Origin of the sequence: Streptomyces sp. NBC_00554 (assembly GCF_041431135.1) — a bacterium.
GTDB lineage: Bacteria > Actinomycetota > Actinomycetes > Streptomycetales > Streptomycetaceae > Streptomyces.
The window spans coordinates 7,111,124-7,341,809 of the sequence record NZ_CP107799.1 but is presented as its reverse complement, the minus strand read 5'-3'; the positions used below and the strand labels follow the sequence as shown (position 1 = coordinate 7,341,809).

Sequence of the window (230,686 nt, the reverse complement as noted above, 5' to 3'; positions counted from 1 at the left end):
GTTCGGCCGGCGACCAGCCGCTCGGGCGGCTCACCCCGCGCGAGCTGGAGGTGCTGGAGCTGATGGCGCAGGGGCGCACGAACGCGGCGATCGCGGGTCAACTCGTGGTCACGGAACGGGCGATCGCGAAACACACCTCCAATATCTTCGCCAAACTGGGACTAGAGGTCTCGGATGACGACAACCGGCGCGTACTCGCGGTACTCGCCTATCTCGACCACGGACCCCATTGACGCCGTTGACAGCGCCGGCACCGTTGACAGGTATTCAGCGGCGCTGAATATCATTCAGCGCCGTTACAAACCTGTTTTCGGAGATCAACTCCCGGAGAATCGGGGGCTTCTGCGCCCATTGTGACGGAATTGACCTCACGAACTTCTAAGATTTTCCAGGGTTTCTGAACACCCCACACGCCTCATGCGTATGGAATGGAGCCGCTTCACTCCTGTCGGGCGCCTCCGCTGCCCCGCAAGGAAGTCTGAGGAGTTCCATGGGACGCAATGCACGAAAACGACGTTCGCCACTGGCCGTTCGCGCTGTGGCCGCATCCGCGGCCCTCGCGATCGGGGGAGGCGGTCTGGTCTGGGCGAACTTCTACGCCTCGGCTCACGAGAAGAACAACACCACACAGAACAGCACCAAGGCCGCCGCCGCTCAGGTGGCCACGATCGACTGCCCCGATGTCGGTCAGCAGCTCACCGATGTACCCAACCAGGCGCGTGGGGAGGTCGACGGTGAACTGGCCACGCTGGACCAGCAGATAACCGAGGCCTACCAGCGTCTGGCCACCACCCGGGACGCGCAGACCCGGGACGCGAGCTTCGTCCAGAACGCGGTACTCCAACCGCTGAAGGACCGGCGCGCGAACATCATCGACCGCATCCAGCTGGAGATCACCCGGGTCGGCGGTTCCGCCCCGGACTCGCTGGACGGTCTCGCCACCTGTACCGGCCAGGCCGTGGAACAGCCGCAGACCAACGACGGTCAGGCCGGGGACGGCCAGAACGGCGACGACCAGAACCAGGGCGGTGACGACCAGAACGCCGAGAGTCCCGCTCCCGGCGAGGACACCGGCGGGGACGACGCCGGTGAGACCGCTCCCCCGGTCAACGGCGGTCAGGGCGGCAACGGCCCGTCGGCCGACGACTTCGTGGACATCACCACCGTCCAGGCCAACGCCCAGCTCGGCGTGGGCGCGAACGGGCTCCCCGCCAACGGGAGGTCCGGTTCGAAGGGCACCTTCACCACGAAGTGCGGCACCAACGGGAACGACAACCACAACACGGACAACGTGATCGTCGCCCCGGGTGTCACCAACGGCGCCCACCACCTGCACGACTACGTCGGCAACCAGAACAACGACGCTTTCGCGAGCGACGAGGACCTGGCCGCGGCCGACACCACCTGCCAGAACCAGGGCGACAAGTCCTCGTACTTCTGGCCGGTGCTCCGTCTGCAGGACGGTTCGCAGGACTTCGACCAGAACAACGCCGGTGGCGGCACCGAGGGCAACGTGGGCAAGATCCTGCAGCCCGCCCAGGCGCAGCTCAAGTTCGTCGGCAACAAGAAGGGCAGCGTCGTCGCGATGCCGTCGGCCCTTCGCATCATCACCGGTGACGCCAAGGCCTTCATCAACGGCAACGCCAACGCCAACGTGAACTGGAGCTGCACCGGCTTCGAGAACAAGGTGCAGCTGGAGGACAAGTACCCGATCTGCCCCGAGGGCAGTGACGTGGTGCGGACCACCAACTTCCAGAGCTGCTGGGACGGCCAGAACATCGACAGCGCCAACCACCGCACGCACGTGGCGTTCGTCCAGGCCGACGGCACCTGCGCCAACGGCTTCAAGGCGATCCCCCAGCTCCAGGTCCGTCTGGTCTACGACGTTCCCGCCCCGACCATCGAGAACGGCACGGTCGTGAACCCGTACGCGGTCGACTCCTTCCCGGAGAACCTGCACAAGCCGATCACCGACCACAACGACTTCATCAACTTCTTCTCCACGAACACGATGAACAAGATGGTCAAGTGCATCAACACCGGCAAGAAGTGCCAGTGATCCGCTAGGACCCACTGAAGAAGGCCGGCGGTGATTTCCACCGCCGGCCTTCGGCATTCCCCCCACCCTGCGCGGTCAGCCGGTGTGACCGGAGTGCGTCGCGCCGTGTGTCGCGCTGTGATCGGTGCCCACTTCCAGGGTCCCGCCGAGCTGGCCGCGCAGCGCCTTGACCACCTTCTGCTCGCCGACGGCGACCCACTTGCGGCCGACGAGGTAGAACCCGCCGTAGTCCTTGGCCCCGTTGATCCACTCGCGCTGGCCGCGGTCGGTGGCGAAGGTCGCGAGGATGAACTTGCCGTCGGTGTTCTTGCAGGTGGCCTGGCGGATCTCGTCCGCGTCCGTCGTGAGGTTCGGGTCGCAGCCCGCCTCGCTCGCGATGTGCTCCAGACTGCCGGTCGCGGCGGCCGGCACCGCGTCGGACGCGTCGTCGGTCGTGTCGTCGGCCGCGCAGCCCGTGAGCGCCAGCAGCGCCACGGCTCCGGCCACCGCGAGTTTCGGTCGCGTCAACCTCATACCTACGTACCTCCGTCTGTGTCGGCGCCCATGCCGCCGGGAGCCCCGTCGAACGAGGGCCCTTGCCCTGGATACGGCTACCGGGCGCCCAGCGCTCAAATCAGGAGCCCCGGTGGGCACACCCGTGCGACTGTGGGGCCCATGAACGACGACTGGGAAGAGCGTACGGCGGCGGCGTGGGCCACACTCCACGACTATGACGAAGGGCACGCGGCGGACTTCCGGGCGGTGATCGACGCGCTGGTGGCCGAGCTGCCCGCCGCCAGCCCCCTCGGACCGTTCGAGCAGGCAGGCGCCTGGGACTCGACGGGCCACTCGGACAAGGCCGTACCGCTGTACCGGGAGGCGCTGGCCCGAGGCCTCGGCGGCAACCGCCGGCGCCGCGCCACGATCCAGCTCGCCAGTTCCCTGCGGAACCTCGGCAAGCCGGAGGAGGGCTTCGAGCTCCTCGGCCCCGAACTCGACGCCCCTTCCGACGAGTTGGACGACGCCATACGCGGCTTCCTCGCCCTCTGCCTCGCCGACCTGGGCCGCGAACGCGAGGGCCTCGCCCTGGTGATCGGCGCCCTCGCACCCCATCTGCCCCGCTATCAGCGGTCGATGGCGAATTACGCGCGGCTCCTGGTCGAGCCCGAGTAGCGGACGGCGGGTGACCATCCCCCGGGTCACTCGTTTTGCGATGTGTGCAGTCACAGGATGTAGCCCCGCGCCCCGCACCCGCCTCAGGCCCGGTCGTCGACGTCGAGCAGGCCGAGGCCGCGCTCGTCGAGCACTATCCGCGGCTGGTCCGGCTCGCCTATCTGGTGCTGCCGCCGAGCCTCGGCCGCAACCGCCGGGTGCTGACCGCACACGCCCTCACCCAGCGCGCGCTGCCACGGGGCCGTACGTCCGGTGACGCGACGGTCATCCCGGCCCAGCAGACCGGCGGCGGCCGCGACGGCGACCCGGGCTACGCCTTCGTACGCCTCCAAGTGGTGCGTACGGCACTGGAGGCGGGCCTGCCGCTGACACGGCGGGCGTGGCCGAAGCGGTCCCAGCTGCCGCCGCTGCTGCCCCAGGTGTGGGGCCTCAGGCTCTTTCCCCGCTCGGGCGGCGCCGACGAACTCGCCCTGGACCAGCGGCTGTCCGCGCTCTCGGGCCCGGCCCGTGCCGCGTACGTCCTGCGCGGTCTGGAGAAGCTGTCCGAGGCGGACGTACGGAAGGTGCTGACGGCGGCGGGCGTCGAGGACCCGGGCGCGGCGCTCGCGGTGGCCTCCGGTCTGGAGGCGCAGGACGCCCTCCTCGACTCCCCCGAGTTCGACCCCTGTTCGCTGCACGCGCGGCCCACCGACCTGATGCGGCGCAGGCAGCACATGAAGGCCGCGCTCGCCGCGACCGCGGCCGTCGTGGTGTGCGGTGCGCTGCTCGGCCTGCCCGGCGACGGGTGGGGGCCCGACGGTGCCGCGGCGCCGCCGTACGCGCAGAACCCGGCGGCACAGGCCGCCCTGGATCCGGCGCAGTTGACGAAGGTGCCGGCCCTGGCCTGGCAGCAGTCGGCGCGCACCGACTTCTCCGTGTGGCCCGCGCGCGGGAACCTCACCGGGGACAGCGCGCTGCTGCGGCGCGCCCTCGCCGTGTGGGCGCGGCCCGGCGAGTCCGTGGCGGTCTCGGCGACCCCCGGCACCCCGTCCGGCGCCCCGCCCGGACCGCCGCAGCTCCTGTACGCGGGCGAGGTGGACCAGGCGCGCGTCGTGCTGCTCTACGACGGTCTGCGCATCGCCCGTTACGCCGAGCCCACGGACGGCACGAACGGCGCGGCCCTCGACTTCGCGCGGGTCGACAGCGCGAAGGGAGCGGAGGCGGAGGCGGTGGTCCTCGGCCGGACCGACGGCAACGTCCGCTATCTGACGGCCCCTTGGGTGACCGAGGCCACCGAGCGGGACCTGATGAAACCGTCCTCCGGCGCGATGGACCTCACCCTGTCGGCCGACGGCACCACCACGCCACTGGCCAGCCCGGCCCAGCGGTCCGGCGCGTGCACTTCGTGGAATGTGCTGCAGCTCAAGGACAACTCGGGCACCCGCCTGCTGACCGACCTCGGCGAGCTGATCCCGGCACACCTCACCTCGGGCCGTCCCGCGGCACCCTCCGAGGCGTCCGGCGCCGAGGCGCTGCGCAACTGGGCGCCGTTCGCCTGCTCGCTGGCCTCCGTGCGCTCACAGGGCGTGCGGTCCGTGAACGCCTGGCAGTACGCGCGACAGCAACTGCCCGACGCCGGCGGCAGCGCGACCTGGGTGTGCACGCGGGCCGACACCTGGCGGGGCGGCGGCACACGCGTCCTCGCGCAGTTCCAGACGCCGGGCGGGGCGTACGGGGCGGTCGCCGCGAAGGCCGAGAACTCGCCCGCGTGCGGCTCCCGCGACCCCCATGTGCTCGCGGGCGTGCTGTGGAAGTCGGGTGCGGGGACCTGGTATCTCCTCGCGGCCGGCAGCAAGGACACGGCCTCGGTCAGCGCGACCGGCGGGGTCACCGGGTCGGCGCAGGGCGCCCTGCTCGCCGTACGGACGAAGCAGGGGGCCCAGGCCGAGCTGAAGGGGAGCCTGGAGGACGGGCGGGACATCACCGGGCTGCGCTGAGGCTGACCGGGAAACCTAGCTGACACTTGCGTCAACAAGTCGCTGCACGGGGGTTCTCCCCGCAACTACCCGTCAGTACATTGACGGCATGTCTAACACCCGTGCCCGGCTGCCCCAGCCGGTCGACTCCGAGCGGATACCCCTCAAGGCGCGCAAGGTGTCGTTCTCCTGGGAGGACACGCCGTTGCACTGGGTGCCGGGCGATCCGTTCGCCACGCACACCATCAATGTGCTGCATCTGCTGCTGCCGGCCGGCGAGCGCTGGTTCGTGCATGTGTACAAGCAGGTGCTGCCGTACATCCGGGACGAGCGGCTGCGCGAGGACGTCATCGGGTTCATCGGCCAGGAGGCCATGCACGCGCAGGCGCACGACGAGGTACTCCCCCACCTCAGGGAACTCGGGCTCGACCCGACCCCGTACACCGCCCAGGTCGACTGGCTCTTCGAGAAGCTGCTCGGCGACCGGACGCTACCGCCGGGCAGGGCCCGCAAATGGTGGCTCATGGAGCGGGTCGCCATCATCGCGGCGATCGAGCACTACACCGCCTTTCTCGGCAACTGGGTGCTGAACGCGGAGGAGTTGGACCGGCGGGGCGCCGATCCGACCATGCTGGATCTGCTGCGCTGGCACGGCGCCGAGGAGGTCGAGCACCGGGCCGTGGCGTTCGACCTGTTCATGCACGTCGACGGGGACTACCGGCGGCGCGCGCGGACCTGGGCGACCGCGTTCACGGCTCTCGTCTTCCTGTGGCAGCGCGGGGCGCGGTTCTTCATGGCGAACGATCCGACGTTGACGGCGGGCAGGGCGAGCTTCAAGGACTTGTACGTCAGCGGGAAGGCGGGCGTGCTGCCGTCGACCGGGGACATGCTCAAGTCCATCCCGCGCTATCTCAGCCGGAGTTACCACCCCTCCCAGGAGGGATCGACCGAGCAGGCCGTCGCCTATCTCGCCAACTCCCCCGCGGCACGGGCCGCGGAGAAGCGGGGCGCGTGATGCCCCGGCTCGGAACCATCGCGGTGGTCGCAGGCGTCGCGCTGCTCGCCAAGCGGGCGATGCGCCGCCGTATCCAGGCCTCGCCGCTGTGGCCGTTGCCCGCGCTGGAGGAGCCGGTGTCCGGGCGGCCGCGGTCGCGTGCGCTGCGGCTGACGGTGAGCTCGTACGAGCCGGTCGCCGAGGGAGTCGTACAACTTCGCCTGGCCGGGCAGGACTTGCCGCGCTGGGAGCCGGGGGCGCATCTCGATCTGGTGCTGCCGTCGGGCCTGGTGCGGCAGTACTCGCTGTGCGGCGACCCGGCGGACAGCTCGTCGTACACCGTCGCGACCCGGCTGGTCGAGGACGGGCGAGGCGGTTCGCGCGAGGTGCACGAGCAGGTGCGGGAGGGCGTGGAGCTGGAGGTGCGCGGGCCGCGCAATCGGTTCCCGCTCGTCGGGGCCCCGTCGTACGTCTTCGTCGTGGGCGGCATCGGGATCACGCCGGTGCTGCCGATGCTGCGGGCTCTTCCCGACGGTGTGGAGTGGCGGTTGCTGTACTGCGGGCGGACGCGGGCCTCGATGCCGTTCCTGGAGGAGGTCGAGAAGCTGGACGGGGGCCGGGTGACCGTCGTTGCGGGGCGGCCCGATCTCGGCGTGCTCCTCGCGGACGTTCCCGAGGGGGCCGCGGTCTACTGCTGCGGTCCGGACGGGCTGATGGCCGCCGTGGAGGAGCGGTTCCCCGCAGTCCACCTCGAGCGGTTCGCGCCCCGTGCCACGACCGGCGGCGCCTTCGAGGTCGAACTCCGGCGCAGCGGGCGGACGTTGACGGTTCCGGCGGACTCCTCCGTACTGGCCGCCGTACGCGCGGAGCTGCCGAACACCGCGTACTCGTGCGAGCAGGGATTCTGCGGGACCTGCCAACAGCGGGTCCTGGAAGGGGAGATCGAGCACCGGGACGAACTGCTGACGGATGCGGAGCGTGCCGGCTCGATGCTGATCTGTGTATCGCGGGCGCGTGGCGAGAGGATCGTGCTGGACATGTGAACCGCCGTGGGCGGACCGACCCGTTCCGGGCCGGATCCGATCGGTAAGGTGTTCGTATGACAACCGGGGTACGCCGCAGGATGGGTGTCGAGGAGCGGCGGCAGCAGCTGATCGGCGTCGCCCTCGAACTCTTCAGCCGACGCTCGCCCGACGAGGTCTCCATCGACGAGATAGCGGCGGCCGCGGGCATCTCGCGGCCGCTGGTCTACCACTACTTTCCCGGCAAACTCAGCCTGTACGAGGCGGCGTTGCAGCGGGCCTCGGACGATCTCGCGGGGCGGTTCGTGGTCCCCGAGGAGGGGGCGCTGGGCTCGCGGCTGCTGCGGGTGATGCGCCGGTTCTTCGACTTCGTGGACGACCACGGGCCCGGTTTCGCGGCGCTGATGCGAGGCGGTCCCGCGGTGGGCTCGTCGACCACCAACGCGCTGGTCGACGGAGTGCGACAGGCCGCGTACCTCCAGATCCTCTCGCACATGAAAGTCGAAAACCCGCCCGCCCGCCTGGAGTTGGTGATCCGCTCCTGGATCTCGCTCGTCGAGTCGACGGCGCTGATCTGGCTGGACGGACGGCGCATCCCGCGCGCCGAGCTGGAACGGCAGCTGGTGCACGACTTCGGGGCACTTGCGGCAGTGAGTGCCGCCTACGACGAGGAGTTGAGCGAGCTGCTGCGCGAGTCGCTCAAGAGCGAGCCGGGCGACGGGCCGTTCAGCGACCTCGTCGTCCGGCTGATCGCACTGGCCTCGCCGCCCGCCTCGTAAGGGCTGCTACTCCTCGTACTTCCGGTACGACGGGTCGAGGTCGCGTACCTCGGCGGAGGCGTGCACCGTCGAGACCCCGTCGGTGGGTTCGATGTGCTTGTGCAGCAGCTCCAGTACGGCTTCCGTGAGTTCGGCCTTGGTCTCGTCGGAGCGGCCGGGGAGCAGGGCGAGCGTGACATGCACGATGGCCGGCCCGCCCGTGCCCGTTGCCGCCACGTCTCCCACGACTTCGTCCTCGGTCCTCAGGACCCGCGTCTTGCATGCCTCGATGCGCGCGGCCGCCACCTCGACGACCACCGGGTGCAGCGCGAGCGCGAAGGCGTTCCAGTCGACGTGATCGAGCCCCGGGGAGCGTTCGACGGTGATCTGCGGCATGGGCACTCCTGTTCTAGGGATATCCCGATCAGCCTAGCCGCAGCGCAAGCAGCGCGATGTCGTCCTCCCGGTCGCGGCCGAAGGAGGCGAGGAGCGTGTCGCACAGGGCGTCCAGGCCGGGCAGGGCGCCGGAGGCGGCCGCGCGGAGGTGCTCCATCGAGGCCGCGAGGTCGGTGCCGCGGGTCTCGATCAGACCGTCGGTGATCATGAGGAGTCGGTCGGTGGGTTCGAGGAACAGCTCGGTGGGCGGCGGGTGGGGCAGGCCTACGCCGAGCAGCGGCCCTGCGGCCTTGGCGTAGTCGGCGCTGCCGGAGTCGCGGATGATCAGCGGCGGGATGTGGCCCGCGTTGGCGATCCGGGTACGTCCGGTGGCCGGGTCTATCAGGAGCAGGCAGACGGTGGCGGTCACGTCGGGGTGGTAGCGCTGGAGCATCCGGTCGAGGCGTTCGGCGAGCACGGCCGGATCGCTCTCGTCGACGCAGTAGGCGCGCAGCGCGTGCCGGATCTCGACCATGACGGTGGCCGCCTCCAGCGAGTGTCCGACGACGTCGCCGACCGCGGCGAGCACGCCCTCGTCGGTGCGCAGAGCGGCGTAGAAGTCGCCGCCGATCTCGGTCTCCTGGGATGCGGGCACGTACCGGACCACGACGTCGAGGCCCGGCAGGTCGGGCAGCCGGTGCGGCTGGGGCAGGAAGCTGTGCTGGAGGGTGAGGGCGACGTGCCGTTCGACCTGGTACATGAGCAGCGGCTCGGCGGCGAGCGCGGTGGCCTCGGCGAGCCGGGCGACCAGTGCCTCGCCCTCGGGGTTCACCCGGCGCACACCGCGGGTGGGTGTGGCGAGGCACACCGCGGCCCTGCCGTCCTGGATGGGGATCAGCGCCATCCGGGCGTCGTGCTGCACTTCCGGCCGGAAGAACCCGGCGGGCCACAGCGGCGCGGGCACCGTGGTGATCCGCACCCCGGCCTGCCCGCGGGTGAGCCGCCGGAGCAGACCGGCCACCGCCCGGTGGGCGCCTTCGTCCGGCATCGCGAGCGAGGTGCGGTCCCGTGAGGTGCCGCGGTACAGCTCGTCGTCCGGGCCCAGGACGAAGACGGCGGCCGGACCGCCGGTGAGCCGCGCGGTGCCCTCGGCGGCGGCATCGGCGAGTTCCTGCGGGGAGCGCGCCGTCTGGATGGCGACGATCGTCTCCGCCAGCCGCGTCAGCCGGCGTGCCAGCGCCTGGTCGTCGGCCCGCAGCCGCGCGGCCCGCACCGCGGCCCGGACCACCGCGTCGATCTCCTCGGGCTCGGCGGGCACCGTCAGATACGCCTCGCCGCCCGCGTCAAGTCCCTGGCAACGGTCGGCCGGAGCGACGGAGGCGGCCGAGAAGTGCACGACGGGCAGACCGGCCATGTGCGGCCGGGCCTTGAGCCGACGGCACAGTTCGAAGCCGCTCATGTCCGGCAGGCCCACATCTATGAGCGCCACGTCGGGCAGGGCGCCCTTGCGCAGCCGTACGTCGAGTTCGACGAGCGCCTCGGATCCGCTGGCGGCGGGGACGACCTGGTAACCGGCGCGGCGCAGCACGGCGCTCATGGCGTACCGGCTGGCCGCCACATCGTCCACGACCAGCACGGTCGTGTCTGTCCGCTTGCCGTTGACGTCCATCTGCCAGCCTTTGGACACACCGATGGGGCAGACCCGGGTTCGGGGTCTGCCCCACCAAGGTAATGCCCTTTTCAGGAAGTCCGCGCAAATACCGCCACAGTGCGTCCCGGGACGGCGAACGTGCCTGATTTCGCCGTATATGAAGAGGACTTGACGGTGGAGTCCGCGCCCGCCGCCTGCACCGGATGCAGCGCGTACGCCGTCCCGGCCAGCGCGTCGACGGTCTGCTCCTGCTTGTCCGGAGTCGCGTTGAAGACGACGACGAGGTCGCCGAGCTCCATCGTGATCACACCGGGTGTCTCATCCGTCCCCGACAGCGGGAAGGAGAGCTTCGACTGCACCTGGTCGGCCGTGGCGAGGGAGAAGACGCTCTCCGTCGTACGGATCCTCTGCAGGTCCTGGTACGCGGCTGAGGTTCCGTCGATCTGGTCGCAGCCCACCTTGACGGACGTCAACAGCGGTGTGGCGTAGGGCCACTTGGAGGCGTTGTCGGCCGCCATCGGCAGCCCGCCTCCGAAGCCGTTGCCGTCCTGGCAGTTCCAGTGGATGCCGTTGAACCAGTCGCCGCTGTCGTAGGAGTTGCGGTCCAGGGACTTGGAGCGCAGCAGGTCGGAGCCGGCCTGGGAGAGGGACGGGCCCTGCGAGAGGGTGGCCGTCGCCATGGCCAGGACCTGCATTCGGGCCCGGTCGCTCGCGCTCGTCGCCGCGGGCAGCTTGTAGGTGAGGGCGTCGTACAGCGACTCGTTGTCGTGTGCGTCGGCGTACGCGAGGGCGTCTCCGGGCGCGTCCGCGTATCCGGCCGCCTGGCCGTTGTAGTCGACCTCGGAGCCCTTGACCTCCTTGCCGCTGGTGTCGGTGAAGCTGTACTTGGCGAGGTTGCCGCTGAGCCCGACCTTGATGAGGTCCTGGTAGTGCAGCAGGCGGGCCTTCTGTTCGGCCGAAGTGCCGTTGCTGCTCGAGGAGTTGGGGTCGGTGTAGAGGCCGGAGGCGAAGCCCTGGACGCCGGGGTCCTCGTCGAAGGGGCCGCCGCCGCGTACGGCGTCACGCGCGCGGTCGGAGAAGGTAGCGATGCCGGTCCCCGCCATGTTCTTCTGCGTGGCCTGCGTGAAGCGGGCGTCGTCGGCGACCTCGCCGAAGTTCCAGCCCTCGCCGTACAGGATGATCTTCTTGCCGTCGACGCCGTCCTTGGCCAGGGTGAGCGCGTCGAGGGCCTTCCGGACCGCCAGGATGTTGGCCTTGGGGTGGTGCCCCATGAGGTCGAAGCGGAAGCCGTCGACCTTGTACTCCTTGGCCCAGGTGACGATCGAGTCCACCACCAGCTTGCCCATCATGGCGTTCTCGGTCGCCGTGTTGGAGCAGCAGGTGGAGTTGGCGACGCTGCCGTCGGCGAGGAGCCGCTGGTAGTAGCCGGGTACGACCTTGTCGAGCACCGAGGTGTCGGCCTGGCCGCTCGCGGCGGTGTGGTTGTAGACCACGTCCATGACGACCCGAAGGCCGTCCTCGTTCAGCGACTTGACCATCTGGCGGAACTCGACCGTACGGTCCGTGCCGTCCGGGTCCGTCGCGTACGAGCCCTCCGGAACGGTGTAGTGGTACGGGTCGTAGCCCCAGTTGTAGGCGTCCTTCGCGGCGATCTTCGCCACGCACTCCTGCTGCTTGTCGGAGTCGGCCGCGTAGGAGCCGAGGTCGCAGTCGGTGGTCGCCTGGTCGGACTTCTTCTCGGGGATGGTGGCGATGTCGAAGGCGGGCAGCAAGTGCACATAGGAGGTACCGGACTTGGCCAGTTCCCGTAGGTGCTTGGAGCCGTCGCTGTCCTTGTCGGCGAACGCGAGGTAGGTACCCGGGTTCTCGGCCGTGGTGTCCGCCACCGAGAAGTCCCGGATGTGCAGCTCCTGGATCTGGGCGTCCTTCAGCGCCACCGCCGCGGGCTTCTTGAGGGTCGACCAGCCGCTCGGGGCAAGGGACTTGGCGTCCAGGTCGACGACGAGGCTCTGCTCCGAGTTCGCGGTCAGGGCCACCGAGTACGGGTCGGTGACCGTGTTGGTGACGACCTTCTGGACGGTCGGCGCCCACACCTTGACGACGTACCGGTAGGGCTTGTTCGCCCAGGACTTCTTGCCGGTGACGGACCAGACGCCGGTGGTGTCGTTCCGCTTCATCCTGACCGAGGTGCCGTCGAGATCCAGGGAGACGCTCTGTGCGGTGGGCGCCCACACGGCGAGCGTGGGAACGCCGTTGCGGAAGGTCGGGCCGAGGTCCGCCTTCGTCGCGTCGTACAGATCGTCGAGTACGCCGGCGATCTGGACGCCGGTAGCTGCCAACACCGCTCCGTTCACGGCGCGTTGCGAGGCGACGATCTGACCGTTCAGCGCTTCACGGACCCGGTTGCGGTCGCGCGGGTCGACGGTCCAGGCGGTGTAGTCCTTGAGGTGCGGGAAGGCGGCCTTCTGGGCGTCGGTGAGGGTGGACTTGGACAGGCGGAGCCACTTGGCGTCCCCGGTCAGCGCGCCGTCCTTCACCGCGATCGAGCCGTCGCGCGAGTAGAGCAGCTGGGTGGACACGGCCGCGTCGGAGCCGTTCCAGGCGACCGTGTTCCGGTCGATCCAGACGGCCTTGGACGTGGTCAGGTCGAGCGCGGCCGCACTGCCCGCCGGCTGCGGGAGCAGGTACTTCTCCTGGCCGTTCAACAGCCACACCTCGTGGCCGTTCGCCGTGAGGTCGAGCGACTGGTCGGTGGGGAGGTCCTTCTCGTCGCCCTTGTGGAGGATGTAGCTGAGGCTGGTGGCACCCTCGGCGAGCGGCACCTCGTACACAGCGCCATAGGCGTCAGTGTCCACCGGCTGCAGGGGCTTCGACCAGTCCGTGCCCGTCGCGGCGCCCGTCCAGACGTGCAGTCCCCAGCCGTCGTAGTTCCCGTCGGCACGGTGGTAGTGCAGGACCGCCTTCGTCTTGTCCTGCGCCGGGTAGTCGGGCTTCTCGGTGAGGACGGCTTCCTTGCCCTGCTCGACCCAGATCTCGCCCGTCTTCGTGACATCGATCGTGCGGTCGGCGGAGACGTCCTTGTTGCCGTCCTTGTCGATCACGAGATAGCCGACGCTGGAGGCACCGGGCTTCAACTTGACGTAGGCGAAGGCCCCGTAGGCGTCGCGGCCGATGAAGTCGTGGCCCTCGGGCCAGGTCGTCGACTCGCCGTCGGCGAGGTCGCCCCAGGCGTAGAGCCGCCAGTCGGTGTAGTCGCCGTCGGTGCGCTTGTAGTGGACGATCGCGTAGTCGCGCGAGGAGGCCGTCGGGATTTCAGCAACGGGCGGTGTGCCCGTGACCGAGGTTGCCGTGGCGCTCGATGTGCGCCCGGCCGAGTCGATGACGACTGCCTTGTAGCGCAAGGCGGTTCCGGCCGGTACGTCCTCGGCGATGGCCTGGGTGACCTTGTACGGGGCGTGGTCGGCGGAGCCGAGCGTCTGCCACTTGGCGTTGCCGACCTGGGCGGCGAAGACGACACGGTTGAGCTGACCGCCGGTGACGTCGGCACTCAGCTCCACGGTGCCGGTGGCGCCCGTGTCCGGGGCCTTCAGGGTGAGCGTCGGCTTCGAGGCCGGGGCGCCGAGCTTGCCCGCCGCCTTGAGGACGACCGAGGAACCGGCCGGGACGGTGACGGTGACCTTGCTGTCGGCGTTGCTGGTGACGGTGTCCTGGGTGCCGTAGATCCCGCGGAACCTCATGTCCGCCGAGCCCGTGGCGAAGGTCGCCGTCTTGGCCTCGCCGGCGTTGTTCACGGCGACGACGTACTCGGTGCCGGTCTTCGCGTCCGTACGGGAGAAGGCGTAGATCCCGGCGCCGTCGGCGGCGTACCGCTCCGTCTGGACGCCGTCCGCGAGGGCGGGGTTGTCCTTGCGGAGCTTCGCGAGAGCACTGATCTGCTTGTAGAGCGGTGCACTCGTGTCGTATGCGTCGCTCGCGTGGGTGCGGTCGGTGCCGAGTTCGTCGTCGTCGAGGTAGTCGGCGGTCTTGGAGGCGAACATCGTCTGGCGGGCGTCCTTGTCGCCGCCCGCGCCGGTGAAGCCCTGCTCGTCGCCGTAGTAGACGACGGGGTTGCCGCGGCTGAGGAACATCAGCTCATTCGCGAGCTTGTCCTTCTTCAGCAGCTCGGCATCGGTCGCGTCCGGGTTGTCCTGGTTCAGGAAGTACCCGATGCGGCCCATGTCGTGGTTGCCGAGGAAGGTGACCTGCTCGTACGCGTTGGCCTTGTCCGTCGTGTATTTGTAGTCGTCGCCGAAGACCGAGGCCAGCTTCTGCGCGCTGCCGCCCTGGGAGGCGTACTGGCGGGCCGCTTCCTGGAAGGGGAAGTCGAGCGTGGAGTCGAGGCGGCCCTCGGTGACGTACGGCGAAGTGATCGACGTGTCGGCGGAGTAGACCTCACCGAACATGAAGAAGTCGTCGCGGCCCTGCTTGGCCGCGTACGCGTCGAGGGCGGTGGCCCACTGCGTCCAGAACTCCATGTTGACGTGCTTCACGGTGTCGATCCGGAAGCCGTCGATGTCGAAGTCGCGGACCCACTTCTCGTAGATCTTCTCCATGCCGCTGACGACCTCGGGACGCTCCGTCCACAGGTCGTCGAGGCCGGAGAAGTCGCCGCCCTCGGAGCTCTCCCCGGCGAAGGTGGAGTCGCCGCGGTTGTGGTACATCGTCGTGTCGTTGAGCCACGACGGGACCTTGGCGTCCTGCTTCGCGGCCGTGACGGTCGGCGTGCGCGGGAAGGAGTCGGCGTCGACCTCGGGGAAGTCCTGCGTACCGTCCGCGTAGTCGGCGTCGTCGAAGGGCTCGCCGTCCTCCGTCAGATACGGGAAGGCGCCCTTGGAGAGGTAGCCGTAGGACTTCTCCTCGTAGTCGACGACGTCGGCGGTGTGGTTGGTGATGACGTCGAAGAAGACCTTCATGCCCTTGGAGTGGGCCTTGGAGATCAGCGTCTCGAGATCCCTGTTGGTGCCGAAGTGCGGGTCGACCTGGGTGAAGTCGGTGATCCAGTAGCCGTGGTAGCCGGCCGAGGCGTTTTCGCCGGTGCCCTGTACGGGCTGGTTCTTGAAGATCGGCGCCATCCAGATGGCGGTGGTGCCGAGATCCTTGATGTAGTCGAGCTTCTTCGTCAGGCCCTTGAGGTCGCCGCCCTGGTAGAAGCCCTTGTCGGTGGGGTCGTAGCCGGTCGACAGACGTGAACCGGTCAGACCGCCCTCGTCGTTGGAGGTGTCGCCGTTGGCGAAGCGGTCCGGGAGGACGAAGTAGAACTGCTCGCGGGTCGCGTCATTGCGGGCGGCCGTCTTGGCGAGGGCCGCGTCGGACGGGGGCGCGGGCGGGGTGGCGGCGCGGGCCGCGAGGGGCTGCACGAGCGCTGCGGTGAGGGCGACCACGGCGACGGCCGCGATCCGTCCGCGCCGCGCGGTGTGATGGGGGGTGCGGTGCGCCCAGGGCGCCGACCATCTCGGTATCACAGGCCTGAACTCCTTGCGATTACGGCTCATTCGGGTCCGACCCCACGCCGCGGCTCGGCTTCGTTGCCGGGCGCCGGCGTGACCGTATCGCTTACGAAAGGTTTACAGCAAGAGTCTTGAAACCGATGGCAAGAACTTTCACATCCTGCCCGGAGGGAGGGCCCGACAGACCGAGGCCCGACAGACCGAGGGCCCGTTCACCGGGTGATCGGTGAACGGGCCCTGTTCTGCCACCACTCAGCAGCTGGACTTGCCCGAGTAGATCGCCAGCGCCGTGTTCGTGCCGAGCGTCGCCGTGAACTGGCCCGAACTGTTCACCGTGACGGTCGTATTGCTCTGGACGTTGCAGTACGTGCCCGCCGCGAGGGAGGTCTGGTAGGTGCGGGTCAGCGAGGACGACTCGTGGTTGATGGCCACGTAGCCCTTGGAGCCGCGGCCGAACGCGATGGCGTCGGCGCCGTTGTCCCACCAGTTGGTGACCGACTCACCGCGGGTGGTGTTGCGGAAGGCGACCATCGACTGGATCTCCGGCCAGGCGTGCTGGCACTTCCAGCCGTCCTGCCAACAGGCGTTGACCGTACCGTCGTTGGGCGGTCCGGCGTCGGTGGAGGAGAACTCGTAGCCCGAGTTGATGTCGGGCGCGCCGTACGGCCAGGCCAGCATGAAGACGTTCGCGAGCGTGTAGTTCGCGCCGTCCTTGTACGTCAGGGTCGACCCGTTGCGCTCGGTGTCGTGGTTGTCGACGAAGACACCCGAGACACCGCTGCTCATATAGCCCCAGCCCTCGCCGTAGTTGCTCAGGTAGGCGAGGTTCTCGTTGTTGAAGACCCGCTTGAGGTCGTACGCGTACCGGAACTCCTGGACGTCGCCGTTGCCGGTGTACTCGGTCGGCTGGACGGCCTCGCCCGAGCCGTAGATGACCTCCTGCTTCCAGTACACGCTCGAATTGCTCAGCCGGGACTTGATGTTGGCGAGGTCGGCCGCCGGCATGTGCTTGGCCGCGTCGATGCGGAAGCCGTCGACGCCGTAGCCGAGCAGGGTGTTCATGTAGCCGGCGATGGCGGAGCGGACGTACGACTCGCCCGTGTCGAGGTCCGCGAGACCGACCAGCTCACAGTTCTGCACGTTGGTGCGGTTCGTGTAGTCGCTGATGGTGGCGGTGCAGTCGTCGAAGTCGTACGAGGAGTACAGGCCCGGGTAGTTGTACTTCGTGTACGAGGAGCCGCCGGTGCCGGTGCCGCTGCCCGCCGACATGTGGTTGATGACCGTGTCGACGACGACCTTCACGCCCGCGTTGTGGCAGGCCGTGACCATCTCCTGGAAGTCGGTGGCGTTGCCGAGCCGCCCGGCTATCTGGTAGCTGACCGGCTGGTACGAGGTCCACCACTGCGAGCCCTGGATGTGCTCGGCGGGTGGTGAGACCTGGACGAAGCCGTACCCGGCGGGGCCGAGCCGGCTGGCGCACTCCGTCGCGACGGAGTCGAAGTCCCACTCGAAGAGGACGGCCGTGACGTCCTTGGTGCCGGGCGGGGAGGCCGCCGCCGTGCCTGGGGGTACAGCCACCGTGACCGCCAGGCCCGCCGCGAGGGCGAGCGTGGCGGCAAGCGTTTTCCTTGCCATGTGAGTGCTCCTGCACTTCCTTGTGCGGGTGGGGGGATCGGAACGTATCTCTTGCACGCAAGTTTCAGCAAGATGTCGAAAGAACTTCCAACTCCTGTATTGACGCGGACCCTTCGGCAGTCCCACGCTCCACACGAGCCGACGCCCCGCGCGTCCCGGTCGAGCCGGCCGGATCCGAGGAGGAGCCGCACCATGATGGCCTTAAGACGCAGAAGGATCACCAGGCTGCTGCTGACCGCCGCGCTGGCGGTAGGCGGTCTTGCCGCGCTGCCCGCCCAGCAGGCCGCCGCGGCCGACACCGGTATACCCAACGGGGATGTGATCGCCAACCTGTGGGAGTGGAACTGGAAGTCGGTCGCCGCCGAGTGCACCGACGTGCTCGACCCGGCCGGATACGGAGCGGTGCAGGTGGCGCCGCCCGCCGAGTCGCTCAAGCAGTCCAACTTCTACTGGTGGGACGTGTACCAGCCGTACGCGTACAACCTGAACAGCCGTTTCGGGACGGCGACTCAGTTCAAGACCATGGTCGACACCTGCCACGCCGCGGGTATCAAGGTCTACACGGACGCGGTGATCAACCACACCGCCGCCCAGACCGGCACCGGCTACAACGGCACCGTCCTCACCACCAAGTACGACACCCCGGACTACGACCCGGCCGACAGCGACGACTGCACCACGACGATCACGGACTGGACCAACCGCTACCAGGTCCAGCACTGCGAACTCCTGGGCCTGCCCGACCTGGACACCGCCGAGAGCGGCGTCCGCACGAAGATCATCGGCTTCCTCAACCAGCAGATCGACCTGGGTGTCGACGGCTTCCGCGTCGACGCGGCCAAGCACATCGAGGCCGCGGACATGAGCGCCATCGTCGCCGGACTGCATACGACGACCGCGGGCTCGGCGCCGTACATCACACAGGAGATCTACCCGGGTACACCGCCCTCGCTCGACGAGTACTACGGCACCGGTGACGTCCTCGACTTCACCTTCGCCTCGCAGGTGAAGTCGCAGTTCCAGGGCGACATCGCCAACCTGTCGAGTTTCGGGAGCAGTTGGGGGCTGGCCACCGAGGCGAACTCCAACACCTTCGTCACCAACCACGACACCGAGCGCAACGGCTACTCGCTCAGCTACAAGGACGGCTCCACGGCCGTGCTCGCCAACGTCTTCCAGCTGGCACGCGGCTACGGCACGCCCTCCGTCTACGCCGGCTGGACCTTCAGCCAGAGCGACGAGGCCCCGCCGAACTCGGGCGGCTTCGTCACCGACACCAACTGCGCCAGCGGCTGGTCCTGCCTGGACCGCGACACCGCGGTCTCGGGCATGGTCGGCTGGCACAACGCGGCGACCGGCTACTCCGTCGCCAACTGGCAGTCCCCCGCGTCCAATGTGATCGGCTTCGGCCGGGGCGGCGCCGGGTTCGTCGCCATCAACAACAGCTCCGGCGCGAACACTTACGCGTACACCACCGGTCTCGCCGACGGCAGCTACCCGAACGTGATCGACGGCGGCGCCACGACGGTCACGGTCACCGGCGGCAAGGCCACACTCACGGTTCCCGCGAAGGGCGCGGTCGCCTTCTACGATCCGGACTACATCTGCACCGTCAACTGCGGCGGCGGCACCGATCCGGGCACCGGCACGGTCACGGCGACCTTCAACGAGTACGCGTCGACGACCTCCGGCACCGATGTGTACGTGGTCGGCTCGGTGTCGGCGCTGGGCAGCTGGAACACCTCCAGCGCGGTGAAGCTCTCGTCCTCCGGCTACCCCGTCTGGAAGACGGACGTCTCCGTGCCGCAGAACAGCAGCATCGAGTACAAGTTCATCAAGAAGGACGCCTCCGGCAACGTCACCTGGGAGTCGAACGCCAACAGGACGCTCACCACGGGCACTTCGGCCGTGGGGACCAACAGCTCCTGGAACGTGGCGAGCGCGAACGCCACGGATGTGACCTTCGGGGTGAACGCCACCACCACCAGCGGCACCAACGTGTACGTCGTCGGCTCGATCCCGTCACTCGGCTCCTGGAACACCGCCGACGCGATCCCGCTCTCCTCCGCCTCGTACCCGTACTGGGGCAGGCTCGCGATCGTGCCCAAGTCGACGTCGTTCGAGTACAAGTACATCAAGAAGGACGCGTCCGGGAACGTGACGTGGGAGTCGGGCGCCAACCGGACCTACAGCACGGGTTCGGGGGCGGGCTACAGCGTGACTGACACCTGGAAGTAGGCCCCCCTACAAGGAGTTGAGCGGTGCCCCGTGAACCGGGGCACCGCTCATACGCGTGTCAGACCGCCCACCACACGGTGACGTCCGCCGGCAGCTTCGCCTCGCCGCCGTCCTCCGAGAGCGTCACCTCACCGCTGGCGATCAACACACGGCCGTACGCCGGGACGGTCACCGCCTCGGTGCCGGTGTTCGCGGTGCAGACGAACTCGCCGCGGCGGAAGGCGAGTACACCCTCGGGGGCCTTCAGCCACTCGACGGAGTCGCCCGCACCGAGGTCGCGCCGCTCGCGCCGGACGGCGAGCGCCTCGCGGTACAGCTCCAGGGTGGAGCCCGCCGTGCCGGTCTGCGCCTCGATGCTCAGCTCGGCCCACTCGGCGGGCTGCGGCAGCCAGCTGCCACCGCTTCCGAAGCCGTACGACGAGCCCTCGCGGGTCCACGGGATCGGCACCCGGCAGCCGTCGCGGAAGCCGTCCTGGCCCGCGCCCCGGAAGTAGGCGGGGTCCTGGCGCACCTCGTCCGGCAGGTCCACGACGTCCGGCAGGCCGAGCTCCTCGCCCTGGTAGAGGTAGGCGGAGCCGGGCAGCGCCAGCATCAGCAGGGTCGCCGCCCGTGCCCGGCGCAGGCCAAGCGCGCGGTCGCCCGCGGTGCGGATCTGGGTGCCGAGCCCGGCCTCGTTGGCGAAGCGCGTGGCGTGCCGGGTCACGTCGTGGTTGGAAAGGACCCAGGTGGCGGGGGCGCCGACCGGGCGCATCGCGTCCAGCGTGCGGTTGATGCAGTCGCGCAGCTCGGGCGCGTCCCAATGGGTGCCCAGGTACTGGAAGTTGAAGGCCTGGTGCAGCTCGTCGGGGCGCACGTAGTTGGCGGTGCGCTCGATGGTCGGGGTCCACGCCTCGGCGACGAAGATGCGCTCGCCCGAGTACTCGTCGAGGATCGTGCGCCACTGGCGGTAGACGTCGTGCACGCCGTCCTGGTCGAAGAACGGCATGACATCGTTGCCCAGGAGCTTCAGCTGCTCGTGGGAACCCAGGTCCGGCAGGCCCTCCGCCTTCACAAGACCGTGCGCCACGTCGATGCGGAAGCCGTCGACGCCCATGTCGAGCCAGAACCTGAGGATGGAGCGGAACTCGTCGCCGACGGCCGGGTGTTCCCAGTTGAAGTCGGGCTGCTCGGGCGCGAAGAGGTGCAGGTACCACTCGCCGGGGGTGCCGTCCGGCTCGGTGACCCGGGTCCAGGCGGGGCCACCGAAGATGGACTCCCAGTCGTTGGGCGGCAGTTCGCCGTTCTCGCCCTTGCCGGGCCGGAAGTGGTAGCGCTCGCGGAGAGGGGAACCGGGTCCCTCGGCGAGAGCGCGCTTGAACCAGTCGTACTGGTCGGAGGAGTGGTTGGGGACGAGGTCGACGATGATCCGCAGGCTCAGCTCGTGGGCGTCGCGGATCAGGGCGTCGGCGTCAAGGAGGTTGCCGAACATGGGGTCGACGGCGCGGTAGTCCGCCACGTCGTAGCCGGCGTCGGCCTGCGGCGAGGCGTAGAAGGGGCTCAGCCACACGGCGTCCACGCCGAGGTCGCGCAGGTACGGAAGTCTGGAACGTACGCCCTCCAGGTCGCCCATGCCGTCGCCGTTGCTGTCGGCGAAGCTGCGCGGATAGACCTGGTAGATCACCGCGTCGCGCCACCAGTCGCGGTGTGCGGCGACAGTGGCGAGGGCGGAGGTCGGGGCCTGGTCGGTGGAGTGCTGGCTCATGGCGTCCTTGAGGCGATGGGGGTCCCCCGGTCGAGCAGAGCCGAGAGTGGGGGATGAGGTCGGGTCATGGGCGTGTGTGGAGGCAACGGACGAGGCGGCCGCGGTGACAGCGGGGTCGGATGGTCACCGCGGCCGCCACCCGCGCGACAGGGTCGCGCGGGAGCTTCTGAGTGGGCGTCAGCCCTTCGTGCCGCCCGCGGTGAGGCCGGCCACCAGGTTCTTCTGCACAAGGTAGAAGAACGCGGAGACGGGTATCGCGACCAGCACGGCGGTGGCGGCCATCAGGTTGCGCTGGGCGTCGTGCTCGCTGACGAAGCTCTGCAGGCCGACGGCGAAGGTGTACTTCGTGTCGGACAGCATGAACGTCGAGGCGAAGGCGACCTCGCCGAACGCGGTGATGAAGCTGTAGAAGGCGGCAACCGCCAGGCCCGGCTTGGCGAGCGGCAGGATCAGCCGCGCGAAGGTACCGAAGGGGCTCAGTCCGTCGACGCGTCCCGCCTCGTCGATCTCGAAGGGGATCGTGTCGAAGTAGCCCTTGAGCAGCCACGCGCAGTACGGCACGGCGGTCGAGCAGTAGACGAGGATCAGGCCGAAGTAGTTGTCGATGAGCTGGAGTTCCGAAAGGATCTCGTACATCGGCACCATCAGTACGGCGACCGGGAACATCTGGGTGACGAGCAGTACCCACATGAACTTCTTGTAGCCGGGGAAGCGCATGCGGGAGACCGCGTAGCCGGTGGTGGCGGCGACCAGCACACCGATGAAGGTGGTGCCGAGCGACACCACGAGCGTGCTCCACAGCCAGTTGAAGAACGGCGTGTGCTGGAGCACGAACGCGTAGTTGTCGAGCGTCATCTTGCCGAGGATGCCCCCGGGGTGCAGGTAGTCGTCCTTGTCCGGGCCGAGGGACAGGTAGACCAGCCAGGCGATCGGGAAGAGCGCGACGAGGCTGGCGACGGTCAGGATGCCGTGCGAGGTGATCGACCCGGCGAGGCTGTTCTCGCCGCGCCGGCGTGACTTGCGGGGCGGCAGGGCGTCGTCCGTGGGGACCTTGTCCGCCGGGGCGGAGCTCTTGATTGTGGTGCTCATGGGGGCTCCTGCCTCAGTTCGCGAGCTGCTGCTCATTGCGGGCCAGCCAGCGTCGGTAGACGGAGGTGAAGACGATCAGGATGGACAGCAGCAGGACACCGTAGGCGGCCGACTGGGCGTAGTCGCGCGGCTGTTGGCCGAAGCCCAGGTAGTAGGCCCAGGTCACGAGGATCTGCGCGTCGGGGGCGGTGTCGCCGAAGAGCAGGAAGATGACGGCGAACTGGTTGAAGGTCCAGATGACGCCGAGGAGTACGACGGTGGAGCTGACGGGCCTCAGTCCCGGCAGCGTCACATGCCTGAAGCGCTGCCAGGCGTTGGCGCCGTCCATCTCGGAGGCTTCGTACAGGGTCGAGTCGATGGACTGCAGACCGCCGAGCAGCGAGACCATCATGAAGGGCACACCGCACCAGGTGTTGACCATGATGGCGGAGGTGCGCTGCCAGAAGGTCTCCTCCAGCCACAGCGGCGACGGCAGATGCATCGCGTCGAGGGCGGAGTTGATGATGCCGTTGTCGGCGAGCATGAAGCGCCAGCCGAAGACGGTCACGAAGGTGGGTACGGCCCACGGCAGGACCAGGATGAGCCGGTAGAAGGTGCGGCCGCGCAGCTTCTGGTTGAGCAGCAGGGCGAGACCGAGCCCGATGGTGTAGTGGAGCAGGACGCACAGCGCCGTCCACACGATCGTCCAGATGAAGTGCGACCAGAAGCGGTCGTACGAGGTCGGTCCCCACAGGATGTCGGCGTAGTTGTCCAGGCCGATGAACTTGTAGGTGGCGTCGATGTGGTTGACGCCGATCTGGCGGGCCGAGTTGAGGCTGTTGGCGTCCGTGAACGTCAGGTAGATGCCCCGCACCAGCGGGTAGAGCACCAGCGCGCCGAGCACGAGGACCACCGGAGCGATCATCGCGTACGCGTACCAGAACTTCTGGTACCCGTGCTTGAGACGCTGGAGCGGCCCGGGGCGCGGCCCTCGGTCACCACGGCGCTTACCGGTCGCGCGGTCGATGACGACTGTCATGGTTCGACACCTTCTGGAAGATCAGGGGTTGGGCGCACGCAGGCCGATGGCCGCCGGATCTGTCCCCCCAATTCAGGCAGATCCGGCGGCCACACGGGGTCACTTACTGAAGTCGGGGACCAGCTTGGCGATCGCGGTCTCCGCGTTGCTCAGGCCCTTGTCCAGCGTTTCGTTGCCGGCGGCGACCTTGTTCAGCTCGATGTCGAGCGGGCTCCACAGCGAGCTGTACTCGGGCAGCGCCGGGCGCGGCTGGGCGGCGGCGAGCACCGTCTGGTAGCCGGCGATGCCCGGGTCGGCCTTGACGTCGGCGGTGTAGGCGTCGTCACGGGTCGGCAGGGTGGAGTTCTTGAGGGCGATCGTCTCCTGGGAGGTCGCCGAGGTCATGAACTTCAGGAACTTCAGCGACGCTTCCTGGTGGGCCTTGTCCGAGCCCGCGTACACCGAGAGGTTGTGGCCGCCGGTCGGGGCGCCCGCCTTGCCGGTGGAGCCGGCCGGGACGCTGACGATGCCGAGGTTGGCCTTGTCCTTGAAGGCCGAGCCCTTGTAGAAGTTCGTGATCTCCCACGGACCCTGGATGATCGAGGCGACCTTGCCGCTGACGAACGCCTCCTGGATGTGGGCGTACGCGTCGACGGTGGTGTCGGCCTTGTGCAGGCCGCTGCCGTCGAACAGCCCTTCCCAGGTCTCGTAGCCCTTGACCGCGGCGGCCGAGTTGACGGTGATCTTCTTGGCGTCGGCGTCGACGGTGTCGGTGCCCTCGCCGTAGAGGAAGGACTGCGCGTAGTACGCCTGGGTCGAGCCCCAGTAGCCGTCGACGCCCGTCTTCTTCTTGATCGTGGCGGCGGCGGTCTTGAGCTCGGCCCAGGTGGTGGGGGCCTCGATGCCGGCCTTCTCGAAGATCGCCTTGTTGTAGACCAGGGCGAGCGTGTCGGTGACCAGCGGCACACCGTACGTCTTGCCGTCGTACTTGGCCTGCTCGATCAGGCTGGGCTGGAACTTGCTCTCGTCCGCGAGGGCCTCGGTGCCGTCCAGCGGCAGGAAGTAGCCCTTCTTGGCGAACGCCGGGGTCCATCCGACCTCGGAGCGCAGGACGTCCGGGGCGCCGCTGGCACCGGCGGCCGTGTCGAACTTGTTCTGCGCCTGGTCGAAGGGGACGTTGACGTACTTGACCTTGACGTCAGGGTTGGCCTTCTCGAAAGACTTGACCAAGGCCTGGTACGTCGGGGCCTCATTGGTGGCGTTGGAAGTGTCCCACCAGGTGATGGTGGTGGGGCCGTCCGACTTGTCGCTGCCGCTGTCACTGCCGCCGCAGGCCGTCGCCGCGAGGGCGATGGACGCCACCAGCGCGGTGGCCGCTATGCCACGCCGCATGAGATCTCCTTGAGGGTGAAAGCCCGAGTGGTTGAGGCAGCGGTCCCGCCCGCTCCCCTTGCCGACTTGCCGACTGCGCCGTTGCGTCCGCCGGGCGACGTGAACGTAACAGCGTTGTAAGCGGCGCGAAAGACCTTGCAGCAAAAAAGTGCAAGGACTGCCGAGAGTTACGTGCCCGTGACCTCCACCTGAAGGCCCCGAAACCCCAGTACAAGGCCGCTCAGCAGACATGCGACCCCCTGTGCAAGACTCTGCAAGCTCTTGCCACGCCTGCCGGGTACGGGGATCATCGCTCCGTCAGCGCCTTGCAGGAGCCACCCCTTCCCGCGGCGCACGCCCGGGACGCCGAGCCGACCACTACACGAGGGAGCGCGATGACGCAGCAGCCCGGAGCGGGCCGTACAACCGCCCGCACACGGCGTCTGGTTGGTGGGCAAGGTGAGACCCGGCCGGTACAGTCCAATCCTGTGACCACACGGCTTGCCGACATCGCAGCCCAGGCGGGGGTCAGTGAGGCGACTGTCAGCCGCGTCCTGAACGGGAAGCCGGGCGTCGCCGCGACCACCCGCCAGACCGTCCTGGCCGCGCTCGACGTACTGGGCTACGAGCGCCCCGTACGTCTGCGGCAGCGCAGCGAGGGCCTGGTGGGCCTGATCACGCCGGAGCTGGAGAACCCCATATTCCCCGCCCTGGCGCAGGTCATCGGCCAGGCGCTGACACGGCAGGGCTACACACCGGTCCTCGCGACCCAGACCCCCGGCGGCTCCACCGAGGACGAGCTGACGGAGATGCTGGTGGACCGGGGCGTCGCCGGCATCATCTTCGTCTCGGGCCTGCACGCGGACACCTCCGCGGACATGCAGCGTTACGACCAGTTGCGCGCCCAGGGCGTCCCCTTCGTCCTGGTGGACGGTTTCTCGCCGAAGGTCCAGGCGCCGTTCATCTCGCCCGACGACCGCGCGGCGATGGCCCTGGCCGTCACCCACCTCGTCTCGCTCGGCCACACCAACATCGGACTCGCGCTCGGCCCCAAGCGGTTCGTGCCGGTGCAGCGCAAGATCGAGGGCTTCATACGCACGATGCAGGAGCAGTTGGGGCTGGCCCCCGCCGACATCGAGGAGCGACTGGTCCAGCACTCGCTGTACACGCTGGAGGGCGGCCAGGCCGCGGCCTCCGCGCTCATGGACCGCGGCTGTACGGCCGTGGTGTGCGCCAGCGACATGATGGCCCTCGGCGCGATAAGGGCGGCACGTCAGCGCGGTCTGGACGTCCCCAAGGACATCTCGGTCGTCGGCTTCGACGACTCCCCGCTCATAGCCTTCACCGACCCGCCGCTCACGACGGTCCGCAAGCCGGTGCCCGCCATGGGACAGGCGGCGGTACGGACGTTGCTGGAGGAGATCGGCGGGACGCCCGCGCCGCACAGCGAGTTCGTGTTCATGCCGGAGCTGGTGGTGCGCGGTTCGACTGCTTCGGCACCTGGGGACCGGAATCGCCCGTAATCCTCCCTGAGTAGGAGCGCTGTTGGCCTCCTCTCGGCGTAGAACATGCGACCGGGACCCGACCAAGGGATGATCGGTGCGGGAAGGCTTTTCTGGCAGACTCTGTGTCTATGGGTGAGACAACCGTGACGACACTGGAAGGCCGGGAGCAGGCCCCTCCACAGCCCGTCGCGGAGGAGAAAGCGGGGCAGCGTTTCCTGCGCAGGTTGCGGGCCCCGCGTCGCCCCCGCCTCTGGTTCGAGATCCTGCTCATCGCGGTGAGTTACTGGACGTATTCGCTGATCCGGAACGCGGTTCCGGAGCAGCGGGGCCAGGCCCTGCGCAACGCCGACTGGATCTGGCACACGGAGCACCAACTCGGGCTCGCCTTCGAGGAGTCCGTCAACCACGCCGTGAACTCGGTGACATGGTTGATCATCGGCATGAACTACTACTACGCGACGCTGCACTTCGTGGTGACGCTGGGTGTTCTGGTGTGGCTGTACCGCTGGCACCCCGGCCGTTACGCGGCAACGCGTCTCGCCCTCTTCGCCACCACGGCGGTGGCCCTCGTCGGCTACTACTTCTACCCGCTCGCGCCGCCCCGCCTGATGAACGGCGGCAGTTTCGTCGACACGGTCCTGGTCCACCAGACCTGGGGCTCGATGGCCTCCGGCGACCTGAAGCACATGTCCAACCAGTACGCCGCGATGCCGTCCATGCACATCGGCTGGTCCCTGTGGTGCGGCCTGACGATCTTCGCCCTGGCCTCCGCCCCCTGGGCCCGCATCCTGGGCCTCCTCTACCCGACGGCGACGCTGGTGGTCATCGTCGCCACGGCCAACCACTTCTGGCTCGACGCGGCAGGCGGCATGCTCTGCCTGACCTTCGGCTTCGCGGTGGCACGGGTCTGGTACGGCGCACTGCCGTACGCGCTCCCGCAATGGGTACCGGGAACGCGCGGAGCTCAGCTGCTGCCGACCAAGGCCTGACCCCTAGATGCGGGCCGCATCCCGCAAGCAGTCGATCAGCCCCCGCAAAGCAGGCTGCTCCGGAGCCGTCTCCCGCACCGCCACGTAAATAGCCCGCCGAGGCTCAGGATCACGCACCTTACGGATGACAACATCCGGATGCAGACCCCCCAGCCCGAGCCGGGGAATGAGCGAGACCCCCAGCCCGGCCGCCACAAACCCCTGAGCGGTCACATAGTCCTCACTCTCGACCACAAAACGGGGCCTGAACCCGGCCAAAGCACAAGCATCGAGCTGAGCGTCAAGACAAGACCCCGGCCACTCACTCCCGACCCACGGCTCATCGGCGAGCTCGGCCAGTTCAAGAGCGCGCTTGCCGGCCAACCGGTGCCCCTTGGGCAGCACGGCACGGTACGGATCATCGAGCAGACGCTCCAGTCGTACGCCCTCGGGCCCGCCGGAGTCATGGGGCGGCCGCACGACGAGCGCCAGGTCGGCCCGCCCCTCCTTCACATCGGGCAGCGGATCCTCGGGATCGACGAGCTTCAACTCAACTTCCACACCAGGATGTTCGCCCCGGAACCGGGCAATGGCAGGAGCCACCAGCGAGGCCCCCGCCGTGGCGAAATAGCGCACAGCGAGCCGCCCCGTACGCCCGTCACGCAGATCCCCAAGAGCGGTCTCCGCCTCGGCCACCTGCCGCCCGATGACATCGGCGTACCCGGACAACAAGAGCCCGGCCGCGGTGGGCCGCACCCCACGCCCCACCCGCTCCAACAACTCGACCCCGGCCTGCTTCTCCAGAGCGGCGATCGCCTGACTGATAGCAGACGGCGTGTACCCAAGATCAGCCGCAGCAGCGGTAACGGACCCGCACCCCACCACAGCCGAGAGAACCTGCATACGCCTCACATCAAGCATGCAGCACAGCTTAACAGTCCATATAAAACTCTTCACTTGTCCTCACAAGTCAATCAATGGACCGTGGACACATGCCACGCCAGCCAAGCCCCTTCGCGTCCTCCTTCCGTATGGCGGCCCTGGCCCTCCTCTGGGGCTCAGGCTTCCTCTGGATCAAACTGGCCCTGAACCACGGCCTGTCCCCCGTCCACATCACGATCACGCGCTGCGCCCTCGGCACAGCGGTACTCCTCTTCCTGGCCCACAGGGCGAAGCAACACCTCCCCCGCACCCGCAAGCTCTGGGCCCACCTGGCCGTCGCGGCCCTGCTCTGCAACGCCATCCCCTTCGCCCTCTTCGCCGTGGGCGAGCAGACCGTCGACTCCGGCATCGCAGGCGTACTGAACGCGACAACCCCCCTCTGGTCCCTAGTCATCGGCCTCTCGCTCGGCACAGACCGAGGCCTCCACCCCCTACGCCTGACCGGCCTCTTCCTGGGCTTCGCCGGCGTACTCCTGATCTTCGCCCCCTGGAACCAGGAGGGCCTGGCCAGCTGGGGAGCCCTGTCCCTACTGGCAGCCGCCGCAAGCTACGCGATCGCCTTCGCCTACATGGCCCGCCACCTCACCACCCACGGCGCCCCCTTGGCCGTATCGGCAGCCCAACTCCTCACCGCCACAGCCTGGAGCACCCTGGCCCTCCCCACAGCGGGCCCCCTGACCAACGCAGACGCCACAGCCCTCACAGCCGTCACGATCCTCGGCATCTTCGGCACAGGCATCACCTTCTACCTCAACTACCGCATGATCGCCGAAGAGGGCCCCACCAGCGCAGCCACAGTCGGCTACCTGCTCCCAGTGGTCTCCATAGCCCTAGGCGCCCTGATCCTGGACGAACAAATAGGCCTACGAGTCCTGGCAGGCATGGCAATAGTCCTGACAGGCGTAGCAATGTCCCGCAAAACCCCAAAGCCGACAGCCCAAGGCCCGATCCCCGACGCACCCGCAGCCGCGGACGCGGACGCACGGTAGGGGCCGACTCACGGAAGGGGCCGGGGGCCGGTACATCAAAAGCCCGTCGCGTACGTTCGCGTCACCGGACGCTTCCCTGCTCGGCCAAGGTCTGATCCGTCGGCGACGGGCGGATGTACCGGCCCCCGGCCCCGACCCACCCACCAAACCCCAGCCGACACCGCACCCCACCAGACGCTCACGCCCCGTAGAACAACTCATCCACCACGGCCCGAGCCCGCCGAGTAGTCCGCCGATAGTCGTCGAGCATGTCCCCCACATGCCCCGGCCCGTACCCCAAGTACCGCCCCACCGCAGCCAGTTCCCGCCCATCCGACGGAAACGTATCCCCGGCCCGCCCCCGCACCAGCATCACCGCGTTCCGCACCCGCGTAGCCAACACCCACGCCTCATCCAGAATCGCCGCGTCCTCCCCGGCAAGGAGCCCCGCCGCACAGCCGGCCGCCAAGGCCTCCCGCGTCCGGGTGGTCCGCAACCCCGGCTCCACCCACCCATGCCGAAGCTGCAGCAACTGCACGGTCCACTCGACGTCGGACAACCCACCCCGCCCGAGCTTGGTATGCAGCGTGGGATCGGCACCACGCGGCATCCGCTCCGACTCCATCCGCGCCTTGAGCCGCCGGATCTCCCGTACGGCATCGTCCCCAAGCCCCTCCGCCGGATACCGCAGAGGATCGATCAGCTCGATGAACCGCCGCCCCAAGTCCTCGTCACCGGCAACGGCTTCGGCCCGCAACAAGGCCTGCGACTCCCACACCAGCGACCAGCGCCGGTAGTACGCCTCATAGGAATTGAGCGTCCGCACCAGCGGCCCGGACTTCCCTTCAGGCCGCAGATCCGCATCGATCAACAAGGGCGGATCCGCACTCGAGATCTGAAGCAGCCGCCGCATCTCGGAGACAACAGAGTTGGCGGCCCGAGACGCCTCCTGCTCATCAACACCGTCCCGGGGTTCATGCACGAACAGCACATCGGCATCGGACCCGTAGCCCAGCTCATGCCCCCCGAACCGCCCCATGCCGATGACGGCGAACCGAGTAGGAAGAGTCTCCCCCCACCCGTCCCGCACGACGGCCCGCAACGTCCCCGCAAGAGTCGCCGCAGTCAGATCGGAGACCGCACCACCCACCAGATCCACCAGCGCACCTTGGTCCGCAACGGCCGGATTCTCCTCGGTCCCGTACGAGGCAACGATGTCGGCGGCGGAGATACGAAACAGCTCCCGCCGCCGCACCCCCCGCGCCGCCGTAACCGCCTGCTCACCCCCCGCGGCCCGCCCCACCGCAGCAAGGATCTCCTGCTCCAGATGGCCACGGGACCGAGGTTCGAGCCCACCCCTACCCCCGTCCCCGTCACCGAGCAGGGCGACCGCCTCCGGCGCACGCATCAGCAGATCGGGCGCGAGCCGCCCGGCGGACAGCACCCGCGCCAGATTCTCGGCGGCAGCACCCTCGTCCCTCAACAGCCGCAGATACCACGGCGTCTTCCCCAACGCGTCCGACACCTTACGGAAGTTGAGCAACCCCGCATCGGGATCGGCGGAATCCGCGAACCACCCCAACAGCACAGGCAGCAACGTCCGTTGGATCGCGGCCTTGCGCGAAACCCCGGAAGCCAGCGCCTCCAGATGCCGAAGCGCCGCCGCCGGATCGGCGTACCCGAGCGCGACCAGCCGCTCCCGGGCCGCATCGGCACTCAACCTGGTCTCGCCGGGGGCGAGTTGGGCGACGGCATCGAGCAGCGGCCGGTAGAAGAGCTTCTCGTGCAGCCGCCGTACGACGGCAGCGTGCCGCTTCCACTCGCGGTTCAGCTCCACGACAGGATCGGCGCGCAGGCCCAACGACCGCCCGATGCGCCGCAGATCGGCGTCCTCCTCGGGCACGAGGTGGGTCCGCCGCAGCCGGTAGAGCTGTATCCGGTGCTCCATGGACCGCAGAAAGCGATACGCCTCATCGAGCTGCACGGCGTCGGCGCGCCCCACATAGCCACCCGCAGCCAGCGCCTTCAGCGCGTCGAGTGTGGTCCCGCTCCGCAGCGAAGTATCGGCACGCCCGTGCACCAACTGCAGCAGCTGTACGGCGAATTCGACATCCCGCAACCCTCCGGGCCCGAGCTTCAGCTCACGCTCGACCTCGGCGACGGGGATGTTCTCCACCACCCTCCGCCGCATCTTCTGCACGTCGGGAACGAAGTTCGCACGCTCGGCGGCGTGCCAGACGAGGGGCGCGAGCGTGGCGACGTAACTCTCGCCGAGCACGAGGTCACCGGCCACCGGCCGCGCTTTGAGGAGGGCTTGGAACTCCCAGGTCTTGGCCCACCGCTGGTAGTACGCGAGGTGGCTGCTGAGCGTCCGTACGAGCGGCCCGTTCCTGCCCTCGGGCCGCAGATTCGCGTCGACGGGCCAGATACTGCCCTCGACGGTGGTCTCGGAGCAGATCCGCATCAGATGCGAGGCAAGCCGGGTGGCGGCTTGGATCGCCTTCCCCTCATCGGCCCCGTCCGCCGCCTCCCCCACAAAGATCACATCGACGTCGGACACGTAATTGAGCTCGTGGCCACCGCACTTGCCCATCGCGATGACGGCGAGCCGGCACAGCGCGGCATCGTCGGGCGCGGCGGCCCGGGCTATGGCGAGCGCGGCACGCAGGGTCGCCGTCGCGAGATCGGCGAGCTCGGCGGCCGTCTGCGCGAGATCGGTCGTGCCGCACACGTCACGCGCGGCGATGGACAACAGGCAGCGCCGGTAGGCGACGCGCAGCGTGACGGGATCGTCCGCCTCGGCGAGCCCCCGCTCGAACTCCTCCACCCCGGGGTGCAGGTCCTGCGGCTCGTACGTCACGAGCACCTGCCAGTCGCGCGGATGCCGGGCGAGATGGTCGCCGAGCGCCGCGGAGGCGCCGAGCACGCCAAGCAACCGGTCCCGCAGGGGCTTCGCCGCGATGAGCGTGTCGAGCAGTTCGCGCCGCTCCGGGCGCCCGTCCTGCGCCTCGACGAGCCGTACCAGCCCGAGCAGCGCCAGATCCGGGTCGGCGGTGGCCCCCAGCGCCTCGAGGAGCACCGGATCGGCCTTTATCGGCGCCAGCTCGACACTCTCCAGAAGCCGCTCGGCCCCCGACGGATCGGTAAAACCGTGCCGCAGCAGCCGCGTGAAGGTACTGCTCCTGCGCCCCGGCGCCGTCATCCTCGGCCCTCCCGTCGGATCAAGGTCGTACGACCTTGAGCGTAACCGCAGACCTGGTCGGAAGCTCCGGGGCGGGCGCCATCACCAGGCACCGATGACTTCCGCCGGTGTGCGGGGTCTCCCCTACGGCGGGACCATGTCGATGCAGGAGGAGAGCCATGCCCGAAACACAACCGCAGACCGAGCTCGACCCGCGCTACGGCAGCCCCGGAGCGGGGGCGACCCCCTGGCCGGAGGCCGTGGCGCGGCTGGCCGCGGCCGAGCTGTACTGGCTGTCGACGGTTCGGCCGGACGGGCGGCCGCATGTGACGCCGCTGATCGGTGTCTGGCAGGACGGGGCGCTGCACTTCGCCACCGGCGCGCAGGAGCGGAAGGCGCTCAACCTCGCCGGGAATCCGCAGGTCGTCCTCACCACGGGCACCAACACCTGGGCCGAGGGTTACGACCTCGTCGTCGAGGGCGAGGCGGTCCGCGTGACGGACCAGGCCCGGCTGCACGGCCTGGCCAAGGCGTGGGAGGAGAAGTACGGCGCCGAGTGGCATTTCGAGGTAGGGGAGGACGCGGAGTTCCAGGGCACGTTCCAGGGAGACGGCGGCCCCGCTCTTGTCTTCTCTGTGGCGCCCCGGACCGCTTTCGGGTTCGGTAAGGGGGAGCCGTTCAGCCAGACGCGCTGGCGATTCGAGTGATCTTTGGATCCAGCGGACCGAATGGATCCAGTGGATCAAGTTGATCCAGTACATGACGTCGTACGACAAAGGAGTCGTCCCATGGACATGACCCTCGAAGTGATTATGATGCCGGTCACCGACGTGGACCGCGCCAAGGAGTTCTACCGGGACAAGGTCGGTTTCCACGTGGACCTCGACCGAGAGGTGATGGAGGGCGTGCGGATCGTGCAGCTGACGCCGCCCGGGTCCGGGTGTTCCATCGCGCTCATCGACGGCCTCCCGATCCCGACGGGGACGCCGCAGCCGGGGACGTACCACGGTATGCAGCTGTGTGTGGAGGACGCCAAGGCGGCGTACGAGGAGCTGCGGGAGCGGGGTCTCGACGTCAGCGAGCCGCAGGCCTTCTCGCCGGAGGACGGCGCCACGTTCATGTACTTCAAGGACCCGGACGGGAACGGCTGGGCGATCCAGGAGTACCGGCAGCGGGCGGCGAAGCCCCTGCACAAGCTGCTCGGCGAACTGGCTGCGCAGCAGCAGTAGTTCACTACCTTCGACACAACACGGGAAAGCCGCGGCGCGCCTTGGCGCCGCGGCTTTGCGGCGGAGGGGGACGAGGAACCTTGAGCACGGCTGCCGACGGGACCGGACTCACCGAGTCACAGCTGACTCACCAGCTCACCGAGCTGGGAATCCACGAGGGGGGCGTCCTGCTGGTGCACTCTTCCCTGCGCTCCCTCGGAAAGGTCGAGGGAGGAGCGGCCACCGTGCTCCGCGCGCTGCGCCGCGCGCTCGGCCCTGATGGCACCGTGGTCGTTCCCGCGTTCACCTCGGACAACTCGTCCACGTCGACCGCCCACATGGAACGGGTCCGCGGCCTGAGCGACGAGGCCCGCGCCGCCTTCCGGGACAACATGCCGCCGTTCGACCCGGCGACCACCCCGTCGACCGACGTGGGAATCCTCGCCGAGACGACCCGACTCCACCCGCACTCCCTGCGCAGCGCCCACCCCCAGACCTCCTTCGCCGCCCTCGGCCCCCACGCCGCGAAGATCACCGCCGACCATCACCCCGACTGCCTCCTGGGCGAGAGTTCCCCTCTGGCCCGGCTGTACGAGCTGGGGGCACAGATCCTGCTGCTCGGCGTCGGCTTCAACAGATGCACCGCCTTCCATCTCGGCGAGTACCGAGTCGATTCCCCTCCCCATCGGTCCTACAGGTGCGTGGTCCGCCGCGACGGCCGACGCCAGTGGTGGGAGTACGACGATGTCGCCCTGGACGACAGCGATTTCGGGGAGTTGGGAGCGGAGTTCGAGGGCGCGGGCTTGGGGGCAGCGGTGCGTGTCAGCGGCGTGGTGGGGGCCGCGCGGTGCCGGGCGGTGAGGTTCGTGGATGCGGTTGATTTCGCGCAGCGGTGGATTCCCGAGCATCGCGTCGTCGGCCGCTAGTTCTGCTGCAGGGAACACCGTGGGGCAAACGGTTCACGACCGTCGGCCCTATGTGTCGTTCTGAGGGGGAAACCCCGCTGACCTGTCCCTATTGGTGTTCTGGGTCGCCCTTAACGGCCTGAGGGCGGCTCGGCGTCAGGCGTAAGGCGGCACCGAGCGTCTTGCTCTTACGACGCCTGACAGCCACACGGGCCCCGGCCCTCCTCCTCCAGCCGGCTTGAGGCGAACAAATCATCAGGCACTACGAAATCCGCTCCCCTCCCCTGACTCAGCGATGATCCAAGTCATACCGGGGCAGACCCGATCCGCTCCACGAACCGGTCTGCGGGGGCGTATGCGCAGTCGGCAAGCGGGCGCGGCCTACGCCTGAAACCGGATCGGGCGCGGCGGATTGGGGCATGCTGAGGGTGCGCTCACGCGCTCTACTTCGGTGGCAGGGGGCCGGTCGTTGTTACGCATTCACTTCACGGCGGAAGACCTTGCCCGGACACGGGTGGCCGCGACGATCGGCGTCGCGGCAGAGGTCTACTACAGCCTGGAGCTGCTGAGAGAGAACCGGGAGCTTCCTCACTTCCGCTCGTGGCGGTCAGCGGTCGCGGGCCGAATGGGAGCGGCTACGCGCCCCCTGACGTCCCTGGTTCCGGTGCGCGGTCCCGGGCTTGATCTGCTGGCCCTGATGGGTGATGTGCCCTCGCTGGACCACGCCGTGGACAACCTGCTGCACGCCCCGGTGTCCCGGCTGCGACGCGAGTTCGAGGGTCTCGACTTCCACCTCGGACACCTGCCATGGGCCAGACGGGTGTCCGAGGGCGACCGTGACGTGCGGCGGGAACTCGCCGAGGCCGTGCGCGCCTGTCATCGACTGACCGTGGAGCCCTACTGGCACCGAGGACGGGCCGAACTGATCGCGCTGTCCGCCCGTTGCGCGAACCTGATGCTGGAGGGAGGCATCGATCTGCTGCTGCGTTCGGTCTGCGCACCACTGGTCCGCTGGCGTCCGCCGGTGCTCGAAGCTCCCTACCCGCGCCGAGTCGAGGTACGTCTCCAGGGAAGGGGACTGATCATCACACCCACGGTCTTCTCGAAACACCCAGTGAGCCTTCTGTGGGACCCGCTCGATACCGCCCAGCCACCCCGCCTGACCGTGCCGGCTCTCCGTAGGCCGCTGACCGGTACCGAACCGGCAGAAGCGGACGGCGCCGCCGTGCGGAACCTGGAGTCTCTGCTCGGGCGCACGCGAGCCGCCGCCCTGCATGTGACCGCGGAAGGCTGCACGACCAGCGAAATGGCCCGCCGCCTCAACGTCACGGCCGCAGCGGCCAGTCAGCACGCGACAGTGCTGCGGAACACGGACCTCATCACCACCAGCCGCCGAGGCGGGTCCGTGCTGCACCTCATCACCCCCCTCGGGCTGGCCCTGCTGCGGACCGGAGCCCTGACGGAACCGTGAGACCCGAGGGCACCGCGCCTGCCGTCCCGGCCCCTTTAAGCCGTGACTTAAGAGGTGGGCCGCAGGGGGCCGACCTGCCCAGGATGTGGAGCCGCAACCGGCCCATCCCATCCTGGAGACTGCATGAAGACTCATCTCGCCGCCGCCCTCGGTTCCGTCGTGCTGACCGCGGGCACCTTGCTGGGCGCTCCCGCCGCCGGCGCGCAGACCGCGACCGCCCATCCCACCGCAGGTAGCACCCCGCACGGACAGATGGGACCGGCCACGGAGGAGGCGCAATGCCGGACTCCCTACACGTCGGGCGGTTGGAATGTGACGCCCTGCATCTATCTCGGCACGGGCACGACGTTCGACGGTTGGAGTTTCGTTGACGCCCATCCTTCGTCGTGCGCCAGCTACCGCGTCTATCTCGTGGACGCCGCAACGGGTGCGCTGGTGCGGTCCACCAGCGCCAGGTCGTGTAGCGAGACCTTGTCTCCCGACGTGTTCGCCGATGCCTCGAAGTTCACGAGTCTGTCGGCGTACACGAAGTTCAGGGCCTTCAACAGCTCGGGCGGCGTCATTCTGAGCCTCGACAGTCCCTCGATCACCTGGCCGTGACATCAGCAGGGGTTGGGCGTATCCAGGGGCGTGGTGTGGTTGTCGCAGCACTGCGGGCCGAAGGCTACGACGTCTGAGTAGGGGGTCGGGGACTGGCGCGGTGGCTGATGCTCCGTTTCCAGTCCCTCGCCGCTCCAAAGAAATCGTCGTGAGTCGGCTCGTCGGCCATCCAGAGTTCCTTGATTCCGCTCCAGTCACCGCCGCCCTGCGCGTACCGCATACCTCCGACCTACCGCAGGGATCACCACATGTCACCCGCGACAACACTCCGGCGACATCAGTAGGGACGGTTTGTGTCCCGTTCCGGCCGATTTGGTCCTTGTCTCAAACGGTCTGGTCCGATTCGCTCGGCATCTCAGATGGTCTCGTTGGACATGGATGGTCACGCGCGTAGGGGTCGGGCCAGAGCACGGTGGCCGCCGCTCGGGGTGCCGATGCGGCGGCCCGACTCAAGGGTCAGCTCGGGGCCTGTGCTGCTTGCTGGCCGGGGCTGGTGATCGTGAACTCCCCGCTGTAGGCCGTGTCGGGGGCATTGCCGAGCGCAAGGCTGTAGTCCGAGGCTGGGGGCAGGTTGGCGGGAATGGCCCAGTCGTAACTGCCGCTCGCGCCGTCGACCGTCGCGATCTGCCCGACCTTCCGCAGATGTGCCGGATCGCCCTCCATCAACCAGAGGGGCTGCTCTCCCACGACGGCGTTGGACCAGATGATTGACTGCGTCGTACCCGCCTGCCAGACAGTTCCAGCGGTCGGCTGCGCGAAAATTGCCGCAGCCCAGGCCGGCTCCGCGCCCGGGCCGACCACACTGGCGACAGCCACAACGGCGCTGGACACTACGGCTACCCGCGGCCCCGACGGTTCGGCCGGCCGGTTCGGCACAGCCTCGGCATTCTTGGCGGCGGCTGCCGCGACGGTTGCCAGGTCTTCGCCCGAGAAGCCGGCGCGGCTCAGCACCGCCAGGGATTTGTTCGTCGCCAGCGTGCACAACGCCAGCTCTGCCGCCTCCTGCTCACCGGCCCCCGCCGCCAGCAACGCCTGCTCCAGCCTCGCCCGCAAACCGTCGATCATGGCGCGGACCATCGCCCGGCCCTCCGCGTCGAGGGCCGGGAACTGCGTTGCCGACACCGTGACCAGGCAGCCGTCCGGGACCGTCGGGTCGGCGATGCGGTTCAGGGCGACCTGTAGGTAGGCGGCCACAACGGCGCTCGGGCTCGGGTGGGGGCCGGACAGTGCCTGCTCGTACAGCGGGTGGTAGGTCTGCGCGTACCGTTGGAGGCTTTTCCGGAAGAGGGCGCTCTTGTCGCCGAAGGTGCCGTAGAGCGAGCCCCGGCCCAGGCCCGTGCCCTCGGTCAGGCGATCGATCGAGGCCTCCGAATAACCCCAGCGCCAGAAGACGTGCATCGCACGTCGTAGCGCCTCGTCCACGTCGAACTGCTTGCGGCCTGCCATGGTCCGTCAGCCTACACATCTTGTACCGATCGTTCAAAGATGGGTAGGGTCGCCGGTATGACAAGCCTGAGTTCGCTGCGACTGCCCGACGGATTCCTCGACTTATTCACCAGCCGGCTCGTGGAGGTGAACGGACTGCGGCTGCACACGGTCACCGGTGGGGACGGCCCGGCGCTGCTGCTGATCGGCGGGTGGCCCCAGACCTGGTACGCCTGGCGGGAGGTGATGCCCGCGCTCGCCCGCCGGCACACCGTCGTCGCCGTCGACTCGCGCGGTGCCGGGCTCTCCGACAAGCCCGACGACGGGTACGACGCCGGCACGCTCGCCGCCGATCTGGTCGCGTTGATGACCGCGCTCGGGCACGACCGGTTCGACGTGGTCGGCCACGACATCGGTACGTGGACCGGATACGCCCTCGCCGCCGATCACCCCGAGCGGGTGGGCCGGCTCGCCATCGTCGAAGCGGTGATCCCCGGTCTCACGCCGTCCCCGCCGTTCTTCGGCCCGGCCGCGGCCAACCAGAGGCTCTGGCAGTTCGGCTTCAACCGGCTCACCGACCTCAACGAGGAACTGGTCCGGGGACGGGAACGGCTCTTCTTCGGCTGGCAGTTCGCCACCAAGGCCGCCACGCCGACCGCGATCCCCGCGTACGCCGTCGACGTCTACGTCGACGCGATCACCGCGGATCCTCGCGCGCTGCGGGCGAGCTTCGCGTACTACCGCGCGCTGGACGAGACGATCGCGCAGAACGAGCAGCGCGGCAAGACCCGGCTGACGCTGCCGGTGCTCGCCGTCGGCGGCGCGCTGTGGAGCGGCGAGAATGCCGCCCAGACGATGCGGCTGGCGGCCGACGACGTCACGGGGGTCGTCCTCGACGACTGCGGCCATTACCCGGCCGAGGAGCAGCCGACGCGGTTCGTCGAGATCCTGGAGGACTTCCTCGCGGCCAACCGGTAGCAGGCACGCCACACAGCTGAACTCCGCGAACGACAGGCGGAGCTTCACATACTCCGCTACGCCGTCGAGCAGGCCTTCGCCCTCCTCCACCAGTTCAAACGCCTCGCCATTCGATGGGAACGACGCCTCGAACTCCACGACGCCTTCGTCTCCCAGGCATGCAGCCTCATCTGCCGGCGACGCCTCAAGAAGGCCCACCCATGATCCCGTTACGAGCTCTAAGGTCGTGAAACGTCAAGGGGCCGACGGTCAACGACCGTCGGCCCTACGTCTCGTTCCAGCTCGATAGTCGCGTTGACCTGCGCCTACAGCACCGGCAAGTTCTTCCGCAGCTCGAACGCCGTGACCTCGGAGCGGTACTCCTCCCACTCCTGGCGCTTGTTGCGGAGGAAGAAGTCGAAGACGTGTTCGCCCAGGGTTTCGGCGACCAGTTCGCTGCGCTCCATGAGGCTCAGGGCCTCGCCGAGGTTCTGGGGCAGGGGCTCGATGCCCATGGCGCGGCGTTCGGCGTCGGAGAGGGCCCAGACGTCGTCGTCGGCGCCCGGGGGGAGCTCGTAGCCCTCTTCGATGCCCTTGAGGCCGGCGGCGAGGAGCATCGCGTACGCCAGGTAGGGGTTCGCGCCCGAGTCGATGGAGCGGACCTCGACCCGTGCCGAGCCCGTCTTGCCCGGCTTGTACATCGGGACGCGGACGAGGGCGGAGCGGTTGTTGTGGCCCCAGCAAATGTACGAGGGGGCCTCGCCGCCGGCGCCCGCGGTGCGCTCCGAGCCGCCCCAGATGCGCTTGTAGGAGTTGACCCACTGGTTGGTGACCGCGGAGATCTCCGCGGCGTGCTTCAGCAGGCCCGCGATGAAGGAGCGGCCGACCTTGGAGAGCTGGTACTCCGAGCCGGACTCGTAGAACGCGTTGCGGTCCCCCTCGAAGAGCGAGAGGTGCGTGTGCATGCCCGAGCCGGGGTGCTCGGAGAACGGCTTCGGCATGAAGGTGGCCTGGATGCCCTGCTCCAGCGCGACCTGCTTCATGACCAGGCGGAACGTCATGATGTTGTCCGCCGTGGACAGCGCGTCGGCGTAGCGCAGGTCGATCTCCTGCTGGCCGGGCGCGCCCTCGTGGTGCGAGAACTCGACGGAGATGCCCATCGACTCCAGCATGGTGATCGCCTGGCGGCGGAAGTCCATGCCGACGTTCTGCGGGGTGTGGTCGAAGTAGCCGGAGTTGTCCGCGGGGGTGGGCCGCGTGCCGTCCAGCGGGCGGTCCTTCAGCAGGAAGAACTCGATCTCCGGGTGGGTGTAGAACGTGAAGCCCAGGTCGGAGGTCTTCGTGAGCGTGCGCTTGAGGACGTAGCGCGGGTCCGCGAAGGACGGGGAGCCGTCCGGCATCAGGATGTCGCAGAACATCCGGGCGGTGCCCGGGGCCTCCGCGCGCCACGGCAGGACCTGGAAGGTCGAGGGGTCCGGCTTGGCGATCATGTCCGATTCGTATACGCGGGCGAAGCCCTCGATCGCCGAGCCGTCGAAGCCGATGCCCTCGTCGAAGGCCTGTTCCAGCTCTGCCGGGGCCACGGCCACCGACTTGAGGAAGCCGAGTACGTCCGTGAACCACAGGCGTACGAACCGGATGTCACGCTCCTCCAGTGTCCGGAGCACGAACTCCTGCTGCTTGTCCATCTTCCGCTTCCACCCATCCTTGCTGGTCAGGCCGCCTGCTCCCACGCCTCGGGGACGGTCGGGGCACCTGAGCATCCCACCACAACAGCATTTCATGCGCGTTGCCGACCTTGATCGGCCGGCCGACCTCGGCGTGAACGCCTCGCGTACGGCAGATGTCCGGCTTCGGATCCTGTTCGGTTCCGCCCCGGCATCCGGTTGTGGTCCTGCTCTGATGCCCATAGTGCCTGCTCGGGGGCTCATCTGTAATGGGCGGCCCCTATCCCACTACGATCAGCTGTCCCGACCGTCCCCCACGTATAAGGACTCGCCATGGGTTCCGCGAAGAACACGAGCAGCGCCTCGCGCAAGGCCCGCATAGAGGAGATGCGCCGCGCCGAGCAGTCCCGCGAGCGTCGCAATCGGATCCTCGTGATCGGCGCCAGTGTGGTCGTCGTCGCCGGGCTCGTCGTCGGTGGTGTCGTCCTCGTCCAGTCGCAGTCCGACAAGGACGACGCCGCGAGCGACTCCAAGGCGGGCTCGGGGCACTTCACCACGGGCTCCGACGGGGTGAAAACCTGGAGCGAGAAGCTTTCCCAGACGCACGTCACCAAGACCGTGGACTACCCGATGGAGCCCCCGGTCGGCGGTGACCACAACGCGGTCTGGATGAACTGCAACGGCGATGTCTACACCAAGGCGGTCAACAACATGAACGCCGTGCACTCCCTTGAACATGGCGCGGTCTGGGTGACGTACAACAGCAAGGCCTCTGACGCCGACGTCAAGGCGCTCGCGGCGAAGGTCAAGACAACCCCGTACACGCTGATGAGCCCCGTCGAGGACCAGAAGGACCCGATCATGCTCAGCGCGTGGGGCAAGCAGCGCACGGTGTCGAGTGCGACCGACGCCAACGTCGGCAAGTTCTTCGAGTCGTTCGTGCAGGGCGACCAGACGCCGGAGCCGGGTGCCGCGTGCACCGGCGGACTGTCCCAGTGAGCCGGATGAACCGGATGAAGCAGATCGGCTGGATCTCCGGGGCCGCGGCGGCCGTGCTCGTCGCTGCCGGGGCGATCACGTATGCGGTCGCCGACGGGGTTGGTGGCGGTGACGACTCGGCGGTCGTCACTCCCGCTGCCGATTCCGCCGACGCGGGGTTCGCCCGGGACATGGCGGTCCATCATCAGCAGGCCGTCGAGATGTCGTACATCGTGCGGGACCGGACCAAGAACGTGGAGGTACGGCGTCTCGCGTACGACATCGCGCAGACGCAGGCGAACCAGCGGGGCATGCTGCTGGGGTGGCTCGATCTGTGGGAGCTGCCGAAGGTGTCTTCGGACGGGCCGATGGCGTGGATGGGCATGGACGGGATGGTCTCCGGCGAGGACGGGGCGCTGATGCCCGGCATGGCGACCAATACCGAGCTGGAGAAGCTCAACACGCTTAGCGGCAAGCGGGCCGAGGTCTTCTATCTGCAGTTGATGACCTCGCATCACAAGGGTGGGATTCACATGGCCGAGGGGTGTGTGGAGAAGTGTGAGGTCGGGGTGGAGCGGAGGCTGGCCACGGGGATGGTGGAGGCGCAGCAGTCCGAGATCGATCTTATGGCGGGGATGTTGGAGGCTCGGGGGGCGTGAGCCCGTCTCGGGCGCCTGGGGTTCGGTGGGGGCGGGGCCGGGGGCCGGTGGTGGGTCGGGGCCGGGGGCCGGTACATCCGCCCGTCGCCGACGGATCAGACCTTGGCCGAGCAGGGAGGCGTCCGGTGACGCGAACGTACGCGACGGGCATTTGATGTACCGGCCCCCGGCCCCTCCCGTGCGTATGTGGGTGCCGGTGCGTCCGGCCCTCCCGGCCCCTTCCGTGCGTTCGCGGGTGCCGGTGCGTCTGGTCCCCGGCCCCTGCGTGCGTTCGCGGGTGCCGGTGGTGCCTCCTTTCGCCGTTTGCTGACAGGTTGTCAGTTTTGTGGGCTTGTGCTGGGTCGTCCCAAATGTCTTCCGGAAGTGGCTACTTGGGGTTTCCTTGGCCTGTTCATTTCCCTGGCATGGACGGTTCATCGTCAGAGTGGCCCCCATCGCGTGATCCATTCCCTGTGCACCCATGTGGCGCAGGGGTCTGTGCGGATCACCGACCGACCACTACATGCGACGAACCGCATCGCAGGGGGTTTTATGAGATCCAACCGCGCAGTGCTGCGCGCCGGGGTGAGCATGGCAGCGACACTGCCTCTGCTTGCCGGGGCGCTGGCGTTCGGCATACCCGTGGCCCAGGCGGCGGACGGCCCTGGCCGGGACACCCTCGCGGGTACGAAGCCCGCCTGGGCGACGGCCAAGGCGGACAAGGGCGCCACGGCCGACAGTTCCCAGGTGTCCGCCCGGGTCTACCTCGCCGGACGGGACGCCTCCGGTCTGGCCGCGTACGCCAAGGCCGTGTCCGATCCGGAGTCGGCCTCTTACGGGAAGTACCTCAGCGCCACGCAGGCGCAGAATCGCTTCGGCGCCACCGAGGCGCAGGTCGCCGCGGTGACCTCGTGGCTGAAGTCGGCCGGTCTGAAGGTCACCGGCTCCACGCAGCACTACGTCTCCGTGACGGGTGATGTCGCCGATGCCGAGAAGGCGTTCGACACCCAGCTGCACAACTACGCCAAGGGCACGAAGACTTACCGTGCGCCGTCGAAGACGGCCTCCGCGCCGGCCGCCCTGGACGGCGCCGTCCTGACCGTCACCGGCCTGGACACCGCCCCGCACAAGGCGACGCACAGCGACACCCTGCCGCCGCCGGACGGCGTGTTCAACAACGCCGGGCCGTTCTCCTCGTACTACGGCTCGAACATCGCGAGCACGCTGCCGGACGCGTACGGCACGAAGATCCCGTACGCCGTCCAGGGCTACACCGGCAAGCAGTTGCGCGCCGCCTACGGGGCCGGCACGAGCACCGGCAAGGGGGTGCGGGTCGCCATCACCGACGCGTACGCCTCCCCGACCATCGCCTACGACGCGGCCACCTACGCCAAGAAGCACGGTGACGCGAAGTACAGCAGCGGTCAGTTGCGCCAGGTGCTGCCGAGCGACTACACGAAGACCGAGGAGTGCGGGGCCGCGGGCTGGTACGGCGAGGAGACCCTCGACGTCGAAGCCGTGCACGCTGTCGCGCCCGGCGCGAGCATCACCTACGTCGGTGCCGCCTCCTGCTACGACGACGATCTGCTCGACTCGCTCAACAAGATCGTCGACGGGCACCTCGCCGACATCGTCTCCAACTCGTGGGGCGACATCGAGGCCAACGAGACGCCCGACATCGCGGCCGCCTACGACCAGGTCTTCCAGTTCGGCGCGGTCGAGGGCATCGGCTTCTACTTCTCCTCCGGCGACAACGGCGACGAGGTCGCCAACACCGGTACGAAGCAGGTCGACACCCCGGCCAACTCGGCGTGGGTGACGGCTGTCGGCGGTACCTCGCTGGCGGTCGGCAAGGGTGACAAGTACAAGTTCGAGACCGGCTGGGGTACCGAGCGGGCCGTGCTGTCGGCGGATGGCGCCGGCTGGACGGACTTCCCCGGCGCGTTCACCTCGGGCGCTGGTGGCGGCACCAGCAAGACCGTGTCGCAGCCCTTCTACCAGAAGGGTGTCGTGCCCTCCTCGCTCGCCAAGGCGAACGGTACGACCGCTATGCGCACCGTGCCGGACATCTCGGCGGTCGCCGATCCCAACACCGGGTTCAAGGTCGGCCAGACGCAGACCCAGCCGGACGGGACGCAGGCGTACAGCGAGTACCGGATCGGCGGTACCTCGCTCGCCGCGCCGGTGATCGCGGGCGTCCAGGCGCTGGCCCAGCAGACGCGGGGCGGCAAGCCGATCGGCTTCGCCAACCCGGCGATCTACGCCAAGTACGGCTCGAAGGCGTACCACGACGTCACGGACAACCCCACGGGGTCCGGGCTCGCCGTGGCGCGCGTCGACTTCGTCAACGGTTACGACGCGACGGACGGGCTCACGACGTCGGTGCGCAGTCTCGGTAAGGACAGCTCGCTCCATGCCGTGAAGGGGTACGACGACGTCACCGGGGTGGGCACGCCCGCGAGCGGCTACGTCCAGTCGTTCCGCCGCCGCTGAGGTCCACGCGCCCGCCCCCGACGGAGGTCTCGTCGGGGGCGGGCGCACCTTCGCCGACGGACTCTCGTCCGGGCCTGTGTCCGGGGGCGCGAGGTACCGCCCGGCGCCCGCCACACCATCGCGTCGCTCTGACGATTACACTGATCCTCGTGCCTCCACTGAACTTCCGGTCGCTCTATCAGCACGGCTTCGCACGCGTCGCCGCCTGTACGGGCCACACCGTCATCACGGACCCGCACGCCAACGCCGAGGCGGTGCTGCGCCACGCGCGCAGATGCGCCGACGAGGGCGTGGCCGTCGCCGTCTTCCCGGAGATGGTGCTGTGCGGCTACTCGATCGAGGACCTGATCCTCCAGGACGCGCTGCTCGACCAGGTCGAGGAGGCGCTCCGGGACGTGGTGGAGGGGTCGGCCGAGCTGCTGCCTGTCCTGCTCGTCGGTGCCCCGCTGCGCCACCGCGACCGGGTCTACAACTGCGCGGTGGTCGTGCATCGCGGGCGGGTGCTGGGCGTCGTACCGAAGTCGTACCCGCCGAACTACCGGGAGTTCTACGAGCGGCGGCAGATCGCCTCGGGCGACGGTGAGCGCGGCGGCACGATCCGGGTCGGCGGGGAGTCGGTGCCGTTCGGCGTGGACCTGCTGTTCGCGGCGGACGACGTGGCAGGGCTGGTACTGCACACGGAGATCTGCGAGGACATGTGGGTGCCGGTGCCGCCGAGCGCCGAGGCGGCCCTGGCCGGTGCGACCGTCCTCGCCAACCTCTCCGGCAGCCCGATCACCGTCGGCCGCGCCGAGGACCGCAAGCTGTTGTGCCGCTCGGCGTCCGCGCGCTGCCTCGCCGCGTACGTCTACGCGGCGGCCGGTCTTGGCGAGTCGACCACCGACCTGTCCTGGGACGGCCAGACCCTGATCTACGAGAACGGGGTGCTGCTGGCCGAGTCCGACCGCTTCCCGCTCGACGACCAGTTCGCCGTCGCCGACGTCGACCTCGACCTGCTGCGGCAGGAGCGGCAGCGGATGGGCACCTTCGACGACAACCGGCGCACGCATGGCGCCCGTACGGCCGACTTCCGGACGGTGTCGTTCGAACTCGACCCGCCCACCGGTGACTTGGGCCTGCGGCGGCGTATCGAGCGCTTCCCGTTCGTGCCCGCGGACCCCGACCGGCTGGCCCTGGACTGCTACGAGGCGTACAACATCCAGGTCGCGGGGTTGCAGCAGCGGCTCGCGTCGATCGGTGGCGCGAAGGTGGTCATCGGGGTGTCCGGCGGGCTCGACTCCACGCACGCGCTGATCGTCGCCGCCCGTGCGATGGACCGCGCGGGGCGTCCGCGCAGCGACATCCTGGCCTGGACGCTGCCCGGCTTCGCCACCAGCGACCACACCAAGGACAACGCGCACAGGCTGATGGCCGCCCTCGGCGTCACCGCGGCCGAGCTGGACATCACGCCGACCGCCCGGCTGATGCTGAAGGAGATGGGCCACCCCTTCGCCTCCGGCGAGCCGGTGTACGACGTCACCTTCGAGAACGTCCAGGCCGGACTGCGCACCGACTACCTGTTCCGGCTCGCCAACCAGCGCGGCGGCATCGTGCTCGGCACCGGTGACCTCTCGGAGCTGGCGCTCGGCTGGTCCACCTACGGCGTGGGCGACCAGATGAGCCACTACAACGTCAACTCGGGAGTGCCGAAGACGCTGATCCAGCATCTGATCCGCTGGGTCATCGGCAGCGACCAGTTCGGCGAGGAGGCGGGCAAGATCCTCGCCGCGATCCTCGACACCGAGATCAGCCCGGAACTCGTACCGGGTGAGGAGATGCAGTCCACCGAGTCGAAGATCGGCCCGTACGCGCTGCACGACTTCACCCTGTTCCATGTGCTGCGCTACGGCTTCCGGCCGTCGAAGATCGCCTTCCTGGCCTGGCACGCCTGGCACGACGCGGACGCCGGCGCCTGGCCGCCGGGCTTCCCCGAGGCCAAGCGAGTGGCGTACGACCTGCCGGAGATCCGGCAGTGGCTGGAGGTGTTCTGCCGTCGCTTCTTCGCGTTCGCGCAGTTCAAGCGCTCGGCCATGCCGAACGGGCCGAAGGTCTCGGCGGGCGGTTCGCTGTCACCGCGAGGCGACTGGCGAGCACCGTCGGACAGTTCGGCGACGGTCTGGCTGCGGGACCTGGCTCGCTTCGACTAGTCCGGTGCGGGTGCGTGGGGACGGCCAGGAGAGGTTCTCGCCCCCTCCGCCCCTACCCGTCCCGTGTTGCTGGGGGCTCCGCCCCCAGACCCCCGCATCGGCCTGAACGGCCTCGTCCTCAATCGCCGGACGGGCTAGGGGTTAGCCCCTCCGGCGTTTGAGGAGCGGGGGTCCAGGGGGCGGAGCCCCTTGGCGGGGGCGAAACTCTCAGTGGTGCACCGACTCCGCATGCTCCGGCACATGTGAGGCCACCACACGCTCCCGGCCGCCCGCCGGCACCGGGCCCCGCTTGTCCACCACGTACGCCACCCCGGCAACTCCAAGCCCCAGCACGGCCAGCCCCGCGCCCACGACCGCCGGGGACGTCACGCCGAGGCCCGCTGCGAGCGCGAGGCCTCCGATCCACGCGCCCCCGGCGTTGGCCAGGTTGAACGCGGCCTGGTTGGCCGAGGAGGCGAGGGACGGGGCCGACGACGCCTTCTCCATCACCATCAGCAGCAGCGGCGAACTGGTCACGAACGCCGCCGTGCCGAGCAGGACCACTGCGAGCGCGGCGCTCCACGCCGTCGCCATCAGTACCGGGAACAGCGCCAGGACCGCCGCGAGCGAGACCAGGCCGCCGAAGAGCGTGCCCCGCATCGACCGGTCCGCCAGACGCCCGCCCAGCAGGTTGCCCGCCGTGGCGCCGACACCGAACAGCGCAAGGAGCAGGGTCACGCTTGAGTCGGCGTACCCGGCGGCGTCCGTCAGCATCGGTGTGATGTAGCTGTACGCGGCGAAGAGCGCGCCGAAGCCGGCGACCGTCGTGCCGAGGGCCAGCCAGACCGGGAGCGAACGCAGGGCGGCAAGTTCGCCGCGCAGGCCCGCGGCGGGCCCGTGAGTGCCGTCGCGAGGGACGAGGAGCGCCAGTGACACCACGGCCAGGAGGCCGATCACACTGACGCCGAGGAAGGTGGAGCGCCAGCCCATGTGCTGGCCCATGAGCGTGGCCACCGGGACACCCACGACGTTCGCGACCGTCAGGCCCAGGAACATGAGGGAGACGGAGCGTGCCTTGCGTTCGGGGGCGACCAGACCGGTGGCGACGACGGCGCCCACTCCGAAGAAGGCGCCGTGCGGCAGGCCGCTGAGGAAGCGCGCGGCCAGCAGCCAGTGGTAGTCGGGGGCGAAGGCGGAGAGCACGTTGCCCGCGACGAAGAGGACCATGAGGCCGATCAGGACCTTGCGGCGGGACACGCGAGCGGTGGCCGCGGCCAGGAGCGGGGCGCCGATGACCACACCGAGCGCGTACGCGGAGACCAGGTGGCCGGCGCTGGGGATCGATATGTGCAGGTCGTCCGCGACGTCGGGCAGCAGGCCCATCATCACGAACTCGGTGGTGCCGATGCCGAAGGCGCCCACGGCGAGGGCGAGCAGGGCCAGAGGCATGAGGGGCCTTTCAAGGGAATTGCGGGCGCGCGGCGGTGCGTGGGGACGTACGTGCGCGCAGGGCTGCGCCCGTGCACACCGATGTGCACGGGACGCGTAAGTTCATCTGTGGAACAAAGCCTCTCAGGCCCAGTATTCCAGGAGGTTAAGACCCGGTTGCCGAGATCTTTACGCGGGCCGCGATCGGGAGGTGGTCGCTGCCTGTCTCGGGCAGGGTCCACGAGGTCACCGGCTCGATCCCCTTGACCATGATCTGGTCGATCCGGGCCATCGGGAACGACGCGGGCCAGCTGAAACCGAAGCCGCTGCCCGCCGCGCCCTGCGTGGAGCGCATCTGCGCGGTGACGGCGTTCAGCGCGCGGTCGTTCATCGTGCCGTTGAGGTCGCCGAGCAGGACGACCTGCTTGAGCGGATCGTCGGCGATCGCCTCGCCCAGCGCGTCGGCGCTCTTGTCGCGCTGGCGGGCCGTGAACCCGGCCTCCAGCTTCACCCGTACCGAGGGCAGGTGGGCGACGTACACGGCGATCGGGCCCTCCGGCGTCGTCACCGTCGCGCGCATCGCACGGGTCCAGCCCAGCTTGATGTCCACGGGCCCGACGCCGGTCAGCGGGTATTTGCTCCACAGCCCGACGGTGCCCTGCACCGAGTGGTACTTGTACGTCGACGCGAGCGCCTTCTCGTACGTCGGGACCGCTGTGGCCGTCAGCTCTTCGAGGGCCACGACGTCGGCGCCGGACGCGGCCACGTCGGCGGCGGTGCCCGACGGGTCCGGGTTGTCCGCGTTGACGTTGTGCGTGGCGACCGTCAGGTTCCCGCCGCTGCCGTTCTTGTCGGTGAGGAGCCCGCCGAAGAGGTTCAGCCAGACGATCGCGGGCAGCAGCACGGCGATCACGGCGGTCGCCGACTTCCGTACGAAGCCGAGGACCAGCAGCACCGGGATGGCGAGGGCGAACCAGGGCAGGAACGTCTCCGTGAGGCTGCCGAGGTTGCCGATCCGGTTCGGGATCCGCGCGTGCAGGACCATCACCAGCGCGAGGACCACCGCGAGCGCGGCGAGGATCACACCGCGGCGCCAGATGCCGCGGTCGCCGCGCCAGCCGTCGAGCAGGCGCCGAAGCCGGGACCCTCTGCGGTCGGGCCCCTGGCCGCCGCTGCCCGTCTCCGTCATATACGCCTGCGCCATACCGTCGCCTCACAACTTGCCGTGCACACCGACTGCCCCGCGGCTACGACCCTAGGGGATGATCCGTGTCCTTCCTGCCGTCCCATGACGGCCGTACGGGCACGAGGACGTACAACTTCGTGTCCGGAGTTCCGAATGTGGAGGTGGAACGCCTCGCCTGTGACGAAACGCGCATATTCGACCCGTCAGAAATCGCGCGGGTAGCAGCGGGTAGCAGTGGGGTGGGCGGTCGCGTGAGCGGTCGTGCCAACTACGGCTTGGTGGGGCGCAGTCCCTCAAGCGCCGTGTCGACGATCCGTTCCGCGAGGTCCTCGGGGAGTGCGGAGTCGGGGTGCATGACGGTGCGTACGAGCATGGGGCCGACGAACATGTCGTTGAGCAGTTCGATGTCGATGTCGTCGCGGAGCTCGCCGTTCTCCTGCCCGCGGCGCAGGACTTCCTCGCCCATCCTGCGCCGGGGGGCGATGACGGTCGCGTGGTACGCGCTCCAGAGCCTCGGACTGGCCTTCATCTGGACGTGGACGTTGTGCAGGATCGCCGAGCTGCGGTTGGCCAGGGCACGCCGGCGCAGCGACTCCAGGAGGACGACGAGGTCGTCGCGCATCGAGGTGCCGGGGAGTTCCGGGTCCGGGGGCTCGGCGGCACGCAGGACGTCGACGAAGAGTTCCTCCTTGCCGCTCCAGCGGCGGTAGATGGTCGCCTTGCCGACTCCCGCGGTGCGGGCGACGCGCTCGATGGAGACCTCCCCGAGGGGCACGCCCTCCTCCAGGAGTTTCATCACGCCTTCGAGGATGGAGCGTTCCACGGCCTCGCTGCGGGGGCGTCCCCTCGGGGGGCCCTCTTGCCTGTCCTGGCTGCCGGCGAGGCTCACTTCGAACTCCGTTCCTTGGTCGGACCTGGGGCTATTCTCCCCGGTGAACGCGGCTGGTCAGTGCTCCGCCTTCACCAACTCCGCCTCCTTCTCCCCCTCCTGCGGCGCGGGGGTGCGGCCCGGCAGGAACAGGAACACGACCAGCGCGCCGATGATCGCGACACCCGCGCCGCACAGGGCGGTGACGTGCATGGCGTGCAGGAAGGCGTCGTTGGCGGGGGTGATGAGGGCCTTGCCCTCGGGGCCGAGCTTGGCGGCGACGCCGAGGGTGGCCTCGATGGACTCGCCGGCGGTGTGGCGCAGGCCGGCCGGGACGAGGGTGAGCTTGTCCTCGATGCCGCCGCGGTAGGCCGCGGAGAGGACGGAGCCGAGGACGGCGATGCCGAGTGCGCCGCCGACCTGGCGGAAGGTGTTGCTGAGGGCGGACGCGGAGCCCGCCTTCTCGCGCGGCAGAGCCTGCATGATCACGACACTGGTCGGGGTCATGATGTGCGCCATTCCGGTGCCCATGAAGAAGAAGATGACCTCGAGGATCCAGATCGGCGTGTCCGCCTCCAGGGTGGCGAACGCGGCCAGCATCGCGGCGATGATCAGCAGCCCCGCCGTGCAGGTGGCCTTGTTGCCGAAGCGGTCGACGACTAGGCGGGCCCGCGGCGCGAAGATGAGCTGGGCGGCGGCGAGCGGCAGCATCAACAGGCCGGTCTGGAGCGGCGAGTAGCCCCGCACGCTCTGCGTGTAGAAGACGGAGAAGAAGGTCACGCCCATCAGCGCGAAGAAGACGAGCGCGATGGCGGACATCGCGGCCGAGAAGACCTTGTTCTTGAAGTAGGTGACGTCGATGGACGGGTGGTCGCTGCGCTTCTCGAACACGACGAAGCCGATGAGCACCGCGAGTCCGGCCCCGATGGTCAGCAGGACCGTCGGATCGGTGAAGTCGGCCAGCTGGCCGCCCTTGATGATGCCGTAGACGAGCAGGACGAGACCGACGACGGACAGGACCACACCGATCGGGTCGACACGGCCGGGGTTCGGGTCACGGGAGTCGGGGACCAGCCAGATCATCAGGACCAGCGCGAGCAGCACGATCGGCACGTTGACCAGGAAGACCGAGCCCCACCAGAAGTGGTCCAGGAGTACGCCGCCGGTGATCGGGCCGATCGCGATGGCGAGGCCGACGCCGCCGGCCCAGATGCCGATGGCCTTGGGCTGCTCGTCGCGCTCGAACACGTTCATCAGGACGGAGAGGGTGGCGGGCATCACGAACGCGGCGCCGAGGCCCATCACCGCCCGGAACACGATGAGCTGGACCGGCGAGCCGGACTCGGCGGCGAGCGCCGAACCTATGCCGAACACGGCGAGACCGGCGAGCAGCATCTTCTTGCGGCCGAGCCGGTCGCCGAGGAGGCCCGCGGTGAAGAGCAGTCCGGCGAAGACGAGCGTGTAAGCGTTGATGGCCCACTCCAGCTCGCCCTGGGTGGCGCCGAGGCCGATGGGCTCGGGGGTCGAGATCGTCTTGATCGCGACGTTCAGGATCGAGTTGTCGAGCACCACGATCAGCAGGCTCAACATGAGCACGCCGAGGATGGCCCAGCGGCGCCTGTGCACCGCCTCGGACACATGTCGTTCGGTAGCGGGAGCGGAAGTTGTCATGCGGCACAGCCTAGCGATATTCGATACGACACCGTCTCGTATCGAAAATGCTTTACGGAGACCTTACGAAGAGACCTAGGTCGCAGGGACGAGGCCCTCCGGGTGGGTCTGGGGGCCGGTCTAGCCGCGATTGGCACGAGGTGCCACCATGGAGGTGATCCGGGGACGCCGTCAGGGCGCCTCGAGATGACAGAAGGAGCCGTTGCGATGACGCAGCTTTCGGCTGCCGCTGAGCAGCCCACGGAGGGTGTGCGCCCGTCCACCGACAGCAGCAAGGCGCTGTACGGGGGCAAGAGCACCCGCCGAATCACGGTGCGCGACATCACCGCCGCCAAGGAACGCGGCGAGAAGTGGCCCATGCTCACGGCCTACGACGCGATGACCGCGTCCGTCTTCGACGAGGCCGGCATCCCGGTCATGCTCGTCGGCGACTCGGCGGGCAACTGCCACCTGGGGTACGAGACCACCGTGCCCGTCACGATGGACGAGATGACCATGCTGTCGGCCGCGGTCGTACGGGGCACCTCGCGCGCCCTGATCGTCGGCGACCTGCCCTTCGGGTCCTACCAGGAGGGCCCGGTCCAGGCGCTGCGCTCGGCCACCCGCCTCGTCAAGGAGGCCGGGGTCGGCGCGGTGAAGCTGGAGGGCGGCGAGCGCTCGCACCGCCAGATCGAGCTGCTCGTGGAGTCGGGCATCCCCGTCATGGCCCACATCGGGCTGACCCCGCAGTCCGTGAACTCCATGGGCTACCGGGTGCAGGGCCGCGGCGAGGAGGCGGCCCACCAGCTGCTGCGCGACGCCAAGGCGGTCCAGGACGCGGGCGCGTTCGCCGTCGTCCTGGAGCTGGTCCCGGCCGAGCTGGCCGGCGAGGTCACCCGCACCCTGCACATCCCGACGGTCGGCATCGGCGCAGGCCCTGAGACGGACGCGCAGGTCCTCGTCTGGACCGACATGCTCGGCCTGACCGGCGGCAGGATGCCGAAGTTCGTCAAGCAGTACGCCAACCTGCGTGAGGTCATGGGCAACGCGGCGAAGGCATTCGCCGACGACGTCATCGGCGGAACGTTCCCGCTGGACGAGCACTCCGTGCACTGAGATCGACTGACAACAACCGAGGACCTGAGGTCCACTGAGCCACTGCGGCAACGAGGCGACCCGTCGAACTTCCCCCGTCGACGGGTCGCTGCCGTTTCTACACGCGCTCGCGCACCCTCTTCAGCAGCAACGACCCGTCCTCCCCCGCGCGCGAGGAGGTAGCTGTGTTGACATGCTCCCCGCCCTGGAGGGTGGGGATTCTGGCCGTCTCTACCGGGTGCTGTGCCGCTTCGCGGCACGGTATTCGGTGGGGATTCCGTGGCTTCCTGTTTCTTCACGCTGTGCCAGAACGGGTTCTGGTCTTACCCGCGCTCCGCAGGCCGATACCGCCAGTCCGGCGGCCGTCTTGACGTTGGTGGCGGCATTCACGTCCCGGTCGTGAACGGTGCCGCAGGCAGTACAGGTCCATTCGCGGACGTGGAGGGGTTTGGGCCCGTCCTTGGTGCCGCAGGTGGAGCAGACCTGGCTGGTCGGCTCGAACCGGCCGATCGTGAGGAAAGTGCGCCCGTACCGTCTCGCCTTGTATTCGAGCATGGCGAGGAAGGCGCCCCAGCCCGCATCGTGCACCGATTTCGCCAGCCTGGTGCGTGCGAGTCCGTTCACGGCCAAGTCCTCCACGGCGATCGCTTGGTTCTCGCGGATCAGCTTCGTGGAGAGCTGGTGGTGGAACTCGCGGCGGGCATCGGCCACTTGAGCGTGCGCGCGGGCGACCTTCAGGCGGGCCTTGGCACGGTTCTTCGATCCCTTCCGTTTGCGGGAGAGGTCTTGCTGGGCCTTCTTGAGTTTCTTCTCCGCGCGGCGCAGGAAGCGCGGGGAGTCGATCTTCGTGCCGTCGGAGAGGACCGCGAAGTGCGTCAGCCCGAGGTCGATGCCCACCGTCCGGTCGGTGACGGGCATGCGGGTCGCGTCGGTGGCGGGGGCGGTGTCGATGACGAAGGACGCGAAGTATCTTCCAGCACTGTCCTTGACCACGGTGACGCTGGAGGGAGTGGCGGGAAGCCGCCTGGACCAGGCGACCTTCACCGCCCCGATCTTCGGAAGGTTCAGCTTCCCACCCGGCGTGATGGACCAGCGAGCGTTCGCCGTGAACCGGATCGCTTGCCTCGTGTCCTTGCGCGACTTCATCCGCGGCTTATCGGCCTTGGGCCCTTTGCGGTCGCCCTTCAGGGAGGCGAAGAAGTTCCTGTAGGCAGTTTCGGCGTCGCGCAGGGACTGCTGGAGTACCACCGAGGAGACCTTGGCGAGCCAGGACCGCTCCGGGCTCTGCTTGGCCCGGGTGATCATTTCTTTCGACAGCCAGGCCGCGCTCGGGTAGGGCAGTTGGTCGGCGTGGGCCTGCTCACGGGCGCGCACGGCGTCGTTGTACACGACACGGGCACACCCGAACGCCCGCGCTAGCGCACTCGCCTGGCCGGGCTCCGGGTAGAGCCTGAAGGCATACCGGAGCTGCATGACGATCACACTAGGCACACCGCATACACACCGTCACGACGGCACACCCGTTCGACACGTCGCCGTACACGCAGCACAGCCCCACTCCGCCGAAACGCCACCGCGACGCTCCGCGCCGCCACGACGGCTCCCTGGAGGAGTGGTCGGCCGACCCTGCGCGGCCCCTCGTACAACAGGGCTGACCTGCGAAGACACTGTGGTGTCGGTGGCTTGTAGGCGGCTGTAGGCAAGCTGTAGGCGGTTTGTCGGTGGCGGCTGGCACCTTGATGGTCATGACGCGAATCGACAACAAGCCCACAGGCGGCAAGGCAGCCGTCACCGTACGGGGGCTGGTCAAGCACTACGGCGAGACCAAGGCGCTGGACGGTGTGGACCTGGACGTGCACGAGGGCACCGTCCGCGGTGTGCTCGGTCCCAACGGCGCCGGCAAGACCACCCTCGTCCGTATCCTGTCCACCCTCGTCACCCCCGACTCCGGCCTGGCGACGGTCGCCGGTTACGACGTGCTGAAGCAGCCCCGGCAACTGCGCCGCGTGATAGGGCTCACCGGCCAGTACGCCGCGGTCGACGAGAAGCTCTCCGGCTGGGAGAACCTGTACATGATCGGGCGGCTGCTCGATCTGCCCCGCAAGGACGCCCGCAGGCGTTCCGACGAGCTGCTGGAGCGTTTCTCGCTCACCGATGCGGCCAAGCGCCCGGCCGGCACGTACTCCGGTGGTATGCGCCGCCGTCTGGACCTCGCCGCCTCCATGATCGGCAGCCCTGCCGTGCTGTACCTGGACGAGCCGACAACCGGTCTCGACCCGCGCACCCGCAACGAGGTGTGGCGCGAGGTCAAGCGGATGGTCGCCGACGGTGCCACCGTGCTGCTCACCACCCAGTACATGGAGGAGGCCGAGCAGCTGGCGTCCGAGCTGACGGTCATCGACCGCGGCAAGGTCATCGCCAGCGGCCGGGTCGACGAGCTGAAGGCGAAGGTCGGCGGCCGCACGCTGCGGGTCCGCCCGGTGGACCCGCTGGAGCTGCGCCCGCTGGCCACGATGCTCGACGAGCTGGGCATCACCGGCCTCGCCGCCTCCTCCGTGGACATCGAGAGCGGCACGATCCTGGTCCCGATCCTCAGCGACGAACAGCTCACCGCCGTGGTCGGCGCGGTCACCGCGCGCGGCATCACCATCGGCTCGATCAGCACCGAACTGCCCAGTCTGGACGAGGTGTTCCTGTCCCTCACCGGCCACAAGGCCACCGCCCCGCAGGACAGCACCCCGGCCCGCGCCTACGAGGAGGTCTCCGCATGAGTACCGCCGTCATCGATGCCCCCCTCGCCGTGAAGGACGAGGCCCGCATCAGTCCGCGCGCTCACGCGCGGCACATCGGCGCCCTGGTCCGCCGCAACCTGCTGTGGATCCGTCAGGACCCGGAGTCGATGTTCGACGCCATCCTGATGCCGGTCGTCTTCACCCTGCTGTTCGTGTACGTCTTCGGCGGCTCCATCGGTCAGTCGCTGGGCGGCGGCCAGGACCAGTACGTGCAGTACGTGGTGCCCGGTCTGATGGCGATGACCTGCATGAACATCGCGATGGCCGTCGGCACTGGCTTCAACGAGGACTTCCAGAAGGGGGTGATGGACCGCTTCCGCACCCTGCCGATCGGCCAGGGCTCCGTGCTCTTCGCCAAGATCGTGGTCGAGCTGATGCGGATGCTCGTCGCGACGGCGATCCTGATGGTCGTCGGCGTGCTCGTGGGCTTCGACATCACCAACTGGCCGGGCCTGTTCGCCTCCGTGGGGCTCTCCGCCCTCTTCGGCTCCTCCTTGATGTGGATCTTCCTGGTCCTCGGTGTGACGATGAAGAACGCCCAGTCCGTGCAGGCCATGGGCTTCCTGGTCCTGATGCCCCTGCAGTTCGGGTCGTCCATCTTCTCCCCGACCCAGACCATGCCCGGCTGGCTGCAGAACTTCACCGACTACAACCCGCTGTCCTCGCTCGCGGACACCACGCGCGGTCTGATGGTCGGTGGCCCGGTCACGCACGACCTGTGGGTGACCCTCGGCTGGACGGCGGCGCTCACGCTGGTGATGGCGCCGATCGCGATCCACAAGTTCCGCACCAAGAGCTGACGTTCGCAGTCGTTCGCAGTCGGGGCGACTGCCCCGGTCCGGTCCGCGTCAGATGAGGGCGGCGGCCTCCTCCATGGAGAGCCCGCCGCCCTCGGCGTACGCGGCCTCGTACGCGGCGTCGTCGAGTACGGCCCGCAGGCCGGCCTCCGCCCTGGTGCGCATCTCGTCCTCGGCCGGGGGCGCGAAGTGGCCCGGCGGCAGGAACTGGTCGGCGGCGCCCAGGAGTCGGGCCCCGTCGCGGGCGCGGTCGGCACCGTACAGGCCGGTGAGGGCGATGACGGCGGTGGTCAGATGCGTGGAGATCAGGTTCGGCGTGATCATCCGCGACAGCGGGTCCAGGGACCGCTCCACGGCCCGCCGCGCCTTGTCCCGGGCCTCCGCGTACCGTCCGTCGAGCGTGTCCAGCCAGGCGTCCATCCCGATCACGTACCCATCGAAGATCACGAATGTGCTGGCCCCGAACTCCTCACGCAGCAGCCGCAGTTGCTCGCGCGCCTCGGCGATCCGGCCGGTGCGGCCGAGCCGCATGCTGAGGAAGAGCCGGCCCGCGGGCATGGCTTCGTTGACGGCACCGAAGCCCTGCGCGAGCACCTCGCGCAGCATCGCCTCGCCCCGCTCGGGCTCGCCCAGCTCGATGTACATACTGCCGAGGCGGACACTCAGCACCGCCGCCTGGGCGCGGGCACCGAGCCGTTCGGCGTACGCCATCGCCTCCGCGTAGTCCGTGGCGGCCGGCCCGTACTCACCCCGTCGCTCATGGGCCTCACCGCGCGCCGAGAGCGCCTCGGCCCCGCCCCAGGCATCGCCGACGCGGCCGAAGATCTCCAGCGCCTCGTCGGCGTCACGGGTCGCGTCGCCCGCCCAGTCGGCGCGGTTGGCGAGGATGTTGGCGCGCATCTGGAGGGCGACGGCGAGTTCCCATTCGAGGCCGAGCTCGCGGCACGTGGAGACGGTCACGTCGATGACGGAGCGCATCCGCTCCATGTCGCCGGTGAGCAGGACGGCGTAGAACCAGAGGCTGCCGGGGCTGCGGCAGGTCTGCGGGAGGCCGGGCCGGTAGGTCTCGGCGATGACGCGCAGCCTTGCCTGGGCCTCCGGGGTCAGCCAGGCGTCCAAGTCCATGTCCATACCGGCGAGATGGACGAGGTGCACACCGCGCCGCGCCTCTTCGAGGACCTCCGGTCGCAGCGGCGGCGGGGTGGCCGTGACGCTCTCGTACAGCGGGGCGGCCGGGCGCGCGGGGGGTGTGAACGGGTCGGGGCCGAGGACCATGACCTGGGCGGACCAGGTGCGGGCCTCGATGCGCTGGTCGCGCATCTGCCAGTACCAGTTCAGCGACAGGACGAGGCAGATGGCCTCCTGCTCGTCGCGTTCGGTCACGGCGTGCCGCAGGGCGGTGCGCAGGTTCTCGTACTCGAGTTCAAGGAGTGCGATCGCCGCGGCCTGGCCGTGGCCGCGCAGTTCGGGGTCGGTGGTGCGGGCGAGTTCGCGGTAGTACGTGAGGTGGGCGCGCTCGGCGGGCGGGCGGTCGCCGGACTCGTCGAGCCGCTCGCCCGCGTACTCGGCGACGGTCTCCAGGAGCCGGTAGCGCATCCCGCCGTCCGCCGAAGGGGCGGCCACGACAAGGGACTTGTCGACAAGGGAACCCAGCGACTCCAGCGCGGCGGGTCCGCAGACGGCCTCGGCTGCGGCGAGATCGCAGCCGCCCGCGAAGACGGACAGCCGCCGCAGGACGTCGCGTTCGTCCTCGTCGAGCAGGTCCCAGGACCAGTCGACGACGGCGCGCAGCGTCTGCTGCCTGGGCAGAACCGTGCGGGCGCCCGAGGTCAGCAGGCGGAACCGGTCGTCCAGGCGGTCGGCGATCTGCCGCGCGGTGAGCAATCGCAGCCGGGCGGCGGCGAGTTCGATGGCGAGCGGCAGTCCGTCCAGGCGCAGGCAGATCTCGGCGGCCGCCTCCGGATCGTCCTCGATCCGGAATCCCGGCCTGGCCGCCGCCCCGCGGTCGGCCAGCAGCCGCAGCGCGACGGGTTCGGGCAGCGGCTCCACGGGGCGCAGCAACTCCCCCGGTACGCCGAGGGGTTCACGGCTGGTGGCGAGCACCGTCAGTTCGGGGCACCGCTCGAGGAGCTCCTCGACGAGGTGCGCGGCGGCGTCCACGACATGCTCGCAGTTGTCGAGGATGAGCAGCATGCGGCGCTTGGCGCAGTGCTCGGCGAGTCGGTTGAGGGGGTCGTCGTGGCGCTCGGAGACGGCCCGCATCTCCTCGGCGCCGGCGCCGCGCAGCACGGTCTCGCGGGCGCCGACGGCGGTGAGCACGGCCTCGGGCACGGCCTTCGGGTCGTCCACCGGAGCGAGTTCGGCGAGCCACACCCCGTCCCGCGACGCGTACGCCACGGCCTCCGCCGCCTCCTGCGACAGCCGTGTCTTCCCCGCTCCGCCGGGCCCGAGCAGCGTCACCAGCCGTGCCGCCGCGAGGTCGCCCCGGATGGCGTCGATGTCGGCCTCCCGGCCGACGAAGGAGGTGAGTCGGGCGCGGAGGTTGCCGGGGGACGCCGGGCGCGGCGATTCGGTGTGCGCCGGGGACAGCAACTCCATGTGCAGGGCGCGCAGTTCAGGGCCCGGGTCCGAGCCGAGGCGGTCGGCCAGGAGCTGTCGTACGGACTCGTACGCGGCCAGGGCCTCCGCCGGGCGGCCCACATCGCGCAGGGCGCGCAGGCGCAGGGCCTGGAGGGGCTCGTCGAGGGGGTGGCTGTCGCAGAGGGCGGTGAGTTCGGGCAGGGACCGTTCGGCGTCGCCGAGGGCGAGGGCCGCGGTGAAGCGGGCGCGGCGCGCGTCGAGGCGGCGGGTCTCCCAGCGGGCCGACTCGGCGGTGCGGTCCGGGAGGTCGGCGAGGGCCGGGCCGTGCCACAGGCCGAGGGCGTCGTCGAGGACGACCACCGCCTTCGCGGGGTCGCCGTCTGCCAGCGCGCGGGTGCCCTCGCCGGCCAGCCGCTCGAAACGGTGCAGGTCGATGTCGTCCGCGCCCGCGGTGAGCCGGTATCCGCCGTCCACCGAGTCCACCGCACCCGCGCCGAGCGCCCTGCGCAACCGCCCGACCAGCGCCTGGACCGCGCCGGACGCGTCCGCGGGCGGCTCCCCGTCCCACACCTCGTCCACCAGGACGGACACCGGCACGGTCCGCCCGGGCCGCAGCGCGAGCACGGTCAGCAGCGCACGCAGCCGCGCCCCGCCGACCGGGACGGGCGTGCCGTCGGGGCGAAGTGCCTGGGTGGTGCCGAGGATGCGGTAGCGCACGGGGTCCATTGTCTCCGGTGGCGTCAGGGGCGGGGACCGGGCATGTGGGGTTCGGCCAGGAGCCCGGCCTGGTCATGGCACCGGACGGCCCGGTCCTTCGTACCGCACACCTGCCAGCGCCCCATACCCCCACCCTCCCCGGAACCAATGGCCGATCGCGAGACGTTTTCCGAATGCGCCCGGTACGGTCGGGCAGGCCCAGCTCATGCGTATCAGTCCAGGGAGCCCCATGACCACCGCAGCGACCCGCCGCAGTGACCGGAGGATCAGCCCCGTCTTCATCGGGATCGTGGCTGTGACGGCCGTGACCGGCTGGGCGACCTGGACCGGGTTCGCCGAGCAGCCCGGACTGGCCGCGTTCCTGTTCGTGACGGCCGCCTGGATCGTCTCGCTCTGTCTGCACGAGTACGCGCACGCGCGCACGGCCCTGCACAGCGGGGACATCTCGATCGGGGCGAAGGGCTACCTGACGCTCAACCCGCTCGCCTATACGCACGCACTACTCAGCATCGTGCTGCCCGTGATCTTCGTGATCATGGGCGGGATCGGACTGCCGGGTGGTGCGGTCTTCATCGAGCGCAGCCGGATCAAGGGTCGCTGGAGGCACAGTCTGATCTCGGCGGCGGGCCCGTTGACCAACGTCCTGTTCGCGATCGTCTGCACGGCCCCGTTCTGGCTGGGCGCCCTGGACGGGGTGCCGGGACCGTTCCGCTACGCGCTGGCGTTCCTCGCACTGCTCCAGATCACGGCGGCGATCCTGAACTTCCTGCCGGTGCCGGGCCTCGACGGCTACGGCGTGATCGAGCCCTGGCTGTCGCACAACATCCGCCGCCAGGTGGAGCCGTTCGCGCCGTTCGGCCTGCTCGCCGTGTTCGGGGTGCTGTTCATCCCGCAGGTGAACGCCGCGTTCTTCGACGCGATCTACTGGATCCTGGGCGGCCTGGGCATCGACGACGTCGATCGCTACTGCGGTCAGAACCTGTACCGCTTCTGGGGCGACGTCAACGAGTACTGCACCGTCGACCGGTGAGCCGTCAGCCGGTGAGCCGTCAGCTCGTGAACCTTCAGCCCGTGACGGATCCGGAGCCGCCACGCGTCCTGCAGCGCCGGGCGTAGTACCACGTCATGTTGGACGACAGACCGGCCATCAGCACCCATACGATCCCCAGCAGGCTGCCCTGGACGAAGGAGACCACGGCCGCGGCGACGGAGAGCAGACAGACGGCGAGGGCGTAGACGGCAAGGCGGGGCATGGGACATCGGCTCCTGTCGGGGGACACTGCTTGCCACCAGTGTCCCCCACGCGGCTCAGACGTCCGTCACCCGCAGGCCGGCATGGGCCTTGTAGCGCCGGTTCACCGAGATCAGGTTGGCGACCAGGGACTCGACCTGGTGGGCGTTGCGCAGCCGCCCGGAGAAGACGCCGCGCATGCCCGGGATGCGTCCCGCGAGCGCCTGCACGATCTCCACGTCCGCCCGCTCCTCGCCGAGGACCATCACATCGGTGTCGATCTCGGCGATCTCCGGGTCCTGGAGGAGGACGGCGGAGAGGTGGTGGAAGGCCGCGGTGACCCGCGAGTCCGGCAGCAGGGCGGCGGCCTGCTCGGCGGCGCTGCCCTCCTCCGGCTTCAGCGCGTACGCGCCCTTCTTGTCGAAGCCGAGCGGGTTGACGCAGTCGACGACGAGCTTGCCGGCCAGTTCCTCGCGCAGGGACTCCAGCGTCTTGCCGTGTCCGTCCCACGGCACCGCGACGATCACGATGTCGCTGCGCCGCGCGCACTCGGCGTTGTCGGCACCCTCCACGCCGTACCCGAGCTCGTCGGCGGCGCTCTGCGCGCGGTCCGCGGCACGGGAGCCGATGATCACCTTCTGTCCGGCCTTGGCGAGCCGGTAGGCGAGGCCCTTGCCCTGGGGGCCGGTGCCGCCGAGTACACCGACGACGAGCCCGGACACGTCGGGGAGGTCCCAGGGGTCCTTGGCGGGGGCCTTCTGGGCGGCGTTCGGTACGGCGTTCGGTGCGCTGTCAGTAGAGGTCATGGGCCGACTTTACGTGCGCCGGTCCCACGGGTGGGGGTCAGGTGAGAGCCCGCACCGGGATACGGCGGAAGGTGATCGTCTCGTACGCGCCGAAGTCGCCCGTCTCGTAGAGGAGTCCGACGGTCGCGGTGTCGACGCGTACAAGGTCGGAGTACGCGGCGGGCAGTCCGTCGACCGTGTGCGCGGGGCGCCAGGTGACGCCGCCGTCGGTGGAGGCGCGCACGGTCATCAGGGCGCGGTAACCCGGGGCGGCGGGGCTCGAGTAGAGGAGCAGGTCGGGGTCGCGGAGCTGGAGCACGCTGCCCTGGACGACGGGGGCGGTGAGGCCGGCCTGCGGGCGGAAGGGCTTGGCCAGGGTCTCGCCGCCGTCGCGGGAGTGGGCGTCGGCGCGGGTGCCGGGGGCGGTGGCGTGGTTGCGGGTGTTGAAGTAGACGCGTCCGTCGGGGAGTTCGGCGGCGGTGGTCTCGTTCGCGTTGATGTAGCCGTTCGGGTTGTCGTCAACGTATCCGATGCGCCAGGTCAGGCCGCCGTCGTCGCTCAGCAGGCAGTGGCCGCCGTTGTACTTGCCCTCAGTGCCGTTGTCCGTGCCCTTCGGCGGCAGGGAGTGGTTGGCGGGGACGACGACCCGGCCGGAGGTCAGCTGGAGGGCGTGGCCCGGCGTGGTGGCGTACCACCGCCAGTCTTCCTTCTTCGTCTGCGCGGTGATGTCCGCGGGCCTCGACCAGGTGAGGCCTTCGTCGTCGCTGTGCTGGACCCAGACCCGGCGGCCGTCGGCGGCCGACAGCTTGCCGCGGCGGATGGCGTCCTCGGTGGCGAGGGCCGTGTTGCGGACGTGGACGAGCAGGACGCGGCCGGTGTCCAGGACGACGGGGGCGGGGTTGCCCGAGAGGTGCTCGGCATTCTTGGCCGCGACCTGGAGCGGGCCCCAGCTGCGGCCGCCGTCCGTGGACCGCTTCAGGACGATGTGGATGTTCCCGAAGTCGTCCCGGGAGCCGACCCTGCCCTCGCAGAAGGCGAGCAGGGTCCCGGTGGCGGTGGCGACCACGGCCGGGATACGGAAGCTTGCGTAGCCTTCTTGGCCCGCTGTGAACGGCACGGACGTCTCGGTGGCCTCGGTGCTTGTCATGTGTCTCTCCTTACCGCTTGATCCGGCCCCTTGCCCAGCTTGGGCGAATTTGGGATGAACTCCGGGTCACGAGTGGCCGGTTGCGGCAGGATGCGTCTGCATGGATGCCGTACGGGTCGCGCTGCTGCGTGAAGTGCTTGCCGGGACCGAGTGGTTGGGGGCCACGCGGCGGTTCGCCGGGGTGCTGCGGGGGTCCGTGGTGTCGTACGGGGGCGGGTTGCTGCTGGTGGGCACGGAGGAGTACGAGCCGTGGCATCTCGCCGCGCATCTGGTTGACGAGGCCGCGTGGTCGGGGACGCCGGAGCTTTCGCCGACGCTGGTGCGGCATGGGGCGGCGGGCTCGGATCCGGCTCACCTTGCGGTGGGGCTCGGGCGGATCGAGGCCGCGCGGCGTGGGGAGACGCTGCTTGTCGTGTCGCCCGGGGCGGTGGGGGCGCCGCTGCTTGAGCGGGTTCATGATGCTCGGCGGGCCGGGGCGACGGTGCTTGCGCTGTCCGCGGGGGATGCTGAACTGCCGGCGCTGGCTCATGAGGTGCTGGCCGTGCCGGGCGGGCCCGAGCTCGACCTCGATACCGTTCAGCATCTTGTGAGTGCGGGGGCCGGGGAGAACGCGTTGCCCTCGCCTCGGGGGCGGCGGCGTGTTCGGGACCGGTTGTCCCGGCTGGCGGATCAGCTGACGGCTCCGCCGTCGGCTCGGTGGTGACCGGGTCGTATGCCGCTTCGCGGATCTTTCCCGCCCGCCCACCCGACTCGGCCTGCCTACCCGCCTGCGGCGGACACCGTCGAAAGGCCTTTCCCGCCCACCCGCCCGACTCGCCACTCTGCGCCGCCTTCGGCGGGCAGCTTGCGGCGCCTTCGGCGACCCCGGTCCGTCGCCTCCGGCGGTGGACCCCGGTATGCCGGGAGCCCACCCCGCACGCGGACTCAGTCCTCGTCAGGCCCCGGCGCCGCCCCCGTCGCGTCGTGCCACTTCGGGTCCGTTTCCCACTCGAGGTTGCGTTCCCTCGCGATCTCCATCGCGCGCTGCGCCTCCGCCCGTGAGGTGTAGGGACCGAAACGGTCCTTGCCCGGGCAGTCGGGGCCTTCCTCGACCTTCTTGTGTTCCAGGCAGTAGTACCACTCGCCGGGCTTGCCGACGGTGCGCTTCTTGAAGAGGGCCATGACCGGCTCCTTTCGCCACGGACATGGTCCCCCACGCCCGCTGGTTAGACTCGCTGGCATGTCTGGCCAGTCGCTGCTCGTACCAGGGGAGCTCTCTCCCACCCGTCCCGTCCCGGGAAACATCAGGCGCCCGGAGTACGTGGGCAAGCCCACGCCCACGCCGTACACCGGTCCGGAGGTGCAGACGCCCGAGACGATCGAGGCGATGCGGCTCGCCGGGCGCATCGCCGCGCGGGCGATGGCCGAGGCCGCGAAGCTCATCGCACCCGGTGTGACGACGGACGAGCTGGACCGGGTCGCGCACGCCTACATGTGCGACCACGGTGCCTATCCCTCGACCCTCGGCTACCGCGCCTTCCCCAAGTCGTTGTGCACCTCCGTCAACGAGGTCATCTGCCACGGCATCCCCGACTCCACGGTCCTGCGTGACGGCGACATCATCAACCTCGACGTGACGGCGTACATCGGCGGGGTCCACGGTGACAACAACGCCACCTACCTCGTCGGTGACGTCGACGAGGAGAGCCGGCTGCTCGTCGAGCGGACCCGCGAGTCGCTCGACCGGGCGATCAAGGCGGTCAAGCCCGGCCGTCAGATCAACATCATCGGGCGCGTCATCGAGTCGTACGCGAAGCGGTTCGGGTACGGGGTGGTCCGGGACTTCACGGGGCACGGGATCAACTCCTCCTTCCACTCCGGTCTGATCATTCCGCACTACGACAGCCCCCATGCGACGACCGTCATCCAGCCCGGGATGACCTTCACGATCGAGCCGATGCTCACGCTCGGTACGCATGAGTACGACATGTGGGACGACGGCTGGACAGTCGTCACGAAGGACCGGAAGCGGACGGCTCAGTTCGAGCACACCCTGGTCGTCACCGACAGCGGCGCCGAGATCCTCACCCTGCCGTAGCCCCGCCTCGCCGCCGCCTCGCGTGCGGTGGTTTCCGCGCCCCCAGAGCCCGCCCTGTCCACAGGGCGGGCTCTTCCATGTGGGCCCGACCGGGATTCGGGGTACGTTTTTACCGACAGGACGTCGGGAACCAGTTGACTTAGGTAAGGCTAACCATAGAAAATCCGACTTGCTGTCGCCTTGTCCTCACCACCGGAGGTCCACATGAACTCGTCGGGTACGGCGTTCTCGACGCTCATCCGCACCGCCTCGCACGAGCAGCACACAGAGGCGGAGACCTCGACGTTCATGAGCGACCTGCTCGGCGGCAGGCTCGGTGTCGAGGCGTACGCGCGCTACACCGAGCAACTGTGGTTCGTGTACGAGGCGTTGGAGGCGGACGCCGACAAGCTGGCGTCCGACCCGCTGGCCGGGGCCTTCATCCAGCACGAACTGATGCGCCGCACCGCGCTGGAGGCCGACCTCGCCCACCTCCGGGGCCCCGACTGGCACACGACCCTCACCGCTCTGCCCGCGACCCAGGCGTACGCGGCCCGCGTCGCCGAATGCGCCCGCACCTGGCCCGGCGGCTACATCGCCCACCACTACACCCGTTACCTCGGCGACCTCTCCGGCGGCCAGATCATCCGCGGCAAGGCGGAACAGACCTGGGGCTTCACCCGCAAGGGCGACGGCGTGCGGTTCTACGTCTTCGAGGACATCACCAACCCCGCCGCCTTCAAGCGCGCCTACCGCGAACTCCTGGACGGCATCCACGCCGACGACCTGGAGAAGCAGCGGATCGTGACGGAGTGCAAGCGGGCGTTCGCCCTGAACACGGCGGTCTTTCAGGCACTGGGGGAAGAGTTCCCGCTGACCGCGTGAGGGCATGACCCTTTCTCCAGCCCGAGCCGGGGATCTTTCGCCCCCGCCGCCCCTACCCGTCCCATCCTCCTGGGGCTCCGCCCCAGACCCCGCTCCTCAAACGCCGGAGAGGCTGAAAATCCTGCCCGAGCCGGAGAGTCTTCAGCCCGTCCGGCGTTTGAGGACGAGCCCTTCGGGCGAGCGGGGGTCTGGGGGCGGAGCCCCCAGGAACGGATGGGACGGGTAGGGGCGGCGGGGGCGATAACACCCCTCCCTCACCCCCGCACCAACCGCACCCGACCCCCCACCTCAACCCAACCCCCCGGCTGCGGCGCGGTAAGTATCTGGGACCCGGCCCCCTGGACGATGTTGAGCGCCCGCCCCAGCCGAGCCGTCAGCTGAAGAGCCGCCGCCCCCGTGGCCTCGTCCTCCGCGATGCCGTCCCCGCGCCCGGGAAACCCGCGGGCGCGCACCCGCCCCGCGGCCTCGTCCTCCCAGGCCCAGGCGAAAATCCACTCACCCGCCGGCGGCACGGGCAGTGCGTCCACCTCGCCAGCCGTGGCGTACTGACGCAGCGTGCGCGGCTCCGGCCACTCCGGACGCGCCTCGATCCAGCTGAACTCACCGTCCAGCCGGACCCCCACCACCCCGGCGGGCGTGACGAGTTCGGGCACATCGAGCAGCCAGCCCACCCCGACGCACGGATGCCCGGCGAACGGCAGCCGCAGCGTGGGCGTGTAGATGTCGATGACCCCGCGCTCGGGGTCGTCCACGAACACCGTCTCGCTGAACCCGAGCTTCGCGGCGAACGCCTGCCGCTCCTCGACGTCCGGCATGAAGGATCCCTCACGAACGACCCCGAGCTCGTTGCCGTATCGCCCACCGGGCCCACAGAAGACCCGCAGCACGTCGTAATCAGTCACTCCAGCATTCAAACACCACTCGCACAACGAGCCCGCCCCAGCCCACGCAGCCGCCGGAAGGCGGCCAGGGCTGGGGCGGGCTGTCGCGTCAGTCGCGCCAGTTGGGGGATGCGGGACTACGACACCGTGCGGCGCCTGCGTACCGCGAGGACCACGCCCGCGCCTGCCGCGACGGTGATCGCGGCGGCGGCGCCGAGTGCGCCGGCCGGTACGTCGGAGCCGGTCGAGGCGAGGGAACCGGTGTCGCCGCCGGTGGTGGAGCCGGTCGTGCCGCCCGTGGTGCCGGAGGTGGCCGAGGCGCTGGAGCTGGGCGTGGTCGACTCGTCGTCGCCGCCCGGGAGTTGGGCGTTCTCGTCGACGGCCACGGCGAGGTCCACCGGGTCGAGGGCGGTGCCCGCCGTGTAGAAGCCGCCGAACGCCTCCGCGCCCGCGTCCGTGAGGGTGGCCGTGACGTCGTCGAGCTCGATCACGTCGTCCTCGACCGTCAACTGGCCCGATGTGGCCTTGAGCTTGGCGAGGACGACGTCCTCGGACTTCTCGCCGAGGCTGTCGACGTCGGCGGTCAGTTCGCCGGTTCCGCCGTCGAGTTCCGCCTTGAGGTCGCTGAGGGTGAGGTCGAGGCCGTACTCGCCGTTCTCCTCGTGGCCCTTGAAGTTGACCGCGCCCTCGAAGGAGGCGGAGAGGGTGTCGGCGTCGGTGTCGTAGGTGCCGGTGCCGTCCACGAAGGTGAAGACGCCGTTGCCGGTGGCCTGGGTCGCGCCGCCGGACGCGGTGATCTCCCCCTGGGCGACGCCGCTCACGACGTACGTACGGAAGGACTCCTTCACGCCCCAGCCGAGCGTGCCGTCGGTGATGTCGCCCGCGGTCGGGGCCGCCGAGGCAGACGTCGACGGGGACGCGCTCGCGGACGCGGACTCGGAGTTCGACGAGGACGGAGACGGGGAGGTCGAGTCGGAGTTCGACGGTGACGGGGAGGTGGAGTCGGACGTGTCCGGGTCCGGGGACTGCGAGGTCGTCTTCTGCACCAGCGTCAACGGGTCGCCGGCCGCGTCCGCGTAGGACGCGCTGCCGAGGATGTCCGCCGCCTCCGCCGTCAGCTTGGTGGCCATGTCCTTCATGTCGCGAGTGACGGTCACCGTGGCCAGCGGCGCGTCCTCCGACTTCGTGGTGACCGGCGTACCGCCCGTCGCCGGCGTGGTCGTCTTCGTCACGTCGGCGGTGATCTCGGTGGTGGCGCTGTCGAACTTCACGTCGGACAGGGTGATGTCGAAGCCGTGCGCCTGGGAGACGATGTTCAGGCTGCCCTTGAAGCCGAGGCCGAGCGTGTGCGCCGTGGTGTCGTAGGTGCCGGTGCCGTCCACGAAGGTGAACGCGCCGTTGTCCGCGGCCTGCGTGGCGCCGTCCGTCGCCGTGAAGGTGCCCCCTGCGTAGGTGGTCACGTACGTGCGGTACGACTGCTTGATGCCCCACGTCAACTCGTAGCCGCTGAGGGGGGTTTCGGCGGCCGCGGCAGTGGTCGCCCCTGCGGTGGCGAGCGCGGTGGCACCCAGTGCGGCGGCCGTGGCGACGGCTGCGGCGAGGGCGAGAGGGCGGCGGGCTCTGACGGACATGAAGGTGGTTCTCCTCGATGGGTGGTCCGCCAAGTGGCGGACGGTGTAATGGGGTTCAGCCCTCATCAGGGACTGCGGGGGCCTGGCGGGCACGGCGCCGGCGGACGGCGATCGCGTAGGCCGCGCCCGCCACCAGCAGGGCGCCGGCCACGAGGCCGATGGGAAGGACCGGTGTGCCGTCGGAGGTGTCCGCGGCGGCCTCGGTCGTGTCGGTCTCGGCTTCGGCGGCCGTCTCCGGTGCCGAGGGGGTCGCGCTCGCGGTGGCCGAGCTGCCCAGGTCGGGCAGCGCGGGCAGGGCCGCGTCGTCGGTGAGGGCGACGGCGAGCGAGAGGGGGTCCATCTCGGTGCCCGCCTGATACATCCCGCCGAAGGCCTTCGCGCCCTTGGCGGTGAGCTTCGTGGGCGCCTCGGTCAGCTCGACGAGGTCGTCCTTCGGGGTGAGGTTCTTCGCCGTGAAGGTGACGAGCGCGACCTTCTTGCCGGTGAAGTCCTCGCTGGTCACATCGGCGTACAGCGTGCCCTTGGCGTCCTCGACGGTCACCCGGACACCGCTCAGCCTCAGGTCGAGACCCTGTTCGCCGGTGAAGCGCACCGCGCCCTCGAACTCCGCCTCCAGCGAGCGGTCGTCCTTCTTGTACGTCCCCTCACCGCCGGCGAAACGGAAGAGCGCGCCGCCGTCCTGGGCTCCCGAGGACAGGGTCCACTTGCCCTGGGCGATGTCCCCGGTGACGTACTCGCGGAAGGTGCGGCGCACGCCCCAGTCGACGGCGCCGTTCGCGATGGCGCCCGAAGTCTCCTTCTTCACGGAGGACTTCGTGGGTGTGGGCGTGCTCGACGCCTTCGGCGTGGCCGCCGCCCGCACGTCCGCGGACAGGCTCACCGGGTCGAGCGCGGTCCCGGCCGTGTAGTACCCGGCGAAGGACTTGGCGCCCTGCGAAGTCAGCGTGGCGGGAAGGCTGTTGAGCTGTACGGAGTTGCCGCCGCCCTTCATGTCGATCCCGCCGAGGGAGAGGGAGGCGAAGGGCACCTGTGAGGACGTCGTGACCGTCCCGGTGCCCTTCGCCTTGCTGGTGATGTCGACGTAGAGGGTGCCGCTGCCGCCGGAGATGCGGACGGTGGGGCGGCTGATCGTGAGGTCGAGCTGGTAGGTGCCGTCGTCCTCCTTGTGCCCGACGAAGTGGACCCCGCCGGAGAAGGAGGAGGAGAAGGCGCCCGTGGCGCTGTCGTACGTGCCCGTCGCGGAGTGGAAGCGGAACTGGCTGCTGCCGACCGTGGCCGCGCCGCCGGTGAGGGAGTAACTCCCCTTGGCGATGGGCCCGGTGACATAGCTCTGGAAGGAGGACTTGATGCCCCAGTCGAGCCGCCCGCCCTGCACGCTGCGGCCGGCGGCGTGCGCGGCGGTTGCGGGGAGCAGTGCCCCCAGCAGAGCTCCGAGCGCGGCCACGCACACCGCGGTGATCGGGGCCCTCAGGCGCGCGGGCATGGATGTCCTCCGGGTTCGGCAGTCGGTAACCAGCCACTCATGGCTAGAAAGGTAAGGCTAACCTAAGCTATGCCCGGCAGGTGCCGGAAGAGGCCGGAGCGGCTGGAAGCAACTGGCGGCGACCGGACGCGGCCAGAGACAGCCGGGAGCAGCGGGAAGCAGACCGAGAGGATGGATGGACGAGGATGAAGGACGGGACCGTGCGCCGTCGGCGCACACGAATGGCGGGCGCCCTGCTGTCCGCGCTCGCCCTCCTGACGGCCGCGACCGGCTGCGGGGGCGCGGCCGAGAGCGCGGAGTCCACAAAGGAGACCTCGAAGGAGACCGCCACCTCCGCCAACCGTCTCGAACCCCTCACAGACCGCGCGAAGCCCCAACTCCCCGTCACCGTGAGCTCGTCCGACGGGAAGAAGGTGACGGTCCGGGCCGCCGACCGGATCGTCCCGCTCTCCGGCAGCCTCAGCGAGATCGTCTTCACGCTCGGGCTCGGCGACCGGGTCGTCGCCCGTGACATCACCGCCACCTTCGATCAGGCGGAGAAGCTGCCGGTCGTCACCCGCAACCACGACGTCTCGGCGGAGAGCGTGCTCTCGCTGAAGCCGGACCTCGTCCTCGCCGAGACGACGACCGGGCCCGACGCGGCCATGGAGCAGATCCGCGACGCGGGCATCCCGGTCCTCGTCGTCGACCCGGCGCAGGGCCTGGAGGATGTGGGCCCGCGCATTCAGGCGGTGGCCGACGCCCTCGGCGTACCGGCCGACGGGAAGCGGCTCACCCAGCGCTCGGAGGATCGGATCGCCGCGGTACGCAAGGAGATTCCGGCCCGCGAGGAGCATCCGCGCGTCGCCTTCCTCTATCTCCGCGGCTCGGCCTCGGTGTATCTCATCGGCGGTAAGGGTTCGGGAGCCACCTCGCTGCTCGAAGCGGCCGGAGCGGTCGACGCCGGCGCCGAGTCGGGTCTTGAGAAGGACTTCACGGCCATCACCACCGAGGCGCTGGCCCAGGCCGCCCCCGACGCGATCCTCGTGATGACCAAGGGCCTCGAATCGGTCGGCGGGATCGACGGTCTCGTCAAGATCCCCGGCGTCGCGCAGACTCCGGCCGGGATGGAGCGCCGGGTCGTGTCGGTCGAGGACGGGGTGCTCCTCAACTACGGGCCGCGCACGGACCAGGTGCTGAGGTCGATCGTGAAGCAGCTCTACGGGGACGGTAGTTGACAATCCGGTTGACACTCCGCGGCTTTTGACCCGCTCTTTGCCGTTCCATGGGGTGCGGATTGAGCCACCGTGATCAAGCCGAGCCCATACACCGTCCATGAGAGCTGAATCACTGGACGGACGGGTAGTACTCAGGTAAGCCTCAGATAAGTTAGGTCGGCCTCACCTGGATCTATGCACTCCCCGTGAACCCGCAGAGCCCTCGCCTTGGAGCCCGTATGCGCCCCGTCCGACTCTCCGTCGCCACCGCCGTCGCCGCCGCGGCGGCCCTGACCGCCGTCACGGGCTGCACAGAGAAGAGCAACGCCTCGTCCAGCGGTGACAACCTCATCGAAGTGACCGCCACCGACTCCAAGTGCGAGGTGTCCAAGAAGGAGTTCCCCGCCGGGCACGTCGAGATCGCCGTGGAGAACAAGGGCTCCAAGGTGACCGAGATGTACCTCCTCTTCCCGGACGACCGGATCGTCACCGAGCGCGAGAACATCGGCCCGGGCACCAAGCAGACGGTCACCGCCGAGGTGAAGGCCGGCGACTACACGATCGCCTGCAAGCCCGGCATGAAGGGCGACGGCATACGCCAGGACGTCAAGGCCACCGGCGGCACGGTCGCCAAGCGCGACCCGCGGCTCGACAAGGCCGTCGCCGCCTACCGCAAGTACGCGCAGGCGCAGGCCGACGAGACGCTGCCCAAGGTCAAGGTCTTCACCGACGCCGTCAAGGCCGGCGACCTGGAGGCCGCGAAGGCGGCGTACGCGCCCTCGCGCATCGGCTGGGAGCGCACCGAGCCCGTCGCCGAGGCCTTCGGTGACATCGACCCGAAGGTCGACGTCCGCGAGGACGGTCTGGAGGAGGGCCAGGACCCGGAGACGGACTGGACCGGCTGGCACCGTCTGGAGCGCTCGCTCTGGAAGGACAAGAAGCTCACCGACCGCGACTCCGAGCTCGCCGACCAGTTGGTCACCGACCTGACCGACTGGCAGAAGCGCGTCGGCACCGCCGAGATCACCCCGACCTCCATGGCCAACGGCGCCAAGGAGCTCCTCGACGAGGTCGCCACCGGCAAGGTCACCGGCGAGGAAGAGTTCTACTCGCACACCGACCTGGTCGACTTCAAGGCCAACGTCGAGGGCGCGGAGGAGTCGTACACCCTCCTGAAGCCGGTCGCCGCCGAGAACGACGCGGCACTGACGAAGGAACTCGACAAGCAGTTCGCGGCGCTGAACACGCTGCTCGACCAGTACCGCGAGGACAAGACCTCCTACGAGTTCACCTCGTACGACAAGGTCGGCGCCGCCGACCGCAAGGAGCTCTCGGACGCGGTCAACGCGCTCGCCGAGCCCCTGTCCAAGCTCGCCGCCGCTGTCGTGAAGTAGACGAGGGACCACCATGACGGACACCTCCAGCGCTTCCACCCCCTCCCGGCGTTCGCTGATCGGCTGGGGCGGTGCCGGGCTCGCGCTCGGTGCCGCCGCGGCCGGTGGCGCGGTGGCCATGACCCGTACGGGCAATGACGTGGATCCGGCGGCCGCCGAGTCCGGCGCCGCGATCGCCTTCCACGGAGCGAACCAGGCGGGCATCGCGACTCCGGTGCAGGACCGGCTGCACTTCGCCGCGTTCGACGTGAAGACGGACGACCGCGCCGCGTTCGTACAGCTGCTGAAGGACTGGACCGAGGCGGCGCGGCGGGTCACCGCCGGGCAGGCGGTCGGCGAGGGGGCGTACGGCGGTCTGGCCGAGGCGCCGCCGGACGACACCGGTGAGGCGCTGGGCCTCAAGCCCTCGCGGCTGACCCTCACCATCGGCTTCGGGCCGTCCCTGTTCGAGAAGTTCGATCTCGCCGGCCGGCGGCCGGCGGCTCTCGTCGACCTGCCGAAGTTCGCGGGCGACAACCTGGACAGGAACCGCAGCGGCGGCGATCTCTGCATCCAGGCCTGCGCGGACGACCCGCAGGTCGCGGTGCACGCGATCCGCAACCTGGCCCGGATCGGCTTCGGCAAGGTCGTGATGCGCTGGTCCCAGCTGGGCTTCGGCAAGACCTCCTCGACGACGCCGGACGCGCAGACCCCTCGCAACCTCATGGGCTTCAAGGACGGCACCCGCAACATCGCGGGGACGGAGACCGACCGGCTGAAGAAGTTCGTGTGGGTGGACGAGAAGGCAGTCGACGAGAACTCGGCCTGGATGACCGGGGGTTCGTACCTCGTCGCCCGGCGGATCCGGATGAACATCGAGACCTGGGACCGGACTCCGCTCCAGGAGCAGGAGGACATCTTCGGCCGCGACAAGGCGGAGGGCGCCCCCGTCGGCAAGGCGAAGGAGCGCGACGAGCCGTTCCTGAAGGCGATGAAGCCCGACGCGCACGTACGGCTCGCGCACCCCGACTCCAACGACGGGGCGACGCTGCTGCGCCGCGGCTACTCCTTCACCGACGGCACGGACGGCCTGGGCCGCCTCGACGCGGGCCTGTTCTTCCTCGCGTACCAGCGCGATGTGCGCACCGGCTTCATCCCGGTGCAGCGCAACCTGGCCATCGACACGCTCAACGAGTACATCCAGCACGTGGGTTCGGCGGTCTTCGCGATCCCACCGGGCGTCCGGGACAAGGACGACTGGTGGGGCCGGACGCTGTTCTCCAAGGAGGCGTAGCCGTGTTCGCGAACTATCTGATCGGCCTGCGCGAGGGGCTGGAAGCCAGCCTGGTCGTCTGCATCCTCGTCGCCTATCTGGTGAAGACCAAGCACCGTGAAGCGCTGCGGCCGATCTGGATCGGCATCGGCGTCGCGGTGCTGATCTCGCTCGGCTTCGGCTTCGCCCTGGAGTACGGCTCGCAGGAGATGACGTTCAAGGCGCAGGAGCTGCTCGGCGGTTCGCTGTCGATCGTCGCCGTGGGCCTGGTGACCTGGATGGTCTTCTGGATGCGGCGCACGGCCCGGCATCTGAAGGCGGAGCTGCACGGAAAGCTGGACTCGGCGCTGCTGATGGGCACGGGGGCGCTGGTGGCCACCGCGTTCCTGGCGGTCGGCCGGGAGGGCCTGGAGACCTCGCTGTTCGTGTGGACCTCGGTGCACGCGGCCGGTTCCGAGGACGGCACGTTCAAGCCGCTGCTCGGCGCGCTGCTCGGCCTCGCCACGGCGGTGCTGCTCGGCTGGCTGTTCTACCGGGGTGCGCTGCGCATCAACCTGGCCAAGTTCTTCACCTGGACCGGCGGCATGCTGGTCGTGGTCGCCGCGGGCGTGCTGGCGTACGGCTTCCACGACCTCCAGGAGGCCGACTTCCTGCCGGGCCTGACGAACAAGGCGTTCGACATCAGCGGCGCCATCCCGCCGGACAGTTGGTACGGCACCCTCCTCAAGGGCGTCTTCAACTTCCAGCCCGATCCGACCGTCCTCCAGGTCACGGTGTGGGCGCTGTACCTGATCCCGACTCTCGCGATTTTCCTCGCCCCGGTAGGGTTCGCCTCCGGGAAGGGGAGGGTGAAGACGCCTGATGAGCAGGGATCGCAGGGTTCGCGGGGATCGCACCATTCGAAGGCTTCGTAGTAGCGGCCAATTCGCCCTGGCGACGGGCGCGGTGACCGTTCTGTCCTTGACGGCGAGCGGCTGCGTGGTCGTGCACGGGGAGCGGGAGATCGTGCCGGCGGCGACCCAGGCGGAAGCCGCCCGCGCGCTCAAGGACTTCACCACCGCGTACAACGAGGCGGACAAGGCGTACGACCGCTCGCTGGACGCCGGCCAGGTCACCGGCCCGCTCGCGGACATCGACGGCGCGAAGCTGGAGGCCGGGCACAAGAACAGCCCGGCAGGCAACGCGGCGCACTCTCCGCTGGAGCTGACCGACGCGAAGTTCACCATCCCCGAGAAGGCGGGCTGGCCGCGCTGGTTCCTGGCCGACACCGACTCCAACAAGGGCTCGGACGACACCCGTTGGCTGGTGGTGTTCACCCGGGGCAGCGCGAGCGACGTGTGGGAGGCCTCGTATCTGACCGTTCTCGCCGCCGACGGCATACCGGAGTTCGAGAAGGACGCGGACGGCTGGGCGCAGCCGGTCACCGCGGACGACGCGGCCCTCGCGGTCGAGCCGGACAAGCTGGGCCAGGCGTACGCGACCTATCTGGCGAGCGGCGGCGACACCTTCGCGCCGGGCGCCTACACCTCCGAGTTGCGGGCCCTGCGCGAGAAGAACGAGAGCAAGCCGGGCCTGGCCCGGCAGTACGTCGACGAGCCGCTCAACTCCGGTGACTACGCCCCCGTCGGGCTGCGCACCAAGGACGGCGGCGCGCTGGTCTTCTTCACCACCCGCCACTTCGAGAAGCAGACCGCGGCGCAGGGCGTCGACATCAACGTCACCGACGCGAACATCAAGGCCCTGATGACGGGCGAGGTGAAGCAGGCCCTCACGCTGGAGTTCGTCGCCAACGAGGCGGTCCTCGACCCGGCGAAGGGGTCGGGGGACCAGCAGGTGAAGTTCCTGAGCCGGGTGCAGGGGCTGACGGGGGCGAAGGGCGAGTAGCGGAGGCGAGCGGTTCAGCCCCGGTGGGGCCAGGCCGCCAGCTGCTCCGTGCCGTCGCCGGCGTAGCGGGCGCAGGCGTCGGTCAGGATTTCGAGGATGGTGAGCGGGTCCGGCAGGGGGTGCTCGGGGCCCCGTACCCAGTCGACCGAGAGGTCACCGGGGAGCTGGGCCGGCGGCACCAGGACGTACGAGCCGCGACAGTGCCAGCGCAGGCCCGGGTGCTCGTCCATCGTCTCGGGGTGGCAGTCCAGCTCGCAGGGCCACCACTCGTCCTCGTCCTCGGGCGTACCGCGGGTGGCCGTGAAGAAGAGCATGCGGTCGGCGCCGGACTGGGCGACGGGTCCGACCTCGATACCGGAGGCGAGCAGCCGCTCCAGCGCCTCGCGCCCCGCGTCGAGCGGTACGTCGAGGACGTCGTGCACCATGCCGGTCGCGGTGATGAAGTTGGCCTGCGGCTGATGCCGGGCCCACCGCTCGATCTGGGCGCGGTCGGTCGTGGACTGGGTCTGCCAGGCGAAGGAGATGGGGTGGCGCGCGGGGGTGGGGCAGCCGACGCGGTCACAGGAGCACCGGTACCCGGAGGGGTACGCGGCCTGCGCGAGCGGCAGCCCGGCGGCGGCAGCGGCGAGCAGCAGGGCTTCACGCCCGCCGTCACCATCGGCGGTCTCCTTCGGACGGCGTCCACGCAGCCACTGGGAGATCCTGCCCTGCGCGCCTGAGCGGCGGCCGAACTCTGCGCTCATGTATCCCCTCGCCTAGCCCTAGATACCCCACGTCTTGCCCTATGGTCCCACCATCCTGCGCCCCGGGTGGCCAGAGCTGACATCCGGGGTGGGTGGGGGCGATGCGCTCTCGGCCGGAATCAGGCCTGTTTGCATGCTTTGGTGTGATTTATCTCGCCGTCTCGGTAGCGCTCAGCGTGGGGCGAGGCCGTGGAGGGCGTAGTCGACGAGGGCGTCCGTGTAGTCGTAGGTGATCGGGCCGGTGTGCTGGAGCCAGCGCTGGGCGAGCGGGGAGACCCAGAGCTCCAGGGCGATGCGCAGGTCGATGTCCTGGCGCACCTGGCCGGCGTCCTGGGCGGAGCGCAGCCGCTTCACGTACAGCTGGAGCTGGGGTTCGAGGAGCTTGGTCACGAACTCGACGCCCACCTCCTTGTTGACGACGCCCTCGGCGGCCAGCGCACGCGAGGGGATCTCGAACTTGGGGTCGAGGAGCTCGTCGACGGTGGCACGCAGGACCAGTTTGAGGTCGGCCTCCAGATCACCGGTGTCCGGGATCTCGTACGCCGCCTGCTCCCCCAGGATCTCGGGCCGGGCCGCGGCCTCCGCCGCCTGGGCGCTGAGGTCGATGAACGCCTCCAGGAGCACCTCGGCCTTCGAGGACCACCAGCGGTAGATCGTCTGCTTGCCGACGCCGGCGCGGGCGGCGATGCCCTCGATGGTGGTCTTCGGGTAGCCGACCTCGCCGACGAGGGCGAGGGCGGCGTCGTAGATCGCGCGGCGGGACTTCTCGCTGCGGCGGGTGGCGTCGGGGGTGGGCTTGCCCGAGGGCGGGGAGGGCTTCTGGACGGGCGGCTTCTGGACCATGGGGCGAATTTATCAGGTTGACAAGACGATGCGTCTCGCCGGACAGTGGTGAGCATCTGGCGAGACGAACCGTCTCGTTGCTGACCGGAGAGGGAGACCGAGATGAGCCGAGGCGGAAACGGAAACATGCTGGGCGTCGGCGGAACCCGCAGCAACCTGGGCCGCAAGGCGCTGCGCGGCGGGGGCCGGGGCAAGCAGGTCGGCGGGGGCCAGGATCCGCAGAGCCAGAAGCGGGAGCTGCTGCGCAGGCTGCAGGAGAGCCGCGCGGAGGGACCTGCGGACGGACGTGCGGAGGAACGCGTGGATGGCCACGCGGAGGACCGTGCGGAGGAGGAGCGGGGTTAGTCGCCCTGGGGCGGCGGCGGCCAGGCGTCGCCCCAGGCCGCGTCGCGGGCCGCCCGGTACAGCAGGCCGTGGCGCTTGGTCACCGTCTCCCGGCGCAGGGACTCGTCGGGTTCGCACAGTTCCAGGAGTACCTGGCCCTTGCGGATCTGGGGCTTGCGGACGACGCGGGAGGGGGCCGGGGCCGGCGGGAAGCGGGTCGCGGCGACATAGCTGAACTTCTCGTCCTCGTACGGCAGGGAGCCGCCCTTGACCTGGCGGTGCAGGGAGGAACGGCTGACCCGGGCCGAGAAGTGGCACCAGTCCTCGCCGGGGACGATGGGGCAGCGTGCGCTGTGCGGACAGGGTGCGGCGATCCGGAACCCGGCGCCGATCAGGCGGTCGCGGGCGTCGATGACGCGGGCGTAGCCGTCGGGGGTGCCGGGCTCGATGATCACGACGGCCTGGGCGGCGGACGCGGCGGCGTCGACCACGGAGGCGCGGTCGGCGTCGGTCAGTTCGCCGAGGACGTAGGAGACGGTGACGAGATCAGTGCTCTCGATGGTGAGCGCCGCTCCGATACGAGAGCGGTGCCACTCGGCGGCCTTCAACTCCGGGTTCGCCGCGGCGATTTCCCGGCCCAGCGCGAGCGCCGGTTCGGCCCAGTCGAGGACCGTCACCGGGCGCGTGCCCTCCCAGGTCGCGTTCACCGCCCAGGTCGCGGCGCCGGTGCCGCCGCCGATGTCCACGTGGCTGTCCGGTGCCCAGGCCGGGGCGGCGTCCGCGAACTCGCTGAGCGCCGTGCGTACCGCCTCGAAGGTCGCGGGCATCCGGTACGCGGCGTACGCAATCACGTCCTCGCGGTCGCGGAGGATCGGGGTGTGGGTGGGGGTGCGGCCCCGGTAGGTCGCGATCAGCCGCTCGACCGCCTGGGTGGCTGCCTTCGGGGGGAGGCCGTCGAGGAGGCCGGCGAGGGCGGTGCGGAGGGTTTCGGCGGCGGTCACGTCGTGATTCTACGGTCGGGGGTGGGGTGTTTTTTCGCCCCCTCCGCCCCTTCCCATTCCCGTCCCTTGGGGGCTCCGCCCCCAAACCCCCGCTCCTCAAACGCCGGAGGGGCTGAACTACTCAGCCCGTCCGGCGTTTGAGGACGAGGCCGTCCAGGCCGAAAGCGGGGGTCTGGGGGCGGCAGCCCCCAGGAACGGGACGGGAAGGGGCGGAGGGGGCGAAAAACCCCTCAAGTCCCCCGCACCGCCCGAGCCACCCGAGTCCCCACCGCCGCCCTTGGCGCGTTGTCGGCGGCCCGGCGCCGCGGATGCACCGTATTCGCCAGCAGCACCACGAACGTGTCCGTCGCCGGATCCAGCACCAGCGACGTCCCCGTGAACCCCGTGTGCCCCGCCGCACCGCGCCCCGCGAGCCCGCCCATGAACCAGGCCTGGTCGAGGGCGAAGCCGAGACCGGGCGGGGTGAGCATGAGTTCGACGAAGTCGGGGCCGAGGATGCGGGCGGGGCCGTAGGAGCCGCCCGCGAGGAGGGTGCGGCAGAAGACGGCGAGGTCGCGGCCCGTGGAGAAGAGGCCGGCATGACCGGCCACACCCCCGAGGGCCCAGGCGTTCTCGTCGTGGACGACACCACGGAGCATGCCCCGGTCGGCCTTGGCCCACGGCCACCGCTGATCCTCCGTCGCCGCGGCCCCCGGACACGGCCCGAAGCGGGTGGCCGTCATCCCGAGCGGCCGGGTGATCCCGTCACGCACGAGGACGTCAAGGGCTCGCCCGGTGGTGCGCTCAAGGACGTACTGGAGGAGGAGCAGATTCACGTCCGAGTAGACGTACTCCCCCGGCTCCGACACCGGCGCCTCCGCACGGAGCATGGTGAGCCGCGCCCGGTCGTCCGGGCAGTCGTACAGCGGGAGTTCGGGCCGCAGCCCGGAGGTGTGGGTGAGCAACTGCCGTACGGTGATGCCGTGTTCGGCGGCCGCCCGGAAGTCCGGCAGATACGCGCCGACCCGCGCGTCGATGCCGAGCGTGCCCCGCTCCAGCTGCTGCACCGCGGCGACCGCCGTGAACAGCTTGGTGAGGGAGGCGAGGTCGAAGGGGGTGTGGGCGGTCATGGGAACCCGTGCCCCGGGCGGCAGTTCGACCCCCGTGTCCGTCTCCTGGTCGTAGGAGGCGTAGCGGACCGCCCACCCCGCGGCCTCTTCGACGGCGATGACCGGGCCGCGCCCGGCGACCAGCACGGCGCCCGCGGCCCAGGGGTCCGCCCCGCCCGTGAGGGCGTGGACCTCCCGTACGAGATGCTTCAGTTCTCCGGGGTCGAGCCCGGCCCGTTCCGGTGAGTCGATGCGCAGTCTCGGTGCGCTCAGCTGTCCGCCGCCTTTCCGTCCGATGTGCGTCTTCCCTGCCAGGGACGGCACAGTCCCACGAAGCAGGCGGCCGCCACCAGTACTGCGGCCAGTTGGACGACGGCCATCGGGACGGCGGTGCGCTCCCCGGCGATGCCGACGAGGGGTGAGGCGATCGCGCCGACGAGGAAGGAGGAGGTGCCCAGGAGCGCGGAAGCGGAACCCGCGGCGTGCCGGACGCGCATCAGCGCGAGTGCCTGGGTGTTGGGCAGGGCCACGCCCATCGCGGACATCAGCACGAACAGCGCGGCGGCGACCGGAACGAGCCCGGCCTCGCCGAGGACGCCGGTGGACATCAGCAGCAGCGCGGTCGCGGCGAGCGCGATGACCGCGAGGCCGACGGCGAGAACCTTGTCGAGACCGACCCGGCCGACCAGGATCTTGCCGTTGATCTGGCCGACGATCACCAGGCCGACGGAGTTGACGCCGAAGAGCAGGCTGAAGGTCTGCGGGGAGGCGCCGTAGATCTCCTGGATCACGAAGGGCGAGGCGGAGATGTACGCGAACAACGCGGCGAAGGTGAACCCGCCGGTGAGCATGTAGCCCGCGAAGATCCGGTCGGCGAGCAGTCCGCGCATCGCGCGCAGCGCCTCGCCCACGCCGCCGCTGTGCCGCTCACCGGGCGGGAGGGTCTCGGGCAGCCGGAACCAGACGACCGCGGTGAGCGCGATGCCGACCACCGTGAGGACCACGAACACGCCCCGCCAGTCGGTGACGCGCAGGACCTGGCCGCCGATGAGCGGCGCGATGATCGGGGCGACGCCGGAGATCAGCATGAGCGTGGAGAAGAAGCGGGCCATCGCCATGCCGTCGTGCAGATCGCGTACGACCGCCCGCGCGATGACGATTCCGGCCGCGCCCGCGAGGCCCTGGGCCAGGCGGAAGGCGACGAGGGTTTCGATGTTCGGGGCGACGGCGCAGAGGGCGGTGGCGACGATGTAGCCGAGCAGGCCCACGAGCAGTGGCCTGCGCCGCCCCCACTTGTCGCTCATCGGGCCGACGACCAGCTGTCCGAACGCCATGCCCGCGAGGCAGGCGGTGAGGGTGAGCTGCACGGTCGCGGCGGGGGCGTGCAGGGAGTTCGTGACCTCCGGCAGCGCCGGGAGGTACATGTCCATCGCGAGCGGGGGCGTGGCGGCGAGCCCGCCGAGGATCAGGGTGACGAGGAGTCCGGTGCGGCGGAGGGCGGCGGTGTCCCGTACGCCCGGCGGTACGGCTACCGCCGTCTTCGCTATGTCGCCCTCCGGGCTCTCCTGGTCCCGCGTGGTACGGCCACGCTCGGGCATGTGCCCCTCCCTCTCCGAGTAATCCGCCACCTATGCTCTCAGTTCGAACAGAGTGTTCGGGGTCACAGAGGTCACAGAGCGAGGGACCGGGGATGGCAGTGGATCGCGTGCGGTGGGGGATTCTGGCGACGGGCGGGATCGCTGCGGCGTTCACGGCGGACCTGGTGGACATGGCGGACGCCGAGGTGGTGGCCGTGGCCTCGCGGACGGACGCCTCGGCGAAGGCGTTCGCGGAACGGTTCGGGATACCGAAGGCGTACGGGGACTGGGCGTCGCTCGCCGAGGACGCGGACGTCGACATCGTGTACGTCGCCACTCCGCACTCGGCGCACCGGGCCGCGGCCGGGATGTGTCTGGAGGCGGGGCGCCATGTGCTGTGCGAGAAGGCGTTCACGCTGAACTCGGGCGAGGCGGAGGAGCTGGTCGCGCTCGCGCGGCGGCACGACCGGTTCCTGATGGAGGCCATGTGGATGTACTGCAATCCCGTCATCCGGCGGCTCAAGGCGCTCGTCGACGACGGTGTGATCGGTGACGTGCGCACCGTGCAGGCCGACTTCGGGCTGGCAGGGCCCTTCCCGCCCTCGCACCGGTTGCGTGACCCGGCGCAGGGTGGCGGCGCGCTTCTCGATCTCGGTGTCTACCCGGTGTCGTTCGCGCAGCTGCTGCTCGGGGAGCCCTCGGACATCGCCGCGAGAGCGGTGCTCTCCGACGAGGGCGTTGATCTCCAGACGGGTGCACTGCTCTCTTGGGAGAGCGGTGCTCTCGCTTCGGTGCACTGCTCCATTCACGGCGGCACCCCCGTCGCCGCCTCGGTCACCGGCTCCGCGGGCCGCATCGACATCCCCGACGGCTTCTTCTTCGCGGACCGTTTCGTCCTGCACCGCGACGGCCGCGACCCGGAGGAGTTCACGGCCGAGCCGACGCACGGACCCCGCAACAGCCTCAGGCACGAGGCCGCCGAGGTCATGCGAGCCCTGCGCGCCGGCGAGACCGAGTCCCCGCTCGTCCCCCTCGACGGCACCCTCGCCGTGATGCGGACGCTCGACACGATCCGGGACCGCATCGGCGTCCGCTATCCCAGCGAGACCGACTAGGACAGGTCCTAGCAGGACCTCAGGCCGGCTTCAGCCCCTGGTCGCCCACCTCCGTCACGAACGAAGCCGCCGTCGTGATCGGAGCACCCGGCGTGGTCACGGCCGTCACCGTCTTGAAGTCGGCCCGCGCAAGCTCCCGCCCCAGCTCGACCGTCACATAGCCGCGCCGCCCGTTGTAGAGCTTCATGTGCGGGTTGGCTCCCGTGTACGTGTCCCAGGTCGAGGGCTTGTCGGCGCCGTCGCGGCCGCTCGAGATCGACGTGGCGACGATCTCCGTGCCGAGGGTGCTGGAAGCGGGGTCGTCGAAGTCGTCCTTGATGTCGTAGGCGTACGCGACGTGCACGTCGCCGGTGAGGACCATCAGGTTCTCGATCCCGGCGGACTTGGCCCCGTCGAGGATCCGGCGGCGCGAGGCCCGGTAGCCGTCCCAGGAGTCCATCGACAGCCGTGCCGGGTTCGTGAGGTCGAGCTTGCGCTGCGCGAAGTTCACCTGCTGCGGGACGACGTTCCACAGGGCCCGTGAGCCGCGCCAGCCGTCGAGCAGCCACCGCTCCTGCGTCTCGCCGGTCATCGTGCGCGCCGGGTCGTCGATCTCGGGGCCCGGCAGGTCGAGGCCGTCGCCGTACGCCTGGTCGGAGCGGTACTGCCGGGTGTCGAGGATGTCGAACTGGGCGAGCCGGCCCCAGCGCAGCCGCCGGTACAGCTGCATGTCGGGCCCTTCCGGCTGCTGCGGGCGGCGCAGCGGCTGGTTCTCCCAGTACGCGCGGTACGCGGCGGCGCGGCGCAGCAGGAACTCCTCCGGCGGTACGTCGTTCTCGGGGATGTCGTCGGCGTAGTTGTTCTCGGTCTCGTGGTCGTCCCAGGTGACGACGAAGGGGTGCGCGGCGTGCGCGGCGCGCAGATCGGGGTCGGACTTATAGAGGGCGTACCGCAGGCGGTAGTCCTCCAGGTTCACGGTCTCGTGGTTGAAGAGGTCGGGGAGCACCCGGTCGGTGTAATTGCGGTAGCCGCCGACGGAGTTGACCGCGTACTCGTACAGGTAGTCGCCGAGGTGGAAGACCACGTCGACGTCGTCCTCGGCGAGATGGCCGTACGCGGTGAAGTAGCCGTCGGTGTAGGCCTGGCAGGAGACGGCGGCGAACTTGAGGCCGGACACCTGGGCGTGGGTGGCGGGCACTGTGCGGGTGCGGCCGGTCTCGCTGATCCAACTGCCCGCCTTGAAGCGGTAGTAGAAGACCCGGTCGGCGGCGAGGTGGCCGACCTCGACGTGCACGGTGTGGTCGAACTCGGGGTGTGCGGTGGCCGTGCCGCGCCTGACGATCCGGCGGAACCGGTCGTCGTGGGCCAACTCCCAGTGCACGGTGACGCGTTCGGCGGGCAGCCCGCCGTCGGCCTGGTACGGCACGGGGGCGAGTCGCGTCCACAGGAGGACGGAGCCGGGCTGCGGGTCGCCCGAGGCGACGCCGAGCGTGAAGGGGTCTTCGGTGATCTTCGCCGCGTCGAGTTCGGCGGCGCTCGCCACGCCTGCGGTCGGCAGGTTGACGGCGAAGGCGAGCGCGGCGGCCGCGCCGGTGGCGGTGAGGAAGCGGCGGCGCCCGATGTGACGGGCGACGGCGCGGAGTTCGGGGGCGTGCGGAGACGGATGCTTGTGGGCTGCGGGTGTCATCTTGGCCCTCCCCTGACAGTTGTGGTGCCTGTCATTGGAGTGGCCGGGGTCAACGTGGGATTGGCGCGTACACAACAGCCAGATGGCGGACTGATGAGTTCCGCAAGGCGGACCCCACCGGAAGCCTCACGTACGCTGCGGGGCCATGAATGCCATGCAAACGAAGATCGCGGTGGTGACCGGGGCGGGCTCCGGCATCGGCCGCGCGGTGGCGGTGGAACTGCTGCGCACCGGCTGGTCGGTGGCGCTCGCCGGACGCCGGCCCCAGACCCTGGAGGAGACGGCCGCCCTCGCCCCCGAGGGGCCCACGATCGCCGTACGGACCGATGTCTCGCGCCCCGATGACGTCGACGCCCTCTTCGCGGCCGTACACGACCGCTTCGGGCGGCTCGACCTGCTCTTCAACAACGCCGGCACGTTCGGCCCCGGCGGCGTCCCGTTCGAAGAGCTGCCGTTCGAGGCCTGGCGGCACGTCGTGGACACCAACCTCAACGGCGCGTTCCTCTGTGCGCAGGCGGCGTACCGGCGGATGAAGGAGCAGGACCCGCAGGGCGGCCGGATCATCAACAACGGTTCGATCTCCGCGCACACGCCCCGCCCGCACTCCATCGCGTACACGGCGACCAAGCACGCGCTGACCGGCCTGACCAAGTCGCTGTCCCTGGACGGGCGTCCGTACCGGATCGCCTGCGGTCAGATCGACATCGGCAACGCGGCGACCGACATGACCGAGCGCATGCGAACCGGAACCCTCCAGGCGAACGGGGAGACGGCGGTCGAACCGGTGATGGACGTGGCCGATGTGGCGCGCACGGTGCGGCACATGGCGGAGCTGCCCCTGGAGGCGAACGTGCAGTTCGCGACGGTCCTCGCGACGGCGATGCCGTACGTGGGACGCGGCTGAAAAGTCCACCCCTCGTCCCGCACCCGCCTCGTCAACTCCTCAACTTGCACAAACGGAAGCTGAACCTCCGGACCATAAAGCCCGGTAGCGGGCTTATGCTCAACATCTCCTCCATCAGAGCTTCACACTTGGAGCACGAGACTTCGGTACGGCCACGGTGCACACCACGGACCATACCGAGGGGGGAGGAGCAGCCGTCCGCGGCCCGGGATGGGGGCGGACCTCGCGCGGGACCGCGGGGTATGCACCGGTCCGCGGACGGCTGCACCACAAAGGAACCCTCCGCGTCCGTCAGCGGCGATGACTGCCGCCCCCGGAACCGCGTCCACGGCTGCGACTGCGCACGGCGAGCGCGCCCGCGAGCAGCACGACGGCTCCCCCGGCCCCTCCGGCCATCCCCCACGAGGACTGCTCCGCCTTGCTGGAAGCGGAAGCACCGGCCGCCCCCTTCCGTGTGGGCGTCACGCTCGCGCCGCCCCCCTCGCTGAGCGGTTCGACCAGCGTGCCCACGGACTTGGCGCCGGCCCCTTTCCCGAACCCCCAGTCGAGCAGCGCGGCCGTCTCCTCGTAGACGCCGCTGCCGCCGCTCTCCGGGTGCAGCACCGTGACGAGGAGGGTCCGCCCGTCGCGGGTCGCCGCGCCGGTGAAGGTGTTGCCCGCGTTGCTCGTGTAACCGTTCTTGACACCGATCAGGCCGTCGTACGCCGCCACGCCGTCCGCGCCCGTCAGCAGGCGGTCGGTGTTCTGGATCTGGAAGGTCTTCTTGCCGCCGGCCGGGAAGTCGGCGGTCTTCGTCGAGCAGTAGGCGCGGAAGTCGGTGTCGGCGAGGCCGTGCCGGGCGAAGAGGGTCAGGTCGTACGCGGAGGACAGCTGGCCCTCGTGGTCGAAGCCGTCGGGGCTGACCACCTTGGTGTCCAGGGCCTGCAGATCCTCGGCCCTGGCCTGCATCTGCGCGACCGTCTCGTCGAGACCGCCGTTCATGTGACTGAGCACGTGCACCGCGTCGTTGCCGGAGCGCAGGAAGACGCCGAGCCACAACTCCTCGACGGTGTACGTGGTTCCGGCCTGGATGCCGACGAGGCTGGAGCCCGAGGGAATCCCCGCCAGGTCGGCGGCGGTCACCTTGTGCTTCTCGGTCCGCTCGAACTTCTCGAGGACCGTGTCCGCGAACAGCATCTTCAGGGTGGACGCGGGCGCGAGGCGCCGGTGCGCGTTGTACGAGGCGAGCACCTCGCCGCTGTCGTGGTCCGCGACGAGCCAGGAGCGGGCGGTGAGGCCCCTGGGCAGGCCCGAGGCGCCGCTCACCTGGACGCCGGTGCGGGCGAGCCGCTCACCGCCGATCGTGGTGGCCGCCGAGGCGGGGGCGGCGGCGGCCAGCGGGACGGCGGCCGCGGCAAGGCCGAGGGCGGCACGACGGGAGAGCCGGGTGGAATCACGCATCCCGGGACCGTACAAAGGCAGTCTGTGACACCCGACGGCGGGGTGACAAAGAAAATCCACTGCACTTCCAAAGAAACCGCAAAGGCAGCGGGTGGGAACCCGGCAGCGGCGGCACGCGGCGCCATGTGAAAAGAGCGCGGGCCCATGCGGAAAAGGCACGGACCCGCCCCGTACGCCCATCCACCGTCCCACCGGGAGATACGCACCGGGCGGGCCCGCTGTTCTTCACCAAGAACCCACTCAACAGTCACTACCTGGCATTAAGCCCTAGGGAGCTTAGGAATCAGCTGTCTGATGGAACATTTATGACGGGCCTCACTTTCTCAGCCCTTACACATCACTTACTCAGCCCGACTCAAAGGTTTCTCCATAGCTTGTGGCCGCGCCCACAGCGGGCGCCAAGAACCTTTGAGGAACGGGATGTTTGGCATCTATCTCAAGCGTGAGCTGAGCCGGCGCAAGAAGGCGGCCCTGGTCATCGCCCTGGGTCTGGCGCTCGGTATTGCGCTGGTCATCACCGTCAACTCGGTGTCGGCCGGCATGACACAGGCCCAGGACAAGGTCCTGAAGTCGCTGTACGGGCTCGGCACCGACATGACCGTCACCAAGGCCCAGGCAGCACCCACGGACAGCGAGTCGGGCAGGCCCCGGTTCGAGTTCGACGCGGGCTCCGACAGCGACGACACCCAGAGCTCGGACCGCGTGATGACGCAGGGCGGGCAGGCGCTGAAGGCCTCGCTCGTCACCGACGTCGCCAAGCAGACGGGCGTGGCGAGCGCGGTCGGCGCGCTGAGCCTGAACGTCACCAAGGTCGACGGTTCCTTCACCCAGGGCACGGCGGAGTCCTCGACCTCCGGTTCCGACTCGCAGCAGGGCGGCCCGGGCGGCGGCCAGTCCACCGGCCAGCCGCGCGTGCAGGGCGGCGGCGCCAACTTCGACGTCAACTCGTACACCGTCGCGGGCGTCGACGTCACCAACCAGGACCTCGGCCCGCTCGCCACATCGAAGATCACCACGGGCAAGACCTTCACGACCGCGCAGACCAACTCGAAGGTCGCGGTGGTCAGCGCCTCGTACGCCAAGGAGAACGAGCTCACGATCGCCAAGACGATCACGATCTCCGACACCAAGTACGACATCATCGGCATCGCGACTCCCGACAGCAGCGAGTCGACCACCGACGTCTACCTGCCGCTGAAGCAGGCGCAGACGCTGGCCGACTCGGCCGACCAGGTCACCACGATCTACGTCACGGCGACCGACTCGAAGCAGATCGACACGGTCAAGGCGACCATCCAGAAGAACATCTCGGGTACGACGGTCACCACCTCCGCCGACCTCGCGGACACCGTCTCGGGTTCGCTGTCCACCGCCTCCAACCTCGCGACCAGCGTGGGCAAGTGGCTGTCCATCGCGGTGCTCATCGCCGCGTTCCTGGTGGCGGCGCTGCTCACCTCCTCCGCCGTCTCCCGCCGGGTGCGTGAGTTCGGCACCCTCAAGGCGCTCGGCTGGCCGTCCCGCAAGGTCACCCGGCAGGTCGTCGGCGAGTCCATCGTGAACGGTCTGATCGGCGGCGCGCTCGGCATCGGCATCGGCCTCGCCGCGGCGTACACGGTGACGGCGATCAGCCCGACGCTGACCGCGGAGCTCGGTTCCACGGCGAGCGCGGGTGGCGGCGGCGGTCGCATGGCCGGCGGCGGTGGCCCCGGCCAGCAGGCGGCGTCCAGCACCATGGACATCGCGCTCTCCGCTCCGGTCTCGCTGACCACCATCGCGCTCGCGGCGGGCCTGGCCATCGCGGGCGGTCTGATCGCCGGTGCGATGGGCGGCTGGCGTGCCTCCCGGATGCGCCCGGCGGACGCGCTGCGCAGCGTCCAGTAACCCGCCCTCGGGCCACCTCCCCCGAGCTGGGGCGCCGCGTCCGTTCCCCCCGGGTCGCGGCGCCCCACCCCCCTTTCCTTCTTCACCTGCTTCATCTTCGGAGAACTCATGTACAAGCTCACTGGCGTCACCAAGCGCTACACGCGGGGCAAGGAGACCGTGGAGGCGCTGCGTGGCATCGACCTCACCATCGAGGACGGCGACCAGCTCGTCATCCAGGGCCCCACGGGCGGCGGCAAGTCGACGCTGCTCCAGATGATCGGCGGTCTCGACCGCCCCTCCTCCGGCAGCGTCGAGCTGGACGGCGTGAACCTCGCCGAGATCAGCGAGGCCAAGCTGACCCGGCTGCGCGCCGAGAAGATCGGCATCATCTTCCAGTCGTTCAACCTCATCCCGACGCTGACCGCGCAGGAGAACGTCGAGACGGCGCTCGTACCGCTCGGTGTGAAGCCCAAGGAGCGGCGCGAGCGGGCCGCCGAGGCACTGGCCTCCGTCGCCCTCGGCGACCGCCTCACGCACGCGCCGGCCGAGCTGTCCGGCGGTCAGCAGCAGCGTGTCGCCATCGCGCGCGCCCTGGTCAAGAAGCCGAAGGTGCTCCTCGCCGACGAGCCGACCGGCAACCTCGACGAGGGCACCCGCGACGACATCATGGGCCTGCTCGAAGGCCTGTGGCACGAGTACGGGCTGACCTTCATCATGGTCACCCACGACTCGTCCATCGCCCGCCGCGCGCCCCGCCTCGCGACCATCAAGAAGGGGCAGATCACGTTGAAGGAGCAGAACGGTGGCACGGTGCGCCGCGCCCCCGCTCCTCAGCAGTTCGCCCAGTAGTCCTACGGCGGACCTTCGGGCCGCTCACCGTCCCAGAACGCGGTCGACCTCGGTCAACTGCTCGGCGGTGAGCGGCCCTTCGGCGATCGCGCCCGCGTTCTCCTCGGCCTGGGCGACCGAGCGGAACCCCGGGATCGGGACGGTGCGCGGGCTGCGCGCCCACAGCCAGGCCAGCGCGCCCTGCGCGAGCGTACGGCCGTTGCTGGTGAGGATGTCCCTGAGTGCGTCGACCCTGCCGAGCCACTCCGGGTCGGCGCCACTGCTCTCGGTGAAGCCCGGCAGCCAGGCGGGCGGCGCGTTGCGGATGTCCCCCGCTTCGAGGGCGCGCCCCGCCGCGTGCTTCCCGGTCAGCAGACCCATCGCGAGGGGACTGCGGTTGATGCTCGCGAGGTCCGACTCCTCGCAGAACGCCAGGAGTTCGGGCGCGTCCTGGAGGATGTTCAGGCGGTGCTGTACGGCCGCACAGTGCTCGCCCGCCGCGAAGACGGCCGCACGCTCGGGGTCGTCGGTGCTCCAGGCGTAGGCGCGGATGAGCCCTTCCCGTACGAACTCCTCGCAGGTGTCGCGGAGTTGGGCCGCACGATCCGGGTCGGCGTCGGAGATGTGCAGCTGGTACAGATCGATGTAGTCGGTGTCCAGGCGGCGCAGTGAGGCGGTCAGCGCGCGGCGGGCGTAGGCCGGGGAGTCGTCGCTGCCGAGGGCGACGCGGCGCTCCTCGTCGATGACGTTGCCCCACTTGGTGGCGACGACCACGTCGGAGCGGCGCTTGGCCAGGGCGCGTGCGAGGACCCGCTCGCTGTGCCCGGTGCCGTACGCGTCGGCGGTGTCGAAGAACGTCACGCCGAGGTCGAGGGCGCGGCGTACGGCCCGTACGGACTCCTCGTCGTCGACCTTGCCCCAGCCCAGGGGCTGCCCGTCGGAGGTCGCCCACTCGCCGCCGATCGCCCAGCAGCCGAAGCCGAGGGCGCTCACTTCGATGCCGCTGCGGCCCAGTGTCCTGGTCCCGTTGGTGTGCTCGGTGTTCTCCATGCCTCTGGACGCTAGGAGTTGGAGTGCACGCGAAGGCAAGGCCTTTACGGTGGGCGGTGCTTCAGGCCTGGCCCGTTTCGAAGCGGGAGATCTTGCCACCGTCGTCGACCGTGAAGCTCCACTTCGTCTTCATCTCGCCCCAGGTGTCATTGCTGTAGTGGGCGATGAGGGAGCGGCCGCCGTTGGACTCGTTGTCGACGTCCATGTGGCCGTGGGAGGAGAAGATCTCCCGGTCGGTCCAGTCGGCGAGGTCACGGTCGGAGCCGTCGTCGGACATGGTGGCGCCGGGGGCGAGGAGGGCTTGGAAGGCGTCGAGGTCGTGGGCGTTCACAGCGGTGACGAACGCCCGGACGGCCGGGTCGCTGAGTTTGGCTACCTGAATCGTCATGCCAGACAGAGTCACACCGCTCCCCCGGGCCCGCCACCCGAACGGCCGCGCGGGCGCGTGGGGTGGGGTGATCGGTGCGACGGTGGAAGTCCCTTCAGTCCGTCCGTTCACTTCGTCCGCTTACTTGAGTCTCTCCACTCCGTCTGTTCACTCCGTCCGTTCCGGGAGTCACCGTGACCTGTTTCGACCGACGCGATCTGGGGCTGCTGCTGCTCCGTCTGGGCACGGGCGGGGTGCTGGCCGCGCACGGGGCGCAGAAGCTGTTCGGCTGGTTCGGCGGGGGCGGGCTCGAAGACACCGGGGCGGCCATGGAGTCCATGGGCTACGCGCCGGGAAAGGCGAGCGCGACGGCGGCGGGCCTCTCCGAGGCTGGCGGCGGCGTGCTGCTGGCACTGGGCCTCGCGACACCCGCCGCCGGGGCGGCGGCGGCCGGCGCGATGGCAGGCGCGGCGGCGGTGCATGCGCCGAACGGGTTCTTCGCGCACGGCGGCGGCTACGAGTACGCCGCGAGCCTCGGCCTGACGGCGGCGGGCCTCGCCGTGACCGGCCCCGGCCGGCTCTCCCTCGACCATGTGCTGGGGCACGCGGTGAACCGCGGCTGGATGGTGCCGACGGCGCTGGGCGTGACGGCGGCGGTCACGGCGGTGGTCGTGGGGGCGCGGAACCAGCGGGTGCGGAAGATCGCGGAGGGCGAGCAGGAGTCGCTGTTCGACGAGGAGGCGTTCAGCCAGCAACTGGACGAGTAGGTACCCCGCGGCACCCGACTCGTGGTCGACGAGCAGGTGTCCGGCCGCCGTCCCGGGGATGGGAGGCTGCTCCCATGGCTGACAACCGCGCTGACGAGTACGACGTCTGGGACACGATCGACCGGCTGCACGCCTGGCTGGACGCCAACCAGGCGCACACCGGACGCGAGTTGCTCCTCCTGCGCATGCTGAAACTCTCCGAGGAGGTCGGCGAGGTCGCGCAGGCGGTGATCGGCGCGACCGGCCAGAACCCCCGCAAGGGCACGAGCCACACATGGGACGACGTCCGGTCCGAACTCTGCGACGTCGCGATCACCGCCCTGGTCGCCCTGCGCACCCTGGCCCCGGACGCCCGCGAGGTGTTCACCACCCACCTGTCCGGCGTCGAGGAACGCTCACTCGGCCCGGCGCGAACTCCCGGAGCGGCGGCGGACGTCAGGGCCTGAACTCGCCGTCCGCGGAGACCGCGACCTCGAGGACGAGGGGTTCCGTGCGGTCGGCCAGGGTGGGGCAGAGCGCGTCGAGCGTCTCGCACAGGTCCGGGTAGCTGTCGATCCGACGGACCGGGCAGCCGAGGGACTCGGCGAGCCCTGCCACGTCGACCTCCTCGAAGGCGGGCCACGGCGGCTTGCCGCCCTGCTGCTCCGCGAGCCGGTCCATCACCGCGTAGCGGCCGTTGGCGAGGACGACGAAGACGGCGCCGACGCCGTAGTGGGCGGCGGTCCACAGGGACTGGACCTGGTACAGCGAGGACCCGTCACCGACGACGGCGACCACCGGGCGGCGCGGCTGCCCCATGCGCACCCCGATCGCGGCCGGCATCGCGAAGCCGAGTCCGCCCATGGCGGCGCTGAGGAAGCCGAGCGGCCGCCGGGCGGGCAGCAGCGCGTGCAGGTCGGGGCGGGAGAAGGGGGTCTCCTCCACGATCACGGTGTCCGCGGGCAGGCGCCGCGCGAGCGCCGCCAGTACGTGGGCGGGGCTCAACTGCTCCCCGGGGGCCGGGGGTTCGGGGTGCGGAGTACGCGAGGCCGGCTCCGACGTCGGCGGCCGGGGCGGGGTGCGGCGGGCGAGCCGGTCGCAGAAGTCCGGCAGCGCGGCGACCACCGCGAGTTCGGCGGGGGCGCGGTGCGCCTCGGCCGGGTCCTCGGTGACGACGACCACCCGGGCGCCGGTCAACTCCCCCGACGTATACGGGTATTGGCGCAGGAACGGCGCGCCCACGCAGAGCACCAGGTCGTACGGGGCGAGCGCGGCGCGCAGTCTCGGGCGGTCGGCGGGCAGGTGCCCGGCGAACAGCCGGTGGTCCTGCGGGAATCCGGCCCGTGCCCCGAAGGGCTCCTGCCACACCGGGCAGTCGAGCCGCTCGGCGAGGGAGCTGAGCGCGGTCCAGGTCCCGTCGTTGTCCGCGCCCGCTCCGACGACGAGGGCCGGCGCGGTGGCCCCGGCCAGCAGCGCGGCGACCTCGGCGACGACCGACGCGTCCGCCGACGCCGCCCGGCGCAGCACGGCGGGTGCGGGAACCGGCAGATCCTCGGCCGGCTCCGCCCAGTCGTTCATGGGTACGAGGACCAGCGCGGGCCCCCTCCCCTCGCGGGCGGCGTGCACGGCCCGGCCGATGGCGCCGGGCACGTCCTGGGCGCGTACCGGCGACTCCACCCGGACCGGGTAGTCCCCGGCCAGGCCGTGCAACTGCCCGGCGAGGAACGGCTCCTGGGCGAGGTGTCTGCGGTCCTGCTGGCCCACGAGGACCACCAGGGGTGCCCGGTTGACGCGGGCGGTGGCCAGCGCGCCCACCGCGTTGCCGAGGCCCGCCGTCGTGTGCAGCAGCACCAGCGCCGGCTCCTCGCGCGCCAGCGCCCAGCCGGTGGCCGCGCCCACCACCGAGCCCTCGTGCAGGGCGAGTACGAACTCCAGGTCCGCGGGCAGGTCGGCGAGCAGGGACACCTCCGTCGAGCCCGGATTGGCGAAGAGGGTGGTCAGCCCGTGCAGACGCAGCACGTCGAAGGCGGCGTCGCGGACGGTGCGGGTTGCGGGTGCGCTCACCCCAACAGCCGCTACTCCAACGGCACTTGTCCCGACAGCCCTGGTCTCGAGCACGGTCGCCTCCGCGCTCGTCTCCACTGCTCGCGTCACGACAAGGTGCTCCTTCGGTTCGCGACCTGGCCGCCCAGCCCGACGTTAGCTCGCAGCCACGCGATCAGGGCCTCGGTGACACCGGCCTCGGATGCGGCGGCCTCCCCTCCCTTGCGGACGGAGATGATCCGTTCGACCACGTGCCGGTGGTATTCGCGGACCGTGGCGGCGGCGACGGCGGGATCGCGGCCGGCGACGGCGTCCACGATCCTCAGCCGCTCCGACTGGAGGGCGCCCGCGACCTGTCCCCAGTCCCCGCCCTTGCCGCCGGACAGCTTGACGGCCAGCCCGACCTGGACCTCGGTGATGAACCGGGACAGTGCCGCCAGGAGCGGGTTGTGGGAGATGTCGGAGAGGGTGGCGAAGAAGTGCTGGAGCGCTGCGGCGGAGCGTTCGACGTCCTCGGCCACCACAGTGCCCTCGGCGGCCTCCCGGAGTCGGGCGATCTCTTCGTCGGAGGCGTGCTCGGCGGCGAGTTCGGCGGCGTACGCGTTGAGCACGCTGAGCAGGCCAAGGACCTCACGGGCGCCGACCTTCTCGAACTGGACGACGGAGGCGATGGACATGGCGAGCAGGGTGTCGCCCTGCGCGTTGACCGTCGCCCGGCTGCCGTTGCGGGTGGTGACCAGACCCATCGCGGTCAGTACGCGGATCGCCTCGCGGATGGTGGGGGCGCTGACGTCGTACGACGCGGCCAGCTCCCGTTCGGAGGGCAGCCGCGCGCCGTCCGGCAGGGCACCGGTGAGGATCTGCTCGCGGAGGTCCTCGACGATCTGGTCGGCCACCCGGCCGCGGTAGAGCTTCGCGGGGGTATGAGGCACGGACATGACACTCCCAAGGGGGTTCCTGGACCTCGCCCCCCGAACCTCCATGGCCCGGGGACCTCGATGGCCCATCCAACAAGAAAGCTAACCTACTAGGTAGGTTGAATCAAGGCTTTCAGGATTCCTCCAAGGCGTCTGCAAGGCTCCTTCAGGAGTCCTTCAGCGCTCCGACTCGCTGGGACGGATGAGCAGTTCGCTCACGGCGGCATGCGCGGGGCGCGTCACGACGTACTCGACGGCGTCGGCGACATCCATGGCGCTCAGGCGTTCATAGGCGCCTGTCCTGCCGGCGAATTCCTGTCGGACCCGCGGCGGGAACAGCTCGGTTTCCACCGCGGAGGGCTCAAGGACCGAGACACGGACCCGGCGGCCCGCCACCTCCTGGCGCAGCGCCTCGGTGTACGCGTTGAGCCCGTACTTGCTCGCGTTGTACACGCCCGTGGTCTTGCGCACGACGCGCCCCGCCACCGAGCTGACATTGACCAGGTCGGCGACCCGACGGGGCTCGCCCGCGGCCGCGTCGACCAGGTGCGGCAGGGCGGCATGCGCGCAGTACAGGCTGCCGAGCAGATTCACCCCCACCACGCGCTCGAACTCCGCGGGCGAAGAATCCATCAGCGGGCCCCGCTGGGGCACGCCCGCGTTGTTGACGAGGATGTCGAGCCGCCCCCACGCCTCCACAGCGCACTCCACCGCCGCGCGGGCCTGTTCCGCGTCGGTCACATCGGCCGGCACCGACAGCGCCTGCCCTCCCGCCGCCGTCAGCTCCGCAGCCAGCGCGGCGAGCCGGTCCTCGCGCCGGGCCACCAGCGCGACGGCCGAGCCCCGCGCCGCCAGGACGCGCGCCACGGCGGCGCCTATCCCGCTCGAAGCCCCGGTCACCACGGTGACGGTCCCCTTGAGATCAACCTCGGCCACGGCTCACTCCTTCGGGTTCGTTCCCTCGATTCGAGCGATTCGAGGAAAAGCTCACCACCTACCTTGACACAAACCTACCAAGAAGGTTTCTTGGTTGTAGTGACGACCGGATGTCACCTGGAAAGCGCGCCGCGGTGGGACCCGCGGATGCGCCGACGGACCCGGACGGTCACGGCCACGAACACAGTCATCAGCCCATCGGCGCGAAGCCGCCCCGGACACACCGGCCGCGCACGGCTCGCATCGGATTACGGAGGACCCGCGATGAAGATCGCTCCGTTCGACGAGAACGCGTTCAAGATGGACCACCCCAGGGGGACGGTCTCGTTCAACTACCTGCTCATGGGCGACCGGAGCAGGCCCATGGACAACTACCGCTACATCCTGGGCCGTCAGGAGGCCGATTTCCTGATGCCCCGGCACTGCCACACCTTCGAGCAGATCCGTCTGCCGCTGGTCGGCGACATGAACCTGGGCGAGCAGGGCATCCTGCGCGAGGGCGAGGTCGGCTACTTCCCCGAAGGACAGACCTACGGCCCGCAGGACGACCCGCTGACCGACCCCAAGCAGCTGCAGCTGGTGCTCCAGTTCGCCGGCGCCTCCGCGCTCGGCATGGGCGCGGGCCGGGGACGCGGCCCCGACAACAAGGAGGCCCAGGCCGAACAGCGCGCGGTCCGCGAGCAGCGGTTCCCCAAGCCGCGCTACAACGGCGTGGTCATCAGCAACCCGGACCACCTCAACTGGCTGCCGCTGGCAGGCTGGCCGGGCGTCAAGCGCAAGCCCGTCGGCACCTACACCGAGCGGGAGTTCTGGATCGAGTTCCTCAAGATCGACGCCGGAGCCGAATGGGTGTCGCAGAGTGAGGACGCCCGCCGCCTGACGGTCGTCCTGTCCGGCGCGGGCACCATCGAGGACACCCCGGTCGCCAAGCTGGGTGCGGTGGACGCCGACCCCGGGGACAAGGTCCGCTTCACGGCCACCGAGGAACTGATCCTCTTCACCGTCGGCCTGCCCCCGATCCAGCAGCCCGTCGAGCCCGACGACGACAAGTTCGTCACCTCCCTCACCGACGGCGGCATCCGGTTCGAGAACGCGAAGGACGCCGCCGACGGCTGAGGAGGGGCGTGGGGTCGACGCGGGGCGAGCGCGAAGGGCCTGCGCGGGCACCGGCCGGGGCAGTGACCGCGGGTCGACCAAGCGAACAAGGGGCTGCACGGTCCGAAACGGATCGGCACGCCGATCCGGCCGAGCGCCGGCCGTACGCCGACACCGGCCGCGCTCAGTCCCGGCCCCGCTCGGTCCCCGGCCGACACGGTCAGGAGACGGCCGTACGCGGTGACTCCGGTGGCCGTGGCCCTACACCGATACGGGCTGATCACAGCCGTACGCCTGAACCAGCTGGTCGGCGAGCCGCACGATCCCGCCCGCGGGGCACAGCCGCCCGGATGCCGACGCCGCCCCGGCCCCACTCCCCGCGCCGTGCGGCTCGTCAGCCGACAGTTCCCTGGGGCCAGGGGCTCGCCGACCGGCAGCTCCCCAGGCCGAGCGACTCGCGACCGGAAGGTCCCCGCGCCAAGCGGCTCGTCAGCCAGCAGTTCCCCGGGCCAAGCGGCTCGCCGAACGGCAGTTGCCTTGGCGGGCGGCTCGCCGACCGGCAGCTCCCCGGACGGGCGGCCACCGGAGCTGGCGGCTTCCTCACCGACAACTCCGCCGACCCCACTCGCGTACGGCCCCCCGGGCCCGAGCGTCTCCCAGAGCAGGCGGGGCTCGGGCCGACCCCCTTCCCGAGTCCCGCCGCCGGATCACCCCCGTCCCCGCGGTCTCCGGCCCGGCCCTCCGGTCACCCCGACCCCGACCCCGACCCCGGACGGATCACCCCCGCGAGCCCCATCCCCGTAGACCAAACCCACCCACCGCACCCGCACCCACGGAGAGCCCCCCGTGAAACTCGCCACCCGGCGGACCCCCTTCGGCGACCGCCTCTGCTTCGCCGAAGTCATCCCCCACCAACTCATCGACGTCCAGGCCGCGTTCGTACGACGGCTGGAGAGCCTGGGCGTCCACCGGGACGACGCCCTGGCCCGCTCCCGCCTCGACGTACCCGGTGACCTGCCCGCGCTCCTCCAGGCGGACCCCGAACTCACCGCCGTACGGGCGGTGTTCGACTGGGCCGTCGACCACGCCGACACCGGCGAGCTGCACGAGGACTGCCTCTGGTCCGACGAGGCCGGACGGCTCGGCCCAGCGACCGGACGGCCGCAGACCGTCTGGTGCGTGCAGGTCAACTACCCGCGTCGGCGGCCAGAGGACGAGCCGCCCGGGTCCCAGGACCGGCCGAAGCCGGCGCTCCGGGGATTCCTGAAGGCCATCGGCTCGCTGGCGGGCCCGCACGACGAGCTCCGGTGTCCGGTCATCGCCGAGAAGGTCGACCCGGAGCTGGAGTTGGCCGTCGTCATCGGCCGCCGCTCGCGTCGGCTCACCCCCGAGAACGCCATGCGGGCCGTGGCCGGCTACGTCGGTTTCTGCGACACGGGCTCGCGGGACGTCTCCGAGCTGGACAGCAACCGTCTGGACCGCGCCCAGGGTTTCGACAGCTACGGGATCACCGGGCCCTGGTTCGTCACGGCCGACGAGATCCCCGACCCGCACGACCTGCGCATCCGCTCCTGGATCAACGGCGAGCTGCGCCAGGACGGCAGCACCGCCGAGATGTTCCATTCCGTTCCCGAGCAACTGGCCTGGCTCACCGCCGCACTCACCCTGGTGCCCGGCGACGTGCTCTCGACCGGAACCCCGCTCCGCCACGGCCTCGTACGGCCGGGCGACGTGCTCCGAGGCGAGGTCGAAGGACTCGGAGTCATCGAGAACAAAGTCGTCCTCGACGACTGAGTCACTCAACCACTCAACCACTGAGCCGATGAGCCACTGAGCCGCCAAGCGGCTGAACCACCAAGCGGCTGAACCACCAAGCGGCTGAGCCACTCACCCACCGAGCCACCGGAGGTCGGTCATGCCCGCACCACACCTGCAGATCATCGTCGGCAGCACCCGCCCGGGCCGCCGCGGCCATGCCGTCGGCACCTGGTTCCACGACCTGGCGGTCCGGCACGAGGCCTTCGGCATCGAGTTCGTCGACCTCGCCGAGGTCGGCCTGCCGCTGCTCGACGAGCCGCGCCCCCCGCAGCGCGGCCAGTACGACCACGACCACACCCGGCGCTGGAGCGAGACCGTACGCGCCGCCGACGCCTATGTGTTCGTCGTCCCCGAGTACAACCACAGCTACAACGCGGCGACCAAGAACGCCCTCGACTTCCTGGCGAAGGAGTGGGCGGGCAAGCCGGTCGCGTTCGTCGCCTACGGCGGTGTCTCCGGCGGCGCCAGAGCCGTCACCGCGCTGATCCCGGTCGTGTCCGCGCTGAAGATGGTGCCGCTCTCGCACTCCGTGCACATCCCGTCCATCCGGACGGCGATGACCTCCGGCGGGACCTTCGAATCCTCCCCGGGACTGGACGCGGACGCGTCGGCCATGCTGGACGAGCTGCGCCGGCTGACCGTCGCGCTCTCCGCGCTCCGGCTCGGCGACCCGGTCGGGTGAGCGGGGACCCGGTCGCGGTGCCCGCCGGTGACGTGCCAGGCAGGCGGCGCGGCCCCCGGATCGTCGTCAGCCAGAAGGTGGCCGTCGGCGTCGTCTACGTGGCCGGGCTCTTTCTGAGCACGCTGGACATGACCATCGTCAACGTCGCGCTCCCGTCGATCGGCCGCGCCTTCTCCGTGCCGTCCACCGCCGTCGACACGGTGTCGATCTCCTATCTGGTGAGCCTGGCCGTCTTCGTCCCGGCCTCCGGCTGGCTCGGCGACCGCTTCGGCGGCAAGCGCACCCTGCTGACCGCCGTCGCCGTCTTCACGGCCGGTTCGGCGCTGTGCGGCATGGCGACGAGCATCGGTGAGCTGGTCGCGTTCCGTGTCCTGCAAGGCGCGGGCGGCGGCATGCTCGCCTCGGTGGGCATGGCGATGCTGCTGCGCGCCTTCGCCCCCGGGGAACGGGTGCGGGCCTCGGCGATCCTGAGCATCGCCAACGGCCTCGCGCCCACCCTCGGCCCGGTGGTCGGCGGCCTGCTGGTCACCGAGGTCTCCTGGCGGGCGATCTTCTACGTCAATGTGCCGGTCGGAGTCTTCGCGGTCGTGTTCGGCGTGCTGTACCTGCGCAACGAGCCCGCCCGGCCCACGGAGCGCTTCGACCTGGCCGGGTTCCTGCTCGCGGCGTCGGGGCTCGGTCTGCTGATGTACGGCGTCTCGGAGGGGCCCGAGCGGGGCTGGACCACGGTCCCGATCGCCGCCTGCGTGGCCCTCGGTGTCGTCCTGGTCGCCGCGATGATCGTCGTCGAACTCCGCAAGGAGTCCCCGATGATGGACGTACGGCTGCTGTCGGACCGTCTGTTCGCGTCCGGTACCGCGGTGATGACCGTGCAGTCGGTGGCCTTCCTCGGCACCTTGTTCACGGTCACGCTCTACCTCCAGGACGAGCGGGGAATGACCCCGCTGGCCGCCGGACTGACCATCTTCGCCGAGGCCGTGGGCGTGGTCACCGGCTCGCAGCTCGCCAGCCGGCTGCTCTACCGCAGGCTGCGCCCCCGCAGGCATCTGATGCTGGGCGCGGCCGGCACGAGTACGACCATCGCGCTGATGAGCCTGTGGCACACGGACACCGGTCTGTGGTGGGTCCGGCTGCTGCTGTTCGCCATGGGTCTCTCCGTCGGCCAGGTGTTCGTGGGCACCCAGTCCGCGTCCTTCGCCACGGTCACCTCCTCATCCTCCGGCCGGGCCTCGACCCTGTTCAACGTCGGCCGCAGGCTCGGCGGCGCCACCGGAGTCGCGGTGGCCACCACCGTCCTCGTGTCGGCCACGGGCGGCGTGTCCGGCACCGGAAGCGCCCCGGACATGTCCGGTTACCGCGCCGCCTTCCTCACCGCCGCCGCGCTCAACCTGCTGGGCCTGTACGCGGCCACCCGGGTCAGCGACGCCGACGCGGCGAGCACGATCCCCGCCCCCCGCACCGGTCGGCGGAAGCATCAACTCCGACGCAGAGGAGACCCCCTGACCTCACCCGACCCATTGACCGCACTCCAGAAATCCCATAACACCCAGAACAGCAAGAATGCAGAGGAGCCACGGACATGACCGGTCTGAGTCTGACCCAGGCGTCCGAGATCGTCGACGCCGCGCTGAGCCACGCGCGCGACCTGGGACTGCGACCCCTGACGATCACCGTGCTCGACCCTGGGGGCCACCCCCAGGTCGTCAAGCGGGAGGACGGCGCGGGCATCCTGCGCCCGCAGATCGCGCACGCCAAGGCATGGGGCTGCCTCGGCACCGGCTCGGGCGGCGCGGCGGGGGCACGTCACGCGACCCGTGACCCCGCCTTCTTCGCCGCCCTGGCCTCGATCTCCGAGGGCCGCATCGCTTCTTCCCGGGGCGGTGTGCTCGTCCGGGACAAGGAGGGTGAGCTGCTCGGCGCGGTGGGCGTCAGCGGAGAGCGCCCGGAGAACGACGAGCTCGTCGCCGTCTTCGGAGTGGAACAGGCCGGCCTGGTGGCCGACGCGGGCTGACCGCGCCGGACGGCCGGGATCCGCCCTCGGGACGGGGCGGATCCCGGTCAGCACCACCGGACACGGATGTACTCCAGTGAGGAGCCGCATTCCCCGTGGGGCGCCCGGCGCGCCCCGCACGGCATCGAAATGCCCGCACGGACAGCCGATGGGAAACTGAGGTGCACCATGGCAATGACGCCTGAAGACCTCGCGACAACCGCGATACCCACACCGCCCGACCCGACCCCCGGGCGACGCGCGCAGGCCCTGCTCATCTGCATTGCCGCCGCTTTCCTGACCCTCCTCGACGTGAGCATCGTGACCGTCGCGCTGCCCTCGATGGAGGAGCATCTGCACCTGACGCCCGCCGACGTCACCTGGTCGCTCGCCGGGTACACGCTGACCTTCGGCCTGATGCTGGTCCCGGCGGGCAGGCTCGGGGACGAGTTCGGCCGCCGGAAGATCTTCGTCATCGGGATGGTGCTGTTCATCGTCACCGGGGTGCTGTGCGGGGTCGCACCCGACGCCGTGTGGCTGGACGCGTCACGGCTGGCCAGGGGTGTCGCGGCCGGCCTGATCGCGCCCCAGGTCGTCGGCATGCTCCACCAGATGTACCCGGCGCGCGAACGGGGCCGGGCCTTCGGCTACTACGGCGCCACGGTGAGCCTGTCGACGGCGATCGGCCCGCTTCTCGGGGGCGTCATCCTGCATGTCTTCGGTACGGGCGAAGGCTGGCGCTGGGTCTTCCTCGCGTTCATCCCCCTGGACGTCGTCGTCCTCTTCCTCGCCCTGCGTCTGCTGCCGCGGGGCCACCGTGTCGAGGCGCGCCGCACCCTCGACCTGGTCGGTGTCCTGGTCCTCGGGCTCGCCGTCACGGCCGTGATGCTGCCCCTGCTGCAGAGCGGGGACTGGGCCGACCGCCGGTGGTGGCTGACGTGGACCGGCCTCGCGCTCCTGGCCGTCTTCGTCCAGCGGGAGCGCTCCGTCGCACGGCAGGGCCGGCAGCCGCTGGTCGACCTGAACCTCTTCCGTGAACGTCACTACTGGGTGGGCACACTGGTCGCGGCTTCGCTGTACGGCGGGTTCACGGGCATCTTCATCGTGCTGACCCAGTTCCTCCAGCAGGGTCTTGGCTACACGGCCCTGCACGCGGCGCTGTCCATCGTGGCCTTCACCGTCGGTTCGGCGGTCTGCGGCGTGATCAGCGGCCGTATCGTGCACCGCGTCGGCGCCCCGCTGGTGATCGGCGGCACCGCTGTGACCGCCGTCGGGCTGGCCGCAACGGCCTTGGTGGTCGGCGGTTCCTCGGGTTCCGGCGCACCCATGGGGCTGTTGCTCGCCGGACCGCTCCTGGTCGCCGGCTGCGGCGCGGGCTGTGTCATCGCGGCCAACCAGACCCTGGCCCTGCACCGCGTACCGCGCAAGGAGGGCAGCACCGCGGCCGGGGTCTACCAAACGGGCATGAAGATCGGCACCTCGCTCGGCACGGCCCTGGCGACCTCCCTGCTCTTCAGCCGGATCGCCGCCACGCACGGCGACTGGGCGGCCGCAGCGCAGACCGGCCTCATCGGCGCTGCCGCCCTGGCCGCCGTCGCCTTCCTCGTGGCACTGCCGGGCTTCACGCTCGGCGGGCGTGACAGCACGCCGGGCGTGGTGGAGGAGGAAGAGGCCGAGATGGCCAGGTGACGGTGACCCTCAAGAGGCGGTCACAGAGAGTCACTTCGGGCTCAGCACGCCCGCCGCCACGCGTCCAGCGAGAGCCGCTTCAGCATCGAGTCGAGTCCCAGCCGTTCGGCGGTGGGACAGAATTTCCCCGTGGACACCTCGTACTCCACGTGGAAGACCGCCTTGCGTGCCTTGACGAAGGGTGTGAGCGACGCGCACTCGTGGTACTCCGCGCACTGCTCGTTGACGGCGAAGTCGAAGTCCCCGACCAGCTGCGGGATCTGCTCCAGGTCGTTCTTCAGCCCGACGGCGAGGCCCCGGTCGTGTGCCAGGTCCGCGATCATGCGGTTGTACGCGAGCTGGTCCGCAGCGGTGAGGGGAAAGCCGGTCTTGTTGGTGTAGCCGTCCAGGAGGTCGGGCTCGACGGCGTCGAAGCCCTTCTCGCGGCACATGTCCATGCGCTCGGCCATGATGGGGCGCAGTACGTCGAGGCGGCGGATGTCGAGCCATCGTTCCCCGTCCCAGCCGTTGCCCTTGCCGAGGACGGCGGCGGGGAAGGCCTTCTGGTCTGGGCGGAAGTCCTCCCAGGCACCGGCGTTGATGTAGCAGATCACCTTGCGTCCGTCGGCGTGCAGGCGCTCGACCACGGCCGCGCTGTTCTCGTAGCCGTCGATGTCGTACACCGGGACCTGTACGGAGGTGTCGACCCGGCCGCTGAGCTGCCACTGCCAGGCGGTACCGGGGCGCGGCTGCCAACGGCCGGAAGTGGCAGGTGTGTTGGTGGTGCAGCCCGCGACGAGCAGGACAAGGACCATGAGGGCAAGGGCGGTTGTGGATACAGACCGTGGGGCGTGCCTCAAGACGCTTCCCTCTCCAAGGTCGGCGGCAGGCCGCTCCACGGGTTCGCGCCGCTGCCCGGGACGGCGCAGTGCACGGCGGCGCCGCGCATCCGGGCGGTGCGCGCCGCGACATCGCAGAGCCCGTCCGGGACGCCGTACACCAAGTGGCAGAAGCGGTCCGGCGGATGAGAGCCGGTCCAGGCGGGCACCGTGAAATCGGTGTGGCGGTACGTCTTCCAGGTGCCCTCGAAGGTGACAAGGAGGTCGGCGAACTCGGCGTAGCCCGGGGCGGGATGGACGCCGGGGTTGAGGACGACGGTGCGGGAACCACAGACCCGGGCGGCGCGCACCAGCCGGCGGTAGTGGCGCAGCGACTCGGTGCCGGAGGCCGCGCGGTCCAGGAAGGCGCCGTCGGTGTCGTACCAGCGGCGGTACCGGCGCAGGTCGCCGACGACCGCGCGGACGGACCGGTCGCCGTATTCCGTGTCGACGTATCCGAGCACCCGCACGTCCGCTTCCCGCAGTTGTGCGACCGCCTCGACGAAGGCCGGGTCGGGGGTCGCGCCGGGTCCGTCGGCGACGTTGAGGACGACGCCGTAGAGCTGTGGACCGGCCCGGATCAGGGCGCGCCAGGCGGCGGGGTCCACGGCCGGGTGGACGTAGAGCGGGACGAGCAGTCCGCCCCGGCCGGGGACCGTCGCCGGGTCCGTCACGCCGGGACCCGGGTGTGCTCGGCCCACAGGCCGGTGAGCGAGTCGGCCAGCGTCAGTTCGGGCTGCCAGTCGAGGGCGGCCGCGGCGGCGGTCACGTCAGCCCGCTGCCAGGACACGGCCGACGAGCGCTGCGACCCGGCGCCGCGTTCCTCGATCCGGCCCTGGAATCCGGCGGCCCGCGCCAATTCTTGAGCGAGGTCCCGGGCACAAGTGGCCGTGCCGCTGCCGATGTTGAGGACGGGTGGCAGGGGGCCGGGGGCGGTGGCCGCGAGTACGGCGGCCCGCGCCACGTCCCGTACGTCGACGAAGTCGCGGTAGGCCGACAGGTCGCCGACGCGGACCGTGCCGTCGGGGCCCGCGCTCCGCAGTTCCCCGGCGAGCCGTCCGGACAGGCTCGCGGCGGGCGCGCCGGGGCCGACGGGGTTGAACACCCGCAGGACGACGGTGTCCAGGCCGGTCGCTCCGGCTTCCGTGACCGCGTACGACCCGGCCAGCTTGGTCGCCCCGTACGTGCCCTGCGGGCTGACCGGCGAGCTCTCGGTGAGCGTCTGCCCGGCGGGCGTCGGCCCGTACTCGGCGGCCGATCCCAGGTGGACCAGCCGGGCGCCGGGGGCCGCCTCGCGCAGCGCCTCGCACAGTACGGCGGGTCCGCGGGCGTTGGTCTCGGCCATGCGTACGGGGTCGCCGCTGACGGCGCCCGCGCAGTTGACGACCGCGTCCGGGGCGAGGGCCCGCAGGGCCCGTACGAGTCCGGCGACGGAGATGGCGGCGAGATCCACGGGGAGGTTCACGGGCAGACCGGGGTTCACCGAGCGACCACCGCCGAGCACCCGCACACCTGCGAGGGTGCGCAGCTGCCCGGCGACGTGGCCGCCCAGGAATCCGGTGGAGCCCAGGACGAGGATGCGCATGATGCCGGGTCACACTCCCTTGAGCAGGGCGGGGCGGCGCGTGGTGAACTCCGCGTTGGCCCGGTCGTAGTCGTCCGGGCGGCCTATGTCGAGCCAGTAGCCGTCGAACTCGTAGGCGGCGGGCGGGGTTTCGGCCTTGAGCAGGTCCAGGACCAGTTCGTCGAAGCCGAGCGGCAGTCCGGGGGTGTAGCCGTTGAGGGTGTCGCGGGTGAGTCCGTAGACACCCATGGAGACCCGGTAGTCCATGCTCGGCTTCTCGGCGAAGCCGACGACCTTGCCGGCTTCGGTGGTGAGTACCCCGAAGTCGATGGCGACCGTACGCGCGTAGGTGGCGATGGTGAGCGGCGAGTCGGACTTCTCGTGACTGCGCAGTACGGCGCCGAAGTCGAGGTCGGTGAGGATGTCGCCGTTCATGACGAGGAAGTGCTCGGGCAGCCGGTCGAGCATGGTCAGCAGCGGGCCCATGGTGCCCAGCGGGCTGTCCTCGGTGGAGTAGCCGACCCGCAGGCCCCACTGGGAGCCGTTGCCGACATAGGCCCGGATGATGTGGCCGAGGTGCCCGATGGCGATGGTGCAGGTGGTGAAGCCGGCTCCGGCGAGCTGCCGCATCACGATCTCCAGGATCGCGTGCTGGTCGCCGATGGGGACGAGCGGCTTGGGCAGGGCGGTCGTGTAGGGCCGCAACCGCACGCCTTTGCCTCCGGCCAGGATGACTGCATGCATCGTGGGGGTTTCCTTCCGACTGTGGTCAGGTGTCGCAGGATTCCTGGGTTCAGGTATTCGGTGGATCGGGAGCCAGGTATTCGGTGGATCGAGGGGCCAGGTCGCCGTCAGATGTTGTAGACGTTCGTCTTGTAGCGGGCGAGGTTCGCCGGGTCGCGGAAGAAGGCGATGGTCGCCTCCAGCCCCTCTTCGAGGCTGTGGGCGGGCTCCCAGCCGGTGGCCGCGCGCAGCCGCGAGGCGTCGCAGACCAGCCGCATCACCTCCGATCCGGCCGGGCGGATGCGCTGCGCGTCCTCACGGACCTCCAGGTCGGCGGCCATCAGCTTGCCGATGAGGGTGACCAGGTCGCCGACCGAGATCTCGCCGCCGGTACCGGCGTTGAAGGTGCGCCCGACGACGGCTTCGGCGGGCGCGGTGCCCACCGCGAGGAAGGCCTGCGCGGTGTCCTTGGCGAAGGTGAAGTCGCGGGTGGGCCGCAGATCGCCGAGGGTGATGGTCCGCTCCCCCGCCGCGACCTGCCCGATGACGGTCGGGATCACCGCGCGCATGGACTGGCGCGGCCCGAAGGTGTTGAACGGCCGCAGGGTGACCACCTGGGTGCCGAAACTCGCGTGGTAACTGTCGGCCAGCCGGTCGCCGCCCGCCTTCGAAGCGGCGTACGGGGACTGCGTGTTGATGGGGTGGTCCTCGGTGATCGGCACCGTCTGGGCCGTGCCGTACGTCTCACTCGTGGAGGTGTGCACCAGGCGCGGGATGTCGAGCCGGCGGACCGTCTCCAGGACGTTGAGGGTGCCGGTGACGTTGGTGTCCACGTAACTGTGCGGGGCTTGGTAGGAGTACGGGATCGCGATCAGCGCCGCCAGGTGGTAGACGGCCTCCGTGCCGGCCAGCAGCCGGTCCACCGAGCCGGGGTCGCGTACGTCGCCGAGCACGACCTCGACGCTGTCCATCACGTCCTGCGGCAGGGTCTCCAACCAGCCGTAGGAGGAGAAGGAGTTGTACTGGGCCATCGCGCGCACCCGGTGCCCGGCGGCGACGAGCGCCTCCACCAGATGCGAGCCGATGAATCCCTCCGCGCCGGTGACGGCTACGGGTCCGGGTCCCGGTCGGGAATCGGTCACGGGTCTGTCTCCTCTGTTGTCAGGGGTGAAGCGGGTGACGGAAGTGGCTTCAACGGAAGTGGCTTCAGCGGTGGGCCGTGGCTCGGCCCAGCAGGGCGTACGAGATGAGCACCAGCGCGGCGGCGGCACAGCCGCAGACGAGCGGACGGACGGCGGCGGGGCCCAGTGCGGCGCCCGCGGCCGCGGCCAGACACACGGCGGCGGGCGGCCAGGCCGTTCCGAAGGCCTGGAGCAGCAGAGCGGTCCACAGGACGGCTCCCAGTGCCAGCAGCGGTCCCGGCGACACCCCGCGGATCAGGGTGGGCGCCGCCAGCACCGCCAGGTATCCGGCGAGGCAGAGCAACAGCGCCCGCCCGGCGCGGAGTTGGAAGCCCCTGGGTGTGGTGCTGTGCCGCAGGGCGGCGAGGCCGAGGCTCCGGTAGCGGTAGAGGAGCCATTCGGCCACGCCCATGCTCAGGGTGAGCACGACCACGGCGGGCCCGTCGGCGGACGCGGCCATCAGCGTCAGCGACCCCGCCGCCAGGCCGAACAGCGCGTACGGGAGGGAGGCGGCGACGGGCGGCCCGTTGCCGGGACCCGCCGTGCTCTCCGTACGCCCCGACCGTACGATCTCGCGGGCCGCCAGCAGCACCGCCGCCGCGACGGTGACGAGGAGCAGCGCGGTGACGGCCAACGGGCCGGGGTCCCACAGGAGCAGTGAGGCCGCTCCGGCGACCGTCGGGGCGAGCGCGAGCAGCAGGTCCCGTTCGCGGCCCAGCACCAACAGCACCGTGCCCGCCGCGAGATACAGTGCCTGCCCGGCGGCGAACGCGGCCATCGTGCCCGGCCCCGACAGCAGCAGCCCGGCCGCCATCGCGCCCAGCGCGCCGACCGGTGCTCCGACGCGCAGGCTGCGCGCGGCGGCACGACGGCCACCGCTGGCGAGCCGCACATACGCGCGGTGGGCCAGGCCCTGGTTCCACGCCCAGGCGACCAGCGCGGAGGCTGCCAGCCCGGCGATCGCGCCGGTACCGCTCGCGAGAAGCCCGGCGCCAAGTACGTATGCCAGCCCGGGTAGTCCGAAGACCGCCCCGCGCAGCACGCACCGCCATGGGCTGGTCCGCCAGGGGTCGGGCGGCGGTTCCGGGTCCGGGAAGCGGCGTGGTACCCGTTCGTACAACTCCTCGGCGACCTCGAAGAGGTCCCGCCGTCCGTACCGGCCGGTGATCTGCTCCTGCGTCAGCCCGTCCGACTCCAGTACGGCGGCGATCTCGTCGGGGTGAACGGCCGCGCCGCACACGTCCGCCAGGCGTTCGGCGAGCTCGTCGAAGGGGTCCTCGGCCCAGGAGGGCCTACGGCGGCGGGGGGTAAGGGTGGGGAGGGAGTCGGGGGTGTGGGGGCCGGCGTGACCGGCGTGACCGTCAGTTGTGTTGTCCGGCCATCCCGCTGGGAACCGGCGGCGGGCTGCGTGTTCCTGTGCGGTGTCGCCGGTGCCCGGCAGGAGGCGCAGGGGGCCGCTCACTTCGGGTCACCCGCCTGCCGTGTGGCGTGGGGGCGGGGGTGGTGGTTCGGCTCGCGGCTGGCGGGGGGTCCTGCGGGGGGCCGCCCGCGTCCGGCGGCCGATCCCTCGGCGTGCCGCTCACCCCCGTCGGCCGACCCCTCGGGGAACCGCACGCGCCCGGCAACCGGCCCCTCGGCGAACCGCTCGTCCCCGTCGGCCGCCGCTTCGGCGGACCGCACGCGCCCGGCGACCACCCCTTCGGCGGACCGCTCACGCCCGGCAACCGACCCCTCGGCGAACCGCTCGCCCCCGTCGGCCACCCCCTCGACGTACCGCACACGTCCGGCAACCGACCCCTCGGCAAACCGCTCACGCCCAGCGGCGGACTCGCCGGCGGCCCCGGCGGGCGATCCGGCGGCGGACCTGGTGGAGGATCCGGCGGCGGGCCCGGCCGCGGTCGTGGCCGCGAACTCGCCCTGGATCCCGCGGAAAGAGCAGATCGTCCGCGCGATCACCCCGCCTCACCCGCCTGCCGTACGCCGTGCACCGCAAGCTCCTGCTGCCGCTCGCGCCCGTCCGCAGCCCCCTCGACGTACCGCTCGCGCCCGGTGGCGGACCCCGCGGCGAGTTCGCCGTAGATCCCGCGGAAGGTGTCGATGGTCTGCCGGAGCGTGAACTGTTCGATCACCCTCAAGCGCGCGGCCTCCCCCATCAACGCGCGTCGCGACGGATCGCGCAGCAGCTCCAGCGCCGCCCGCGCCATCTCCCGCGGCTCGCGGGGCGGTACGACGAGGCCGGTGTCGCCGACCGCCTCGCGCACGCCGCCCACGTCGGTGGAGACGGTGGCCCGCCCGCACGACATCGCCTCGATGAGGGTGAAGGGAAAGCCCTCGCTGATGCTGGACAGCATCACCACGTTGCCCGCCGCGTACGCGTCGCGGATGTCCTCCACTCGGCCCTCGAAGACCACCGAGTCCCCGGCCCCCAACTCCTCGGCGAGTGCCTGGCAGCGCTCCCGGTAGGCCTCGCCTCCGCGCGGCGTGCCGCCGAACAGCCGCAGCCGCGCCTGCGGCAACTCCTCGCGTACGAGGGCGAAGGCGCGGATCAGCGTCTCCAGGTCCTTGATCGGGTCGACGCGTCCGGCCCAGGTGAGGGTGGGCAGTTCGGGTTCGGGACCGGCGGGCGGGAAGGCGCCGGGGTCGACCCCGTTGTAGACGGTGCGTATCCGGTCGGGCTCCGTGCCGCCGTGCTCCTCCCAGCGCCGGTTGTAGCGGTTGCCCGGGGTGACGAGGGCGGCGCGGGCGTAGGTCTCCCGGGCCAGCAGTCGGAAGAAGCCGAGCAGCAGTGACTTCACCGGCCAGCGGTAACCGCCCGTGCGGTAGCCGAGGTAGCGCTCGCGGAGGTAGACGCCGTGCTCGGTGAGCAGCAGTGGTGTGCCGTGCAGTTGATGGGCCATCAGCCCGGGCAGCGCCGCCAGCCCCCCGCTGACGGCATGCGCCACTCCGCCCTCCGGCGGTACGACGGACAGCGGCCGCAGGGCGTGCTCGAGGAGTTCGGTGGCGGTGAGAGCGTCATGCAGGGTCGGCCGGGCCGCGGCCACGGCTATGTGCGGCCGGTTCCACACCGCGGTCAGGGTGCGCAGCGCGTCCTCGGTGCGCATGGCCGCCGACAGTTCCCCCTTGCGGGCCCGCGCGGCGAGGGCGTACAGGCCGTCGGCGAAGTCCGCCCCGGTAGTCGGCGAGCCGGGCTCGAGGAGCGAGAGCAGGAACCGCTCATACGTGCCGAGGAAACGGCGCAGCCGCCGCCCCCGGGGCGCGCGTCCGTCCGGAACCGGTCCCCACAGGGGTACGGAGACCACCCCGCCCACATTCGGGGGCAGCTCCCACGCGAACGCTTCCTGGCCGGTCCCGGTGATCGCGACGACCCTGAAGCCGACGTCGGGCATCCCCCGTACCAACTGGTCGCACCAGACACTCACCCCGCCGTGCTGGTGCGGATACGTTCCCTCCGTCAGCAGTGTCACCACCGCCTGGTCGTCCGTGCCTGGCGGCGGCACGGCGTGCAGGAGCTCTCGCGTGGACATGCGTCTCATTCCCCCCAAGGAACGGTTCAGTTCATGCCGCGGGCCTGGTCAAGACCCGCGGTTCCCGGCCGCGTGGCGGCCGGTGTTGCCGGTGGCGGCCGGTGTTGCCGGGCGGGCGTCTACCCGGCCGCTGCCACTGCCCCTACCTCTGCCGGCTCCAGCGAGCCGCTGTCGACCCATCCGGATCTCAGGCCCGCGTAGGGGCTGCCAAAGCCGGTCGTCCCGGCGGGCATGGTCGCCGGAGCCTGCACCCCACTGGGCGCGTCGATGGTGACGGTGTTCCCGATCCGGTAGACGGTGACCTGACCGCTGTCGACGGCGGCGTCCCAGGCGGCCCGACGCTGCAGCTCGACGCTGGTGTCCTTCAGCCCCTGGTTGACCAGCGGGGTGCTGTCGGCGAAGAGGCTCGCGTAGTCGCTCAGGACCTTCTCGAGGGCCGGGTAGGCGATGCGCTCCTCGGCGAGATTCGACTGGTGGATGTAGTGCGGGCGCGGGTTGTTCGACAGCGCGTGGCCGAGCGCGATCCGGCTCTCGGTCGGAACGATGTACGAGGCGTATCCCGTCGCGGTGTCCAGCGGGGCGTCCAGGCAGGTGGTCGTCGTGGAACCGTCGCAGATCCCGCTGCCGCCATCGGCGGCGCTGGTGTAGATCCAGTTGTACTCGTCCACCATCTCCGAAGCCTTGCCCGCGTTGTAGAAGATGTTCATCGGGAAGCGCGGCACGGTGAGCGCCGAGCCGACCTGCCGCTGCTGCGGGTCACGCGAGTTGTCGCTGCCCAGCGAGGTCACTCCGGTCGCGGCGAGCGCGGGCGCCAGGTTCGGGTTGTCGTCGGGCTGCTGCGGAAGCACCCTCATGCCCGAGTGCTCACCCGTGACGAGCTCGGTGTTGTCGAGGGTCAGGCCCTTCCCTGCGGCCCAGTTCACGTTGTCCGCGATCTGAGCGGTGATCTCCGCCTGGCTGACCCACTGCACGTTCCCGGCCGAGTCGGTGGAGCACACCCACGGCACAACGGTCACGTTCTGCACGCAGCCCAGGAACGGGTGGTCGTAGGTGTGGTTCACCCACCGGAAAGCGTCCTTGTCCGCGACGAGTTGATCGGTGAGCGCGTCCACGCCACTGTTCTCGTCCTTGTAGGTCTCGCTGCCCGCGCCGTTGAACAAGAAGTCGAGCGTCAGACCGTGCTCCTGCGACCACTGCTTGGCGTACTGGGCGTCCGCGACCGTCATCCGGATCGGATCCTCGGTCCCCTCACCCCCGGTGCAGTCCACGTCTCCGGGTGTGCAGTTCAGCTCGGTGTCCCAGCGGTCATCGGCACCGAAGACATCATCGACGTGCACCGTGAAGTAGTTGCGGTCGGCGCCCAGATGGACGCCCTGCGTCATCCACTCCACGATTCCGCGCGCGAGCAGCCGGTACTGCTGCTGGGCCTCGTTGTAGACGAAGGTCACGACCAGTTCCCGGCGCCCGTCGTGCGCGTACTCCCCGATCAGCGATCCGCTCACCGCGGTACCGGGAATCGGCGCCTCCACGAAGGTCGTGAACTCCGCCCCCTCCGCCTGCTGAGCGAGCGGCACAGCCAGGAACCCGTAACTCTCCGACACCTCGGCCGAGTTGTCCTCGAAGGGAACCGCCCCGTCGAGATACCCGAAGGGCCCGGCCAGCCCGGCAGCGGTCACCTGCGCCGTCGTACCGTCCAGCGACCCCATGTACCCAGGATCCTGCGCCCAGTTGAGCCCCACGGCCGGCTGGGCGTACGTGTACGCGTCGACTTGCCGAATCCCATACGTCTGCTCGTACGCCGTGAGCGCCGCCATCTCCCCCGACCCCGCCCCGAAGGGGTTGTCGTTCGGCAGCACCACGGCCTGGAACTTCGCCCTCGGCCGCCCGTCGACGGTGTCACTCAGAAAGCCCGCGTCGATCTGCGGCCTCCCGGCATCATTCAAATCAACCTCGGTGTACGGCATCCCAGCTCCCTCGAGCTCAGCCGCAACAGCCTCGGTAGCCGCGCCACCGTCATCGACCACCAACACCCTGAGGTCGATTCTCGGTTCCAACTCATCGGCTCTGGCCCCGGTCACAGGCGCCAGAAACGTGACTAACAACGCCGCCGCGCAGACGGCAGCCTTCCGCGAAAACCCGTACACGAGAGCCCCCCTGGGCTTATTACGTAAATTGCCGCATGGCGAAAAACCCCCACCAGGACAGCAAAAAACCTTCTTGCGCACCCACACCAAAGCGAATAAGCAAACACCAAACATGGCCGCCAGCAGCGCGTGCCCGTCAGCCCGCGCCCTTGCCGTCACACATCCTCCGACGGCTTGAGGAGATTTCGTGGTCAATTCGAAAAAGTTTCTCAGCCATCCCACGCATGTTTACCTTACGTAGCACGCCATTCACACCCCGCACATGAGACTCCCTCGGAACTCCCAGGAATGGGTGGGGGGTTGGGGACGGGGGGCGGGGACGACCGCGCACAGAGAGCCCCGGCCGGGGCGTTCTTCCTGGCCAGGGCTTGAGCGGCATGAAGTGCGCGTTCACCCTCCGGATGTACGCCGCCCACCACCACGCCCACCCACGCCACCACCGCCGAGGCGGCATTCCCGTCGACCATCGCCACGGCAGGCCCAGCGCGGACTTCTCGAATGTCTCGCCGACGAGGACGATGACCCGAGCGTGTCCCTGCATGTGGGCGACCCGGAGCCGGGGTGGTTCTTCGAGCAAGTACCAGCGATGCCCGCTGCGAGGTCCCGGTCCGAGACCGTCGAGACCTGGGAACTGACGGAGAAGCTGTAAGACCGGCTCGTCGCGCTGAGGAACTACCTCGTGGCCGTCTTCGCGTTCAACGGCATGCCGATCGACGCGAACTTCGACGTCGGCGACTGGTGATCGGTCAGGCTCATCCACAAGAACCGACAAAGAGTCGGACGGTGATGTCGAGGACCGGTGGCCGGCTACATCCCCGCTGTGAACGCGACCACAATGGCTCGCACCGGTGCCGAGGAGAAGACTCATGCCCACGGACGCCACTGACGGACCGCGCTCGGATTTGCCCCAGAGCCCAACGGAAGCTCCCAGCCAGGAGCAGGAAGTCTCCCTCACACGGAAGAGGGCCCCAACCAGGCCATAAAACCAGAGCCCTGTCGGCAGACGAGTCGGGTAGACGCCGGGGACAGGTTCGCGGCTCGCGAAATCGGCCTCTGAGAGGTACAGACGTTCTGCGCGGCCAAGAAGGGCCGTGCACATTGCGTGCACAGCGGCACCGCAGGCTTCTGGGGCATCCAGAGGCCGACTTCGGGCTGGGACGCGCGGGGCCGCCTCCGCCGGCTCACCCTCCGCGGCGCGGGACGGCAGACGAGACCACATCCGCCGGACAGCAACACCGGGCTGTTGCGGCCCCGGCGACACTCATCCAGGGCTGTCGTCAGCCGCGCAGCAAGTAGCCGGACCCCACTTGCGCACACAGAGGTGGCTCAGTGTCCCCCTCGTAGGCCAGATGGAGTTCACGTCGTGCGCGGGTGGCCAGAACGTAGTACGCCATCCGCAGGGTGGCCGAAGTGGGATCGACAGCCGCGTCCGTATGCGTGTCGGGGATGACGACGGTGTCGAATCCAAGCCCTTTGGCGCTCGCCCGGTGGACGAGCACGATTCCGGGCCGGCCAAGGTCCAGCGTGCGGTAGCGGCCTTGCGCGGCCCGGGCTCGGGAGGTGTACAACTGCGGCTTGAGCCGTGGTGCTCTGCGCTCCAGACTGCCGAGCAGCGAGAATTGAGTGTCGGTCGACTTCACGATCACACCGATGCTCTGCTGGGGATGCTTCTCCGCCAGGAGAATCAGCAGGTCGGCGGCGCCGCGATGCGGCAGGCGGTGCAGTCGCGGAGGCGGCCCTTCGCGTTCGGGGAGGGCAGGCACTCCGGCCCCCGCATGGAAGTGGGCGGCGAACGCCGCGATCTGGCGTGTGTTGCGGTGATTCCCGTCGAGTTCGAGACGCGTGCACCGACCCAGGCGCTGGGTGATCTCCGCGAGAGTGGAGTTGGTGTCGGTCAGGCGCTGGCACTCGTCGGCGTACACCGTCGTACGGGCCTGGAGCAGTCGGCAGAAGCGGTAGAACTCGGGCGGCAGGTCTTGGCCTTCGTCCACGACGAGGGTGAGACCGGGTACGGGGCCGGTCTCCGCGGCGCGCTCGTAGCACGCCGCCCAGTCGTACCAGCCGTCGCCGGTACGTGGGACCTTCCCGCCGAACCACTCGGTGAGCCAGGCGTGCGCGGTCGCCACTCGTACGCTGCGGTCCGCCGGGCCCACTGCGTGGACCATCGCGGCCAGGGACTGTCGCAGAAGGTTGGAGCGGGTCAGCAAGGTCACCGGAGTGCCCGTGAGGGCGAGCATGACGGCCCGTTGGGCGGCCAGGATGCTCTTGCCGCTGCCGGGCGGGCCGCTGACGAGATGGTTGCCGTCAAAGGGGAGATCGTCGAGGCAGGCACGTTGTTCCGGCGAAAGCCCGAGGTAGGTGAGTGTCATGACTGCTCCAGAGCGGTGACCGCGGCGGCACGGGCAGCGGTGACTATCGCTTCCAAGTAGCCGGGCACGTGTTCGCCACCCACGACCAAGGCGCGGTCGAGCAAGGCGTTGCCGGCCTCGCAGCTGGTCTCCGGAAGGAGGGCGCATGCATGACAGGCGGCGCGGTTGAGGTTGCCAAAGCCCTGGCCGGTGTGTTCGGCGCAGAGGGGGTCGGCCGAGCACCAGGCGGCTGCCTCCGTCATCCGTAGCAAGGTCTCCGCCAGGCGCGGGGGTTCACCCTGCCGGACGAGGCCTCCGAGAGTGCCCTCGGCGTCCCCGGCGGCGGTGTAGATGAGGATGCCGTATTGGTCCTGCTCGGGCCGTGCGTAGATCCGTTCGCGCAGGCTCGCCGTGGTGTATCCGGACTCGAAGGAGAGCTGACGGATCAGCAGATGCGCCAGGGTGTGCAGGAGGACGAACCGGGGGGTGAGTTCGGGTCCGGTGAGGGCCTCCAGGCGATCCTTCTGGAAGGAGCGGTCGAGATCCGCACGCATGCCGGTGACACGCCGATGCACTCTCATATCGCTTTCCCAGGTGGCCAGTTCGCCTCTGTCCAGCGTGAGGAAGACCCCTTCTCCGAAGACCTCCACCGCCGGCAGCCACTTCAGGCGCCTTGAGGTGTCGGCGGGGACGGCTGCGGCGTCCGGTGAGACCCGGGTGAAGCCGGACAGGGCGCGTACCTCGCGCAGCCGGTCGGCGAGGACGATCCGGCCGAAACGGCGCCGCAGTCCCGCCCACGGGTCCTCGGTCTCGCCGGCGAGACCGAGGGTGGTCTCGCGCAGCGCGAAGTCACGCGTAGCCGGCGGAGTGGGCGCCATGAACGCGGCCCATTCCTCGCGGCTCAGATCGGGTCGAGCCGGGGCGGCGGGCGCGTCGGAGGACGCCTCGGGAGGTTGTCCCGTCTCCTCACCGAGAAGTGCGTCCAGGAGGTCCTCGTCGGCACCGGTGTCCTCCAGGATCACCTCCCGGAACATGGCCGCGCGCGGCTTCCCGGCGTCGCGGCACAACTGCACCCACAGATCATGCTGGCGTACACGTTCGGCCAGCGCATCGTCGTCATGAGCGCGTACGTCCGTCTCGGGAATGTCGAGAGCCGAGTGCGTCACCGGGTAGTACAGGTTTCCTGCCGTTCTCTGGACCACCTGTACCGGCTTGACGCATTCAGTGGCTTCGCTCCTCCTCTGCCAGGGATTGCGTCCCGAGCAGCGCATGCCGTGCGTGCCGAGGATGTCGAGCAGATCGCGGGCAGCGCCGCAGCCCTTCGCGGTGCAGGTGACAGAGAGCGCCTCGAGTCCTGAGGCGCGCTCGGAGACGAGGAAGCGGAGCTTCTCGCGTTCGCCGCACTGACGTCGCTCGCCGGCCTCACGCCTCGAATGGGCCCAGAACCACCAGTCGATGTCACTGAGATGCCCGGCCGCGCAGATCTGCACGAACCGCATGGGTGCGAGCATCCGGCCCGGCGAGCAGGAGGGGCAGCGCGGCGGCTGTCCGGGCTTCTCGTCGGCGATGCGCCAGCGCTTCATGCGCCGGCACGCACCGCAGAACAGCCAGGACGGGAAACGAATGTACGGCGCACCGGGCGCGTCCGGAGTGTCGTAGCGGTCGTTGGCCGTCGCGGGAGCGGCGTAGAAGCCCGTCACCCCGAGCCGGGAGGCCAGCCGGGGAGACTCCACCTTCTGTCGGCCCTTTCCCGGCCAGTCACCGATGCCGGTGGCGACGAACGACTCTCCCTGGATGTCGAAGACGGCTCCGACCCCGAAGGGCACCACCGTCTGCGACTGGCGTACCCGCAGCTTGCGGCTCACAGGTCGGCTCCCTTCACCATCACCTGGCACTCCCGGTCGACATTGCGCATGGAGTTCGGCGTCTCCCACAGTCCGTATCGCTGTTCGAAGCTCTTGATGAGGTTGGACTGCCCTTTGCCCTGGCTGCGGTAGTACAGCTCCCGGCCGTCCTTGCGGGCTGCGCGTGCGGCGTCCTCCCAGACGGCGATGAGGTCCGCCAGTTCCTTTCTCACTGCGTCGCCAGAGGACGGTTCGCATGCTTCGGCGCGGGCCGCCAACTCCTCTGCCACTGCCTCTACTTCGGCAATGCGGTCGGTCAAGTGTCCCGCCTGGTTCTCCGCGGCGAGGCCGAGCCGGTGCCGTACGAGGATGACGAGCGCGGCGTGCAGGGCGCGGGTCCGGGAGGGCATGGACCAGGGGGTGACGCTGGTTGGTTCGACATGCCGGTAGAGGGAACGGTGATAGACGTCGAAGGTCTCGTAGTGCGAACGGTCCCGTGGGCGGGTGGCGTTGAAGAACGTGACGACGAGGCCCGGTACGGAGTGCCGGCCGACGCGGCTGGTGGCCTGGATGTATTCGGCGGTCGTCTTGGGCTGTCCCTGCATGAGCATCAGGGCGAGTCGCTTCACGTCGACGCCGACGGAGAGCATGTTGGTGCAGGGCAAGAAGGAGACCGACTCCTTTTCGTCCCACCGCTTCTCCAGACGGTCGAGCAGGACGGGCTGCTCCGCGCGTGGCAGATTACTGGTCAGCTCCTGAACCTGACGGTCCGCCAGTTCTCTTGTTCCCACGCCTGATTCGAGCCCGGCAAGCTGCGCGGGGATGTCGTCGGCCGCGGCGGTGACGGTGCGGCCGAGCTCGCGCAGGCTGTGGTGGTAGGCGACCAGTGTCCAGTAGGCGTCCCGGTGTTCCTCCGGCAGCTCCCACGCTCCTTGGAGCATGGCGGCTGCGGTGGCCACGGCGGCGCGGCCCGCTGTGTGTCCCTGGGCCATGACGCCGAGGTAGCGGCGTCCGGGACGGGAGGTGTCGGGTTCCGCGAAGTACGAGTGGCGGGCGTCGAGCCCGGCGGGCGGGAAGAGCTGGACTCCGCCGCCGTACAGGGCCCGGACCTGCTCACCGGAGCGGCGAATGGTCGCCGTGGACGCCACGACCTTGGGGCCGGTGCCGTCAGGTGCGGTGCACAGGCCGAGGACGGCCGCCTCGTACAGGCCCACGGTGGTACCGAGCGGGCCTGTGAGCAGGTGCAGCTCGTCCTGGATGACGAGCGAGGGCGGCCGATTTCCGCGCCGCGCACCGAACAGCCGTCCCGCGCGGGGCTCCCAGGCCAGGCGGGCGAACTTGTCCACCGTACCGAGGACGAAGGTGGGCGGCCGGTCGTAGAGCTGCTCGTCCACGACGGCGACCGGCAGTTCGTCGTGGAAGGCGCACTCGTCACGTGGGCAGAAGAAGGCGAACGAGTCCGCGGCGGCGCGTACTCCGTAGTCCCCGATGTCCGGCGACTTGTGGGCGGGCAGGATTCGGGTACCGCACCACGGGCAGCGGTCGAGGATGAAGACGTCGTCCGGCCGGGCGGCGGCACGTACGTCATCGAAGGCCGCACGAGCCTTCTCGTAGGTGTTCGGCGTGGTCGTCTCGCCCACCCACAGGCCGATCGAGAAGGGCTCTTGTCCGTACGTGACCGGGTCGGCGCGGCGCAGGGTCTCCAGGGCGCAGACAGTGGTGGCCGCGCGCTGGAACTGCTGGGTCGTCAGCAGACTGAGGGTGTAGCGGCTCAGGACTGCGGTACCACCGCCGTCGGGTTCGCGCCTGCGCAGCACCATCTCGAAGGCGGCGAGCAGCAGATACGCCTCCGTCTTGCCGCCACCGGTCGGGAACCAGATCAGATCCGTGGTGGCACGGTCCGCGTGCCGGGGATCGGCCACTCCGTCCAGGGCGAGCAGGAAGAACGCCAACTGGAAGGGGCGCCAGGCGGCGGCCGGGTCCGGCTCCGGATCAAGGGGCACGGCGGCGTGGCGAGGTCGGCGGGTGCCCGCCAGGTCGGGGGCGGAGTGGCGCATCTGCAGAGCCATGGCACGGTTGGCGGCGCGGAAGGCGTGCAGCAGTTCGGGGCGGCTTGGGTCGCAGAGAGTGCGCACACCGGATTCGATCCGAGTGACGGTGTCACGGATACGCCGGAGGATGCGGTCGGCGGCGTCACGGCCCCAGTCGGGGACGTCCTGATTCAGCTGCCCCACGTACCAGGCACGGTAGTCGGCGATGAACTCTGCCAGTTCCTCGCGCAGTTGGTCGGCAGAGACCTCGGGGTCGGCGAGGTGCAGCACGTCGAGTACGGGAGTTCCGGTCAGGCCTGCGGCCCGGATGCCACTGGCCTCGGCCTCCGGCATGACGGCCGCGCTGAGAGCGGTCACCCGGCGCGCTTTCTCGTCGTAGTGCTCGGCCACCGCGCAGCCATGGCCGACCGCGTGGGTCCGCACGTGCTCGTACTGCAGGCGCAGCTCCTGTTCCTCCAGGTCGCGGCTGGCCAGTCGGACGCTCGGGTACTGGCGAATCCCGCCGCCCACAGGCCGCGCTTCGAGGCCCACCTGGAAGAGCATCCGGTCCCACTGAGCGGCCTTCCCGAGGGCCTGTTCATGGCGGGCGATGTTGACCAGGGCGACGGTGACCAGGTGTCCGGTGCCGAACGCGCGTCGTCTGACCCGGAGTTCGGCGCGACCGTCAAGGACAGCTACGTGGTCACGGTCCGGGCCGAGCGTGTGGGTCTCTGCGGGCAGCGGGACGCGTTCCCAGCGCCGGCCGCGTTCACCCGTAGCGGCGTGGGTCTGGTAGCGGGCACCGGTGCAGGTGATCTCGACGGTGGTGGCGTCGGTGTAGAAACTGAAGCCGAGCGACGAGGGCAGCCAGGCGTTGGACTCGGGCACGGGATCACTTGCGGGGGCGGTGTCCTCGGCCGCACCCTCCGTGCCGGCACCCTCCAGTTCTTCTACGGCAAGGTCCAACTGCCTTTGCAAATCGGCCTCTTGGGGGTACAGCGTGCCCATGAGGTACTGCCGGTCGGGCGGGGCATCGAGCGTCTCGCGCTCTCCTTGGGCCGGACCGACGAGCTGCCGGTGCAGGTAGGCGACGAGTTCCTGTCTGGCGTCCATGGTGTTCCTTCAGGAGTACGCGGGGAGCTGAGCGACGTGCGGATCAGGCCTGGCGTCGGTGATCCCGGAGCCAAGTGGGGCCGCTCGCGATTCCCCGCTCCGCGGCAAGCTGTTCCTGCAGTTCGGTGATGCGGGCCCAGGCGTCGCGCTCGGTCTGGGCGATGCGCTGCGTGGCACGCTGCTCGGCGGCCTGCACTTGCTGGCGGGCCGTCCGAACCTCCTGGCCCCGCTCGACAAGCGTCGCCTCGGACTTTGCCAGCCGGGCTTCGAGGTCGGCGATACGCGCTTCGGCGTTCTCGCGATACCGCCTGGCAGCCGCTTCCACCTCTTCGGCCCGTTGCGCGGCTGCCCGGTGCGCCTCGTGGTGCTCGACCTTCAGACGTGCGATCCGCTCCTCGGCCTGGGCGCGAACTGACTGTTCACGGTGGAACAGGGTCCGGTCCATTCGGAGCAGCAACGCCTCTTCCAGGGCGTCCAGCTCACTCTCGGTGTCCGCGCGGGCGGCGGCGAGCCGTGCAGTGGCGGCCCCGCGCTCTTCGTCGAGTTGTTGCCGGTGTTCCTGGCGCAACTGCTCGACGTACGCCTCATGCGCGAGCCGGACTTCGGCCGGGCGCGCTTCGGTGTCGACCTCTTCCCGGTCCGTTTCCTCCGCGTGCTCCGTCTCCACAGCGTGCTCGGTGTTCTCGGCCCGGCCAGACTTACGAGGTGGCTCGGCGATGAACTCCCGCAGCGCGTCACGCACGGCGAGGCGTGACTCGCCATGCACCAAGGGCTTGCTGGCCAGATAGGCGCGGGGTGTGGTGCCGACCAGCGCCTCGGCCGGCCGCTCGAAGAAGTCCTCGGGCCGATGTCCGGACTCCCCCAGCGCGTCGAACACGCGCCGCAATACCTCCAGCGACGCCACAACCGGACGGTCGAACGTTTCCGTACCCTGGACGGCACGCATCACGGCATCGGTCGCGGACTGCCCGAGCAGCACCGCGAGTTGCAGGTGTCCCACGGCCAGCAGCGCGTACTTCGCGAGCCAGATCACGTCATCGGCGGGGCCCTCCTCTGCCATCCGCCGGGCCTCGTCCCAGTCGCAGGTGTACTGCTCCGCGGCGCAGACCTCCGCCCCAGCACCCGGCGACGGGCTCTCCGCGTCCACCGCGGGCACGGAATCCGGCTCCGCTACGGCAGTCGCCGACGAGAGCGCCGCGGGCACAGAGTCCGGCGCGGGCGCGGCGGCCGGTGGAGAACTCTCCACGAACGCAGTTACGGATTCCAGGACGGGACGGTCGGCATCGGCAACAGTCCCCGCTTCCTCCGGCTCCTCGCCTGCACGCACCAACTCCCTTATCTTGACCCGGCGTCGAGCCCTGGCATCATCTCCGGCTCCGCCCCGGTGGCCCTCCACTCCCGCCCCCTCACCCCGTCGCGCTCCGTCGGTTCCACGGAGCCTCTCCTTCAGCACCGGACGGAGCTTGACCTCGATCTGTCTGATGCGCTCCCGGGTCACCCCGAACTCCCGGCCCAGCTCGTCCAACGTCGACGGCTCGTCCCCGTCCAGCCCCAGGCGTCGTACGAGAATGCGGTGGTCGCGTCCGGAGAACGTGTCCAGGACGGCCATGACCTCCTCCACGGCCAGCGCGCTCAGAACCACACGCTCCACCGACGGCAACGGGCGTCTCCACCCCACGAAGTCACCGAGGGTCACCCCGTCGCCCACGACACGGTCGAGGGAGTCGGTGCGCCGGCTCAGCCGCCGGGCCTCTTCGACCTTCGCCAAGGTGATGTCGCAGAGCACCGCCACGTCGGCGGCGCTCGCAGGCTTGCCCTGCCCGTTCAGGGTTCGTTCCGCCTTCGCCACCTTGCGGATCTGCTCATGCATATGGACCGGGATCCGGATGACGGCACCCTCGTCCGCAACAGCCCGCGTGATCGCCTGGCGCACCCACCATGTCGCGTACGTCGAGAACTTGTACCCCTTGGCCGGATCGAACTTCCGGGCTGCCGTCATCAGGCCCAGCACACCGTGCTGGAACAAGTCGTCGTACTCCAGCCCTTGCTCCAGGTAGCCACGCAGGATCGAGTGCGCGAGCCGCTGATTGTGCAGGACGAGACAGTCCCGCGCACGGACTCTGATGTCATCGGGAGGCAGGCCGCTCAACTCGGCCTTCTCCGGCTCGCGTGCGACGTGACTCGGGCCGCCCCGCACGAGTACGGCGAGACCCACCTCCGCCTCGGCACTCAGGAGACGATTCTCGGGCCGCGGACGGAAACGATCCTCGTCCAGCACGACCAGCGCGGCGGCCACGGCAGCAGCAAGGTCTCCCGTTTCCTGCAGGATCTCCGGCACCGCGGGATCCGGTGGCTCGGGGTCCTCCGACGGTTCCGGCCCTTCCGGCTGCTCCTCCGCCACGGCGGTCTCCCGCAGCCGAGCCCCGGAGTGCAGCGCCACCGTTTCCTTGGCGTTGAGTCCGGCCAGCCGAGCCACGCCGTCCACGGCCTGTGCGGTCACGTACCCATCGGCGTCGGCGTAGCGCGACAGCAGCGCTCTCACCGCATGAACACGAGGGAACACATTTTCTTCACGGATCCGTGCAACCTTTTCCACGCCCGCACTGTCCGCGTCTATGTGCACGTGGACCCTCTGTACGGGCAGCCCCAATCGGGCCAGTTCGTCCCGCAACCGCTCCCGCTCGGCGTCGCCGAGTTCCAGCGTGCGCACGCTCTCCGTGAAGACGTGTTCCGGCACAGCGCCGTTCACCGCGGCGCTCCGAAGCTGCATCAGCAGCTCGACCAAGGTGGCCTTCACGCCGGACACGCCCGCCCCACCCACGGATTGAGCTCCCATTCCGCCCCCCAGGCTCATCTCACACGTGACACTAGAGGTAGCGCGTTGACGACGTCAACAGACTGAAGAAACATGAAAAAAGTTCCCTTCGTGTACAGTAACGGATGCCGCACTCTCCGCTCTGACACGATGGACCGTGCGGCAGCAGGTCAGGGGGCGCGTTCCGCCATGGAACCGCGGGCAGAAGGCGAGGAACGGCAGTGAGCCACGAGCTGGTCGACGGCAGATTCCGTATCGGGCACGTCATCGGCAAGGGCAACATGGGGGAGGTCCACCGGGCCGAGGACCTGCAGGCCGCCGAGGGATCCCCCGAGCGCACAGTCGCCGTCAAGACCATCCTGCGCCGCCGCACCGGCGTCCAGATCGATACCGGCGGCGACCCCAAGGCCGTGCAGCGCTTCGATCGCGAGGTTCGGATCATGCGCCGGCTGCGCCACCGGAACCTCACACGGCTGATCGCGGGCGGCATCGCCGCGGACAGCGGCGATCTCCCTTATCTCGCCATGGAGCTCCTGGACGGGGAGACACTGCGCGACCTGATCGAGGAGGAGCCACAGCTCCCCCTCGCCTGGGCAGCCGCGATCGGCGCCCAGATCGCCGACGGCCTCTCCGCCGCCCACACCGCGGGCATCGTGCACCGCGACCTGAAGCCCGCCAACGTCATGCTCACCCAGGGTGGGACGGTCAAGGTCCTCGACTTCGGCATGGGCCGCATCGTCGACGACCCGGACGAGGCCCGGCTGACCAGCACGGGCGTCAGCGTCGGAACCGCCCGCTACATGGCTCCCGAGCAGTTCAAGGCCAAGCAGGTGACGCAGGCCGCCGATCTCTACGCGCTGGGCTGTGTGCTGTACGAAATGCTGGTCGGGGTACCGCCGTTCACCAGCGAGTCCCCGTACGACCTCGCGAGCAAGCACACCGGCGAGGACCCGACACCCGTCGCCGCGATCCGCAGTGAGATCCCCGTCGAGTTCGCCCGCCTCGTTCACCGCCTGCTGGCCAAGGACCCGGCGGACCGCCCCGCGGACGCAGTGGCGGTCCGTGACGCGCTGCTGCCGCTCGCCCTCGCCGGTGAAGAAGCCTCGCGACTGCCGCACTGGGCCGCCCTGGACCCGGTCCTCCCCCTGCGCACCTCGGCGGCCACGCAGGCGCCCGAGCGCCCGGCACCCGCTCCGAAGCCAGCGGCCGTCACCGCTTCCGGCGCCGGCATGGATGTCTTCGGCGTCCACCGCACGCTCATCAGGGACTACCGCTCCTTCACCGAGGGCGGCACCGTCATCCGTGACGACCGCATCGCGGCGTTCGTCGAGGACGACCTCAACAGCAAGTCGCAGTGGCCCGACCCGTGGCTGTCGCTGAACCCGTTCTTCCAGAGCGGCGGCACGGTGGTCGAGCTCGCCGGGCAGAAGGTCCTGCACGGCGAGTGCGCCCGTATCTTCCAGGCGAAGAAGACCGAGGGCGGCACGGTCCCCGACGGCCGCCCGCTGACACTCCACCAGCACCAGCGCGAGGCCATCGACGCCGCCGCGTCGGGTGCGTCGTACGTCCTCACGACGGGCACCGGGTCCGGCAAGTCGCTCGCGTACATCGTCCCGATCGTGAACAAGGTGCTCCATCAGCGGGACACCGAGGGACCGAACGCTCCCAAGCGGGTGCGAGCGATCATCGTCTATCCGATGAACGCGCTCGCCAACAGCCAGCTCAAGGAGCTGGAGAAGTATCTGCGCGACGGCTACGGCGCGGGCCGCGAACCGGTCACCTTCGCCCGGTACACGGGCCAGGAGGACGACGAGAAGCGCAAGGAGATCCGCGACAACCCGCCGGACATCCTGCTCACCAACTACGTGATGCTGGAACTGATGCTGACCCGCCCGGCCGACCGGGCGAGCCTCATCAAGATGGCGCGGGGCCTGGAGTTCCTGGTCTTCGACGAGTTGCACACCTACCGTGGCCGGCAGGGCGCCGACGTCGCCCTGCTGATCCGCCGCGTCCGCGAGGCCTGTCAGGCCCAGGAACTGCAGTGCATCGGCACATCGGCCACCATGTCGACCGAGGGCACGCTCGACGACCAGAAGAAGGTCGTCGCCGGAGTGGCCAGCACCCTGTTCGGTACGCCGGTACGCCCGGAGCGGGTCATCGGCGAGACCCTGGTCCGCGCGACCCACGAAACACCCGACACCGTTCCCGCCGAGCGACTCAACTCCCCCGCCGCGCCGCGCGCGTACGACGATCTCGTACGCGACCCGCTGGCCCGCTGGATCGAGACCCGCTTCGGCCTGGCCACCGACGAGGACACCGGGCAGCTGATCCGCCAGCAGCCCACGAAGATCGAGGTCGCGGCGAAGGAGCTGCACGAGGAGTCCGGGGTCGCCGAGGAGCAATGTGTCGCCGCGATCCGCGCCACTCTGGAGGCCGGCTCGCAGGCGCTGCACCCGGTGACCGAACGGCCGCTGTTCGCGTTCCGGCTGCACCAGTTCCTCTCCAAGGGCGACACCGTGTACGTCACCCTGGAGGACAAGCTCTCGCGCCACCTCACCCGCTCGTACCAGCTCGAACAGCCGGGCAGCGACGGCAAGTTGCTGATGCCGCTGGCGTTCTGCCGGGAGTGCGGTCAGGAGTATCTGACCGTGTGGCGCACCGAGAAGGACGGCGAGGTCCGGTACGAGGCGCGCCGGGACACCTCCGCGACGGGCGGTCGGCAGGGCGACGGCTATCTGTATGTCGACCACGAGCGGGCGTGGCCGTCCAATGTCCAGTACGCCGTGGACGACCGCCGACTGCCCGAGTCCTGGCTGGAGTTGGACGACAAGGGCCAGGAGGTCGTGAAGAAGACGTACCGCGACCGGGTGCCGCGTGCCGTCACCGTCGATCCGCGCGGCCGCGAAGGGAGCGGCGAACTCCAGGCCGCGTTCGTCCCCTCCCCCTTCCTTTTCTGTCTGCACTGCGGGGTCGCGTACGAGCAGACGCGCGGGCGGGATTTCGCGAAGCTGGCGACACTCGACCAGGAGGGCCGGTCCTCCGCGACCTCGCTGATCTCCGCGTCGGTGGTGCGCTCGCTGAAGTCGGTGCCGGAGGAAAGCCTGGACAAGGAGGCGCGCAAGCTCCTCACGTTCGTCGACAACCGGCAGGACGCGTCCCTCCAGGCGGGTCACTTCAACGACTTCGTACAGATCACGCAGTTGCGCGGCGCCCTGTACCGGGCGGCTCTGGACGCGGGCGAGGACGGCGTCCACCACGAGGAACTGGCCTCGTCGGTGACGAACGCGCTCGCCATCGAGCCGGCCGACTACACCGGCGAGAGCGATCTGCCGCCCTCCCTCGCCCGCAACGCCGCCAAGACCCTCCGTGACGTGATCGCGTTCCGGCTCTATCTGGATCTCGAGCGCGGCTGGCGTATCACCATGCCGAACCTGGAGCAGACCGGCCTGCTGGAGATCGGCTACGAGGACCTGGAGTGGGTGGCGGCCAAGCAGGACCGGTGGGCGGGCACGCACGAGGCGCTGCGCGACGCCGACCCGGCACTGCGGGCCGAGGTTATGAAGGCGCTGCTCAACGAGATGCGCCGCTCCCTCGCCATCGACGTCTCGTACTTCCGTGACGACTTCGACTCGCTCCAGCGGGCGAGCGAGGAGCGGCTGATCGACCCGTGGGTGCTGTCCGCCGCCGACAAGCCGAAGGTCGGCACGGCCTATCCGCACCCGTCCCGCCCGGGCATGGACCGCTCGGCTCTGTTCCTGTCGGCGCGCGGCAAGTTCGGCAAGTACCTGCGCCGTGCGGACACGTCGTTCAAGACGCTCGATCCGGCCGATCTCCAGATGGTCATCGAGGAGTTGCTGAAGGTTCTGGCCAAGGCCGGTCTGGTGAAGGAGGTGACGGAGGCCCCGCAGCGCGCGGGCCGCTACCGCAGGTCCTCCGCCCCGACCTCGACCGGCTACCGTGTGGCCGCCCAGTCCCTCGTGTGGCGTGCGGGCCGGGGCGAGCGGGGCACGCACGACCCCTTGACCCGCACCTACCAGAGCGGCGACGGCCCGCGCGTCAACACCTTCTTCCGCGACCTGTACAAGGACACGGCAGGCACCCTGTCCGGCTTGTTCGCGCGCGAGCACACCGCGCAGGTCTCGCCCCAGGAGCGGGAGCAGCGCGAAGAGGCCTTCCGCAAGGCGGAGTTGAAACTGCTGTACTGCTCCCCGACGATGGAGCTGGGCGTCGACATCTCCCAGCTCAACGCGGTGATGATGCGCAACGTACCGCCCACACCCGCGAACTATGCGCAGCGCTCGGGCCGCGCGGGCCGCAGCGGCCAGCCCGCCCTCGTCACCACGTACTGCGCGACGGGAAACAGCCACGACCAGTACTACTTCCGCCGCTCGGAGCGCATGGTCGCGGGCGCTGTCGCCCCGCCGCGTCTGGACCTCGCCAACGAGGACCTGGTGCTCTCCCACCTCCAGGGCATCTGGATCGCGGAGGCCGGCCTGAAGCTGGGCCGTGCCGTCCCCGAGGTGCTCGACGTGTCGTACCCGGACACGGGTGACCGCCCGAACCCCGCGCTGGAGCTGCTGCCGGACATCCTCGCGGCCTCCCTCGACGAGAGCGCCCGGCGCCGCACCGTCGACGCGGCCCTGCGCGTCCTGGGCCCGCTCCTGCCCGATTTCGCCGACACCACGTGGTGGCACGACGACTGGATCCAGGACCGTGTACGGACGGTGGCGACCCGCTTCGACCGGGCCTTCGACCGCTGGCGGCAGCTGTTCCGCTCCGCGCTCGACGACCAGTACATCCAGAACAGGCGCCGCCTCGACTACAGCCTCACCGAGGGCGACCGCATCCGTGCCAACGCCCGCCGCCGTGAGGCCGAGACACAGCTGAACCTGCTGATGAACGAGAGCGCCGACAGCAAATCGGTCCTCTCCGACTTCAACCCGTACCGCTATCTGGCGTCCGAGGGCTTCCTGCCCGGCTACAGCTTCCCGCGCCTCCCGCTCGCCGCGTACATCCCGACCATCGGCCGCCGCCGCGGGGACGGCGACTACCTCCAGCGGCCGCGCTTCCTCGCGATCCGCGAGTTCGGCCCCGGCGCGCTGATCTACCACGAGGGCGCCCGCTACCAGGTGACCCGCATCCAGCTACCGCCGGACTCCTCGGGCGAACTGGCGACCAGCGAAGCCCGCCGCTGCGCCCAGTGCGGCTACCACCACGACCCGGAGCAGCTCGAGGACCGCTGCGCCATGTGCCACGAACCGCTGGGCTCGGCGACATACGGCCTGCTCCACCTGCACACCGTGTACACCACCCGCCGTGAGCGGATCTCGTCCGACGAGGAGGAGCGGCGCCGCGCCGGCTACAAGCTGGAGACGTCGTACCGCTTCCAGGACCACGGCACCCGCTCGGGCCGTCTGAACGCGTCGGTCTCCGACGCCTCGGGCGCGCCGCTCGCCGACGTGGCGTACGGCGACTCGGCGACCGTCCGCATCACCAACATCGGCCGGGTTCGCGCCAAGAACGACGAGCCGGCCGGGTACTGGCTGGATCTCGCGGACGGCCGCTGGATGAACGACAAGGACGCGTCCGATGCGTCCGGCGACTCCAGCGAACTGCCCGTGGTCGACGCGGACGGCAACGAGCGGCGCCGCAAGAAGCGGGTCATCCCGTACGTGGAGGACCGCCGCAACATCCTCGTCGTCACCCTCGACGAGCCGCTGCCGGAGCCGGTCGCGCTCTCCCTGATGTACGCCCTGGAACGGGGCATCGAGGCCGCGTTCGAGCTGGAGGACGCCGAGCTGTCCAGCGAGCTGCTGCCGCCGGACGACGGCCCCCGCAACCGCATCCTGTTCACGGAGGCCGCCGAGGGCGGCGCGGGTGTGCTGCGCCGCCTCCAGGCGGAGGACGACGCCCTGGCGAAGGCTGCCGTACGCGCCCTGGACATCTGCCACTTCGACGCGGACGGCACCGACCAGGGCGGCCCGCACCCGGACCGGCCGTGCGCGCTCGGCTGCTACGAGTGCCTGCTGACGTACGGCAACCAGCTCAACCACGCCCTCATCAACCGCCACTCGGTGCGGGACCTGCTGGTGCGGTTCGCGACGGCGACGGCCCGGCGGGAGTCGCGCGGCGAGTCGCGTTCTGAGCAGTACCGGCGACTGCTCGACCAGTCCTCCCCCTCCTCTCCCGCCGAGCCGACACCGGTCGAGGCATCGGTAGCCGAGACATCGGCGGCCGAACTGGCCGCTCAGGGCGACTTCCTGGGCTGGGCAAAGGCGCGCGGCCTGCGGCTGCCGGATGAACCGGGCTCGTTCCTCACCGAGGCGATGGCGACCCCCGACTACGTGTACCGCCTGCCCGGCGTGAACGTGGCCGTCTTCGTGGACTCCCCGGACAAGGCGCAGGACAGCTCCCGGGACGAGGATGCCGAGGACCGCTTGTTCAATGCTCGCTGGGACGTCATCCGCTTCGCGCACGACGCCGACTGGGACGCCGTCGCCGCCGCCAATTCCCGCTACTTCGGCTCTCCGGCCGCCAACTGACCGCCCGCCCCATCCGGTCGGACCCAACACGAGGACTTGAAGACTCACATGGCACTCACGTACTCCGCCGGTTCCCTGGTGAAGGCCCGCGGCCGGGAATGGGTGGTGCTCCCCGAGAGCAAGCCCGATCTGCTCGTCCTGCGTCCGCTGGGCGGCTCGGACGACGACATCGCCGCCGTGTTCCCGGCATTCGAGACGGTGGACGAGGCGAAGTTCGCGCCGCCGGAGCCGAGCGACCTCGGCGACCAGCGGGCGGCGGGCCTGCTGCGTACGGCGCTGCGCGTCGGCTTCCGCTCCGGCGCGGGACCGTTCCGCTCGCTGGCCGGCATCGCGGTGGAGCCGCGCGCGTACCAGCTCGTGCCGCTCCTCATGGCGCTGCGCCAGAAGACGGTCCGGATGCTGATCTCCGACGATGTCGGCATCGGCAAGACGATCGAGGCGGGCCTGGTAGCGAGCGAACTCCTCGCGCAGGGCGAGGCGACGGGCCTCGCCGTGCTCTGCTCCCCCGCGCTGGCCGAGCAGTGGCAGCAGGAGCTGCGCACGAAGTTCGGCATGGACGCGGAGCTGGTCCTCTCCTCGACGGTCTCGCGCCTCGAACGGGGCCTGGACCTGGGCCAGTCCCTCTTCGACAAGTACCCGCACGTCATCGTCTCGACGGACTTCATCAAGTCCCCGCGCCACCGCGACGACTTCGTTCGCCACTGCCCCGACCTGGTGATCGTCGACGAGGCCCACACCTGCGTGGTCGCCGACGACACTTCCACGGCTTCGCAGAACCAGCTCCGCTACGAGCTGCTGCGCCGCGTCTCCGCGGACGAGAACCGGCACCTGCTGCTCGTGACGGCGACCCCGCACAGCGGCAAGGAGTCCGCGTTCCGCAATCTCCTGGGCCTGGTCAAGCCCGAACTGGCCCACGTGAGCCTTGACTCGGAGGCGGGCAGGAAACTCCTCGCGCAGCACTTCGTGGCACGCAAGCGGGCGGACGTACGCCAGTACCTCACCAAAGAGGACGGTCTCACCGACGACTCCCTCGCGGAGCGGACGGCATTCCCCTCCGACCGCTACTTCAAGGACGAGACGTACAAGCTGTCGCCGGAGTACCGGGCCCTGCTCGACGACGCGATCGCATACGCGAGTGAGCGCGTCGAGCAGGCGGGCAGCCAGGGCAAGCGGGAAGCGCGCATCGCCTGGTGGTCGGCGATCGCTCTGCTCCGCTCCCTGGTGTCGTCGCCGCGCGCCGCAGCGCAGACGCTGCGGACCCGCTCGGCGGCGGCGATCGCCGCGTCGGCCGAGGAGGCCGACAAGCTGGGCGCCCCCCTCAACAGCGACGCGGCCGACAGCGACGCGATGGAGGGCATGGACGTCGCACCGGGCGCGGAGACGACCGAGGATCCACGCTCCTACCTCGCCGAACTCGCGGACATCGCCAAGGAGTTGGAAGGCCCGGCCAAGGACCTGAAGCTCAAGGCGCTGATCAAGCACCTCAAGGCGCTGCTCGCGGACGGCCACAACCCGATCGTGTTCTGCCGCTACATCCCGACGGCCGAGTACCTCGCCGCCCAGCTGGAGAACGACAAGGAGTCCGGCAGGCGCGGCCCGCTCGGCGCCAAGACCGTCGTGAAGGCGGTCACCGGCACGCTCTCCCCGCAGCAGCGCATCGAGCGCATCGAGAAGCTCGCCGATGAGGCCGGCCCGGACGCCGCCGCCCGCCGCGTCCTCATCGCCACGGACTGCCTCTCCGAGGGCGTCAACCTCCAGCACCACTTCGACGCCGTCGTCCACTACGACCTGGCCTGGAACCCGACCCGCCACGACCAGCGCGAGGGCCGCGTCGACCGCTACGGCCAGCGCAAGGACCAGGTCCGTGTCATCACCCTGTACGGCGACGACAACGGCATCGACGGCAAGGTCCTCGAAGTCCTCATCAAGAAGCACCGCCAGATCAAGAAGGACCTCGGCATCTCCGTCTCCGTACCCGACGAGTTGTCGACGGGCGTCACGGACGCGATCGTTGAGTGGCTGCTGATGCGCGGCCGCGAGGACCAGGACGCGCTGTTCAGCGCGGACGCGTTCAAGGTGAGCACGGCGAAGCTGGACAGCGACTGGAACTCGGCGGCCGAGCGTGAGAAGGCGTCCCGTTCGCGGTTCGCGCAGCGCTCCGTGCGTCCGCAGGAGGTGGCTCGCGAGGTCGCGGCGGTCCGGGAGGCGCTGGGCGGCGCGGGCGAGATCGACACGTTCGTACGGGAGTCCCTGGGCGCCCTCGGTGCCGTACTCCGCGGCGACGGCGAGGACTTCACGGCCCAGTTCGGCGGCACGCCCATCGGCCTGCGGGACGCGCTGGCGCCGACGGTCGGCGCGGAGGTCATCGAGAAGGACCGCCCGATCCCGTTCCGTGCGGACCCGGCGGTGGCACGCGGCGAGGCGGCCCTGGTGCGGACGGACCCGGTCGTGGGCGCCCTCGCGTCCCACGTCCTCAACGCCGCCCTGGACACCCAGGCCGACGGCGCCCGCCCTGCCCGCCGCTGCGGCGTGGTCACCACGGACGCGGTCGGCACCCTCACCACCCTCCTCCTGGTCCGCTACCGCTTCCACCTCACGCTGCCCTCCCGCAGCGGCGAGAAGCAGCTGGTCGCGGAAGACGCCCGGCTGATCGCCTTCGAGGGCTCGGCGAGGAAGGCGGAGTGGCTGCGGCCGGAGCGGGCGCGGGCGTTGCTCGACGCGACAGCGTCGGAGAGTACGGACCGGCACTACGCAGAGCGCACGATGACGCGGCTGCTCACCCAACTCCCGGATGTGTACAGCCACTTGGAGACGTACGGCGAGGAGCTGGCCGCGGAGCTGGATGCCTCGCACCGCCGGGTGCGCCAGGCGTCCGGCGAGATCGTCCGCGGACTGTCCGTCACCGTGCAGAAGCCTGCCGACATCCTCGGCGCGTACGTGTACCTGCCCGTTGTTCCTGCGACTGCTCCTGAGGTGTCCGCCTGATGTCCGCTGTCACCCGCAACCAGGTGTTCACCGCCGTCCACACGGTCGGGGGGCTGCTGCCTGCCGACATGCTGGTACGGATCTCCGAGGGCAAGGACGTCCCCGGCTCGAAGCCGGCCGACTACGGCCTGCCGTCCTCCCGCTCGGTACGCGACGAGGCCGAGCGCAGCTGGGAGTACCTGAAACCGCTCTGGCGCGACCTGCGCAAGCACCTCCCCGAGGACCGGGAGACGGGCCTCCCGGCGGCCGACCCGACAGGCCGCGCCGGCAGTGACTGGCTGGCACCGCTTTGGCGGGAGTTGGGCTTCGGCCCGCTGACGCACATCGGCCCGGCGGGCATCACCGCCGACTCGGACGCGGAGAAGAAGTTCCCGGTCTCCCACCGCTGGCGGCACGCCCTCATCCACCAGACAGCCTGGAACGCCGACCTCGACAAGCGCCCCGGTGGCGCCGGTTCGGTCCCGCCGCAGTCGATGCTCCAGGAGTGCCTGAACCGCACGGAGGCCCACCTGTGGGGCGTCCTCACCAACGGCCGTCAGGTGCGACTGCTCCGCGATTCCAGCGCACTGGCCACGGCCTCGTACGTCGAGTTCGACCTCGAAGCGATCTTCGACGGCGAACTGTTCAGTGAGTTCGTGCTGCTGTACCGGGTGCTGCATGTGTCGCGGTTCGAGGTGGCGGAGGACGCGCCGCCGTCCGCGTGCCGACTGGAGAAGTGGCGCACGGAGGCCATCGCCTCCGGCACCCGTGCCCTGGACCAGCTCCGCAAGGGCGTCCAGGATGCGATCACCGCGCTGGGTACGGGCTTCCTGCGTCACCCGGAGAACACGGCCCTGCGCAAGGACGTCCGCCCGAAGGCCCTCCAGGCCGCACTGCTGCGGCTCGTCTACCGGCTGCTGTTCGTCTTCGTGGCCGAGGACCGCGACGCGCTGCTGTCGCCGAAGGCGGACCCGCAGGCACGCGAACGGTACGAGGCGTACTTCTCGTCGGCCCGACTGCGCGCACACGCAAGGAAGCGGCGGGGTACGGCCCACGGTGATCTGTACGAGGCCCTGCGCATCGTCCTCGACGCCCTCGGCGACGAGAAGGGCCGCCCCGAGCTGGGCCTGCCCGGCCTCGGCGGTCTGTTCAACGACACGGACGCGGACGCCCCACTGCGCGGGCTGAAGCTGTCCAACGAGGCTTTGTTGACGGCCGTACGGCACTTGTCGCAGGTGCGGGACGGCAGCTCGGGGCGTTGGCGCGCGGTGGACTACCGGCACCTGGACGCGGAGGAGCTGGGCTCCGTGTACGAGTCCCTGCTGGAGCTGGAGCCCAAGCACAGCACCGCCGACCGTACGTTCACGCTGGTCGAGGTGGCAGGTAACACCCGTAAGACGACGGGGAGTTACTACACCCCGTCCTCACTCATCGAGTGCTTGCTGGACTCGACTCTGGACCCGGTGATAAGGGACGCGGTGAAGCGGGGCGAGAAAGCGGCATCGAAGTCGGGGGCGACCGACCCGGCGGACGCGATCGTGAACGAGCTGCTGTCCCTGACGGTGTGCGACCCGGCATGCGGCTCGGGGCACTTCCTGGTGGCGTCGGCGAGGCGCATCGCCAAGCAGGTGGCGGCGGTACGGGAACGCAACCCGGAGCCCACACTAGATGCGGTCCGCCATGCCCTTCACGAGGTCGTCGCCTGGTGCATCTACGGCGTCGACCTCAACCCGATGGCCGTAGAACTGGCCAAGGTGTCACTGTGGTTGGAGGCGCTGGAACCGGGGAAGCCGCTGGGCTTCCTGGACGCGCACGTGAAGCATGGGAACGCGTTGATTGGTGCGACGCCGACACTGCTACGTGGCGGCATCCCTGACGCCGCGTTCAAGCCGGTCGAAGGCGACGAAAAGAGGTTCGCCAAAGCGCTGGAACGCCAGAACAAACTGGAGCGCGGGGGTCAGCGCGGCCTGTTCGACCTGGACACCGACGCCAAGATCACCAACGCTGCCTTCGCAACGGGTCTGCTTCGCATCACGGGCGCCTCGCCCGACACGCTGGCCGACGTGAACCGCCAGGAGGCCGACTACCGGAACTGGTCTCAGTCTTCGGAGTATGTCCATGCCCTCCATTCGGCCGACGCGTGGTGCGCCGCGTTCATGTGGCGCAAGACACCAGACGCCCCGCTCGCGGTGACTGAGGAGGTATTCCGTGCCCTCCAGGACCCGACAGCCGACGCCGCTCCGCAATCCACGCACGATGAGATCATCCGTCTGAGGGCCCAGTACCGATTCTTTCACTGGCACCTTGAGTTTCCAGAGGTGTTCTCCGTACCGGAGTCAGGTGCGGGCGTGGATGAGCACACTGGATGGGCGAGAGGCTTTGACTGCATTCTCGGCAATCCCCCGTGGGAGCGGATCAAGCTCAAGGAGCAGGAGTTCTTCGCGCAGCGGGACGTAGAGATCGCGACCGCCCCCAACGCAGCCGCCCGACGCACACTTATTGCAGCCTTGCCCGAGACACGTCCCGACCTGGCCGAGGAGTTCGCGGCGACTAAACGTCAAGGAGACGGTGAAGCTCACTTCATTCGCGATTCCGGGAAGTATCCCCTCACCGGCCTCGGGACTGTAAACACGTATGCCGCCTTCTCAGAGGGCAACCGCGGCCTACTCGGCCCGCCGGGTCGGCTGGGCATGATCGTCCCCACCGGAATTGCAACCGATGCGACCACTCAGCATTTTTTCAAAGATTTGGTGAAAAACGGCTCGATCGCAGCATTGTACGACTTTGAGAACCGCGCCGGTCTCTTCCCGGCCGTGGACTCCCGTATGAAGTTCAGCATCCTGACCCTCGCCGGTCGATCTCAGCGCGAACCGGCAGCGTTGTTCGCATTCTTCCTCCGCGACCCGGCCGAACTGAACGACGCAGGGAAGGTCTTCACGCTCGCACCCGAGGAGATCATTCTCCTCAATCCCAACACGGGAACTTGCCCTGTCTTCCGTTCCCGTCGAGACGCGGAAATCACGCTAGAAATCTACCGCCGTGTCCCGATTCTTATCAGGCATGGCGAGCCCGCTGGAAATCCCTGGGCCGCCGAGATCGGCCGCATGTTCCACATGTCTGAAGACTCGCATCTGTTCAGAACGCGCAAAGAGCTTGAAGAAGAGGGCTGGTCGCTCAAGGGCAATGTCTTCAGCAGGGAGGCAACTGAGATGCTGCCGCTCTACGAGGCGAAGATGTTGCATCACTACGATCACCGGTGGGCGACATACTGCGAGGACGGAACCACCCGCGACCTGACGCCACATGAGAAACAGAGCGCCAATCACTCTGTGCTACCCCGATACTGGGTACCCTCGGTTGAGGTGAGCCAGATTTCCTCAACCAAGGCATGGGACAGGGATTGGTTCATTGGCTTTCGCAAGATTTGCCGAGCCACAGATGAACGCACTCTTATCGCTTACGCATTCCCTGCTGGAGGGCTTGGCGATTCAGGAAATATCATTATGCCCGCAGTAGAGACCACGCCAGGCATTCTCTACGCAAACCTAATTTCCTTGGTTGTCGATTTTACGTTGAGGCAAAAACTTGGGGGAACGAATCTCAACTATTTCCAACTCGAACAGCTTCCACTTCTGACTCCCAGCATGATCGAGTCCCACACCTCCTTCATCAGCCGGCGCATCCTAGAACTGTCCTACAGTTCGCACGACATGACAGCGTTCGCGCAGAACCTCGGCGATACCGACGCCCCCTTCCGATGGGACGAGGGTCGCCGTCGGGTAATCCGAGCCGAACTCGACACCCTCTTCTTCCATCTCTACGGCATCTCCCGCGAAGACGTCGACTACATCCTCGACACCTTCCCCATCGTCCGCCGCAAGGACGAGGCCAAGTACGGCACGTACCGCACCAAGGAACTGATCCTCGCCGAGTACGACCGTATGGCCGAGGCCGGGCTCACCCTCGACAACCCCTTGGTGGACGGCGAGAACTACACCTCCACCCTCGCACCACCCCCAGGCCGCGGCCCCCGCCACCCAGCCTGACAGCTCTCGACGACCTGACCTGGCGAGTCACCCGCTCGTGCATCACCATCCACGCCCCAGGGGGGACCATGAGCAACCCTCACTACCCGCAGCAGCCCGATCAGCTGCCCTCGGACTACGAGCTCGACGCATGGCGTGCCGTCCAGCAGTTCAAGGGCCGCCCGCTGTCGCAAGGGATGAGAAACGCCGGCGAACACGTGGCCAACGGCGTCGCGGAGTTCGGCAAGCGTGCCGCGAAGCAACTGGAGAACCACCCGCGGGCCAAGTCGGCGGTTTCACGTGGACAGCAGTTCGTCGCCAAGGGCGCTCAGAAAGTCGGCGCCGGAACGCGCAAAACGGCCGACGCCCTGCCGGACTGGAGCGGCACTGCCGTTCAATCCATACAGAAGACGCTGGGGCGGGCCTCGCGAGCGGGCCTGTCCCCCAAACGCGTGGTGGCGCTCCACAAGAAGCGCGGGCACGACGTCGCGTCCCTCCGCGACCTGCGCCGCCTCGACCTCGAACAGGTCGACGCGGTCCGTGGACGGGCGGCGAGCTGGTACTTCCCGGCCGCCGCAGCGCTCTCGGGAGCGGGCGCGGGACTTGTGATCTCTGGGGGAGAGCTCGTCATCGCCGCCTCCGCCGGTGCCGCCGCAGCGCCTTCGGGAGGTGCGATCGCGGGCGCTTTCGTCGCCGATGCCGCGGTCGTCCTCGGACTCGCGTCCCGCGCCGTCGGCCAGGTCTCGCTGTTCTACGGCTACGACCCCGAAGAGCCCGCCGAGAAGCTCTTCGTGATGTCCGTCGTCAACGTCGGGACGGCAAGCTCGGCCACCGCCAAGAACGCCGCGATGGCCGACATCTCGCGGCTCACCCAAGCGCTCTTCCGCGGCAAGACGTGGGAGGTCCTGAACGACGCGGTTGTCAGCAAGGTTTCCCAGCAGTTCGCGAAGGCGTTCGGCTTCCGCCTCACCAAGAAGGGGCTCGGCAAGGCCGTACCCGCATTCGGGATCGTCGTCGGAAGCACCCTCAACTGGACCACTCTGGAAGGGATCGTCGACGCCGCCGAGATGGCGTACCGGCGGCGGTTCCTCCTGGAGAAGTACCCGCACCTCGCTGACGAGGAGGCAGCCGGATCGTTTCCCGACGCCAGCCCTGACGGCCCGGACGACGCCGACGAGAAGATCAGTCTGCTCGACGAGATAGCTGAGGCGGGCGGACCCGACCTCCACTGACCCGGTGTCCCGGCGGTGAACGTGACCACGCGACTGCCGGGACGACCCAGCTCAGGAACGCGCGGCGAACCCCACGAACCGCGACCACTCCTCACGCCCGACCGCGAAGTAAGGCCGCGCCACATCTTTGGAGTCCCTTACACAGATGGCCTGTTCGGTGACGGCGACCTCAATGCAGTCGTCGCCCTGGGTGCCGCTGTAGCTGGACTTGAACCAGGCGAGTTCCGTCGCGCTCATAGCTCTCCTCGCATTCGCTCCAACAAGCCCCGCGAGTCTTGGGGGTTCAGGGCCTGCGAGCGCAGTGTGTCATAGCCCTGATAGAGGAGGCTCACCTCTTTCGAGTCGCTGATCAGGCGCCCGTTCTGCTGTCCTTCCGAGTACGCCAGCCGCCGACGCTCCGGCGTCTCCAGAAGCCGCACAGGCCCGTCCAGGCACGCGTGGAACTCGGCGTCCAGCGGCATGATCTGAAGCGTCACGTTGCGTGGGGCAGTGAGTTCCAGCACGTGGTCGAGCAGGCCCCGTGTCACCTCGGTTCCGCCGAGCCGCCGCCGGAAGATGTGCTCCTCAACGATGAAGCTGAACGGGACGTTCGGCCTCTCACGCAACAGCTTCTGGCGTTCCAAACGAGCAGCGACCTGGGCCTCCAACTGGTCGTCCGACAACGGCGGAATGCTGTTGCCGAACACCGCCCTCGCGTACCCCTCCGACTGTAAAAGCCCTGGCACCAGCCTGCACTCATACGTACACAGACTGACCGCGATCCTCTCCAGCCGAGCCCACCGCCGGAACCACGCCGCCAGCCCCGCCTCCCCCCGCGTAAGAAACTTCGCCGACTTCCGCATCGCCCCCGTGTTGCCCGTCGCCTCCTCTCCCAGCTCCACGAAGGACTCGTCCGGCATCCGGCGCCCCAACTCCACTGACTCCACGGTGTGTTTGGAGAACCGGACCCGGTCCCCGAACTCGGCGCGGCTGAGCCCGGCGTGTTCACGCAGGGCCTGGACGACGGCCCCGAAGGTACGCAGACTGTCGGAGGGGTCTGGCTCCCGCTCGACGTCACCGGCCGTCAGGTCATCGTCGTCGCCCAAGCTCCCCGTACCGTCGTTCATACGCGGCCACCTCCAGGTGCGTACGTGCGCTGTTCCCCACGATCGACTCACCCAGGGTGACGGCAAGATCGCCGTACCGTCTACAGAATGTCCCCGTACGCTGACGCACCGTACGGGCCGCACCCCTGGAAGGCGCCCCCACACGCCCGCCACGGTTGCCCCATGAACGCCCCCACGCCCCAAATCCCGGTTACCGTACACACTTTCGCCCAGCGACTCTCCTCCACCCGCCGCGGCGCCCGCCTCGCCCGACTGCTCACCGTCGAGCGGCTCCAGGCCTGGCAGGTGTCACCCGCCGTCACCGAACGGACCGAGCAGATCGTCGCCGAACTCGCCGCCAACGCGGCACTGTACGGCCGCGTCCAGGGCCGCGACTTCCTGCTGGCACTGACGCTGGACGAGGCGGTCGGCACCCTTCGTATCGCGGTGAGCGACACTCGGGGCGAGTGTCACCCCGCGATTTCCCCGGAGCAGGGTCCGGACGACGAGTCGGGCCGCGGCCTGCTCCTGGTCGACGCACTGGCCGACCGCTGGGGCACGGAGCCCCGCCCGCCCTCCGGCAAGACGGTTTGGGCGGAGATCGACCAGCACGGCGAGCGGCCGGACGCGACTTCCGGTCAATCCGGCAGCCAATGCCGTTGAGGACAACCAAACCCTGCGAGGGGGGTCCCGGCCGAGCACGGGCTGGAACCCTGGTAACCCCTGCCCCGTACACGCGGTCACGTCACAGACCGGCCCGCTCCAGCAGGATCTTCAACGCCTCCGGCTTGACCTCCTACACCGACCGCACCTGGCCGAGTTCCAACTCGTCCCGGCCCACCGGTTGCCGTACAAGGTGTCCGTGGGTCCGGGCAGCAGGAGCACATTGACCCGGTAGGTGAATTGAAGATCCGCCGGGTCTGCCTCGGACGGTTCATCGACGACATCGCCGACCGCGGCGACTTCCGACTCCGGCGAGGTGAAGATGAACCATAGACGGTCACCCGGGTTCATACGGTTGCGTCAGAACCGAACTGATTCAAATCCCAGCGGCCTTGGAAAGCTCTCGGCTTACATTCAGGCTGGCACGACGTCGAAGGAGAACGTATCGGTTCCCGTTTGCTGCCAGTCGGTCGTTACCTCAGCTGTCAGGGTGTAGGAGCCGGGTTCGAGGCCGTCTTCGAAGTTGAAGAGCGTGATGCTCGGCGGTCGGCATCGGCTACTGGTGTGTTTCTGTACCTCCTTGCCGTCATGTTTGAGGGTCCACTGCACGTAGCATCCCGTGTCCAGTCTTCCCGTCGCGTCGTAGACCTCGGTGTTGGCGCCAGGCTCTGCCCCAGCTCTCCAAGAGTTCGGGCCCACCTTTCCTCCCCGGCCCATTTTGACCAGGACGGTCAAAGCGCCCGTATGTTGCGGCGATTCGGGCTCCTGACCATCGGGAGGGGTCTCCTCAGTAGGAGGCCTACTGGGCGTCGAACTTGGTGTGGTTGCCTCCTCGTCCGGAGACTGGGTGGCGCCTTCGTACGGAGTGGGCGATTCCTCGGTGTCGTCGCTGGGCCAAACCGTGCTGCTCGGGGTTGTCACGGCTGGTGCCGAGGCTGAAGGCGGAGCCTCTGAAGAGGCAGCCAGTTCTTTGATTCCGACAATCACGCCGATCGCAGCGGCGACCACGCCCAGGAACACCACAAATGGATGATCGGCCCAACTTCTCCCTGCACCGCTCAACGTCACTCCTCCCCCGTCGGCGCCTGCCCGTCACTGGCGGTGCCGTGTTTGCGACCCTAGCGAATCCCACGCTTCCCCGAAGCTGGTTCCGGCGCCGGCGTTGGACACATCGGGCACCATCGTTGCCGCTCAGCCCCCGGATGCGTCCGGGGTGGCAGCAACAAGGTTCGATCCCCCGTCTTAGCACCAGGGGCCTCCGGTCACCGCACCTCTCCTCCCGGAGACCCCGACCTTTTCCTGCATGTTCGGACAGGTTGGTCACTCCCCAACTCAACCTCCCGTAACCACCCAGCGGATCGTACACAGACATGTACGCGCACGACAGGGCAAGTCTGTTGACATCGCTAACACTCATGCCTCATGCTCCCGTCAACGCCATGCCATCCGATGGCGACGGCTGGCCGACGTTGACCCGTCTGCGGCTGTGTCGCCAAAAGTTGCAACTCGGCCAATTGCCTCCGTGCAGAAGGCCAAGCCGGGGGCGTCGATTCAGATAGGGCTAGCCAGCCTGTGAGATCGCCGTGGCGTCCGGTGCCAGCGCAGGAAGTTGCCCAGTCTCGCCGCGTATGGGGAACGCCACCTCGCCCTCCGGCATCATGGCCCCCATGACAAACGACGGGGTGGATGTACCCACGGCAGCGGCCGAGTTCGACCGGACCACCGTGGCGGACACCGAGTCGGCTGCCGAGGACGAACGCAAGCAAGTGCTGTCCCAGTTTCCGTTGGAGGAATGGGCAGAGCTACCGCTGGAGCGCTACGCCCTCGGGCAGGGCGCGCCGCCCGGGTCGGGGCCGACGTACTGCCGGCTCATGGAGTTCGGCACTCCCCACCTGGGCAGCATCAAGGGCGGCAGTGCCGCGAAGCACATCATGTACCACCACAACTCCGGCGAATGGCGGCTGGCCGCTCCGCTGAGGGGTATGGATCCGCAGGACGCATGGGCGGAACTGCGCGGACAGTTCGTCCGGGCCTTCGACGCCGTCGGGGCAGGAGACTTCGAGGCTCTGGACGACCTCGAAGTGCTGCGGTATGGGCCGACGTTGGTGACGAAGTCCCTGGCGACCTACTTCCCGCAGCACTTCCTGCCAATCTACGCGGCCGAGCATCTGCGGACGTTCATCACGCTGCTCGGCGGCGAAGCGCAGGCCGGCGTCCCCGCCTCGCGCACGAACCGACAACTGCGAGAACTCGTGCGGAGCCGTGAGGAGTTCGAGGGCTGGACGGGACGGGAAGTGATGCGCTTCCTGTACAAGCACTTCAATCCCCGGCAACGCTCCATCTGGAAGATCGCCCCCGGCGAGCGTGGCCGTCTGTGGGAGGAATGCCGGGACGGCGGGTTCATCTGCGTCGGGTGGGACGAGCTCGGCGATCTCAGCCAGTACCAGAGCGACACCGAACTACAGCAGGCCCTGGACGCGCACTGGCCGCGCAGCAGTGGCGGCAGCCTGACCCTCGCCCGCCGGCTGCTGGCCTTCCGGGACCTGGAGGCGGGAGACCGGGTCGTCGCCAACCGCGGGACGGACGAGGTGCTGGCCACCGGCCGGGTCGACGGGAGCTACCGCTACGACCCGGACCGGCCGGAGTTCCACCACGTCGTACCGGTGGCCTGGGACCTCTCCCACGCGCAGAAACTGTCGAAGCCCCAGCATGGGTGGCGGTCCACCTTCGCCAAGGTCGACCCGTCCCTCTTCGCCAGGTTCACCGCACACAGCGCCGCCTCCGGCTCCGACTCCGTCCCGGGCACGGGCCAGGCACAGGCTGGCGCGCCGGTCGCGCTGCCCGACGACGTGCAGGTCGTACTGGACGCGCTGGAGCGCAAGGGGCAGGTGATCCTGCATGGACCACCCGGTACGGGCAAGACCCGGCTCGCGCTCGGCGCCGCCCTCGCCCTGGACGGCCGCGCGGACGTGCTCGGTGCCGACGCCCGCCAACGTGCGGAGGCGCAGGCCGAGATGCTGCACGGCGACCGTGTCGGCATGGTCACCTTCCATCCCTCCTACGGCTACGAGGACTTCGTCGAGGGCTTCAAGCCGGACCTGAGCGCCACCGGCCCGGGGCTCACCCTCGCTCTTACGGACGGCCTGTTCCACAGCCTGTGCAGCCGGGCCGCCGCCCATCCCGACCAGAAGTTCTTGCTGGTCATCGACGAAATCAACCGCGGTGACCTGCCGCGGATCTTCGGCGAGTTGATCACGCTCCTCGAACTCGACAAGCGGAACCTGCCGGTCGCCCTGCCCGTCAGCAATCGACGCTTCTCCGTCCCGCCGAACGTCCGGGTCATCGGCACGATGAACACCGCCGACCGAAGCATCAGCCACCTGGACGCCGCAGTTCGCCGCCGCTTCGCGTTCCTGCCCGTGGGCCCGGATCCGGACGCGGTGTCCGGGACCGTCGGCCCTCTGGATCTGGCCGCGTTCTTCGAGTCCCTCAACACCCGCATCGCCCGCCATCTCGACGCCGACCACCAGATCGGGCACGCCTACCTGCTGCGCGACGGTGAGCCGATCGCCACCGAGGAGGATCTGGCCGCGGCCTTCCACCACGAGGTGATCCCGCTCCTGGAGGACTACTGCCTCGGCCGGGCGGAACTGCTGCACCGAATCCTCGGCGGCCTGGTCGACGCCGAGACCGGGCGTCCGCTCCTCATGCCCCCGCAGGACCTGGCGGACGCGCTGGCGACCGAGTTCACCAGCGGCGTTCCCGGCCCGGATGCCTGACCGCACCCCGGTCCAGCTCGGCGAGTACGAGTCCGCCCCGCTGGAACCCGATCAGCTCACTCCCCGGGACGTCGACCGCCTGCACGCCCTCCAGGCACGGGGCTGCCTCACCCTGACCAGGGAGCGCACAGGGTGGCGGCTCAAGGCCGACGCGACCGTCGGGGTCCTGGTCCTGGACCGTGTTCGCGTGGTCATCGCACCCAAGTTCGCCATTCCGGGAGAGCAGCTCATGAACTGGCTCGCCTACGCCCTCGGCACGCCCGTCCCAGCGACGGCCAGGCGGTGGGCCACCGGCCCCGACGGTTACGCCGATCTGGTCGCCACCGCCCTGCTCGAAGAGTGCGAGCGGCTGCTGCGGGAGGGACTGCGCCGGGATTACGTACACCACCGGAGTGTCGAACCGGTGCTCCGGGGACGCCTGGACGTCGCTGCCCAGGCCACCCGCCGCTACGGGCAACTGGACCAGCTGCACGTCCGCACCTTCGACCGGGAGGCAGACATCTGGGACAACCGCGTTCTGGGGAGCGCATTGAAGGCGGCGCTCACCCTGACCGCCAGTCCTGGCCTTGCGCGCGCTTTGCACGGCGCCGCCGGCGCCTTTCCGCAGGCCCTGACCCCGGCCGCGGCGCTCCGCGCTCTGGACCGTACTAACTACACGCGCCTGAACGCCCGCTACCGGCCCGCCCACACCTGGGCCCGCCTGCTGCTGCGCGGCGGAGGCGTGACCGATCTGCTCACCGACCACGGCACCCAGGCGGACGGTCTCCTGCTCGCCATGCCCGCCCTCTGGGAAGCCGTCGTCCGCCGTCTCGGCACCGAGGCCGTCGGCCCGAACGGCGGCCACGCCGTGCCCGGCGGAAGCGGCGTCGGCATCACAGTCCGCGGAGACCTGGGCAGTGCCTCGACCTTCCGCCCCGATCTCCTGCTCAGCCTTCCAGTACACGACACGGCACATCGCACGCTGTTGCCCGTGGACGCTAAGTACAAGCGTTACGACCGCCACGGCGTGAACGCGGCCGACGTCCACCAGCTCCTCACCTACAGCAGCGGCTACGCGTCCGCCGACGCCCCGCTCGCCGTCATCGTCCATCCTCAGCCGGGCAGTCACGCCCAGCGAACCCTCAAGGTGCGTGGCCCCAAAGGCCTGTTGGGCAATATCCACGTCCTCGGCGTCGACACCCGCACCATGCCTGAGCAGGCGACGGCCTGGATCGGCTCAGTACTGCGCTGACCACCATGACGAGGGCCAGCTCGTCCAGCAACGCTCGGGTCAGCCCGGGGCTGGCTTTCCCCCTCGTGGTGGGACGGTCGCTACCAGCACACCACTCCGCACTCGCCCCTCCTCCCCTCGGACGCCTACTCGGGTCTGAAGACCGAGGGCAGGAACCCCGACTATCAAGAAGAGCGCCGAACCGTGGGCCCGTACACCGGTGAAGGTCAGGCAGATCCTGCTCGCCACCGGCGCGCACACCGGGCCACGTGCACCCTCACGGTCTCAGCGCAACAGATCATCCGCTCTGTGCGGAACACCTCGCAGGTGACGTCCGGCCTGTTCCATTCCCAGGAGGAGGCGGTGGCCGTCATCGGCCATGACGAGGCCGTCCACGACGGCTTCGCGCATGATGTCGACGGTGTCCTTGACGGTGATGCCCCTGCGGCGCGCGTAGTGGCCCGCTTCGCCATCGTCGGTGATCCACACAGAGCTCGCGAATCCGCTGCGATGCTCGATGACCACGAGCGTCTCCGCCTCACCCAGGTGCTGCAGGGGTCGGGACGGGGAGCCCGCGAAGACGACACGGCGGACGCGGTCCACCAGGGCGGTCTCGGCGGGGTCGTCGATCTCAATGGGCTCGCCGAGCCAGCCGTCGGCGGTCACCTGACTCAGCTTCGGCCAGTGCCGCGTCGACTGCTCGGCCTCGGCCGCGACGGCCTCCGTCCAACGGCCGCGACCGTCAAGGACCTTCTCCAGCAGGGTCAGACGGTCGACGGCGGCGAAATTGCACAGCACAGTGTTGTCGGGGAACCAACAGTGGCGCGTCATGGCTGGTAGACCAGGTCCCCTTCATCCACATCGGTGCTGGATGACGCGCCCTCTTGCGGAGCCGGTTCGGGTTCGAGCGCCTCGCGAATCCTGTCGACGTCCATGCCCGTGTATGCGGCCAGCGGGCGCAGGGTGGTGTCCCCCGCGAGGTACGCCTCATACAGCAACTGCGCCGGGCGGAAAGGCAATCGCTTGGCCTGCGACCACGTGGCACGGGCCTCGAAGAGGTCGCTCTGTCCGGTCAGCCAGTGACAGTCCTGCGTCGTGAGCCCGCGCAGCCTGTCGGCCGTCCCGGGGGCGATCACGCCCAACTGCGCGAGCCGTGCCGCGAGAGCGCTGGGAGACACCTGGAAGCTCACGACCAATGAGGTGAGTTGCTCGTCCGTGAGATCGCCTTCCCTCACCTCTGCGTCGATCTCACTCCGGGGCATCAGGAGATTCGCGGCGAACACGTTGGCGCGCACCTCGGTCAGGTCCTTCTGGCGTCCCGGGGACAGTTGAGTCTCTGTCAGCAGGTCCTGGGCGTCCCTGGCCAGAATGTGCCCGAGTTCGTGAGCGAGGGTGAATCGCTGGCGGGTCGGCACCTTCGTTCGCGCGACCATGACGAGTCGGAATCCGTCCGCCTGCCAGGCAGCGCCGTCGATTCCATCGGGCAGACCGATCTTCGCCACGTCAACACCGAAGGTGTGCTCCAGAGCCTGGAGCAGATCGGCGGTGTCCAGGCCGCCGATCGCTGGAGTGCCTGCGGCGGCGAGTCGGGTGAGTGCGTCCTCTGCGAGAGTCACGCCCTGGTCGACGTAACGCTTGAGGTCCGGGCGGACAGAGGGCAGCTCCGGCAGTTCGGGCGACAGGTCCAGGAGCTCCAGCACCTCGTGCGCCGTGGTGAACCTTTCGACGAGGTCCTTGAGCCTGTCGAGGCTGTGCTCGCCGACCGCGGGCGCGCTGGTGCGGGCCGCGATGGCGGGGCGCAGCGGCTCACGGCCGGTCAGCAGCCAGTCGACCGTGGTGTTGCCGTACTCCGCGATCCGGGCGAGATCGAGAGACGTGAACCTGCGGACACCACTGAGCGACTTCGACAACTTGTCGGGACTCAGCCCGATGCCCTCGGCGAACGCCGACTGGTTGACCGAGGCTTCGTCCATGACCTTGCGTACACGGTCCGTCACAGTTTCGCCCATGAGTTCACCATACGAGCGAGATGCGAAAATCGCAACACGGGCGGTCGGGACCGCCGGGCGCTGACACCTCGGGGATCCCCATGCGGGCTCGGCAGGTAAAACCTTAGAACATACGTACACATCTCTAGTTGCTGCGAATTTCATAAGTACGTTGACAGTGCTAACAGACGCACGTCATGCTCGTACCCACAATGGCGCACCGTCCCCTGGCGACACCTCGGGCACACCCGCCGCAGCCATCCAGCGCACCCGAGGAAGCCGAGCCATGAGCGACACCGCCCTGCGTGATCTCCTCCTCGCCCGCCTGCACGAATCCGGGCTGTCCGCGGAGGAACAGGCCCAGCTGCGCGATCTGCTGCCCGCCCCGCAGGAGCGGAGCGGCGGCAGTTCCGGAACCGTGTACATACGGTCCATCACCGCCGCCGGCTGGCGCGGCATCGGGCCCGCCGCCACTGTCCAGCTGCATCCCGGACCCGGGCTGACACTGGTGACGGGCCGCAACGGCTCCGGCAAGTCGAGCTTCGCCGAGGCCGCGGAAATGGCCCTGACAGGCGACAACTTCCGCTGGCAGGGACGCACTCAGGTGTGGAAGAAGGGCTGGCGCAACCTCCACGAGCACTCCTCGCCCGAGGTCGCTGTCAAACTCTGCTTCGACGCCGGCAGTGACGGCTCCAAGGAGCCCGTGACCGTACGCCGGGTCTGGCACGGCGAAGGGCTTGAAGAGTCCCGTACCGTCGTCGAACAAGCCGGAAAGCCCATCGGTGAAGACCTGCACGACGTGATCGACGCCGAACAGTTGTCGCTGTACCGGCCCTTCCTCCCCTACGCCCAGCTCGGAGCGGTCATCAACGGGCCGCTCACCACCCTGCACGACGAGATCTCCCGGATCCTCGGCCTCGAACTCCTCAGCGACACCGACACGGCGGCCCGGGCTCGGGCCAAGACCCTCACCGAGATCGAGAACGCGGCCAAGGCCCTCACCGCCACGGTGATCAAGGAGCTGTCGGAGGTGGACGACCCGCGCGCCGCGGAGGCCGTCGCCGCCCTCTCCGGCCGGAGCCCCGACCTCGACGTCGTCCGGGCCCTGCTGAAAGGCCACAGTGTCGCGGACGAGACGCACCTCTCCCGACTGCGTCGACTGGCCACTATGGAGAGTCCGGACCACCAGACGGTCACGAAGGCCGTGGCCCGGCTGCGCTCGGCGGCTGCCGTGGCCGACGAGGCCCGTCATGGCTCCGCCGAGGACGCCCGGCAGCTGATCAAGCTGCTTGAGGCCGCGCTGGAACACCGCCGTCGCCATCCCGGCATCTCCGACTGCCCGGTCTGCGGCAGCACGGATCTTCTGGATCGCGCCTGGGCGGAGCGGACGCGCGCGCAGGTCGAAAGACTCCAGGCGGAGGCGGCCGACGCCGAAACCGCACACCGCGAATTGGCGGCCTCCGTGCGGGAGGTGCACGACCTGGCGCAATCGCCTCCTGCCTGGCTCCAGGGCGACGAAGCCTCACTCGCCGCGCTCTGGCGCGATCTGACGGCCTGCCGCGCCGTACCTGAACCGCGTGAGCTGGCGGACCGGGCGGAACGCGCTGCGGCCGTCCTCAGTGACGCTTGTCTCCAGGTGCGCGACGCCGCCGCAGGCCGCATCACGGCGCAGGACGGGCGTTGGCAGCCCGTAGCGGCACGGCTGTCCACGTGGCTTGGGCAGGCGGAGGCCGCGCAGGCGGCGAAACCCGTCGCCAACCAGGTCAAGGCGGTACGCGCCTGGCTGCGCGCACTCACCGACGAGTTGCGGGAGGCCCGGTTCAAGCCGTTCGCCGACCAGTCCGGACAGATCTGGCGGCTGTTGTGCGAGCGCAGCAGCGTCTCGCTGGGTGCGATCGGGCTCACTGGCGTCGGCCCGCAGCGACAGGTCAGTCTTCCCGTCTCCGTGGACGACGCCGACGCGCCCGCCTTCGGCGTCATGAGCCAGGGCGAGCTGCACTCACTCGCCCTCTCCCTGTTCATCCCTCGCGCCACCCACCAGGACAGTCCGTTCGGCTTCGTGATCATCGACGACCCGGTGCAGTCCATGGACCCGGAGAAGGTGGACGGCCTCGCCAAGGTCCTCGATCTGTACGCCCGGCACCGGCAGGTCGTCGTCTTCACCCACGACGCCCGGCTCGGGGAAGCCATCGACCGCCTCGGCCTGCGAGCCACGGTCATGGCCGTCTCCCGGCAGCCCGACTCCGTCGTTGAAGTCGTCCCCGTCAGCGACCCGGTGAGCCAGGCGCTGGACGAGGCGAGGGCCGTCGCCCTCGACCCGCACCTGCCGCCGGAGGTGGCCGACCGGGTGCTGCCCTCGATGTGCCGCCTCGCCGTGGAGGCCGCTTACCAGGGCATCGCCCGGCGCACCCTTCACGAGGCGGGCTTGGAGCAGAGCAAGATTCAGGAGAAGGTCACCCGGCCCGGTCCCCTCACAAGCCTCGCCGCGATCGCGATGGGCATGGAAGGAGCACAACCGGCCGACGTACTCAACGCGATCGCACGCGATCACGGCGCGTCTGCACGGGACTTGATCCGGCTGCTGAACCAGGCCTCCCACCAGGCTCCGACCACGCCTGTCGGCGACCACCGTGATCTGGTCAGGCGTACGGAGCGGCTCGCCAAGGCGGTGCAGACCCGGTGACCGGTCGCACCCAGTCCTCCGCGCCCCGTGGTGGTCTCTCCACGAACGCTCTTGTCGCCGCCGCCGACCACCTGCTCAACCCACCGGGCGACACCACCCTCACCCCCGGTGTCCGAGCACGCGCCGCGGCGATGCTGCTCCGTCTGGCTCTCGACGAGACCCTCGACGCCTACTGGCAGACGGTCAGCCCTCGCATGACCCGCAGCCGCGGTCGCACCCGGATGCTCTGCCTGCAGTGGTACGTCACCCCCTCCGTCGCCCGCCAGTGGTACGCCGTCTGGTCCGGCCTCAGCGCCGCCTGCCATCACCACACGTACGAACTGCCGCCCACACCCGCCGAAGTGCGGGCCTGGCACCAGGACGTGAGTGAACTGCTGCGTGTCCTGGCCGCCGGCAAAGCCTGAGTCCCCGCCCCACCTCGCCACGCACGTCAGGAGTGACGCGATGGACGCCCGCCGTTACCGCATGGTGGTCACCAGCCAGGCCGACTACGTGAAGACCGGGGCGCTGGTCGACAAGCAGTTGCGCGACTGGCTCACCCAGCCGCCGAAGCAATACAACATCGATGCCTTCGTCGAGGGCCGCAACGAGATAGCCCACGGGGTCACCCTCGACCACGACTCGGTCACCGCCGCGAGCGGCACCTACGGACGGTGGCGGCTCCGGGAGACCGCGCCGGGCGGCACGTGGCAAACCACCGTGGTGACGCGGCAGATCGCCGACGGGCCAACCTGGGTGCAACTGGACGTCGAACACCTTCCCGACGACCCCGACGCGATTCCCGTACCCGCCAAGACACCCCGGCTGGCCAAGAGCCTGCTCGACGTGCTCGACGCACGCGATGGCCGGGCGGACGTGACCGCGATGCCTCAGGTCATCGAGGCCGAGGACGTCGAATCCGTCATCGACGAACTGTGCGACGCCGACCGGCGCCTGCCCGTCGTCATGGCGAGCACACCGTACGGTGTGGATTTCGACGCCTGGCTGGAAGGAACGGTCGACCCTCTTGTCCGCCCCCTGGCAGGGCTGGCCGTTCTCTACGTCCTCACACCGAGCGCCGAGTCGGCCCTCAACCGGGCGCTGGAATACCACCGTGTCTACAGCGGCGGCATCCGCACGTACCTGCCCGGAGTCGACCCGGCCTGGCCCGCCGACGGTCAGCGGCACCGTGTGATGTCCAAACGCCTGATCACCGAGAGGCCGCAGCAGGCCCGACGCATCCTGGCGCAGCTCCCGCAGAGCCTCGCCACCCGTCTGCCGCTGCCCGACGCACTGGACTCCGTACCCGTCATGCGGACGCGGGCCAGGGACGGTGTGGGCGGTTCCGAACTGGAGCGGCTGCGTGACGAGAACGACGTCCTGCTGGAGATCCTTGAGGAGGCGGGGCGCGAGCAGCGTGTCAGGGCCGACGAGATCAGCGACCTCAAGCGTGAACTCCGCCAGGCGGAGACCAACGAGACCCAACTCGTCGTCGACCACGACGAGCAGTACAAGGAGCTCCACAAGGCCAAGGCGCAGGTCCGGGAACTGCAGAAGCGGCTGCTGGAACTGGGCGCCGGAGAGCAGGCGTACGCGCCGGTGGATCTCTCCGCGAACGCGCCCACGTCCTTCGCCGAGATTCTGGACCGGATCGATGCCATGCCGCGCGTGCACTTCACCGGACGCCGCAAATACACCCTGGAGCTCGACGACCAGGCATACGGCTCGTCATGGGTCCGCATGGCCTGGGACGCCCTGCTGGCCCTCCAGGACTTCGCCGACGCGGCCTCGGCCGGAAAGGCGAACTGCGACTTCAAGCAATGGTGCGCCGACGCACCCGAGGGGTCACACGCCATCTCACCCCGCAAGGTCGTCCGGGACGAGTCGAAGACAGTGAAGACGAACGGCGCCTGGCGCAAAACGCGCACATTCCCGGTTCCCGACGGCGTGCATCCGGACGGCAAGGTCTTCATGGGCGCCCATCTGCGCATAGGCGGTGGCAACACGGTCGCGCCTCGTTTGCACTACTACGACGGGTCCTGCATCGAACACGGGATCCTCATCGGCTACATCGGTCCGCACCTCACCAACACCTTGACCTGAGGTGGAAGGCGGCCGCTCGCCGCCATGTAGAACGAGTAGTACGTTGGGGATATGAGTGACAACGCGGAGGTCCCGCTGAGGCAACTCAACCAGCAGACATCGCGGGTCCTGGCCCGTGTGGCAGCCGGGGAGACCGTGACCATCACCAAGGACGGGGTACCCATCGCAGACATCGCGCCCCGCGGTGCGCTGACGGGCCGGCCCGTCTACCCGTTCCGTACCGACCCCATGGGCGAGCTGGACCTTCCGGACCTGGGCGGCCCCGTGCTGGACGACGACGAGATCGAGGCGGTGCTGCGAGGCATGGGCATAGCCACCGACGGCTCGGGGACCGATGACTGACATTCCGGTCGCGATCGCTGGCACCAACGCCCTGTACCGGCTATTCACACCCAAGGATCCTCGCCACGCAGCCCACCGGGCTGCTGTCGCCCGGACAGGCCACCTGGTGGTGTCCTCCATGGTGCTCACGGAGCTCGACTATCTGCTGACCTCACGGATCGGCCCCGCAGCGGCCATGAACGCACTCGACTTCATCGCCGGCCAGGCGGAGGCCCGCCGGTTCGAAATCCCCGACACCGCGCCACATCTTCGGAGCGCCATGGCCGTGATGCGGGGGTACGCGGACGCGGACGGCGGGGCGGGAGTGGAGCTCGTCAACGCGATGAATGTCGCCCTGGCGTCGGCCTTCCAGACGGCGGACATGTTCACCACGGACAGCCACTTCCGCATGATCCGACCGCTCACCGGTCAGCCTGCCTTCCGCTTGCTCCCCGACGATCTGTAACGCCTCCTGGGGCGTAGCCGGCAACTGCCCGTACGGATCGGTGCTGTTGTCAGTGCGGCCCCCCTACTGTTGCAAGGGATCTTCAGTCGCTTTCTGTCGAGGGGGAGCAGGGACAATGGTGGACGAGCACACGAAGTATCCGGAGTTCCAGCTGCGGTTGCCCAATCGCGGGCCGACGGCCCTCGGACGGCAGACCGACGAGATGGGGACCAACGGCAGCCGGAAGTTCGTAGTCGGTGCGGGGCAGCCCGTGCGGCCCGAGGTGGTGCCGTCGTTCGCCACGCGCGTGGCTTCCGCCCACCGATTGCGCGAGGAGCTGATCCGACAGGGACAGATCGTGGCCTCGCAGAAGTGGCCGACCTGGCTGGAGACCGCCGGCACCATCACGTTCAACTCCTCCTCCGAGGCTGCGGCGGTGCTGACCGGCCGCAGCGCCAACGGCTGGGTCGACTGGAAGGCCGAGGACAACCGCCCCCTGGGTGACTTCATGCCCGGTGTATGGATGGGCCCCAACCGCCCCTGGCTGATCCGTGGTTCGAACGTCACCGGTCTTGACCTGGTCCAGCGCCTCTGGCTTCCCGAAGGCCGTGTCTCGCTCGCCGCCTCTCGACTCCGGCAGGGCGTGCGCCAAGGCACCAGCAAGGACGACCTGCGCACCTTCGTCCAGGAGGACTACGAGTCGACGGCCACATACGGCCAGAAGCAGCAGCTCGTCGAGGAGATGCACTCCTTCCTCTCCCGTATGAAGCCCGGCGACACGGTGTGCACGATCTCCGGTGGGCAGCTGTACGTCGGTGAAATCACCGGCGAGGCGGAGCAGACGGAGTCCGATGACCGGCGGTCCAACCTGCGCCGACCGGTGGACTGGCAGCCGACCGGATACCCGTACGACGATCTGCCGGAGGAGCTTCAGCAGAAGCTGTCGATCCAGCACGACGTCGTCGACCTCTCCGCGGTCCAGGCGCTCGTCGAAGGGCTCGGCCTGAGCGACGAGGAGCTGGTGGAGGAGGCCGAGGCCATAGAGCGCGATCCGAGTGGGGAGATCCCAGCCCTGGTCGCCCGTCGGGAGCTGGAATTGCCGGACCCCACGGACGAGCTGACGGCCGAGCTGCTGGTGCACGACACCGAGTGGCTGCGCGAGGTGCGCGATCTGCTCGCGGACGAGCGGCAGTTGGTGCTGTACGGCCCTCCGGGTACCGGCAAGACGTATCTGGCACTCAAACTCGCCGAGTTCCTGGGCGGCGGGCCCGAGCAGGTGAAACTCATCCAGTTCCATCCCGCGTACGCGTACGAGGACTTCGTCGAGGGGTTCCGGCCGAAGGAGGACCCGAAGACGAAAGAGGTCGCCTTCCGGATCACCGCGGGTCCCCTACGCGAGCTGGCCGCACTCGCGGGCCGCGAGGGCAACCGGCACATCCCGCACTTCCTGATCATCGACGAGATCAACCGCGCCAATCTGGCCAAGGTCTTCGGCGAGCTGTACTTCCTCCTCGAATACCGGAACAAGTCCGTTCAACTTCCTTACTCCGGCGACGACTTCGCGCTTCCGAAGAACCTGTTCGTGATCGGCACCATGAACACCGCCGACCGGTCGATCGCGCTGGTGGACACCGCGATGCGTCGCCGCTTCGCCTTCGTCGAGCTGTCTCCCCGCACGGAGCCGACGAGCGGGCTGCTGCGCCGCTGGCTGACCAAGGAGGGCAAGGACAGCGAGCCTGCCGATCTCCTCGACGCGCTCAACTCCCGGATCGACGATGCCGACTTCCGTATCGGGCCCTCATACCTGATGAAGAAGGGCGTCTACCGGGAGGGCGGTCTGGAGCGGACCTGGCGAACGAAGATCCTGCCCCTGCTGGAGGAACACCACTACGGGGAGGGCGTGGACATCGAGAAGAGGTACGGGCTGGCGGCGCTGCGGCAGTCACTGGTCCGGGAGTCACTGGGGTGACCGCCGGCACCGAGCCCGTACCGGCCGTCGAGCACGCATCGGCCGACGAGTCCGTGCATCTCGTCGAGCACGCACCGGCCGTCTCCGTGCCTCTGGCGGACACCGTCGGCCGCGCCCTCGCCGCCGCGCGCATCGTGGACGCCGCCCCCGATCCGTACACACCGGGCCGCTGGTCGCTGCGGGCCGGCAGCAAGGTCGGCGCTGTCGCCGTCGCCGTGCCGGGCGGCGGCAAGCCAGTCACCATCCGCATCACGCCGAAGGTGCCCGTCGCCCGGCTCTTCTTCCTGCTCGGCCACAGCCTTGACCCCAAAGGTGCCTGGCGCGACGGGCAGGTGTCCGTGGCCGAACACCGCGAAGTACTGCCCGCACTCGCCCACGCCGTGGAGCGGCAGGTGGACCGGGCCCTGCGGCAAGGTCTGTTGCAGGGATACCGGGCGACGGAGGAGACCGCCCTCGTCGTCCGCGGACGTATCCGGGAGGCCGAGCAGATACGGCGCCGCTTCGGCATGACGCTGCCGGTGGAAGTGGCGTACGACGAGTTCACCACCGACATCGCGGAGAACCGCATCCTGCGCGCCGCCGTCGAACGTCTGCTGCGCCTGCCGGGTGTCCCCCGCGAGGTGCGCCGCAGGCTGCTGCACCAGCGCGCCCGCCTGGCCGACATCACCACGATCGTGCGCGGCGAACCTCTCCCCGGCTGGCAGCCCACCCGTCTCAACTCCCGCTACCACCACGCCCTGCACCTCGCCCGCGCCGTCCTGGACGGAGCCTCCGCCGAACACGCGCCCGGCGGGCTCCGCGTCGACGGGTTCCTGTTCGACATGAACAAGCTCTTCGAGGACTTCGTGACGGTGGCGCTGCGGGAGGCGTTCCGGGGGACCGGGCACACAGCCCGTCTCCAGGATCCGCACCATCTCGACTCCGCCGCCGCGATCCGTATGAAGCCCGACTTCGTCCTGTACGACGCGAACGGGGCTCCGTGCGCGGTGGCGGACGCCAAGTACAAGGCGGAGAAGCGGGACGGCTATCCGGACGCCGACCTGTACCAGATGCTGGCGTACTGCACGGCTCTCGGCCTGCGCGAGGGACACCTGGTGTACGCGAAGGGCAACGCCTCTCATGCCGCCCACCAGGTGCGTCAGGCGGGCATCCTCCTCCACCAGCACGCCCTCGACCTCGACCAGGAACCCTCCGCGCTGCTCGCGGACATCGCGGCGGTCGCCCGGCGGATGACGGACACGGGCATACGGGCGGCGAACACCCCGCGCGTATGATCGACTGCGGAGTGTCCGTCCAGGGTGGGGAGTTCACCTCGTGCCGCAGCTCGCGTTCGCCAACAGTTTCTGGGAGAGCTACGACGTCCTGGAGAAGCCGGTCAAGGCCGGCGTACGCAAGGCGATGCAGAAGTTCCAGCTGCTCACCGTGCCCGAACTGCAGGCGGACAAGGGCCTCCATCTGGAGTCCGTGCAGAACGCGCAGGACACACGCATGCGGACCATCCGCATCAACGACTTCTGGCGCGGTGTCGTTCTCGCACCGGACGACGGCAGTGATGTGTTCCTGCTCGTCAACGTCGTGCGGCACGACGACGCGTACACCTGGGCGGCCAAGCGGCTGTACACGACGAACTCCGCCACGCGGGCGCTCGAAGTCCGCAACGTGGTCGCCATCGAGCAGTTGACCCCGGCTCTGGAGAAGGCTGCCGCGGCCGCCGGCTCCCTGCTCTTCGCGAAGTACTCGGACACCGTGCTGCGTGAACTCGGCATCGACAAGCAGGTGTTGCGGGCGGTACGGACCATCGTCGACAAGGCGCAGCTCCAGGCGTTCGAGACGCTCCTGCCAGAGGACCAGTGCGAGGTGCTGCAGTACCTCGCCGAGGAGTTCAGCCCCGACGACGTGTACCGGGACGTGGTCTCCGTACGCCGTCCGGTCGATGCGGGTCCCGACCCGGACGAGAGCCTGGCCGTCGTCATCGCCAACACCACGAGCCGCATCACTCTGGTCACCGGTCCCGAAGAGCTGGCGGACATCCTGGAGAAGCCGTTCACGGCCTGGCGCGTGTTCCTGCACCCCTCACAGCGGCGGGTCGCCTATCGCGTGTCGTACGGCGGTCCGGTCCAGATCACGGGCGGTCCGGGCACCGGCAAGACGGTCGCGGCCCTGCACCGCGTCAAGCACCTCTTGACGCGCTCTCCCGACACTCGGGTCCTGCTCACCACGTACACAAACGCTCTGGCCGCCTCGCTGCGCGAGAACCTGTCTCTGCTCCTGGACGGCGATGACGCGCTGCTCGGCCGCGTCGACGTGACGACGGTCAACGCCTACGCGCACGGCGTCGTGACCCGCCTGGACGGCAGGTCCCCCTCCCCCATGAATGATCGGGAGGAACGGCAGCTGTGGCAGCGTGTCGTCAAGCAGCTGGGGCTGCCGTGGTCGGAGCAGTTCCTGGCTCAGGAGTACCGACATGTCATCCTCGCTCAGGATCTGCGCACCTCCGACGCCTACCGCACCGCCTTGCGACGCGGTCGCGGGAGTGCGCTGCCGTCGGCTCGACGCGACCAACTGTGGTCAGCCATCGAGCTGTTCGAGTCGATGCTGCGTGCGCAGCAAGCCACCACGTACCTGAAGGTGTGCACACGTGCGGCCGACCTCCTGGCCGGTTCGGCGCCCACGCACGACCACGTCGTGGTCGACGAGGCCCAGGACCTGCACCCCGCCCAGTGGCGCGTGCTGCGCGGTGCGGTGGCACCCGGCAGCGACGACCTGTTCATCACGGGCGACCCGCACCAGCGCATCTACGACTCGAAGGTCTCGCTCGGATCCCTGGGCATCTCGGTGGCCGGACGCACCCATCGTCTGCGCATCAACTACCGCTCCACGGAGGAGATCCTCGTCTGGTCGACCGGCATCCTCAGCCCGGTGTCGGTCGACGATCTGGGCGGTGAGGGCAGCGACAGCCTGGCCGGTTACCGTTCCCTGCTGCACGGCCGAACCCCGCACACCGACGGGTACGGCTCCGAGCAGGTGGAGGTCGCGGCCCTCGTCGAGCGTGTCGAGGGCTGGATAGCGCAGGGCATCCGCCCTTCGGAGATCGGCGTGTGCGCCCGTTTCAACGTGCTGCTGGACAAGGCGTACGACAAGCTGGCCGCGGCCAAGGTGCCGGTGGCCCGGGTCAGGGACAACCCGGGACCGGCCGTGGAGGGGGTGCGGCTCGCCACCATGCACGCCATGAAGGGGCTGGAGTTCCGCTGCGTCGCCGTCCTGGGGGTGACGGCGGGCGCGGTGCCGTTCGCCCGTGAGGTGACGCCTGCCTCCGTGGACGCGCTGCAGCACGACTCGGATCTGCTGCGGGAGCGGTGCCTGCTCTTCGTGGCATGCACGCGGGCTCGGGAGGCGTTGGCGGTTTCGTGGAGTGGAACCGCCAGTTCGTTCGTGCCGCGCGTGAAATGACGTACCAGGCAAATTACGTGCCAGACAAGTGATGTGGTGATCTGTCAGTTCTCGGGTTCGAGCGCTCCGTTGCCCAGACCGTCCCTTGCCAAGCTCGCCACATCCCGGCTCAGCTCCACCACCCTCCGCGCCCGCTCCTCGAACTCCTGGAGCGCGCGAAAGGCCGACCCGTACCGGCGTTGATCGGTGATGGCCATCTGTGGGATGCGGGCGCCCTTGCCGTCGAGGCGGAAGGTACCGCTGGCGCTCGTGGAGCGCCGGGTGTTGGCCGCGCTGCGCAGGAAGCCCTGGAGGTAGTCGGTGTCGAGCTGGTCGCTGACCGAGACCGGTTCCGGATCTCCGTACTCGACGAGCCCGGCGCGGGCGAGGTCGGCAACGCTGACAGTAGGCCCGTCCAGGGAACTGGGGCCGTCCCCCGCGGCCAGCGCCGGCAGCAGCTCCGCCAGTAGCCGCACCTGCTCGGTCAACTCCCTTCGCAGGGAGTCGTATTCAACCGCGTAGTCGCGATGCGACTCCTCGACATGGCGGCCGGGTGTGAGATCCACCGTTTCGTCGAGCAGATCGATCAGGGAAACCTCCGCCAGCTGTCCTGGGGCCGGTTCCAGGGAGCCATCTGGATCACCCGCCGTCAGATCGACCATGCGAACGACGGTGACGGCATCACCCAGGGCCCGCGGGCGGCGCAGGTGCCACAGGTGAACCGGAAGTGCGTGCGAGGCCGCGGTGCCGGACGGAAGGGCGGTGACCTGGGTGAGGATGCCCCGTCGTACCAGCTCTGCGCGGATGCGACGGCCCGCCTTGCGGTAGGCCACCGAGGCGGGCATGACCATGAGAACGCGACCGCCGGGCGCGGTGTGCGCGTAGGCGTGCTGCAGCCAGGCGAGTTCGCCTTCGGCGCGCGACGGGATGCCGAACTCCCAGCGCGAGTCGAGCAGCAGGTCCTCGCGCCCCCAGTCGGGCTCACTGACCGGCGGATCGCAGACGACCAGGTCGGCCTTCAGATCCGCCCATCGGTCGTCGCGCAGCGAGTCTCCCGTGGCGACGACCACACCGGTACGTCCGATGAGGTCGGCCCGCAGTTGCGCGAACCGGGCACTGCGGGCGTCGGACTCCTGCCCCCGGCGCATGGGCCCGTGCTCGGGGCCGACGGCCGACAGCAGGGTGCCGATGCCGCAGGCCGGGTCGAACAGGGTCGCGTCGGAGGCCACCTCGCCGGCGAAGTGGCGTACGGCACGGACGATGCGCGGCGAGGTGACCTGGTCCGAGCCTGCCCGGCGTACAGAGTCGGTGAAGCGCTCCGCGAGGGCACTCACCACCTCGGCCGCACCACTGCTCTCGGCCAGCTCACGCGCGAGCCCGACGACATCAGCCGGAAGCCCCTCGGGCGCCTTCCCCTCGGCAAGGAGGCCGGCGGTATCCGCGAGCCCGCCGACCATGTCCTCACCGTAGACTCCGCGCAGCGCCTGCCACAGCTGCACGTCCACCGAGACGTCCTGCCCCTTGCGCTGCCTGTCCAGCCAGGTCTGCACCTCGGTCAGGTCGAACAGCGGACTGTTGACACCGCCACCGGCGGGCGCCGGGAAGTCGTCGTAGCGCCGCCGCCAGTTCGAGACGGCGGCGCGGGTGACGCCCGCCAGCCGGGCGATCTCGGAGCCGGTGACCAGCGGACCGGCCGGTGGGGCGGGGGTGTCCGTCATACGGGCAACCGTACACAAGATCGATCACGCCATCAATGCATGAATTCGTTGACGACGTCAACAACGCATTTAAACAGGTGGTCGTGTACCGAGCCTCCGGCCGCCCATTCATTCCTGGAGCGACTGGTCCGTAAGCACCTGTTCGGGCACCAGCGCACGGACGTTCTCGGGGACCAGCGGGGTACGGAGTTGATCTGGCCCCATGGCCGCCGAACCGGGGCTCGCGGAGCGGCCGCGGGCCTTCCTCGCGGCCGATTGTGGCCGTCGCTCCCCGCTGGTCAACGGCAGGGGCGGCAGCTATCGAGGAAGGGCCCACTCTGTCCGGCCTGGCGTACTGCTGGCAGGTGGTGCCAACTCCCATGCGTACAGGGGCTCGAAGCGCCTCGCTGCACGCCCCTTGGGGCCGGTCGTTGGTACCAAAAGAACTCCGTGAACTCCAACGGAAGTGCTTACAAACGTGCGGGTCTGCCTCACACAGACACAACAGTGCCGTGTCACACCCATCCGAACCAGCACGGAGCCGTCACGGGCCCCTCCGCTCCAGGGACTTTTCAGGGACTTTCAGCGCTGTCTGAGGGACTTCCGAGGGACTTTTCGCCGCCTGACGCGGCAAGCCCGTGAAAGACCGGAAAGGGCCTCCGACGCAGATCGGAGGCCCTTTCCAAGGCAAAGCCGCAGGTGGCGGCAGACGAGTCGGGCTATACGCCGGGTTCTGTCGCCCGACCGCCTCGCGGCGGCCGGGGAGACGGCCATCCATCTAGGGCCGGCGTTGCCGCCGGCCTCGTGCGGTCTACCCGCGGACTCGGGCGGGCAGCCCTCGAACGTCCGCGCAGAGTCGCTTTTTACGGCGGCTCCTTTTGACCTTGCTCCGGGTGGGGTTTACCTAGCCGCCTGAGTCGCCTCAGGCGCTGGTGGTCTCTTACACCACCGTTTCACCCTTACCGAGGACCGAAGTCCCTGGCGGTCTGTTTTCTGTGGCACTGTCCCGCGGGTCACCCCGGGTGGCCGTTAGCCATCACCCTGCCCTGTGGAGCCCGGACGTTCCTCGGGGAGGTTCACAAGAACCTCCACGCGGCCGTCCGCCCGGCTCGTCTGCCGTGTCGACCATGGTAGCGGGCGTGGGGCTCGTCTTGAGCCCGAGGCCGCCGTGGCCAGGAAGGAGCCCGCGAGGATCAGGGTGAAGGACACCGCGACCGCTGTGGTCAGGGACTCGTCCAGGAAGGTCACGCCTGCTATCACCGCGACCGCCGGGTTGACGTACGTGAAGACCATCGCCCGGGTCGCGCCCGCCTCGCGGATCAGTTCCAGGAAGACGACGAAGGCGAGGGCCGTGCAGATGACTCCCAGGCCCGCGAGGGAGGCCAGGACCGATGGCGAGGGGGCCTCGGACGGCCAGGTCAGCGCTGCCGCGGGGGCGTACACCAGGGCCGCGAGCAGCAGGCACGGGGCTATCAGCTGGAGTGTGGGGACCGGCTTCAGGTAGTGCGCGACGATCAGGGGGGCGGTCGCGTAGCCGAGGACCGTGATCAGCATCTCCGCGAGGGAGCGGGCGTCGCCGCCGGTGAGGTGCGGGACGGTCAGGACCGCTACGCCGGCCAGGCCCAGGCCGAGGCCGGTGATTCGGCGGGTGCCGAGGCGTTCGGTGTCGCCGAAGAAGCGGGCCAGGACGACTCCGACGATCGGTACGCCCGCGATCAGCAGGCCGGCCGTGGAGCTGGAGAGGTGGCGTTCCGCGTCCGTCAGCGTCCACCAGGGGCCGATGATCTCGATGACGGCGAAGGCCAGCATCGGGCGCCAGTGTGTCCGTACGACGCGGATCAGGCCCCCTTGCCGTACGGCGAAGGGGAGAAGGAGCGCGGCGCCCAGCGCACAGCGTGTGAAGACGACCATCGACGGGGAGACGCCGTCCACCGCCACTTTGATCATCAGGTAGGGGATGCCCCAGAGGACTCCCATCAGGGAGAAGAGAAGCCAGCCGCGTGCAGTCATGGGGGCAGTCTCGGGGCGGGGCGACGGGTGTGTCTTGAACGCTGTTGCGCCAGCCCATCCGGTGCTGGGGTCGCGAAGAGCTACGCCGCCGGGAACACGCTCATGCGGTACGCCGCCGGAGTCACCCCCACCACCCGCCGGAACCACCGCGTCAGATGCGCCTGATCCGCGAAGCCCACCAGGCCCGCCACCTCTGCGGGGCGCCGCCCAGCCTCCAGGAGACCGCGGGCCTGCGTCACCCGGTGCTGGGCGAGCCAGGCGTACGGCGGCATCCCCATCGTCGTACGGAAGGCGCGCAGGAGTTGGTAGCGGGAGAGGCCGAGGTCGGCGGCGAGGGCGGCGAGTGAGGGCGGGCTCTGCAACTCGTCGGCAAGGCGGTCGCGTACCGCGTGGGCTATGTGGCCGGCGCCCGGGATCGTGTCGCACACCGGGCGGGCCGTGGAGTGGCGGCGGGCGAGGGCGGTGAGCAGCCATGGGAGGCGGGACTCGGCCTCCAACGGGTCGGGGCAGGCGCTGAGTTCGGTGTGTGCGGTACGCAGGGCCGCGGCCAGTTCGGGGTCGTCGAGGAGCGGTTCGCGGAAGTGCGGGAAGGTCAGGGTGCCCTCGGTGAGGAGGGAGGCGGCCGGGTACATGGCGCGGTACGCGTAGCCCTCGCACTCGGCCGGCCCGCCGGTGTGCGCCTCGCCGGGGGCGAGTACGACGATCGATCCCGGGCCGGTGCGGATCCGGCCGCCGCGGTAGTCGATGAGCTCGGCGCCGCGGACGCAGACGCCGACGGTGAACTCCGCGTGGGCGTGCGGGGCGTAACGGTGCCGGTCGAAGCGGGCGGTCAGTAGATCGAGCGGGCCCCCGTCCCGCCCAAGGGTGGCCCGGGTCCAGAGGGCCTGCTCACGTCCGCTCACCCGTACCCCTCGCCACCTCGGCTCGCTGTCAGAGGTGCAACGCCTGACCGCCCCTCTTCCATACCGCGGCGGGGGGCGAGGGGCTCAGAGGAAGTCCGTCGTGTCCAGCTCGAAGGCGAACGGTTCCGGGAGGGCGAGCGGCTTGCCGAAGGGAAGCGTGCAGTGTTGCCGGTAGTCGTCCCGTTCCGGGTCGCTGAACAGCGTCACCGAGGAGGCCTCGCGGTCGACGAGCAGGTAGAGCGGGATGCCGCCGCGGGCATAGCAGCGGCGCTTGGCCTCCCGGTCGGCTACCGGCTTGGTGGACGTGACCTCAAGGACCATGGCAACGCCGTCACATGGCATCCAGGAGTCGGCGCCCCGGTAGAGGCGCAGTTCCTCGGGGGCGAAGGTGCCGTCCGGGATCGCGTGGTTCTTCGGGCAGGCGCCGCCGCTCCTCAGTTTCAGGCCCTTGTTCCCGGAGAACTGCATGTCGGTCGTGGATCGCCTGATCACCTGGCTCACGATCAGGCCGATGTAGTCCTCGTGGTCCCCGTCCGGCGGCGGCGTCACGACAATTTCCCCCTCGATCAGTTCCGCCCGGAACCCCTCCGGGGTGTCCAGGGCCAGAAAGCCCTCCAGCAGGACCTCCGCCTGCGTGAGCGACTCATGCGCCATGGCAGTCATGTCACGCCCCTCCTTCGGTCGCTCGCCAGACTGGGACATCGGGGGATCACCCGTCCAAGAGATCGGGAACTGTTCCCTCGATCGTGGCACACGACCACCGACCCCGTCAGGCTTCGCCCGTCCGCCACGAACGTCGCTTGACCCTGCCGCAACGTCAACGTTTCTACTGGAGTCATGCGGATCGGAGAACTCGCCACGGCCGTCGGTGTCACGACGCGGACCGTGCGGCACTATCACCACCTCGGGCTGTTGCCCGAGCCCGAGCGGCGGCCCAATGGGTACCGCGAATACGGGCTGCGGCACGCCGTCGTCCTCGCGCGGATCCGGCGGCTGACCGAGCTGGGGCTCGGGCTCGCCGAGGTACGGGACGTACTGGCGGACGACGCGGGGCGCGAGCTCGCCGAGGTGCTCGCGGAGCTGGACGAGGATCTGGCGCGGCAGGAGGAGGCGATCCGGGAGCGGCGGGAGCGGTTGCGGGCGCTCATGCACGAGGGGGTGCCGCCGGAAGGGCCCGTCTCGCCCGAACTGACCGCGCTGTTCGGCGAGATGGCGCACGGCACGGGGCACGGACCCGAGTCCGCCATGGCGGCGAAGGACCGCGAGATGCTGGCGCTCATCGATACGACGGCCGACCCGGAGGACCGGGACCGGCTGCTGGCAGCGCTGCGCGCGGCGTTCGCGGCGCCAGGTGCGGTGGAGCGTGCGCACAAGGCGTACGCGCTGCTCGACGAGCTGGCGGACGCGGATCCCGGCGACCCGCGCGTGGACGAGGCCGCACGGGCGCTCGCCGACAGCATGCCGGAGGACCTGCTGCCCAGCGGCGACGTGGACCAGGACAACAGTTTCCTGCGCGCCTTCTTCGCCGACTTCCCGCCGGCCCAGGCGGAGGCGATCCGCCGCACGATGCGGATGGTCGCGGAGCGACAGCGTACGGAAGGGAGTTCACCATGAGGGCCGTGTACGGACTGCTACGGCTGCTTCGGCGGCTGGTCGCCCACGAGCTGCGGCTGATCGCGAGCCTCTGGCGGTGGGTGGCCCGGCGGCCGCCGCACGGAGTGGGCGAGGGGCGCGGTTTCGGTCATGCGCGTGGGCAGGCCGCGATGATGTTCGGGTTCGCGTTCGTCTGCGTCGTCGAGAGTGTCGGGATGTCCGTGCTGCTGCGCGACTATCCCGTCACGCACCAGGTCGTCCTCGTCCTCGACGTCTACACGGTGGTCTTCGTGCTCGGCCTGTACGCGGCCGGCGTGACCCGGCCCCACGTGCTGGACTCCACCGCCCTGCGGGTGCGCAACGGCGCCCATGTCGACCTGCGGATACCGCTGGAGGACATCACCGCCGTACGCCGCGAGATGCGCTTCACCCACGAGCGGGCCGACGGCGAACTGAACCTCCCCGTGAGCGCGCAGACCGAGGTCACTCTCGAACTCGCCAACCCCGTACGGCACTTCACCTTCATGGGCCGGGAGCAGACCGTACATCTCGTACGTCTCCACGCGGACGATCCCGACGAACTGGTCCGGAGCCTCACGCAGGCGCGAACCGCACTTTCGCCGCTCCCGGATCAGCCTGCGTGAGCCGCACCCGCAGCCGCTCCCCCAGTGGCAGCGGTGCGGGCCCGCCCACCAGCCGGGCGAACACCGCCGGAGACTCCAACTGGACGGTCCCGACGGTGGGTTCACGCTCCTGTACGTCCACCACGCAGCCGTCGAAGACCTCGCCGACCCGGTCCTTGAGCAGCGCGGCCTCCACGATGTCGACGCACTCGCGCTCGACGGTGCCCTGACGCCGGGTGCCGTCGGCCATCTCCTTGGGGAGTTCGGCGAGGGCGGCCAACACCCAGTCGGGGGGCGACTGTTCGGCGACGGCGGCGAGGCAGATCTCGGAGGCGTAGCGGTCGGCGAGGCGGCGCAGTGGTGCCGTGCAGTGGGCGTAGGGCGCGGCGACGGCGGCGTGCGAGGTGACCTCAGGGAGGACGCCGTCCCGGAACACGGTGTAGCCCGCGCCGCGCAGCAGCGTCGTGCACTCCTGGAGGAAGGCCGCGTGGTGCGGCCGGTGCGGGTCGAGGGAGCGGATGAGTCGCGCGTACGAGACGTGGTGCGGCCATTCGATGTGCAGGGCCTTGGCGGTGCGGCGGAGCCGGCCGACCGCGCCGTCGGGTGCGGCGGGGAGGGTGCGCAGGACGCCGGTGCCGTGGGCGAGCATGAGATCGGCCGCGGCCATCCCGGTGAGCAGGGAGATCTGCGCGTTCCAGCCGTCGGCGGGGAGCGGGGCGCGGTAGGCGAGTTCGTACGTCCCGTCCTTCTCGACGATCTCCTGCTCGGGCACGTTGAGCGAGATGCCGCCCCGCTCCACCTCGAGCCCCTCGCGGAGCAGCCCGACGACCTTCAGCAGCGCGAGCGGCTCCTCCGCCGTCCCGTCGTCGATCCGCCGCTGTACATGCGCGTAGTCGAGCTTGGCGCGGCTGCGTACGAGGGCACGGTGGACGTCGACCGTCTCCGTACGGCCGTCCGCGTCGAGGTCGATGGTCCACAGCACGGCCGGGCAGGTCTGGTCCGGGAGCAGGCTGGCGGCGCCCTCGGAGAGCCGGGCCGGGTGCAGCGGGACCTTTTCGTCGGGGAAGTACAGGGTCGTCACGCGGTGGTGGGCCTCGGCGTCCAGGGCGCCGCCGGGTGCGACGAACGCGGCGACGTCGGCGATGGCGTACCGGACGCGGAAGCCTCGCTCGCGGCGTGAGAGGTGCATCGCCTGGTCGAGGTCGTTGGAGGTCGGCGGGTCGATCGTGAAGAGGCGGATGTCCGTCGCGTCGCGGGCGGGCAGGCGGGGTGGCCGCGCGGCTTCCTCGAGCACTTCGGGCGGGAAGCTCTCGGGCACGTCGAGCTCGGTACGCAGTGCGCGCAGGGCGGCCCGCAGGGGGGCCTCGGCTGCGCCGGTGACACGGATGCGACGGCGAGGCATGGGTCGAGCGTAGGCCGCGCCGCATCGGGCGGCACGCCGACGCCGCACAAGGCGGCACTCCGAACGCTTTCAGACACCCCTTAGGCTGGCCCGGGCCAATTCCACCGTAGGGAGATACCACCGTGCTCGTGCTGCTGCCGCCCTCCGAAGGCAAGGCGCCCTCCGGCCGGGGAACCGCGCTGAAGCTGGAGTCGCTGTCGCTGCCGGGACTCACCGAGGCGCGTCAGGCGGTCCTCGACGAGCTGGTCGAGCTGTGCGTCGGCGACGAGGAGAAGGCCCGCGAGGTGCTCGGGCTGAGCGAGGGCCTGCGCGGCGAGATCGCCAAGAACACGGAGCTGCGGACGGCGGGCGCGCGCCCGGCCGGGGAGATCTACACGGGGGTCCTGTACGACGCCCTGGACCTCGCCTCCCTCGACCCGGCGGCCAAGCGGCGCGCGGGCCGCTCCCTCCTCGTCTTCTCCGGCTTGTGGGGCGCGGTTCGGGTGACCGACCGGATCCCGTCATACCGCTGCTCGATGGGCGTGAAGCTGCCCGCGCTGGGGGCGCTGGGCGCGTACTGGCGTACGCCGATGGCCGCCGCGCTCCCCGAGGCGGCCGGCGACGGCCTCGTCCTCGATCTGCGGTCCTCCGCGTACACGGCCGCCTGGAAGCCGAAGGGCGAGGTCGCCGAGCGGACCGCGACCGTGCGGGTGCTCCACTCGCAGCTCGTGAACGGGGTCGAGAAGCGGTCGGTCGTCAGCCACTTCAACAAGGCGACCAAGGGGAAGATCGTGCGCAGCCTGCTCATGGCGGGGGCTGCGCCGAAGACTCCGGCGAAGCTGGTGGAGGCGTTGCGGGATCTCGGGTACGCGGTGGAGGTGGCGGCGCCCGGGAAGGCGGGCAGGCCTTGGGCGCTGGACGTGGTGGTGACGGAGATCCACTGAGGCCTCATTGACTCCATTGCAGCATGCGCAATGACCTTTGCGCATGCTGCACACCCCAGGCAGGATGAGCGGCATGACTTCGCCGCTGCCCTCATCTCCGCATGCCTCCGTGCTGGACCTCGCTCCGGTCGTCCCCGTCGTCGTGGTCACGGACGCCGCCGACGCCGTGCCGCTCGCGCGGGCGCTGGTCGCGGGCGGGCTGCGTGCGATCGAGGTGACGCTGCGGACACCGGCGGCGCTCGACGCGATCCGGGCGGTCGCGGCGGAGGTGCCGGACGCGGTGGTGGGTGCCGGGACGGTTCTCTCGCCGGCTCAGGTGGATCAGTGCGTGTCCGCGGGGGCGCGCTTTCTGGTCAGCCCGGGCTGGACGGACGTACTGCTTGCCGCAATGGAGGGGTCCGGGGTGCCGTTCCTGCCGGGGGTGTCCACGACGTCCGAGGTCGTGGCGCTGCTGGAGCGGGGGGTGCGCGAGATGAAGTTCTTCCCGGCGGAGGCGGCGGGCGGTACGGCGTATCTGAAGTCGCTGGCGGGGCCGCTGCCGCAGGCTCGGTTCTGCCCTACGGGCGGTATCGGGCCGGTCTCCGCGCGGGAGTATCTGGCGCTGCCCAACGTCGGGTGTGTGGGCGGGAGTTGGATGCTTCCCGAGGACGCGGTCGCTGCGCGGGACTGGGGGCGGATCGAGTCGCTGGCGCGGGAGGCGGCTGCGCTACGGCCTTGATACCGGTCCCCCTCAGCGGAGGGCTACGGCCTTGATGCCGGCCCCCTCAACGGAGGGCTACGGCTTTGACACCGGCCTCCCTCAGCGGAGGTGGGACGTGTCGTTGAACAGGCGCAGGCTCGCGTTGCCGTCCGCGTAGTACGCCACCGCGGAGAGGGAGGCCGCGGACAGCTCCATGCGGAACAGGGACTCCGGCGGGGCGCCGATCGCGAGGCGTACGAGGGTCTTGATCGGGGTGACGTGGGTGACGAGCAGGACCGTGCGGCCCGCGTACGCGGCGATGAGCTTGTCGCGGGTGATGGCCATACGGCCGGCGGTGGCCTCGAAGCTCTCGCCGCCGCCGGTGGGTTCGGCCTGCGGCGACGCGAGCCAGGCGTTCAGGTCGTCGGGGTAGCGGTCCCGTACCTCGGCGAAGGTCAGGCCCTCCCAGGCGCCGAAGTCCGTCTCGCGGAGGCCGTCCTCGACGGTCACGTCGAGGCCCAGGCGGGCGGCTACGGCTGCGGCGGTCTGCCTTGTGCGGGTGAGGGGGGATGCCACGATCGCCTGGATCGTGCCGCGGGCGGCCAGTGCGGTGGCGGCTCGTTCGGCCTGGTCTCGGCCCACGTCCGACAGGGACGGGTCCGATCCGCCGCTGCCTGAGAATCGCTTCTGGGGGGTGAGGGGGGTCTCGCCGTGGCGTAGGAGTACGAAGGTGGCGGGGGCGCCCATGTCCGGGGCGGTGCCCCAGCCGGTTGTCGGCGCCGTCGTTGCCACGTTTCGCGCGGCGCGTACGTCGGCTTCGGTCTTTGCGGCGGTGCCGCCGGACGGGGGGCTGCCGGGGGTCTTCGGAGTGCGGGTCGTTGGGGGCTGGTCGCGCAGTTCCCCGCGCCCCTGAGGAGCCGGCGCCTCTGCGGCTGCGCCGCCCGATGACGGGGGGCTGCCGGGAGTCTTCGGAGTGCCGGCCGTCGGGGGCTGGTCGCGCAGTTCCCCGCGCCCCTGGAGGGGCGCTCCTGAACCCGGTGTGTCAGAGGGCATCGACCCTGCCATTGCCGCCCTTACCTTTGCCGCGCCCGCCGTTGCGTCCCCGGGTGGGCCCGAGGGGTCAGGCGCAGCCGACCTCGCTGCCCTCGCGTCCAGTTCTGCCGTCGACGCCGACGGGGACCACTGTTCGCCGCGCTTTCCCGCGTCCATCGCCTCGTTGGCGAGTCGGTCCGCGTGTTTGTTCTGCTCTCGCGGGATCCACTCGTACGTGACCTGGGACGGGGGGAGGATGCTGGCCGCCTCTGCCGCCAGGGGTTTCATGTCGGGGTGTTTGATCTTCCAGCGGCCCGACATCTGCTCGACTACGAGCTTGGAGTCCATGCGGACGCGGATGGAGGCGGAGGGGTCGAGTGCGCGGGCCGCCTTGAGGCCGGCGATCAGGCCCCGGTACTCGGCCACGTTGTTGGTGGCGACGCCGATGTACTCGGCGGCCTCCGCCAGGGTCTCCCCGGTGGCCGCGTCGATGACCACGGAGCCGTAGCCCGCGGGTCCCGGGTTGCCCCGGGAACCGCCGTCGGCCTCGACGATGAACTCCCGCACCGCACAAGCTCCTTACAGGTCTTACAGGCCGGACTCGGACGTGCGCACCAGGATGCGGCGGCAGTTCTCGCAGCGGAGGACGGTGTCCGGGGACGCGGCCTTCACTTCGTTGACCTCGGTGATGTTGAGCTCGAGGCGGCAGCCCTCGCAGCGGCGCTGGTAGAGGCGGGCCGCACCGACGCCGCCCTGCTGCTGGCGCAGCTTGTCGTAGAGCTTGAGGAGGTCGGCGGGGACGGAGCCCGCGATGACCTCGCGCTCCTTCGTCGCGGTGGCCACCTCGCCGTCGATCGACTCGAAGGCGGCGTCGCGGCGCGCGGTCGCGTCGTCGATCTTCGACTGGACGGAGGAGACCCGCCCGGTCAGCTCGGTGGACCGCTCCTGCGCGGACTCACGGCGTTCCATGATCTCCAGGACGACGTCTTCCAGGTCGCCCTGCCGCTTGGCGAGGGAGGTGATCTCGCGCTGGAGGTTCTCCAGGTCCTTGGGGGACGACACGGCACCCGAGTCGAGGCGCTTCTGGTCGCGGACGGCGCGCTGGCGCACCTGGTCGACGTCCTGCTCCGCCTTGGTCTGCTCGCGGGCGCAGTCACCCTCCTCGGTCTGCGCGGCGACGAGCAGGTCGCGCAGTTGAGTGAGGTCCTTGTTCAGCGACTCGATCTCGGTGTGCTCGGGCAGCGACCTGCGCTTGTGCGCCAGCTGCTGAAGGCGCGCGTCGAGGGACTGGACGTCGAGGAGTCGGATCTGGTCGGCGGGCGCGGCGTTCAGTTGGGGGCTCCTGATGTATCGGTAGTCGAGGCCGCGTGGGCGGTCCAGGGGTCGGTGACCGTCTTGGAGACGTGGACGCGGAGTCCCCATCCCTTCCGGTCGGAGATCTCGTCGAGCTGGGCGGCGGCCAGCTCGCACCAGGGCCACTCGGTGGCCCAGTGCGCCGCGTCGAGCAGCGCGAGAGGACTGTGGGCGCGGGCTTCGGACGCCGGGTGGTGGCGCAGGTCCGCGGTGAGGAAGGCGTCCACGCCCGCGGCGCGTACGTCGTCGAAGAGGCTGTCGCCGGAGCCGCCGCTGACCGCGACGGTCCGTACGAGGGCCTCGGGGTCGCCCGCGACACGGATGCCCTGCGCGGTGGCGGGCAGCCGCTCGGCGGCGCGGGCGGCGAGTTCGCGGACGGTGAGCGGGTGGTCCAGCTCACAGACGCGGCCGAGGCCCCGGCGGCCTTCCGGGTCGGTCGGGTCCGGCACGAGGGGGCGTACGACCCGGAGGTCGAGCGCGCCCGCGAGGGCGTCGGAGACTCCCGGATCGGCGCGGTCGGCGTTCGTGTGGGCGACGTGCAGCGCGATGTCGTTCTTGATCAGGGTGTGCACGGCGCGGCCCTTGAAGGTGTCGGCCGCGACCGTCGTCGTACCGCGAAGGTAGAGCGGGTGGTGGGTGACGAGCAGGCCGGCGCCCAGTTTCACCGCCTCGTCGACGATGTCCTGGACGGGGTCGACGGCGAACAGTACGCGCGTGACCTCCTGGTCGGGGTCGCCGCAGACCGTGCCGACCGCGTCCCATCCCTCGGCCCGCTCCGGGGGCCAGAGGGCGTCGAGCGCGGCGATGACTTCAGACAGACGGGGCACGGGGAAAGGCTACCTGGCTCACGCCGGTCCCCCACCGGCCGCGGGCCACTCCGCCAGGACACCGGCGACGGATAGGCCGGCCCCCGGCGACGGACGGGCCGCGGTCACCCCGCTCCCCTCTCCTGTTCCCTCCCCCGCCGCCCGTCCCGTTCAGCACATCCGCCCCCGTTCCCTCAGGCGAATCGGGACATGGCCACCCTTATGTGTGAAACGTGCGCCCGCCGGTCCCACGTCTGTGCGTGCGAAAACTAGTTTCGTGGCCGGAGGTGACCGAACGATGACGGCCTGTGCCACCGAACCCGGGAACGGGGCGGCTGAGAACGAGAACGAGCCGGCCGCCCGCCCCGCCTGCGTGATCACCGCTGACGGAACGTACGCGGCACGCCTCGCCCTCGACGGCGAGTCCCAGTCCTGGTACCCGGAGCGCTGGACCCTGGACGGCGCCGAGCCGTACGCAGTACCGCTGCCCGCCCACCAGCCGGAGGAGCCCGGCACCGAGGTGCTGCCGCTGACCGACGGCCGGGTGCTGATCCACCGCGAGGCGGACGGGCGGCACGCGTTCTCGCTGCTGTACCCGACCGGGCCGGGCACCGGCGAGCTGCCGCTCGGCGCGGTGGAGTGCCCGGACGCGGGCACCCGGCTGCGGCTGCTGCCGCCCGCGCCGGACGGGGACCGCGCGTACGCCCTCGCCGTGGGACGGGGGTCCACGGCGGTGTGGCTGGTGGCGGGCGGCGCCTTCGGGCCCGAGCATCTGGCCGAGGTGCCGGGCCGCTGCTCGGGCGGGGTGTGGCTGGACGGCACGGGACGCCTGCTGGCTCTGGACCGCTGCCAGGACGGCCGTACCAAGACGGTCGTCGTCGATCTGGAGCGGGGTGGCGAGGTGTCCCCACTGCTCCAGATCGCCGAGAACAGCAACGACCGGCTGCTCCTCGCGGACCCCGACAGCGGACTGCTCCTCATCCGCTCCGACGCTCCGTCCCCGGGCCACGACCGCCTCGGCTGGGGCGTCCTCGGCAGCACCCTGCCGGTCCGCTTCCCGGAGAGCCTCCACCCGGCCGACTGCGCGGTGACCCCGTTCGCGATCCAGCCCGGCCAGGTACTGATGCCGGAGAACTGCGCGGTCGCCCTGCGCATCGACGGCCCGTCCGGCACCTGGGTGGGCCTGTGGCGCCCCTCCGAACGGCAGGTCCACCATCTCCCGGCGCCCGAGGGGTGGTTGACGGGGGCGGGCCTGTGGAACAGGGAGGGCGTACTCCAACTGCCGTACGCGACGGGGACGGTGGCGTACGGGGTGGCGAAGGTGCAGGCACCCGCGGCGCAACCGGAAAGGTCCACGCCCGCTCCCCCGGAGCCGGAACGGGCGGCCACACCCCGCCCGGTCCCTCTCCAACAGGCACCTTTGACGAGCCGAGCGGCACTTCCACCCGGTCCGGCGCCACTCCCGGCCCATGCGGCAACACCCCCACCGCGTGCGGCAACACCCCCGGCCCATACGGCAACACCCCCGACCAGCGCGGCAACACCCCCAGCGCGTCCGGCGCCGCCCCCAGCCCGTCCAGCGCCACCCCCGGCCAGTCCAGCGCCGCCCCCAGCCCGCGCGGCAACACCCCCAGACCATCCGGCGCCACCCCTAGCCCGTCCAGCAACACCCCCAGCCCGTCCGGCGTTTGAGGACGAGGCCGTTCAGGCCGACAGCGGGGGTCTGGGGGCGGCAGCCCCCAGGAACGGGACGGGTAGGGGCGGAGGGGGCGAAAAAAGCACACCCGCCGAAACCCCGGCCTTGGCCCCTGGTTAGAATCCCCCGGCACAAGAAGGATCTTGTTTACGGGGTGAACACCAGATGAGCGACACCAGCACGATGGAATGGCCGACGACTGACGCCCAGGCCGAGGGCCACGGCAAGCACCGCGGCCCGGTGGTCTCCGGCGGGGACGCGGACGCGACCCCGCAGGGCCGCCACCGCAAGCCGTCCGACCAGGGCAACAAGGCCTGACGACAGGCCGCGGTCACAATCGGCAAGGCAACTCCACGGCCCCGCTCGCTGCACAGCGAGCGGGGCCGTTCCGTGCGCCAAGCCAGTAACCGGCAGCCAGTAGCCGCCCGTATGCCCCAGTCCAGTTGCCGCCCGCAAAGGGCTACCCGCGCTTGAGCCCCAACACCTCCGCCGCCGCGAACGTCTCCCCCGCCGGCCGCCCGGCGTAGTGCGGCGTGAGCAGCGCGTCCAGCTCGTCGTAGGTGAAGGTGTCCTGTTTGCTGTCGAACTTGGCCGCCACCCGCGGCCGTTCGACGACCGCGACCATGCCACCGTGCACGACGAGCAGCTGACCGTTGACCTGCCCGGCGGCGGGCGAGGCCAAGTAGCCGACGAGCGGGGCGACATGCTCGGGTGCGAGCGGGTCCAGGCCGTCACCGGGCTCGGCGAGACCGGCGAACACGTCCTGCGTCATACGCGTCCGGGCACGCGGGCAGATCGCGTTCGCGGTCACGCCGTACTTGGCGAGAGCCAGCGCCGTGGACGTGGTCAGCCCCACGATCCCCCCTTTGGCGGCCGCGTAGTTGGGCTGTCCGGCCGAGCCCGCGAGAAACGCCTCCGAGGAGGTGTTCACGATCCGCCCGTACACCGGCCCGCCCGCCGCCTTGGACCGCGCCCGCCAGTGGACGGACGCGAAGTGGGTCGTGTTGAAGTGGCCTTTCAGGTGCACCCGGATGACCGAGTCCCACTCGTCCTCCGACATCGAGAAGACCATCCGGTCACGCAGGATGCCCGCGTTGTTGACCAGGATGTCGAGCTTCCCGAACTCGGTGACAGCCAACTCGACCAGTTCTCGGGCCTGTTCGTGGTCGGCGACGTCCCCGGTGTGGGCGACCGCCCGCCCGCCCGCGTCACGGATCTCGGCGGCGACCTCCTCCGCGGGGCCGGCCGACGCCGCGCCGGAACCGTCGCGCCCGGACTGGCCGTAGTCGTTGACGACGACGGCCGCACCGAGCCGGCCGAGTTCGAGCGCCTCGACGCGTCCGAGCCCGCGCCCCGCGCCGGTGACGATCGCGGCCAGCCCTTCAAGTGGCAGTGACATCAAGGTCCTCAGAGGTCGTGTCGGCTATGGAGTCGGACGGTCAGATCTCGATGCACGTACGCAGCGCCGTGCCCGTCCGCATCTGGTCGAGCGCCTCGTTGATCTCGGCCAGCGGCACCCGGTGGGTGATCAGGCCCTCCAGGTCGATGCGCCCTGCACGCCACAGGGCGACGGTCCGCTCGTACGAACGCAGGACGTCTCCGCCGCCGTACATCGAGGGCAGGATCCGCTTCTCGTCGAAGAACAGCTCGAACATGTTGAGCTGGAGGTAGTCGTCCATGGCGCCCGCGCCGACGATGACGAGGGTGCCGCCGCGCCGGGTGTTCTCGTACGCGGTGCGGGCGGTGGACGAGCGGCCGACGACCTCGAAGACGTAGTCGAAGCCCTCGCCCGCGGTGATCCGCTGCTTGGCGTCGGCGAGTTCGTCCGGCGAGACAGCCTGGGTGGCGCCGAACCTCAGCGCGGCCTCGCGGCGGGAGGCGACCGGGTCGACGGCGACGATCTCGGCCGCGCCCTTGAGCCGCGCGCCCTGGATCGCGGAGATGCCGACGCCGCCGCAGCCGATGACGGCGACCGACGAACCGGCCTCCACGTCGGCGGTGTTGAGGGCGGCGCCGAGTCCGGTGGTGACCCCGCAGCCGATGAGGGCGGCGATGTCGAACGGCACGTCGTCCGGGATCGGCACCGCGCACCCGGCGTCGACGACGACCTCCTCGGCGAAGGTGCCGGTGCCCGCGAAGCCGAAGACATCTCCGCCGGGGCGCTTGAAGTTGGGCGTGCCGGCGTTCATGAACCCGGCCAGACACAGTTCGGTCTGGCCGCGCTTGCAGGCGGGACAGACTCCGCAGGCCGGCAGCCAGCAGACGACGACGCGGTCGCCGGGCTTGACGTTGGTGACGCCCTCGCCGACCTCGACGACCTCACCGGCGCCCTCGTGTCCGGGCACGAACGGCGCGGGCTGCGGCAGCACGCCGTTCATCGCCGACAGGTCCGAGTGGCACAGCCCCGTGGCCCGTACCCGGATCCTCACCCTGCCTGGACCGAAGCCCACCGCCTCGACGTCGTCGTGGACTTCCAGTTTGTCCTGGCCTATCTCGTGCTGTACGGCTGCGCGCATTGGTGCGGCTCCCCTCAGGAAGGACATGCCGGATCAGGAAGGACGTCCTGGAAGAACGTCATGGAGGTACGTACGACTGTCAGGCGTGCTCGACAAGGGTGTCGGCGAGGACCGGCGCCTCGTCCCGTTCGACCGCGGTCACCGTCACCTGGACCCCGGCGTCCCGCCGCCACATCCGGATGCGCAGGGTCTCGCCGGGGAAGACGACACCGGCGAAGCGCGTGGAGTACGAGCGGACGCGGGTCACGTCCCCGCCGAGCAGCGTGTCGACGACCGCCTTGAGCGTCATCCCGTACGTGCACAGCCCGTGCAGGATCGGCCGGTCGAACCCGGCGAGCTTGGCGAACTCGGGGTCGGCGTGCAGCGGGTTCCAGTCGCCGGAGAGCCGGTAGAGCAGGGCCTGGTCCTCGCGGACCGGGCGGTCAACGGTCTTGTCCGCGGGCCCGGTTGGTGGTTCGAGGCGGGCGGAGGGGCCGCGGTCGCCGCCCCAGCCGCCTTCCCCCCGTACGAAAATCTGGGCGTCGTTCGTCCACAACGGGCCCTCGGTGTCGGTGACTTCGGTGCGCATGACGAGGATCGCGGCCTTGCCCTTGTCGTACACGGCGGCGATCCGCGAGGTGGTCGTCGCCCTGCCCTCGACCGGGATCGGGCGGTGCAGCCGGATGCTCTGGCCGCCGTGCAGGACCCGGGCGAGGTCGACTTCGACGCCCGGCATGGAGAGGCCGCCGATCACGCCCGGGGAGCCCGCGCCCGCGACGGTCGCGAAGCTCGGCAGGACGTGCAGCCTGGACTCCAGGGTGTAGCGCAGCTCGTCCGGGTCGGTCGCGGGGCTCGGCCTGTCGGGATTGGCGCCCGCGCCGACGCCGAGGTGGTAGAGCTGGACGTCCTTGTGACCCCAGGCGATCTCTCCGGCCCGGGGCTCGGCGGCGACGGCCTTGGCGGCGTCAATGGGCATGGGACTCCTGATCGCTAGCGCGTACGTCATCCGGTTGTGGCATGGAGACGGTTGTGGCATGGAGACCCCGGTGCGGCCGTCCGCACCGTCGGCCGCACCGAGGTCGACACTGGGCCGTGGAAAGCGCCTCTTCTAGAACGCGTTCCAGTCCGGCGACCCCTTGTATAGCCCAGCGCCCAGTAGTTGTGAAGCCTCCTGACACCATGTCAGATCTGTGTCGGATCGACGAGCCATGACATTTGTCCCGCCCAACTCCTTACAAACGCATCTGGCCGGGCGGCGCCCCCGATCCGTAGCGTCTTACTCATCGCACGGACAGGATGGTCAAGGGGGAGAAACGATGGCGTGGAAGAGGAACTGCAACACCGGCGCCCTTCGGAAGCCCGGGGAGGCGCGGCCCGACGACATGGGCCGGGCGCCCAGCGGCTTCACGATGCTGCCGTGGCTGCTGATGGGCATGGGCGCGTTCTCCAACCTCGTCCAAGGCAAGACGCCGAACCCCTGGATCGGCGGCCTGGGCCTGCTCGCCTTCAACACCCTCTACATCCATGTGGTGTTCCGCGCCTTCGCGAAGGAGTGGCGCCAGGCCCGTTCCACCCGGGTGGCGCTCGTCCTGATGGGCCTGCTGACCTGCGGTCTCGCCATCGGCTACGGCGACTCCTGGCTGTGGTTCTTCCCACTGCTCGGCCTCGCCGTGGGCTCGGTGGTCCGGGGCAAGCTCCTGGGCCGCCTCGCCGTCGGCCTGAGCGTGCTCGCCGGGACCATCGGCTGGTTCCACGAGGGCTGGGCCGCGATCAACATCGCGTACGGCACCTTCCTGTCCACCGCGGTGACCGCCGCGATCCTGTCCCTCTCCGACGCGGTACGGGAACTGCGCGCCGCCCGCGAGGAGTTGGCGCGCCGCGCGGTGGAGAAGGAACGGCTGCGTTTCTCCCGCGACCTGCACGACCTGCTGGGCCACACGCTCTCGGTGATCGTCGTGAAGTCGGAGGCGGCCCGCCGGCTGGCCCACCGTGACCTGACCGCGGCCCTCGTCCAGGTCACGGACATCGAGTCGGTCGGCCGCCAGGCCCTCACGGAGATCCGCGAGGCGGTCACCGGCTACCGCACGGGCAGCCTCGCCACGGAGCTGGACGGCGCCCACTCGGTACTGTCCGCCGCGGGAGTCGAGCCCGACGTCCGCCGGTCGGGCACGCCCCTGACGCCCCAGACCGAGGCCCTCCTCGGCTGGGTGGTCCGCGAGGCCGTCACCAACGTCGTACGGCACAGCGGCGCCGCCCGCTGCGACATCACCGTCGACGGCACCCCCGAACGCGTCCGCCTGACCATCACGGACGACGGCACCGGCGCCTCCACCACCGTCCAGGAGCCCGTCGCGGGCACCGGCCTCAAGGGCCTCAAGGAACGGCTCGCGGCGGCGGGCGGCTCGCTGGAGGCGGGACCGGGTTCGCGGGGCGGGTTCACGGTGTCGGCGGAACTGCCGGTGGATCCGGAGGGGTTGAGGGATCCGCTGGAACCGCAGCTGGTCAGTCAGCAGGGGTGAGCACGATGCGCTGACCAGGCGCCGTGGGGGTGCTCCACGCCCGCTCGACCCCCGAGAGGGGAAGGGCGAGCGGGTCGACGGCCAGGGTGCCGGAGGCGATCTCCGTGGCGAGCGAGGGCAGTTCGGCGACGATTCCGGCGGTGGTCACCGAGCCCTGGCCACTGCCCATGATCTGGAGGTTCGCCGCACGCAGCAGGTAGGAGGGCAGGGTGATCTCCGCGCCTGCCATGGAGCCGATCTGGATCCAGGCCAGCGGCTTGGCGGGCTCGGGGCGGGCGGTGAGCAAGGCGGGCATGGCGTGTTCGGCGACCGGGCCCCACAGGTAGTCGATGACGACGTCCGCGTCTCCCGCGCTCCGGCCGAGCCGGTCGGCGACCTTCTCGGGGTCGCCCAGCAGGGAGACGGTCTCGTCCGCGCCGAGGCCGGGCAGGAGGTCCAGGCGCTCGGGGTCGCGGCCGGCGGCCACGACATGGGCGGCGCCGAGGTGCTTGGCGATCTGGACGGCGAGCTGTCCGGAGTTGCCCGTCGCGCCCAGGATCAGGACGCGGGCGCCGGGCTCGAGAGTGACGCGGCGGCGCAGGGCGACCCAGGAGGACATGCCGGGGTTCATCGCGGCGGCCACCGCGACCGGGTCGGTGCCGGCCGGCAGGGTGATGGCGCGGCGGCGGTCGACGACGGCCTGCTCGGCCATGGTGCCCAGGGCGGTGTCGGGGGCCACGAAGTAGAGGAGCTCCCCTTGCGGGGTGCGGCCGACCGCGTCGATGCCCGGGACCAGGGGCAGGACGCCGCCGGAGGTGTAGTGGGTGCCGTCGGCGTCGGAGCGCACCCGCGGGTGGAGACCGGCGGCCAGGACGTCCACCAGGATCTCGTGCTCCCCGTCGGGCCGGGGTGTGTCGATGGTGTCGAAGCGGGGCGGGGCGTCGAAGGAGCGGACGACGGCGGCGTACATGGCTGACCTCCTGGATCGAGTGGACACACGTATGGTTTGCGGCGCGTACTACTTTTGCGCAACAGTGGAAGTAGTTTGTGTCGCGTACTACTTCGAAGTTAGTTTGTGTCACGTACTAAGTCAAGCGGAGGCAGCCACGATGACCCCAAGCTCCCCCAGCCCCACCCCGGATCCGGCCCCGGCAGGCGCCGCAGGTGGCCTGCGGCCCGATGAACCGCAAGGCACCGCCGAACCGCAGACCACCGCGGACGCCCTGATCCAGCTGTCGTTCCTGGTCCAAGGCGTCGTGACGGGTATCGCCGCCAACCACGACCTGTCCCTGATCCAGGTCCGCCTCCTCGGCATCCTGCGCGACCGCCGCCCCGGCATGCTCGAACTCGCCCGTCACCTGGGCCTGGACAAGTCCTCCATGACCGGCCTGGTCACCCGCGCCGAGAAACGCGGCCTGGTCCAGCGCCTGCCCTCGCCCGACGACGGCCGCGCCGTCCTGGTCGCTCTCACCCCGCTCGGCCGACAGCTCACCGACCGCTGCACCACCGAGGTGGACCAGCGGATCGCCGCCCTGACCGCGCCCCTGACCACGGCCGAACACGCCCAGATCCGCACCCTGTCCGCAAAACTCCTCCAGCGGCCCCCGAGCCATACTCTGACCTCGTGAACGAGATGCCCCGGGATCACCGGCCCGCCAAGTCCATTCGCGTCCTGCTCGCGGAGGATCAGGGAATGATGCGGGGCGCGCTCGCTCTGCTGCTGGGGATGGAAGCGGACATCCAGGTGGTGGCGCAGGTGTCGGCGGGGGACGCGATCGTGGACGCGGCGTTGACGCACCGGCCCGATGTGGCGCTGCTGGACATCGAGTTGCCGGGGATGAGCGGGCTGGACGCGGCGGCCGAGCTGCGGGACCAGGCACCCGACTGCCGGGTCCTGATCCTCACGACCTTCGGCCGCCCCGGGTATCTGCGGCGGGCCATGGAGGCGGGGGCCGCGGGCTTCCTCGTCAAGGACGGCCCCGTGGAGGAGCTCGCCCAGGCGATCCGGCGGGTGCTGACCGGTGAGACCGTGATCGATCCCGCGCTCGCCGCGGTCGCGCTGAGCGCCGGGCCCAACCCGCTCACCGCCCGCGAGTGCGACGTCCTGAACGCCTCGGCGGACGGCGCCACCGTCGCCGACATCGCGACCAAGCTCAACCTCTCCGAGTCGACCGTCCGCAACTACCTCTCCGCCGCCATCGGCAAGACGTCCACCCGCAACCGCATGGAGGCGATGCGGGAGGCCCGGCAGCAAGGGTGGCTCTGACACGCCGGGTTCGGGAGCGCCCCTTCAGGGGCGCGGGGCTGTGTCCATATGCGGCTCTGCCGCGTGGGCGCGACCAGCCACAACGCACCCGCAGGCGACACACACGACAGCTCCTAGTCCCGCGGCAGCCCAAGAATCCGCTCAGCAACAACATTCAACTGAACCTGCGTGGTCCCACCCGCGATGGTCAGACACCGGGACAACAGAAACCCATGCACGGCCCGCTCCCCCACCCCCTCACGCACCGCGCCCGCAGGGCCGAGGACTTCGAGCCCCAGCTCGGCAACCTTCTGTCGATGCACAGTCTGGATCAACTTCCGCACCGAGGCCCCGGCCCCCGGCTCCACCCCCGAAACCTGCCGCAGAGTCGTCCGCAGCCCGATGCAGGCCAACGCGTGCGCCTCGGCGATCAGCGCGCCGAGACGAGCCGCATCAACCCCGTCCCCGCAGGCGATCAACGCCTCAAGCCCCGCACCGAAGTCCAACTGGTCAGCCATGTGCACACGTTCGTTGCCCAGTGTGTTGCGGGCGACCCGCCAGCCGTCGTCGACCTCGCCGACGACCGCGTCCGCGGGGAGCAGCACGTCGTTGAAATAGACCTCGTTGAAGAGGGAGTCGCCGGTGATCTCCTTCAGGGGGCGGATGTCGATGCCGTCGGTGTTCTTCATGTCGACGACGAAGTAGGTGAGCCCTTGGTGCTTGGGCGCCGCCGGATTCGTCCGCGCGAGGAGGATCCCGTGGTCCGCCCAGCGCGCCGAACTCGTCCACACCTTCTGCCCGTTGACGCGCCAGCGCCCGTCGGCGGTCCGCTCGGCGCGGGTGCGCAGCGACGCGAGGTCGGACCCGGCGTCCGGCTCTGAGAAGAGCTGGCACCAGAGCAGGTCCCCGCGCAGGGTCGGCAGGAGATAGCGCTCCTTCTGCCGGTCGCTCCCGTACGCGACGAGGGAGGGTACGACCCAGGTGGCGATGCCCAGGCCGCTGATCCGTACGTCCGCCGCAGCCAACTCCTGCTGTACGGCGAGCTGTTGCACGGGCCCGGCGCCGAGCCCGTACGGCGGGGGCAGGTGCGGGGCGGCGTATCCGATGGGTGCAAGGAGACGTCGTACGGCCGCGGGATCGAGTCCGTGCGCGCCCCCGATGGCCTCCCGCGCCTCCGCCCGGTACGCGGACGCCTCCTCGGGCAGCTCCAGGCGCAGTTCCCGCCGTACGCCGTCCCGCGCGAGCCCGGCCGCCCGCCGCAGGTGTCCGTCCCCGGGGCCGAGCAACTGCCGTGCCACCAGGGCCCGTCGGAGATACAGGTGGGCGTCGTGCTCCCAGGTGAACCCGATCCCGCCGAGGATCTGCACGCAGTCCTTGGCGCAGGAGTACGCGGCGTCGAGGGCGACCCCGGCCGCGAGGGCGGAGACCGACTCCCGTACGCCGTCGGCCTCCTGGGAGGCCCGCGCCGCGTCCCAGGTGAGCGCTCGTGCCTGCTCGACCCGTACGAGCATGTCGGCGCACAGGTGCTTCACGCCCTGGAAGCGGCCGATGGGGTGGCCGAACTGTTCGCGGACCTTGGCGTACTCGGCGGCGGTGTCCAGCGCCCAGGCGGCGGTGCCGCAGGCGTCGGCCGCGAGGACGACGGCGGCGAGGTCGCGGACCAGAGTCGAGCCGACGGCGAGGACGCGGTCGGCCGGGACCCGCACCCCCTGGGCCCGTACCTCGGCGGTCGCCCGCGTCGGATCGGCGCTCTCGTGGGGCCGTACGAGGAGATCGGCGGCGTCCACCGCCACCCACACCGTTCCGTCCCCGGGCCCCGAGGCCGCCAGGACCAGCAGATCCGCGTCGGCGCCCGACAGCACGGGCGGCGCCGTCCCGTCGAGCACGAACCCCTCACCCGCGGCCACGGCGGTCAGCGTCCCCACGTCCAGGGCCACGGCCCCGATCCGCGACCCCTCCCCCAAGGCCCGGACCAGCCCGTACGCCCCCGCCCGCGCCAGCACCACCGACGCCAGCACGCTCGCGGCGTACGGCCCGGGTAACGCGGCCCGCGCGGCCTCCTCGACGACCACGGCGAGATCTACGAGGCTCCCGCCCCCACCGCCGTACGCCTCCGGAAGGTGCACGGCGAGCAGTCCCTGCGCGGCGAGGCCGTCCCAGTAGGAGGGTCTGCCGCTTCCCGGCGCGTCGAGCAGTTTGCGGATTTCCTCGGGCGGCGCGGCCCGCGCGATCCAGCCGCGTACCGCCTCGGCCAGTTCCCGCTGCTCCGGTGTGATCCCGATGCCGACGCCGCCCATGCGTGCCTCCCCAAGGACCTGGACCCGGGGATTTCCCCCGAGGTGCGCGCAAGACTAGAACACGTTCCATTCTGACGGTAGGTCAGATCCTCATGACTCGGTCAAGAATTCGTTAGCAGGATGAAGCATCGGAATAGTTGCCCGGGCACACCGGGTTCACCTTGCACGCATCCCGCACGGATCGCCGTTCCCCCCTTTCTCTTCCGGCCTGGAGGCCTCACGTAATGACGCACACGACGACAGAACAGCCCACGCGGAGGCCGAGCGGCGCGATCGTGCCGGTGCTCGCCTTCGCGGGCATCGTTGTCGCGGTGATGCAGACCCTGCTGGTGCCGGTCATCAAGGACCTGCCGGAGCTGCTCGGCACCGCGCCCAGCAACGCCACCTGGGTGATGACCTCGACCCTGCTCGCGGGAGCCGTGGCCACGCCGATCATGGGCCGCCTCGGTGATCTGTACGGCAAGCGGCGCATGCTGCTCCTGAGCCTGTCCGTGATGGTCGTCGGCTCACTGATCGCCGGCTTCACCAGCCAGCTCCTCGTGATGATCGTCGGCCGGTCCCTCCAGGGCTTCGCCATGGGCGCGATCCCGCTGGGCATCGGTCTGATGCGCGACATGCTGCCCCGCGAGAAGCTCGGCTCGGCGATGGCCCTGATGAGCTCCTCGATCGGCGTCGGCGGCGGACTCGCACTGCCGCTCGCGGCCCTGGTCGCGCAGCACGCCGACTGGCACGCCCTCTTCTTCCTCGCCGCAGGGCTGGGCATCGTCTCGATCGTCCTCACCCTCGTCGCCGTACCGGAGTCCCCGATGCGCGCCAAGGGCACCTTCGACGTCCTCGGCGCGATAGGACTCTCCGCGGGCCTCATCCTCTTCCTGCTGCCGATCACCAAGGGCAGCGACTGGGGCTGGACCTCGGTCACCACGCTCGGCCTGTTCGGCGCCGCGGCCGTCGTCCTCCTCCTGTGGGGCGTGATGGAGCTGCGCGTGAAGGCCCCGCTGGTGGACCTGCGCACCACCGCCCGCCGCGCGGTGCTCTTCACCAACCTCGCCTCGATCATGGTCGGCGTCGCCTTCTACGCCGTCTCGCTCGTCCTCCCTCAGCTGCTCCAGCTGCCGAAGTCCACCGGCTACGGCCTCGGCCAGTCGATGGTCGTCGCGGGCCTGTGCGTGGCGCCGCTCGGCCTGACGATGATGTTCACGGCACCGGTGTACGCCAGGATCTCCGCGAAGTACGGCCCCAAGGTCACCCTGATCCTCGGCATGCTGATCATCGCGATCGGCTACGGAGCGGGCCTCGGCCTGATGAGCGCCGCCTGGCAGACCATCGTCATCGCGGTCGTCCTGGGCGCCGGCATCGGCCTCGCGTACTCCTCGCTCCCCGCGCTGATCGTCGGCGCCGTCCCCGCCTCGGAGACCGGCGCCGCCAACGGCCTCAACACCCTGATGCGCTCGATCGGTACGTCCGTGTCCAGCGCCGTCATCGGCATGGTCCTCGCCAACACGGCCAACAACGTCGGGGGCGTCGCCGTCCCCACCATGCACGGCTTCCGGGTCTCCTTCCTGATCGCCACCGGCGCCGTCGCCGTCGGCCTGCTGATGGCCCTCTTCCTGCCCCGCGGACGCCCGGCGACCGCGCCGCAGCTGCGCGCCAGCAGCGAGGAGGACGCCGCCCTCGAGCGGGCCCAGGAGATTCTCGGCGGCTTCCGCGGCCGGGTCCTCGACGCCGGCGGCGACCCCGTCGCCCGCGCCAAGGTCACCCTCATCGACCGGCGCGGCCGCCAGGCGGGCGCGACCCTCTCCGCGGAGGACGGCAGCTACGCACTCGCCGTACCCGCCGAGGGCCCGTACGTCCTGGCCGCCAAGGCCACAGGCCACGGCCCGCTCGCCTCCTCGGCGACGCACGCCGGGGACGACCGTGCGGTCGACGTGGACCTGGCGCTGCCGGGCGAGGCCGTTCGGGCCTGAGCTGTCGTGTGTTCTGTGCACCCCCGTCGCCCACGTGACGGGGGTGTTGGTGCACCATGGGGCGCCCACACACACGTACGCCCTGTTCTGTACTGCTCCCATGGAGGAACCCCATGCCCGCGGCACCCAAGCCGGAGATTCTCGCCGCCTTCGAGGCCGCCAAGGGGTTCATGCCCACGGGCGAGGGGCTCGCGCTGTACGAGGCCGCCGTCGAGGCGAGCCGGCTGGGGCTGCCGCTCCTGGAGGTCGGCACGTACTGCGGGCGCTCCACGATCCTGCTCGCCGACGCGGCGCGCGGGGCCGGGGTCACGGCGATCACGGTCGACCACCACCGGGGCAGCGAGGAGCAGCAGCCCGGGTGGGAGTACCACGACCCGACGACGGTCGACCCGGAACTCGGCCTCATGGACACGCTCCCGGCCTTCCGCCGCACCCTCCACAAGGCGGGCCTCGAGGACCACGTGGTCGCGGTCGTCGGCCGCTCGCCGCAGATCGCCGCGTTCTGGAAGTCCCCCCTCGGCCTCGTCTTCATCGACGGCGGTCACACCGACGAGCACGCGTCCGGCGACTACGAGGGCTGGGCGCCGCACGTCGCCGAGGGCGGGCTGCTGCTGATCCACGACGTGTTCCCGGACCCGGCGGACGAGTTCACCGGGCAGGCTCCGTACCGCGTCTATCTGCGGGCCCTGGAGTCCGGCGCGTTCACGGAGGTGTCGGTGACGGACTCGCTGCGGGTGCTGCGGCGTACGGGGGCGGGGATCTGAAGCCCGGCCCGCCCAGTGGAAATTGGCTGGAGACGGACGCGGCCTCCGTGCTCACATGGGCCGCATGATGCCTGCCGACCGACTGCTGGCCTTCGCGGCCATGTCGTTCCTGCTGATCGTGATACCCGGCCCCAGCGTGCTGTTCGTGATCGGGCGGGCGCTGGCGCAGGGCCGCCGGGCCGCGCTGACGACGGTCGCGGGGAACACACTCGGGGCCTGCGTCCTCGTCGTGGCGGTGGCGCTCGGGGTCGGGGCCGTCGTGGAGCGCTCGGTGCTCGTCTTCACGATGCTGAAGCTGGCGGGCGCCGCATACCTGGTGTATCTCGGCGTCAAGGCGGTGCGGCAACGCCGGTCGCTGCAGGCCGCGTTCACCGGTGACGGCCCCGCGCACGGCGGTCTGCGCACCCTGTGGGAAGGGTTCGCGGTCGGCGTGGCCAACCCCAAGACCATGGTGTTCTTCGCCGCCGTACTGCCTCAGTTCGTCAACCGGAGCCAGGGACACGTCAGCGCTCAGATGCTGCTGCTCGGGCTGGTCTTCAATGTCATCGCGGTGGTCTTCGACAGCGCCTGGGGACTGGTCGCGGCCGGCGCGCGGAGCTGGTTCGCGAACTCGCCACGGCGGCTCGCGCTGGTCGGCGGAGTGGGCGGGCTCACGATGATCGGCCTCGGTGTGACGGTCGCGGCGACGGGCCGCAAGGAATAGATCAGGGCGGGTCCGCCTTCCCGGGGACCCTGCGGGCCACCCGGCACACCGCCCCGTAGGGTGGCAGGCGTGTCGTACGTAGGCCCTGACTTCGAACCTCCCCAGCCGCGCCGTTCCCGGCGCGGGCCCCTGACCGTGGCGGTCGCCGCGCTGGTGCCGGGTGCGCTGGCCGGGTGGCTGGTGTGGCAGGCGGTGGCTGACGACTCCGGGGACGGAGCCGCGCCGCAGCAGACGCGGGGGGCCGCCTCTTCCGCGCCCGCCACCTCCTCCGCCTCCGGGTCGCCGACGCCCTCGAGCACCGGCGACGGCAAGGAACCGAGCCCCACGTCGTCCGCGCCCGCCGCCTCCGGCCCCCTCAAGGGCAAGGTCGTCGTGATCGACCCCGGGCACAACCCCGGCAACTTCCAGCACACGGCCGAGATCAACCGCAAGGTGAACATCGGTACGAACTCGAAGGAGTGCGACACGACGGGCACCGCGACCAACGCGGGTTATACGGAGGCCCAGTTCACCCTCGACGTGTCGCGGCGGCTGCGTACGATCCTCCAACAGCAGGGCGCCACGGTGAAGTTCACCCAGAACGGCGACCGTTCCTGGGGCCCGTGCATCGACGAGCGGGCCGAGATCGGCAACAAGGCGCACGCCGACGCGGTCGTCTCGATCCACGCCGACGGCGCGGGCGCCGGCCAGCGCGGCTTCCACGTGATCCTTCCGGGGACCGTCCACGACGGCGCCGCCGACACCCGTTCGATCATCGCGACGTCCCGTGATCTCGGCGTGCGCATCGCGGGCAACTTCGCCCGCGAGACCGGCACCGCGCCCTCCAACTACATCGGCGAAGGCACGGGTCTCGACGTCCGGACGGATCTCGGCGGTCTCAATCTGTCAACGGTTCCCAAGGTGTTCATCGAGTGCGGCAACATGCGTGACAGCCAGGACGCCGCCCGGCTGACCAGCGGCGCGTGGCGGCAGAAGGCGGCAAGTGGGATCTCTGATGGAATCGTGAGTTTCCTGCGCGGGTGACGATCAGTGCGTCGAACCCGGCGGACACCCTGGTGAAGCGGGCGATAGTGTCGTCTCTACGATGAGGGGCCACCCCCGCGCTTCACACCACGGCCTTACGGCGGCATGGTGGCAGCGACGCCTCCACCGACGACGAGACGACCACGAAGGACCGACTGAAGTGAATATCCGCTCCCTCACTCGAGGCGACGGCGTGGTGATCGGAGCAGCGGTATTGCTCCTCATCGCCTCGTTCCTCGCGATCTACTCCATCGACGGGGCCCCCGACAACTACGAGATCCCGAATGCGTGGCAGAGCGGGCCGTTGTTGATGGGCGTCGTCTTCGCGGGCATCATCGGCGCCGCGCTGATCATTGTGTCCCATGCCCTTCCGCAGCCTCCCAAGGTCGCCGGGCTCGACCTCGGCCCGTTCGGCGTGGCGTTCACGGTCTTCGCCGCCTGGAGCGCGCTGGGGAACATCTTCGACCCGCTCGGCGGCACGGACAACGTCGGTAACGCCTCGGACAGCGGCGTCGATGCCGGCATCGGCCTGATCCTCATCGTCATCGCCACCCTGGTACTCGCCGGGGCGGCCGTCGCGACCCCCCTCGTCCCGGCTCTGAAGGGCGCGCTCCTGCCCGCCCCCAAGCCCGCCGCCCCGCAGCCCTACGGCGGTCAGCCGCAGGGTGGTTACGGCTACCCGGGCGCCCAGCAGCCCGGCCAGCCCTACGGCGCGCAGCCGCAGCAGGGCCAGCCGTACGGCGCTCAGCCCAGCCAGCCGCAGCAGGCGCCCGCCCCGCAGGTGCAGCAGCCGGCCGGGGACTTCTCCCCGTTCTGGTTCGCCGTGCCGGTGCCGCGTCCGCTGTACGCGGAGGACGGTTCGCCGACGCCGATCGCCGAACTCGCCCCGGGCACCTGGTACCTGGCCGTCGAGCAGCGCGGCCCGAGCCTGGTGGCGCAGACGCAGGACGGCCGTCGCGGTGTTCTGCAGGACACGTCGGGGATCCAGCGCGGCTGATCCGCACTCCGGTCCCGCACGGCCCCTCGCCCTTCCGGGCGGGGGGCCGTTGTCGTACGCTCGACCGGGCCTGCATCTGACACACCGTCAGAACAGGGCGTCTGGAGGAGACATGCGGCTCGGTCTCGCACTCGGCTACTGGGGACGCGGCCCGTCCGCCGACCACGTACCGCTCGCGCAGGAGGCGGAGCGCCTCGGCTACCACTCCGTGTGGACCGCCGAGTCCTGGGGCAGTGACGCCTTCACTCCGCTGACCTGGATCGCCGCGCAGACGTCAAGGATCAAGCTGGGTACGGCGGTTGCGCAGATGGCGGCCCGCTCCCCCACCACCACCGCGATGCACGCGCTCACCCTCGACCATCTCTCGGGCGGGCGCATGATGCTCGGCCTCGGCCTGTCGGGGCCGCAGGTCGTCGAGGGCTGGTACGGGCGCCCGTTCCCGAAGTCGCCGCTGACCGCGACCCGGGAGTACGTCGATGTCGTACGCCAAGTCCTCAGGCGCGAGGCCCCGGTCGAACTCGACGGACGCTTCCACTCCCACCCCTACCGGGGCCCGGACGGCACCGGCCTCGGCAAGCCGCTCAAGTCCATCACGCATCCCCTGCGGGCCGAACTGCCCGTCCTGCTCGGCGCCGAGGGCCCGAAGAACATCGCGCAGACGACGCGGATCGCGGACGGGTGGCTGCCGCTGTATTGGTCACCGACACGTCCTCAGGCGTACGAAGCCTCGCTTGCGGACCTGCGCGACGGCTTCCTCATCGCCCCCATGGCCCGCGCGCACGTCTGCGACGACCTCGCCGAAGGGCTGCTGCCGGTCAAAGCCATGCTCGGCTTCTACATCGGCGGGATGGGGCACGCGGCCCGCAACTTCCACGCCGATCTGATGGCACGGATGGGCTTCGAGGAGGAGGCCCGGCGCGTCCAGGAGCTGTTCCTCGCCGGACGCCGCGAGGAGGCCGTACTCGCCGTCCCCGACGCCTTCGCGGACGACATCTCACTCGTCGGCCCGCGTGAACGCATCGCCGAGCGCCTGGAGTTGTGGCGGAAGGGCCCGGTGACCGACCTGCTGGTGCTCTCCTCCGACCCGCACACACTCCGCGTACTCGCCGAGCTCAACTCCTAGATCCTGTACGGCGGACGGACACTAGGGCCTGTCCGGCGGATCATGCCGGAGACGCGGGGTGTGGCACGCACATCTGCGGCGTTGTCGTCGGTTGCCGACGCTCCGCGTCGTCGCCCTCCTCCGCCTTGCAGCTGCACGCACCACACCCCGCTCACCTCGACTTACAGGGCGCCGTTGGTTTCCTCCAGCCTGATCCGCCGGACAGGCCCTAGCCGCCGGTCAGCTGGGACGCCGACGGTACCTGGTCCGTCACCTCGGCGCCCGCGCTCTTCCCGGCGTCCTTCACGTCGTTGATGATGTCGTCGAAGGAGCCGACGACCGCGTCCGTCGAGTCGCCCTTTCGGAGCTTGGACGGCAGGTCCTTGAGCGCGGCGATGCCCGCCGCGAGCGGGGCGACGGCCTTCGCGAGCGTCGGGTCGCCCTGGGCGTTCTTGGTCGCGGCCTTGAGGCGGTTGTACGTGAACGCGCCCGCGACGCCGGCCTTGACGAGGGCGAGCCTGCGGCCCTTGGCGCCCTTCTTGAACTTGCCCGCCTTCCAGGGCTTCACGATCCACTGGTAGGTGGCTCCGGCCGCGAGCCCCGCGTTCACCACGAAACGGGTCTTGGCGAACTTCTGCTTCTCGGCCGAGGTGGTCGGCGTCGGAGTGGCGGCCGCGACCACCGCGGCGGTGTCCTGGGTGGCTGAGCCACTGCCACAGGCGGTGGCTCCGGCGAGCAGGGCGCAGCAGAGACTGAGCGCCACGACGAGGCGCCGTATCGGTACGGGCACGGGGTCCTCCGGGAAGGGAACGGTCCTCCCCGGTCCCGGGAGAACACGGCTCTTCCAGCAGCGTCGCCCGGGGCCCGCGATTGCGCCACTTGAGCGAACCCGTTCGGGTTTCATCCACGCTTCGCGGGCAATCCGGAGGGCATGGCCCCTGAGAATCGTTCCAACCCGGCGGGGACGGTCATCGCGCTCGTCGCGAATGCGATGGCCGTGATCATCGGTCTCTGGATCATCATGTATCTAATGGACGCGAACCGCGCCAACGATCTGGTGCAGTTCGTTCACGACGTGGCGGCGTGGCTTGCGGGCTGGTCCCGCGACCTGTTCACGTTCGACGAGGAATGGGCTCGCGTCGTCGCGGGCTACGGCCTCGCAGCCATCGTCTACCTCTTCGTCGGCCACGCCGTGGCCAACCGGATGCACCGGCGCTGAGAACCTGCGGAACTGGACCTCTACTGGCAGCAGTCGGGGTCCAGGCCCGTCGGGAGGCGTTCGCCGCTGAAGACGGCGCAGGTGGGTTCGTCGCCGCCCAGTGCGGCGACGGCCAGCAGGAGCGAGCCGGCTGTCCAGCTGGTGAGTTCCTCGGGCCAGATGGCCCGGTCCTCGAAGACGTAGCCGGTCCAGTACAGGCCGGTCTTCGGGTCGCGCAGGTGCTGGATGGACTGGAGGATCTCCAGTGCGCGGTCGGATTCACCCACGGCCCAGAGCGCCAGGGCGAGTTCGGCCGATTCGCCGCCGGTCACCCACGGGTTGGGGCTCACGCAGCGGACGCCGACTCCGGGGACCACGAAGCGGTCCCAGCCCTCCTCGATACGGGACTTGGCCTCGGCGCCGGTCAACGCGCCGCCGAGCACCGGGTAGTACCAGTCCATCGAGTAGCGGTCCTTGTCGAGGAACCGCTCGGGGTGCCTGCGGATCGCGTGCCGCAGCGCGCCCACCGCCAACTCCCAGTCGGGTTGCGGCTCTTCACGCTGCTCGGCGATGGCGAGCGCGCAGCGCAGCGCGTGGTGGATCGACGAACTCCCGGTCAGCAGCGCGTCGTCGACGGCCCGGCCGTCGGCCTCGCGCTTCCAGCCGATCTGCCCGCCGGGCTGCTGGAGCCGGAGGACGAACTCCATCGCCGCGTAGACGTTCGGCCACATCCGGTCCAGGAACGCGTCGTCGCCCGTCGCGAGATAGTGGTGCCAGACGCCGACCGCGATGTACGCGCAGAAGTTGGTCTCCAGGCCGCGGTCGGTGACGTCCTCGAAGTCCCCGTCGGCGTACGCCGCGTACCAGGAGCCGTCCTGGTTCTGATGGCGTGCGAGCCACTCGTACGCGCGCTCCGCCGCCTCGGGCTCCCCCGCCGCGTCCAGCGCCATGGCCGCCTCGGTGTGGTCCCAGGGGTCCAGGTGATGTCCGCGGTACCACGGGATGGCACCGTCCGGGCGCTGCACCGCGAGGATCCCGCTTACCGTGGCGGCAGCCTGCTCGGCGGTGAGGACCCCGGGCAGGACGAGGTGTTCTGTCCGGGGAGTCGTCACGAAGCGTCCACCGCGGCGGAGGCGGCGGGCAGGTGCGGCTTGGTCGCGTACGCCACGAAGCTCTTGCCGATCAGCGGGTTCAGCGCGTTCTCCGCGACCCGGGTGGCGAGCGGTTTCTTCATGATGTCCCAGACCAGGAGCTTGTGGTACGCCCGCACGGGCAGCACCTTGTCGTTGTCGACGCCGAACGCGCACTTCAGCCACCAGTACGGGGAGTGCAGGGCGTGCGCGTGGTGGGTGCCGTACGGCCTGAGCCCGGCCTCCCTGATCTTGGCGAGGAGTTCGTCCGCCTTGTAGATGCGGATGTGGCCGCCCTCGACCTCGTGGTACGCGTCGGACAGCGTCCAGCAGACCTTCTCGGGCCCGTAGCGCGGCACGGTGATCGCGATGCGGCCGCCCGGCTTGAGGACCCGGACCATCTCCGCGAGTACGCCCTTGTCGTCCGGGATGTGCTCCATGACCTCGGAGATGATCACGACGTCGAAGGACTCGTCGGGGAACGGCAGCGCGAGGGCGTCGCCCTCCATGGCCGTCGCGGTGGCCCCGGCCGGCGCCTCGCCCGCCTCCTTCATCGCCTCGAACCACTTGGCGACCTCGCGGATCTCCTCGGCGTTCTGATCCAGCGCCACTACCTGGGCACCGCGCCGGTAGCACTCGAACGCGTGCCGGCCGGCACCGCATCCGAGGTCCAGTACGCGGTCGCCCGGGGCGAGCGGGAACCGGGAGAAATCGACGGTCAGCACGTGGCCCTGCTTTCGCGATCGGGGGCGGGGTCTGTTGAGGCCGCGGAGCGGCTGGGAGTCTGGGGCGCGGAGCGGCGGGGGCCTGCCGCGGAGCGGCTGGGGGGTTCGGGCGCGGAGCGGTCGGCCGGCCCGCCCGCGGAGCGGGTCATTGCCTCGCGGTAGCGGGAGACCGTGCCCTCGGCGGCTCGGGCCCAGGTGAAGCGGTCCAGTACGCGCGTGCGGCCGGCGGAGCCCAGGCGGGCCCGGAGTTCCGGGTTGCCCAGGACGCGGCTCAGGGCGGCGGCCAGTGCGCCCGAGTCGCCGGGGGGCACGGCGAGGCAGGTTTCGCCGTCGGGGCCCGCGACCTCCGGGATGGCCCCGCCGGTGGTGGCCACGAGCGGCGTGCCCGTCGCCATCGCCTCGGCGGCGGGCAGGGAGAACCCCTCGTACAGGGAGGGCACGCAGGCGACCTCGGCCGACCGTACGAGGTCGACGAGTTCGGCGTCGGAGATCCCCTTGACGAACTCGACGGCGCCTTCGAGGCCGTACCGCTCGATGGCCTGCGCGACGGGCCCGTCCTCGGCACGCCTGCCGACGACTACGAGGTGCGCGCCCGGGTGCTCGGTGCGCACCTTCGCGAGCGCCTCGACGAGGAAGACGAGCCCCTTGAGCGGCACGTCCGCGCTGGAGGTGGTGACGATCCGGCCCGGCACCTGCGGCACTGAGGGGTCTGGCGAGAAAAGGTCGGTGTCGGCGCCGATGTGGACGACGTGCACGCGCTCGTCGCGTACGCCGAGGTGTTCGACGATCTCCTGGCGTGAGGTGCCGGAGACGGTGAGCACGGACGGCAGACGGCGCGCGACCCGCTTCTGCATGCGCGTGAAGGCGTACCAGCGGCGAACGGACATGCGCCGCTTCCAGCCCTCGGCGGCGTCCAGCTCCAACTGCCGGTCGACGGTGATGGGGTGGTGGATGGTGGTGACCAGCGGAGCGCCCACGTCCCCCAACAGCCCGTAGCCGAGGGTCTGGTTGTCGTGGATGACGTCGAACTCGCCGCGGCGGGCACGGAGATGGCGTCCGGCGCGCAGCGAGAAGGTCAGCGGCTCGGGAAAGCCGCCGGTCCACATGGTGGAGACCTCCAGCGCGTCGACCCAGTCCCGGTACTCACCGCGCTTGGGGGTGCGAAAGGGGTCGGGCTGGCGGTACAGGTCGAGGCTGGGCAGCTCGGTGAGGCTCAGGGCGGGAAGGCCTTCGTCGAGCACCGGATAGGGCTGGGAGCCGATGACCTCGACATGGTGTCCGAGTCGGGCGAGCTCGCGCGAGAGGTGTCGTACGTACACACCCTGGCCGCCGCAGAACGGGTTCCCCTTGTACGTGAGAAGCGCGATGCGCAACGGTCGTTCGCCGTCGGCGGCCGCGCCCTCTCCGGGGCCCGCCTCCATGGCCTCAGCGGTCACTCTCGGCCCCCTTCTCCCTGCACTTTCCCGCGAGATTACGCCGGGACGCTAATCTAGAACAAGTTTCAGACTTGATCGTTCAAGGAGCATTGAATCTACCGGCAGGTAGCGCCGCTGTGAGCGGTGGATCAGGTGATTCACGCCACGACGAGGTGGCATGGTCGCCCGATCCGCGCGGCGGTCGAATACCCTGCTGCGCCGACTCCTCGCTTCTCTCGCTGATGTCACGGAATGTCACGGAACGGGAACCATGCCTGCGGAAGCCAAGGCGGACACGAACAGCGCGCGACCGGACTCGCACCCCGCCGCGCCGCACCCCCCGCGCGCCACCACACACTCCACCGCGCTCCCCGCCTCTCCCCCGCTCACCGAGCGGCAGGAGGCGCGCCGCCGCAGGATCCTGCACGCGAGCGCGCAACTGGCCAGCCGGGGCGGCTTCGACGCGGTACAGATGCGCGAGGTCGCGGAGTCCTCGCAGGTGGCCCTCGGCACCCTCTACCGCTACTTCCCGTCGAAGGTCCATCTGCTGGTCGCCACCATGCAGGACCAGCTGGAACACATGCACGGCACCCTGCGCAAGAAGCCGCCGGCCGGGGACACGGCCGCCGAGCGTGTGGCGGAGACCCTGATGCGGGCCTTCCGCGCCCTGCAGCGCGAGCCCCATCTCGCCGACGCCATGGTCCGCGCGCTCACCTTCGCGGACCGCAGCGTCAGCCCCGAGGTCGACCAGGTCTCCCGGATGACCACGGTGATCATCCTGGACGCGATGGGCCTCGACGACCCCACCCCCGCCCAGCTCTCCGCCGTCCGCGTCATCGAGCACACCTGGCACTCGGCCCTCATCACCTGGCTCTCCGGCCGGGCCTCCATCGCCCAGGTAAAGATCGACATCGAGACGGTCTGCCGCCTGATCGACCTGACGGACCCGGGCGAGCGGCGCTGAGACCAGCGCCGCTTCCCCTACTCCTCGGGCGGGAACACCGGCTCCCCGCTCCCGAGCAGCGTGATCATGATCGCCTCCACCGGGCACCCCTCGGCCGCCTCCAGGATCTTCTCGTTGGCGTCGGTCTCCGGTTCTGCCGGGTGGGACTGCATACCGGTGTCGAGCCGGAACGAGCCCGGGGCGAGGTGGACGCACTGGGCCGAGCCGATGCAGAGGGAGCGGTCGACCTCGATCTGCCAGCGGTCGCCCATTCCTACGCCTCCCAGCCGGCCGGCAGGTGGATCATCTTGTGCTCCAGGAACTCGCTGAGGCCCTCGGGCCCGAACTCCCGCCCAAGGCCTGAGTTCTTGTAGCCGCCGAAGGGGCCGAGCATGTCGAGGCTGAAGGTGTTCACGTTGTACGTGCCGGTGCGGACCCCGCGGGCGAACTCGATGCCGTGCCCGACGTCCGCCGTCCAGACGCTGCCGCTCAGCCCGTAGTCGGAGTCGTTGGCGATCTTCAGCGCCTCGCCCTCGTCACCGTAGGGAAGGAGGCAGATCACCGGGCCGAAGATCTCCTCGCGGGCGATCCGCATGGAGTTGTCGACGTCACCGAAGAGGGTCGGCTCGACGTACCAGCCACGGTCGAGGCCGGGCGGACGGCCGCCGCCGGTGAGGACCTTGGCGCCTTCCTCCTGGCCGATGCGGATGTAGTCGAAGTTCCGCTGCTGCTGCCGTTTCGCGACCAGCGGGCCGACCTGCGTCGCCGGGTCCAGCGGGTCGCCGACGACCAGCGCGCTCGCCGCCGCGGCGAAGGCGTCCGCGAACTCGTCGTAGCGCGAGCGGGGCAGCAGGATGCGGGTCTGGGCGACGCACGCCTGCCCGTTGTTCATCCAGGCCGCCCCGACGATCCCGGGGACGGACGTCGCGATGTCCGCGTCCGGCAGGACCACCGCCGCCGACTTGCCGCCCAACTCCAGTGTCACGCGGGTGAGATTGCGCGAGGCGACCTCCATCACGCGCCTGCCCGCGTCGACCGACCCGGTGAAGGACACCTTGTCGATCCCGGGGTGCCCGACCAGGTACTCGCTCACCTCGCGGTCCGCCGGGAGGATCGACAGGACGCCCTCCGGCAGCCCGGCGTCCTTCGCGATCTCCCCCAACAGATAGGCGTCCAGGGGTGATTCGGGCGACGGCTTGAGTACGACGGTGCAGCCGGCGAGGAGCGCGGGGGCCAGCTTGGCGGCGGCCACGAACTGCGGCACGTTCCACGGGACGACGGCCGCGACCACGCCCACCGGCTCCCGCCGCACGAGGATCTTCCCGAGGACTCCGTCGCGCGTCTCCTCGTACGTGAAACCGCGCGCGACCGTGATCGCCGCGTCCCACACCATCATCGCGCCGAGGGCCTGCGCGAGGACGCTCCAGGAGTACGGGGAGCCGTTCTCGGAGGAGATGACGCGGGCGATCTCCTCGTGGCGTACGGCGATCCCGTCCTTGATCCGGCTCACCACCTCGACCCGCTCGTCGAGGCTCATCCGCGGCCAGGGCCCCTCGTCGAAGGCCTGCCGTGCGACGGCGACGGCCCGGTCGACGTCCGCCGTCGACGCGTGCGGGACGCGTCCGATGACCTCCTCCGTGTGCGGCGAGATCACCTCGATGACGTCCTTGCCCAGCGGGTCCGTCAACTCCCCGCCTATGAACAGCTGTCCGTGTTCCACGAGCTCGGTCATGGCCGACTGCCTCTCCGGGGACGTTCCCTGACGGTTCATCAGATATGGAAACTGATACCAGTTCCACTCGGAGGAGTCCACGGCCCTCACACCACTTCGCCACACCTTCCGGATCTCCCCGGCTCTACGATGATCAAGTCAAGGGGAGGTAAACGGGGATGGCGAGCAACAGAGGGCCGGGCCGCCGGTGGGCGATCGCCGTGGCGGTCGTGGCACTCACCGTCTGCGGTGCCGGATGGGCCGTTTCGGCGAACGGAGAGGCGCAGCACCCCGGGGTGTCCAGCCAGACGGCGACGCCCGCCACCCGGGACGAGATGATCCGCGACTGGGGCAAGACGCTCACAGAGCACGGGGAGCAGCTGCCCGACACCTCGAAGATGAGCACCGCGGAGATCCGGACCGGCTGGCAGCGGGCCATCGTCCAGTACGCGGAACCCGCCGACATGCCGACCGTGTACCCGTGCGAAGGCCTGAAGGTTCTGTTCGACCCGGACTGCTGGTAATCGGCAACTCCAGTCATCCCACGGTGGGTTGAGCACCCATCGCGCATCACCCATCGCGCATCACCCCACATCCACCAGCGCCATCCATCACGCGCCATTCATGCCGCGTCGATGTGTCATGCGCGCGTCATGAATAGAGGACAAGGCAGATGAAACTCAAGCTCCTGACCACCACCGCGGCCTGTACCGCCGTACTGCTGGCAGGCCTGGTCGCCCCGGCCTCGGCGGCAGTCCCGGCGGCGACCCCGTCCGGCGTCGGCGTCGACATCGAGACCAAGTCGCCCGAGGAGGTCCTGGCCTACTGGACCCCCGAGAGGATGAAGAGAGCACTCGCCGCCCCTGAGCGGCTGCCCTCAGTCCCCGCCGGGAACGGTAAGAGCGAGCGGGCCCTCGCAGACAGGTCCGTGGCCGACGCCGGGCATGTCACCGCCTCCGCCGACGCGGTCCAGCCCACCGCCGGAGCCGCATCGTCCACCCTCTCCACCGTCTCCTCCAGCGTCTCCACCCAGGCGGCAGCGGCCGCCGACACCGCTGTCGCCCAGGACGTCCCGGCCTCCACCTCCATCCCCAACGTCGTCGTGGGCAAGCTCTTCTACACCGAACCCGACGGCAGCCCGGGCGCCTGCTCCGCGTCGGTGATCGTTTCGGATACCGCGAACACCGTCTGGACCGCGGCCCACTGCGTCCACCTGGGCGACGGCAGCGGGGACGCGGGCTGGTTCAGCAACTTCCAGTTCATCCCGGGCTACAAGGACGGCCAGGAGCCGTGGGGCGTCTGGGTCGCGGACCGGGAATACGCGCCCACCGAATGGCTGGAGGAGGGCGACAGCGAGGAGTCCGACATGGCCGCCGTGGTGCTGTCCCCGAGCGACACGTACGGCAACATCCAGGACAACATCGGCGCGCTGGGCTACCAGTTCGGCTCCGTCACCGACTACGACGAAGCGTTCACCGTCGGCTACCCGGGCGAGGGCTACAACCGCACCGACATGGACGGCGAGCAGATGATGTACTGCTTCGGCAACACCGAGGACGCCTCGTCGCTGAACCCCCTGGACGACCGACTGAAGATGGACTGCGACATGGGCAAGGGCGCCAGCGGTGGCCCGATGTTCATCGGCGCACTGAGTTCCAATCCGCAGATCGTCGGCGCCAACAGCCACTACGAGTCCGACGCCACCACGGATGAGCGCCTCGACGACGACCTCTTCTCCTCCACCCACGACGCCAACGCGGTGGCGGTCATCAACGCGGTCAACGACAGCGCCTGACCCATTGCCCGCACCTGTCAGGTGACTTGGGCTCCCATTGGAACTGGTTCTAGTTATAGTGGCCGGAACCGGCGACAGGGGAGCCCATGACGAAGGTGACCGACCACGGTGGGGGCGTACGGTCCATCGAGGTCCCCATCCCCGACAACCCCCTCGGCCACACGCTGGTGTACGTCGTCGACACCGACCGCGGCGCGGTCCTGATCGACACCGGCTGGGACGACCCCACCTCCTGGGACACCCTCGCGGAGGGGCTCACCGCCTGCGGCACCTCGGTCGCCGAGGTCCACGGCGTGGTCATCACCCACCACCACCCCGACCACCACGGCCTGTCGGGCAAGGTGCGGGAGGCTTCCGGGGCGTGGCTCGCGATGCACGCCGCGGACGCCTCGATCGTACGGCGGACGCGGGAGAACCGGCCCGAGCGGTGGTTCGCGTACATGACGGCGAAGCTGACGGCGGCGGGTGCGCCCGAGGAACACGTGGCACCCCTGCGCGGCGCCCGCTCCAGTACCTTCCCCGGCTTCTCCCCCGCGCTCCCCGACCGCGAGATCGTCCCCGGCGAACTCCTCGAACTGCCCGGCCGCCGCCTCCGCGCGATCTGGACCCCCGGCCACACCCCCGGCCATGTCTGCCTCCACCTGGAGGAGACCCACCCCGCCCAACTCCCGGGCAACGGGCGCCTGTTCTCCGGCGATCACCTGCTCCCGGAGATCACCCCGCACATCGGCCTGTACGAGGATCCGGACGACGCCACCGTCACCGACCCGCTCGGCGACTACCTCGACTCGTTGGAGCGCGTCGGCCGTCTCGCCCCCGCGGAGGTACTCCCGGCCCACCAGCACGCGTTCGCCGACGCCCCTTCCCGCGTAGGGGAGTTGCTCACCCACCACGAGGACCGCCTCACCGGCCTCCTCACCCTCCTCTCGGCCCCCCTCACCCCCTGGCAGCTCGCCGAGCGGATGGAATGGAACCGGCCCTGGGAGCAGATCCCCTACGGATCGCGGAACATCGCGGTGTCGGAGGCCGAGGCCCATGTGCGGCGGCTGGTGAAACTGGGGCGGGCGGAGGCGGTGACGGGGAGCGATCCGGTGACGTACGTCGCCGTGTAGCCACCGGTGTCGTACGTCGCCGTAGCCACCGGCCTTCGTGGGCCGGCACCGGCCTTCGCGGGCCGCGGCACCGGCCCCGTCCCGGCCCGTCAGCGACCGTGGGCCGCGTAGTCGAGGCCCTCCTCGTACGGCATGGTGTGCCCCTCCTCGTACGCCTTCTCATAAGCCAGGTCGCCGATCTCGTCGCGGACGCGGAGTTCGTGGGAGCGGCGGGTGGCGATGAGGTCGGGTGAGTCCATCTGGGCGCGGCCGGTGAGTTCCCAGACGCGTTCGCCGATGCCGAGGAGGCGGGCGGCCCGGTGGCCGTCGCCGGCCGCGACGACCGCGGCGGCGAGGACGTCGAGGGCCATGGCCGCGCCGACCGTGTTGTGCATCAGGGTGTGTCCGGCCAGGGCGGTGCGGGCGTTGGCGACCGCCGCGCGGACGTCACCTTGGGCCAGGTCCGCCTGGGCGACGATGCCGTCGGCGAAGGCGCCCGCCCACGACTCACCGCACTTCACGCTTGCCTCGTGCACCTCCTCGGCCACCACACGCGCCCTGCCGTGGTCGCCGCGCAGCATGTGTGCGAAGGAGAGCGCCACGCGGACCTGGAGCTGTGCGGCGCCGTACGCGTCCTCCCGGACGGGCAGCCGGGCAGTGCGGCACAGCAGGTCGATCGCCTCGGGCAGCCGTCCGCTCAGGGCCAGTTGGCCGCCCTCGACGTACGCCGCGGCCACCACCGCCACCGGATCGCCCTGCGCCTCGGCGGCCTCCGTACACCGCTGCGCCCAGGCGGCCGCGACCTCCAGGTCGCCCTGGAGCAACGCGACCGCGCCGCGTGCCCACAGGGCGCGGGTGCGATCGGGTCCGGGGGCCGGGTCGGTGGCGAGCACCAGGTCCAGGCAGTGCTGGGCGTCGCGCAGATAGCCGCAGTGCCGCCAGAGGAAACCGGCGTCGGCCGCCATGGCGAGGGCGACTCGGCTGTCGGGTTCGGTGAGCGCGCAGTCCATGGCGGCGCGGAAGTTGGCGTGTTCGGTGAGGACGCGCTCGCACCAGGCCGCCTGGCGTCCGGTGTTCCACTCGGCGCAGCCCTCGCGGGCCAGGTGCCGGTAGTGGTCACGGTGGCGCAGGCGTACGTCCTTCTCCTCGCCGAGGGCGCGCAGCCAGTCCGCGCCGAACTCCCTTACGGTGTCGAGGAACTGGAAGCGGGCGGGGTCGGTGCGGTGGCGTCGCACGATGGACTGCTCGACGAGCCGGGCGAGCAGTTCCGCGATCCGCCCGGCGGGCAGCGGGCCGCCCGCGCAGACCTCCTCGGCGGCGTTCAGGCAGAAGCCGTCCGCGAACACCGAGAGGCGGGCCCAGAGCAGCCGTTCCAGCGGTGCGCACAGCTCGTGGCTCCAGCCGATGGCCGTACGGAGGGTGTGGTGGCGCGGGGGTCCCGCGGCCTGCGGGGAGGTGAGCAGGTCGAGCCGGGAGGGGAGGTGTTCGCCGAGGCGGCCGTGCAGTTCGGCCAGGGTGAGTTCCGAGAGGCGGACGGCCGCGAGTTCGATGGCGAGCGGGATGCCGTCGAGGTGGCGGCAGACGGCTTCCACCGCGGGGCGGTTGGTGTCGTCGAGGGCGAATCCGGTGGCGGCGGCCGCGCGTTCGGCGAACAGGGCCACCGCGTCGTCGGCGACGGGCAGCGGATCCACGTGCAGGACGCGCTCGCCCGGCAGGCCGAGCTGCTCCCGGCTGGTGACGAGGATGCGCAGCCCCGGCAGGACCGGCAGCAGAGTCTCGGCGAGCGCCACGCAGTCCGCGAGCACGTGTTCGCAGGAGTCGAGGATCAGCAGCAGCCGCTTGCCCTTGGCCCATTCGGCCACCACCTCGGTGACCGGTCCCGTCGACTGGTCCGCGAGCCGCAGCGCCTCCACGACGGCCAGGCCCACCAGCCCCGCGGTGTGCAGTGCGGAGAGCTCCACCAGCCATACGCCGTCGGGGTAGGCGTCCCGGACCCGGGCGGCGGCCCGTGCCGCGAGCCGTGTCTTGCCGACCCCGCCGACCCCGACGAGGCTCACAAGCCGACCGATACCGACTCCGGGTTCCAACTCCCCGTCCAGCCAGGCGAGTTCCTCACCTCGCCCGACGAAACTCCGCGTCTCCGGAAGCAGATTGCCAGGACGGCCGGGGCCTCCCGGACGACCACCGCTCCCGCTCGCCCCGGACTGAACCCGCTTTCGCCCCGCGCTCGTCTCGTCGGACACACCGACCAGTCTGACCCGGCGATGCTCACGCGTTGCCACTGTCCGACAACTCGGACAGAAAGGCGACAGAGCCCCATCACTTCCGGGCACCTTTCGACGAGATGCGATCAACTCCCTGTTGGTGAGGTGGGGGAGGGCGATATTCGGTGATTGTCGGGCGAGTGAGCGACGGGCGAGAGGGAGCTGAGGAACGGATGGCCGCCACGGGCGGAGGCGGTGAAGGCGGTGGGGGCGACGAGAGTTGGCCCGGGGACGCCACGAGGCCGGCGCGACGGCTGCCGGCCCAGCCGGGTATTGAGAGAACGGCGCGGCGTCGGCTGCCGGCCCAGCTGGGCATCGAGAGACGGGCGCGGCGTCGGCTGCCGACCTGGCTTGGCGTCGAGAACCGGGCGTCGGACTTCAAGAACCAGGCGCCGGGCTTCAAGAACCGGGCGCGGCGACGGCTGTCGGTGCCGCTCGCGGCGGAGTGGCGGGCCCGGTGGCTGCTGCCCGCCCCGCTGATCGCCTGTCTGCTGATCGCCGTGCCTGATCTGCTCGTCTCCCGGGTGCCGCCGCTCATCACGCTGCTGCTGATCGGCCCGCTGCTCGCGTGCGTCAGTTTCGGGGTGCGGCACACCGTGGTGGTCTGCTGCTGGTCGGCGGCGCTGGGCCTGGCGATGGGGATCGGTGACGGTTCGGTGCCGGGTTTCGATTTCGGCGTGCAGTGGAGCGGACTGCTGCTCGGCTGCGCCCTCACCGTGTACGCGGCCCGGCAGCGCGAGCGTCTCACCATGACGCTGGCCCAGACCCGGGAGGTGGCCCGGATCACCCAGGAGGCGATCCTGCGGCCCATCTCCCGCACCCTCGACGGCACTCAGGTGCACACCCGGTACCACTGCGCCGCCCGCGAGTCGACCGTCGGCGGCGATCTGTACGACGTCGCGGTGACACCGTACGGACTGCGCGTCCTCGTCGGTGACGTACGCGGTCACGGCCTCGACGCCGTCCGGCTGACCGCCGAGACGATCGCGGGCTTCCGTGAACTCGCCTACACCGCGCCCACCCTGACCGCCCTGGTCGGCGCCCTGGACGCGCGCCTCACCCCGGAACTGGGCCCCGAGGACTTCGTCACCGCCGTGTTCGCCGAGTTCGCGCCCGGCGAGGTTCGCCTCGTCAACTGCGGCCACCCGCCGCCCCTGCGCTCCGGCCACCGCGTCGAGTTCCTCGAACCCCTGGTCCCCACACCGCCGTTGGGCCTGCGCCCGGAGCCCCGCCAGTACCGCGTACGCCTCCAGCCCGGCGACCGCCTTCTCCTGTACACCGACGGCCTGACCGAGGCCCGCGACCCGGAAGGCACCCCCTTCCCCGTCCTGGGCGAAGCCGCCCTGGCCCTGCGTGAACCCCTCCCCCAAGAGGCCCTCCACACCCTCTACACCCGCCTGACCGCCCACACCGGCACCACCCTCACCGACGACCTGGCCCTCGTCCTGTGCCAGCCGGCGGCATCGACGATCCCGGTACGCGTGCCGTGAGGTGGCGTACGAGCCGGTCCTGACCGAAGTCAGTGGTCGAGACCCCCGCTCGGGCCGTCGAGTTGGCTCTGGGCGCACGTGCGGAAGTCCGCCACGAGGCGGCTGCGGTCGTCGGCGCGGGTCGCCAGTACGACGTGGCTCGGCTCGACGCCGTGCAGGGGGACCATGGTGAGGTCGGGGCGGTGGCCGCCCGCGGCGGCGGCCGGGATGATGGTCATGGCCTGGCCGTCGGCGACGAGTTCGAGCTTGTTCTCGAAGTCCTCGACGAGGGGTCCGTCGGGTGCCCGGCTTCCGTCGGGCCGGGGGTCGATGCGCCAGAAGGCGTTCCAGTCCGCGTCGGGCACCCGGAGGAGGGGTTCGTCGGCGATGTCGTCGAGGGTGACGGACTCCTTGCCTGCCAGGCGGTGTCCGACGGGCATGAGCAACCCTCGGGGCTCGTCGTAGAGGACCGTCACGTTCAACTGGTCGGTCGGAAACGGCAGTCGGGTCACCAGCGCGTCCACTCGGCGATCGAGCAGGCACCCGCGCCGTTCGTTCCACGCCACGTGCAGGGCCTGTACGTCGGCGTCCCGGTGCCGGCGCCGCAGTGCGCGCACCGCCGGGGTGACGATGATGCCCATCGTGTACCCGATGGTGATCCGGCTGGGCTCGGCGGCCGCACGGGTGTGGGCCGCGGCCTGGGCGGCGGACCGCAGCAGCGCCTTGGCCCGGGGCAGGAAGACTTCCCCGGCCTCGGTGAGCCCGCTGCCCTGCGAGGTGCGGTCGAGAAGCCGGGCGCCCAACTGCTGCTCCAAGCGGCGGATCTGCCGGCTCAGGGACGGCTGATTGATGTGGAGGACCTCGGCGGCACGGCCGAAGTGCAGGTGCTCGGCGACGACGGTGAAGTACCGCACCAGCCGCAGATCGAGGTCCGGCGGAGACTGCGACGAGTCGGTCATACCCGGATGGTATCCGCCTCCATTCACCGGTCAGACCCTTGCATGCGCTCTGAACTGGGGTGATGCCTGGTTCGTATCGCCTCATGCGGAACAGGCCTTGGACGCGGAACCCTCGGCACGCGCAGAGTCCAGGACATAAACCGCAAGCCATAACCCGCAAGCCACAAGCCGCAAGCCATGACTCGCAAGCCATAAGTGGCATGCCGTAAGGAGCGCACCATGCGCGTGTTCGTCACCGGCGCGACCGGATTCATCGGCAGCGCCGTCGTCCGCGAGCTCATCGACGCCGGGCATCAGGTACTCGGCCTCGCCCGCTCGGACGAGTCCGCCGCGTCACTGACTGCCGCCGGGGCCGAGGTGCACCGCGGCGCCCTCGGTGACCTCGACAGCCTGCGGGCCGGAGCGGTGGCGGCGGACGGGGTGATCCACACCGCGTTCGTCCACGACTTCACCGACTTCGCGAACGCCGCCCGGACGGATCAGCGGGCCATCGAGACGCTCGGTGAGGCGCTCACTGGAACAGGCCGGCCCTTCGTCGTCGCCTCCGGGACCGCGTTCGCACCCGGCCGTCTCGTGACGGAGGAGGACGGTGTGCCCGAGGCGACCGTGGTGCCCCGGGTCTCGGAGCAGACGGCGCTGCCGTTCGCCGAGCGCGGTGTGCGCGTCTCGGCGGTGCGGCTCCCGCCAACGGTGCACGGCGAAGGTGATCACGGTTTCGTCCCGATGATCATCGACATCGCCCGGGCCAAGGGTGTTTCGGCCTACCCGGGCGACGGTTCCAACCGCTGGCCCGCCGTGCACCGGCTCGACGCCGCGCACCTGTTCCGGCTGGCTCTGGAAGCGGCGCCCGCGGGCGCACGACTGCACGGGGTCGGCGAGGAAGGCGTACCCGTCCGCCACATCGCCGACATCGTCGGACAGCAGCTGAAACTGCCGGTGACCGCCGTCTCCCGCGAGGAGACGGCGGACCACTTCGGCTGGCTCGGAGCCATCCTGGCGCTGGACGTCCCCGCGTCGAGCGCCCTGACACGGAAGCAGCTGGGATGGCAGCCCGTACAGCCCGGGCTCATCGCGGACCTTGAGGAAGCCCACTACTTCAAGGACTGATTCAAGGGCCGGTTCAAGGACCGGCTCAAGGCCTGAGCACCTGGGGCGGCAGCAGCCCGCGGATCAACTCCTCGGCATCCCCCAGGACTTGGACCTCCGCCTCGCTCATCGTCGGATTGGCCGCCCGTCGCCGCCTCGCCTCCGCGAGGCCGGCGTCGGTCACGCCGGGTGTGCCGTCCCCGAGCATCGCGGCCAGCGCTTCACGAGCCACCTCTGCGTGGAGTTCGCCGCCGACGGCGACCTGGGCGAGGATCACGGCGGACATGCCCCAGTCGAGTCCGGGCGGGCCCTCCTCGGTGTTGGCCCAGTCGATGACCTTCGGGCCCTCGGGGGTGAGCATCACGTTGTCGGGGTGAAGGTCCAGGTGCAGGACGCGCACGGCGGGGTCGGCGGAGAGCCGGGCGGGCACGGCGTGCAGCGCGCGCAGCAGCCCGGCGAGGATGACACCGGCCTCCCGGGGGCCGAGCAGCCCCACTCCGAACGCCTCCAGCATGGTCGGCCCGGACAGCCGCTCCATCACCAGGTCGGTACGGGTCGCAAGCCGCACACCCGGCACCGGAAAACCGTGACCTCGTACGTGTTCCATCACCGCGGCCTCGGCGGTGGCGTCGCCCCACCCCTCGCGGTCCCGCCGCAGTACCCACGCGGCGTCTATCTCGTAGACGTCCGCCGTGCGTCCCGAGCCGAGCAGTCTCCCCGTCGTCCTCATGGCCCGAACCTACCCGGGGCTCACAGGCGGCCCTCAGCGGCTCTCCCATGGGCCGGTAGAGTGAACGCGTCGTCATCACACCCGTACGGGGGGAAGCCGGTGCAAATCCGGCGCTGACCCGCAACCGTGAGCCACTTGAGCAGCCTGAACGGCTTGGACAGGTGGTGAGCCGGATCGCCACGTCCGGGACGTGACCGGCTCGCGCCATCGGCAGTCCGCCGGTGGCAGGCACCGTCGAGGCATACGGGGCCGGAGCCGCCCGGATACTCCAGCGTGCCCGGTGCTGCCCGGATCCCCCACAGGGGAGAGTCATGTTTGTTCGCCGCAGCGCCGCGGTACACGCCACGGCACACGGCAGGGCACACGTCGCGGTACGTGCCGCGGTGTTGGCCGCGGTATCGGCCGCCACCGCCGTGATCGGTACGGCCGTCGCGCCGGCCGCCCTGGCCGACGACGCGTCCCCTTCCGCCTCCCCTTCCCAGGCCTTCCCGTCCGGTCTGTACGGCTCCACCGACCCCACCTACGACGGCGTCTGGCGCCAGTCGCTGGCGCTGCTCGCCCAGCACACCGTGGGGGTGAAGCCCGCGGCCAAGGCCGTCGACTGGCTGACCGGACAGCAGTGCGCGGACGGAGGGTTCGCTCCGTACCGCGCCGACGCCACCGCCAAGTGCGACGCCAAGACGATGGTCGACACCAACAACACGGCGGCCGCCGTTCAGGCCCTCGCCGCCCTCGGCGGGCACGACTCCGAGACGGGCAAGGCCGTCGCCTGGCTGAAGTCCGTGCAGAACACGGACGGCGGGTGGGGATACGTCGCGGGCGGGGCGAGCGACGCGAACTCCACGTCCGTGGTGATCGGGGCGCTGGCCGCGACGGGCGAGAAGCCCTTGGCCGTGACGTCGAAGGGTGGCGAGTCTCCGTACGACGCCCTGGCGGAGCTGTCGATCGCCTGCGACGCGGACGGCGGCGGCGCCTTCGCCTACCAGCCGGACAAGAAGGGGAAGCTCGCGGCGAACACCGACGCGACCGCGGCGGCCGTGACCGGCTCGCTCGGCAAGGGCTTCGCCGGCGAAGCCGTGAAGCCGGCCGGGGACGGCGCCTCGTGCAAGACCACCACCGGTGTCGACCCCGAGCAGACCGCGCAGAACGGCGCCGCGTACCTCGTCGCAGCCCTCGCCAAGGACAAGTACCTCACGTCGGCGCTGGCCGGCTCCGAGGACCAGCCCGACTTCGGCAACACCGCGGACGCGGTCGTGGCGCTCACCACCGCCGGCCACGGCGACAAGGCGGCCGACTCGGTGCGCTGGCTGGAGAGCAACTCCGCGCAGTGGGCCGCGCAGAGCGGACCGGCCGCGTACGCGCAGCTGATCCTCGCCGCGCAGGCGAGCGGCTTCGATCCGCGCGACTTCGGCGGCCGGGACCTCGTCGAGCAGCTGGGCGCGACGGGTCCGGCGCCGCAGGCGGCCGCCAAGTCGACCGAGGAATCGACTGCCCCCAGCGCCGACGAGGAGAGCGACAGCGACGGGCCCGGCGTCTGGTGGATCGTCGGCGTCGGTCTCGTCGCCGGTATCGGCGTCGGCTTCCTGATCAGCGGCCGCAACAAGAGGCAGCAGCTGTGAGCCGACGCGGTACGCCTGCCCTGGTCCTCGCCGTTCTCCTCCTCCTGCTCGGGACGGCGGAGCAGGCCCAGGCCGTCGGCTACCGCTACTGGTCCTTCTGGGACCTCACCGGCGGCCGGTGGACGTACGCGACGCAGGGGCCGTCGACCGCGCGGCCGTCCGACGGCGACGTCCAGGGTTTCCGCTTCGCGGTGAGCGAGGACTCGCAGCAGGCGTCGAAGCCCCGCGGCGGCACGGACTTCGCCTCCATCTGCGCCAAGTCGCCCGCCCAGCAGGGCAAGAAGCGCGTGGCCCTCGTCATCGACTTCGGTACGCCCACCGACGCGCCGTCCGGCGAGACCCCACCGTCCCCGCGTACGGCCTGCGCCCGCGTCCCCTCCGACGCCACCTCCGCCGAAGCCCTCGCCTCCGTCGCGAAACCCCTCCGCTACGACACCAACGCCCTCCTGTGCGCCATCGCGGGCTACCCGTCAACGGGCTGCGCCGACCAGATCTCCACCACCGCCAAGCCCAAACCGACTGACCAGGGCGGCCCGTCACTCGGCCTCCTGGCCGGAGCAGCAGCCGTCGCAGCACTGGGCGGAGCGGCAATCTGGCAGTCCCGACGCCGCCGAAACTGAGCCGACGATGACAACGGGCAAGGACGAAAACACCGGCAAACGGCTCGCCTGGCGGGGGAGCACGTCTGCTGCTACCGCTGTGGGCAATCGTCCCGCAGGGCGGGACGGGTGGGCACAGCCACCAACGCCGGGTGCCGCCAAAACCGGGGCCCGCCTCCGGCGCCGTAACCTCACGCCGAAGGCGACCCGCACCAACGCCGTCCACCCCGTCGCCTGGTGGATCTGGGCACTAGGCCTCGGAACAGCCGCCACCCGCACCACGAACCCACTCCTCCTCACCCTCCTCATCGGCGTAGCCGGATACGTAGTGGCGGCAAGGAGAAGCGAGGCCCCCTGGGCCCGCTCCTACGGCGCCTTCGTCAAGCTCGGCATAGCCGTCCTCGGCATCCGCCTCGCCTTCGCCATCGTCCTCGGCTCCCCCATCCCCGGCACGCACGTCATCGTCACCCTCCCCGAAGTCCCCCTCCCCCACTGGGCCCAAGGCATCCGGATCGGCGGCCGGGTCACCGCCGAAGGCCTGGTCTTCGCGCTGTACGACGGCCTGAAACTGGCCACGCTCCTCATCTGCGTAGGCGCGGCGAACGCCCTCGCCAACCCGGCGCGGCTGCTGAAGTCGCTGCCGGGCGCGCTGTACGAGGCGGGCGTAGCCGTAGTCGTCGCGCTGACCTTCGCGCCGAACCTGATCGCGGACGCCCAGCGGCTGCGCGCCGCCCGCCGTCTGCGGGGCCGCGCCGACCGGGGCCTGCGGGGCCTCCTGCACGTCGGACTCCCGGTCCTGGAGGGCGCGTTGGAACGCTCGGTCGCACTGGCGGCGGCGATGGACGCGCGCGGGTACGGCAGGACGGCCGAGGTACCGCCCGCCGTCCGCCGCACCACGGCCGCCCTGACGCTGGGCGGCCTGCTCGGCGTCTGCGCGGGAACGTACGGACTGCTGACCGCCGAAGGCGGGACGTACGGCCTGCCCGTGCTGCTCGCCGGGCTGGCCGCGGCGCTCGGCGGCCTGTGGCTGGGCGGCCGTCGTTCGCTGCGGACGCGGTACCGGCCGGACGCGTGGGGCGTACGGGCCTGGCTGGTCGCGGGTTCGGGGATCGCCGTCGCCGCTCTGCTGATCGTGTCCGCCTCGTACGACCCGTCGGCGCTGCGCCCGGGCGTCGTACCCCTGGTGGCCCCCACCCTCCCGCTCCGGCCGGCGGCGGCGATCCTGCTGGGCCTGCTGCCCGCCTTCGTCACCCCGGCTCCCGCCCGAACTCCCACTCCGACTCCGACTCCCAGGAAGCAACCCTCATGATCCGCTTCGAGGATGTCTCCGTGACGTACGACGGGGTGGCCGAACCCACCGTCCAGGGCGTGGACTTCGAGGTCCCCGAGGGTGAACTCGTGCTGCTGGTCGGCCCGTCGGGGGTCGGCAAGTCGACGATCCTCGGCGCGGTCAGCGGTCTCGTCCCCCACTTCACCGGAGGCACTCTGCGCGGCCGGGTGACGGTCGCGGGCCGGGACACTCGCACGCACAAGCCCCGTGAACTCGCCGATGTCGTAGGGACGGTGGGCCAGGACCCGCTGTCCCACTTCGTCACGGACACGGTCGAGGACGAACTCGCGTACGGCATGGAGTCGTTGGGCCTGGCGCCGGACGTGATGCGCCGCCGCGTGGAGGAGACCCTGGACCTCCTCGGCCTCGCCGACCTCCGCGACCGCCCGATCGCGACGCTCTCCGGCGGCCAGCAGCAGCGCGTCGCCATCGGCTCGGTACTGACCCCGCACCCGAAGGTCCTGGTCCTCGACGAACCCACGTCGGCCCTCGACCCCGCCGCCGCCGAGGAGGTCCTCGCCGTCCTCCAACGCCTCGTCCACGACCTCGGCACCACGGTCCTCCTCGCCGAACACCGCCTGGAACGCGTCATCCAGTACGCCGACCAGGTCGTCCTCCTCCCCTCCCCCGGCGCCGCCCCACTCCTCGGCCCCCCGTCCGAGGTGATGGCGGTCTCCCCGGTATACCCACCGGTAGTAGCCCTGGGCCGCCTGGCCGACTGGTCCCCCCTACCCCTGACGGTCCGCGACGCCCGACGCAGGGCGGGCGCGCTACGGGAGCGGCTCGCGACGCCGGCTCCCCCACCCGTACGCGTATCCACACCCACACCCACACCCGCCCCCGTCGCCGGGCCACCCCGCCGTGCCCGTTTCCTGCGCAAGCACACCTCGGAAGCCCCAGCACCCCAGCACCCAGCCGCGGTCGAGGCCCTAACCGTCCGCCGCGGCCGCCTCGAGGTGCTCCGCCGCGTCGATCTCACCGCCGCCCCCGGCGAGACCATCGCGCTGATGGGACGGAACGGCGCCGGGAAATCCACGCTGCTCGGTGCGCTGGTCGGGCTGGTCGAGCCGGCGGGCGGATCCGTGCGGGTCGGCGGGGTGGTCCCGCATCGTGCCGCCCCGCGGGACCTCGTACGCCGCGTGGGCCTCGTACCGCAGGAACCGCGGGATCTGCTGTACGCGGACACGGTGGCCGCCGAGTGCGCGGCGGCCGACGCCGACGCGGGCGCCGGGCCCGGTACCTGCCGGGCGCTGGTGTCCGAGCTGCTGCCGGGCATCGGGGACGGCACGCACCCCCGTGACCTGTCGGAGGGCCAGCGGCTGGCGCTGGCGCTGGCCGTCGTGCTGACGGCCCGCCCCCCGCTGCTGCTCCTGGACGAGCCGACCCGCGGCCTCGACTACGCGGCCAAGGCCCGCCTGGTCGCTCTTCTGCGCACGCTGGCCGCCGAGGGGCACGCGATCATCCTGGCCACCCACGACGTGGAGCTCGCCGCCGAGCTCGCCCACCGTGTGGTGATCCTCGCGGACGGCGAGGTCGTCGCCGACGGCCCCACCGCCGAGGTGGTCGTCGCGTCCCCGTCCTTCGCCCCGCAGGTCACGAAGATCCTGGCCCCGCAGCCGTGGCTGACCGTCGCCCAGATCAGGGAGGCGCTCTCATGACCACCCGCCGACCCCAGCGCCAGGCCCGCGCCATCCGCCTCGGCCCCCGCTCCCTCCTCGCCCTGGCCCTCGCCGGCGCCACCGGCCTCGCCGGTTTCACCTGGCCCCTCTTCGCCGACCCGTCCTCCCAGGTCAGCGCGCACGCACAGGACGCGCCGTGGCTCTTCGCGGGCCTCCTCGTCCTCCTCGTAGGAGTCGTCACCGCGACGATCTCGGAGTCCGGTCTCGGTCCGAAGGCCGTGGCGATGCTCGGCGTGCTGGCCGCCACCGGCGCCGCGCTGCGGCCGATCGGGGCCGGGACCGCCGGGATCGAGCCGATGTTCTTCCTGATGGTGCTGAGCGGGCGGGTGCTGGGGCCGGGGTTCGGGTTCGTGCTCGGCTCCGTGACGATGTTCGCGTCGGCGCTGCTCACGGGTGGCGTGGGGCCCTGGATGCCGTTCCAGATGCTGGCCATGGGCTGGTTCACGATGGGCGCCGGGCTGCTGCCGGGCCCTGACCGGCTGCGCGGGCGCGGGGAGCTGGCCATGCTCGCCGCGTATGGGTTCCTCGCGGCCTTCGCATACGGCACCGTCATGAACCTCGCGGGCTGGCCCTTCATGGACGCCCAGGCCTCGAACGTCGCCTTCGACCCGGGGAGCACCCTCCCCGCCAACCTGGCCCGCTTCGTCGCGTACTGCCTGGCCACCTCGCTCGGCTGGGACCTGGGCCGGGCCGTCGTCACCGTCGTGCTGACCCTCACGCTCGGCGCGACCCTCCTCAAGGCGCTGCGCCGGGCCACCCGGCGGGCCGCTTTCGAGACCCCGGTCACGTTCGAACCCAGTTGATCTGCGGCGCCCGTCACACCGCCCGGCCGCACCCCGTACACATGCGTACGCCGTCCGTCACACGCGGGGTGAGCCGTCCCACAGGACCTTGGTCACATACGAAGCGCGGTAGTAGCCGAAATTGATGACATGTACGCGCCCGCAACCCCTCTGACCTGGGGTTTGAGAGCCAGATCACACAAGGCACTTTCTACTCGCATGCGACCACCACTAGTAAAAGGGGTCATTGCGGACGGACCCTGAGCCTGTTTCTCTGGAGCAGTCGCCAGGCGCCACGAGCCCACCCGGGTTCGCGGCGCCCACGCATTCCCCACCACGTACCTCGTGGCTCCGGCATGCGTACGACGACTCCTTGTCCCCGAAGAAAAAGGTTCTCCGTGTCCGTCTCCGTCATCCGTCGCATCGCTTCCCCGAAGAAGGCCCTCACCGCCGTCGCCCTGGCCGCCGCCACGACCGGCATGGTGCTGACCGCCGCTCCGGCGCAGGCTGCGACGACCGCCTCGGCCTCCTCCGCGAAGACGATCGCGCACAAGGTGATCCCGGACGCCGCGCAGTTCAACGCGTTCAGCAAGATCGTCGAGCACGAGAGCGGCTGGGACGTCAACGCCACCAACTCCTCGTCCGGCGCCTACGGCCTGGTCCAGGCCCTGCCCGGCTCGAAGATGGCTTCCGCCGGCTCCGACTGGAAGACCAACCCCGCGACCCAGATCAAGTGGGGTCTCAACTACATGAACGACCGCTACGGCAGCCCGGTCGGCGCCTGGAACTTCTGGCAGGCCAACGGCTGGTACTGAGCCACCCCAGCAAGCATGTGAAAGCGGCGGCCCCGATTCCCGGGGCCGCCGCTTCCGTGTACCCGCGCCCGGCCGGACGAGGGCGCACATGGTCCACTGGACCGGTGAGCACCGAGCCACCCGAGCGGGGGACCCACGACCCCGAAGCACGCGACCCCGAGGCCCGCGGCCTCCCCTTGGTCGTCGTGCTCCTTGTACTGACCGTGGTCAGCGGGCTGATCGACGCGGTGAGCTATCTGGGGCTCCACCACGTCTTCACCGCCAACATGACCGGCAACGTGGTCGTGCTCGGCTTCGCCGCCGCCGGGGCGCCGGGTTTCTCGGTGTCCCACACGGCGGCGTCACTGGGCTGCTTCCTGGCGGGTGCGGTGATCGGAGGACGCGTCGCGAGGTGGCTCGGCGGCGGATCGCGCCGCACCTGGGCCCGGGTGACGCTCGCCGCCGAGGCGGTGCTGGTGGGCGCGGCGTCGGTGGTGGCCTTCGCGGCCCCGGACGCGACCGGCACGACGTACGCGATCATCGCCCTCACCGCCCTCGCCATGGGGCTGCGCAACGCGACCGTACGCAAGCTGGGCGTGCCCGATCTGACGACCACCGTCCTGACGATGACGCTGACCGGCATCGCCTCCGACTCCCGCTTGGCCGGCGGCAAGGGCACCCACTCCCCACGCCGCGTCGCCGCGGTCGTCGCGATGCTCGCGGGCGCGCTGCTCGGCGCGTGGCTGGTGCTCGACCACGGTCTGGGTGTTCCGCTGCTCATCTCCGCCGTGGCGGTGGGGGTGCTGGCGGTGACCACGTCGGGGCGGGAGCACTGGCGGTGACGGATCGGCCCGAAGTCCCGACGGGAAGGTCATTGCGTCACCCCGACGTGCTGATGAGCTCGTCGGCGACCCACCGTGCGACATCGGCGGGGTAGGGCGCCGACAGTCCGAGGACGATGTGCCCGAAGCCGGCGTCGATCGCTTCGCCGATCGCCTGTCGGGTGACGCCGGGCCGGTCGTAGGAGACGGCCAGGTGGATCGAGCGGGTGATCGAGGCGGGGTCGCGGCCGATCTCGGCGCAGTAGCGGTCGAGCAGTGCGCTGCGGTTTCTTACGTCGTCGATGTCGCCGCCGGGGATGTTCCACAGGTCGGCGTGCTCGGCGACTATGCGGAGCGTCGCCGACGAGCGTCCGCCTATGAGGATCGGCGGGTGGGGGCGCTGGACGGGCTTGGGGTTGCCGAACGCACCGGTGAGCTGGTGGTGGGTGCCGTGGAAGACGAAGGGTTTCTCCTCGGTCCACAGCCGACGGATCACCGTGCAGGCTTCGGCGAGGCTCTCCACAGCCTGCGGGGTGTCCAGGAAGGGCAGACCGTGTGCCGGGTACTCGCGGCGGGCCTGCGGAGGGCTGGGGCGTGAGCCGACGCCGATGCCGAAGTCGAGCCGCCCTTCGGAGACGATGTCGACGGTCGTGGCGATCTTGGCCAGCAGCGCGGGCGGCCGGATCCGGTTGCTGGTCACCAGCAGGCCGAGCCGAAGTCGTCGGGTGTGGGCGGCGAGGGCCGAGAGCAGCGTCCAGCCTTCGTGGGCCGGTCCGTCCGGGTCGCCGCCGATCGGCATGAGGTGATCGAACAGCCACGCGTGCTCGATCTCCGGGATGGTGTCCGCCTCGTGCCAGACGCGCAGGATGTCCTGGTAGTCGACCTGCATGGGGGCGGTCATGATCCCGAAACGGGGTCGGGGTGTGGGCGGCATGGAGTCGGTGCTCCTTTCGAGGATGTGGGGACCGTTCCTCGGACGCTCAGCGGCGCCGCAGCGACGGGTCGAGCAGGGCGGGCGGAGTGTCGTACTTCTCGTGCGCGGCCAGGTCGACACCGGGGGCGACGATCGCGTCGATGGCGTCGAGTACGTCGGCGGAGAGCACGGTGTCCGCCGCGGCGAACTGCGAGTGCAGGTGATCCACGGTGCGGGGGCCGATGATCGCGCTGGTCACGGCGGGGTGCGCGGTCACGAATCCGAGCGCGAGCTGGATCAGCGTGAGGCCTGCCTCGTCGGCGACCTTGGCCAGCTGCTCGACCGCGTCGAGCCTGGCCCGGTTGGCGGGGATGGTGGTGTCGAAGCGCTGCGGCATGAACTTCGAGCGGCTGGTGGTGATCTCCCGGCCCTCGCGGATGGCGCCCGACAGCCAGCCCGAGGCCAGCGGGCTCCACGCCAGCACACCGAGCCCGTACTCCTCGGTGACGGGCAGGACGTGGGTCTCGATCCCGCGCTGCAGGATCGAGTAGCTGGGCTGTTCGGTGACGTAGCGGCTCAAGTGATGCTCGCGGGCGGCCCACTGGGCCTGCACGATGCGGTGCGCCGGGAAGGTCGAGGAACCGAAGTAGCGGATCTTTCCCGCGCGTTGCAGGTCGGTCAGGGCCGACAGCGTCTCCTCGTCGCTGGTGGTCGGGTCCCACCGGTGGATCTGGTAGAGATCGACGTGGTCGACGCCGAGGCGGCGCAGGCTGTTGTCCAGCTCCGTGACCAGCCAGCGGCGCGAACCGCCCTGGTGGTTGCGCTCGTCGCCCATCGGCATGCTCGCCTTCGTGGCCAGCACGATGTCGTCGCGGCGGCCGGCGATGGCTTTGCCGACCATCTCCTCCGACTCGCCGTCGCTGTACATGTCCGCGGTGTCGATGAGGTTGATCCCGCCCTCGAGGGCGGCGTCGACGAGGGCGGTGGCCTCGTCCTGGGTGGTGCGCCCGATCTTGCCGAAGTTCATCGCGCCGAGTGCGAGGGAGCTGACCTGCACACCGGTGCGGCCCAAGGTGCGGTACTGCATGACTGTGTTCCTCCATGGCGGGGTGACGCGCGGATGAGGCCTGGATGAGGCCTGGATGGAGCGTGACGGCAGTGCATGGCTTGGCCGCCGGGCCCGCGCTCTGGCATCATGAGCAAACGGAACCTCGTTCCGGAACGACGATACGGAACACTGTTCCGGTTAGCAAGCCTCGGTGGCGGGTTCGGCAGGTCTCAGTGGCGGGTTCGGCACGCATCAGCGGCGGAGGGAGTGGCGCGGTGAGCGACAGCGATGAGAGTGCGGGCGCGGGGCGCGCGGCCCAGCCCAAGCGGGCGGACGCCCGGCGCAACAAGGAGACCCTGCTCGACGCGGCCGCCGCGGTCTTCGTCACCTCGGGCGTGGAAGCGCCGGTACGCGACATCGCGGCCAAGGCCGGCGTCGGCCTCGGCACGATCTACCGCCACTTCCCGACGCGGGCGGATCTCATCATCGCCGTCTACCGGCACCAGGTCGAAGCCTGCGCCGAGGCCGGTCCCGCCCTACTGGCGACCAGCGCGACACCGCACGCCGCACTGGGCCAGTGGATCAACCTCTTCGTCGACTTCCTGGTCACCAAGCACGGACTCGCCGGCGTACTGCAGTCCGACAACACCGGCTTCGACACGCTGCACGCGTACTTCCTCGACCGCCTCGTGCCCGTGTGCACCCAACTACTGGACGCAGCGGCCGATTCCGGCGAGATCCGCTCCGACCTGAAGGCCTACGAGCTCATGCGCGGCGTCGGAAACCTCTGCATCGGCGCGGACAGCGACCCCCAGTACGACGCCCGCCGACTGGTCGAACTCCTCATCGCGGGACTGCGGTTGCCGAGCTGACCGACGGCAGCCGGCGTGAACCACACGAATCGCGCTGTCACTTGAGGGTCAGCACCTGGTTCTCGTCCTCCGTCGTGGCCCAGAGGACGGTCTTCCCTTCGGATTCGCCGGTCCACATGGTGGCCGTGCAGCCGTCCTCGAAACGGATCAGCACGGAGGTGGAGTCACCGTCGTCGATGGAACTCCACGTGCCGTCACCGGACTTATTCCGAAGTCCGTCCGCGGGGCAGGAGAAGTATTTGAGGGTGAGGCCGGCCGCAGAGAAGACCTTGTTCTCCTTCAACGCCAGCTCGGCTCCCTCGCCCGCCCAGGTGCGCACCAGGGCGGCGTTCTGGACCAGCTTTCCTTCCGGATACCGCCCGTAGTCCGTCGATGCGTAGCAGCCGGACACCAGAAGGACTGCGACGGCGGGTACCGCCACCCGCCACAAGGTCACCCGACGCAAGGCCGCCCGACGCAAGGCCGCCCACAGCCAGGCGCTACCGCGCTTCGCGCCTGGCCGTTCTCGGTGCTCGCTCACCCGTTCCCCGTTCATCGGTTGAGGATCACCGCACGGAACGTGATGGTCATGAAGTGAAGGACTCCGCGAAGTCCCCCACCCTGATCCGCCCCACCGTCTCCGGAGCGCACCGGCCGCGTCTCCCGAGGCGGGACGATCGATCACCTCGATCGCGAAACCGTTGTTCCTCGGGACCAGTTGGGGCTGACCGCCGGCCGTCACATGCCCAGCTTGTCGAGGAGCCGGAAGAACAGTTCCTCCGCGAAGTCCGAGTCCTCCTCGGCGAAGACCTCGGCGAGTCCCGGCATGTCCGGCGTGCGGTCCGCCGCGCTCGCCCAGGCGGCCGCGGCGCGTGCGGCCGCCTCCGGGGACGGGAACTCGGCGTCGAAGTCCTCGTCGTCGTCCTCGCAGTAGGCCTCGGTCGCCTCGCGCGCGAGGCAGGCCTTCCAGTGCCCGCCGGCCACCGAGAAGCCCTCCACGTGGACCGCGTCGCTGTCCAGCACGAAGCCGGTCAGGGCCGGTGCCCCCGTCTCCTCGACCAGTTCGGCGAGCAGCGCGGGAGCATCGTCCGCGAGCTCGGGGCCCGGGTACTGGCCGACTTGCCAGCCGTCGGCCCGCCGCCAGTGCTCCTCGATACCGTCGTGACGTTCGACGACGGCCGACAACTCGTCGAGCGGAGTCTCACTCCGGCACACGACGAACGAACCCCAGAACCCCATGCGTCCTCTTCCTCCGCCTGAACGCCTGAACGCCTACGCGCCGGCCGCACGCCGGGCAAGCCGCTCGCGCGCCCAGGCGACGAAAGGCGGAAACTCCCCGTCGGCCTCGGCCTTGTCCACCAGGGCCGCCACATCCGCGACCGGGTCGTCGTCCACGCGCAGCACGATCTCACTGACGGTCGCGTTCTTGAGCCGCAGGAGGCCGTCGTTCGGGTTGGTGCGTGTCTCCGCCAGCAGGGTCCTGCGGTCCAGCAGGGGCACCGTCCGCGGGAGGGCCACCTCCGTGAGGGCGCGGGCCAGTTCCCGCCCGCAGCCCTCACGCGTCTCCGGCTCCGAGAACGCCCACCGGGACCTGAACGGCATCTCCGAGTCGGGCTGGTGAGCGACCCCCGCCGGCGGAATCACCTCGTACTTCGCCAGGGCACCGCTGGCGTCGGGCGTCGGCGGATTCGCGTACTCCCGGTTCAGGAAGGCCCATTGCGGCAGCGGTACGACCGAGAAGAACACGTCGAAGACGTACTTCTCCGGGTCGACGGCCTCCGGCCAGACCTGCATGAACAGGTGATCGCCGTTGGGTGCGGCCAGCCGGAAGGTCCGCCCCTTCTTGGCGAAACCGGCTGCCTTCATCACGGGAACCACGTGCTCCCGGATGAGGGTGTCCAGTGGGTTCATGTCCGCTGCCTGCCTTCCTGCTCACGCCGCCAGTTCGAAGAGCGTAGCGGCGACGCCCACGGTGATCGCCCCGCCCGCTGCCGCGCCCGCCTCCGGAGCGATGAAGGGCAGACCGACAAGCACGATCGGCACCAGCAGCGGCCACTGGTTCACCCCGTCCGTCGCCTGCGGCACGATGCCCAGACCCGGCTGGTCGATGGTCCCGGGGTAAGGACCGGGACCCGGACCCGGGGTGGGCGATGGGGTGGGCTGCGCGGACTGCTGCTGGACCACAGCCGTGGGGCTGGAACTCAGGACGCGCTTGAACTTCTTGTCGTTGGGCTTGCCGTAGATGATGGCGCCCGGCTCCGGGCCGATCACCTGGTCCCCGTTGGGAACGGGGTAGGGGCCTCCGATGGTCCAGCCCAGCACTGCCTTGTCACCGTTCGCGCGCATCTTGCCCACGTACCAGTTCGCTTCCGGAACGGCCTTCCCTGCCACACCCGCCGACTTCACCTCCCAGACGTAGTACACGTCGTGGTTGGGGTCGTATCCGACGATGTCCGGCAGCCCCTTGTTGCACGGCCCCGCGGGATTCTTCATGCACTTCTTGCTCGCGCCCGGGACCTGCATCTTCGTGTCGATCGTGAAGTTCTTGATGCCCAGCTTCTTGACCTGCATCTTGATGATCACGATGGCGGCGTCCCGCGCCTGGTTGTGCCGCGTGGTCCTGTCGCCGCCGACCGCCGCCGGCACGGGGGTGCTGTCGTCGTCGCCGTCGTGGCTGGACCCGTCGTAGCTGTCGGACTCCGGGTCGTTCTCCGGCTTGTACGTGCCGTACGTGCCGTTGCTGCCCGAGCAGAAGTGGGGGTAGCAGGACTCGAGGCCGGTCGGGTCGGACTGAGTGACGGGGTTGCCGTTGGCGTAGGTGTAGCCGTTGAGGGACTGGGCCTGATCCGTGCTGAGGACCGGGTCGACGCTGACGAAGCGGCCGATGGCCGGGTCGTACTCGCGGGCGCCGACGTGGGTCAGTCCCGTGCTCGCGTCGGCGGTCTTGCCGAGGAAGCCCTTGTCGTCGGTCCAGGTCCCGGTGCCACCGGAACGCGTGGAGCCGAACGGGGTGGTGTAGCGCTTGGTGACGGCCTGAGTGGTCGACTCGACCGCCAGCGCGGAGGTGCCGTGCCGGTCGGCGGCGAGCCAGGTCAGGGTGTTGGTCCCGGACTTGTTGCTGCGCAGCGCGATCGTGGAGTCGCCTGCGGTGTAGTACCGCTGGGCCCAGTACTTGGTGGTGCTGGTGCTGGCGTCGAGATGGACCTCGGTGGTGCCGAGATAGAGGACGGTCTCCCCCGCGGCGTTGCGCTTGATGAGGAGATTGCCGTCGGTGTCGTAGACGTAGCCGGTGGTGCTGCTGCCCTCGACGAGTTTGCCGAGGTCGCCCTCCTCGTTCCAGGCCAGCGACTGGGAAGCGGTCCCGTCGGGACGGGTGGTGGTGTTGCCGGTGGCGTCGTAGACGTACGTGGGGGTGACGCCCGTGCAGGAGGCCGCTGTCGTCACGGCCGTCAGGGTGTGGAGCTGTGAACTGCCGTAGCAGTACGTCTTCTTGGTGTCGGCGCTGGTGGTGTGGGTGGTCTCGGAAGCACGGACACCGGAGTCCTGGTACGCGTACGAAGTCCAGTACGGGCTCGCGCCGCCGAGGTTCGCGGTGGTGCGGCCCGCGGCCGAGCAGTCGGCGGTCTTCGGGGTCCACGCGTCGGTCAGCCGTCGGTAACCGTCGTAGGCGAAGCACTGGTTGTCCGCCGCCGAGGTACCGCCGAGGGTGGTCGGGTCGGTGATGGCGGTGACGTTGCCGGCGTCGTCGTAGGCGTAATTGAGCTCCTGGAGCTCGTAGCCGTGCGTCTGGTCGGTGACCACGGACTGCTTGAGGAGCCCGGTGCCCTCCTCGTAGGCGTTGGTGAGGTACGCCTTCTTGGTGCCGGTGGCGGCGGAGGTGCCCAGCGTCAGCTGCTCGGTCTGGCCGAGCGCCGAGTAGCTGCTGCCCAGCAGGTAACCGCTCTCGCCGGACACGGTGGTGGGCAGCCCCACGTCGTTGTACTTGGTCGTGATCTGCTCGGCGGCGAGACCGCCGACGGCGGGTTCCTTGGTGTACTCCCGGGTGCCGTCGATGTTGTAGGACGACGAGAAGTCCAGCGTGGCGGACGGGAGTGCGCCGGAGCTCACCAGCGCGTCGCCCGCGGGCAGCGTCAGCTGGGATCCGGTGGCGCGGTACAGGGCGTCGTAGGCGGTGACCTTCTTGGTGTACGACGTGCCGGTGGTGCCGCTGCCGCCCACGTAGCGCACTGCGGTGTCGAGCTGTCCCTTGGCCAGGGTGTCGTAGGTGTAGCCGGTGAGCTGGTTGGCGGCGACCTGCTCCTCGGTGGTGGAGGTCAGGTCGGCCGTGGCCGGCGCGCTCCAGGTGCCGGAGACCCGGCCGAGTGTGTCGTAGGCGGAGATGATGACGCGTCCGGCCGCGTCCTTGATCCAGGAGACCTCATCGGTGGCGGTGTAGCCGGTGGTGGTCTTTCCCTTGTCCGGGTCGGTCGAGGTGACCTTGCGGCCGTAGAGGTCGTAGGTGTACGACCAGGCGGACCGGTCGGGTCCGGTGACCGTGGACTCCTTGCCGTCCGGTGAGTAGGTGAACGACGTCGAGGTGTACGCGGCGCCGGTGCCTGAGCCGTAGCCAGCGTCGGCCGGGGAGGCGCCGGAGTACTCGCGCCGCTCGGTGGTGCGGCCCAGCGCGTCGGTGATCACGCGGGTCGCCGAGCCGCCGGCCAGGGCGGCGGTGGCGGTGGAGTCGCCGGTGTAACCGGTCGTCGTGGCCCAGCGCTTGACGCCGTAGATGTAGAGGGTGCTGCTGGTGGCCCGTTCGGCGCCGTCGTAGGCGGTGGCGGTCTGCTGGGCGGCCTCGCCGTACTCGGCGCGGGTGTAGGCGCCGTTCGGAGTCTTGTCCTGGTCGAAGATCTGGGCGTACGACTCGTAGGCCAGGCCCCGGCTGTCGTAGCGGGTGTCGGTCAGCATCCGGCCGCCGAGCGGGGTCGGGGACTGCGTCTGCAGGGGACGCAGCAGCGCGTCGTAGATGCTGTAGGTGGTGTTGTAGGTGTCGCCGTCCGCCTTGAGGGTCGACGTGGACGTCCAGGAGGGGGCGCCGCTGGTGACCGAGTAGGCGTACGTGTAGTTCGCGGCCTGCGACGACGAGTGGGAGCGGTTGGGCAGCCAGACCGCGGTGACCCGGCCCAGCGCGTCGTAAGACGTCTCCGTCAGCTTGGTGTTGACGTCGTAGACCTGGGTCGTGGAACCACGCGCCGGGTCCAGGTAGGTGTAGCTCTTCTGGCTCTTGGGGTTGGTGGTGACGATCCGGGTCAGCGGACCCGCGTTGGTCGGGGTGTAGGCCGCGGTGGTGGTGGCCCCCGCGGCGTCGGTGACGGACAGGGGACGGCCGAGCTTCGTCGTCGCCGTGTCGAACGTGGTCTTGCTGAGCGTCTGCCAGGAGGTGGGGTGGCGTTCGCCGCCGGTCGCCGTGGCCGGGTAGGCGGAGGCGCGGCCCTTCCAGGTGGCGAGACCCAGGGTCGGGGTCTGGGCGGAACTCCACGCCGTGGTCGAGGCGTTGTCGTAGACGGTCGCCGTGTCGGAGAGCACGTCTCCCCGGGTGGCGGAGCTCGTCGGCAGGGAGAGCGAGGTCTCGGCGACCGAGCAGGGCCGGGCGACGACCCTGTTGCGGGAGACCAGGGCGGTGAGCCCGAGCTCGGCGTTGCGGGCGTACCAGGTGCGGGTGCAGGTCTCGTCGCCGGACTTGGCGGTGTCGCCGGTGTCGTCGACAGCGGCGGCCATGCCGTAGTCGTCGTAGGTGGTGGCGCTGGTGCGGGTCCGCCAGCTCGACGAGGCGGTCAGGTAGGTGTGGGTGTACGACTTGCCGACGCGGACGTAGTACGCCTCGGTGTCCGCGTACGACTTGTGCTGCGTGGCCGTCTTCTTCGACCAGGGATCACTGACCGTGACGCTCACCGGCGTCGACCCGTCGTAGGTGATCTTCTCGCGCAGCACGCCCGCGTAGGTGTCGCTGTCGGTCTGGTCGGCGACATCGAGACCGCTGACGTCCACCCCGGCGACTGTGGCCGAGCGGCGGGCGTCCGGGTCCAGGGTGCCGTCTGCCTTGAGCAGCCGGTCGCCGTTCATTCCCTGGAGGTAGACCGAGACGGTCTTGGTCTGGTTGCTGCCCACGCCCTTGGTCGCGGTCACCTTGCCGTAGCCGCGCCAGATGGACCAGGTGCGTTCGTCGGCGGGGGTGAAGGGGTTGTCGTTGTAGTGCCAGGCGGGCGCGGAGTACGAGTACTGGTTCTCCACGGCGTCGTTCTTGCCGGTCGGGTCGGACGTGTTCACCGCGAGGACCCGGTACTTGTGGAACCAGTCGATCGAGGCGTTCTCCGCCCCGTTGATGTTCCAGAACTGCGGATAGCAGGACTTGGTGTTCGTGTCGGCGGCGCTCGGCATGTTCGAACCGCGCACACACTCCGGCTCGGAGAGGGTGACCCGGGTGATCGCACCGGTCTCCGAAGTGACGCTCTCGATGCGCGGGCGCCGCAGCGGCAGGATGTTGTCGGTGGCGTCGACCCGGTTCTTGCGCATCTGGTACGTGAAGGCCACCGGCGGCAGCGCGATGTCGGTGCCGTTCCTGCCCGTGTGCCGGATGCTCTTCAGCGTCAGCGTCTGGTCACTGGTGTCCCCGATGTCACCACCGTCCAGGAACTCCTGCGTGAACGCCCAGGTGTCCACGGCGGTGAAGGCACTCGTGGTCGCCGACCAGGCGTAGGTGTCGACCTGTGTGAGCCGCTTGCGAGTGAAGAAGAACGGACCCCGCACATCGCAGTCGGCGTCCTTCTTGCAGATCGAGTCGGAGGGGACGTCGGGCCAGTTGTCGGACGTGGCGTCCGTCAGGTCGGAGCAGTCGGCGGCGGTGCAGCGCTCGTTGTAAGTGAAGGTGACCTTGTCGGAGGTGACTCCGGTGAACAGGGTGTCCGCGCGCTGCCCGTAGAGGATCTTGTTGAGGTAGCCGCCACGGTCGTACTCGGTGGTGGCGGTGGTTCCGCCGTTCTTCCCGTAGTAGTTGGTCTCGGGCGTGTACCAGTACGACATGGCGTTGCCGTTGAGGTCCTCGGCATAGTCGAGGTTCCAGCGCCAGGCCTGGACAGTTGAGCGGTTGGCGAAGGCGGTGCCCTGGTCGTAGCCGGGTTCGCCGGAGTCGTCGCCGTAGACCGGCACGGTCCACACCGACTCGGTGCGCTCGGTGCCCGCGCCGGGCAGCTTGTTCAGACCGAAGACGTACTTGGTGCCTTCGCCGGTGACGACGGTCCAGGTCTCGCCGTCGCCGTCGCCGTTGTCGGCACCGGTGGAGTGGGTGACGGTGGAGGCGTCGTCGGCCTTCAGCCGCCACTCGCCGCTGGTGTCGTCCTTGACCAGTTCGGTGGACTTGCCGTTGAGGACGAGGGAGGCGTTGTCGTACTTCCAGCACAGGTCGGACTTGCCGTCCTGGCCGTCCTCGTCGCACGAGCCGTAGGAGCGCTCGACGTAGGACGCGGACGAGAGGTCGAAGCCCTCGCCGACCTGGGTGGACTGGTTGTTGGTCGAGGCGGTGCGGCCGTCGATGCCGCCGGAGTCGTACGACAGCGCCAGGTCGGGCTGGGGGCCGACCGCCGCGGACGGGGTGTCCAGCGGGTACGACCAGGAGAACGAGCCGGACGAACCGCCCGCCTCCCATGTGGAGGACGAGGTCAGCGGGGTCGCCGAGTAGTCGCCGGCACCGGTCGCGGACGCCTCGGAGGTGGCGGCCAGGGCGAGAACGGTGGCCGAGGAGGTGGTGGAGAGCGCGACGTCGGCCGACACGGACTGTCCGGCGGCGTCGTTGTCGGAGGCCAGCGGTGTACGGGTGCGGCAGGCGGCCTTCTCCGGTGTGGTCAGGGCGCAGGCCGGCAACGCTATGAGGCCGAGCCGGCCCGACCAGCCGCCGCCGTAGGCCGAGGCGAACTCCGAGTAGTCCAGCGTCAGATGAGCACGGCCCGGCTTCGTAGCCGTCGCGGTGAACACAACACCCTTGATTCCGGCGGCCGTTGTCGCCTTCCGGTCCAGCACCCGGATCGTCGAATCACCGGAGGCCACGTTCCCCACACTGCCGCGGGCGACCGTGACCGGCAGGCCACCCGCCTCGACGGCAGCGCGACCCGACCGGGTACCGGGGATGGCGACCGTGACCCGCCCGGACGCCGGCCAGACCGCGTCCTGCTCGGCGGCGGCCCGGTCGGCCTGCGCCTCGTTCTGCTTCCGGGACTCAGCGACATCCGCACGAGCCTGCTTCGCACCCAGCCCGGTGACCGCGCTGACGTCACTGTCCCGCTGCTCCGGAACCTCCGGCCGCCCCAGCCCGCTTGCCGAGGCCGGCGCCGCCTGCGCGGCGGGCAACGCACCCGTGGCGGTCAGCGCGAGCGCCAGCACCACCACGACACCCACGCGTCTGCCACGCAGCCAACGAACCACTCTCGTACTGGTGTTCACGACAAACCCCCGTCAGGCACGGCCGCGACCACACCGGCGACCACGGAATGGAACGGAAAGGAGAAGGAGTGGGCCGGGCGCCCGCTGAGGTCGGCGGGCGCCCGGCGCGTAGGGCCGTCAGCCGGTCATCGTGTCCACCTGAGTACCGTCCGCCGCCGCCCCCACCCAGATCCGGATGTCCGAGATCCGGCCGGGCAGGTAGTGGCCCCAGGCGCTGCCCACATACGCCTTGCCGGCCGCGAATTCACCGGAGCCGACGACAGCGGTGTACGGGGTGTCCGTGTCGTTCTGCGTCGAGTCCAGGTAGAGGGCGACGGTGCCGGCCTGCGCGTCGTACACCCCGGTCAGCCGCACCCGGCTGCCGACCACCGCTGCCTCGTCGGAGTCCGCGGCGGTGAAGGTGCCGTCGGCGGCGAGGCGGCCGAACCGCCAGAAGCCGACGGGGACTTCGTAGGGGTTGTCGTCGTCGTCGAACCGGGTCTCGGTGCCGGTCTGCTCGTACCAGAGGCCCCAGGCCGAGCCGTCCGCGGTGCGCTGGCCCAGCACTTGGCCGATGTAGCCGGTGCCCTTGGTGTTAAGCGTGGCCTGGTCGAGTTCGACCTCGGTGGTGACCGTGAAGGAACCTGTGTCGTCGACGACCGGGCCTGTGACCGTGGCCGCGTCGTTCGTGCCGTCCAGGACGATCGCCTCACCGTCCATCGAGGCGCCCCCGGACAGGGTGAGCGTGCGCTCCGTGTAGCCGGTCAGGGTGTCGGCGAGCGTGGTCGCGGTGACGCTCGCGCCGTCCGGGTTCCAGGCGCCCACGAGTTCGGTGGCCGTGGCCGTGTCGGTGGAGTCGAGCAGCCTGGCCTCCTTGGCCACGTCGCCCGGCTGCAGCGCCTCCTGGAAGACGGCGGCCTCGTCGATACGGCCCCGCCAGTACTGCACGTACGTGCCGGACACATAGCTCGCGCGGCCGAACTGCAGGGCCCCGTCCGGAGTCTGCTTCTCGCCGCCCGCGGGCACGGTCACCGGGGTGCCCTGGGGCCGCCCGTTGACGTACAGCTGGATGGTCTTCGCGTCGGCGTCGTACACGCCCGCCACGTGGGTCCACACGCGCAGCGGTACGCCCGCCACGTCCGCGCCGGCGGCGACGTACTGCCGCGTGCCGCTGCTGTCGGTCCAGTTGAAGCGGAAAATCCATTTCTTGACGCCGGAGGAGTAGTAGAGGGAGAAGCCCGAACTGTCGCTGCCCGTCTGGGACATGACGGTGCGGTAGTCGGTGTTCTCCGTCAGGTACGCCCAGGCGGAAACGGTGTACGAGGACTGCGTGTTGACGGCGGCGGCCGAGGTCGCGGCGTATCCCTCGTGCCGGGTCGGGTCCACCACGTCGTTCAGCCACAGCGAACGGTCCGAGGAGCCACGTCGTCCCAGCGACGACCAGCCGCTGCCGGTGGTGTAGAGGGTCGCCGGGTGGCGCGTCCCCGCGGTCGTCGCGGAGTCGGACGCGACCGTTTCACCCGAGCCGACCGCGCTGTCGTTGAACTGCCAGCGCCCGGTGGCCCCTTGGCTCTCCTGCACGTTGAACCGCACGCTCGCGATGGCGCCCCAGCGTCCGCTGCCCACATTGTCCAGCGCCCGCACCTGGAGCACCTGGGTGCCGGCCAGTTCCGGTGGAATCTCCTTGGTCACGGCTGTCGTTCCGGGAATCGCGGCCGACCAGGTCTTGGACGAGGACAACTTGTAGCGGTACGCGACGACCGTGGCGGCGTCACCCGCTGCCGGGTTGAAGATGAACTTGCCCTTCACGCCGGGGCCGCCGGCCGGTTCGCAGGCGTTCGCCGTGCACAGCGAGTAAGGGCTGCCGAACGTGATCAGCGGTGCCTTGGGCGCGGTCGTGTCGACCTTGAAGTAGCACCAGCCCTTGGTCGTCACCGTGCTGGAGGACTGCAGATAGCTGTTGCCGCTGTTGTAGTAGGAGCGGGTGAACACCGCCATCCGGTACGTCCCGCCGTCCGTCAGTGTGATCGGCGAACTGACCGACACCTTCTGGTTGTCGTTGACGTACCCGGGGCTGACCGGCCGCACCGGCTCGGTCACCAGGTCCCACGCCGTGCCGTTCTTCTTCTGCACGTAGAAGTGCGCACGCAGGTTCGCGTCGTTCTCACCGCCGGCCAGGGTCTGGACCACCCCGGTGAGCGTGGGCGTCGGGTCCGAGAGCACATCGGGATCGGCCGCGTCCGTCTCGCAGGAGGAGATCTCCCCGGACAGCACGCCCGGGCTGGTCGGCGGAGCCGGGACGCCCACGTAGGTGACGTCCAGCACCGCGTCGTCGTCGAACCGCTTCCAGCCGTTGGGGTCCGACTCGTTGTACGCCTTCAGCATCAGCGTCAGCCGGGAGAAGCCGCCGGCCGCGAACGCCTTCACCGTGTTGGTGAGGTTCTCGTAGCTCTGCGCCGGGTCGTCGTTGAACTCGATCGGAGCGTCCGGCTGGTCCGGGTCGCACGCCGTTCCACGGCCGGCCGAGACCGTACGGTCGCCCATGATGTCCCAGCTCGTGGTCGGGCCCGGCCACCTCGTCGCCGACGAGATGTTCGGCGTCCGGACGAGCTGCACCGTCGTCTTCTCGCACGACATCGACCAGCGCTCGGTCACCCGGAACGTGGCGTCAAGGACCCGCTTGCCGCGCAGCGCGGTCGGCGCGAACTCGAAGTACATCCGCTGCTTGTAGCCCGAGCCGCAGTAGTAGCCGACGCCGCCGGTGACGTACGTGCCGCAGTAGCCGACACCCTCGCCGTCCGAGCCGCCGGAGAAGTTGTAGAAGGTGTCGCCGTCCGAGGACAGCAGCGTCCGCTCGGACTCGCTCCAGGACACGTCGGGGTCGATGTACAGCGGGTAGACGGTGTCGTCGCCGGTCAGCAGCCCGGCGTCGGGCACGACGGTGATCGAGTCGGTGTCCGCCGTTACCGGCAGGACGGCGGATGCGTCGCCGTCGCCGGGACCTTCGGCCGGGTCGGGGGCGGACTCGCCGTCACCGTCCTGGACGGGCTCGTCCTCGGCGGCGGCCAGCGACATCGTGGACGCCCCTGATACCCCAGATGCCTCTGATGCCGTGGACGTCGCCGCGTCCCCCGCGGAGTCCCACTGCCGAGCTGCGGGCGTGCGGAACACCGCGTTGCCGTTCTCGTCGACGGCGTCCAGGCCGCCGCCGGTCCCGCCGCGCAGGGTCAGGCCCTCGGTCTCGACGGGGAAGTCCAGCTTCGTCAGGTCCTCGTGGGCCGCCGCCTCGGGCGTCTTGACGACGAGCACCTCGCGGTAGCCCTCGGTGGTCGCGGTCAGCCGCAGGTCCACTCCGGGCAGCACCTCCGCGTACACCGCCGAGGCGCCCTCCAGGGTCGGTTCGGGCAGCTCGCCCGGCCAGCCGACCGTCAGCGACCTGCCGCTCTCCTCGACGGCCACCAGGTCGGCACCGTCGCCCCCGCCGGAGAAGGACACGTCCGCCACCGCCGCCTTCGGGCCTACGGTGCCGTCCGCCCGCCGCACGAGGGTCGCGTCCGGTTCGGCCCACGATCCGTCCTTCTGCTGCACCCGGACGGGCACGGTGGACTGGCTGAGGGAAAAGGTGAGACCGTCCGGATTCGCGTATGTCGTCGTGTATTCGGTGCGTTCTCCCGCGATCTCCACACGTTCGCCGGTCTCGACCGCTTTCTCGGCGGCCTTTTCACCCTCGGAGAGGTTTTTCGGAGAACCAGCGGAATCGGCGGAGAGTGAATTCGCGTGCGCCGCCGGGGCGATCGACGTGACACCGGCCGGAATCCCGACCAGTACGGCCATGGACGTCACGAGGACCGCGACATCACGCAACTTCCCTCTTCGTACGCCGACATGACGGTGCATCACATCTGACAGCACAACAGCCCCCGTAGCCGCACAGCTTTCACATTGAGGCCACAGTTGTACTCAGATTGAACGCACACCGTCAAGGTTTCAATGGACAACTGATCGATCGCGCGCCGACGAAGAGATCGGAATTGAACAGTCCGTTAACCAATAGGGAATTAACAGAGTACGGGGCGATCCAAAGGCCGGTATTTCGAACCAACGGCTTCCTCTTGGACCGCCCCGCCTCATCACCCGGCGGACTACAACCGCTGAATGATCGTCCCGGTCGCCAGTCCCCCACCCGCACACATCGTCACCAGCGCGAACTCCTTGTCCCGCCGCTCCAGTTCATGCAGCGCGGTCGCGATCAGCCGCGCCCCCGTGGCCCCCACCGGATGCCCGAGCGCGATCGCGCCGCCGTTGACGTTGACCTTCTCGAGGTCCTGCTCGAAGACCTGCGCCCAGCTCAACACCACGGACGCGAAAGCCTCGTTGATCTCGACGATGTCGATGTCCTTCAGCGACATGCCGGCCTTCCCGAGCACCGCCCGCGTCGCGTCGATCGGCCCGTCGAGGTGGAAGTGGGGGTCGGAACCGACCAGCGCCTGCGCCACGATCCGCGCCCGCGGGCGCAGCTTCAGCGCGCGTGCCATCCGTTTGGACGCCCACATGATCGCGGAGGCGCCGTCGGAGATCTGGGAGGAGTTGCCCGCGGTGTGGACGGCCGTGGGCATGACCGGCTTCAGCCGGGCCAGCGCCTCCATGGTCGTGTCACGGAGCCCCTCGTCCCGGTCGACGAGCCGCCACATGCCCTGCCCTGCCCGCTGCTCCTCCTCCGTGGTGGGCACCTGCACGGCGAAGGTCTCGCGCTTGAAGCGTTCCTCGGACCAGGCGATGGCGGCGCGCTCCTGCGAGATCAGTCCGAGCGAGTCGACGTTCTCGCGGGTCAGTCCGCGATGGCGGGCGATGCGTTCCGCCGCCTCGAACTGGTTGGGCAGGTCCACGTTCCACTCGTCGGGGAACGGCTTGCCAGGACCGTGCTTGGATCCGGACCCCAGCGGCACCCGCGACATCGCCTCGACGCCGCAGGAGATCCCGACGTCGATGACGCCCGCCGCGACCATGTTGGCGACCATGTGCGAGGCCTGCTGCGAGGAGCCGCACTGGCAGTCGACGGTCGTCGCGGCGGTCTCGTACGGCAGGCCCATGGTGAGCCAGGCGGTACGGGCGGGGTTCATGGACTGTTCGCCGGCGTGGGTCACCGTGCCGCCGACGATCTGCTCGACGCAGTCGGCCTGGATGCCTGTGCGGCCCAGGAGTTCACGGTAGGTCTCGCCCAGGAGGTAGGCGGGGTGCAGATTGGCGAGCGCGCCGCCCCGCTTGCCAATGGGGGTGCGTACGGCTTCGACGATGACGGGTTCCGCGACCATGGGGGCTCGTCCTCTCCTTGGGCCTGTCCACCCGCGCGGCGCGGGCGTCCCGGCCACCCGCCGCGCCGAACTAGTACGCGTTCTAGTTCTGTGTGCAGTCTGCTGAGCCAACCCCCCGCGCCGCAAGGGTCGTGCAGCCGTGGAAGTCGCGTTCCGTACAGATCCCACACATGATTCGGGCCGCCGCGCCTCTTGCTAGTTGTAGAACCCGTTACTACCTTCACGGCAGTTTCCCGTTCCTGATGAACCGTCAGAAGTCATCGCGAAGACCAGAAGACCAGAAGGCCGTCTGAACGGCGGGAGTTGCCAATGCCCTGTCCAGCACTGCCCGACGGGTTCGATTTCACCGACCCCGATGTGGTGCACCACCGCATACCCCTCCCCGAGTTCGCCGAGTTGCGTGGAACGGAACCGGTCCACTGGATCCCCCAACAGCCAGGTGTCGCGGGCTTCCAGGACGACGGCTACTGGGCCGTGACGCGCCACGCGGACGTCAAGTACGTCTCCACGCACCCCGAGTTGTTCTCCTCGTTCCTCAACACCGCCGTCATCCGCTTCCACGAGCACATGCCGCGCGAGACGATCGAGATGCAGCGGCTGATCATGCTCAACATGGACCCGCCCGAGCACACCCGGGTCCGGCAGATCGTGCAGCGCGGCTTCACCCCGCGCGCGATCCGCTCCCTGGAGGCGGCCCTGCGCGCCCGCGCCGGTTCGATCGTCGAGCACGCGATCGCCGGCGCGGGTCCCGACGGCGCCTTCGACTTCGTCACCCAAGTGGCCAGCGAACTGCCCCTGCAGGCGATCGCGGAGCTCATCGGCGTCCCGCAGGACGACCGGGCCAAGATCTTCGACTGGTCCAACAAGATGGTGGCGTACGACGATCCGGAGTACGCGATCACCGAGGAGGTCGGCGCCGAGTCGGCCACCGAACTCATCTCGTACGCCATGAACCTGGCCGCCGACCGCAAGCAGTGCCCGGCCAAGGACATCGTCAGCACGCTGGTGGCGGCCGAGGACGAAGGCAACCTGGCCTCGGACGAATTCGGCTTCTTCGTACTGCTGTTGGCCGTCGCCGGCAACGAGACGACCCGCAACGCCATCACCCACGGCATGCACGCCTTCCTCACCCACCCCGACCAGTGGGACCTCTACAAACGCGAACGCCCGAGTACCGCCGCCGAGGAGATCGTCCGCTGGGCGACCCCGGTCATCTCCTTCCAGCGCACCGCGACCCAGGACACCGAACTGGGCGGGCAGCAGATCAAGAAGGGCGACCGCGTCGGCATCTTCTACTCCTCCGCCAACAACGACCCCGAGATCTTCGACCACCCGGAACTCTTCGACATCACCCGCGACCCCAACCCCCACCTCGGCTTCGGCGGCGGAGGCCCGCACTTCTGCCTCGGCAAGTCCCTCGCCACCCTCGAGATCGACCTGATCTTCAACGCCATCGCCGACGCCATGCCGAACCTCCGCCTGGTCGGCGACCCCCGCCGACTGCGCTCCGCCTGGCTCAACGGCGTCAAGGAACTCCAGGTCAACCCCACGTAAGGCGCCATCCACGCTCGGGCCGACGACCTCCCGGCACCGTCGGCCCGTCCCACATGGAACACATGAAACACGTGGGAGGCAGGGGCATCCACCGCCCTACGCCCCGCCCCTGCCTCCCGCGCCACCACTGCCCACGCCACCGCTTCCCACGGCGCCGCCCGCCCCGGCGAACGACGCACGGTACGCGCGCGGGCTCGTCGCGAGCCGTGCCGCGAAGTGCTGCCGCATGGTGACCTCGCTCCCGAAGCCCGCCCGCCGGGCGACCTCGGGCATGGCAAGACCGGTCCGCTCCAGCAGCCTCTGCGCGGCCGCGATCCGCTGATCCAGCAACCAGCGCACCGGAGTTGACCCGGTCGCCGCCGCGAAGTGCCGTGCGAAGGAACGCGGCGACATCCCGGCGCGGGCGGCGAGCCGGGGCACGGTCAGCGGCTCGTGGAGATGCCCGAGCGCGTACTCGCGTACGGCGGCCAGCGCGTCGGCGTCCGGGTCCGCGGGGGCGGCCGGATGCTCGATGAACTGGGCCTGGCTGCCGGTCCGGAACGGCGCCGTGACCATCGAACGGGCGACCGCCGCGGCGGCCTCCGCGCCATGAACGGTACGGACGAGGTGCAGGCACAGGTCGATCCCGGCGGCCGTCCCCGCGGCCGTCCAGATGTTGCCGTCCTCGACGAACAACGCGTCCAGCTCGACCCGCACCCCCGGATGCCGCTCCCGCAGCAGGTCGATCAGATTCCAGTGCGTCAGCGCGCGACGCCCGTCGAGCAGCCCCGCCTGCGCCAGCGTGAAGGCACCGCCACAC

Annotated in this window: 178 protein-coding genes, 1 other RNA gene, 1 pseudogene and 1 riboswitch (2 of these 181 cut by a window edge); of the genes and pseudogenes, 92 read left to right on the top strand and 88 right to left on the bottom strand. The window is 70.0% G+C overall.

Annotation, left to right across the window (positions count from 1 at the left end; all coding sequences use genetic code 11):
- Positions 1–233: the 3' portion of a LuxR C-terminal-related transcriptional regulator gene (locus OG266_RS32305; RefSeq protein WP_371550005.1), read on the top strand. Its footprint begins 424 nt before the window's first position; only the last 233 of its 657 coding nucleotides appear in the window; its start codon lies beyond the left edge, outside the window; its stop codon occupies positions 231–233.
- A 257-nt stretch (positions 234–490) separates the two neighbouring features.
- Complete coding sequence (locus OG266_RS32300) at positions 491–2,059, top strand: DUF1996 domain-containing protein (protein WP_266464855.1); 1,569 nt, start codon at positions 491–493, stop codon at positions 2,057–2,059.
- 75 nt (positions 2,060–2,134) lie between these two features.
- Here OG266_RS32300 and OG266_RS32295 read toward each other — a convergent pair whose 3' ends face one another.
- Positions 2,135–2,572: a hypothetical protein gene (locus tag OG266_RS32295; RefSeq protein ID WP_371550003.1), complete on the bottom strand. Its 438-nt coding sequence runs from the start codon at positions 2,570–2,572 to the stop codon at positions 2,135–2,137.
- A 141-nt stretch (positions 2,573–2,713) separates the two neighbouring features.
- Between OG266_RS32295 and OG266_RS32290 the strand changes: the two genes are divergently transcribed.
- The 5 genes from OG266_RS32290 to OG266_RS32270 all read left to right on the top strand — a co-directional run bounded on the left by OG266_RS32290 (position 2,714) and on the right by OG266_RS32270 (position 7,961).
- Positions 2,714–3,211: a tetratricopeptide repeat protein gene (locus tag OG266_RS32290; RefSeq protein WP_266464849.1), complete on the top strand. Its 498-nt coding sequence runs from the start codon at positions 2,714–2,716 to the stop codon at positions 3,209–3,211.
- Positions 3,212–3,255: 44 nt separating this feature from the next.
- Entirely contained in the window at positions 3,256–5,187 is a 1,932-nt protein-coding gene (locus OG266_RS32285) for a hypothetical protein (RefSeq protein ID WP_371550001.1), read from the top strand.
- 88 nt (positions 5,188–5,275) lie between these two features.
- The gene (locus tag OG266_RS32280) at positions 5,276–6,181 is read left to right on the top strand and encodes a metal-dependent hydrolase (protein ID WP_371549999.1); all 906 of its coding nucleotides are present in this window, start codon (positions 5,276–5,278) and stop codon (positions 6,179–6,181) included.
- Positions 6,181–7,203: a 2Fe-2S iron-sulfur cluster-binding protein gene (locus OG266_RS32275; protein WP_371549997.1), complete on the top strand. Its 1,023-nt coding sequence runs from the start codon at positions 6,181–6,183 to the stop codon at positions 7,201–7,203. Before OG266_RS32280 ends, OG266_RS32275 begins: the two co-directional genes overlap by 1 nt.
- A gap of 56 nt (positions 7,204–7,259) precedes the next feature.
- Positions 7,260–7,961, top strand: coding sequence for a TetR/AcrR family transcriptional regulator (locus tag OG266_RS32270; protein WP_266464840.1), 702 nt, complete (start codon positions 7,260–7,262; stop codon positions 7,959–7,961).
- A 6-nt stretch (positions 7,962–7,967) separates the two neighbouring features.
- On the opposite strand, the gene OG266_RS32265 is transcribed toward OG266_RS32270, so the two are convergent.
- The 4 genes from OG266_RS32265 to OG266_RS32250 all read right to left on the bottom strand — a co-directional run bounded on the left by OG266_RS32265 (position 7,968) and on the right by OG266_RS32250 (position 17,087).
- Positions 7,968–8,336 carry a 5-carboxymethyl-2-hydroxymuconate Delta-isomerase gene (locus OG266_RS32265; RefSeq protein WP_371549995.1) on the bottom strand — a complete coding sequence of 123 codons (369 nt, stop codon included), beginning with the start codon at positions 8,334–8,336 and terminating at the stop codon, positions 7,968–7,970.
- A 28-nt stretch (positions 8,337–8,364) separates the two neighbouring features.
- A complete protein-coding gene (locus tag OG266_RS32260; protein WP_371549994.1) occupies positions 8,365–9,984 on the bottom strand; it encodes a SpoIIE family protein phosphatase in 1,620 nt (539 codons plus the stop codon).
- A gap of 71 nt (positions 9,985–10,055) precedes the next feature.
- Positions 10,056–15,467 carry a pullulanase-type alpha-1,6-glucosidase gene (gene pulA, locus OG266_RS32255; RefSeq protein WP_371549992.1) on the bottom strand — a complete coding sequence of 1,804 codons (5,412 nt, stop codon included), beginning with the start codon at positions 15,465–15,467 and terminating at the stop codon, positions 10,056–10,058.
- A 237-nt stretch (positions 15,468–15,704) separates the two neighbouring features.
- On the bottom strand, positions 15,705–17,087 hold the full coding sequence (locus OG266_RS32250; RefSeq protein WP_266464831.1) for an alpha-amylase family protein: 1,383 nt from the start codon (positions 17,085–17,087) through the stop codon (positions 15,705–15,707).
- Between the two features lie 192 nt (positions 17,088–17,279).
- Here OG266_RS32250 and OG266_RS32245 point away from each other — a divergent pair, with 192 nt between their 5' ends.
- Positions 17,280–19,325 carry a carbohydrate-binding module family 20 domain-containing protein gene (locus OG266_RS32245; protein WP_371549990.1) on the top strand — a complete coding sequence of 682 codons (2,046 nt, stop codon included), beginning with the start codon at positions 17,280–17,282 and terminating at the stop codon, positions 19,323–19,325.
- A gap of 58 nt (positions 19,326–19,383) precedes the next feature.
- On the opposite strand, the gene OG266_RS32240 is transcribed toward OG266_RS32245, so the two are convergent.
- From OG266_RS32240 to OG266_RS32225, 4 genes are all read right to left on the bottom strand, one after another.
- Complete coding sequence (locus tag OG266_RS32240; protein WP_371549988.1) at positions 19,384–21,066, bottom strand: glycoside hydrolase family 13 protein; 1,683 nt, start codon at positions 21,064–21,066, stop codon at positions 19,384–19,386.
- A 177-nt stretch (positions 21,067–21,243) separates the two neighbouring features.
- On the bottom strand, positions 21,244–22,155 hold the full coding sequence (locus OG266_RS32235; protein ID WP_266464822.1) for a sugar ABC transporter permease: 912 nt from the start codon (positions 22,153–22,155) through the stop codon (positions 21,244–21,246).
- Between the two features lie 13 nt (positions 22,156–22,168).
- Entirely contained in the window at positions 22,169–23,173 is a 1,005-nt protein-coding gene (locus tag OG266_RS32230; RefSeq protein WP_266464819.1) for a carbohydrate ABC transporter permease, read from the bottom strand.
- 99 nt (positions 23,174–23,272) lie between these two features.
- A complete protein-coding gene (locus OG266_RS32225; protein ID WP_371549984.1) occupies positions 23,273–24,544 on the bottom strand; it encodes an extracellular solute-binding protein in 1,272 nt (423 codons plus the stop codon).
- Between the two features lie 467 nt (positions 24,545–25,011).
- Here OG266_RS32225 and OG266_RS32220 point away from each other — a divergent pair, with 467 nt between their 5' ends.
- Both OG266_RS32220 and OG266_RS32215 read left to right on the top strand, forming a co-directional pair.
- Positions 25,012–26,046, top strand: a complete 1,035-nt coding sequence (locus OG266_RS32220; RefSeq protein ID WP_371549982.1) for a LacI family DNA-binding transcriptional regulator — start codon at positions 25,012–25,014, stop codon at positions 26,044–26,046.
- Positions 26,047–26,156: 110 nt separating this feature from the next.
- Entirely contained in the window at positions 26,157–27,017 is an 861-nt protein-coding gene (locus OG266_RS32215; protein WP_371549981.1) for a phosphatase PAP2 family protein, read from the top strand.
- Positions 27,018–27,020: 3 nt separating this feature from the next.
- Here OG266_RS32215 and OG266_RS32210 read toward each other — a convergent pair whose 3' ends face one another.
- Positions 27,021–27,917 carry a LysR family transcriptional regulator gene (locus OG266_RS32210; protein ID WP_371549979.1) on the bottom strand — a complete coding sequence of 299 codons (897 nt, stop codon included), beginning with the start codon at positions 27,915–27,917 and terminating at the stop codon, positions 27,021–27,023.
- 71 nt (positions 27,918–27,988) lie between these two features.
- On the opposite strand from OG266_RS32210, the gene OG266_RS32205 reads away from it, so the two are divergent.
- Positions 27,989–28,927: a DMT family transporter gene (locus OG266_RS32205; protein WP_371549977.1), complete on the top strand. Its 939-nt coding sequence runs from the start codon at positions 27,989–27,991 to the stop codon at positions 28,925–28,927.
- 178 nt (positions 28,928–29,105) lie between these two features.
- Here OG266_RS32205 and OG266_RS32200 read toward each other — a convergent pair whose 3' ends face one another.
- Entirely contained in the window at positions 29,106–32,108 is a 3,003-nt protein-coding gene (locus tag OG266_RS32200) for a bifunctional [glutamine synthetase] adenylyltransferase/[glutamine synthetase]-adenylyl-L-tyrosine phosphorylase (protein ID WP_266464803.1), read from the bottom strand.
- Positions 32,109–32,266: 158 nt separating this feature from the next.
- On the opposite strand from OG266_RS32200, the gene OG266_RS32195 reads away from it, so the two are divergent.
- The 5 genes from OG266_RS32195 (at position 32,267) to OG266_RS32175 (ending at position 36,271) form a co-directional block, all read left to right on the top strand.
- Positions 32,267–32,794: a pyridoxamine 5'-phosphate oxidase family protein gene (locus tag OG266_RS32195; RefSeq protein ID WP_371549975.1), complete on the top strand. Its 528-nt coding sequence runs from the start codon at positions 32,267–32,269 to the stop codon at positions 32,792–32,794.
- A gap of 81 nt (positions 32,795–32,875) precedes the next feature.
- Positions 32,876–33,316 carry a VOC family protein gene (locus tag OG266_RS32190; RefSeq protein ID WP_266464797.1) on the top strand — a complete coding sequence of 147 codons (441 nt, stop codon included), beginning with the start codon at positions 32,876–32,878 and terminating at the stop codon, positions 33,314–33,316.
- Positions 33,317–33,396: 80 nt separating this feature from the next.
- Positions 33,397–34,221 carry an aminoglycoside N(3)-acetyltransferase gene (locus OG266_RS32185; RefSeq protein ID WP_371549973.1) on the top strand — a complete coding sequence of 275 codons (825 nt, stop codon included), beginning with the start codon at positions 33,397–33,399 and terminating at the stop codon, positions 34,219–34,221.
- A gap of 676 nt (positions 34,222–34,897) precedes the next feature.
- On the top strand, positions 34,898–35,671 hold the full coding sequence (locus OG266_RS32180; protein ID WP_371549971.1) for an ArsR/SmtB family transcription factor: 774 nt from the start codon (positions 34,898–34,900) through the stop codon (positions 35,669–35,671).
- Positions 35,672–35,794: 123 nt separating this feature from the next.
- Positions 35,795–36,271: a hypothetical protein gene (locus OG266_RS32175; protein ID WP_371549970.1), complete on the top strand. Its 477-nt coding sequence runs from the start codon at positions 35,795–35,797 to the stop codon at positions 36,269–36,271.
- A gap of 456 nt (positions 36,272–36,727) precedes the next feature.
- Here the strand turns inward: OG266_RS32175 and OG266_RS32170 are convergent, their stop codons facing one another.
- Positions 36,728–37,717, bottom strand: a complete 990-nt coding sequence (locus OG266_RS32170) for a Ser-Thr-rich GPI-anchored membrane family protein (protein WP_371549969.1) — start codon at positions 37,715–37,717, stop codon at positions 36,728–36,730.
- Between the two features lie 57 nt (positions 37,718–37,774).
- On the opposite strand from OG266_RS32170, the gene OG266_RS32165 reads away from it, so the two are divergent.
- The gene (locus tag OG266_RS32165) at positions 37,775–38,674 is read left to right on the top strand and encodes an alpha/beta fold hydrolase (protein WP_371549968.1); all 900 of its coding nucleotides are present in this window, start codon (positions 37,775–37,777) and stop codon (positions 38,672–38,674) included.
- Positions 38,675–38,979: 305 nt separating this feature from the next.
- Here OG266_RS32165 and OG266_RS32160 read toward each other — a convergent pair whose 3' ends face one another.
- Positions 38,980–40,341: a glutamine synthetase family protein gene (locus OG266_RS32160; RefSeq protein WP_266464777.1), complete on the bottom strand. Its 1,362-nt coding sequence runs from the start codon at positions 40,339–40,341 to the stop codon at positions 38,980–38,982.
- Between the two features lie 312 nt (positions 40,342–40,653).
- Between OG266_RS32160 and OG266_RS32155 the strand changes: the two genes are divergently transcribed.
- The 4 genes from OG266_RS32155 (at position 40,654) to OG266_RS32140 (ending at position 46,615) form a co-directional block, all read left to right on the top strand.
- Positions 40,654–41,319, top strand: a complete 666-nt coding sequence (locus OG266_RS32155; protein ID WP_371549965.1) for a DUF3105 domain-containing protein — start codon at positions 40,654–40,656, stop codon at positions 41,317–41,319.
- 14 nt (positions 41,320–41,333) lie between these two features.
- A complete protein-coding gene (locus OG266_RS32150) occupies positions 41,334–41,957 on the top strand; it encodes a DUF305 domain-containing protein (protein WP_371553035.1) in 624 nt (207 codons plus the stop codon).
- A gap of 531 nt (positions 41,958–42,488) precedes the next feature.
- Positions 42,489–44,429, top strand: coding sequence for a protease pro-enzyme activation domain-containing protein (locus OG266_RS32145; RefSeq protein ID WP_371549963.1), 1,941 nt, complete (start codon positions 42,489–42,491; stop codon positions 44,427–44,429).
- Positions 44,430–44,587: 158 nt separating this feature from the next.
- Positions 44,588–46,615 (top strand): NAD(+) synthase, encoded by a 2,028-nt coding sequence (locus tag OG266_RS32140; protein ID WP_371553033.1) that lies wholly within the window; start codon positions 44,588–44,590, stop codon positions 46,613–46,615.
- Positions 46,616–46,822: 207 nt separating this feature from the next.
- On the opposite strand, the gene OG266_RS32135 is transcribed toward OG266_RS32140, so the two are convergent.
- From OG266_RS32135 to OG266_RS32120, 4 genes are all read right to left on the bottom strand, one after another.
- The gene (locus OG266_RS32135) at positions 46,823–48,043 is read right to left on the bottom strand and encodes an MFS transporter (RefSeq protein ID WP_371549961.1); all 1,221 of its coding nucleotides are present in this window, start codon (positions 48,041–48,043) and stop codon (positions 46,823–46,825) included.
- 145 nt (positions 48,044–48,188) lie between these two features.
- On the bottom strand, positions 48,189–49,226 hold the full coding sequence (locus OG266_RS32130) for an endonuclease/exonuclease/phosphatase family protein (protein ID WP_329548028.1): 1,038 nt from the start codon (positions 49,224–49,226) through the stop codon (positions 48,189–48,191).
- Positions 49,227–49,476: 250 nt separating this feature from the next.
- Positions 49,477–50,097 carry a TetR/AcrR family transcriptional regulator gene (locus tag OG266_RS32125; protein WP_266464762.1) on the bottom strand — a complete coding sequence of 207 codons (621 nt, stop codon included), beginning with the start codon at positions 50,095–50,097 and terminating at the stop codon, positions 49,477–49,479.
- 57 nt (positions 50,098–50,154) lie between these two features.
- Complete coding sequence (locus OG266_RS32120) at positions 50,155–51,747, bottom strand: MFS transporter (RefSeq protein WP_266464758.1); 1,593 nt, start codon at positions 51,745–51,747, stop codon at positions 50,155–50,157.
- A gap of 207 nt (positions 51,748–51,954) precedes the next feature.
- Between OG266_RS32120 and panB the strand changes: the two genes are divergently transcribed.
- Positions 51,955–52,842: a 3-methyl-2-oxobutanoate hydroxymethyltransferase gene (gene panB, locus OG266_RS32115; protein ID WP_266464754.1), complete on the top strand. Its 888-nt coding sequence runs from the start codon at positions 51,955–51,957 to the stop codon at positions 52,840–52,842.
- 210 nt (positions 52,843–53,052) lie between these two features.
- Here panB and OG266_RS32110 read toward each other — a convergent pair whose 3' ends face one another.
- On the bottom strand, positions 53,053–54,294 hold the full coding sequence (locus OG266_RS32110) for an RNA-guided endonuclease InsQ/TnpB family protein (protein ID WP_371549958.1): 1,242 nt from the start codon (positions 54,292–54,294) through the stop codon (positions 53,053–53,055).
- A 272-nt stretch (positions 54,295–54,566) separates the two neighbouring features.
- Between OG266_RS32110 and OG266_RS32105 the strand changes: the two genes are divergently transcribed.
- Complete coding sequence (locus tag OG266_RS32105; protein WP_371549956.1) at positions 54,567–55,592, top strand: ATP-binding cassette domain-containing protein; 1,026 nt, start codon at positions 54,567–54,569, stop codon at positions 55,590–55,592.
- A complete protein-coding gene (locus OG266_RS32100; RefSeq protein ID WP_371549954.1) occupies positions 55,589–56,413 on the top strand; it encodes an ABC transporter permease in 825 nt (274 codons plus the stop codon). The genes OG266_RS32105 and OG266_RS32100 overlap by 4 nt, the downstream gene beginning before the upstream one ends.
- Positions 56,414–56,461: 48 nt before the next feature.
- Here the strand turns inward: OG266_RS32100 and OG266_RS32095 are convergent, their stop codons facing one another.
- The gene (locus tag OG266_RS32095) at positions 56,462–59,716 is read right to left on the bottom strand and encodes a BTAD domain-containing putative transcriptional regulator (RefSeq protein ID WP_371549952.1); all 3,255 of its coding nucleotides are present in this window, start codon (positions 59,714–59,716) and stop codon (positions 56,462–56,464) included.
- Between the two features lie 220 nt (positions 59,717–59,936).
- Here OG266_RS32095 and OG266_RS32090 point away from each other — a divergent pair, with 220 nt between their 5' ends.
- Positions 59,937–60,737: a site-2 protease family protein gene (locus OG266_RS32090; RefSeq protein WP_266464721.1), complete on the top strand. Its 801-nt coding sequence runs from the start codon at positions 59,937–59,939 to the stop codon at positions 60,735–60,737.
- A gap of 34 nt (positions 60,738–60,771) precedes the next feature.
- On the opposite strand, the gene OG266_RS32085 is transcribed toward OG266_RS32090, so the two are convergent.
- Genes OG266_RS32085 through OG266_RS32075 form a run of 3 tightly spaced genes read right to left on the bottom strand, consistent with a single transcriptional unit; the run spans position 60,772 to position 62,870 of the window.
- On the bottom strand, positions 60,772–60,960 hold the full coding sequence (locus OG266_RS32085) for a hypothetical protein (protein ID WP_371549951.1): 189 nt from the start codon (positions 60,958–60,960) through the stop codon (positions 60,772–60,774).
- A 55-nt stretch (positions 60,961–61,015) separates the two neighbouring features.
- Positions 61,016–61,744, bottom strand: coding sequence for an NADPH-dependent F420 reductase (gene npdG / locus OG266_RS32080; RefSeq protein WP_266464714.1), 729 nt, complete (start codon positions 61,742–61,744; stop codon positions 61,016–61,018).
- Positions 61,745–61,781: 37 nt separating this feature from the next.
- The gene (locus OG266_RS32075; RefSeq protein WP_266464711.1) at positions 61,782–62,870 is read right to left on the bottom strand and encodes an exo-alpha-sialidase; all 1,089 of its coding nucleotides are present in this window, start codon (positions 62,868–62,870) and stop codon (positions 61,782–61,784) included.
- 100 nt (positions 62,871–62,970) lie between these two features.
- Here OG266_RS32075 and OG266_RS32070 point away from each other — a divergent pair, with 100 nt between their 5' ends.
- Positions 62,971–63,573: a hypothetical protein gene (locus tag OG266_RS32070; RefSeq protein WP_266464706.1), complete on the top strand. Its 603-nt coding sequence runs from the start codon at positions 62,971–62,973 to the stop codon at positions 63,571–63,573.
- A 221-nt stretch (positions 63,574–63,794) separates the two neighbouring features.
- Here the strand turns inward: OG266_RS32070 and OG266_RS32065 are convergent, their stop codons facing one another.
- Positions 63,795–64,031, bottom strand: coding sequence for a hypothetical protein (locus tag OG266_RS32065; RefSeq protein ID WP_326723561.1), 237 nt, complete (start codon positions 64,029–64,031; stop codon positions 63,795–63,797).
- 58 nt (positions 64,032–64,089) lie between these two features.
- Between OG266_RS32065 and map the strand changes: the two genes are divergently transcribed.
- Together map and OG266_RS32055 are read left to right on the top strand one after the other, a co-directional pair.
- Positions 64,090–64,947, top strand: a complete 858-nt coding sequence (map, locus tag OG266_RS32060) for a type I methionyl aminopeptidase (RefSeq protein WP_266464693.1) — start codon at positions 64,090–64,092, stop codon at positions 64,945–64,947.
- Between the two features lie 204 nt (positions 64,948–65,151).
- Positions 65,152–65,811: a heme oxygenase (biliverdin-producing) gene (locus OG266_RS32055; RefSeq protein ID WP_371549948.1), complete on the top strand. Its 660-nt coding sequence runs from the start codon at positions 65,152–65,154 to the stop codon at positions 65,809–65,811.
- A gap of 254 nt (positions 65,812–66,065) precedes the next feature.
- On the opposite strand, the gene OG266_RS32050 is transcribed toward OG266_RS32055, so the two are convergent.
- The 3 genes from OG266_RS32050 to OG266_RS32040 all read right to left on the bottom strand — a co-directional run bounded on the left by OG266_RS32050 (position 66,066) and on the right by OG266_RS32040 (position 69,806).
- On the bottom strand, positions 66,066–66,713 hold the full coding sequence (locus tag OG266_RS32050) for a PhzF family phenazine biosynthesis protein (RefSeq protein ID WP_371549946.1): 648 nt from the start codon (positions 66,711–66,713) through the stop codon (positions 66,066–66,068).
- Positions 66,714–66,829: 116 nt separating this feature from the next.
- Positions 66,830–68,323 carry an HtaA domain-containing protein gene (locus OG266_RS32045; protein ID WP_371549944.1) on the bottom strand — a complete coding sequence of 498 codons (1,494 nt, stop codon included), beginning with the start codon at positions 68,321–68,323 and terminating at the stop codon, positions 66,830–66,832.
- Between the two features lie 55 nt (positions 68,324–68,378).
- Positions 68,379–69,806, bottom strand: a complete 1,428-nt coding sequence (locus OG266_RS32040; protein WP_371549943.1) for an HtaA domain-containing protein — start codon at positions 69,804–69,806, stop codon at positions 68,379–68,381.
- A gap of 185 nt (positions 69,807–69,991) precedes the next feature.
- Here OG266_RS32040 and OG266_RS32035 point away from each other — a divergent pair, with 185 nt between their 5' ends.
- The 5 genes from OG266_RS32035 to OG266_RS32015 all read left to right on the top strand — a co-directional run bounded on the left by OG266_RS32035 (position 69,992) and on the right by OG266_RS32015 (position 75,532).
- Positions 69,992–71,023: a hemin ABC transporter substrate-binding protein gene (locus OG266_RS32035; protein ID WP_371549941.1), complete on the top strand. Its 1,032-nt coding sequence runs from the start codon at positions 69,992–69,994 to the stop codon at positions 71,021–71,023.
- A gap of 218 nt (positions 71,024–71,241) precedes the next feature.
- Positions 71,242–72,396, top strand: a complete 1,155-nt coding sequence (gene efeO, locus OG266_RS32030; RefSeq protein WP_266464670.1) for an iron uptake system protein EfeO — start codon at positions 71,242–71,244, stop codon at positions 72,394–72,396.
- 13 nt (positions 72,397–72,409) lie between these two features.
- Positions 72,410–73,669, top strand: a complete 1,260-nt coding sequence (gene efeB / locus OG266_RS32025; protein ID WP_371549940.1) for an iron uptake transporter deferrochelatase/peroxidase subunit — start codon at positions 72,410–72,412, stop codon at positions 73,667–73,669.
- A 2-nt stretch (positions 73,670–73,671) separates the two neighbouring features.
- Positions 73,672–74,562 carry an iron uptake transporter permease EfeU gene (gene efeU, locus OG266_RS32020; RefSeq protein WP_371549938.1) on the top strand — a complete coding sequence of 297 codons (891 nt, stop codon included), beginning with the start codon at positions 73,672–73,674 and terminating at the stop codon, positions 74,560–74,562.
- Positions 74,510–75,532 (top strand): hypothetical protein, encoded by a 1,023-nt coding sequence (locus OG266_RS32015; RefSeq protein WP_371549937.1) that lies wholly within the window; start codon positions 74,510–74,512, stop codon positions 75,530–75,532. The genes efeU and OG266_RS32015 overlap by 53 nt, the downstream gene beginning before the upstream one ends.
- A 14-nt stretch (positions 75,533–75,546) precedes the next feature.
- Here OG266_RS32015 and OG266_RS32010 read toward each other — a convergent pair whose 3' ends face one another.
- Positions 75,547–76,275 carry a bifunctional DNA primase/polymerase gene (locus OG266_RS32010; protein WP_371549935.1) on the bottom strand — a complete coding sequence of 243 codons (729 nt, stop codon included), beginning with the start codon at positions 76,273–76,275 and terminating at the stop codon, positions 75,547–75,549.
- A 171-nt stretch (positions 76,276–76,446) separates the two neighbouring features.
- Complete coding sequence (locus OG266_RS32005; protein WP_371549933.1) at positions 76,447–77,118, bottom strand: TetR/AcrR family transcriptional regulator; 672 nt, start codon at positions 77,116–77,118, stop codon at positions 76,447–76,449.
- Between the two features lie 102 nt (positions 77,119–77,220).
- Here OG266_RS32005 and OG266_RS32000 point away from each other — a divergent pair, with 102 nt between their 5' ends.
- Positions 77,221–77,463, top strand: coding sequence for a DUF6243 family protein (locus tag OG266_RS32000; protein WP_371549931.1), 243 nt, complete (start codon positions 77,221–77,223; stop codon positions 77,461–77,463).
- On the opposite strand, the gene OG266_RS31995 is transcribed toward OG266_RS32000, so the two are convergent.
- From OG266_RS31995 to OG266_RS31985, 3 genes are all read right to left on the bottom strand, one after another.
- The gene (locus OG266_RS31995) at positions 77,460–78,443 is read right to left on the bottom strand and encodes a small ribosomal subunit Rsm22 family protein (protein ID WP_371549930.1); all 984 of its coding nucleotides are present in this window, start codon (positions 78,441–78,443) and stop codon (positions 77,460–77,462) included. The two genes, OG266_RS32000 and OG266_RS31995, sit on opposite strands and share 4 nt — an antisense overlap.
- Before the next feature lie 230 nt (positions 78,444–78,673).
- Entirely contained in the window at positions 78,674–79,846 is a 1,173-nt protein-coding gene (locus OG266_RS31990; RefSeq protein ID WP_371553031.1) for a serine hydrolase domain-containing protein, read from the bottom strand.
- Positions 79,801–81,129: a multidrug effflux MFS transporter gene (locus OG266_RS31985; protein ID WP_371549928.1), complete on the bottom strand. Its 1,329-nt coding sequence runs from the start codon at positions 81,127–81,129 to the stop codon at positions 79,801–79,803. Before OG266_RS31985 ends, OG266_RS31990 begins: the two co-directional genes overlap by 46 nt.
- A 92-nt stretch (positions 81,130–81,221) precedes the next feature.
- Between OG266_RS31985 and OG266_RS31980 the strand changes: the two genes are divergently transcribed.
- Positions 81,222–82,223, top strand: coding sequence for a Gfo/Idh/MocA family protein (locus OG266_RS31980; RefSeq protein WP_371549927.1), 1,002 nt, complete (start codon positions 81,222–81,224; stop codon positions 82,221–82,223).
- 19 nt (positions 82,224–82,242) lie between these two features.
- Here the strand turns inward: OG266_RS31980 and OG266_RS31975 are convergent, their stop codons facing one another.
- A complete protein-coding gene (locus OG266_RS31975) occupies positions 82,243–83,889 on the bottom strand; it encodes an alkaline phosphatase (RefSeq protein ID WP_371549926.1) in 1,647 nt (548 codons plus the stop codon).
- A 145-nt stretch (positions 83,890–84,034) separates the two neighbouring features.
- Here OG266_RS31975 and OG266_RS31970 point away from each other — a divergent pair, with 145 nt between their 5' ends.
- On the top strand, positions 84,035–84,793 hold the full coding sequence (locus OG266_RS31970; RefSeq protein ID WP_371549925.1) for an SDR family oxidoreductase: 759 nt from the start codon (positions 84,035–84,037) through the stop codon (positions 84,791–84,793).
- A 291-nt stretch (positions 84,794–85,084) separates the two neighbouring features.
- Here OG266_RS31970 and OG266_RS31965 read toward each other — a convergent pair whose 3' ends face one another.
- On the bottom strand, positions 85,085–86,233 hold the full coding sequence (locus OG266_RS31965) for a D-alanyl-D-alanine carboxypeptidase family protein (RefSeq protein ID WP_371549923.1): 1,149 nt from the start codon (positions 86,231–86,233) through the stop codon (positions 85,085–85,087).
- Between the two features lie 420 nt (positions 86,234–86,653).
- Here OG266_RS31965 and OG266_RS31960 point away from each other — a divergent pair, with 420 nt between their 5' ends.
- Positions 86,654–88,114 carry an ABC transporter permease gene (locus tag OG266_RS31960; protein ID WP_371549921.1) on the top strand — a complete coding sequence of 487 codons (1,461 nt, stop codon included), beginning with the start codon at positions 86,654–86,656 and terminating at the stop codon, positions 88,112–88,114.
- A 108-nt stretch (positions 88,115–88,222) separates the two neighbouring features.
- Complete coding sequence (locus OG266_RS31955) at positions 88,223–88,945, top strand: ABC transporter ATP-binding protein (RefSeq protein ID WP_266464618.1); 723 nt, start codon at positions 88,223–88,225, stop codon at positions 88,943–88,945.
- Positions 88,946–88,969: 24 nt separating this feature from the next.
- On the opposite strand, the gene OG266_RS31950 is transcribed toward OG266_RS31955, so the two are convergent.
- Both OG266_RS31950 and OG266_RS31945 read right to left on the bottom strand, forming a co-directional pair.
- The gene (locus OG266_RS31950; protein WP_371549919.1) at positions 88,970–89,974 is read right to left on the bottom strand and encodes an aldo/keto reductase; all 1,005 of its coding nucleotides are present in this window, start codon (positions 89,972–89,974) and stop codon (positions 88,970–88,972) included.
- A gap of 61 nt (positions 89,975–90,035) precedes the next feature.
- The gene (locus tag OG266_RS31945; protein WP_266464612.1) at positions 90,036–90,362 is read right to left on the bottom strand and encodes a nuclear transport factor 2 family protein; all 327 of its coding nucleotides are present in this window, start codon (positions 90,360–90,362) and stop codon (positions 90,036–90,038) included.
- 173 nt (positions 90,363–90,535) lie between these two features.
- Here OG266_RS31945 and OG266_RS31940 point away from each other — a divergent pair, with 173 nt between their 5' ends.
- Positions 90,536–91,108, top strand: coding sequence for a DoxX family protein (locus tag OG266_RS31940; RefSeq protein ID WP_266464608.1), 573 nt, complete (start codon positions 90,536–90,538; stop codon positions 91,106–91,108).
- 74 nt (positions 91,109–91,182) lie between these two features.
- Positions 91,183–91,554, top strand: a complete 372-nt coding sequence (locus tag OG266_RS31935; protein WP_371549916.1) for a MazG-like family protein — start codon at positions 91,183–91,185, stop codon at positions 91,552–91,554.
- Here OG266_RS31935 and OG266_RS31930 read toward each other — a convergent pair.
- From OG266_RS31930 to OG266_RS31920, 3 genes are all read right to left on the bottom strand, one after another.
- On the bottom strand, positions 91,544–93,151 hold the full coding sequence (locus tag OG266_RS31930; RefSeq protein ID WP_371549914.1) for a thiamine pyrophosphate-dependent enzyme: 1,608 nt from the start codon (positions 93,149–93,151) through the stop codon (positions 91,544–91,546). The two genes, OG266_RS31935 and OG266_RS31930, sit on opposite strands and share 11 nt — an antisense overlap.
- Positions 93,152–93,237: 86 nt before the next feature.
- Complete coding sequence (locus OG266_RS31925) at positions 93,238–94,068, bottom strand: FadR/GntR family transcriptional regulator (protein ID WP_371549913.1); 831 nt, start codon at positions 94,066–94,068, stop codon at positions 93,238–93,240.
- A gap of 156 nt (positions 94,069–94,224) precedes the next feature.
- Positions 94,225–94,983: an SDR family NAD(P)-dependent oxidoreductase gene (locus OG266_RS31920; RefSeq protein ID WP_371549911.1), complete on the bottom strand. Its 759-nt coding sequence runs from the start codon at positions 94,981–94,983 to the stop codon at positions 94,225–94,227.
- Positions 94,984–95,247: 264 nt separating this feature from the next.
- Here OG266_RS31920 and OG266_RS31915 point away from each other — a divergent pair, with 264 nt between their 5' ends.
- From OG266_RS31915 to OG266_RS31890, 6 genes are all read left to right on the top strand, one after another.
- Complete coding sequence (locus OG266_RS31915) at positions 95,248–96,099, top strand: hypothetical protein (protein WP_329547991.1); 852 nt, start codon at positions 95,248–95,250, stop codon at positions 96,097–96,099.
- An 825-nt stretch (positions 96,100–96,924) separates the two neighbouring features.
- Positions 96,925–97,872, top strand: a complete 948-nt coding sequence (locus OG266_RS31910) for a fumarylacetoacetate hydrolase family protein (RefSeq protein WP_266464584.1) — start codon at positions 96,925–96,927, stop codon at positions 97,870–97,872.
- A gap of 121 nt (positions 97,873–97,993) precedes the next feature.
- On the top strand, positions 97,994–98,578 hold the full coding sequence (locus OG266_RS31905; protein ID WP_371549908.1) for an NADPH-dependent FMN reductase: 585 nt from the start codon (positions 97,994–97,996) through the stop codon (positions 98,576–98,578).
- Positions 98,579–98,610: 32 nt separating this feature from the next.
- Positions 98,611–100,161: a DHA2 family efflux MFS transporter permease subunit gene (locus OG266_RS31900; RefSeq protein WP_371549906.1), complete on the top strand. Its 1,551-nt coding sequence runs from the start codon at positions 98,611–98,613 to the stop codon at positions 100,159–100,161.
- Positions 100,158–100,589 (top strand): heme-binding protein, encoded by a 432-nt coding sequence (locus OG266_RS31895; protein WP_266464573.1) that lies wholly within the window; start codon positions 100,158–100,160, stop codon positions 100,587–100,589. The genes OG266_RS31900 and OG266_RS31895 overlap by 4 nt, the downstream gene beginning before the upstream one ends.
- A 174-nt stretch (positions 100,590–100,763) precedes the next feature.
- Positions 100,764–102,257, top strand: coding sequence for an MFS transporter (locus tag OG266_RS31890; RefSeq protein ID WP_371549903.1), 1,494 nt, complete (start codon positions 100,764–100,766; stop codon positions 102,255–102,257).
- 41 nt (positions 102,258–102,298) lie between these two features.
- On the opposite strand, the gene OG266_RS31885 is transcribed toward OG266_RS31890, so the two are convergent.
- The 13 genes from OG266_RS31885 to OG266_RS31825 form a co-directional block, all read right to left on the bottom strand.
- Entirely contained in the window at positions 102,299–103,051 is a 753-nt protein-coding gene (locus OG266_RS31885; RefSeq protein WP_371549901.1) for an endo alpha-1,4 polygalactosaminidase, read from the bottom strand.
- Between the two features lie 41 nt (positions 103,052–103,092).
- The gene (locus tag OG266_RS31880) at positions 103,093–103,788 is read right to left on the bottom strand and encodes a spherulation-specific family 4 protein (RefSeq protein WP_371549899.1); all 696 of its coding nucleotides are present in this window, start codon (positions 103,786–103,788) and stop codon (positions 103,093–103,095) included.
- Positions 103,785–104,699, bottom strand: a complete 915-nt coding sequence (locus OG266_RS31875; RefSeq protein ID WP_371549897.1) for an NAD-dependent epimerase/dehydratase family protein — start codon at positions 104,697–104,699, stop codon at positions 103,785–103,787. Before OG266_RS31875 ends, OG266_RS31880 begins: the two co-directional genes overlap by 4 nt.
- A gap of 9 nt (positions 104,700–104,708) precedes the next feature.
- Positions 104,709–105,422 (bottom strand): sugar phosphate nucleotidyltransferase, encoded by a 714-nt coding sequence (locus tag OG266_RS31870; RefSeq protein WP_266464555.1) that lies wholly within the window; start codon positions 105,420–105,422, stop codon positions 104,709–104,711.
- Positions 105,423–105,529: 107 nt separating this feature from the next.
- On the bottom strand, positions 105,530–106,543 hold the full coding sequence (locus tag OG266_RS31865) for an SDR family NAD(P)-dependent oxidoreductase (protein ID WP_371549894.1): 1,014 nt from the start codon (positions 106,541–106,543) through the stop codon (positions 105,530–105,532).
- A 64-nt stretch (positions 106,544–106,607) separates the two neighbouring features.
- The gene (locus tag OG266_RS31860; RefSeq protein ID WP_371549892.1) at positions 106,608–108,044 is read right to left on the bottom strand and encodes a hypothetical protein; all 1,437 of its coding nucleotides are present in this window, start codon (positions 108,042–108,044) and stop codon (positions 106,608–106,610) included.
- Positions 108,041–108,538 (bottom strand): hypothetical protein, encoded by a 498-nt coding sequence (locus tag OG266_RS31855; RefSeq protein WP_371549890.1) that lies wholly within the window; start codon positions 108,536–108,538, stop codon positions 108,041–108,043. The genes OG266_RS31860 and OG266_RS31855 overlap by 4 nt, the downstream gene beginning before the upstream one ends.
- Positions 108,535–110,106 carry a GT4 family glycosyltransferase PelF gene (gene pelF, locus OG266_RS31850; protein WP_371549888.1) on the bottom strand — a complete coding sequence of 524 codons (1,572 nt, stop codon included), beginning with the start codon at positions 110,104–110,106 and terminating at the stop codon, positions 108,535–108,537. The genes OG266_RS31855 and pelF overlap by 4 nt, the downstream gene beginning before the upstream one ends.
- A gap of 119 nt (positions 110,107–110,225) precedes the next feature.
- A complete protein-coding gene (locus OG266_RS31845; protein ID WP_371549886.1) occupies positions 110,226–112,070 on the bottom strand; it encodes a hypothetical protein in 1,845 nt (614 codons plus the stop codon).
- Between the two features lie 1,457 nt (positions 112,071–113,527).
- Entirely contained in the window at positions 113,528–114,619 is a 1,092-nt protein-coding gene (locus OG266_RS31840) for a DNA helicase (protein WP_371549884.1), read from the bottom strand.
- A complete protein-coding gene (drmB, locus tag OG266_RS31835) occupies positions 114,616–116,463 on the bottom strand; it encodes a DrmB family protein (RefSeq protein WP_371549882.1) in 1,848 nt (615 codons plus the stop codon). The genes OG266_RS31840 and drmB overlap by 4 nt, the downstream gene beginning before the upstream one ends.
- Positions 116,460–119,585 carry a helicase-related protein gene (locus tag OG266_RS31830; protein WP_371549880.1) on the bottom strand — a complete coding sequence of 1,042 codons (3,126 nt, stop codon included), beginning with the start codon at positions 119,583–119,585 and terminating at the stop codon, positions 116,460–116,462. Before OG266_RS31830 ends, drmB begins: the two co-directional genes overlap by 4 nt.
- Before the next feature lie 43 nt (positions 119,586–119,628).
- On the bottom strand, positions 119,629–122,421 hold the full coding sequence (locus OG266_RS31825; RefSeq protein ID WP_371549879.1) for a sigma-70 family RNA polymerase sigma factor: 2,793 nt from the start codon (positions 122,419–122,421) through the stop codon (positions 119,629–119,631).
- Between the two features lie 200 nt (positions 122,422–122,621).
- On the opposite strand from OG266_RS31825, the gene OG266_RS31820 reads away from it, so the two are divergent.
- From OG266_RS31820 to OG266_RS31805, 4 genes are all read left to right on the top strand, one after another.
- Positions 122,622–128,942 (top strand): protein kinase, encoded by a 6,321-nt coding sequence (locus OG266_RS31820; protein WP_371549877.1) that lies wholly within the window; start codon positions 122,622–122,624, stop codon positions 128,940–128,942.
- A gap of 48 nt (positions 128,943–128,990) precedes the next feature.
- Complete coding sequence (locus OG266_RS31815) at positions 128,991–131,927, top strand: DEAD/DEAH box helicase (protein ID WP_371549875.1); 2,937 nt, start codon at positions 128,991–128,993, stop codon at positions 131,925–131,927.
- Entirely contained in the window at positions 131,927–135,952 is a 4,026-nt protein-coding gene (locus OG266_RS31810) for an Eco57I restriction-modification methylase domain-containing protein (protein WP_371549873.1), read from the top strand. The genes OG266_RS31815 and OG266_RS31810 overlap by 1 nt, the downstream gene beginning before the upstream one ends.
- Positions 135,953–136,020: 68 nt before the next feature.
- Positions 136,021–137,163, top strand: a complete 1,143-nt coding sequence (locus OG266_RS31805; RefSeq protein ID WP_371549871.1) for an EcsC family protein — start codon at positions 136,021–136,023, stop codon at positions 137,161–137,163.
- Between the two features lie 51 nt (positions 137,164–137,214).
- Here OG266_RS31805 and OG266_RS31800 read toward each other — a convergent pair whose 3' ends face one another.
- Both OG266_RS31800 and OG266_RS31795 read right to left on the bottom strand, forming a co-directional pair.
- A complete protein-coding gene (locus OG266_RS31800; RefSeq protein ID WP_371549869.1) occupies positions 137,215–137,400 on the bottom strand; it encodes a DUF397 domain-containing protein in 186 nt (61 codons plus the stop codon).
- Positions 137,397–138,269, bottom strand: coding sequence for a Scr1 family TA system antitoxin-like transcriptional regulator (locus OG266_RS31795; protein WP_371549867.1), 873 nt, complete (start codon positions 138,267–138,269; stop codon positions 137,397–137,399). The genes OG266_RS31800 and OG266_RS31795 overlap by 4 nt, the downstream gene beginning before the upstream one ends.
- A 162-nt stretch (positions 138,270–138,431) precedes the next feature.
- Between OG266_RS31795 and OG266_RS31790 the strand changes: the two genes are divergently transcribed.
- Positions 138,432–138,911: an ATP-binding protein gene (locus tag OG266_RS31790; protein WP_371549866.1), complete on the top strand. Its 480-nt coding sequence runs from the start codon at positions 138,432–138,434 to the stop codon at positions 138,909–138,911.
- Positions 138,912–139,325: 414 nt separating this feature from the next.
- On the opposite strand, the gene OG266_RS31785 is transcribed toward OG266_RS31790, so the two are convergent.
- Positions 139,326–139,934, bottom strand: a complete 609-nt coding sequence (locus OG266_RS31785; protein ID WP_371549865.1) for a hypothetical protein — start codon at positions 139,932–139,934, stop codon at positions 139,326–139,328.
- A gap of 644 nt (positions 139,935–140,578) precedes the next feature.
- On the opposite strand from OG266_RS31785, the gene OG266_RS31780 reads away from it, so the two are divergent.
- A complete protein-coding gene (locus tag OG266_RS31780) occupies positions 140,579–142,690 on the top strand; it encodes an AAA family ATPase (RefSeq protein WP_371549863.1) in 2,112 nt (703 codons plus the stop codon).
- A complete protein-coding gene (locus OG266_RS31775; protein WP_371549861.1) occupies positions 142,683–143,921 on the top strand; it encodes an McrC family protein in 1,239 nt (412 codons plus the stop codon). Before OG266_RS31780 ends, OG266_RS31775 begins: the two co-directional genes overlap by 8 nt.
- Positions 143,922–144,185: 264 nt before the next feature.
- On the opposite strand, the gene OG266_RS31770 is transcribed toward OG266_RS31775, so the two are convergent.
- Together OG266_RS31770 and OG266_RS31765 are read right to left on the bottom strand one after the other, a co-directional pair.
- The gene (locus OG266_RS31770; protein WP_371549859.1) at positions 144,186–144,731 is read right to left on the bottom strand and encodes a hypothetical protein; all 546 of its coding nucleotides are present in this window, start codon (positions 144,729–144,731) and stop codon (positions 144,186–144,188) included.
- A complete protein-coding gene (locus OG266_RS31765) occupies positions 144,728–145,909 on the bottom strand; it encodes a helix-turn-helix domain-containing protein (RefSeq protein ID WP_371549857.1) in 1,182 nt (393 codons plus the stop codon). The genes OG266_RS31770 and OG266_RS31765 overlap by 4 nt, the downstream gene beginning before the upstream one ends.
- A 265-nt stretch (positions 145,910–146,174) precedes the next feature.
- Here OG266_RS31765 and OG266_RS31760 point away from each other — a divergent pair, with 265 nt between their 5' ends.
- The 8 genes from OG266_RS31760 (at position 146,175) to OG266_RS31725 (ending at position 156,838) form a co-directional block, all read left to right on the top strand.
- A complete protein-coding gene (locus OG266_RS31760) occupies positions 146,175–148,571 on the top strand; it encodes an AAA family ATPase (RefSeq protein WP_371549855.1) in 2,397 nt (798 codons plus the stop codon).
- Positions 148,568–148,975, top strand: a complete 408-nt coding sequence (locus tag OG266_RS31755; RefSeq protein WP_371549853.1) for a hypothetical protein — start codon at positions 148,568–148,570, stop codon at positions 148,973–148,975. Before OG266_RS31760 ends, OG266_RS31755 begins: the two co-directional genes overlap by 4 nt.
- 40 nt (positions 148,976–149,015) lie before the next feature.
- Positions 149,016–150,653 (top strand): hypothetical protein, encoded by a 1,638-nt coding sequence (locus OG266_RS31750; protein ID WP_371549851.1) that lies wholly within the window; start codon positions 149,016–149,018, stop codon positions 150,651–150,653.
- A 51-nt stretch (positions 150,654–150,704) separates the two neighbouring features.
- The gene (locus OG266_RS31745; protein WP_371549850.1) at positions 150,705–150,995 is read left to right on the top strand and encodes a type II toxin-antitoxin system Phd/YefM family antitoxin; all 291 of its coding nucleotides are present in this window, start codon (positions 150,705–150,707) and stop codon (positions 150,993–150,995) included.
- The gene (locus tag OG266_RS31740) at positions 150,988–151,440 is read left to right on the top strand and encodes a PIN domain-containing protein (protein WP_371549848.1); all 453 of its coding nucleotides are present in this window, start codon (positions 150,988–150,990) and stop codon (positions 151,438–151,440) included. Before OG266_RS31745 ends, OG266_RS31740 begins: the two co-directional genes overlap by 8 nt.
- A gap of 115 nt (positions 151,441–151,555) precedes the next feature.
- Positions 151,556–153,388 (top strand): DUF4357 domain-containing protein, encoded by a 1,833-nt coding sequence (locus OG266_RS31735; protein ID WP_371549846.1) that lies wholly within the window; start codon positions 151,556–151,558, stop codon positions 153,386–153,388.
- Positions 153,385–154,662, top strand: coding sequence for an McrC family protein (locus OG266_RS31730; protein ID WP_371549844.1), 1,278 nt, complete (start codon positions 153,385–153,387; stop codon positions 154,660–154,662). Before OG266_RS31735 ends, OG266_RS31730 begins: the two co-directional genes overlap by 4 nt.
- Before the next feature lie 40 nt (positions 154,663–154,702).
- Complete coding sequence (locus OG266_RS31725) at positions 154,703–156,838, top strand: UvrD-helicase domain-containing protein (protein WP_371549842.1); 2,136 nt, start codon at positions 154,703–154,705, stop codon at positions 156,836–156,838.
- Positions 156,839–156,882: 44 nt separating this feature from the next.
- Here the strand turns inward: OG266_RS31725 and OG266_RS31720 are convergent, their stop codons facing one another.
- From OG266_RS31720 to OG266_RS31700, 5 genes and pseudogenes are all read right to left on the bottom strand, one after another.
- Entirely contained in the window at positions 156,883–158,535 is a 1,653-nt protein-coding gene (locus OG266_RS31720; protein WP_371549840.1) for an N-6 DNA methylase, read from the bottom strand.
- 685 nt (positions 158,536–159,220) lie between these two features.
- Positions 159,221–159,626: RNase P RNA component class A (rnpB, locus tag OG266_RS31715), an RNA gene on the bottom strand.
- A gap of 118 nt (positions 159,627–159,744) precedes the next feature.
- Positions 159,745–160,461, bottom strand: a pseudogene (locus OG266_RS31710) (DMT family transporter); the annotation flags it as partial.
- Positions 160,462–160,604: 143 nt separating this feature from the next.
- Complete coding sequence (locus OG266_RS31705; RefSeq protein WP_371549839.1) at positions 160,605–161,426, bottom strand: AraC family transcriptional regulator; 822 nt, start codon at positions 161,424–161,426, stop codon at positions 160,605–160,607.
- 84 nt (positions 161,427–161,510) lie between these two features.
- Positions 161,511–162,089, bottom strand: coding sequence for a Uma2 family endonuclease (locus OG266_RS31700; protein WP_371549838.1), 579 nt, complete (start codon positions 162,087–162,089; stop codon positions 161,511–161,513).
- A 174-nt stretch (positions 162,090–162,263) separates the two neighbouring features.
- On the opposite strand from OG266_RS31700, the gene OG266_RS31695 reads away from it, so the two are divergent.
- Positions 162,264–163,040, top strand: coding sequence for a MerR family transcriptional regulator (locus OG266_RS31695; RefSeq protein ID WP_371549836.1), 777 nt, complete (start codon positions 162,264–162,266; stop codon positions 163,038–163,040).
- Positions 163,037–163,663 carry a hypothetical protein gene (locus tag OG266_RS31690; RefSeq protein ID WP_371549834.1) on the top strand — a complete coding sequence of 209 codons (627 nt, stop codon included), beginning with the start codon at positions 163,037–163,039 and terminating at the stop codon, positions 163,661–163,663. The genes OG266_RS31695 and OG266_RS31690 overlap by 4 nt, the downstream gene beginning before the upstream one ends.
- Here the strand turns inward: OG266_RS31690 and OG266_RS31685 are convergent.
- The gene (locus OG266_RS31685) at positions 163,614–165,044 is read right to left on the bottom strand and encodes an RNB domain-containing ribonuclease (RefSeq protein WP_371549832.1); all 1,431 of its coding nucleotides are present in this window, start codon (positions 165,042–165,044) and stop codon (positions 163,614–163,616) included. The two genes, OG266_RS31690 and OG266_RS31685, sit on opposite strands and share 50 nt — an antisense overlap.
- Positions 165,045–165,166: 122 nt before the next feature.
- Here OG266_RS31685 and yaaA point away from each other — a divergent pair, with 122 nt between their 5' ends.
- A complete protein-coding gene (gene yaaA, locus OG266_RS31680; protein WP_371549829.1) occupies positions 165,167–165,967 on the top strand; it encodes a peroxide stress protein YaaA in 801 nt (266 codons plus the stop codon).
- A gap of 73 nt (positions 165,968–166,040) precedes the next feature.
- Complete coding sequence (eda, locus tag OG266_RS31675) at positions 166,041–166,685, top strand: bifunctional 4-hydroxy-2-oxoglutarate aldolase/2-dehydro-3-deoxy-phosphogluconate aldolase (RefSeq protein ID WP_371549828.1); 645 nt, start codon at positions 166,041–166,043, stop codon at positions 166,683–166,685.
- Between the two features lie 81 nt (positions 166,686–166,766).
- Here eda and OG266_RS31670 read toward each other — a convergent pair whose 3' ends face one another.
- From OG266_RS31670 to OG266_RS31660, 3 genes are read right to left on the bottom strand one after another with little or no spacing between them, the layout of a single operon-like run.
- The gene (locus OG266_RS31670) at positions 166,767–168,245 is read right to left on the bottom strand and encodes a bifunctional RNase H/acid phosphatase (protein WP_371549826.1); all 1,479 of its coding nucleotides are present in this window, start codon (positions 168,243–168,245) and stop codon (positions 166,767–166,769) included.
- A 21-nt stretch (positions 168,246–168,266) separates the two neighbouring features.
- Positions 168,267–169,010: a C4-type zinc ribbon domain-containing protein gene (locus OG266_RS31665; protein ID WP_326726228.1), complete on the bottom strand. Its 744-nt coding sequence runs from the start codon at positions 169,008–169,010 to the stop codon at positions 168,267–168,269.
- Positions 169,007–169,858: a Nif3-like dinuclear metal center hexameric protein gene (locus OG266_RS31660; protein ID WP_326723494.1), complete on the bottom strand. Its 852-nt coding sequence runs from the start codon at positions 169,856–169,858 to the stop codon at positions 169,007–169,009. Before OG266_RS31660 ends, OG266_RS31665 begins: the two co-directional genes overlap by 4 nt.
- 277 nt (positions 169,859–170,135) lie before the next feature.
- Here OG266_RS31660 and OG266_RS31655 point away from each other — a divergent pair, with 277 nt between their 5' ends.
- Complete coding sequence (locus OG266_RS31655) at positions 170,136–171,653, top strand: hypothetical protein (protein WP_371549823.1); 1,518 nt, start codon at positions 170,136–170,138, stop codon at positions 171,651–171,653.
- A 45-nt stretch (positions 171,654–171,698) separates the two neighbouring features.
- Positions 171,699–171,851, top strand: a complete 153-nt coding sequence (locus OG266_RS31650) for a hypothetical protein (RefSeq protein WP_266826602.1) — start codon at positions 171,699–171,701, stop codon at positions 171,849–171,851.
- Between the two features lie 142 nt (positions 171,852–171,993).
- Here OG266_RS31650 and OG266_RS31645 read toward each other — a convergent pair whose 3' ends face one another.
- The 3 genes from OG266_RS31645 to OG266_RS31635 all read right to left on the bottom strand — a co-directional run bounded on the left by OG266_RS31645 (position 171,994) and on the right by OG266_RS31635 (position 175,004).
- Positions 171,994–172,932: a 3-oxoacyl-ACP reductase gene (locus OG266_RS31645; protein ID WP_371549820.1), complete on the bottom strand. Its 939-nt coding sequence runs from the start codon at positions 172,930–172,932 to the stop codon at positions 171,994–171,996.
- A 40-nt stretch (positions 172,933–172,972) separates the two neighbouring features.
- The gene (locus tag OG266_RS31640; RefSeq protein WP_371549818.1) at positions 172,973–174,049 is read right to left on the bottom strand and encodes a Zn-dependent alcohol dehydrogenase; all 1,077 of its coding nucleotides are present in this window, start codon (positions 174,047–174,049) and stop codon (positions 172,973–172,975) included.
- A gap of 79 nt (positions 174,050–174,128) precedes the next feature.
- On the bottom strand, positions 174,129–175,004 hold the full coding sequence (locus OG266_RS31635) for a MaoC/PaaZ C-terminal domain-containing protein (protein ID WP_371549816.1): 876 nt from the start codon (positions 175,002–175,004) through the stop codon (positions 174,129–174,131).
- A 340-nt stretch (positions 175,005–175,344) separates the two neighbouring features.
- Between OG266_RS31635 and OG266_RS31630 the strand changes: the two genes are divergently transcribed.
- A complete protein-coding gene (locus tag OG266_RS31630) occupies positions 175,345–176,547 on the top strand; it encodes a sensor histidine kinase (protein WP_371549814.1) in 1,203 nt (400 codons plus the stop codon).
- Here the strand turns inward: OG266_RS31630 and OG266_RS31625 are convergent.
- Positions 176,531–177,496 carry a zinc-binding alcohol dehydrogenase family protein gene (locus OG266_RS31625; RefSeq protein WP_371549812.1) on the bottom strand — a complete coding sequence of 322 codons (966 nt, stop codon included), beginning with the start codon at positions 177,494–177,496 and terminating at the stop codon, positions 176,531–176,533. The genes OG266_RS31630 and OG266_RS31625 overlap by 17 nt on opposite strands.
- A gap of 139 nt (positions 177,497–177,635) precedes the next feature.
- Between OG266_RS31625 and OG266_RS31620 the strand changes: the two genes are divergently transcribed.
- Positions 177,636–178,154 (top strand): MarR family winged helix-turn-helix transcriptional regulator, encoded by a 519-nt coding sequence (locus OG266_RS31620; RefSeq protein ID WP_371549811.1) that lies wholly within the window; start codon positions 177,636–177,638, stop codon positions 178,152–178,154.
- Between the two features lie 5 nt (positions 178,155–178,159).
- Positions 178,160–178,792 (top strand): response regulator transcription factor, encoded by a 633-nt coding sequence (locus tag OG266_RS31615; RefSeq protein WP_266464361.1) that lies wholly within the window; start codon positions 178,160–178,162, stop codon positions 178,790–178,792.
- 113 nt (positions 178,793–178,905) lie between these two features.
- Here OG266_RS31615 and OG266_RS31610 read toward each other — a convergent pair whose 3' ends face one another.
- Positions 178,906–181,068, bottom strand: a complete 2,163-nt coding sequence (locus OG266_RS31610; protein ID WP_371549809.1) for an acyl-CoA dehydrogenase — start codon at positions 181,066–181,068, stop codon at positions 178,906–178,908.
- Positions 181,069–181,292: 224 nt separating this feature from the next.
- Here OG266_RS31610 and OG266_RS31605 point away from each other — a divergent pair, with 224 nt between their 5' ends.
- The 6 genes from OG266_RS31605 (at position 181,293) to OG266_RS31580 (ending at position 187,642) form a co-directional block, all read left to right on the top strand.
- Complete coding sequence (locus OG266_RS31605) at positions 181,293–183,032, top strand: MFS transporter (protein WP_371549807.1); 1,740 nt, start codon at positions 181,293–181,295, stop codon at positions 183,030–183,032.
- 113 nt (positions 183,033–183,145) lie between these two features.
- A complete protein-coding gene (locus OG266_RS31600) occupies positions 183,146–183,796 on the top strand; it encodes a class I SAM-dependent methyltransferase (RefSeq protein ID WP_371549804.1) in 651 nt (216 codons plus the stop codon).
- Between the two features lie 64 nt (positions 183,797–183,860).
- Positions 183,861–184,499, top strand: a complete 639-nt coding sequence (locus OG266_RS31595) for a LysE family translocator (RefSeq protein ID WP_371549803.1) — start codon at positions 183,861–183,863, stop codon at positions 184,497–184,499.
- A gap of 69 nt (positions 184,500–184,568) precedes the next feature.
- Positions 184,569–185,522 carry an N-acetylmuramoyl-L-alanine amidase gene (locus OG266_RS31590; protein WP_371549801.1) on the top strand — a complete coding sequence of 318 codons (954 nt, stop codon included), beginning with the start codon at positions 184,569–184,571 and terminating at the stop codon, positions 185,520–185,522.
- Positions 185,523–185,682: 160 nt separating this feature from the next.
- Complete coding sequence (locus OG266_RS31585) at positions 185,683–186,519, top strand: DUF5336 domain-containing protein (RefSeq protein WP_326723482.1); 837 nt, start codon at positions 185,683–185,685, stop codon at positions 186,517–186,519.
- A 112-nt stretch (positions 186,520–186,631) separates the two neighbouring features.
- Positions 186,632–187,642, top strand: coding sequence for an LLM class F420-dependent oxidoreductase (locus OG266_RS31580; protein WP_326723481.1), 1,011 nt, complete (start codon positions 186,632–186,634; stop codon positions 187,640–187,642).
- A gap of 208 nt (positions 187,643–187,850) precedes the next feature.
- Here the strand turns inward: OG266_RS31580 and OG266_RS31575 are convergent, their stop codons facing one another.
- On the bottom strand, positions 187,851–188,411 hold the full coding sequence (locus OG266_RS31575; RefSeq protein WP_266463583.1) for a hypothetical protein: 561 nt from the start codon (positions 188,409–188,411) through the stop codon (positions 187,851–187,853).
- 141 nt (positions 188,412–188,552) lie between these two features.
- Here OG266_RS31575 and OG266_RS31570 point away from each other — a divergent pair, with 141 nt between their 5' ends.
- A complete protein-coding gene (locus tag OG266_RS31570; RefSeq protein WP_266463580.1) occupies positions 188,553–188,840 on the top strand; it encodes a hypothetical protein in 288 nt (95 codons plus the stop codon).
- Between the two features lie 20 nt (positions 188,841–188,860).
- On the opposite strand, the gene OG266_RS31565 is transcribed toward OG266_RS31570, so the two are convergent.
- Genes OG266_RS31565 through OG266_RS31555 form a run of 3 tightly spaced genes read right to left on the bottom strand, consistent with a single transcriptional unit; the run spans position 188,861 to position 192,110 of the window.
- Positions 188,861–189,931 carry a prenyltransferase gene (locus tag OG266_RS31565; protein WP_371549797.1) on the bottom strand — a complete coding sequence of 357 codons (1,071 nt, stop codon included), beginning with the start codon at positions 189,929–189,931 and terminating at the stop codon, positions 188,861–188,863.
- Entirely contained in the window at positions 189,928–190,674 is a 747-nt protein-coding gene (locus OG266_RS31560; protein WP_266463568.1) for a class I SAM-dependent methyltransferase, read from the bottom strand. The genes OG266_RS31565 and OG266_RS31560 overlap by 4 nt, the downstream gene beginning before the upstream one ends.
- Positions 190,668–192,110 carry a glycosyltransferase family 4 protein gene (locus OG266_RS31555; RefSeq protein WP_371549796.1) on the bottom strand — a complete coding sequence of 481 codons (1,443 nt, stop codon included), beginning with the start codon at positions 192,108–192,110 and terminating at the stop codon, positions 190,668–190,670. Before OG266_RS31555 ends, OG266_RS31560 begins: the two co-directional genes overlap by 7 nt.
- A gap of 250 nt (positions 192,111–192,360) precedes the next feature.
- Between OG266_RS31555 and OG266_RS31550 the strand changes: the two genes are divergently transcribed.
- Positions 192,361–193,053, top strand: a complete 693-nt coding sequence (locus tag OG266_RS31550) for a TetR family transcriptional regulator (RefSeq protein WP_329547947.1) — start codon at positions 192,361–192,363, stop codon at positions 193,051–193,053.
- Between the two features lie 17 nt (positions 193,054–193,070).
- Here the strand turns inward: OG266_RS31550 and OG266_RS31545 are convergent, their stop codons facing one another.
- Together OG266_RS31545 and OG266_RS31540 are read right to left on the bottom strand one after the other, a co-directional pair.
- Entirely contained in the window at positions 193,071–193,304 is a 234-nt protein-coding gene (locus OG266_RS31545; protein ID WP_266463562.1) for a ferredoxin, read from the bottom strand.
- Positions 193,305–193,306: 2 nt separating this feature from the next.
- The gene (locus OG266_RS31540; protein WP_371549793.1) at positions 193,307–194,764 is read right to left on the bottom strand and encodes an aldehyde dehydrogenase; all 1,458 of its coding nucleotides are present in this window, start codon (positions 194,762–194,764) and stop codon (positions 193,307–193,309) included.
- Between the two features lie 158 nt (positions 194,765–194,922).
- Between OG266_RS31540 and OG266_RS31535 the strand changes: the two genes are divergently transcribed.
- The 3 genes from OG266_RS31535 (at position 194,923) to OG266_RS31525 (ending at position 197,650) form a co-directional block, all read left to right on the top strand.
- Positions 194,923–195,267, top strand: coding sequence for a hypothetical protein (locus OG266_RS31535; RefSeq protein WP_266463555.1), 345 nt, complete (start codon positions 194,923–194,925; stop codon positions 195,265–195,267).
- A 149-nt stretch (positions 195,268–195,416) separates the two neighbouring features.
- Positions 195,417–196,538, top strand: a complete 1,122-nt coding sequence (locus OG266_RS31530) for a serine protease (protein ID WP_371549791.1) — start codon at positions 195,417–195,419, stop codon at positions 196,536–196,538.
- 86 nt (positions 196,539–196,624) lie between these two features.
- A complete protein-coding gene (locus OG266_RS31525; protein ID WP_371549790.1) occupies positions 196,625–197,650 on the top strand; it encodes an MBL fold metallo-hydrolase in 1,026 nt (341 codons plus the stop codon).
- Between the two features lie 89 nt (positions 197,651–197,739).
- Here the strand turns inward: OG266_RS31525 and OG266_RS31520 are convergent, their stop codons facing one another.
- Positions 197,740–199,872, bottom strand: a complete 2,133-nt coding sequence (locus OG266_RS31520) for an NB-ARC domain-containing protein (protein ID WP_371549788.1) — start codon at positions 199,870–199,872, stop codon at positions 197,740–197,742.
- 194 nt (positions 199,873–200,066) lie between these two features.
- Between OG266_RS31520 and OG266_RS31515 the strand changes: the two genes are divergently transcribed.
- Complete coding sequence (locus OG266_RS31515; protein WP_371549786.1) at positions 200,067–201,383, top strand: PP2C family protein-serine/threonine phosphatase; 1,317 nt, start codon at positions 200,067–200,069, stop codon at positions 201,381–201,383.
- A 29-nt stretch (positions 201,384–201,412) separates the two neighbouring features.
- Here OG266_RS31515 and OG266_RS31510 read toward each other — a convergent pair whose 3' ends face one another.
- Entirely contained in the window at positions 201,413–202,321 is a 909-nt protein-coding gene (locus tag OG266_RS31510; RefSeq protein WP_371549785.1) for a LysR family transcriptional regulator, read from the bottom strand.
- Positions 202,322–202,540: 219 nt separating this feature from the next.
- Here OG266_RS31510 and OG266_RS31505 point away from each other — a divergent pair, with 219 nt between their 5' ends.
- Positions 202,541–203,428 (top strand): SDR family oxidoreductase, encoded by an 888-nt coding sequence (locus OG266_RS31505; RefSeq protein ID WP_371549784.1) that lies wholly within the window; start codon positions 202,541–202,543, stop codon positions 203,426–203,428.
- A 25-nt stretch (positions 203,429–203,453) separates the two neighbouring features.
- Here the strand turns inward: OG266_RS31505 and OG266_RS31500 are convergent, their stop codons facing one another.
- Positions 203,454–204,137, bottom strand: a complete 684-nt coding sequence (locus tag OG266_RS31500) for a phosphotransferase (protein WP_371549782.1) — start codon at positions 204,135–204,137, stop codon at positions 203,454–203,456.
- A gap of 90 nt (positions 204,138–204,227) precedes the next feature.
- Positions 204,228–204,316: riboswitch (cobalamin riboswitch) on the top strand.
- A gap of 132 nt (positions 204,317–204,448) precedes the next feature.
- On the opposite strand from OG266_RS31500, the gene OG266_RS31495 reads away from it, so the two are divergent.
- The 7 genes from OG266_RS31495 (at position 204,449) to OG266_RS31465 (ending at position 211,782) form a co-directional block, all read left to right on the top strand.
- Positions 204,449–205,756: a prenyltransferase/squalene oxidase repeat-containing protein gene (locus tag OG266_RS31495; protein WP_371549779.1), complete on the top strand. Its 1,308-nt coding sequence runs from the start codon at positions 204,449–204,451 to the stop codon at positions 205,754–205,756.
- On the top strand, positions 205,753–206,376 hold the full coding sequence (locus OG266_RS31490) for an SCO2322 family protein (RefSeq protein ID WP_371549777.1): 624 nt from the start codon (positions 205,753–205,755) through the stop codon (positions 206,374–206,376). Before OG266_RS31495 ends, OG266_RS31490 begins: the two co-directional genes overlap by 4 nt.
- A gap of 7 nt (positions 206,377–206,383) precedes the next feature.
- Entirely contained in the window at positions 206,384–207,664 is a 1,281-nt protein-coding gene (locus tag OG266_RS31485) for a CbiQ family ECF transporter T component (protein WP_371549775.1), read from the top strand.
- Positions 207,661–209,343, top strand: a complete 1,683-nt coding sequence (locus tag OG266_RS31480; protein WP_371549773.1) for an ABC transporter ATP-binding protein — start codon at positions 207,661–207,663, stop codon at positions 209,341–209,343. The genes OG266_RS31485 and OG266_RS31480 overlap by 4 nt, the downstream gene beginning before the upstream one ends.
- On the top strand, positions 209,340–210,167 hold the full coding sequence (locus OG266_RS31475) for an ECF transporter S component (protein WP_266463522.1): 828 nt from the start codon (positions 209,340–209,342) through the stop codon (positions 210,165–210,167). Before OG266_RS31480 ends, OG266_RS31475 begins: the two co-directional genes overlap by 4 nt.
- Before the next feature lie 377 nt (positions 210,168–210,544).
- Entirely contained in the window at positions 210,545–210,961 is a 417-nt protein-coding gene (locus OG266_RS31470; RefSeq protein ID WP_371549771.1) for a transglycosylase SLT domain-containing protein, read from the top strand.
- Between the two features lie 104 nt (positions 210,962–211,065).
- Positions 211,066–211,782, top strand: coding sequence for a YoaK family protein (locus OG266_RS31465; protein ID WP_371549769.1), 717 nt, complete (start codon positions 211,066–211,068; stop codon positions 211,780–211,782).
- A 37-nt stretch (positions 211,783–211,819) separates the two neighbouring features.
- Here OG266_RS31465 and OG266_RS31460 read toward each other — a convergent pair whose 3' ends face one another.
- Both OG266_RS31460 and OG266_RS31455 read right to left on the bottom strand, forming a co-directional pair.
- Positions 211,820–212,695, bottom strand: coding sequence for an LLM class flavin-dependent oxidoreductase (locus OG266_RS31460; RefSeq protein ID WP_371549767.1), 876 nt, complete (start codon positions 212,693–212,695; stop codon positions 211,820–211,822).
- A 46-nt stretch (positions 212,696–212,741) separates the two neighbouring features.
- The gene (locus OG266_RS31455) at positions 212,742–213,761 is read right to left on the bottom strand and encodes an aldo/keto reductase (protein ID WP_371549765.1); all 1,020 of its coding nucleotides are present in this window, start codon (positions 213,759–213,761) and stop codon (positions 212,742–212,744) included.
- A 236-nt stretch (positions 213,762–213,997) separates the two neighbouring features.
- Between OG266_RS31455 and OG266_RS31450 the strand changes: the two genes are divergently transcribed.
- On the top strand, positions 213,998–214,594 hold the full coding sequence (locus tag OG266_RS31450) for a TetR/AcrR family transcriptional regulator (protein WP_371549763.1): 597 nt from the start codon (positions 213,998–214,000) through the stop codon (positions 214,592–214,594).
- A gap of 37 nt (positions 214,595–214,631) precedes the next feature.
- Here OG266_RS31450 and OG266_RS31445 read toward each other — a convergent pair whose 3' ends face one another.
- The 6 genes from OG266_RS31445 to OG266_RS31420 form a co-directional block, all read right to left on the bottom strand.
- Positions 214,632–215,015, bottom strand: a complete 384-nt coding sequence (locus OG266_RS31445) for a hypothetical protein (RefSeq protein WP_371549761.1) — start codon at positions 215,013–215,015, stop codon at positions 214,632–214,634.
- Between the two features lie 296 nt (positions 215,016–215,311).
- Positions 215,312–215,812: a hypothetical protein gene (locus OG266_RS31440; RefSeq protein WP_371549759.1), complete on the bottom strand. Its 501-nt coding sequence runs from the start codon at positions 215,810–215,812 to the stop codon at positions 215,312–215,314.
- A gap of 33 nt (positions 215,813–215,845) precedes the next feature.
- Positions 215,846–216,484, bottom strand: a complete 639-nt coding sequence (locus tag OG266_RS31435) for a hypothetical protein (RefSeq protein WP_266463500.1) — start codon at positions 216,482–216,484, stop codon at positions 215,846–215,848.
- Positions 216,485–216,505: 21 nt separating this feature from the next.
- Positions 216,506–223,042, bottom strand: a complete 6,537-nt coding sequence (locus tag OG266_RS31430) for an RHS repeat-associated core domain-containing protein (protein ID WP_371549757.1) — start codon at positions 223,040–223,042, stop codon at positions 216,506–216,508.
- A gap of 117 nt (positions 223,043–223,159) precedes the next feature.
- Entirely contained in the window at positions 223,160–226,885 is a 3,726-nt protein-coding gene (locus tag OG266_RS31425) for a LamG-like jellyroll fold domain-containing protein (protein WP_371549755.1), read from the bottom strand.
- Between the two features lie 278 nt (positions 226,886–227,163).
- Complete coding sequence (locus tag OG266_RS31420; RefSeq protein WP_266463495.1) at positions 227,164–228,333, bottom strand: steroid 3-ketoacyl-CoA thiolase; 1,170 nt, start codon at positions 228,331–228,333, stop codon at positions 227,164–227,166.
- A gap of 309 nt (positions 228,334–228,642) precedes the next feature.
- On the opposite strand from OG266_RS31420, the gene OG266_RS31415 reads away from it, so the two are divergent.
- Positions 228,643–229,887, top strand: coding sequence for a cytochrome P450 (locus tag OG266_RS31415; protein ID WP_371549752.1), 1,245 nt, complete (start codon positions 228,643–228,645; stop codon positions 229,885–229,887).
- 96 nt (positions 229,888–229,983) lie between these two features.
- On the opposite strand, the gene OG266_RS31410 is transcribed toward OG266_RS31415, so the two are convergent.
- Positions 229,984–230,686, bottom strand: the 3' portion of a protein-coding gene (locus tag OG266_RS31410) for a GlxA family transcriptional regulator (RefSeq protein WP_371549750.1). The gene runs 332 nt beyond the window's last position; only the last 703 of its 1,035 coding nucleotides appear in the window; its start codon lies beyond the right edge, outside the window — the gene reads right to left on this strand; the stop codon is at positions 229,984–229,986.

What these genes read in the sequence shown, in the direction of transcription:
- OG266_RS31800 (WP_371549869.1), bottom strand. Translation starts at nt 137,400, where the DNA reads ATGAGCGCGACGGAACTCGCCTGGTTCAAGTCCAGCTACAGCGGCACC.
- OG266_RS31495 (WP_371549779.1), top strand. Translation starts at nt 204,449, where the DNA reads ATGTTTGTTCGCCGCAGCGCCGCGGTACACGCCACGGCACACGGCAGG.
- OG266_RS31550 (WP_329547947.1), top strand. Translation starts at nt 192,361, where the DNA reads ATGCCTGCGGAAGCCAAGGCGGACACGAACAGCGCGCGACCGGACTCG.
- OG266_RS32090 (WP_266464721.1), top strand. Translation starts at nt 59,937, where the DNA reads ATGACCACCGCAGCGACCCGCCGCAGTGACCGGAGGATCAGCCCCGTC.
- OG266_RS31790 (WP_371549866.1), top strand. Translation starts at nt 138,432, where the DNA reads ATGAACGCCCCCACGCCCCAAATCCCGGTTACCGTACACACTTTCGCC.
- OG266_RS31915 (WP_329547991.1), top strand. Translation starts at nt 95,248, where the DNA reads ATGAAGATCGCTCCGTTCGACGAGAACGCGTTCAAGATGGACCACCCC.
- OG266_RS32270 (WP_266464840.1), top strand. Translation starts at nt 7,260, where the DNA reads ATGACAACCGGGGTACGCCGCAGGATGGGTGTCGAGGAGCGGCGGCAG.
- OG266_RS31630 (WP_371549814.1), top strand. Translation starts at nt 175,345, where the DNA reads ATGGCGTGGAAGAGGAACTGCAACACCGGCGCCCTTCGGAAGCCCGGG.
- OG266_RS31440 (WP_371549759.1), bottom strand. Translation starts at nt 215,812, where the DNA reads ATGGGGTTCTGGGGTTCGTTCGTCGTGTGCCGGAGTGAGACTCCGCTC.
- OG266_RS31690 (WP_371549834.1), top strand. Translation starts at nt 163,037, where the DNA reads ATGAGGGCCGTGTACGGACTGCTACGGCTGCTTCGGCGGCTGGTCGCC.
- OG266_RS31960 (WP_371549921.1), top strand. Translation starts at nt 86,654, where the DNA reads ATGTTTGGCATCTATCTCAAGCGTGAGCTGAGCCGGCGCAAGAAGGCG.
- OG266_RS32110 (WP_371549958.1), bottom strand. Translation starts at nt 54,294, where the DNA reads ATGCAGCTCCGGTATGCCTTCAGGCTCTACCCGGAGCCCGGCCAGGCG.
- OG266_RS31950 (WP_371549919.1), bottom strand. Translation starts at nt 89,974, where the DNA reads ATGGAGAACACCGAGCACACCAACGGGACCAGGACACTGGGCCGCAGC.
- OG266_RS32225 (WP_371549984.1), bottom strand. Translation starts at nt 24,544, where the DNA reads ATGCGGCGTGGCATAGCGGCCACCGCGCTGGTGGCGTCCATCGCCCTC.
- OG266_RS32130 (WP_329548028.1), bottom strand. Translation starts at nt 49,226, where the DNA reads ATGGCGCAGGCGTATATGACGGAGACGGGCAGCGGCGGCCAGGGGCCC.
- OG266_RS31720 (WP_371549840.1), bottom strand. Translation starts at nt 158,535, where the DNA reads ATGACGGACACCCCCGCCCCACCGGCCGGTCCGCTGGTCACCGGCTCC.
- OG266_RS31510 (WP_371549785.1), bottom strand. Translation starts at nt 202,321, where the DNA reads ATGACCGACTCGTCGCAGTCTCCGCCGGACCTCGATCTGCGGCTGGTG.
- OG266_RS31505 (WP_371549784.1), top strand. Translation starts at nt 202,541, where the DNA reads ATGCGCGTGTTCGTCACCGGCGCGACCGGATTCATCGGCAGCGCCGTC.
- OG266_RS31460 (WP_371549767.1), bottom strand. Translation starts at nt 212,695, where the DNA reads ATGCCGCCCACACCCCGACCCCGTTTCGGGATCATGACCGCCCCCATG.
- OG266_RS32085 (WP_371549951.1), bottom strand. Translation starts at nt 60,960, where the DNA reads ATGCCCCGCCTTGCCGTCTACGCCCTCGCCGTCTGTCTGCTCTCCGTC.
- OG266_RS32245 (WP_371549990.1), top strand. Translation starts at nt 17,280, where the DNA reads ATGATGGCCTTAAGACGCAGAAGGATCACCAGGCTGCTGCTGACCGCC.
- OG266_RS32190 (WP_266464797.1), top strand. Translation starts at nt 32,876, where the DNA reads ATGGACATGACCCTCGAAGTGATTATGATGCCGGTCACCGACGTGGAC.
- OG266_RS31825 (WP_371549879.1), bottom strand. Translation starts at nt 122,421, where the DNA reads ATGGGAGCTCAATCCGTGGGTGGGGCGGGCGTGTCCGGCGTGAAGGCC.
- OG266_RS31645 (WP_371549820.1), bottom strand. Translation starts at nt 172,932, where the DNA reads ATGTCACTGCCACTTGAAGGGCTGGCCGCGATCGTCACCGGCGCGGGG.
- OG266_RS32010 (WP_371549935.1), bottom strand. Translation starts at nt 76,275, where the DNA reads ATGAGCGCAGAGTTCGGCCGCCGCTCAGGCGCGCAGGGCAGGATCTCC.
- OG266_RS31970 (WP_371549925.1), top strand. Translation starts at nt 84,035, where the DNA reads ATGAATGCCATGCAAACGAAGATCGCGGTGGTGACCGGGGCGGGCTCC.
- OG266_RS31985 (WP_371549928.1), bottom strand. Translation starts at nt 81,129, where the DNA reads ATGCCCGAGCGTGGCCGTACCACGCGGGACCAGGAGAGCCCGGAGGGC.
- OG266_RS31810 (WP_371549873.1), top strand. Translation starts at nt 131,927, where the DNA reads ATGTCCGCTGTCACCCGCAACCAGGTGTTCACCGCCGTCCACACGGTC.
- OG266_RS32065 (WP_326723561.1), bottom strand. Translation starts at nt 64,031, where the DNA reads ATGGCCCTCTTCAAGAAGCGCACCGTCGGCAAGCCCGGCGAGTGGTAC.
- npdG (WP_266464714.1), bottom strand. Translation starts at nt 61,744, where the DNA reads ATGACCTCTACTGACAGCGCACCGAACGCCGTACCGAACGCCGCCCAG.
- OG266_RS32105 (WP_371549956.1), top strand. Translation starts at nt 54,567, where the DNA reads ATGACGCGAATCGACAACAAGCCCACAGGCGGCAAGGCAGCCGTCACC.
- OG266_RS31805 (WP_371549871.1), top strand. Translation starts at nt 136,021, where the DNA reads ATGAGCAACCCTCACTACCCGCAGCAGCCCGATCAGCTGCCCTCGGAC.
- OG266_RS31500 (WP_371549782.1), bottom strand. Translation starts at nt 204,137, where the DNA reads ATGAGGACGACGGGGAGACTGCTCGGCTCGGGACGCACGGCGGACGTC.
- OG266_RS32045 (WP_371549944.1), bottom strand. Translation starts at nt 68,323, where the DNA reads ATGTCCGTCAGAGCCCGCCGCCCTCTCGCCCTCGCCGCAGCCGTCGCC.
- OG266_RS31685 (WP_371549832.1), bottom strand. Translation starts at nt 165,044, where the DNA reads ATGCCTCGCCGTCGCATCCGTGTCACCGGCGCAGCCGAGGCCCCCCTG.
- efeO (WP_266464670.1), top strand. Translation starts at nt 71,242, where the DNA reads ATGCGCCCCGTCCGACTCTCCGTCGCCACCGCCGTCGCCGCCGCGGCG.
- OG266_RS31475 (WP_266463522.1), top strand. Translation starts at nt 209,340, where the DNA reads ATGACCACCCGCCGACCCCAGCGCCAGGCCCGCGCCATCCGCCTCGGC.
- OG266_RS31780 (WP_371549863.1), top strand. Translation starts at nt 140,579, where the DNA reads ATGACAAACGACGGGGTGGATGTACCCACGGCAGCGGCCGAGTTCGAC.
- pelF (WP_371549888.1), bottom strand. Translation starts at nt 110,106, where the DNA reads ATGTCCACGCGAGAGCTCCTGCACGCCGTGCCGCCGCCAGGCACGGAC.
- OG266_RS32095 (WP_371549952.1), bottom strand. Translation starts at nt 59,716, where the DNA reads ATGGACCCCGTGCGCTACCGCATCCTCGGCACCACCCAGGCACTTCGC.
- OG266_RS32075 (WP_266464711.1), bottom strand. Translation starts at nt 62,870, where the DNA reads ATGACAAGCACCGAGGCCACCGAGACGTCCGTGCCGTTCACAGCGGGC.
- OG266_RS32295 (WP_371550003.1), bottom strand. Translation starts at nt 2,572, where the DNA reads ATGAGGTTGACGCGACCGAAACTCGCGGTGGCCGGAGCCGTGGCGCTG.
- OG266_RS32155 (WP_371549965.1), top strand. Translation starts at nt 40,654, where the DNA reads ATGGGTTCCGCGAAGAACACGAGCAGCGCCTCGCGCAAGGCCCGCATA.
- OG266_RS32170 (WP_371549969.1), bottom strand. Translation starts at nt 37,717, where the DNA reads ATGGCAGGCCGCAAGCAGTTCGACGTGGACGAGGCGCTACGACGTGCG.
- OG266_RS31540 (WP_371549793.1), bottom strand. Translation starts at nt 194,764, where the DNA reads ATGACCGAGCTCGTGGAACACGGACAGCTGTTCATAGGCGGGGAGTTG.
- OG266_RS32160 (WP_266464777.1), bottom strand. Translation starts at nt 40,341, where the DNA reads ATGGACAAGCAGCAGGAGTTCGTGCTCCGGACACTGGAGGAGCGTGAC.
- OG266_RS32230 (WP_266464819.1), bottom strand. Translation starts at nt 23,173, where the DNA reads ATGACAGTCGTCATCGACCGCGCGACCGGTAAGCGCCGTGGTGACCGA.
- OG266_RS31635 (WP_371549816.1), bottom strand. Translation starts at nt 175,004, where the DNA reads ATGCCCATTGACGCCGCCAAGGCCGTCGCCGCCGAGCCCCGGGCCGGA.
- OG266_RS32175 (WP_371549970.1), top strand. Translation starts at nt 35,795, where the DNA reads ATGAAGACTCATCTCGCCGCCGCCCTCGGTTCCGTCGTGCTGACCGCG.
- OG266_RS31420 (WP_266463495.1), bottom strand. Translation starts at nt 228,333, where the DNA reads ATGGTCGCGGAACCCGTCATCGTCGAAGCCGTACGCACCCCCATTGGC.
- OG266_RS32265 (WP_371549995.1), bottom strand. Translation starts at nt 8,336, where the DNA reads ATGCCGCAGATCACCGTCGAACGCTCCCCGGGGCTCGATCACGTCGAC.
- OG266_RS31895 (WP_266464573.1), top strand. Translation starts at nt 100,158, where the DNA reads ATGACCGGTCTGAGTCTGACCCAGGCGTCCGAGATCGTCGACGCCGCG.
- OG266_RS31795 (WP_371549867.1), bottom strand. Translation starts at nt 138,269, where the DNA reads ATGAACGACGGTACGGGGAGCTTGGGCGACGACGATGACCTGACGGCC.
- OG266_RS31935 (WP_371549916.1), top strand. Translation starts at nt 91,183, where the DNA reads ATGGCTGACAACCGCGCTGACGAGTACGACGTCTGGGACACGATCGAC.
- OG266_RS31980 (WP_371549927.1), top strand. Translation starts at nt 81,222, where the DNA reads ATGGCAGTGGATCGCGTGCGGTGGGGGATTCTGGCGACGGGCGGGATC.
- OG266_RS32005 (WP_371549933.1), bottom strand. Translation starts at nt 77,118, where the DNA reads ATGGTCCAGAAGCCGCCCGTCCAGAAGCCCTCCCCGCCCTCGGGCAAG.
- OG266_RS31535 (WP_266463555.1), top strand. Translation starts at nt 194,923, where the DNA reads ATGGCGAGCAACAGAGGGCCGGGCCGCCGGTGGGCGATCGCCGTGGCG.
- OG266_RS31975 (WP_371549926.1), bottom strand. Translation starts at nt 83,889, where the DNA reads ATGACACCCGCAGCCCACAAGCATCCGTCTCCGCACGCCCCCGAACTC.
- OG266_RS32150 (WP_371553035.1), top strand. Translation starts at nt 41,334, where the DNA reads ATGAAGCAGATCGGCTGGATCTCCGGGGCCGCGGCGGCCGTGCTCGTC.
- OG266_RS31695 (WP_371549836.1), top strand. Translation starts at nt 162,264, where the DNA reads ATGCGGATCGGAGAACTCGCCACGGCCGTCGGTGTCACGACGCGGACC.
- OG266_RS31750 (WP_371549851.1), top strand. Translation starts at nt 149,016, where the DNA reads ATGGACGCCCGCCGTTACCGCATGGTGGTCACCAGCCAGGCCGACTAC.
- OG266_RS31955 (WP_266464618.1), top strand. Translation starts at nt 88,223, where the DNA reads ATGTACAAGCTCACTGGCGTCACCAAGCGCTACACGCGGGGCAAGGAG.
- OG266_RS32200 (WP_266464803.1), bottom strand. Translation starts at nt 32,108, where the DNA reads ATGACGGCGCCGGGGCGCAGGAGCAGTACCTTCACGCGGCTGCTGCGG.
- OG266_RS32260 (WP_371549994.1), bottom strand. Translation starts at nt 9,984, where the DNA reads ATGGACGTCAACGGCAAGCGGACAGACACGACCGTGCTGGTCGTGGAC.
- OG266_RS32035 (WP_371549941.1), top strand. Translation starts at nt 69,992, where the DNA reads ATGAAGGACGGGACCGTGCGCCGTCGGCGCACACGAATGGCGGGCGCC.
- OG266_RS31620 (WP_371549811.1), top strand. Translation starts at nt 177,636, where the DNA reads ATGACCCCAAGCTCCCCCAGCCCCACCCCGGATCCGGCCCCGGCAGGC.
- OG266_RS32180 (WP_371549971.1), top strand. Translation starts at nt 34,898, where the DNA reads ATGGGTGATGTGCCCTCGCTGGACCACGCCGTGGACAACCTGCTGCAC.
- OG266_RS32195 (WP_371549975.1), top strand. Translation starts at nt 32,267, where the DNA reads ATGCCCGAAACACAACCGCAGACCGAGCTCGACCCGCGCTACGGCAGC.
- OG266_RS32040 (WP_371549943.1), bottom strand. Translation starts at nt 69,806, where the DNA reads ATGCCCGCGCGCCTGAGGGCCCCGATCACCGCGGTGTGCGTGGCCGCG.
- OG266_RS31480 (WP_371549773.1), top strand. Translation starts at nt 207,661, where the DNA reads ATGATCCGCTTCGAGGATGTCTCCGTGACGTACGACGGGGTGGCCGAA.
- OG266_RS31595 (WP_371549803.1), top strand. Translation starts at nt 183,861, where the DNA reads ATGATGCCTGCCGACCGACTGCTGGCCTTCGCGGCCATGTCGTTCCTG.
- OG266_RS32015 (WP_371549937.1), top strand. Translation starts at nt 74,510, where the DNA reads ATGAGCAGGGATCGCAGGGTTCGCGGGGATCGCACCATTCGAAGGCTT.
- OG266_RS31925 (WP_371549913.1), bottom strand. Translation starts at nt 94,068, where the DNA reads ATGTCCGTGCCTCATACCCCCGCGAAGCTCTACCGCGGCCGGGTGGCC.
- OG266_RS31945 (WP_266464612.1), bottom strand. Translation starts at nt 90,362, where the DNA reads ATGACGATTCAGGTAGCCAAACTCAGCGACCCGGCCGTCCGGGCGTTC.
- OG266_RS31745 (WP_371549850.1), top strand. Translation starts at nt 150,705, where the DNA reads ATGAGTGACAACGCGGAGGTCCCGCTGAGGCAACTCAACCAGCAGACA.
- OG266_RS32250 (WP_266464831.1), bottom strand. Translation starts at nt 17,087, where the DNA reads ATGGCAAGGAAAACGCTTGCCGCCACGCTCGCCCTCGCGGCGGGCCTG.
- OG266_RS31650 (WP_266826602.1), top strand. Translation starts at nt 171,699, where the DNA reads ATGAGCGACACCAGCACGATGGAATGGCCGACGACTGACGCCCAGGCC.
- OG266_RS31965 (WP_371549923.1), bottom strand. Translation starts at nt 86,233, where the DNA reads ATGCGTGATTCCACCCGGCTCTCCCGTCGTGCCGCCCTCGGCCTTGCC.
- OG266_RS31760 (WP_371549855.1), top strand. Translation starts at nt 146,175, where the DNA reads ATGAGCGACACCGCCCTGCGTGATCTCCTCCTCGCCCGCCTGCACGAA.
- panB (WP_266464754.1), top strand. Translation starts at nt 51,955, where the DNA reads ATGACGCAGCTTTCGGCTGCCGCTGAGCAGCCCACGGAGGGTGTGCGC.
- OG266_RS32290 (WP_266464849.1), top strand. Translation starts at nt 2,714, where the DNA reads ATGAACGACGACTGGGAAGAGCGTACGGCGGCGGCGTGGGCCACACTC.
- OG266_RS31905 (WP_371549908.1), top strand. Translation starts at nt 97,994, where the DNA reads ATGCCCGCACCACACCTGCAGATCATCGTCGGCAGCACCCGCCCGGGC.
- OG266_RS31605 (WP_371549807.1), top strand. Translation starts at nt 181,293, where the DNA reads ATGACGCACACGACGACAGAACAGCCCACGCGGAGGCCGAGCGGCGCG.
- OG266_RS31885 (WP_371549901.1), bottom strand. Translation starts at nt 103,051, where the DNA reads ATGGTCCTTGTCCTGCTCGTCGCGGGCTGCACCACCAACACACCTGCC.
- OG266_RS31530 (WP_371549791.1), top strand. Translation starts at nt 195,417, where the DNA reads ATGAAACTCAAGCTCCTGACCACCACCGCGGCCTGTACCGCCGTACTG.
- efeB (WP_371549940.1), top strand. Translation starts at nt 72,410, where the DNA reads ATGACGGACACCTCCAGCGCTTCCACCCCCTCCCGGCGTTCGCTGATC.
- eda (WP_371549828.1), top strand. Translation starts at nt 166,041, where the DNA reads ATGACTTCGCCGCTGCCCTCATCTCCGCATGCCTCCGTGCTGGACCTC.
- OG266_RS31740 (WP_371549848.1), top strand. Translation starts at nt 150,988, where the DNA reads ATGACTGACATTCCGGTCGCGATCGCTGGCACCAACGCCCTGTACCGG.
- OG266_RS32215 (WP_371549981.1), top strand. Translation starts at nt 26,157, where the DNA reads ATGGGTGAGACAACCGTGACGACACTGGAAGGCCGGGAGCAGGCCCCT.
- OG266_RS32240 (WP_371549988.1), bottom strand. Translation starts at nt 21,066, where the DNA reads ATGAGCCAGCACTCCACCGACCAGGCCCCGACCTCCGCCCTCGCCACT.
- OG266_RS31525 (WP_371549790.1), top strand. Translation starts at nt 196,625, where the DNA reads ATGACGAAGGTGACCGACCACGGTGGGGGCGTACGGTCCATCGAGGTC.
- OG266_RS32000 (WP_371549931.1), top strand. Translation starts at nt 77,221, where the DNA reads ATGAGCCGAGGCGGAAACGGAAACATGCTGGGCGTCGGCGGAACCCGC.
- OG266_RS31485 (WP_371549775.1), top strand. Translation starts at nt 206,384, where the DNA reads ATGACAACGGGCAAGGACGAAAACACCGGCAAACGGCTCGCCTGGCGG.
- map (WP_266464693.1), top strand. Translation starts at nt 64,090, where the DNA reads ATGTCTGGCCAGTCGCTGCTCGTACCAGGGGAGCTCTCTCCCACCCGT.
- OG266_RS31610 (WP_371549809.1), bottom strand. Translation starts at nt 181,068, where the DNA reads ATGGGCGGCGTCGGCATCGGGATCACACCGGAGCAGCGGGAACTGGCC.
- OG266_RS32275 (WP_371549997.1), top strand. Translation starts at nt 6,181, where the DNA reads ATGCCCCGGCTCGGAACCATCGCGGTGGTCGCAGGCGTCGCGCTGCTC.
- OG266_RS32235 (WP_266464822.1), bottom strand. Translation starts at nt 22,155, where the DNA reads ATGAGCACCACAATCAAGAGCTCCGCCCCGGCGGACAAGGTCCCCACG.
- OG266_RS32120 (WP_266464758.1), bottom strand. Translation starts at nt 51,747, where the DNA reads ATGACAACTTCCGCTCCCGCTACCGAACGACATGTGTCCGAGGCGGTG.
- OG266_RS32145 (WP_371549963.1), top strand. Translation starts at nt 42,489, where the DNA reads ATGAGATCCAACCGCGCAGTGCTGCGCGCCGGGGTGAGCATGGCAGCG.
- OG266_RS32165 (WP_371549968.1), top strand. Translation starts at nt 37,775, where the DNA reads ATGACAAGCCTGAGTTCGCTGCGACTGCCCGACGGATTCCTCGACTTA.
- OG266_RS31625 (WP_371549812.1), bottom strand. Translation starts at nt 177,496, where the DNA reads ATGTACGCCGCCGTCGTCCGCTCCTTCGACGCCCCGCCCCGCTTCGAC.
- OG266_RS32055 (WP_371549948.1), top strand. Translation starts at nt 65,152, where the DNA reads ATGAACTCGTCGGGTACGGCGTTCTCGACGCTCATCCGCACCGCCTCG.
- OG266_RS31830 (WP_371549880.1), bottom strand. Translation starts at nt 119,585, where the DNA reads ATGGACGCCAGACAGGAACTCGTCGCCTACCTGCACCGGCAGCTCGTC.
- OG266_RS31615 (WP_266464361.1), top strand. Translation starts at nt 178,160, where the DNA reads ATGCCCCGGGATCACCGGCCCGCCAAGTCCATTCGCGTCCTGCTCGCG.
- OG266_RS31735 (WP_371549846.1), top strand. Translation starts at nt 151,556, where the DNA reads ATGGTGGACGAGCACACGAAGTATCCGGAGTTCCAGCTGCGGTTGCCC.
- OG266_RS31765 (WP_371549857.1), bottom strand. Translation starts at nt 145,909, where the DNA reads ATGGGCGAAACTGTGACGGACCGTGTACGCAAGGTCATGGACGAAGCC.
- OG266_RS31515 (WP_371549786.1), top strand. Translation starts at nt 200,067, where the DNA reads ATGGCCGCCACGGGCGGAGGCGGTGAAGGCGGTGGGGGCGACGAGAGT.
- OG266_RS31580 (WP_326723481.1), top strand. Translation starts at nt 186,632, where the DNA reads ATGCGGCTCGGTCTCGCACTCGGCTACTGGGGACGCGGCCCGTCCGCC.
- OG266_RS31570 (WP_266463580.1), top strand. Translation starts at nt 188,553, where the DNA reads ATGGCCCCTGAGAATCGTTCCAACCCGGCGGGGACGGTCATCGCGCTC.
- OG266_RS31770 (WP_371549859.1), bottom strand. Translation starts at nt 144,731, where the DNA reads ATGACGCGCCACTGTTGGTTCCCCGACAACACTGTGCTGTGCAATTTC.
- OG266_RS31640 (WP_371549818.1), bottom strand. Translation starts at nt 174,049, where the DNA reads ATGCGCGCAGCCGTACAGCACGAGATAGGCCAGGACAAACTGGAAGTC.
- OG266_RS31840 (WP_371549884.1), bottom strand. Translation starts at nt 114,619, where the DNA reads ATGACACTCACCTACCTCGGGCTTTCGCCGGAACAACGTGCCTGCCTC.
- OG266_RS32205 (WP_371549977.1), top strand. Translation starts at nt 27,989, where the DNA reads ATGCCACGCCAGCCAAGCCCCTTCGCGTCCTCCTTCCGTATGGCGGCC.
- OG266_RS32070 (WP_266464706.1), top strand. Translation starts at nt 62,971, where the DNA reads ATGGATGCCGTACGGGTCGCGCTGCTGCGTGAAGTGCTTGCCGGGACC.
- OG266_RS31775 (WP_371549861.1), top strand. Translation starts at nt 142,683, where the DNA reads ATGCCTGACCGCACCCCGGTCCAGCTCGGCGAGTACGAGTCCGCCCCG.
- OG266_RS31415 (WP_371549752.1), top strand. Translation starts at nt 228,643, where the DNA reads ATGCCCTGTCCAGCACTGCCCGACGGGTTCGATTTCACCGACCCCGAT.
- OG266_RS32280 (WP_371549999.1), top strand. Translation starts at nt 5,276, where the DNA reads ATGTCTAACACCCGTGCCCGGCTGCCCCAGCCGGTCGACTCCGAGCGG.
- OG266_RS31600 (WP_371549804.1), top strand. Translation starts at nt 183,146, where the DNA reads ATGCCCGCGGCACCCAAGCCGGAGATTCTCGCCGCCTTCGAGGCCGCC.
- OG266_RS32135 (WP_371549961.1), bottom strand. Translation starts at nt 48,043, where the DNA reads ATGCCTCTGGCCCTGCTCGCCCTCGCCGTGGGCGCCTTCGGCATCGGC.
- OG266_RS31815 (WP_371549875.1), top strand. Translation starts at nt 128,991, where the DNA reads ATGGCACTCACGTACTCCGCCGGTTCCCTGGTGAAGGCCCGCGGCCGG.
- OG266_RS32100 (WP_371549954.1), top strand. Translation starts at nt 55,589, where the DNA reads ATGAGTACCGCCGTCATCGATGCCCCCCTCGCCGTGAAGGACGAGGCC.
- OG266_RS31875 (WP_371549897.1), bottom strand. Translation starts at nt 104,699, where the DNA reads ATGCGCATCCTCGTCCTGGGCTCCACCGGATTCCTGGGCGGCCACGTC.
- OG266_RS32300 (WP_266464855.1), top strand. Translation starts at nt 491, where the DNA reads ATGGGACGCAATGCACGAAAACGACGTTCGCCACTGGCCGTTCGCGCT.
- OG266_RS32210 (WP_371549979.1), bottom strand. Translation starts at nt 27,917, where the DNA reads ATGCTTGATGTGAGGCGTATGCAGGTTCTCTCGGCTGTGGTGGGGTGC.
- OG266_RS31545 (WP_266463562.1), bottom strand. Translation starts at nt 193,304, where the DNA reads ATGGGCGACCGCTGGCAGATCGAGGTCGACCGCTCCCTCTGCATCGGC.
- OG266_RS31890 (WP_371549903.1), top strand. Translation starts at nt 100,764, where the DNA reads ATGACGCCTGAAGACCTCGCGACAACCGCGATACCCACACCGCCCGAC.
- OG266_RS31700 (WP_371549838.1), bottom strand. Translation starts at nt 162,089, where the DNA reads ATGACTGCCATGGCGCATGAGTCGCTCACGCAGGCGGAGGTCCTGCTG.
- OG266_RS31655 (WP_371549823.1), top strand. Translation starts at nt 170,136, where the DNA reads ATGACGGCCTGTGCCACCGAACCCGGGAACGGGGCGGCTGAGAACGAG.
- OG266_RS31870 (WP_266464555.1), bottom strand. Translation starts at nt 105,422, where the DNA reads ATGCATGCAGTCATCCTGGCCGGAGGCAAAGGCGTGCGGTTGCGGCCC.
- OG266_RS31455 (WP_371549765.1), bottom strand. Translation starts at nt 213,761, where the DNA reads ATGCAGTACCGCACCTTGGGCCGCACCGGTGTGCAGGTCAGCTCCCTC.
- OG266_RS31845 (WP_371549886.1), bottom strand. Translation starts at nt 112,070, where the DNA reads ATGCCGTACACCGAGGTTGATTTGAATGATGCCGGGAGGCCGCAGATC.
- OG266_RS31435 (WP_266463500.1), bottom strand. Translation starts at nt 216,484, where the DNA reads ATGAACCCACTGGACACCCTCATCCGGGAGCACGTGGTTCCCGTGATG.